The 230,686-nt window shown below is 59.3% G+C and carries 206 protein-coding genes and 6 pseudogenes (2 of these 212 running past the window's edge); 104 read left to right on the plus strand and 108 right to left on the minus strand.

Annotated elements, in window-relative coordinates:
* The 6 genes from KW837_RS09975 to dadA all read right to left on the minus strand — a co-directional run.
* Nucleotides 1-1,608 carry the 5' portion of an acetyl-CoA hydrolase/transferase C-terminal domain-containing protein gene (locus tag KW837_RS09975; protein ID WP_218395434.1) on the minus strand. The gene continues 342 nt to the left of window position 1, outside the view, so 1,608 of the gene's 1,950 nt are visible here — the first part of the coding sequence; the start codon lies at nt 1,606-1,608; its stop codon lies off the left edge, out of view.
* 132 nt (nt 1,609-1,740) lie between these two features.
* On the minus strand, nt 1,741-2,154 hold the full coding sequence (locus tag KW837_RS09980) for a cytochrome c5 family protein (RefSeq protein WP_305729663.1): 414 nt from the start codon (nt 2,152-2,154) through the stop codon (nt 1,741-1,743).
* Between the two features lie 182 nt (nt 2,155-2,336).
* Nucleotides 2,337-2,885 (minus strand): cupin domain-containing protein, encoded by a 549-nt coding sequence (locus tag KW837_RS09985; RefSeq protein ID WP_008073360.1) that lies wholly within the window; start codon nt 2,883-2,885, stop codon nt 2,337-2,339.
* 128 nt (nt 2,886-3,013) lie between these two features.
* Entirely contained in the window at nt 3,014-4,087 is a 1,074-nt protein-coding gene (alr, locus tag KW837_RS09990) for an alanine racemase (protein WP_218395436.1), read from the minus strand.
* A gap of 97 nt (nt 4,088-4,184) precedes the next feature.
* Complete coding sequence (locus tag KW837_RS09995) at nt 4,185-4,538, minus strand: RidA family protein (RefSeq protein WP_007894740.1); 354 nt, start codon at nt 4,536-4,538, stop codon at nt 4,185-4,187.
* Complete coding sequence (dadA, locus tag KW837_RS10000; protein ID WP_123499520.1) at nt 4,510-5,814, minus strand: D-amino acid dehydrogenase; 1,305 nt, start codon at nt 5,812-5,814, stop codon at nt 4,510-4,512. The genes KW837_RS09995 and dadA overlap by 29 nt, the downstream gene beginning before the upstream one ends.
* A gap of 156 nt (nt 5,815-5,970) precedes the next feature.
* Between dadA and KW837_RS10005 the strand changes: the two genes are divergently transcribed.
* Nucleotides 5,971-6,459 (plus strand): Lrp/AsnC ligand binding domain-containing protein, encoded by a 489-nt coding sequence (locus tag KW837_RS10005; RefSeq protein WP_003206849.1) that lies wholly within the window; start codon nt 5,971-5,973, stop codon nt 6,457-6,459.
* 166 nt (nt 6,460-6,625) lie between these two features.
* Here the strand turns inward: KW837_RS10005 and KW837_RS10010 are convergent, their stop codons facing one another.
* Nucleotides 6,626-6,979 (minus strand): YkgJ family cysteine cluster protein, encoded by a 354-nt coding sequence (locus KW837_RS10010; RefSeq protein ID WP_007894729.1) that lies wholly within the window; start codon nt 6,977-6,979, stop codon nt 6,626-6,628.
* A gap of 147 nt (nt 6,980-7,126) precedes the next feature.
* On the opposite strand from KW837_RS10010, the gene KW837_RS10015 reads away from it, so the two are divergent.
* Entirely contained in the window at nt 7,127-8,440 is a 1,314-nt protein-coding gene (locus KW837_RS10015) for an FAD-binding oxidoreductase (protein WP_218395438.1), read from the plus strand.
* A 143-nt stretch (nt 8,441-8,583) separates the two neighbouring features.
* Here the strand turns inward: KW837_RS10015 and KW837_RS10020 are convergent, their stop codons facing one another.
* Entirely contained in the window at nt 8,584-8,829 is a 246-nt protein-coding gene (locus KW837_RS10020; RefSeq protein ID WP_218395440.1) for a DUF1127 domain-containing protein, read from the minus strand.
* Between the two features lie 179 nt (nt 8,830-9,008).
* Between KW837_RS10020 and KW837_RS10025 the strand changes: the two genes are divergently transcribed.
* Nucleotides 9,009-10,427, plus strand: a complete 1,419-nt coding sequence (locus KW837_RS10025) for a PLP-dependent aminotransferase family protein (protein ID WP_218395442.1) — start codon at nt 9,009-9,011, stop codon at nt 10,425-10,427.
* Nucleotides 10,428-10,431: 4 nt separating this feature from the next.
* Here KW837_RS10025 and KW837_RS10030 read toward each other — a convergent pair whose 3' ends face one another.
* The 4 genes from KW837_RS10030 to KW837_RS10045 form a co-directional block, all read right to left on the minus strand.
* A complete protein-coding gene (locus KW837_RS10030) occupies nt 10,432-10,956 on the minus strand; it encodes a hypothetical protein (RefSeq protein WP_218395444.1) in 525 nt (174 codons plus the stop codon).
* Nucleotides 10,957-10,970: 14 nt separating this feature from the next.
* On the minus strand, nt 10,971-13,343 hold the full coding sequence (locus KW837_RS10035) for a fimbria/pilus outer membrane usher protein (protein ID WP_256348647.1): 2,373 nt from the start codon (nt 13,341-13,343) through the stop codon (nt 10,971-10,973).
* Nucleotides 13,344-13,411: 68 nt separating this feature from the next.
* The gene (locus KW837_RS10040) at nt 13,412-14,116 is read right to left on the minus strand and encodes a fimbria/pilus chaperone family protein (RefSeq protein ID WP_218395448.1); all 705 of its coding nucleotides are present in this window, start codon (nt 14,114-14,116) and stop codon (nt 13,412-13,414) included.
* 116 nt (nt 14,117-14,232) lie between these two features.
* Entirely contained in the window at nt 14,233-14,883 is a 651-nt protein-coding gene (locus tag KW837_RS10045; protein WP_218395450.1) for a DUF1120 domain-containing protein, read from the minus strand.
* A 277-nt stretch (nt 14,884-15,160) separates the two neighbouring features.
* Between KW837_RS10045 and KW837_RS10050 the strand changes: the two genes are divergently transcribed.
* Nucleotides 15,161-16,738, plus strand: a complete 1,578-nt coding sequence (locus tag KW837_RS10050; RefSeq protein WP_218395452.1) for a phospholipase D family protein — start codon at nt 15,161-15,163, stop codon at nt 16,736-16,738.
* A gap of 186 nt (nt 16,739-16,924) precedes the next feature.
* On the opposite strand, the gene KW837_RS10055 is transcribed toward KW837_RS10050, so the two are convergent.
* Both KW837_RS10055 and KW837_RS10060 read right to left on the minus strand, forming a co-directional pair.
* Nucleotides 16,925-18,070, minus strand: a complete 1,146-nt coding sequence (locus KW837_RS10055) for an MFS transporter (RefSeq protein WP_218395454.1) — start codon at nt 18,068-18,070, stop codon at nt 16,925-16,927.
* Between the two features lie 189 nt (nt 18,071-18,259).
* Entirely contained in the window at nt 18,260-19,753 is a 1,494-nt protein-coding gene (locus KW837_RS10060; RefSeq protein WP_123499459.1) for an aldehyde dehydrogenase, read from the minus strand.
* Nucleotides 19,754-19,980: 227 nt separating this feature from the next.
* Between KW837_RS10060 and KW837_RS10065 the strand changes: the two genes are divergently transcribed.
* Nucleotides 19,981-20,343 (plus strand): cupin domain-containing protein, encoded by a 363-nt coding sequence (locus KW837_RS10065; protein WP_218395456.1) that lies wholly within the window; start codon nt 19,981-19,983, stop codon nt 20,341-20,343.
* 238 nt (nt 20,344-20,581) lie between these two features.
* On the opposite strand, the gene rpmG is transcribed toward KW837_RS10065, so the two are convergent.
* Entirely contained in the window at nt 20,582-20,737 is a 156-nt protein-coding gene (gene rpmG, locus KW837_RS10070; RefSeq protein WP_007894709.1) for a 50S ribosomal protein L33, read from the minus strand.
* Between the two features lie 11 nt (nt 20,738-20,748).
* Nucleotides 20,749-20,982, minus strand: a complete 234-nt coding sequence (gene rpmB, locus KW837_RS10075; RefSeq protein ID WP_007894701.1) for a 50S ribosomal protein L28 — start codon at nt 20,980-20,982, stop codon at nt 20,749-20,751.
* A gap of 444 nt (nt 20,983-21,426) precedes the next feature.
* Here rpmB and KW837_RS10080 point away from each other — a divergent pair, with 444 nt between their 5' ends.
* A complete protein-coding gene (locus KW837_RS10080; RefSeq protein ID WP_218395458.1) occupies nt 21,427-23,013 on the plus strand; it encodes an ABC transporter substrate-binding protein in 1,587 nt (528 codons plus the stop codon).
* A 136-nt stretch (nt 23,014-23,149) separates the two neighbouring features.
* On the opposite strand, the gene radC is transcribed toward KW837_RS10080, so the two are convergent.
* The gene (gene radC / locus KW837_RS10085) at nt 23,150-23,824 is read right to left on the minus strand and encodes a DNA repair protein RadC (protein ID WP_218395460.1); all 675 of its coding nucleotides are present in this window, start codon (nt 23,822-23,824) and stop codon (nt 23,150-23,152) included.
* A 135-nt stretch (nt 23,825-23,959) separates the two neighbouring features.
* On the opposite strand from radC, the gene coaBC reads away from it, so the two are divergent.
* The 5 genes and pseudogenes from coaBC (at nt 23,960) to argB (ending at nt 28,212) form a co-directional block, all read left to right on the plus strand.
* Nucleotides 23,960-25,168, plus strand: a complete 1,209-nt coding sequence (coaBC, locus tag KW837_RS10090) for a bifunctional phosphopantothenoylcysteine decarboxylase/phosphopantothenate--cysteine ligase CoaBC (protein ID WP_007894693.1) — start codon at nt 23,960-23,962, stop codon at nt 25,166-25,168.
* 5 nt (nt 25,169-25,173) lie between these two features.
* On the plus strand, nt 25,174-25,629 hold the full coding sequence (dut, locus tag KW837_RS10095; RefSeq protein ID WP_007894692.1) for a dUTP diphosphatase: 456 nt from the start codon (nt 25,174-25,176) through the stop codon (nt 25,627-25,629).
* 65 nt (nt 25,630-25,694) lie between these two features.
* A complete protein-coding gene (locus tag KW837_RS10100; protein ID WP_218395462.1) occupies nt 25,695-25,895 on the plus strand; it encodes a hypothetical protein in 201 nt (66 codons plus the stop codon).
* A pseudogene (locus KW837_RS10105) lies at nt 25,886-27,289 on the plus strand (phosphomannomutase/phosphoglucomutase); the annotation flags it as partial. The gene KW837_RS10100 and the pseudogene KW837_RS10105, both read left to right, overlap by 10 nt.
* 17 nt (nt 27,290-27,306) lie before the next feature.
* Nucleotides 27,307-28,212 carry an acetylglutamate kinase gene (gene argB / locus KW837_RS10110; protein ID WP_007894690.1) on the plus strand — a complete coding sequence of 302 codons (906 nt, stop codon included), beginning with the start codon at nt 27,307-27,309 and terminating at the stop codon, nt 28,210-28,212.
* Nucleotides 28,213-28,377: 165 nt separating this feature from the next.
* Here argB and pyrE read toward each other — a convergent pair whose 3' ends face one another.
* The gene (gene pyrE / locus KW837_RS10115) at nt 28,378-29,022 is read right to left on the minus strand and encodes an orotate phosphoribosyltransferase (protein ID WP_007894680.1); all 645 of its coding nucleotides are present in this window, start codon (nt 29,020-29,022) and stop codon (nt 28,378-28,380) included.
* 82 nt (nt 29,023-29,104) lie between these two features.
* Here pyrE and KW837_RS10120 point away from each other — a divergent pair, with 82 nt between their 5' ends.
* Nucleotides 29,105-29,884, plus strand: coding sequence for an exodeoxyribonuclease III (locus tag KW837_RS10120; RefSeq protein ID WP_007934608.1), 780 nt, complete (start codon nt 29,105-29,107; stop codon nt 29,882-29,884).
* 169 nt (nt 29,885-30,053) lie between these two features.
* On the opposite strand, the gene KW837_RS10125 is transcribed toward KW837_RS10120, so the two are convergent.
* Both KW837_RS10125 and rph read right to left on the minus strand, forming a co-directional pair.
* The gene (locus tag KW837_RS10125) at nt 30,054-30,422 is read right to left on the minus strand and encodes a DUF4870 domain-containing protein (RefSeq protein WP_030132446.1); all 369 of its coding nucleotides are present in this window, start codon (nt 30,420-30,422) and stop codon (nt 30,054-30,056) included.
* Between the two features lie 29 nt (nt 30,423-30,451).
* Nucleotides 30,452-31,174 (minus strand): ribonuclease PH, encoded by a 723-nt coding sequence (gene rph / locus KW837_RS10130; protein ID WP_008007612.1) that lies wholly within the window; start codon nt 31,172-31,174, stop codon nt 30,452-30,454.
* Between the two features lie 269 nt (nt 31,175-31,443).
* Here rph and KW837_RS10135 point away from each other — a divergent pair, with 269 nt between their 5' ends.
* From KW837_RS10135 to KW837_RS10160, 6 genes are all read left to right on the plus strand, one after another.
* Nucleotides 31,444-32,307 carry a YicC/YloC family endoribonuclease gene (locus KW837_RS10135; protein WP_123499449.1) on the plus strand — a complete coding sequence of 288 codons (864 nt, stop codon included), beginning with the start codon at nt 31,444-31,446 and terminating at the stop codon, nt 32,305-32,307.
* Nucleotides 32,308-32,319: 12 nt separating this feature from the next.
* On the plus strand, nt 32,320-32,940 hold the full coding sequence (gene gmk, locus KW837_RS10140) for a guanylate kinase (protein ID WP_007894672.1): 621 nt from the start codon (nt 32,320-32,322) through the stop codon (nt 32,938-32,940).
* Between the two features lie 167 nt (nt 32,941-33,107).
* Nucleotides 33,108-33,371: a DNA-directed RNA polymerase subunit omega gene (gene rpoZ, locus KW837_RS10145; protein WP_007894670.1), complete on the plus strand. Its 264-nt coding sequence runs from the start codon at nt 33,108-33,110 to the stop codon at nt 33,369-33,371.
* A 57-nt stretch (nt 33,372-33,428) separates the two neighbouring features.
* Nucleotides 33,429-35,534 carry a bifunctional GTP diphosphokinase/guanosine-3',5'-bis pyrophosphate 3'-pyrophosphohydrolase gene (spoT, locus tag KW837_RS10150; RefSeq protein ID WP_123499445.1) on the plus strand — a complete coding sequence of 702 codons (2,106 nt, stop codon included), beginning with the start codon at nt 33,429-33,431 and terminating at the stop codon, nt 35,532-35,534.
* Between the two features lie 24 nt (nt 35,535-35,558).
* Nucleotides 35,559-35,939, plus strand: coding sequence for a RidA family protein (locus KW837_RS10155; RefSeq protein WP_095633622.1), 381 nt, complete (start codon nt 35,559-35,561; stop codon nt 35,937-35,939).
* 56 nt (nt 35,940-35,995) lie between these two features.
* Nucleotides 35,996-36,736: a hypothetical protein gene (locus KW837_RS10160; protein WP_123499443.1), complete on the plus strand. Its 741-nt coding sequence runs from the start codon at nt 35,996-35,998 to the stop codon at nt 36,734-36,736.
* 141 nt (nt 36,737-36,877) lie between these two features.
* On the opposite strand, the gene KW837_RS10165 is transcribed toward KW837_RS10160, so the two are convergent.
* Nucleotides 36,878-37,735 (minus strand): SDR family oxidoreductase, encoded by an 858-nt coding sequence (locus tag KW837_RS10165; protein WP_123499441.1) that lies wholly within the window; start codon nt 37,733-37,735, stop codon nt 36,878-36,880.
* Between the two features lie 190 nt (nt 37,736-37,925).
* Here KW837_RS10165 and exbB point away from each other — a divergent pair, with 190 nt between their 5' ends.
* The 8 genes from exbB (at nt 37,926) to KW837_RS10205 (ending at nt 46,037) form a co-directional block, all read left to right on the plus strand.
* Nucleotides 37,926-38,882, plus strand: coding sequence for a tonB-system energizer ExbB (exbB, locus tag KW837_RS10170; protein ID WP_218395466.1), 957 nt, complete (start codon nt 37,926-37,928; stop codon nt 38,880-38,882).
* A gap of 6 nt (nt 38,883-38,888) precedes the next feature.
* Nucleotides 38,889-39,317, plus strand: a complete 429-nt coding sequence (gene exbD, locus KW837_RS10175; protein ID WP_218395468.1) for a TonB system transport protein ExbD — start codon at nt 38,889-38,891, stop codon at nt 39,315-39,317.
* The gene (locus tag KW837_RS10180; RefSeq protein WP_123499437.1) at nt 39,314-40,060 is read left to right on the plus strand and encodes an energy transducer TonB; all 747 of its coding nucleotides are present in this window, start codon (nt 39,314-39,316) and stop codon (nt 40,058-40,060) included. Before exbD ends, KW837_RS10180 begins: the two co-directional genes overlap by 4 nt.
* Nucleotides 40,061-40,334: 274 nt before the next feature.
* Nucleotides 40,335-41,264 (plus strand): hydrogen peroxide-inducible genes activator, encoded by a 930-nt coding sequence (locus KW837_RS10185; RefSeq protein WP_008007618.1) that lies wholly within the window; start codon nt 40,335-40,337, stop codon nt 41,262-41,264.
* A 9-nt stretch (nt 41,265-41,273) separates the two neighbouring features.
* Nucleotides 41,274-43,349, plus strand: coding sequence for an ATP-dependent DNA helicase RecG (gene recG / locus KW837_RS10190; protein WP_123499435.1), 2,076 nt, complete (start codon nt 41,274-41,276; stop codon nt 43,347-43,349).
* A 78-nt stretch (nt 43,350-43,427) separates the two neighbouring features.
* Nucleotides 43,428-44,828: an aminoacyl-tRNA deacylase and HDOD domain-containing protein gene (locus KW837_RS10195; protein WP_218395470.1), complete on the plus strand. Its 1,401-nt coding sequence runs from the start codon at nt 43,428-43,430 to the stop codon at nt 44,826-44,828.
* Between the two features lie 196 nt (nt 44,829-45,024).
* Nucleotides 45,025-45,276, plus strand: coding sequence for a hypothetical protein (locus KW837_RS10200; protein ID WP_218395472.1), 252 nt, complete (start codon nt 45,025-45,027; stop codon nt 45,274-45,276).
* Nucleotides 45,273-46,037 carry a Fic family protein gene (locus KW837_RS10205; protein ID WP_218395474.1) on the plus strand — a complete coding sequence of 255 codons (765 nt, stop codon included), beginning with the start codon at nt 45,273-45,275 and terminating at the stop codon, nt 46,035-46,037. The genes KW837_RS10200 and KW837_RS10205 overlap by 4 nt, the downstream gene beginning before the upstream one ends.
* A 46-nt stretch (nt 46,038-46,083) precedes the next feature.
* Here KW837_RS10205 and KW837_RS10210 read toward each other — a convergent pair whose 3' ends face one another.
* Entirely contained in the window at nt 46,084-46,467 is a 384-nt protein-coding gene (locus KW837_RS10210) for a helicase (protein ID WP_218395476.1), read from the minus strand.
* Between the two features lie 590 nt (nt 46,468-47,057).
* Here KW837_RS10210 and KW837_RS10215 point away from each other — a divergent pair.
* Nucleotides 47,058-47,438: a DUF6124 family protein gene (locus KW837_RS10215; protein WP_218395478.1), complete on the plus strand. Its 381-nt coding sequence runs from the start codon at nt 47,058-47,060 to the stop codon at nt 47,436-47,438.
* Nucleotides 47,439-47,502: 64 nt separating this feature from the next.
* Here KW837_RS10215 and KW837_RS10220 read toward each other — a convergent pair whose 3' ends face one another.
* The 30 genes from KW837_RS10220 to tssA (KW837_RS10365) form a co-directional block, all read right to left on the minus strand.
* Complete coding sequence (locus KW837_RS10220) at nt 47,503-48,609, minus strand: hypothetical protein (RefSeq protein WP_256348649.1); 1,107 nt, start codon at nt 48,607-48,609, stop codon at nt 47,503-47,505.
* A 68-nt stretch (nt 48,610-48,677) separates the two neighbouring features.
* Nucleotides 48,678-49,673, minus strand: coding sequence for a hypothetical protein (locus KW837_RS10225; RefSeq protein WP_218395480.1), 996 nt, complete (start codon nt 49,671-49,673; stop codon nt 48,678-48,680).
* A 55-nt stretch (nt 49,674-49,728) separates the two neighbouring features.
* A complete protein-coding gene (locus KW837_RS10230) occupies nt 49,729-50,277 on the minus strand; it encodes a hypothetical protein (RefSeq protein ID WP_218395482.1) in 549 nt (182 codons plus the stop codon).
* A 142-nt stretch (nt 50,278-50,419) separates the two neighbouring features.
* On the minus strand, nt 50,420-50,881 hold the full coding sequence (locus KW837_RS10235) for a hypothetical protein (RefSeq protein WP_218395485.1): 462 nt from the start codon (nt 50,879-50,881) through the stop codon (nt 50,420-50,422).
* A gap of 421 nt (nt 50,882-51,302) precedes the next feature.
* Nucleotides 51,303-52,049 carry a lysozyme inhibitor LprI family protein gene (locus tag KW837_RS10240; protein WP_256348651.1) on the minus strand — a complete coding sequence of 249 codons (747 nt, stop codon included), beginning with the start codon at nt 52,047-52,049 and terminating at the stop codon, nt 51,303-51,305.
* 300 nt (nt 52,050-52,349) lie between these two features.
* Nucleotides 52,350-52,853 (minus strand): hypothetical protein, encoded by a 504-nt coding sequence (locus tag KW837_RS10245; protein ID WP_007894620.1) that lies wholly within the window; start codon nt 52,851-52,853, stop codon nt 52,350-52,352.
* Nucleotides 52,854-53,175: 322 nt separating this feature from the next.
* The gene (locus KW837_RS10250) at nt 53,176-54,084 is read right to left on the minus strand and encodes a type IV pilus biogenesis/stability protein PilW (protein WP_218395486.1); all 909 of its coding nucleotides are present in this window, start codon (nt 54,082-54,084) and stop codon (nt 53,176-53,178) included.
* 126 nt (nt 54,085-54,210) lie between these two features.
* Nucleotides 54,211-54,954, minus strand: coding sequence for a hypothetical protein (locus KW837_RS10255; RefSeq protein ID WP_218395488.1), 744 nt, complete (start codon nt 54,952-54,954; stop codon nt 54,211-54,213).
* On the minus strand, nt 54,954-57,293 hold the full coding sequence (locus KW837_RS10260) for a M23 family metallopeptidase (protein ID WP_218395490.1): 2,340 nt from the start codon (nt 57,291-57,293) through the stop codon (nt 54,954-54,956). The genes KW837_RS10255 and KW837_RS10260 overlap by 1 nt, the downstream gene beginning before the upstream one ends.
* 47 nt (nt 57,294-57,340) lie before the next feature.
* Nucleotides 57,341-59,377, minus strand: a complete 2,037-nt coding sequence (locus KW837_RS10265) for a type VI secretion system tip protein VgrG (protein WP_218395492.1) — start codon at nt 59,375-59,377, stop codon at nt 57,341-57,343.
* Nucleotides 59,378-59,405: 28 nt separating this feature from the next.
* Nucleotides 59,406-60,437 carry a serine/threonine-protein kinase gene (locus KW837_RS10270; protein ID WP_218395494.1) on the minus strand — a complete coding sequence of 344 codons (1,032 nt, stop codon included), beginning with the start codon at nt 60,435-60,437 and terminating at the stop codon, nt 59,406-59,408.
* Complete coding sequence (locus tag KW837_RS10275; protein ID WP_218395496.1) at nt 60,434-61,162, minus strand: PP2C family serine/threonine-protein phosphatase; 729 nt, start codon at nt 61,160-61,162, stop codon at nt 60,434-60,436. Before KW837_RS10275 ends, KW837_RS10270 begins: the two co-directional genes overlap by 4 nt.
* Nucleotides 61,162-64,698, minus strand: coding sequence for a type VI secretion system membrane subunit TssM (tssM, locus tag KW837_RS10280; protein WP_218395497.1), 3,537 nt, complete (start codon nt 64,696-64,698; stop codon nt 61,162-61,164). The genes KW837_RS10275 and tssM (KW837_RS10280) overlap by 1 nt, the downstream gene beginning before the upstream one ends.
* A 13-nt stretch (nt 64,699-64,711) precedes the next feature.
* Nucleotides 64,712-65,587 (minus strand): type IVB secretion system protein IcmH/DotU, encoded by an 876-nt coding sequence (icmH, locus tag KW837_RS10285; RefSeq protein WP_218395499.1) that lies wholly within the window; start codon nt 65,585-65,587, stop codon nt 64,712-64,714.
* 5 nt (nt 65,588-65,592) lie between these two features.
* The gene (gene tssK / locus KW837_RS10290; RefSeq protein WP_008007641.1) at nt 65,593-66,924 is read right to left on the minus strand and encodes a type VI secretion system baseplate subunit TssK; all 1,332 of its coding nucleotides are present in this window, start codon (nt 66,922-66,924) and stop codon (nt 65,593-65,595) included.
* A gap of 2 nt (nt 66,925-66,926) precedes the next feature.
* Nucleotides 66,927-67,427, minus strand: coding sequence for a type VI secretion system lipoprotein TssJ (gene tssJ, locus KW837_RS10295; RefSeq protein ID WP_008007643.1), 501 nt, complete (start codon nt 67,425-67,427; stop codon nt 66,927-66,929).
* Between the two features lie 5 nt (nt 67,428-67,432).
* Complete coding sequence (gene tagH, locus KW837_RS10300) at nt 67,433-68,629, minus strand: type VI secretion system-associated FHA domain protein TagH (protein WP_218395501.1); 1,197 nt, start codon at nt 68,627-68,629, stop codon at nt 67,433-67,435.
* A 17-nt stretch (nt 68,630-68,646) separates the two neighbouring features.
* Complete coding sequence (locus KW837_RS10305; protein ID WP_007894589.1) at nt 68,647-68,787, minus strand: hypothetical protein; 141 nt, start codon at nt 68,785-68,787, stop codon at nt 68,647-68,649.
* A 273-nt stretch (nt 68,788-69,060) separates the two neighbouring features.
* Complete coding sequence (locus tag KW837_RS10310) at nt 69,061-70,578, minus strand: sigma-54-dependent Fis family transcriptional regulator (protein WP_218395502.1); 1,518 nt, start codon at nt 70,576-70,578, stop codon at nt 69,061-69,063.
* 10 nt (nt 70,579-70,588) lie between these two features.
* On the minus strand, nt 70,589-73,237 hold the full coding sequence (gene tssH / locus KW837_RS10315) for a type VI secretion system ATPase TssH (protein ID WP_218395504.1): 2,649 nt from the start codon (nt 73,235-73,237) through the stop codon (nt 70,589-70,591).
* Nucleotides 73,238-73,250: 13 nt separating this feature from the next.
* On the minus strand, nt 73,251-74,258 hold the full coding sequence (tssG, locus tag KW837_RS10320; RefSeq protein ID WP_218395505.1) for a type VI secretion system baseplate subunit TssG: 1,008 nt from the start codon (nt 74,256-74,258) through the stop codon (nt 73,251-73,253).
* Entirely contained in the window at nt 74,222-76,009 is a 1,788-nt protein-coding gene (gene tssF, locus KW837_RS10325; RefSeq protein WP_218395507.1) for a type VI secretion system baseplate subunit TssF, read from the minus strand. The genes tssG (KW837_RS10320) and tssF (KW837_RS10325) overlap by 37 nt, the downstream gene beginning before the upstream one ends.
* Before the next feature lie 15 nt (nt 76,010-76,024).
* Entirely contained in the window at nt 76,025-76,477 is a 453-nt protein-coding gene (locus KW837_RS10330; protein ID WP_371317123.1) for a hypothetical protein, read from the minus strand.
* Between the two features lie 50 nt (nt 76,478-76,527).
* Complete coding sequence (locus KW837_RS10335; RefSeq protein WP_218395509.1) at nt 76,528-76,917, minus strand: hypothetical protein; 390 nt, start codon at nt 76,915-76,917, stop codon at nt 76,528-76,530.
* A complete protein-coding gene (locus KW837_RS10340; RefSeq protein WP_218395511.1) occupies nt 76,918-77,781 on the minus strand; it encodes a hypothetical protein in 864 nt (287 codons plus the stop codon). It lies immediately after the preceding gene.
* A 5-nt stretch (nt 77,782-77,786) separates the two neighbouring features.
* Nucleotides 77,787-78,290, minus strand: a complete 504-nt coding sequence (locus KW837_RS10345) for a PAAR domain-containing protein (RefSeq protein WP_218395513.1) — start codon at nt 78,288-78,290, stop codon at nt 77,787-77,789.
* A gap of 10 nt (nt 78,291-78,300) precedes the next feature.
* The gene (tssE, locus tag KW837_RS10350; RefSeq protein WP_007894554.1) at nt 78,301-78,708 is read right to left on the minus strand and encodes a type VI secretion system baseplate subunit TssE; all 408 of its coding nucleotides are present in this window, start codon (nt 78,706-78,708) and stop codon (nt 78,301-78,303) included.
* Between the two features lie 14 nt (nt 78,709-78,722).
* The gene (gene tssC, locus KW837_RS10355) at nt 78,723-80,198 is read right to left on the minus strand and encodes a type VI secretion system contractile sheath large subunit (protein ID WP_019580436.1); all 1,476 of its coding nucleotides are present in this window, start codon (nt 80,196-80,198) and stop codon (nt 78,723-78,725) included.
* Between the two features lie 28 nt (nt 80,199-80,226).
* Nucleotides 80,227-80,730: a type VI secretion system contractile sheath small subunit gene (gene tssB / locus KW837_RS10360; protein WP_007894548.1), complete on the minus strand. Its 504-nt coding sequence runs from the start codon at nt 80,728-80,730 to the stop codon at nt 80,227-80,229.
* A gap of 32 nt (nt 80,731-80,762) precedes the next feature.
* Nucleotides 80,763-82,319 carry a type VI secretion system protein TssA gene (gene tssA, locus KW837_RS10365; RefSeq protein WP_218395515.1) on the minus strand — a complete coding sequence of 519 codons (1,557 nt, stop codon included), beginning with the start codon at nt 82,317-82,319 and terminating at the stop codon, nt 80,763-80,765.
* 726 nt (nt 82,320-83,045) lie between these two features.
* Between tssA (KW837_RS10365) and tssI (KW837_RS10370) the strand changes: the two are divergent.
* From tssI (KW837_RS10370) to KW837_RS10385, 4 genes and pseudogenes are all read left to right on the plus strand, one after another.
* Nucleotides 83,046-86,475 (plus strand): annotated as a pseudogene (gene tssI / locus KW837_RS10370) (type VI secretion system tip protein TssI/VgrG).
* Nucleotides 86,468-87,154, plus strand: a complete 687-nt coding sequence (locus tag KW837_RS10375) for a DUF2931 family protein (protein WP_218395517.1) — start codon at nt 86,468-86,470, stop codon at nt 87,152-87,154. Before tssI (KW837_RS10370) ends, KW837_RS10375 begins: the two are co-directional and overlap by 8 nt.
* A 359-nt stretch (nt 87,155-87,513) precedes the next feature.
* Nucleotides 87,514-87,906, plus strand: coding sequence for a DUF2388 domain-containing protein (locus tag KW837_RS10380; RefSeq protein WP_218395518.1), 393 nt, complete (start codon nt 87,514-87,516; stop codon nt 87,904-87,906).
* A gap of 9 nt (nt 87,907-87,915) precedes the next feature.
* Nucleotides 87,916-88,089, plus strand: a pseudogene (locus tag KW837_RS10385) (contractile injection system protein, VgrG/Pvc8 family); the annotation flags it as partial.
* A gap of 101 nt (nt 88,090-88,190) precedes the next feature.
* Here KW837_RS10385 and tagQ read toward each other — a convergent pair.
* The 12 genes from tagQ to tagH (KW837_RS10445) form a co-directional block, all read right to left on the minus strand.
* Entirely contained in the window at nt 88,191-89,120 is a 930-nt protein-coding gene (gene tagQ / locus KW837_RS10390; RefSeq protein WP_218395520.1) for a type VI secretion system-associated lipoprotein TagQ, read from the minus strand.
* 84 nt (nt 89,121-89,204) lie between these two features.
* Complete coding sequence (locus KW837_RS10395) at nt 89,205-90,932, minus strand: SUMF1/EgtB/PvdO family nonheme iron enzyme (RefSeq protein WP_218395523.1); 1,728 nt, start codon at nt 90,930-90,932, stop codon at nt 89,205-89,207.
* Complete coding sequence (locus KW837_RS10400; protein WP_218395526.1) at nt 90,925-92,121, minus strand: ABC transporter permease; 1,197 nt, start codon at nt 92,119-92,121, stop codon at nt 90,925-90,927. Before KW837_RS10400 ends, KW837_RS10395 begins: the two co-directional genes overlap by 8 nt.
* Complete coding sequence (locus tag KW837_RS10405) at nt 92,121-92,837, minus strand: ABC transporter ATP-binding protein (protein WP_218395528.1); 717 nt, start codon at nt 92,835-92,837, stop codon at nt 92,121-92,123. The genes KW837_RS10400 and KW837_RS10405 overlap by 1 nt, the downstream gene beginning before the upstream one ends.
* Complete coding sequence (locus KW837_RS10410; RefSeq protein ID WP_305729664.1) at nt 92,837-95,881, minus strand: serine/threonine-protein kinase; 3,045 nt, start codon at nt 95,879-95,881, stop codon at nt 92,837-92,839. The genes KW837_RS10405 and KW837_RS10410 overlap by 1 nt, the downstream gene beginning before the upstream one ends.
* Entirely contained in the window at nt 95,878-96,609 is a 732-nt protein-coding gene (locus KW837_RS10415; RefSeq protein ID WP_218395530.1) for a PP2C family serine/threonine-protein phosphatase, read from the minus strand. The genes KW837_RS10410 and KW837_RS10415 overlap by 4 nt, the downstream gene beginning before the upstream one ends.
* Nucleotides 96,610-97,260: a type VI secretion system-associated protein TagF gene (tagF, locus tag KW837_RS10420; RefSeq protein ID WP_218395533.1), complete on the minus strand. Its 651-nt coding sequence runs from the start codon at nt 97,258-97,260 to the stop codon at nt 96,610-96,612. It abuts the gene before it with no gap.
* Nucleotides 97,257-100,757, minus strand: a complete 3,501-nt coding sequence (gene tssM / locus KW837_RS10425) for a type VI secretion system membrane subunit TssM (protein WP_218395535.1) — start codon at nt 100,755-100,757, stop codon at nt 97,257-97,259. Before tssM (KW837_RS10425) ends, tagF begins: the two co-directional genes overlap by 4 nt.
* Nucleotides 100,754-102,052 (minus strand): DotU family type VI secretion system protein, encoded by a 1,299-nt coding sequence (locus KW837_RS10430; RefSeq protein WP_218395537.1) that lies wholly within the window; start codon nt 102,050-102,052, stop codon nt 100,754-100,756. The genes tssM (KW837_RS10425) and KW837_RS10430 overlap by 4 nt, the downstream gene beginning before the upstream one ends.
* Before the next feature lie 6 nt (nt 102,053-102,058).
* The gene (gene tssK / locus KW837_RS10435) at nt 102,059-103,393 is read right to left on the minus strand and encodes a type VI secretion system baseplate subunit TssK (RefSeq protein WP_218395540.1); all 1,335 of its coding nucleotides are present in this window, start codon (nt 103,391-103,393) and stop codon (nt 102,059-102,061) included.
* Between the two features lie 16 nt (nt 103,394-103,409).
* Nucleotides 103,410-103,922 carry a type VI secretion system lipoprotein TssJ gene (gene tssJ, locus KW837_RS10440; protein WP_007894506.1) on the minus strand — a complete coding sequence of 171 codons (513 nt, stop codon included), beginning with the start codon at nt 103,920-103,922 and terminating at the stop codon, nt 103,410-103,412.
* Between the two features lie 75 nt (nt 103,923-103,997).
* Entirely contained in the window at nt 103,998-105,404 is a 1,407-nt protein-coding gene (gene tagH / locus KW837_RS10445; RefSeq protein ID WP_218395542.1) for a type VI secretion system-associated FHA domain protein TagH, read from the minus strand.
* 404 nt (nt 105,405-105,808) lie between these two features.
* On the opposite strand from tagH (KW837_RS10445), the gene tssA (KW837_RS10450) reads away from it, so the two are divergent.
* From tssA (KW837_RS10450) to KW837_RS10580, 28 genes and pseudogenes are all read left to right on the plus strand, one after another.
* Nucleotides 105,809-106,834 carry a type VI secretion system protein TssA gene (gene tssA / locus KW837_RS10450; RefSeq protein WP_218395545.1) on the plus strand — a complete coding sequence of 342 codons (1,026 nt, stop codon included), beginning with the start codon at nt 105,809-105,811 and terminating at the stop codon, nt 106,832-106,834.
* 80 nt (nt 106,835-106,914) lie between these two features.
* Complete coding sequence (gene tssB / locus KW837_RS10455; protein WP_007894500.1) at nt 106,915-107,424, plus strand: type VI secretion system contractile sheath small subunit; 510 nt, start codon at nt 106,915-106,917, stop codon at nt 107,422-107,424.
* Between the two features lie 15 nt (nt 107,425-107,439).
* Nucleotides 107,440-108,933 carry a type VI secretion system contractile sheath large subunit gene (tssC, locus tag KW837_RS10460; RefSeq protein ID WP_218395547.1) on the plus strand — a complete coding sequence of 498 codons (1,494 nt, stop codon included), beginning with the start codon at nt 107,440-107,442 and terminating at the stop codon, nt 108,931-108,933.
* A gap of 121 nt (nt 108,934-109,054) precedes the next feature.
* Nucleotides 109,055-109,543, plus strand: coding sequence for a type VI secretion system tube protein Hcp (locus KW837_RS10465; protein WP_007894494.1), 489 nt, complete (start codon nt 109,055-109,057; stop codon nt 109,541-109,543).
* Between the two features lie 82 nt (nt 109,544-109,625).
* Nucleotides 109,626-110,063, plus strand: a complete 438-nt coding sequence (locus KW837_RS10470; protein WP_218395549.1) for a type VI secretion system amidase effector protein Tae4 — start codon at nt 109,626-109,628, stop codon at nt 110,061-110,063.
* Nucleotides 110,064-110,071: 8 nt separating this feature from the next.
* Nucleotides 110,072-110,506, plus strand: coding sequence for a hypothetical protein (locus KW837_RS10475; protein ID WP_177319496.1), 435 nt, complete (start codon nt 110,072-110,074; stop codon nt 110,504-110,506).
* 134 nt (nt 110,507-110,640) lie between these two features.
* Entirely contained in the window at nt 110,641-111,066 is a 426-nt protein-coding gene (locus tag KW837_RS10480; RefSeq protein WP_123500803.1) for a hypothetical protein, read from the plus strand.
* A complete protein-coding gene (tssE, locus tag KW837_RS10485) occupies nt 111,060-111,572 on the plus strand; it encodes a type VI secretion system baseplate subunit TssE (protein ID WP_008007710.1) in 513 nt (170 codons plus the stop codon). The genes KW837_RS10480 and tssE (KW837_RS10485) overlap by 7 nt, the downstream gene beginning before the upstream one ends.
* Nucleotides 111,569-113,428 (plus strand): type VI secretion system baseplate subunit TssF, encoded by a 1,860-nt coding sequence (tssF, locus tag KW837_RS10490; protein WP_218395551.1) that lies wholly within the window; start codon nt 111,569-111,571, stop codon nt 113,426-113,428. Before tssE (KW837_RS10485) ends, tssF (KW837_RS10490) begins: the two co-directional genes overlap by 4 nt.
* Entirely contained in the window at nt 113,392-114,444 is a 1,053-nt protein-coding gene (tssG, locus tag KW837_RS10495; protein WP_218395553.1) for a type VI secretion system baseplate subunit TssG, read from the plus strand. Before tssF (KW837_RS10490) ends, tssG (KW837_RS10495) begins: the two co-directional genes overlap by 37 nt.
* Nucleotides 114,437-117,115, plus strand: a complete 2,679-nt coding sequence (gene tssH / locus KW837_RS10500; RefSeq protein WP_218395556.1) for a type VI secretion system ATPase TssH — start codon at nt 114,437-114,439, stop codon at nt 117,113-117,115. Before tssG (KW837_RS10495) ends, tssH (KW837_RS10500) begins: the two co-directional genes overlap by 8 nt.
* 177 nt (nt 117,116-117,292) lie before the next feature.
* Complete coding sequence (tssI, locus tag KW837_RS10505) at nt 117,293-119,230, plus strand: type VI secretion system tip protein TssI/VgrG (RefSeq protein WP_218395558.1); 1,938 nt, start codon at nt 117,293-117,295, stop codon at nt 119,228-119,230.
* A gap of 18 nt (nt 119,231-119,248) precedes the next feature.
* Nucleotides 119,249-119,683, plus strand: coding sequence for a DcrB-related protein (locus KW837_RS10510; RefSeq protein WP_218395560.1), 435 nt, complete (start codon nt 119,249-119,251; stop codon nt 119,681-119,683).
* A 12-nt stretch (nt 119,684-119,695) separates the two neighbouring features.
* The gene (locus KW837_RS10515) at nt 119,696-124,054 is read left to right on the plus strand and encodes an RHS repeat-associated core domain-containing protein (RefSeq protein WP_218395561.1); all 4,359 of its coding nucleotides are present in this window, start codon (nt 119,696-119,698) and stop codon (nt 124,052-124,054) included.
* Nucleotides 124,055-125,212 carry an ankyrin repeat domain-containing protein gene (locus tag KW837_RS10520; RefSeq protein ID WP_218395563.1) on the plus strand — a complete coding sequence of 386 codons (1,158 nt, stop codon included), beginning with the start codon at nt 124,055-124,057 and terminating at the stop codon, nt 125,210-125,212.
* On the plus strand, nt 125,164-125,400 hold the full coding sequence (locus KW837_RS29035; protein WP_218395565.1) for an HNH endonuclease: 237 nt from the start codon (nt 125,164-125,166) through the stop codon (nt 125,398-125,400). Before KW837_RS10520 ends, KW837_RS29035 begins: the two co-directional genes overlap by 49 nt.
* A gap of 13 nt (nt 125,401-125,413) precedes the next feature.
* Nucleotides 125,414-125,884, plus strand: a complete 471-nt coding sequence (locus tag KW837_RS10530; RefSeq protein ID WP_218395567.1) for an SMI1/KNR4 family protein — start codon at nt 125,414-125,416, stop codon at nt 125,882-125,884.
* A 245-nt stretch (nt 125,885-126,129) separates the two neighbouring features.
* Complete coding sequence (locus KW837_RS10535) at nt 126,130-126,588, plus strand: hypothetical protein (RefSeq protein ID WP_218395569.1); 459 nt, start codon at nt 126,130-126,132, stop codon at nt 126,586-126,588.
* A 155-nt stretch (nt 126,589-126,743) separates the two neighbouring features.
* Complete coding sequence (locus KW837_RS10540; protein ID WP_256348653.1) at nt 126,744-127,127, plus strand: hypothetical protein; 384 nt, start codon at nt 126,744-126,746, stop codon at nt 127,125-127,127.
* 222 nt (nt 127,128-127,349) lie between these two features.
* Nucleotides 127,350-127,769 carry a hypothetical protein gene (locus KW837_RS28740; protein ID WP_256348654.1) on the plus strand — a complete coding sequence of 140 codons (420 nt, stop codon included), beginning with the start codon at nt 127,350-127,352 and terminating at the stop codon, nt 127,767-127,769.
* A gap of 53 nt (nt 127,770-127,822) precedes the next feature.
* Nucleotides 127,823-128,305, plus strand: a complete 483-nt coding sequence (locus KW837_RS28745) for a hypothetical protein (RefSeq protein ID WP_256348655.1) — start codon at nt 127,823-127,825, stop codon at nt 128,303-128,305.
* 103 nt (nt 128,306-128,408) lie between these two features.
* A pseudogene (locus KW837_RS10550) lies at nt 128,409-130,148 on the plus strand (RHS repeat-associated core domain-containing protein); the annotation flags it as partial.
* Between the two features lie 11 nt (nt 130,149-130,159).
* The gene (locus KW837_RS10555) at nt 130,160-130,771 is read left to right on the plus strand and encodes an imm11 family protein (RefSeq protein WP_218395571.1); all 612 of its coding nucleotides are present in this window, start codon (nt 130,160-130,162) and stop codon (nt 130,769-130,771) included.
* Nucleotides 130,772-130,802: 31 nt separating this feature from the next.
* Nucleotides 130,803-131,414: an Imm43 family immunity protein gene (locus KW837_RS10560; RefSeq protein ID WP_218395573.1), complete on the plus strand. Its 612-nt coding sequence runs from the start codon at nt 130,803-130,805 to the stop codon at nt 131,412-131,414.
* A gap of 79 nt (nt 131,415-131,493) precedes the next feature.
* Entirely contained in the window at nt 131,494-132,036 is a 543-nt protein-coding gene (locus KW837_RS10565; protein WP_371317124.1) for an SMI1/KNR4 family protein, read from the plus strand.
* A 195-nt stretch (nt 132,037-132,231) separates the two neighbouring features.
* Nucleotides 132,232-132,479: pseudogene (locus KW837_RS29040) on the plus strand (hypothetical protein); the annotation flags it as partial.
* A gap of 35 nt (nt 132,480-132,514) precedes the next feature.
* The gene (locus KW837_RS10575) at nt 132,515-132,949 is read left to right on the plus strand and encodes a hypothetical protein (protein WP_218395577.1); all 435 of its coding nucleotides are present in this window, start codon (nt 132,515-132,517) and stop codon (nt 132,947-132,949) included.
* 473 nt (nt 132,950-133,422) lie between these two features.
* Complete coding sequence (locus KW837_RS10580; protein ID WP_218395579.1) at nt 133,423-133,818, plus strand: DUF6124 family protein; 396 nt, start codon at nt 133,423-133,425, stop codon at nt 133,816-133,818.
* 88 nt (nt 133,819-133,906) lie between these two features.
* On the opposite strand, the gene KW837_RS10585 is transcribed toward KW837_RS10580, so the two are convergent.
* The 3 genes from KW837_RS10585 to KW837_RS10595 all read right to left on the minus strand — a co-directional run bounded on the left by KW837_RS10585 (nt 133,907) and on the right by KW837_RS10595 (nt 135,710).
* The gene (locus tag KW837_RS10585; protein ID WP_003213368.1) at nt 133,907-134,182 is read right to left on the minus strand and encodes an HU family DNA-binding protein; all 276 of its coding nucleotides are present in this window, start codon (nt 134,180-134,182) and stop codon (nt 133,907-133,909) included.
* A gap of 192 nt (nt 134,183-134,374) precedes the next feature.
* Nucleotides 134,375-135,523 carry an NAD(P)/FAD-dependent oxidoreductase gene (locus KW837_RS10590; protein ID WP_218395581.1) on the minus strand — a complete coding sequence of 383 codons (1,149 nt, stop codon included), beginning with the start codon at nt 135,521-135,523 and terminating at the stop codon, nt 134,375-134,377.
* Between the two features lie 19 nt (nt 135,524-135,542).
* Nucleotides 135,543-135,710: a rubredoxin gene (locus KW837_RS10595; RefSeq protein WP_007896465.1), complete on the minus strand. Its 168-nt coding sequence runs from the start codon at nt 135,708-135,710 to the stop codon at nt 135,543-135,545.
* Nucleotides 135,711-135,910: 200 nt separating this feature from the next.
* On the opposite strand from KW837_RS10595, the gene KW837_RS10600 reads away from it, so the two are divergent.
* Nucleotides 135,911-136,474, plus strand: coding sequence for a chorismate lyase (locus tag KW837_RS10600; protein ID WP_218395583.1), 564 nt, complete (start codon nt 135,911-135,913; stop codon nt 136,472-136,474).
* Nucleotides 136,474-137,364 (plus strand): 4-hydroxybenzoate octaprenyltransferase, encoded by an 891-nt coding sequence (ubiA, locus tag KW837_RS10605; RefSeq protein WP_218395585.1) that lies wholly within the window; start codon nt 136,474-136,476, stop codon nt 137,362-137,364. Before KW837_RS10600 ends, ubiA begins: the two co-directional genes overlap by 1 nt.
* 89 nt (nt 137,365-137,453) lie before the next feature.
* Here the strand turns inward: ubiA and KW837_RS10610 are convergent, their stop codons facing one another.
* Nucleotides 137,454-137,837 (minus strand): hypothetical protein, encoded by a 384-nt coding sequence (locus tag KW837_RS10610; protein ID WP_218395587.1) that lies wholly within the window; start codon nt 137,835-137,837, stop codon nt 137,454-137,456.
* A 152-nt stretch (nt 137,838-137,989) separates the two neighbouring features.
* Between KW837_RS10610 and phoB the strand changes: the two genes are divergently transcribed.
* From phoB to KW837_RS10625, 3 genes are all read left to right on the plus strand, one after another.
* The gene (phoB, locus tag KW837_RS10615; protein WP_007896474.1) at nt 137,990-138,679 is read left to right on the plus strand and encodes a phosphate regulon transcriptional regulator PhoB; all 690 of its coding nucleotides are present in this window, start codon (nt 137,990-137,992) and stop codon (nt 138,677-138,679) included.
* Between the two features lie 38 nt (nt 138,680-138,717).
* Nucleotides 138,718-140,040, plus strand: coding sequence for a phosphate regulon sensor histidine kinase PhoR (gene phoR, locus KW837_RS10620; RefSeq protein WP_218395589.1), 1,323 nt, complete (start codon nt 138,718-138,720; stop codon nt 140,038-140,040).
* Between the two features lie 123 nt (nt 140,041-140,163).
* A complete protein-coding gene (locus KW837_RS10625) occupies nt 140,164-141,504 on the plus strand; it encodes a hemolysin family protein (RefSeq protein WP_218395591.1) in 1,341 nt (446 codons plus the stop codon).
* Nucleotides 141,505-141,648: 144 nt separating this feature from the next.
* Here the strand turns inward: KW837_RS10625 and KW837_RS10630 are convergent, their stop codons facing one another.
* From KW837_RS10630 to KW837_RS10665, 8 genes are all read right to left on the minus strand, one after another.
* A complete protein-coding gene (locus tag KW837_RS10630) occupies nt 141,649-142,545 on the minus strand; it encodes a peptidoglycan DD-metalloendopeptidase family protein (RefSeq protein ID WP_218395593.1) in 897 nt (298 codons plus the stop codon).
* Between the two features lie 209 nt (nt 142,546-142,754).
* Nucleotides 142,755-143,705, minus strand: coding sequence for a response regulator (locus tag KW837_RS10635; RefSeq protein ID WP_218395594.1), 951 nt, complete (start codon nt 143,703-143,705; stop codon nt 142,755-142,757).
* 167 nt (nt 143,706-143,872) lie between these two features.
* Nucleotides 143,873-144,634, minus strand: a complete 762-nt coding sequence (gene phoU, locus KW837_RS10640) for a phosphate signaling complex protein PhoU (protein WP_008073516.1) — start codon at nt 144,632-144,634, stop codon at nt 143,873-143,875.
* A gap of 71 nt (nt 144,635-144,705) precedes the next feature.
* A complete protein-coding gene (pstB, locus tag KW837_RS10645) occupies nt 144,706-145,539 on the minus strand; it encodes a phosphate ABC transporter ATP-binding protein PstB (RefSeq protein WP_095052363.1) in 834 nt (277 codons plus the stop codon).
* Nucleotides 145,540-145,717: 178 nt separating this feature from the next.
* Entirely contained in the window at nt 145,718-147,388 is a 1,671-nt protein-coding gene (gene pstA / locus KW837_RS10650) for a phosphate ABC transporter permease PstA (protein ID WP_218395595.1), read from the minus strand.
* A 15-nt stretch (nt 147,389-147,403) separates the two neighbouring features.
* Entirely contained in the window at nt 147,404-149,437 is a 2,034-nt protein-coding gene (locus KW837_RS10655; protein WP_192345261.1) for an ABC transporter permease subunit, read from the minus strand.
* Between the two features lie 489 nt (nt 149,438-149,926).
* Complete coding sequence (locus KW837_RS10660) at nt 149,927-150,925, minus strand: phosphate ABC transporter substrate-binding protein PstS family protein (RefSeq protein WP_218395596.1); 999 nt, start codon at nt 150,923-150,925, stop codon at nt 149,927-149,929.
* Between the two features lie 233 nt (nt 150,926-151,158).
* On the minus strand, nt 151,159-152,457 hold the full coding sequence (locus tag KW837_RS10665) for an MFS transporter (RefSeq protein ID WP_218395597.1): 1,299 nt from the start codon (nt 152,455-152,457) through the stop codon (nt 151,159-151,161).
* A 508-nt stretch (nt 152,458-152,965) separates the two neighbouring features.
* Here KW837_RS10665 and KW837_RS10670 point away from each other — a divergent pair.
* The gene (locus KW837_RS10670; RefSeq protein WP_007896491.1) at nt 152,966-153,370 is read left to right on the plus strand and encodes an acyl-CoA thioesterase; all 405 of its coding nucleotides are present in this window, start codon (nt 152,966-152,968) and stop codon (nt 153,368-153,370) included.
* 102 nt (nt 153,371-153,472) lie between these two features.
* Nucleotides 153,473-154,372, plus strand: coding sequence for a D-hexose-6-phosphate mutarotase (locus KW837_RS10675; RefSeq protein WP_218395599.1), 900 nt, complete (start codon nt 153,473-153,475; stop codon nt 154,370-154,372).
* A 126-nt stretch (nt 154,373-154,498) separates the two neighbouring features.
* On the opposite strand, the gene KW837_RS10680 is transcribed toward KW837_RS10675, so the two are convergent.
* From KW837_RS10680 to KW837_RS10700, 5 genes are all read right to left on the minus strand, one after another.
* Complete coding sequence (locus KW837_RS10680) at nt 154,499-155,035, minus strand: DUF3299 domain-containing protein (RefSeq protein WP_192345120.1); 537 nt, start codon at nt 155,033-155,035, stop codon at nt 154,499-154,501.
* 87 nt (nt 155,036-155,122) lie between these two features.
* On the minus strand, nt 155,123-155,368 hold the full coding sequence (locus KW837_RS10685; RefSeq protein ID WP_123500851.1) for a GlsB/YeaQ/YmgE family stress response membrane protein: 246 nt from the start codon (nt 155,366-155,368) through the stop codon (nt 155,123-155,125).
* A gap of 100 nt (nt 155,369-155,468) precedes the next feature.
* Nucleotides 155,469-156,551 (minus strand): 5-(carboxyamino)imidazole ribonucleotide synthase, encoded by a 1,083-nt coding sequence (locus KW837_RS10690; protein WP_123500853.1) that lies wholly within the window; start codon nt 156,549-156,551, stop codon nt 155,469-155,471.
* 11 nt (nt 156,552-156,562) lie between these two features.
* A complete protein-coding gene (gene purE, locus KW837_RS10695) occupies nt 156,563-157,054 on the minus strand; it encodes a 5-(carboxyamino)imidazole ribonucleotide mutase (protein ID WP_003196369.1) in 492 nt (163 codons plus the stop codon).
* A 334-nt stretch (nt 157,055-157,388) separates the two neighbouring features.
* Entirely contained in the window at nt 157,389-158,306 is a 918-nt protein-coding gene (locus KW837_RS10700; protein WP_192345123.1) for a LysR substrate-binding domain-containing protein, read from the minus strand.
* A gap of 180 nt (nt 158,307-158,486) precedes the next feature.
* Between KW837_RS10700 and aspA the strand changes: the two genes are divergently transcribed.
* The 6 genes from aspA (at nt 158,487) to KW837_RS10730 (ending at nt 166,489) form a co-directional block, all read left to right on the plus strand.
* The gene (gene aspA / locus KW837_RS10705; protein WP_095632848.1) at nt 158,487-159,911 is read left to right on the plus strand and encodes an aspartate ammonia-lyase; all 1,425 of its coding nucleotides are present in this window, start codon (nt 158,487-158,489) and stop codon (nt 159,909-159,911) included.
* Between the two features lie 484 nt (nt 159,912-160,395).
* On the plus strand, nt 160,396-161,847 hold the full coding sequence (locus KW837_RS10710; RefSeq protein WP_218395601.1) for a sodium:alanine symporter family protein: 1,452 nt from the start codon (nt 160,396-160,398) through the stop codon (nt 161,845-161,847).
* 174 nt (nt 161,848-162,021) lie between these two features.
* The gene (locus KW837_RS10715) at nt 162,022-163,026 is read left to right on the plus strand and encodes an asparaginase (RefSeq protein WP_218395603.1); all 1,005 of its coding nucleotides are present in this window, start codon (nt 162,022-162,024) and stop codon (nt 163,024-163,026) included.
* 147 nt (nt 163,027-163,173) lie between these two features.
* Complete coding sequence (locus tag KW837_RS10720) at nt 163,174-164,166, plus strand: AraC family transcriptional regulator (RefSeq protein WP_218395605.1); 993 nt, start codon at nt 163,174-163,176, stop codon at nt 164,164-164,166.
* Between the two features lie 177 nt (nt 164,167-164,343).
* Nucleotides 164,344-165,375 carry a histone deacetylase family protein gene (locus tag KW837_RS10725; protein WP_218395607.1) on the plus strand — a complete coding sequence of 344 codons (1,032 nt, stop codon included), beginning with the start codon at nt 164,344-164,346 and terminating at the stop codon, nt 165,373-165,375.
* A 13-nt stretch (nt 165,376-165,388) separates the two neighbouring features.
* A complete protein-coding gene (locus KW837_RS10730) occupies nt 165,389-166,489 on the plus strand; it encodes a polyamine ABC transporter substrate-binding protein (RefSeq protein ID WP_218395609.1) in 1,101 nt (366 codons plus the stop codon).
* A 15-nt stretch (nt 166,490-166,504) separates the two neighbouring features.
* Here KW837_RS10730 and KW837_RS10735 read toward each other — a convergent pair whose 3' ends face one another.
* Complete coding sequence (locus tag KW837_RS10735) at nt 166,505-168,058, minus strand: PLP-dependent aminotransferase family protein (protein ID WP_218395611.1); 1,554 nt, start codon at nt 168,056-168,058, stop codon at nt 166,505-166,507.
* A gap of 90 nt (nt 168,059-168,148) precedes the next feature.
* Here KW837_RS10735 and KW837_RS10740 point away from each other — a divergent pair, with 90 nt between their 5' ends.
* The 3 genes from KW837_RS10740 to KW837_RS10750 are packed head-to-tail and all read left to right on the plus strand — an operon-like array spanning nt 168,149 to nt 169,917.
* Complete coding sequence (locus KW837_RS10740; protein ID WP_218395613.1) at nt 168,149-168,772, plus strand: FMN-binding negative transcriptional regulator; 624 nt, start codon at nt 168,149-168,151, stop codon at nt 168,770-168,772.
* Nucleotides 168,773-168,781: 9 nt separating this feature from the next.
* Nucleotides 168,782-169,228, plus strand: a complete 447-nt coding sequence (locus KW837_RS10745; protein WP_007896516.1) for a GNAT family N-acetyltransferase — start codon at nt 168,782-168,784, stop codon at nt 169,226-169,228.
* 17 nt (nt 169,229-169,245) lie between these two features.
* Complete coding sequence (locus KW837_RS10750) at nt 169,246-169,917, plus strand: GNAT family N-acetyltransferase (RefSeq protein WP_218395615.1); 672 nt, start codon at nt 169,246-169,248, stop codon at nt 169,915-169,917.
* Between the two features lie 120 nt (nt 169,918-170,037).
* On the opposite strand, the gene KW837_RS10755 is transcribed toward KW837_RS10750, so the two are convergent.
* Entirely contained in the window at nt 170,038-170,937 is a 900-nt protein-coding gene (locus tag KW837_RS10755; RefSeq protein WP_218395617.1) for a homocysteine S-methyltransferase family protein, read from the minus strand.
* Between the two features lie 112 nt (nt 170,938-171,049).
* On the opposite strand from KW837_RS10755, the gene KW837_RS10760 reads away from it, so the two are divergent.
* Both KW837_RS10760 and KW837_RS10765 read left to right on the plus strand, forming a co-directional pair.
* Nucleotides 171,050-171,871, plus strand: a complete 822-nt coding sequence (locus KW837_RS10760; protein ID WP_218395619.1) for an ABC transporter substrate-binding protein — start codon at nt 171,050-171,052, stop codon at nt 171,869-171,871.
* Nucleotides 171,868-172,704 (plus strand): amino acid ABC transporter permease, encoded by an 837-nt coding sequence (locus tag KW837_RS10765; protein ID WP_192345134.1) that lies wholly within the window; start codon nt 171,868-171,870, stop codon nt 172,702-172,704. Before KW837_RS10760 ends, KW837_RS10765 begins: the two co-directional genes overlap by 4 nt.
* A gap of 207 nt (nt 172,705-172,911) precedes the next feature.
* Here the strand turns inward: KW837_RS10765 and oadA are convergent, their stop codons facing one another.
* Both oadA and KW837_RS10775 read right to left on the minus strand, forming a co-directional pair.
* A complete protein-coding gene (gene oadA / locus KW837_RS10770) occupies nt 172,912-174,720 on the minus strand; it encodes a sodium-extruding oxaloacetate decarboxylase subunit alpha (protein WP_218395621.1) in 1,809 nt (602 codons plus the stop codon).
* Nucleotides 174,721-174,731: 11 nt separating this feature from the next.
* Nucleotides 174,732-176,147, minus strand: coding sequence for an acetyl-CoA carboxylase biotin carboxylase subunit (locus KW837_RS10775; protein ID WP_007896523.1), 1,416 nt, complete (start codon nt 176,145-176,147; stop codon nt 174,732-174,734).
* A 190-nt stretch (nt 176,148-176,337) separates the two neighbouring features.
* On the opposite strand from KW837_RS10775, the gene KW837_RS10780 reads away from it, so the two are divergent.
* Nucleotides 176,338-177,300, plus strand: a complete 963-nt coding sequence (locus KW837_RS10780) for a LysR family transcriptional regulator (RefSeq protein ID WP_218395623.1) — start codon at nt 176,338-176,340, stop codon at nt 177,298-177,300.
* Here the strand turns inward: KW837_RS10780 and KW837_RS10785 are convergent.
* From KW837_RS10785 to KW837_RS10795, 3 genes are all read right to left on the minus strand, one after another.
* Nucleotides 177,242-177,454: a PA3496 family putative envelope integrity protein gene (locus KW837_RS10785; protein ID WP_218395625.1), complete on the minus strand. Its 213-nt coding sequence runs from the start codon at nt 177,452-177,454 to the stop codon at nt 177,242-177,244. The genes KW837_RS10780 and KW837_RS10785 overlap by 59 nt on opposite strands.
* Nucleotides 177,455-177,647: 193 nt before the next feature.
* Nucleotides 177,648-178,514, minus strand: a complete 867-nt coding sequence (gene hexR, locus KW837_RS10790) for a transcriptional regulator HexR (RefSeq protein ID WP_007896526.1) — start codon at nt 178,512-178,514, stop codon at nt 177,648-177,650.
* 169 nt (nt 178,515-178,683) lie between these two features.
* A complete protein-coding gene (locus tag KW837_RS10795; protein ID WP_218395627.1) occupies nt 178,684-181,557 on the minus strand; it encodes an EAL domain-containing protein in 2,874 nt (957 codons plus the stop codon).
* A gap of 257 nt (nt 181,558-181,814) precedes the next feature.
* Between KW837_RS10795 and uvrD the strand changes: the two genes are divergently transcribed.
* The 3 genes from uvrD to KW837_RS10810 all read left to right on the plus strand — a co-directional run bounded on the left by uvrD (nt 181,815) and on the right by KW837_RS10810 (nt 185,725).
* On the plus strand, nt 181,815-183,998 hold the full coding sequence (gene uvrD / locus KW837_RS10800; RefSeq protein ID WP_218395629.1) for a DNA helicase II: 2,184 nt from the start codon (nt 181,815-181,817) through the stop codon (nt 183,996-183,998).
* 307 nt (nt 183,999-184,305) lie between these two features.
* A complete protein-coding gene (locus KW837_RS10805) occupies nt 184,306-185,181 on the plus strand; it encodes a Tim44 domain-containing protein (protein WP_123495688.1) in 876 nt (291 codons plus the stop codon).
* Nucleotides 185,182-185,317: 136 nt separating this feature from the next.
* On the plus strand, nt 185,318-185,725 hold the full coding sequence (locus KW837_RS10810; RefSeq protein ID WP_008073570.1) for an SMI1/KNR4 family protein: 408 nt from the start codon (nt 185,318-185,320) through the stop codon (nt 185,723-185,725).
* Between the two features lie 161 nt (nt 185,726-185,886).
* Here KW837_RS10810 and KW837_RS10815 read toward each other — a convergent pair whose 3' ends face one another.
* Nucleotides 185,887-187,650 (minus strand): cation:proton antiporter, encoded by a 1,764-nt coding sequence (locus tag KW837_RS10815; RefSeq protein WP_218395631.1) that lies wholly within the window; start codon nt 187,648-187,650, stop codon nt 185,887-185,889.
* Between the two features lie 196 nt (nt 187,651-187,846).
* Here KW837_RS10815 and KW837_RS10820 point away from each other — a divergent pair, with 196 nt between their 5' ends.
* On the plus strand, nt 187,847-188,329 hold the full coding sequence (locus tag KW837_RS10820; protein ID WP_007896533.1) for an acyl-CoA thioesterase: 483 nt from the start codon (nt 187,847-187,849) through the stop codon (nt 188,327-188,329).
* Nucleotides 188,330-188,423: 94 nt separating this feature from the next.
* Here the strand turns inward: KW837_RS10820 and pdxY are convergent, their stop codons facing one another.
* A complete protein-coding gene (pdxY, locus tag KW837_RS10825) occupies nt 188,424-189,296 on the minus strand; it encodes a pyridoxal kinase PdxY (protein ID WP_218395633.1) in 873 nt (290 codons plus the stop codon).
* Between the two features lie 120 nt (nt 189,297-189,416).
* Between pdxY and KW837_RS10830 the strand changes: the two genes are divergently transcribed.
* Complete coding sequence (locus KW837_RS10830) at nt 189,417-189,830, plus strand: DUF3301 domain-containing protein (RefSeq protein ID WP_095052328.1); 414 nt, start codon at nt 189,417-189,419, stop codon at nt 189,828-189,830.
* Nucleotides 189,831-189,976: 146 nt separating this feature from the next.
* On the opposite strand, the gene KW837_RS10835 is transcribed toward KW837_RS10830, so the two are convergent.
* Entirely contained in the window at nt 189,977-190,948 is a 972-nt protein-coding gene (locus tag KW837_RS10835; protein ID WP_218395635.1) for a GTP-binding protein, read from the minus strand.
* 27 nt (nt 190,949-190,975) lie between these two features.
* Between KW837_RS10835 and KW837_RS10840 the strand changes: the two genes are divergently transcribed.
* Nucleotides 190,976-191,332: a hypothetical protein gene (locus tag KW837_RS10840; RefSeq protein WP_008073576.1), complete on the plus strand. Its 357-nt coding sequence runs from the start codon at nt 190,976-190,978 to the stop codon at nt 191,330-191,332.
* 4 nt (nt 191,333-191,336) lie between these two features.
* Here the strand turns inward: KW837_RS10840 and KW837_RS10845 are convergent, their stop codons facing one another.
* The 3 genes from KW837_RS10845 to dksA are packed head-to-tail and all read right to left on the minus strand — an operon-like array spanning nt 191,337 to nt 193,628.
* Nucleotides 191,337-191,987 carry a DUF1826 domain-containing protein gene (locus tag KW837_RS10845; protein WP_218395637.1) on the minus strand — a complete coding sequence of 217 codons (651 nt, stop codon included), beginning with the start codon at nt 191,985-191,987 and terminating at the stop codon, nt 191,337-191,339.
* Complete coding sequence (gene zigA, locus KW837_RS10850) at nt 191,987-193,195, minus strand: zinc metallochaperone GTPase ZigA (RefSeq protein ID WP_218395639.1); 1,209 nt, start codon at nt 193,193-193,195, stop codon at nt 191,987-191,989. Before zigA ends, KW837_RS10845 begins: the two co-directional genes overlap by 1 nt.
* A 28-nt stretch (nt 193,196-193,223) precedes the next feature.
* Complete coding sequence (gene dksA, locus KW837_RS10855; RefSeq protein WP_218395641.1) at nt 193,224-193,628, minus strand: RNA polymerase-binding protein DksA; 405 nt, start codon at nt 193,626-193,628, stop codon at nt 193,224-193,226.
* A 127-nt stretch (nt 193,629-193,755) separates the two neighbouring features.
* On the opposite strand from dksA, the gene KW837_RS10860 reads away from it, so the two are divergent.
* The 8 genes from KW837_RS10860 (at nt 193,756) to KW837_RS10895 (ending at nt 200,430) form a co-directional block, all read left to right on the plus strand.
* Nucleotides 193,756-194,133 (plus strand): glutamine synthetase, encoded by a 378-nt coding sequence (locus KW837_RS10860; RefSeq protein ID WP_218395643.1) that lies wholly within the window; start codon nt 193,756-193,758, stop codon nt 194,131-194,133.
* A 149-nt stretch (nt 194,134-194,282) separates the two neighbouring features.
* Complete coding sequence (gene folE2 / locus KW837_RS10865; RefSeq protein ID WP_218395645.1) at nt 194,283-195,179, plus strand: GTP cyclohydrolase FolE2; 897 nt, start codon at nt 194,283-194,285, stop codon at nt 195,177-195,179.
* Nucleotides 195,176-195,844, plus strand: coding sequence for a metal ABC transporter ATP-binding protein (locus KW837_RS10870; protein WP_218395647.1), 669 nt, complete (start codon nt 195,176-195,178; stop codon nt 195,842-195,844). Before folE2 ends, KW837_RS10870 begins: the two co-directional genes overlap by 4 nt.
* Nucleotides 195,844-196,710, plus strand: coding sequence for a metal ABC transporter permease (locus KW837_RS10875; RefSeq protein ID WP_218395650.1), 867 nt, complete (start codon nt 195,844-195,846; stop codon nt 196,708-196,710). Before KW837_RS10870 ends, KW837_RS10875 begins: the two co-directional genes overlap by 1 nt.
* Before the next feature lie 11 nt (nt 196,711-196,721).
* The gene (locus KW837_RS10880; RefSeq protein WP_218395652.1) at nt 196,722-197,597 is read left to right on the plus strand and encodes a metal ABC transporter substrate-binding protein; all 876 of its coding nucleotides are present in this window, start codon (nt 196,722-196,724) and stop codon (nt 197,595-197,597) included.
* On the plus strand, nt 197,594-198,154 hold the full coding sequence (locus KW837_RS10885; RefSeq protein WP_218395654.1) for a DapH/DapD/GlmU-related protein: 561 nt from the start codon (nt 197,594-197,596) through the stop codon (nt 198,152-198,154). Before KW837_RS10880 ends, KW837_RS10885 begins: the two co-directional genes overlap by 4 nt.
* 2 nt (nt 198,155-198,156) lie before the next feature.
* The gene (locus KW837_RS10890) at nt 198,157-199,494 is read left to right on the plus strand and encodes a dihydroorotase (RefSeq protein WP_218395656.1); all 1,338 of its coding nucleotides are present in this window, start codon (nt 198,157-198,159) and stop codon (nt 199,492-199,494) included.
* Nucleotides 199,495-199,527: 33 nt separating this feature from the next.
* A complete protein-coding gene (locus tag KW837_RS10895; protein ID WP_218395658.1) occupies nt 199,528-200,430 on the plus strand; it encodes a His/Gly/Thr/Pro-type tRNA ligase C-terminal domain-containing protein in 903 nt (300 codons plus the stop codon).
* A 99-nt stretch (nt 200,431-200,529) separates the two neighbouring features.
* On the opposite strand, the gene KW837_RS10900 is transcribed toward KW837_RS10895, so the two are convergent.
* Nucleotides 200,530-201,051 (minus strand): DUF3617 domain-containing protein, encoded by a 522-nt coding sequence (locus tag KW837_RS10900; RefSeq protein ID WP_008007839.1) that lies wholly within the window; start codon nt 201,049-201,051, stop codon nt 200,530-200,532.
* A 27-nt stretch (nt 201,052-201,078) separates the two neighbouring features.
* On the opposite strand from KW837_RS10900, the pseudogene KW837_RS29045 reads away from it, so the two are divergent.
* Together KW837_RS29045 and cls are read left to right on the plus strand one after the other, a co-directional pair.
* A pseudogene (locus KW837_RS29045) lies at nt 201,079-201,159 on the plus strand (CRISPR-associated DxTHG motif protein); the annotation flags it as partial.
* Between the two features lie 23 nt (nt 201,160-201,182).
* On the plus strand, nt 201,183-202,622 hold the full coding sequence (gene cls / locus KW837_RS10910) for a cardiolipin synthase (protein WP_218395660.1): 1,440 nt from the start codon (nt 201,183-201,185) through the stop codon (nt 202,620-202,622).
* Here the strand turns inward: cls and cfaB are convergent.
* From cfaB to hflK (KW837_RS10935), 5 genes are all read right to left on the minus strand, one after another.
* Nucleotides 202,619-203,806: a C17 cyclopropane fatty acid synthase CfaB gene (cfaB, locus tag KW837_RS10915; protein WP_218395663.1), complete on the minus strand. Its 1,188-nt coding sequence runs from the start codon at nt 203,804-203,806 to the stop codon at nt 202,619-202,621. The genes cls and cfaB overlap by 4 nt on opposite strands.
* Before the next feature lie 199 nt (nt 203,807-204,005).
* On the minus strand, nt 204,006-205,916 hold the full coding sequence (locus KW837_RS10920) for a cation-translocating P-type ATPase (RefSeq protein WP_218395665.1): 1,911 nt from the start codon (nt 205,914-205,916) through the stop codon (nt 204,006-204,008).
* Nucleotides 205,913-206,971, minus strand: a complete 1,059-nt coding sequence (hflK, locus tag KW837_RS10925; RefSeq protein WP_218395667.1) for a protease modulator HflK — start codon at nt 206,969-206,971, stop codon at nt 205,913-205,915. The genes KW837_RS10920 and hflK (KW837_RS10925) overlap by 4 nt, the downstream gene beginning before the upstream one ends.
* Entirely contained in the window at nt 206,968-208,017 is a 1,050-nt protein-coding gene (gene hflC, locus KW837_RS10930; protein ID WP_218395669.1) for a protease modulator HflC, read from the minus strand. Before hflC ends, hflK (KW837_RS10925) begins: the two co-directional genes overlap by 4 nt.
* On the minus strand, nt 208,014-209,978 hold the full coding sequence (gene hflK / locus KW837_RS10935) for a protease modulator HflK (protein ID WP_218395850.1): 1,965 nt from the start codon (nt 209,976-209,978) through the stop codon (nt 208,014-208,016). The genes hflC and hflK (KW837_RS10935) overlap by 4 nt, the downstream gene beginning before the upstream one ends.
* A 207-nt stretch (nt 209,979-210,185) precedes the next feature.
* Here hflK (KW837_RS10935) and lpdA point away from each other — a divergent pair, with 207 nt between their 5' ends.
* Nucleotides 210,186-211,586 carry a dihydrolipoyl dehydrogenase gene (gene lpdA, locus KW837_RS10940; protein WP_218395671.1) on the plus strand — a complete coding sequence of 467 codons (1,401 nt, stop codon included), beginning with the start codon at nt 210,186-210,188 and terminating at the stop codon, nt 211,584-211,586.
* A gap of 122 nt (nt 211,587-211,708) precedes the next feature.
* On the opposite strand, the gene KW837_RS10945 is transcribed toward lpdA, so the two are convergent.
* Complete coding sequence (locus KW837_RS10945; RefSeq protein WP_007896573.1) at nt 211,709-212,182, minus strand: Lrp/AsnC family transcriptional regulator; 474 nt, start codon at nt 212,180-212,182, stop codon at nt 211,709-211,711.
* Between the two features lie 145 nt (nt 212,183-212,327).
* On the opposite strand from KW837_RS10945, the gene KW837_RS10950 reads away from it, so the two are divergent.
* The gene (locus tag KW837_RS10950) at nt 212,328-212,957 is read left to right on the plus strand and encodes a LysE family translocator (RefSeq protein WP_192345162.1); all 630 of its coding nucleotides are present in this window, start codon (nt 212,328-212,330) and stop codon (nt 212,955-212,957) included.
* On the opposite strand, the gene KW837_RS10955 is transcribed toward KW837_RS10950, so the two are convergent.
* The 7 genes from KW837_RS10955 to KW837_RS10985 all read right to left on the minus strand — a co-directional run bounded on the left by KW837_RS10955 (nt 212,958) and on the right by KW837_RS10985 (nt 222,233).
* Complete coding sequence (locus tag KW837_RS10955; RefSeq protein ID WP_218395673.1) at nt 212,958-215,093, minus strand: hypothetical protein; 2,136 nt, start codon at nt 215,091-215,093, stop codon at nt 212,958-212,960.
* Entirely contained in the window at nt 215,080-216,273 is a 1,194-nt protein-coding gene (locus tag KW837_RS10960) for a DUF3142 domain-containing protein (protein ID WP_218395675.1), read from the minus strand. Before KW837_RS10960 ends, KW837_RS10955 begins: the two co-directional genes overlap by 14 nt.
* Nucleotides 216,274-216,495: 222 nt before the next feature.
* Entirely contained in the window at nt 216,496-217,335 is an 840-nt protein-coding gene (locus tag KW837_RS10965; RefSeq protein ID WP_218395677.1) for a class I SAM-dependent methyltransferase, read from the minus strand.
* Nucleotides 217,329-218,483, minus strand: a complete 1,155-nt coding sequence (locus KW837_RS10970) for an acyltransferase (RefSeq protein ID WP_218395679.1) — start codon at nt 218,481-218,483, stop codon at nt 217,329-217,331. Before KW837_RS10970 ends, KW837_RS10965 begins: the two co-directional genes overlap by 7 nt.
* On the minus strand, nt 218,480-219,373 hold the full coding sequence (locus tag KW837_RS10975) for a bifunctional 2-polyprenyl-6-hydroxyphenol methylase/3-demethylubiquinol 3-O-methyltransferase UbiG (RefSeq protein WP_218395681.1): 894 nt from the start codon (nt 219,371-219,373) through the stop codon (nt 218,480-218,482). The genes KW837_RS10970 and KW837_RS10975 overlap by 4 nt, the downstream gene beginning before the upstream one ends.
* Nucleotides 219,370-220,674 carry a glycosyltransferase gene (locus KW837_RS10980; protein ID WP_218395683.1) on the minus strand — a complete coding sequence of 435 codons (1,305 nt, stop codon included), beginning with the start codon at nt 220,672-220,674 and terminating at the stop codon, nt 219,370-219,372. Before KW837_RS10980 ends, KW837_RS10975 begins: the two co-directional genes overlap by 4 nt.
* Nucleotides 220,668-222,233: a glycosyltransferase gene (locus tag KW837_RS10985; protein ID WP_256348669.1), complete on the minus strand. Its 1,566-nt coding sequence runs from the start codon at nt 222,231-222,233 to the stop codon at nt 220,668-220,670. Before KW837_RS10985 ends, KW837_RS10980 begins: the two co-directional genes overlap by 7 nt.
* A gap of 425 nt (nt 222,234-222,658) precedes the next feature.
* Here KW837_RS10985 and KW837_RS10990 point away from each other — a divergent pair, with 425 nt between their 5' ends.
* The 8 genes in view from KW837_RS10990 to KW837_RS11025 are tightly spaced (at most 3 nt apart) and all read left to right on the plus strand, a layout consistent with a single transcriptional unit that may run on beyond the window.
* Complete coding sequence (locus KW837_RS10990; protein ID WP_218395687.1) at nt 222,659-223,573, plus strand: GDP-mannose 4,6-dehydratase; 915 nt, start codon at nt 222,659-222,661, stop codon at nt 223,571-223,573.
* The gene (gene gmd, locus KW837_RS10995; protein ID WP_030132531.1) at nt 223,570-224,541 is read left to right on the plus strand and encodes a GDP-mannose 4,6-dehydratase; all 972 of its coding nucleotides are present in this window, start codon (nt 223,570-223,572) and stop codon (nt 224,539-224,541) included. Before KW837_RS10990 ends, gmd begins: the two co-directional genes overlap by 4 nt.
* A gap of 3 nt (nt 224,542-224,544) precedes the next feature.
* On the plus strand, nt 224,545-225,987 hold the full coding sequence (locus KW837_RS11000) for a mannose-1-phosphate guanylyltransferase/mannose-6-phosphate isomerase (RefSeq protein WP_218395689.1): 1,443 nt from the start codon (nt 224,545-224,547) through the stop codon (nt 225,985-225,987).
* Nucleotides 225,988-226,785: an ABC transporter permease gene (locus tag KW837_RS11005; protein ID WP_218395690.1), complete on the plus strand. Its 798-nt coding sequence runs from the start codon at nt 225,988-225,990 to the stop codon at nt 226,783-226,785.
* Complete coding sequence (locus KW837_RS11010) at nt 226,785-228,038, plus strand: ABC transporter ATP-binding protein (RefSeq protein WP_218395692.1); 1,254 nt, start codon at nt 226,785-226,787, stop codon at nt 228,036-228,038. Before KW837_RS11005 ends, KW837_RS11010 begins: the two co-directional genes overlap by 1 nt.
* Nucleotides 228,035-229,402, plus strand: coding sequence for a glycosyltransferase family 1 protein (locus KW837_RS11015; protein ID WP_218395694.1), 1,368 nt, complete (start codon nt 228,035-228,037; stop codon nt 229,400-229,402). Before KW837_RS11010 ends, KW837_RS11015 begins: the two co-directional genes overlap by 4 nt.
* On the plus strand, nt 229,386-230,516 hold the full coding sequence (locus tag KW837_RS11020; RefSeq protein WP_218395696.1) for a glycosyltransferase family 1 protein: 1,131 nt from the start codon (nt 229,386-229,388) through the stop codon (nt 230,514-230,516). The genes KW837_RS11015 and KW837_RS11020 overlap by 17 nt, the downstream gene beginning before the upstream one ends.
* Nucleotides 230,517-230,686: the start of a glycosyltransferase family 4 protein gene (locus KW837_RS11025; protein WP_218395698.1), read on the plus strand. It continues 961 nt past the right edge of the window; 170 of the gene's 1,131 nt are visible here — the first part of the coding sequence; it begins with the start codon at nt 230,517-230,519; the stop codon falls past the right edge of the window.

Below are 230,686 nucleotides of genomic sequence, written 5' to 3' on the forward strand. Positions count from 1 at the left end.
GAGGCGAAAATGCTTCGGCATTTTGCCAACGTTCTGCGCCTGCTCGATCAGCCCCGGCTGGAAGCGTGAGTCGCTGATGTTCAGCAATGCTTCGATCACCGCCGCGTCGGTCTTGCCCCGCAAATCGGCGACGCCGTACTCGGTGACGACGATGTCCCGCAGATGCCGTGGGATCGTGCAATGGCCGTACTCCCAGACGATGTTCGAACTGACTTCACCGCCCGACTCGCGCCAACTGCGCAGCAGCAGTATCGAACGCGCGCCTTCCAGCGCATGGCCCTGGACGACGAAGTTGTATTGCCCGCCGACGCCGCTCAGCACCCGCCCGTCTTCGAGTTGATCGGCCACGCCGGCGCCGAGCAAGGTCATGGTGAAGACCGTGTTGATGAAGCGCGCATCAAGGCGCTGCAAGCGTTTGAGTTCCTCCTGACCGTAGAGCTCGTTGATGTAGCTGATGCGGGTCATGTTGAATTCGAGCCGCTTAGCCTGCGGCAACTCGCGCAAGCGCTCGTAGAAACTGCGCGGCCCGAGGAAAAATCCGCCATGCACCGAGATGCCGTCAGTCTGCGCGGCCTCGTCCAGCGTCCCGGCATTCGCCTGCTGCTGGGTCGCCACGTCCGGGTAGACTTTGCGCCGCACGATCCCGGCATCCGCTAATACCAGCAAGCCGTTGACGAACATTTCGCTGCAACCGTAAAGGCCCTTGGCGAACGGTTCGATACCCCCTTCGCGCTCAATCAACTGCGCCCATTGGCTGAGATTCAGATCCGCCAGCAACGCCTTGTAACCGTCACTGTCAGCCTGCCGCGCCAGCAACGCTGCCGTCAGGGCATCACCCATGGCGCCGATGCCGATCTGCAAGGTGCCGCCGTCGCGCACCAGCGTGCTGGCGTGCAGACCGATGAAATGATCCTGAAAACCCACCGGCATGTTCGGCGTGGAAAACAGCGTGGTGTTGTCCTTCGCGTCGATCAGCAGGTCGAAGGTGTCGATGCCGATTTCCGCATCGCCGGGCATGTACGGCAAATCGTTGTGTACCTGCCCCACCATCAGGATCGTTTCCCCCGCCGCCCGGCGCTTGGCAATCATCGGCAACAGGTCGAGGGTGATGTCCGGGTTGCAGCTCAGGCTCAGGCGATCGGGATGCTCGCTGTGGCTGGCGACCAGTTGCGCGATCAGGTTCAAGCCGGCGGCATTGATGTCCCGGGCGGCGTGGCTGTAATTGCTACTGACGTAATCCTGCTGGGCCGATGCGCTGTCAAGCAGGCTGCCCGGCTGCAGGAAGAATTGATTGACGTGAATGTTGGCCGGCAGGCTGTCGCGACGCAGGTCGGCGAGGAAATCCAGCTCCGGGTAGTCGCCGAACACCCGCTCGATGAAGGGTTCGAGGAAGCGCTTTTGCAAGCCATCGCCCAATGGCGGGCGTCCGAGGCACAGGGCGGTGTAAATCGTCAGTTGCCGCTCGGGCAGTTGCGCGATCCGTTGATACAGCGCGTTGACGAAGTGATTGGGCTTGCCCAGCCCCAGCGGCAATCCCATGTGGATATGCGCCGGCAACCGCGCCAGGACGTCATCGACCGCCTGTTCGATAGAACACAACTGCACCATCTGATCCTCCCGCCGTTCCATGAATTGGGGTTGGACCGAGCTTGCCGGGTCTTTGCTGCAAAGCATAGCCTCAGGGGAAAATCGCACGCACAAAAAAGCCGCTGGAAAGCGGCTTTTTCGTTGAAGACCGGCTTATTTCAAACCGGACATCTTCTGGATGGCGCCCTTGAGATCGCCATCAGAGCAATCGGCGCAAGTGCCTTTTGGCGGCATTGCGTTGAGGCCGGAGATTGCTTTCGCCAGCAAGCCGTCGAGGCCGCCTTCTTTCTTGGCGCGCTCGCCCCAGGCGGCGGCATCGCCGATTTTCGGCGCGCCCAACAGGCCGGTGCCGTGGCATGCGTTGCAATGTTTTGCAATCACTGAGTCAGGGGTTTTGGCATCACCACCACCCGCAGAAGCAGCGACTTCCATCCCCTTGCACTCTTTGCCCTGCACACAAACCTGGCCAACGGGCTCAAGACGTTTAGCAATATCGTCGTTGGTCGCAGCTTGTGCGCTGACTGCCCAAAGGGCCAATACGGTTGCTGGTGCGGCCAGCATTTTCATAATTAGGTTCACGCGTACACCCTCAATGGTGGCTAGTCACGCCCACGGCCACGGTTCGCAGGCGGGCGCAAGTATAGCGGTAAGCCCGTCACACTGAAACAACCCCAAAGTCGAAGGGGTCTTATCGTGGGAAGGAAATACAGCAGGGGCGTCTCCACAATCCGGGCAGGACGCCTCTTCTCTTAGAAATTCGCCGGGGTAGCTGCGCTGATTAGTCGCGCCGGAGCATCGAACGGATTACGGAAACGGTGTGGCTTGGTACTTTCAAAGTAGTAGCTGTCGCCGGCTTCGAGCACAAATGTTTCGAGCCCGACCACCAGTTCCAGCCGACCTTCCACCAGAATCCCGGTTTCCTCGCCCTCATGGGTGAGCATCTCCTCACCGGTGTCGGCGCCTGGCGGGTAGATTTCATTGAGGAACGCGATAGCCCGGCTCGGATGAGCCCGGCCGACCAGTTTCATGGTCACTGCACCATCGGAAATATCGATCAGCTCGTGGGCCTTGTAGACGATCTGAGTCGGGATTTCCTGCAGGATTTCTTCGGAAAAGAATTCGACCATGGACATGGGAATCCCGCCCAGTACCTTCCTCAGCGAACTGATCGAGGGGCTGACGCTGTTCTTCTCGATCATCGAAATGGTGCTGTTGGTAACACCCGCGCGTTTGGCGAGCTCACGCTGGGAAAGACCTTTGAGCTTACGGATCGATTGCAGTCGTTCACCGACGTCCAATGCTGGAGCCTCCAAGGGTTCAGGTTGTAGAAATATTGAGCGTTATCATGGCGACAGCGTTCAGTATTTACAACACTTGGGCCTGAATCCTGTTTGGCGAAGCGACTTTCGGTCGGGAACGTTTTTCGTCAGGCCCCGGAATAGAGCAGCGGCACTCGACGCAGGTTGCAGAAGATCTGGTAAGGAATCGTGCCCGCGGCCGTCGCGACGTCACTGGCGAGGATATTTTTGCCCCACAACTCGACGGGCGAGCCGAGGCCGGCTTGCGGCACGTCGGTCAGGTCGACGCAGAGCATGTCCATCGACACGCGGCCAATCAACTGGCTGCGCTGCCCGGCGACCATCACCGGCGTACCGGTCGGAGCCTGACGTGGATAGCCGTCGGCATAACCCATCGCCACCACGCCCACGCGCATCGGCTTGGGTGTGATGAATTTCGCGCCGTAACCAATCGGCTCGCCGGCCGGCAGTTCACGCACGCAAATCACTTTCGATTCCAGGGTCATCACCGGTTGCAGGCGGGACGCCACGGCATTGGCCTCTTCGAACGGCGTCGCGCCGTAAAGCATGATGCCCGGGCGCACCCAATCGCTGGGAATCTGCGGCCAACCGAGCACCGCCGGCGAATTACGCAGGCTGATTTCAGCCGACAACCCCTGACGCGCCGCCTCGAACACCGCAACCTGCTCGGCGCTAGCCTGGCAGTGCAGCTCATCGGCGCGAGCGAAGTGACTCATCAGCACGATCTTCGCCACTTTGCCGCTGGCCAGCAGCCGTTGATAGGCCGCCTGGTAATCCGCCGGGTGCAAGCCAACCCGATGCATGCCCGAGTCGAGCTTGAGCCATACCGTGATTGGTTTGCTCAGCGCGGCTTTTTCGATGGCCTCGAGCTGCCACAGTGAATGCACCACGCACCAGAAGTCATGCTCGACGATCAGCGACAGCTCATCGGCTTCGAAAAAACCTTCCAGCAGCAAAACTGGCGCACGAATGCCGGCGACGCGCAGTTCCAGCGCTTCTTCGATGCAGGCCACGGCAAACCCGTCCGCCTCGGCTTCCAGCGCCTGGGCGCAGCGCACTGCGCCATGGCCGTAGGCATCGGCCTTGATCACCGCAAGGGCCTTGGCCCCGGTGACTTCACGGGCGATCCGATAGTTGTGGCGCAGGGCTTGAAGGTCGATCAGGGCACGGGCTGGACGCATGGCGGCAGACTTCTAGTCGGTCATTGAAAAAAAACCGGCGCTGGCTGACAGCGTGAACCGCCAACAGCGCCGGGAGAGGGATCTTTCTGGCTGAGCGTTATGGCAGCGCGGCGACAACCGACAGCTCAACCAGGATTTGCGGTTCGCACAGCTTCGATTCAACAGTAGCGCGGGCCGGGGCGACGCCTTTTGGCAGCCACTGGTCCCACACCGAATTCATGCCTGCGAAGTGCGCGTCGATGTCTTTAAGGTAAATCGTTACCGACAGCAGGCGGTTCTTGTCGGTCCCGGCCAGATCCAGCAAACGCTCGATGTTGGCGAGGGTTTCACGGGTCTGCTGTTCAATCCCGGCGCTCATGTCATCGCCGACCTGCCCTGCCAGATACACCGTACTGTTGTGGACAACGATCTGGCTCATGCGCTCATTGGTGAGCTGGCGCTGGATTGACATGTTTTGCGGACTCCTTGAGTTTGTTGCCATAACGGGAAATATCGAGGCCTTCGGCGCTGATCTGCGGCGTTCTCTTCGCCATCAGGTCAGCCAGCAAACGACCGGAGCCACAGGCCATGGTCCAGCCGAGCGTGCCGTGGCCCGTATTCAGAAACAGATTTTTGAACGGCGTGGCGCCGACAATCGGGGTGCCGTCCGGAGTGGTCGGACGCAGGCCGGTCCAGAAGCTCGCCTGGGGCAGATCGCCGCCCTGAGGATAAAGGTCGTTGACGATCATCTCCAGGGTTTCGCGTCGACGCGGGTTCAACGACAGGTCAAAACCGGCAATTTCCGCCATGCCGCCGACGCGGATGCGGTTGTCGAAACGGGTGATCGCGACCTTGTAGGTCTCGTCGAGAATGGTCGACGTCGGGGCCATCGCCGGGTTGATGATCGGCACGGTCAGCGAGTAACCCTTGAGCGGATACACCGGAGCCCGGATGCCCAACGGCTTGAGCAATTGCGGCGAGTAGCTGCCGAGAGCGAGCACGTAGCGGTCGGCGGTTTCCAGCTTGCCGTCGATCCACACACCGTTGATGCGATCACCGGCGAAGTCGAGGCGCTGAATATCCTGGCCGAAACGGAATTCCACACCCAGTTTCGTGGCCATTTCGGCCAGGCGGGTGGTGAAGATCTGGCAGTCGCCGGTCTGGTCATTCGGCAGGCGCAACGCACCGGCGAGGATGTCGGTGACGCTGGCCAGGGCCGGTTCGACCCGGGCAATGCCGGCGCGGTCGAGCAGTTCGAACGGCACGCCGGACTCTTTCAGCACGGCGATGTCTTTGGCGGCGCCATCAAGCTGCGCCTGGGTGCGGAACAGCTGGGTAGTTCCCAGGCTGCGGCCTTCGTAGGCAATGCCGGTTTCGGCGCGCAATTCGTCGAGGCAGTCGCGGCTGTACTCGGACAGGCGCACCATGCGCTCCTTGTTCACCGCATAACGGCTGGCGGTGCAGTTGCGCAGCATCTGCGCCATCCACAGGTATTGATCGATGTCGGCGGTGGCCTTGATCGCCAATGGCGCGTGACGCTGCAACAGCCACTTGATGGCTTTGAGCGGCACGCCCGGCGCGGCCCACGGCGAGGCATAACCCGGCGAAACCTGCCCGGCGTTGGCGAAACTGGTTTCCATGGCCGGCGCTGGTTGGCGGTCGACAACCGTCACTTCAAAGCCAGCCCGTGCCAGATAATAGGCACTGGCGGTACCGATGACGCCGCTACCCAAGACCAGAACGCGCATTTTCATATCCCTCATCGCGGCTTACCGCTGACGTTTATTGTGCAGACCGAAGATGTGGGCAGTTTAAAAAAGTTTAGCCAGTGCTTTTCACTATATAAGTGCCTATATTTGGCGACAATTCTCGGCAAAAACCCTTTTCACGGAGGCGCATCCCCTATGCGAACCAACACTCAGACCAAACGTGAGCTGGACAAGATCGACCGCAACATCCTGCGGATCCTGCAAGCGGACGGGCGCATTTCCTTCACCGAGCTCGGGGAAAAGGTCGGCCTCTCCACCACGCCCTGTACCGAGCGGGTACGGCGACTGGAGCGCGAAGGGATCATTATGGGCTACAACGCCCGCCTGAATCCGCAGCACCTGAAGGGTAGCCTGCTGGTGTTCGTCGAGATCAGCCTCGACTACAAATCCGGCGATACTTTCGAAGAGTTCCGACGCGCGGTGCTGAAACTGCCCCACGTACTGGAATGCCATTTGGTGTCAGGGGATTTCGATTACCTGGTGAAAGCACGGATTTCCGAGATGGCCTCGTACCGCAAACTGCTGGGCGATATCCTGCTCAAGCTGCCGCATGTGCGCGAATCCAAGAGCTATATCGTGATGGAAGAAGTGAAAGAGAGCTTGAACCTGCCGATTCCGGATTGAGAGGTTGTCTCGGAGAAATGGGTGTCTGGGCGGGCGCTTTCGCGAGCAAGCCCGCTCCCACATTAGATCTTCAGTGGGGCAAAGATTTGTATACGGCAGGGATAAAATGTGGGAGCGGGCTTGCTCGCGAAGGCCGCGACTCGGTCTACCTGAAGCTTCGCAACAACTAAACCAAAACCTGCCGCGTCGAAGCCATGTACTCATGAATCTGCTTCTCGACCCGCGGATGGATCAGCTCCACCGGCCGTCTCCCGTTAGGGCATGGCAACGTTTTGGTGGTACCGAACAGCCGACAGATCAGCGGTCGTTCGTCATACACCGTGCAGCCATTGGGGCCCAGATGAACGCAATTGAGTTCATCCATCGCCGCATCCTGCTCTGCCCGGGTCTTGCGCGGCAGGCGGGACATTTCTTCGGGCGAGGTGGTCACCGGCCCACAGCAATCATGGCAGCCGGGCACGCACTCGAAAGAGGGAATCTGTTGGCGCAGCGTGCGAATTTTCTGACTGTTGCAACTCATCGAAGCGGTGACCGAATACAAAATAGACCGGGATTCTGACGCAAAAAACCCGATCCAGACAGCGCCAACCGACCGGTGTTGCCCGTGTCCGAAGCGGCGGCTTATGCTCCGTCAACTTTTTCAAACACATGCACCCAGGATGACCACATGAACGCCCCCGTTCAGCAACCTGCCTCGAGCCATCAACACGCGGCCTCTTATTACGCCGCCAGCAGCCTGCCGCAGCCCGATCTTGCGGTACTCACAGGTGAGCTGGTGGCGGACGTGTGCGTGGTGGGCGGCGGGTTCTCCGGGCTGAACACCGCCCTCGAACTGGCCGAACGCGGCTTCAGCGTGGTGCTGCTGGAAGCGCACAAGATCGGTTGGGGCGCCAGCGGACGCAATGGCGGGCAGTTGATTCGCGGTGTCGGCCATGGTCTCGACCAGTTCGCCAGCGTGATCGGTGCAGACGGTGTGCGTCAGATGAAACTGATGGGCCTGGAAGCGGTGGAAATCGTCCGACAGCGGATCGATCGCTTTCAGATCCCTTGCGACCTGACCTGGGGCTACTGCGACCTCGCCAACAAGGCTCACGAACTGGAAGGCTTCGCCGAAGACGCCATCGAGCTGCACAGCCTCGGTTACCGTTACGAAACCCGTCTGCTGCAAGCCCACGAAATGCATAGCGTGGTGGGTTCCGATCGCTACGTCGGCGGTTTGATCGACATGGGCTCCGGGCATCTGCACCCCTTGAACCTGGCACTCGGTGAAGCGGCAGCCGCCGGGCAATTGGGCGTGAAGCTGTTCGAACGATCGGCGGTGACCCGCATCGATTACGGCCCCGAGGTCAAAGTCCACACCGCCCAGGGCACAGTTCGCGCGAAGACGCTGGTACTGGGTTGCAACGCCTACCTCAACGATCTCAACCCGCAACTCGGCGGCAAGGTGCTGCCCGCGGGCAGTTACATCATCGCCACCGAGCCCTTGAGTGCGGAACAGGCTCACGCCTTGCTACCGCAAAACATGGCGGTCTGCGATCAACGGGTGGCGCTGGATTATTACCGACTCTCGGCGGATCGACGTTTGCTGTTCGGCGGCGCCTGTCATTATTCAGGGCGCGACCCGAAAGACATCACCGCGTACATGCGACCGAAGATGCTGGCGGTGTTCCCGCAACTGGCCGGGGTGAAAATCGACTATCAATGGGGCGGGATGATCGGTATCGGCGCCAATCGCCTGCCGCAGATCGGTCGGCTCAAGGAGCAGCCGAATGTGTATTACGCCCAGGCTTATTCCGGTCATGGGCTGAACGCCACACATCTGGCGGGCAAGTTGTTGGCTGAGGCTATCAGTGGTCAGCAGAGTGGTGGTTTCGATCTGTTTGCCAAGGTGCCCCATATCACCTTCCCGGGTGGCAAGCATTTGCGTTCTCCGCTGTTGGCGTTGGGGATGTTGTGGCATCGTTTCAAAGAGTTGGTCTGAAAGATTTTCGGCGTCTGTATCGACGCCTTCGCGGGCAAGCCTCGCTCCTACAGGGATGTTGTCGAGCGGCGATCCCGTAATCGACGCGAATCCGTGTAGGAGCGAGGCTTGCCCGCGAATGGATCTATAGACCGCCGCAATATTCAGATCCGCCAAAAAGGCTTAAGCCCCTCCTCCCGCGCCTGCTCACGACTCAACCCGACATCGTTGAGCTGCTCCGGTGTCAACGTCAGCAACGCCTTGCGCGTGTGCAGACGATGCCAGAACAGACCCCAGCGACCCAGGCCGGACGGCGCGTTGCGCATCACCGCCTCGCGTGCGCCGTTTTTTTGCCCTGCCGCCAGTTCCTGACTGTGTAACGTCAGCCGCACATCGCTCAAGCCGTTCATTTTCATTGCTCCTGTTTACTTGGGTAGCCAGAGCTTTCATGATGCGCGGACGGCGAAAAGCATTACAGATTCAACGATGGTGTATTAACTCCATACAGATTTTCTGTTTCTGCCTCTGAATCACATATTTTTGCCTCATCTGTACTGGTTAACCGAATCACTCACACCGAGACTGCGCCATGACCCTCTACGTCAATCTCGCCGAGTTGCTCGGCACGCGTATCGAACAAGGCTTCTATCGCCCCGGCGACCGGTTGCCCTCGGTGCGAGCGCTGAGTGTCGAACACGGGGTCAGCCTGAGCACGGTGCAGCAGGCCTATCGAGTGCTGGAAGATGTGGGTCTGGCGATGCCCAAACCCAAGTCCGGTTACTTCGTACCGGTGAGTCGCGAACTGCCGGAGCTGCCAGCGGTTGGCCGGCCGGCCCAACGGCCGGTGGATATTTCGCAATGGGATCAAGTGCTGGAACTGATCCGCGCCGTACCGCGCAAGGACGTCGTGCAGCTGGGTCGCGGCATGCCGGACATCACCACGCCGACCATGAAACCGCTGCTGCGCAACCTGGCGCGAATCAGCCGTCGGCAGGACATGCCCGGCCTGTATTACGACAACATCTATGGCACCCTTGAATTGCGCGAGCAGATCGCTCGCCTGATGCTCGACTCCGGTTGCCAGTTGGGCGCCAACGATCTGGTGATCACTACCGGTTGCCACGAAGCACTGTCCACCAGCATCCGCGCCATTTGCGAGCCGGGTGACATCGTGGCGGTGGATTCGCCGAGCTTTCACGGCGCCATGCAGACGCTTAAGGGCCTGGGCATGAAAGCCCTGGAAATCCCCACCGACCCGCTCACCGGCATCAGCCTCGATGCGTTGGAACTGGCGTTGGAGCAATGGCCGATCAAAGCCATACAGTTGACCCCCAACTGCAACAACCCATTGGGCTACATCATGCCGGAGGCGCGCAAACGTGCGCTGTTGACGCTCGCACAGCGTTTCGACGTGGCGATTATCGAAGACGATGTGTATGGCGAACTGGCCTACACCTACCCGCGCCCGCGCACAATCAAATCCTTCGACGAAGATGGCCGCGTCCTGCTCTGCAGTTCTTTTTCCAAGACCCTGGCACCAGGCCTGCGCATTGGTTGGGTCGCACCGGGCCGTTATCTGGAACGGGTGCTGCACATGAAGTACATCAGCACCGGCTCCACCGCGCCACAACCGCAAATTGCGATTGCCGAATTCCTCAAGGCCGGGCACTTCGAACCGCATTTGCGGAAGATGCGCACGCAATACCAGCGCAATCGCGACGCGATGATCGACTGGGTGACCCGCTACTTCCCCGCCGGTACCCGGGCCAGCCGTCCGCAAGGCAGCTTCATGCTGTGGGTCGAACTGCCGGAGGGCTTCGATACCCTGAAACTCAATCGGGCGCTGCATGATCAAGGCGTACAGATTGCAGTTGGCAGTATCTTTTCCGCCTCGGGCAAATACCGTAATTGCCTGCGGATGAACTACGCTGCCAAACCAACCCCGCAGATCGAAGAAGCGGTGCGCAAGGTCGGTGCGACAGCTATCAAATTGCTGGCTGAAGGCTGAACGATCAGTCCAGCTGAAATCGCCCCCATGCCTGGAACGGGGTTATGTCGCGAACGCGTGTCGCTTGTGGGGGGACGAGGGTTTCGATATCCAGTTCCAGGCGCCAATGCTGGCCAGCCAGAGGCTGACCGTCGAGCCTGGGTCGGATGCGATCGCCTGGCCGCAGCAGCGCTACGTTGTACGCGCCATCGGATTCTCTTAGCCAGTTGACTGCCTGGCCATCGAGTCGTGCAGCAACCAGACGCAGCTGCATAATGCCCGGCCCGAACCGATAGTGCTGCGCGTCGACAGCCGGCGCCTCGAACCGCAGCGTCATCGGTTGCGGCTCGCTGCATTGCACGTTCAGATATATCCGCCGAATGCCGAAACTCAGAGCCGACCCCGTATTCGACGCCTGTAAGCCATCACGGGTATGCGAACCATAATCCAGCACCATGGGATTGAGCTGCATCGTGCAATCCGCCTGCGCATAACTCGGTAGCGCGACCGGCCACAATGCCAGCAACCACAGCCTGACAAAATCTTTCACGAACGTCCTCTGGATCAACTATCACCCGCCCGACAAGTCACTTCGGCAGCCTGGTAAGGCGCGGTGGTTTCCGGGAGTTGGCGGGTGTCGAACTCAAGCAGGCAGCGACGATCGTCGGGCAACGTCAATTGCAGCCCAAGCCACTCGGGAGCATCGGCGATGTACACCAGACCGGTCTCAACCACACTGGTCAGGTACACACCCTCGCTGTCGTACACCGCCCCTCCTTTGGGGACCCACTGCCCGGCATCGGTCCGCACATGCAGCATCAGCCGGCGGGCGCTGCTCAGCTTGAAGTCGAGTCGAGGTACCGCGCCGCGTCCGGTTTCGATTTCCTGAAAACCATTGAGCACTTCGACATTACGCGGCAGGCTGACGGTGTCTATTTCCAGACGACTGCTCTGGTACGCCGGCAGGCTGGCCGCTACCGCCCTGCCAGTGCCATCGGTCCAGACCGGTCCCTGAGGCGTGCTGATTTTTATCCCGGCATCGGAGCCAATCTTCAGCAGACCAAAAGTATCGCGCAGCGCATAAGGTGATGGCGTGAGTCCACTTTCGTGAACAGCCACACCGCCGCGCAACGCGAAATCATAACTGCGGGTGCCGACACTGCTGCGCGAATAGCCGAGGTCGACACTGGTGTAACGAGGCAGCAGACTGATGCGCCCGTCGAGATTTGTCTGGCCGGTATCGGCCCGCTCGGCATTGATGCTGTAGCTCGAGGTCTCGCTGACTTGCTCGTTGTAACGTGCGCCGGTGCGCATCCCCTGCTGGCGATCCTGACGACCGTATACCCTCAGACTACGGTTTCGCCCGAGGGGAAAGCCAAGGGTGGCGTAAACGCCCGTACCGCGATCATCGTCACCACTTTCGCGTTGCACATTCAGCGACAGATTGGCAGCACCTAATTCCCGAGACCATGAAGCACTGATCCGCGATCGATCCGGGCTACCGGCCATGGCATAGCGGGTCATCGAACCGCTGAACGCGCCCCAATGCCGATCTGAATAATTAACTGAAGCACCCCATTGACGTTCTGCCCGGCCATAAGGGTCATCGGTCAGAGATTCCGACCCGATGTCCGCCAAGGTTCGAAACCCGTTATTGCGCTGAGCTGCGGTCAAGCTGGCGGACAAGCCGGGGCCCAACGAGGTGCTGAAAGTCGCCTGCAGGATTTGGCCCTGCCCCGCTGACGCTGTACGCGAACTCAAGTGCTGAAGGCTCACCATCGAGTCGCGCGTCAAGGCATGTTGCCCCCCCCAGCCCAATGACTGATAGGCGCTGCTCCCCATCCAACCGGCGGTGAATAACGAGTCCGAGCCCCACTGCCAATCCTTGCTGGCGGCAAAAAACGAGGGTGTCTCACGTTCGTCATGGGTGAACCGCCGTACCTGGCCCGCCGCGATGGCGAAGCCCGGTGGGGTCAACCCACTCAGCGGACGCACATTGGCTGCCGGCACCCGGAAGTGGCGCTGTTCGCCGCTTTCTTCGATGACTGTGACTTCAAGGTCCAGTTGAAGGCTGAGTACAGGTAGATCACGCAAGGTGAATGGTCCAGCGGGAACCAGGGTGGTGTAAATCACGACACCGCTTTGGCGCACTTCTATCCGTGACGGTGAGTAAGCTATCCCTTCAACCGCCGTTCCGACGCCAAGGCCTTCCTGACTGCGCAAGGCGAACGCTGTTTCCGGCAGAACCTGAATGCCGGTAAAGGGCTCACCGGCAAACAGCGACGACCGCATATTGAGCTGGCCAAGTTGTACATTGGCCTGATAACGCTCCCAGGTTCGCGATGCCTGGGTGTACAACGTCTCGAACCGCGCCACCCCCTCGAAGGCGGTGTAATTCTGGCGACTGCGCACGACCCAGTCTCCGGCATTGAATCCCAGTTCCGTTCCCAGGTTGCGATACTGCCTGGAGGCGTCCGCGCCTGAGCTGGAAACCACTAGCGCGTCATAGTTCAACACCCCCGCCACACCGCCTGACGCCCAGTTTCGCTGCAGCCGAGGCTGCGCGAGCAACAGATCAGTGGGAACCAAAAGCGCCACTTGTTGCTGGCCTGGAGAGAGTCGCACTTGCGCAGCGGCTATCCCCTCGGTTGCCCGTAAACACGCTTTGTCGTCAGCACTGTCGGGCAAACCTGGCGGCGCAGCAATACCGGCATAATCGAGCAGGTTCGCATCAAGGCATAATTGGCCTTCGTCATCGAAGGTGGCCAGCACCTGCCCGATGGGCGAGCCATTGACCTGCAAGAGGACTCGCGTACGGCCGGCCTGAAAACGGGGTAAATCGCGAAAATGCTCGGCGACTTTCGGGTCGATTCCCCGGGCCTCAAGCACCGAGCGATCGAATTCGATCGGCGTTTCGCCCCAGGCTTTTCCGGTCATATCAATCACCAGAACCAGACTGCCGACCCAGCAACGTGAGCCGCCATACCAAGGCTTGCGGCGACTCACTATCGGCTGCTCAACGGCGCATCATGGCTGTCGACCGCGAATCCATAAGTCGTCGCGGGAAAAATCCGCACATGGGTGCCCAACGTCGACACGGCGGTGAGCGTCAGTACTTCGCCGGGCAGAATGTAGGTGCGCCCGAGATCGAGCATCACGCCGCTGGGGATCAAGCTCACCGATTTGGCGAGCCGCACTACATAGGGGCCGGGGTTGCTCACCTGCACCCGGTCGCCAACAACGCTCCAGAGCAGATGTTTCCAGGGCGTGCGGTCCACTGCCAAGTTGGCCGGGCGCAGGATCACTGGAATGTTCTGCCGCACGCCCAGGCTGAGCCGAGCACCGTCTGCGCCTTGACGAGGCTTTATCCCCTCGAACACCACCCGTTTCAGGCGTTCGGTTTCCAGAGGTTTGGTGCTGCGCAAGATGAACCTGACCTGCTGGCTCTGCCCGGGCTCAACCCGGGCCACGGGCGGAGTCAGCAGCAACAGCGGTTCGTCATCCTCTGCGATGTGTTCGATCGTGCTGTGGAGCAATGCCGGTTGTTCGTCGGAGTTTTTGACATTGAGGGTCGCTTCGCCCAATGCCTCATCGACTATTACGACAGGGGTTTGCGGCACCATGCCAGCCGCCATCGCCAGCGCACTGAAAAATGACAGGCACAGGGCCGCAATGGCACCGAGCGCCTGTAAAGATTTAGGGGGACACATGAAATTCTCCAGAGGGCATCGACCAGCATGGCGAACGCAATGCCTGTCGATGCCCGATGACACGCCAGGAAACGGCCAATAGCGGTATGACCGTCAGCCCGTTATGCCGCGTCGGCTCAGAGGTAGAACACGTCGAACGTCACCGAGCCGTCGAGGGGAAACTCGTCGGTGGTCGCGGGCAGTTCGGAGGTCGGGCGAATAGCCGCAGCCACTTTCATAGGAAAGACATGCAGACGCGCGGCGGCCGGGCCGGCTGCTGCACCAGGCCCCCAGGAATAGGAAACCGGGGCGTTGGACATCAGGCCGCCGACCGGAACTCGCCATACCGGATTGGCCGGAGAGCGCACCAGGAAAGTCTGCGGGTTGCCATCGGTCAGGGGCTGGCCGGTCAGCAGGCCGAAGCCGCCGATGCCGACACCATTCGTGCTGCCGAGGCCATAGTAAAGGTGATCACCGAAGCGGCCATTGAACATGAGGCCCGGCACTTTGGTACCACCACGATTGTCCGTGACTGCAATCTCCACCGCTGCGGGTGCGTCGCATGCGATCTTCAAAGTAATGTCTCGCGGCGGGAGATCGTTTTGTGTTGTCGCGCTCAACGTCGAGGAATGGATCCGCCCCAGATCGATGTTACTGCCACCGGCGAAAGCAGGAATGCAGGAAGTCGGAATGACCGTACCGCTGATGTTCAGGTCGACACTTGCCGCTTGAACGGCTAATGGAGCGATGGCTGCTGTTAAAGCGGCCATCAAAAAAAGCTTCTTCATAAACACTTACCTGTGAATGGATGAAAGTACCAACGCGTCGAATGCAGCGGGAAATCACGCTTTCTTCCGACACGTCGAATACCCGGCGATCATTCCGTTTCTTGTAGGTTTTTTATGTAGGAAAAGTCGCCATATCAACAGGCATCGGCGACAGCACCTGTGGCTCTTTTCGGTTCTCACCGATGGATCCGATCAATCACAGTCATGCCACCCTTCAAACGTGTGTGATCCCAATGCCGTGCCATACTTCCGTGACCCCGACGCGAGAAATCCTGCCTTGATACTCATCCGGCCCTTCGCTTTGTTGCTCGCCTTGTTGCTCGGCAGTTGCACCAGCCTTGATGTCGTCCGCGAATCGAGTCAGGCCCTACCGGCGGCGAACTCGGCGTTCGGGCGGTCGATCCAGGCACAGGCTGCCCCCCATGAGGGCCAATCGGGCTTTCGCTTGCTCTCCGATAGCGCCGAGGCCTTCACCGCCCGCGCCGAGCTGATTCGCAACGCTCAAAGCAGCCTCGATCTGCAGTACTACATCGTCCATGACGGCATCAGCACACGAATACTGGTGAGCGAGCTGCTCAAGGCCGCCGACCGCGGCGTGCGGGTGCGGATTCTGCTCGACGACACCACCAGCGATGGCCTGGACCGGATCATCGCGACCCTCGCCGCCCATCCGAAGATTCAGATCCGCGTGTTCAACCCGCTGCACCTGGGCCGCAGCACCGTCGTTACGCGAACGATGGGCCGGTTCTTCAACCTGTCGCAGCAACACCGGCGCATGCATAACAAACTGTGGGTGGCGGACAACAGCGCGGCGATCGTTGGCGGGCGCAACCTGGGGGACGAGTATTTCGATGCCGAGCCCAACCTGAATTTCACCGACATCGACATGCTTGGTGTCGGCCCGGTTGCAGAGCAACTGGGGCACAGCTTCGACCAGTACTGGAACAGCGCCCTGAGCAAGCCGATCGAGCAGTTTCTCTCGACCAAGCCGACAGCCAGGGACTTGAAAAACACCCGGACCCGGCTGGACGAATCCCTGGAGGAAACGCGCAAACAGAACCACGCGCTTTATCAGCAGTTAATGGCCTACACCACTCACCCGCGCCTGGATGTCTGGCGCCGGGAGCTGATCTGGGCCTGGAACCAGGCATTGTGGGACGCACCGAGCAAGGTATTGTCCAAGGGCGAGCCGGATCCGCACTTGTTGCTGACCACCCAGTTGGCGCCCGAGCTCAATGGGGTCAGCAAAGAGCTGATCATGGTCTCGGCCTACCTCGTACCCGGCCAACCGGGGCTGGTTTACCTGACCGGTCGCGCCGATGCCGGCGTATCGGTCAGTGTGCTGACCAACTCACTGGAAGCCACCGACGTACCGGCCACGCACGGTGGTTACGCGCCTTATCGCAAAGCCTTGCTGGAGCATGGGGTGCAGCTGTTCGAATTACGCCGTCAGCCCGGTGACAATGGAGACAACGGCGGTAGCGGATCGAACCTGTTTCACGGCGGCAGCAGCTCCTACCGTGGTTCCGACTCCAGCCTGCACAGCAAGGCGATGATTTTCGACCGACAGAAAGCCTTTATCGGCTCGTTCAATTTCGACCCGCGCTCGGTACTGTGGAACACCGAAGTCGGGGTACTGGTGGACAACCCGCAGCTAGCCGGGCGGGTGCGCGAACTGGCACTGGAGGGTATGGCGCCAGCCCTCAGCTATCAGGCCCGGCTGGAAAAGGGTCAGATCGTCTGGGTCACCGAAGATGACGGCAAGCAGCACACATTGACCAAAGAACCGGGAGGTTGGTGGCGACACTTCAATTCATGGCTCAGCAGCATGGTCGGCCTGGAGCGGATGTTGTAGTCAGGAGGCTGGTGATGAATTGTGGCGAGGGAGCTAGCTCCCGTTCGGCTGCGCAGCAGTCGCAAAATCGGCATCCGTGTTCTATCTGAATAAGCGGTGGCGCATGATTTAGGGCCGCTGCGCGACCCGACGGGAGCAAGCTCCCTCGCCACAGGCAAGCCCCCTCGCCACAGGGTTGTGCAGCGCTCAGGCTGGTTCGGCAACCGTACCAAACGCCCCTTGCCGCGATACCAGAATCACCAGCCCCAACGCGCCCGCCGCCATCAGCAACGGCAAGGCATGCCCGCTGATCCACTGGCTCCCGGCACCGGCTGCCAAAGGCCCGATCAGGCAACCAATTCCCCATAACTGTGCGATATGGGCATTGGCGCGCACCAAGGCATCGTCGCGATAACGCTCGCCAATCAAGATCAGCGATAAGGTGAACAAACCGCCGGCACTGGCGCCAAACAACACCCACAGCGGCCAGATCAACAGCGTGTCGATCAGCAACGGAATCGCCAGGCTCGACAGCAGCAAGAGCATCGCGCAACCGGTAAACAATGTACGTCGCGACAAGCGATCGGCCAGCGCGCCAATCGGCAATTGCAGCAAGGCATCACCCACCACCACTGTGCTGACCATCGCCAAGGCGATTTCCGTGGTGAAGCCCTGACGCAGGCAATAGACCGGCAGCAAGGTCAGGATCATCGCTTCGAACGCCGCGAACAGCGACACCGCCCAGGCAATCGCCGGCAAGCCGCGGCAGAAGGTCAACAAGTCACCGAGGGTTACGCTGCAAGCTTCGCTGGTGGGTGCGCCGCCGCGGCCCAACAGCAGGAACGGTGACGTCATCAGCAAACCGACGCCGACCCAGAAACCATAATCATGCTCGGTGCCCAACGCCCCCAACAGTAACGGCCCGGCCAGCTGACTCAACGCGTAACTGCTGCCGTACAGCGCCACCAGTCGACCGCGCCATTGCTCGACCACCAGTTGGTTGATCCAGCTTTCACCGAGGATAAAGACGAGGGTCAGGATCACCCCGATCATCAACCGCAGCACCAGCCAGATCGGGTAGCTCGGCCATACTGCCAGCAAACCGATGGATACCGCCCCGGCCCACAGGCACAGGCGCATCAGATTGGCCGTGCCAAGACGGGCCGCGAGGTGGCTGGAGATCTTCGCCCCCAGCAGTACACCAATGGCCGGCATCGCCGCCATCACGCCGATCGCGAACGAGCCGTAACCCCAGCCTTCCAGACGCAACGACACCAACGGCATGCTGACACCCAGGGCCAGGCCGACACTCAAGACAGATGCCAAAACGGCGAAATACGTCGCCCAACGCATGTTCCACGCTCCTGTGAATTGTTATTTTCAGGCACCACGCAAAGCACTGTGGGAGCGGGCTTGCTCGCGAAGAGGCCATCACATCCAACATTGATGTTGGCTGTTACACCGCCTTCGCGAGCAAGCCCGCTCCCACAGGGGATCTGCGTCGTTCAGGAGCCCGATTTACATTCGGGCTCCTTTACTGACTTACAATTTGATCCAGGTCGCCTTCAGCTCGGTGTATTTGTCGAACGCGTGCAGTGACTTGTCGCGACCGTTGCCGGACTGTTTGAAGCCACCGAACGGCGCGGTCATGTCGCCGCCGTCGTACTGATTGACCCACACGCTACCGGCACGCAAAGCCTTGGCGGTCAGGTGAGCCTTGGAGATGTCGGCAGTCCAGACTGCAGCGGCCAGACCGTAAGGCGTATCGTTGGCGATCTGGATGGCTTCTTCAGCGCTGTCGAAGGTGATGACCGACAACACCGGACCGAAGATTTCTTCCTGAGCAATTTTCATCGCGTTGCTCACGCCATCGAAAATCGTCGGCTCAACGTAAGTGCCACCGGTTTCCTGAAGAATACGCTTGCCGCCCGCCACCAGTTTGGCGCCGTCGGTGTGACCGGACTCGATATAGGACAACACAGTGTTCATCTGCTGGGTGTCCACCAGCGCACCGACATTGGTTGCCGGGTCCAGCGGGTTGCCCGGCTTCCAGGTTTTCAAGGCCTCGATCACCAGCGGCAGGAATTTGTCCTTGATCGAACGCTCGACCAGCAGGCGCGAACCGGCGGTGCAGACTTCGCCCTGGTTGAAGGCGATGGCACCGGCAGCGGCTTCGGCGGCGGCTTGCAGGTCCGGCGCATCGGCGAACACGATGTTCGGGCTCTTGCCGCCAGCTTCCAGCCAGACGCGCTTCATGTTCGATTCGCCGGAGTAGATCAGCAGTTGCTTGGCGATCTTGGTCGAACCGGTGAACACCAACGTGTCGACGTCGTTGTGCAGGGCCAGGGCCTTGCCGACAGTGTGACCGTAACCCGGCAACACGTTCAGCACACCTTTCGGAATACCGGCCTCAACCGCCAGCGCCGCAATGCGGATCGCTGTCAGCGGCGATTTTTCGGAAGGCTTGAGGATTACCGAGTTACCGGTGGACAGCGCCGGGCCGAGCTTCCAGCAGGCCATCATCAACGGGAAGTTCCACGGCACGATTGCGCCGACCACGCCGACCGGCTCGCGAGTCACCAGACCCAGCTGATCGTGCGGGGTGGCAGCGACTTCGTCGTAGATCTTGTCGATGGCTTCACCGCTCCAGCTCAAGGCTTGCGCCGCGCCAGGAACGTCGATGTACAGGGAATCGCTGATTGGCTTGCCCATGTCCAGGGTTTCGAGCAGGGCCAGCTCTTCGGCGTGCTGTTTGAGCAGGCCGGCAAAACGAATCATGGTGGCTTTGCGTTTGGTCGGCGCCAGGCGCGACCAGCTGCCGGAATTGAAAGTGGCGCGGGCGTTGTCCACGGCACGCTGGGCGTCGGCGGCGTCACAGCTGGCAATCTTGCCCAGCAGACGGCCATCGACGGGGCTGATGCACTCGAAGGTCTCACCAGAGACGGCATCGGTGTATTCGCCATTGATGTAGGCGCGGCCTTCGACCTTCAGATCGCGAGCCCGTTGTTCCCAGTCGGCACGAGTCAGGGTGGTCATTCGAGTGTCCTCCTCTTATTGAATACGAGTGCCCCGTGTTCTTTGCGGGCGCTGTCAGGAATTCTGCCTGGCCAGCTTGCTTTTCGGCTCAAGGCAACCGTTACCCTAAACCAGCGGCCGGTGAAGTTTCAATATATTTGACACAAGGCTGGCAAACGGCCTTGCGATGTTCATTTTAATAAACATAGACTTTCAATTTTCCAGCGCAATCACGGGGGAATACCAGCATGAGCATTCAGGATATCGTCGATTTCAGCCAGGCCAACACCCAGCCCGATCGTTATCGGCCCGACCCTGCAAAAGTCCTCAAGGGCGATCCCGAGCAAGCGGTGTACAACCACTACAACAGCCCGTGCGGCCAGATGAGTGCAGGTGTTTGGGAAGGCGAAGTCGGCCAGTGGCTAGTGAACTACACCGAGCACGAATACTGCGAAATCGTTCAGGGGGTTTCAGTGCTGCGCGACGGCGAGGGTAACGCCAAGACCCTGCGCGTGGGCGATCGCTTCGTGATTCCGGCGGGTTTTCGTGGGACTTGGGAAGTGCTGGAGCCTTGCCGCAAGATCTACGTGGTGTTTGAACAGAAGGCTTGAGGAGTTGTGCTGCCCCGGCCGACCCCTTCGCGAGCAAGCCCGCTCCCACATTGGATCTGCGTCGTTCACAAATCCAATGTGGGAGCGGGCTTGCTCGCGAAGGGGCCGGTCCAGGCAATACAAAATAGACAGTGTCTAGTCCTGAAATAGGTTTACACCTGTTTCAGGACGGGACACAGGCAACAAAAAAGGCCCGTATCTCGCGATACGGGCCTTTTTCGTAAGAGGGAAAAATCAATTACTTGATTTTGCCTTCTTTGTAGATCACGTGCTTACGAACAACCGGATCAAATTTCTTGATCTCGATTTTGTCCGGAGTAGTGCGCTTGTTCTTGTCGGTAGTGTAGAAGTGACCAGTACCGGCGCTCGAAATCAAACGAATCAATTCACGCATGATTAGCTCCCTTAGATCTTGCCGGCTTTGCGGATTTCGGCCAGCACGACAGTGATGCCACGCTTGTCGATGATACGCATGCCTTTGGCAGATACGCGCAGACGCACGAAACGTTTCTCTTCTTCAACCCAGAAGCGGTGATGCTGCAGGTTCGGCAGGAAACGACGACGGGTTTTGTTGTTTGCGTGGGAAATGTTATTCCCAGTCACCGGACCCTTACCGGTAACTTGACATACTCTCGACATGCCTCAGCCCTCTAAAACCACATGCCCAACCCGGCATGGGTTGGCCGCTTAATCTCTCAGTCATTTGGCGCCAGGCGCCGCGTTTCTTTAGAGGTCTTACCGGCTACACCTACAGTGAAGGAACCGGGCCCCTAGAAAAGAGCGCTGCTTTATACCAGAAAGACTGGAGAGCAACAACATTCCGTGTGCGCGGACTTGATAAATTCCCCATTTTTCGGCCACCGGGCGCCTTGGATAAAGGCTGTCGCCGATTAAGACCGCTCGTCGCAGAGAATCGGCCAACCGACCGATTTCGGGTTTTCCTCGGCCCGCAACACCGAAACAAGCGCACATAGTCCCCTTAAAATGAAAAAGGGGATAGTCATTTGCAAAAGAGCCCACTAGGGTAAGCCTTTTCCAGACTGCACTTGCAGATGGGCCTTCGATCTGTAAAGGAATCCGACCATGCGCCTCGCTGCCCTACCGCTGCTGCTCGCCCCGCTTCTATTGAGCCCACAGGCTATGGCTGCCGCCCTGAGCGTGTGCACCGAAGCCAGCCCGGAAGGGTTCGATGTGGTGCAATACAATTCGCTGACCACCACCAACGCCTCGGCCGACGTGCTGATGGACCGTCTGGTGGACTTCGACACGGCCAGCGGCAAAGTGGTCGCCAGCCTCGCGGACAGCTGGGAAGTCACGCCCGACGGCCTGACCTACGTCTTCAAATTGCACCCGCAGGTGAAATTTCACCGCACCGAATACTTCAGCCCGACGCGAGAACTGACCGCCGAAGACGTGAAGTTCAGCTTCGACCGCATGCTCGACCCGGCGAACCCATGGCACAAAGTCGCCCAGAGCGGCTTCCCGCACGCCCAGTCGATGCAGTTACCGGCGCTGATCAAGAAGATCGACGCATTGGACCCGCTTACCATCCGCTTCACCCTCGACCACCCGGACTCGACTTTCCTGCCCACTCTGAGCATGGGTTTCGCTTCGATCTATTCGGCCGAGTACGCGGACAAACTGATGAAGGCTGGCACTCCGGAAAAGCTCAACAGCCAGCCGATCGGCAGCGGCCCGTTCATCTTCACGCGCTTCCAGAAAGACGCCTCGATTCGCTACAAGGCCAACCAGGATTACTTCCGCGGCAAACCTTCGGTGGACCCGCTGATCTTCGCCATCACCCCGGATGCCAACGTGCGCTTGCAGAAGTTGCGCCGCAACGAGTGCCAGATCGCCCTGTCACCCAAGCCTCTGGACGTACAGGCCGCGCTGAAAGAGCCAACCCTGAAAGTCGAAAAGACTGACGCCTTCATGACCGCCTTCGTTGGCATCAACAGCCAGCATCCGCCGCTGGATAAACCTGAAGTACGCCAGGCGATCAATCTCGCGTTCGACAAGGCCAACTACGTCAAAGCCGTGTTCGAAGACACCGCCGAACCCGCCAACGGCCCATATCCGCCCAACACCTGGAGCTACGCCAAAGGCTTGCCGGGCTACTCGCATGACGTCGAAAAGGCTCGTGCGTTGATGGCCAAGGCCGGGCTCAAGAATGGTTTCCAGACCACCATATGGACCCGCCCTTCCGGCAGCCTGCTGAACCCCAATCCGAGCCTCGGGGCACAATTACTTCAGTCTGACCTGGCGGAAATCGGCATCCAGGCCGAAATTCGGGTGATCGAATGGGGCGAACTGATTCGCCGCGCCAAGGCCGGCGAGCACGACCTGCTGTTCATGGGCTGGGCCGGCGACAACGGTGACCCGGACAACTTCCTCACGCCGCAGTTTTCCTGCGCGGGGGTCAAATCCGGCACCAACTTCGCCCGTTACTGCAACCAGGACCTGGACAAGCTGATCAGCGCCGGCAAGACCACCGGCGAGCAAGGTGTACGCACCAAGCTCTATGAACAGGCCCAGGCGCAGATCCAGCAACAGGCGTTGTGGCTGCCACTGGTGCACCCGACGGCCTTCGCGCTGACACGTAAGGATGTTCAGGGTTACTCGGTCAGCCCGTTTGGCCGGCAGGACTATTCGAAGGTCAACCTCAAGTAATTAGCGTCACCATAAAACCTGTGGGAGCGGGCTTGCTCGCGAAAGCGGCCTATCAGTAGACATTGATATCGACTGACACGACGCCTTCGCGAGCAAGCCCGCTCCCACATTGGTTTCGTATTCTTCCGGCCTCCTCTTACATCCACCCATACTCGGCCATGGACAGCGGATCGCCGTCACCGACGATGAAATGATCGAGCACCCGCACATCGATCTGGTCCAAGGCCTCTTGCAGGCGCTTGGTCAGCATTCGGTCGGCCTGACTGGGGTCGGGATTGCCCGACGGGTGGTTGTGGCACAGGATCAGCGCTGCAGCGTTATGGGCCAGAGCGCGTTTGACCACCTGCCGTGGATAGACGCTGGTGTTGTCGATGGAGCCGCGGAACAGCGCTTCGAACGCCAATACCCGGTGCTTGGAGTCCAGAAACAGGCAGCCAAACACCTCGTGAGGCTCATGGCGGAGCATCGACTTCAGATAATCACGCACAGCCTGCGGATTTTCCAACGCCGACTTGTAGCGCGAACGTTCAGCCAAATGCCGTCTGCCCATTTCCTGAACGGCCTGCAACTGAGCGAATTTCGCGGGTCCGAGCCCTAATTGTTTGCTGAATGTTTTTTGATCAGCCTCCAGTAGCGAACGCAGGCCGCCAAACTGAGTCAACAAGTGTCGCGCCAGATCTACCGCACTTTTGCCGGATACGCCGGTACGCAAAAAAATCGCCAGCAGCTCGGCGTCCGAAAGACTCCCCGAGCCTAACTCCAGTAACCTCTCCCGCGGCCGCTCGGCCGCCGGCCAATCGCGAATGCTCATAACACCTCCATGTCTGTGGGCGCCGCTGTTCCGTAGCGGTCGCTGTGATATCGTAGCCCATCTTTTTTGCGGGCGATTTCACTCCTGGGGAGGGGGTATCGCCATGCAGTCATCAACGAAATGAAAGGCAGACCTATGCAGCGGCTGTATCGGAAACGCATCGTTCTGGGCGTCGGCGGCGGTATTGCTGCCTACAAGAGCGCCGAGCTGGTTCGCCGCCTGATCGACCAGGGCGCCGAAGTGCGCGTGGTCATGACCCGCGGCGGCAGCGAATTCATTACCCCGCTGACCATGCAGGCCTTGTCCGGGCATCCGGTCCATCTCGATTTGCTGGACCCCGCGGCCGAAGCCGCGATGGGCCACATCGAGCTGGCCAAATGGGCCGACCTGGTGCTGATCGCCCCCGCCACCGCGGACCTGATCGCCCGCCTGGCCCAAGGCATTGCCGACGACCTGCTGACCACGCTGGTGCTGGCCACCGACGCGGTGGTCGCGGTTGCCCCGGCGATGAACCAGGCCATGTGGCGCGACCCGGCGACCCAGGCCAACCTGCAAACCCTCGAAAGCCGTGACCTCAAGGTCTTCGGCCCGGCCTCCGGCAGCCAGGCCTGCGGCGACGTCGGTATGGGCCGCATGCTCGAAGCCACCGACCTCGCCCAGTGCGCGGCAGACTGCTTCCAGCGCCAGGCGCTGACCGGTAAACACGTGCTTATCACCGCCGGCCCGACCCAGGAAAACATCGACCCGGTGCGCTACATCACCAACCACAGCTCCGGGAAAATGGGCTTTGCCCTGGCCGAAGCCGCGGTAGAAGCCGGCGCCCGCGTGACCCTGATCACAGGCCCGGTGCACCTGCCGACCCCGGATCGCGTCACGCGCATCGACGTGGTCAGCGCCCGCGACATGCTCGCCGCGTGTGAAGCCGCGATCCCTTGCGACCTGTTCATCGCCTCGGCAGCGGTCGCGGACTACCGTCCGGAAGTCGTCGCCCCACAGAAACTCAAGAAAGACCCTACGAACGGCGACGGCTTGTTGCTACAGATGGTGCGCAACCCAGACATCCTGGCCACCATCGCCACCCGTCCCGACCGTCCGTTCAGTGTCGGCTTCGCCGCCGAAACCGAACACCTGCTCGATTACGCTGCACGCAAGTTGAAAGACAAGAACCTCGATCTGATCGTCGCCAATGACGTCGCGAACCCGAGTATTGGCTTCAACAGCGAAGAAAACGCCTGCAGCGTGATCGACCGTGAGCTGCACGCCACACTCTTCGCCCAGACCAGCAAGAGCAAGATTGCTCGCCAGCTGATCACTTTTATCGCCGAACGTCTGAACCAGGTTTAATTTACATGCACGCTTTGCAAGCCAAGATCCTCGACCCCCGCATCGGTACTGAATTCCCGCTGCCACAGTACGCCACGCCAGGCTCCGCCGGCCTCGACCTGCGCGCCATGCTGGAAAAAGACACCGTCATCAAGCCGGGTGAAACCCTGCTGATCCCTACCGGCCTGTCGGTGTACATCGGCGATCCGGGCCTGGCGGCTTTGATTCTGCCGCGCTCGGGTCTGGGCCATAAGCACGGCATCGTGCTGGGCAATCTGGTCGGCCTGATCGACTCCGATTACCAGGGCCCGCTGATGGTGTCGTGCTGGAACCGTGGCCAGACCGATTTCAACATGGTGGTAGGCGAACGCCTGGCCCAATTGGTGCTGGTACCGGTCGTTCAAGCGCATTTTGAAATGGTCGAAGAGTTCGTCGAAACCCAGCGCGGCACCGGCGGTTTCGGACACTCGGGCAGCCACTGACCATCGGCATTCAGGCCGGGAATGCTGCCCGGCCTGGCCTGCCCTCTGCATTTTAAGGATGAAAATTGCAAAGACGTCATCTGGAAGGTTTACCACTGGAAATCAAGGCATTGGCCGGCAAATTACCCGCCGATGCTGATGGCATGGCCTTTACACACCACGAACTCTCTGCCGAAAACGCCGTCATACCCTTCAGTTTGAGCCAGCCCACGAGTTTTTCGCAGGCTTGTCCAGCCACTTTAGAGATGGAGCATTTCCAGAAATGAGCACCCCAGCCCAAGTCGCACCCAAGTTCCCCGACAGCATCTTCCGCGCCTACGACATTCGTGGCACCGTCCCGGAATTCTTGAACGCTGAAACAGCTTATTGGCTTGGTCGCGCCATCGGCTCCCAAAGCCTGGCCCAGAACGAACCCAATGTATCCGTCGGCCGTGACGGTCGCCTGTCCGGCCCGGAACTGGTGGAACAACTGATCCAGGGCCTGGCCGACAGCGGCTGCCACGTCAGCGACGTCGGCCTGGTACCAACCCCTGCGCTGTACTACGCCGCTAACGTTCTGGCCGGCAAATCCGGCGTGATGCTCACCGGCAGCCACAACCCGTCGAATTACAACGGCTTCAAGATCGTCATCGCTGGCGACACCTTGGCCAACGAACAGATCCAGGCCCTGCACGAACGCCTCAAGACCAACAACCTGAGCAGCGGCAAGGGCAGCATCACCCAGGTCGAGATCCTCGACCGCTACAACACCGAAATCGTCCAGGACATCAAACTGGCTCGCCGCCTGAAAGTGGTGGTCGATTGCGGTAATGGCGCGGCCGGCGTGATCGCCCCGCAGCTGATCGAAGCCCTGAACTGCGAAGTCATCCCGCTGTTCTGCGAAGTCGATGGCAACTTCCCGAACCACCATCCGGACCCGGGCAAGCCTGAAAACCTCGTGGACCTGATCGCCAAGGTCAAGGAAACCAACGCCGACCTGGGCCTGGCCTTCGACGGCGACGGCGACCGTGTGGGCGTCGTTACCAACACCGGCAGCATCGTCTTCCCTGATCGCCTGTTGATGCTGTTCGCCCGCGACGTCGTGGCGCGCAACCCGAACGCGGAAATCATCTTCGACGTCAAATGCACCCGCCGCCTGATCCCGCTGATCAAGGAATATGGCGGTCGGCCGCTGATGTGGAAAACCGGTCACTCGTTGATCAAAAAGAAAATGAAACAATCCGGCGCCCTGTTGGCCGGCGAAATGAGCGGGCATATCTTTTTCAAGGAGCGCTGGTTCGGTTTCGACGATGGCATTTACGCCGCCGCACGGCTGCTGGAGATCCTCAGCAAAGAAAAATCCACCGCGGAAGAGTTGTTCGCGACCTTCCCGAACGATATTTCTACGCCAGAGATCAATATCCATGTGACCGAAGAGAGCAAATTCAGCATCATTGATGCATTGCACGATGCGCAATGGGGTGAAGGCGCCGACCTGACCACCATTGACGGCGTGCGAGTCGACTATGCCAAAGGCTGGGGCCTGGTTCGCGCCTCCAACACCACACCGGTGCTGGTGCTGCGTTTCGAGGCCGATGACGAGGCTGAATTGCAGCGCATCAAGGACGTTTTCCACGTCCAGTTAAAGCGTGTTGCACCTGATCTCCAACTACCGTTCTGATTCACCCGGAGCCCTGAATGACCCTCGAACGCGAAGCCGCCGCCAACACCGCCAAGGTCCTGTCCGAAGCGCTGCCTTACATTCGCCGCTATGTCGGCAAGACGCTGGTGATCAAATACGGCGGCAACGCGATGGAAAGCGAGGAGCTGAAAACCGGCTTCGCCCGCGACATCGTGCTGATGAAAGCCGTCGGCATCAATCCGGTGGTGGTTCATGGTGGCGGCCCGCAAATCGGCGACCTGCTCAAGCGTCTGTCGATCGAGAGCCACTTCATCGATGGTATGCGCGTGACTGACGCGCAAACCATGGACGTGGTGGAAATGGTCCTCGGCGGCCAGGTCAACAAGGACATCGTCAACCTGATCAACCGTCATGGCGGCAGCGCCATCGGCCTGACCGGTAAAGACGCCGAGCTGATTCGCGCGAAAAAGCTCACTGTCACCCGTCAGACGCCGGAAATGACCCAGCCGGAAATCATCGACATCGGCCACGTCGGCGAAGTGGTCGGGATCAACACCGACCTGTTGAACCTGCTGGTCAAAGGCGACTTCATCCCGGTGATCGCGCCAATTGGCGTCGGCGCCAACGGCGAGTCGTATAACATCAACGCTGACCTGGTGGCCGGTAAAGTGGCCGAAGCGCTGAAGGCTGAAAAGCTGATGCTGCTGACCAACATTGCCGGCCTGATGGACAAGTCGGGCACGGTTCTGACCGGCCTGACGACCCAACAGGTCGATGACCTGATCGCCGACGGCACTATCTATGGCGGCATGCTGCCGAAGATTCGTTGCGCGCTGGAAGCGGTACAAGGCGGTGTGGGCAGCTCGTTGATTATCGATGGCCGGGTGCCAAACGCGATTCTGCTGGAAATCTTTACCGACACGGGTGTGGGTACGCTGATCAGTAATCGCAAGCGTCACTAAGCCACACAAACAAAAAGACCCCGCTCAGCCAGGCTGAGCGGGGTCTTTTTTGTATGTGCACTCCCTTGCAGGAGGGAGGCTTGCCCGCGAAAGCGATCTGACAGTCACATCATTGCTGAATGTGACGACGCCTTCGCGGGCAAGCCTCGCTCCTACAGGTCAGTGTCAGACGCCGAATTGTGCGCGGTAGGCTTCAACTGCTGGCAGGTGTTGCTTGAGCTGCGGGTCATCCGCCAGGAACTCGAGCACCTGATTCAGCGAAACAATGCTGATCACCGGGATGCCGAAGTCACGCTCCACTTCCTGGATGGCCGACAATTCGCCGTTGCCACGCTCCTGACGGTTCAGGGCGATCAACACGCCCGCGGCTTTGGCGCCGTCCTGGGAAGCAATGATCTGCATCACTTCACGGATGGCGGTGCCTGCGGTGATCACGTCGTCGATGATCAGCACGTCGCCGGTCAATGGCGCGCCGACCAGGCTGCCGCCTTCGCCGTGGGCCTTGGCTTCCTTGCGGTTGAAGCACCATGGCAGATCACGGCCATGATGTTCGGCCAACGCCACGGCGGTGGTCGCCGCCAACGGGATGCCTTTGTAGGCCGGGCCGAACAGCACGTCGAACGAAATACCGCTCTCGACGATGGCTGCCGCATAGAAACGACCCAGCTGCGCCAGGGCAGACCCCGAGTTGAACAGGCCGGCATTAAAGAAGTAAGGACTGGTGCGCCCAGACTTCAGGGTGAACTCACCGAAGCGCAAAACGCCACGATCAATGGCAAAACGAATGAAGTCGCGCTGATACGCTTGCATGAAAAAAACCCCAAATACCACGGATTTAGCTAATTAGGTAGACGCCGTGTATCATACCCGCACGCGATTTTTGGGGCCACTTATGCGGATCATCAGTGTGAACGTCAATGGGATTCAGGCTGCAGTCGAGCGTGGTTTGCTCAGTTGGCTGCAAGCACAGAATGCCGACGTCATCTGCCTGCAGGACACCCGCGCCTCCGCCTTTGAACTGGACGATCCAGCCTTCCAACTGGATGGCTACTTCCTTTATGCCTGCGAAGCTGAAGTTCCCGCCCAAGGTGGCGTGGCTTTGTACTCGCGGTTGCAACCGAAGGCAGTCATCAGCGGTCTCGGCTTCGAGACAGCCGACCGCTACGGGCGTTACCTGCAAGCCGATTTCGACAAGGTCAGCATCGCGACCTTGCTGCTCCCTTCGGGGCAGAACGGCGATGAAGATTTGAACCAGAAGTTCAAGCTAATGGACGACTTCGCCCGTTATCTGGATAAACAGCGGCGCAAACGTCGCGAGTACATTTATTGTGGCTCGCTGTACGTGGCGCAACAGAAGCTGGATATCAAGAACTGGCGCGACAGCCAGCAATCCCCGGGCTTCCTGGCACCTGAGCGCGCCTGGATGGACGAGATTGTCGGCAACATGGGTTATGTCGATGCCCTGCGCGAAGTCAGCCGTGAAGGCGACCAGTACAGCTGGTGGCCGGACAACGAACAGGCCGAGATGCTCAACCTGGGCTGGCGTTTCGACTACCAGCTGCTGACCCCTGGCCTGCGCCGCTTCGTACGCAGCGCACGCCTGCCACGTCAGCCACGGTTCTCGCAGCACGCACCGCTGATCGTGGACTACGACTGGACGCTGACGATCTAAGCGTCTTTTTGCAGACGCAAAAAAGCCGACTTCACTGTCGGCTTTTTTGTGCACGCCTCAATCCTGTAGGAGCGAGGCTTGCCCGCGAAGAGGTCATCACATTCAACATGGATGCTGGCTGTTAAATCGTTTTCGCGGGCAAGCCTCGCTCCTACAGGGGATGCGGCGTTTACTTGATCAGGCGCCAGGTGAACGGATACCGGTAAGGGAACCCTTCATTGGCCTTCACGCCAGCAATGATCGTCAGCACCAGCGCACCAATCGCGACCAGACCAAACAGAAAAAACCCGATGATCACCACCATCAGCAGGAAGCAGATGGCGGAAGCAATGGCGACGGTGATCTGAAAGTTCAGCGCCTCCTTGCCTTGCGCGTCGATGAACGGGTCGGACTCGCGCTTCATCTGCCAGAGAATCAACGGCCCGATCAGCGTGCCAAATGGCAGCCAGATCCCCAGCAAGGCGGACAGGTGACAAAACATCGCCCACTGACGAACCTCTCGGCTCGGTGTGGGTAGCGGCAGTTGCTCGTCACTCATGGCGTCCTCCTTGCGTGGAGCAGGTCCGATCAGTCGGCCAGTGCGGCCTTCTGCAGTTCGAAAATCTCGATCATGCCTTTCTTCGCCAGTGCCAGCATCGCGTTCAGCTCTTCCGGCTGGAACGGCGCGCCTTCGGCAGTGCCCTGTACTTCGATGAAGCCGCCAGTGCTGGTCATCACCACGTTGAGGTCAGTCTCGGCAGCCGAATCTTCCAGGTAGTCGAGGTCAAGCACAGGCTCGCCCTGGTACATGCCCACCGAAACGGCAGCGATCATTTGCTTGAGCGGGTCGCCACCTTTGAGGCCGCCACGCTTCTTGATCACTTTCAAGGCGTCGATCAGTGCAACCATCGCACCGGTAATGGACGCGGTGCGGGTGCCGCCGTCGGCCTGGATCACGTCGCAGTCGACGTACAGGGTGACGTCGCCCAGCTTGGTCATGTCCAGCGCAGCGCGCAGGGAACGACCGATCAAACGCTGGATTTCCAGCGTACGGCCGCCTTGCTTGCCGCGGCTCGCTTCACGCTGGTTACGCTCGCCGGTAGCGCGGGGCAGCATGCCGTATTCGGCGGTCAACCAACCCTGGCCCTGACCTTTGAGGAAACGCGGCACGCCGTTCTCGACGCTGACGGTGCAGATGACTTTGGTATCACCGAACTCGACCAGTACAGATCCCTCGGCGTGTTTGGTGTAGTTGCGGGTAATGCGGATCGAGCGGAGCTGATCGGCAGCGCGACCACTTGGACGTTTCATAGGGATTACCTGTACGGAGGACGGAAAACTGCCGAGCATTATAGAGCCGCGGGCCGCGAGTGGGCACTTCTAAAAAAATCGCCCGACGATTGAAGCCCCTGAATAGAGCTTAGCCGACGGCCTGCAGCTCTTTGTCACAGCGTGTGTTTGGGCGCATCCGCCCCACTGCGCTACAATCCTGCGCCTTTGCTGCCTGTCGGCTTTAATTCACAGATAGCGGGTCCGCGAAACCATGGGTTACGCGCCGACCTGCATTGCGAGGTACCTCCATGGTGCACAGCATGACCGCCTTCGCCCGCGTAGAGAAAGCCGGTGTCCAGGGCACCCTGAGCTGGGAATTGCGCTCGGTCAACAGCCGCTACCTGGAACCCCACCTGCGTCTGCCGGAATCTTTCCGCGACCTCGAAGGCGCGGTCCGCGAAGCCCTGCGCCAGGAACTGTCCCGGGGCAAGCTCGAATGCACCCTGCGCTTTACCGAAGAAAGCACCGGCAAACCGCTGCAAGTGGACCGCGAGCGCGCCGCTCAACTGGTCGCTGCCGCCGAGACGGTCGCCAGCCTGATCAAGAACCCCGCCGCACTGAACCCGCTGGAAGTCCTGGCCTGGCCCGGCGTATTGGTGGCCGACGCCGCCGACCCGCAAGCGCTGAATGCCGAAGCCCTGGCGCTGTTTCATCAGGGCCTGAAAGAGCTCAAGGCCGGTCGCGAGCGCGAAGGCACTGAGCTGGCGCGATTGATCGACGAGCGCCTGACCTCTATTGAAGGGGATGTGGTGATCCTGCGTGAGCTGGTCCCGCAGATGCTCGCCACCCAACGCCAGAAAGTTCTCGACCGCTTTACCGACATGAAGGCCGACCTCGACCCGCAGCGACTGGAACAGGAAATGGTCATGCTCGCGCAAAAGAGCGACGTCGCCGAAGAACTGGATCGCCTGAGCACTCACATCATTGAAGTTCGCCGGGTGCTCAAGTCCGGCGGCGCTGCCGGTCGGCGCCTGGACTTCCTGATGCAGGAACTCAACCGCGAAGCCAACACACTGGGCTCCAAAGCCTTCGACCCGCGCAGCACCCAAGCGGCGGTCAACCTCAAAGTGTTGATCGAGCAGATGCGCGAACAAGTGCAGAATATTGAGTAAGGCAAACCCGACATGACCCACAGCACCGGCACCCTGTACATCATTTCCGCCCCTTCGGGCGCGGGCAAGAGCAGTCTGGTCAAGGCTCTGACCGACGCCGACCAGGAGATCCGTGTCTCGGTCTCCCACACCACCCGCGCCATGCGCCCCGGTGAAGTGAACGGCGTGAACTATCACTTCGTCGAACGCAGCGAGTTCGTGAAGATGATCGAGCACGGGGATTTCCTCGAACGCGCCGAAGTGTTCGGCAATCTCTATGGCACCTCGCAAAGCCACCTGCAGCAAACCCTGGATGAAGGCCACGACCTGATTCTGGAAATCGACTGGCAAGGTGCCGAGCAAGTACGCAAGTTGATGCCCCAGGCCCGCTCGATCTTCATTCTGCCGCCATCCCTGGAAGCCTTGCGTCAGCGCCTGAACAATCGCGGCCAGGACAGTAACGAGGTCATCGAAGGCCGGATGCGTGAAGCCGTCAGCGAGATGAGCCACTACGTCGACTACGACTACCTGATCATCAACGACGATTTCGCCCACGCACTGCGCGATTTGCAGGCGATTTTCCGCGCCAATCAGCTGCATCAGAAGCGTCAGCAGCAGCGTAACGGAAAACTTTTGGCTGAATTGCTCGGCTAAACAGCACTTCCCAAAACCGCTGCAAGGGCTTTACATTGGCACTTATAGCGCGTTGATGGGCTTGGTCAAAAAATCAGCGCTTCCCTAATCGCTGGTGATTTTTTAAACTGTTGAGTCCGCTCGCCCACCCGGGCAGCGCGCATATTGCATTCGCTCCGAGGAATACCATGGCCCGCGTAACCGTTGAAGACTGCCTGAACCACGTGGAAAACCGTTTTGAACTGGTCATGCTGTCCACCAAGCGTGCCCGTCAACTGGCCACCGGCGGCAAAGAGCCCCTGGTTCAGTGGGAAAACGACAAGCCTACTGTTGTAGCGCTGCGTGAAATCGCCGAAGGCCTGATGAGCTACGAGTTCATCGCCAACGCAGAAATCGTCGAAGACGAACCGCTGTTCGCAGCGTTCGAGGACGAGTCCAACGAGGCAGTATAAGTCCATGCCTGGTCGACGTAGCACGGCGCGGGGTCACAACGAACGGCAGGAATTATCATGCCGAGCATAGACGCCCTCGCCGATCGCTTATCGACCTACCTCGGCAAGGACCAGGTCAATCTGGTCCGCCGAGCGTACTTCTACGCCGAACAAGCCCACGATGGCCAACGCCGCCGCAGCGGTGAGGCGTACGTCACGCACCCACTCGCGGTTGCGAATATTCTTGCCGACATGCATATGGACCATCAGAGCCTGATGGCGGCCATGCTGCATGACGTGATCGAAGACACCGGCATTGCCAAGGAAGCGCTGCAAGCGCAGTTTGGCGAAACCGTGGCCGAACTGGTCGACGGGGTCAGCAAACTGACCCAGATGAACTTCGAAACCAAAGCCGAAGCCCAGGCCGAAAACTTCCAGAAAATGGCCATGGCCATGGCCCGCGACATTCGCGTGATCCTGGTCAAGCTGGCCGACCGCCTGCACAACATGCGCACACTGGAAGTGCTGTCCGGCGAAAAACGCCGGCGGATCGCCAAGGAAACCCTGGAAATCTATGCGCCCATCGCCAACCGGCTGGGTATGCACGCCATCCGCATAGAATTCGAAGACCTCGGCTTCAAGGCCATGCACCCGATGCGTTCCGCACGGATCAACCAGGCGGTCAAACGCGCCCGGGGCAATCGCAAGGAAATCGTCAACAAGATCGAAGAATCTCTCAGCCACTGCCTGGCCATCGATGGCATCCAGGGCGAGGTCAGCGGTCGTCAGAAACACCTCTACGGCATCTACAAGAAAATGCGCGGCAAGCGTCGGGCCTTCAACGAGATCATGGACGTCTACGCGTTCCGGATCATCGTCGACAAGGTCGATACCTGCTACCGCGTGCTAGGCGCCGTACACAATTTGTACAAACCGTTGCCGGGGCGCTTCAAGGATTACATCGCGATCCCCAAGGCCAACGGCTACCAGTCGCTGCACACCACGCTGTTCGGCATGCACGGTGTACCGATCGAGATTCAGATCCGCACCCGTGAAATGGAAGAGATGGCCAACAACGGCATCGCCGCCCATTGGCTGTACAAATCCAGCGGCGACGAGCAACCCAAAAGCACTCACGCCCGCGCCCGTCAGTGGGTCAAAGGCGTGCTGGAAATGCAGCAACGGGCCGGCAACTCGCTGGAATTCATCGAGAGCGTGAAGATCGACCTGTTCCCGGACGAGGTCTACGTGTTCACGCCCAAAGGCCGGATCATGGAGCTGCCCAAAGGCTCCACGGCGGTCGACTTCGCTTACGCAGTGCACACCGACGTGGGCAACAGCTGCATTGCCTGTCGGATCAATCGTCGTCTCGCACCGCTGTCCGAACCGCTGCAAAGCGGCTCCACGGTCGAGATCGTCAGCGCCCCCGGCGCGCGGCCGAATCCGGCATGGCTCAACTTCGTGGTCACCGGCAAGGCGCGGACTCATATCCGCCATGCGCTGAAACTGCAACGCCGTTCCGAGTCCATCAGCCTCGGCGAACGCCTGCTGAACAAGGTGCTCAACGGCTTCGACAGCTCCCTGGAAAAAGTCCCGGCCGAGCGCGTGCAGTTGATGCTCCACGAATACCGCCTCGAACTGATCGAAGACCTGCTCGAAGACATTGGCCTGGGCAATCGCATGGCTTACGTGGTCGCCCGTCGCCTGCTCGGCGAAGGCGAACAGCTGCCAAGCCCGGAAGGCCCGCTGGCGATTCGTGGTACCGAAGGTCTGGTGCTCAGTTACGCCAAGTGCTGCACGCCGATCCCGGGAGACCCGATTGTTGGTCACCTGTCCGCGGGCAAAGGCATGGTGGTGCACCTGGACAACTGCCGCAACATCAGCGAAATCCGCCACAACCCGGAAAAATGCATCCAGCTCTCGTGGGCCAAGGATGTCACCGGCGAATTCAACGTCGAGCTGCGCGTCGAACTGGAACACCAGCGCGGCCTGATCGCCCTGCTGGCCAGCAGCGTCAACGCGGCCGACGGCAATATCGAAAAAATCAGCATGGACGAACGCGACGGTCGTATCAGCGTGGTCCAACTGGTGGTCAGTGTGCACGACCGCGTGCACCTGGCCCGCGTGATCAAGAAACTGCGCGCCCTGACCGGGGTGATTCGCATCACCCGCATGCGCGCGTAGCCCACCCTTCACAAGGAGTCATACATGACCAAGACCGTTATCAACAGCGACAAGGCCCCGGCCGCCATCGGTACTTATTCCCAGGCGATCAAGGCTGGCAACACCGTTTACATGTCGGGTCAGATTCCTCTGGACCCAAAAACCATGGAACTGGTTGAAGGCTTCGAAGCCCAGACCGTCCAGGTGTTCGAGAACCTCAAAGCCGTGGCTGAAGCGGCTGGTGGTTCGTTCAAGGACATTGTCAAACTGAACATCTTCCTCACCGACCTGAGCCACTTCGCCAAGGTCAACGAGATCATGGGCAAGTACTTCGAGCAACCTTACCCAGCCCGCGCCGCCATCGGCGTAGCAGCCCTGCCAAAGGGTTCGCAGGTTGAAATGGATGCCATTCTGGTCATCGAGTAAACGTGCGGCGCAGCCCGCTAAAGGCTGCGCCGATCTTGTTTTGAAAGGATTCCACCATGCGCCAAGCGCTAGCTCTCTCGCTGGTCGCCCTTCTCTTGGGCGGTTGTGCCAGCGATCCTGCCGATCGTGATATCAGCGGCACCTGGATCAATCAGTCGGCGATCGATGCTGCATCCAAGGGCGGCCCCCTGCGGGAAGCGCTCCAGGCCTATGGCCCGAACCTGGAATGGGACGTCAACACCCGAGCCGGTCAGGCCCGCTACACCAATGGTTTTGAAAACGTCGAAGGCAAGCTGCTGGGCGAAGAGTCCGGCGCGTGGAAAGTCGACTTTTATGGCAGCTCCGCCAGCGAGCTGAAGCGTGATGGCAAGCAACTGAGCCAGGCCGCCAACGACAACGAGCCGGAGCAAGTCTTCGACCGTGCATCGGTCCCGGTACCCGAAGGCGCACCGATTGGCGCGAGTTTCGAGCGAGCGCTGTATTCGGCTTATATGGGCGGCAGCTGGAAAATCGTCAGCGGCCCGGGCGAAGGCAACACCGTGCAGTTCCAGGCCGATGGCCAGGTCGCCGGCCTGCCCGGTGCGGATCGTTATGCCCTGTGCCTGGCGGGCGATTGCGCGTCGATGAGCGGCGGCAACGACAACATCTGGCTGCAGGTGAACGGCCAGGGCAATACCTGGATTTTTGCGCGCAAGGGCAAGGAACTGGAGATTTTCCAGACGGTGAATACCGCACTGGCGGACGAGATGCCTTCGTTTACGCCGGGTGATCGCAAGTGGTTGCTGGAAAAACAGTAACCCGGCCCTGAGGTCAACGCAGAATCCATGTGGGAGCGGGCTTGCTCGCGAAAGCGGTGTAACAGTCAACGATGATGTTGAATGTTATGACCCCTTCGCGAGCAAGCCCGCTCCCACATTTAGGTTTGTGGTGACCGGAAATCAACAGCGGCCTTCGAGGATCGCAGCGTAGCCTTCGCGGAAACTCGGATACTTCGGCGCCCAGCCCAACGCCTTCGCCCGGGCATTGCTGCAGCGCTTGCTGCCGGCACGACGCACACTCGCATCCTCGGCCCATTCAGTCACGCCCAGGTACTCCCGCAACCAGCCCACCACCTCGGCCAACGGCGCGGGCGCATCGTCGACGCCGATATAGCAATCATCCAGCGCCACCCCACGCCGATCCGCCTCAAGCAGAAACGCCAGCAACCCTGCCGCATCATCGACGTGAATGCGGTTGGCGTACAACGGTGGATCGATCGCCACGCGATAGCCGCGGCGGACCTGGGTCAGCAGCCACTCTCGACCCGGACCATAAATACCGGTCAGGCGCACGAGACTGGCCGGGATGCCGCTATCGAGCGCCACCTGCTCGGCTTCGAGCATCAAACGCCCCGAGTAACCGCCCGCCACCGTCGGCGACGTTTCATCGACCCACTCGCCATCCTGCTGGCCGTAAACGCTGCTGCTGGAAACGAACAGTAGTCGATTGGGTACTTGCCCATAGTCGCTCAGCCATTCCAGCACGTGCTGCAAACCCTGCACATAAGCGGCGCGGTAACCCGCCTCATTGTGATCGGTAGCCGCCGCGCAATACACCAGGTAATCCACCGCACCGATTGGCCAGGTCGCCGGGCAGTCTTTATTGAACAAGTCGCCGGCAACGCCGATCACGCCGTGTGGCAGGCGTGAGACATCACGCCGCAAGCCGTGAACCTCCCACCCGCTAGCCAACAGTTGCGTGGCCAGACGACTGCCGACATCACCGCAGCCGGCGATCAAAACAGAAGGCGCGGACATCAGAAAACTCCCATCGGAAAGTCACAGACTAGCGCCGGCAAGGGACACGCGGCTAGCAATGAAGGAAAAAAAGATACTCTATTACTTTTGTTAACAAGAATTACTTGCAATAATGCCTGCCACTTTTGTTCTCGGCCTCACGAGGCCTGGAAGAACATTTACCGTTTTTTTCCTTTCAGGTCCGGCCAGCATGACACCCAATCAATTCCCCGCTTCGCCAACCAAACGACCTCGCGCCTGGAGCGCGGTGGCCGCCCTGCTGCTCAGCCTGATGCTGGCGCCGACCGCCGCCTTCGCCGATGCACAAGCACCGGCCACCCAGCCTGCTGCCGCTCAAACACCCGCCGCGCCTGCCGTGACACCTGCCCCGACCGATCCGGTCCAGGCCATAGACGCCGCTGACGTGCCGGAAGTCCTTGAAGCCGACAACACGTTGGGCATGGCCCATGACTTGTCGCCGTGGGGCATGTACCAGAACGCCGACATCATCGTGAAGATCGTGATGATCGGCCTGGCCATCGCCTCAATCATCACCTGGACCATCTGGATCGCCAAGGGCTTCGAGCTGATGGGCGCCAAGCGTCGTCTGCGCACTGAAATCGTCCACCTGAAAAAAGCCGCCACCCTTAAAGAAGCCAGCGCAACGGCAGCCAAGGAAGGCACCCTCGCCAACCTGCTGGTCCACGACGCGCTGGAAGAAATGCGCCTGTCGGCCAACAGCCGCGAGAAAGAAGGCATCAAGGAGCGCGTGAGCTTTCGTCTGGAGCGCCTTGTCGCTGCCTGCGGTCGCAACATGAGCAGCGGCACCGGTGTACTCGCCACCATCGGTTCCACCGCGCCGTTCGTCGGCCTGTTCGGTACCGTGTGGGGCATCATGAACAGCTTCATCGGCATCGCCAAAACCCAGACCACCAACCTCGCTGTCGTAGCTCCCGGCATCGCCGAAGCCTTGCTGGCAACCGCGCTGGGCCTGGTTGCAGCGATTCCTGCGGTGGTCATCTACAACGTCTTCGCCCGCTCCATCGCCGGTTACAAGGCACAAGTGTCCGACGCCTCGGCAGAAGTCCTGCTGCTGGTCAGCCGTGATCTCGACCACCTGCCGACCGAGCAGCGCAGCTCGCAACCGCACATGGTGAAAGTGGGGTAATCGGCCATGGGCCTGCATTTGAAAGAAGGCGCAGACGACGATCTGGCCGAGAACCACGAAATCAACGTCACGCCGTTCATCGACGTGATGCTGGTGCTGTTGATCATCTTCATGGTGGCGGCGCCGCTGGCCACCGTGGACATCAAGGTCGACCTGCCCGCCTCTACCGCCAAACCGGCGCCGCGGCCAGAGAAACCGGTGTTCCTCAGCGTGAAAGCTGACCAGCGCCTGTTCCTCGGCGAAGACGAAGTGAAGGCCGAGACCCTCGGTGCCACACTCGACGCCAAGACCCATGGCAAGAAAGACACGACGATCTTCTTCCAGGCCGATAAAGGCGTGGACTACGGCGACTTGATGAGCGTGATGGACGCCCTGCGCGCCGCTGGCTACCTGAAGGTCGGCCTGGTCGGACTCGAGACGGCAGCCAAGAAATGATCAACACGCGCCAAAAGCTGACGCGTTACAGCGGGAGCCTGGCCGTGGTGCTGGGCGTCCATGCGCTGGCCATTGCGCTGGCGCTGAACTGGACGTCGCGCCCGCCGATCGAGCTGCCGCCGCAAGCGATGATGGTCGAGCTGGCGCCGGTTCCGGCCCCGCCACCGCCCGCACCGCCAAAGGTGATCACGCCGCCACAGCCACCGGCCCCGGTGGAAGAACTGCCGATACCGAAGCTGGCTGAAGCGCCGAAGGCCGAGATCGCTGTACCGAAACCGGTCAAGCCCAAGCCGAAGCCTCAACCGCCCAAGCCTGTGGAGAAAAAGCCGGAGCCGCCGAAGGAGAAACCTTCCGAGGAAAAACCGAGCGACGCGCAACCGACCCAGGCACCGACGGAGAAATCCGCTCAGCCGGCACCGGGGCCATCGCCGGCGCAGCAAGCGGCCAAGGCCAGTTGGCAAGGCACCCTGCTTGCGCATCTGGCCAAGTACAAAAAGTACCCGGCCAGTGCACAGGCGCGGGGCAAGGAAGGTTTGAACCGTCTGCGCTTCGTGGTGGATGCTGAAGGGAACGTGTTGTCGTTCGAACTGGTGGGCCGCTCCGGCAACGCCGATCTGGACCGGGCCACCCTGGAAATGATCCGCCGCGCACAGCCGCTGCCCAAGCCACCGGCCGATATGCTGAACAACGGCTCCATCGAAATCGTTGCACCGTTCGTTTACTCGCTGGAACGCCGCCGTTAAGACACTGCCGAACCAATGTGGGAGCGGGCTTGCTCGCGAAAGCGGAGTGTCAGGCAATATTGATGTCGACTGACACTCCCTCTTCGCGAGCAAGCCCGCTCCCACAGGTTCTTCGGCGGCTACAAAACCTGTGAAAGGCACCGAAAGGTGCCTTTTGCATATCTGGCAACGGCAAACCTGCATTGCCCAGTGTCACTCGACACACTCAGTCTGATAACGTGCGTCTATCGATTGCAGCCGGTATGCTTGGCCCGCAACTTCATGGACGCTTGCTATGACTCTGACAGAATTACGCTACATCGTTACCCTCGCCCAAGAGCAGCACTTCGGCCACGCGGCCGAGCGTTGCCACGTCAGCCAACCGACCCTGTCGGTGGGCGTGAAAAAGCTTGAAGACGAACTCGGTGTGCTGATTTTCGAGCGCAGCAAGAGCGCCGTGCGCCTGACTCCGGTCGGCGAAGGCATTGTCGCCCAGGCGCAGAAAGTCCTGGAGCAGGCCCAAGGCATCCGCGAGCTGGCCCAGGCCGGCAAGAACCAGTTGACCGCGCCGCTGAAAGTTGGCGCGATCTACACCGTCGGCCCGTACCTGTTTCCGCACCTGATTCCACAACTGCACCGGGTCGCCCCGCAGATGCCGTTGTACATCGAAGAAAACTTCACCCACGTGCTGCGCGACAAACTGCGCAACGGCGAGCTCGACGCGATCATCATCGCCCTGCCGTTCAACGAAGCCGACGTGCTGACCTTGCAGCTCTACGACGAGCCGTTCTACGTCCTGATGCCAGCCCAGCACCCGTGGACCCAAAAAGAATCCATCGACGCCGCTCTGCTCAACGACAAGAGCCTGCTGCTGCTCGGCGAAGGCCACTGCTTCCGCGATCAAGTGCTGGAAGCCTGCCCGACCCTGGCCAAAGGCAACGACGGCGCCAAACACACCACGGTGGAATCCAGCTCGCTGGAAACCATTCGCCACATGGTCGCCTCCGGCCTGGGCATTTCGATCCTGCCGCTGTCGGCGGTGGACAGCCACCACTACGCTCCCGGCGTGATTGAAGTGCGTCCACTGAGCGCGCCGGTGCCGTTTCGCACCGTGGCCATCGCCTGGCGCGCGAGCTTCCCGCGGCCGAAGGCGATTGAAATCCTCGCCGACTCCATCCGCCTGTGCTCGGTGGCCAAGCCGCCAGCGCCGGTGGTGGCCGGTTAAGTCGCTGCCATGACCGAGTTGTCGCAAGTGTCGGTGACGGCACTCAAGGGTGTCGGCGAAGCCATGGCCGAGAAACTGGCCAAGGTCGGCCTGGAGAATCTCCAGGACGTGCTGTTCCACCTGCCGCTGCGTTATCAGGACCGCACCCGTGTGGTCCCGATCGGCCATTTGCGACCGGGTCAGGACGCCGTGATCGAAGGCACCGTCAGCGGCGCCGACGTGGTCATGGGCCGACGCCGCAGCCTGGTTGTCCGTCTGCAAGATGGCACCGGCGGGCTCAGCCTGCGCTTCTACCATTTCAGCAACGCCCAGAAAGAAGGCCTCAAACGCGGCACGCGCATTCGTTGCTACGGCGAAGCGCGGCCCGGTGCCTCGGGACTGGAGATCTACCACCCGGAATACCGCGCCATCACCGGCGACGAGCCGCCGCCGGTGGATGAAACCCTGACCCCGGTTTACCCGCTCACCGAAGGCCTGACTCAACAGCGCTTGCGCCAGTTGTGCATGCAAACCCTGACCCTGCTCGGCCCCAGCAGCCTGCCCGACTGGCTGCCGACCGAACTGGCCCGGGACTATCAACTGGCCCCGCTGGCCGATGCGATCCGCTACCTGCATCACCCGCCCGCCGATGCCGATGTCGATGAACTCGCCCTCGGTCATCACTGGGCCCAACACCGTTTGGCCTTCGAAGAATTGCTGACCCATCAACTGTCCCAGCAGCGCCTGCGCGAGAGCATGCGTGCCCTGCGCGCGCCGTCGATGCCAAAAGCCACGAAGCTGCCGACTCAGTATTTGGCCAACCTCGGCTTCACACCGACCGGCGCCCAGCAACGGGTCGGCAACGAAATCGCTTACGACCTCAGTCAGCACGAGCCAATGTTGCGGCTGATTCAGGGCGACGTTGGCGCCGGCAAAACCGTGGTCGCTGCTCTCGCCGCACTGCAAGCGCTGGAGGCCGGTTATCAGGTCGCCTTAATGGCGCCCACAGAGATTCTCGCCGAGCAGCATTTCATCACCTTCAAGCGCTGGCTCGAACCGCTGGGCATCGAAGTCGCGTGGCTGGCCGGCAAGCTCAAGGGTAAAAATCGTGTCGCCGCGCTGGAGCAAATCGCCAGCGGTACGCCAATGGTGGTCGGCACCCACGCGTTGTTTCAGGAAGAGGTGCAGTTCAAGAACCTGGCGCTGGCGATCATCGACGAACAACATCGCTTCGGCGTGCAGCAGCGCCTGGCATTGCGACAGAAAGGCGTCGGCGGACGGATGTGTCCGCACCAGCTGATCATGACCGCCACGCCGATCCCCCGGACGCTGGCCATGAGCGCCTACGCCGACCTCGACACCTCGATCCTCGACGAACTGCCGCCCGGCCGTACGCCCGTAAACACGGTGCTGGTCACCGACACCCGTCGCGTCGAAGTGATCGAGCGCGTGCGCGGCGCTTGTGCCGAAGGGCGTCAGGCCTATTGGGTGTGCACGCTGATCGAAGAGTCGGAAGAGCTGACCTGCCAGGCCGCCGAAACCACGTATGAAGACCTCACCGCCGCCCTCGGCGAGTTGAAAGTCGGTTTGATCCACGGTCGCATGAAGCCCGCCGAGAAAGCCGCAGTGATGGCCGAGTTCAAGGCCGGCAACCTGCAACTGCTGGTCGCCACTACCGTGATCGAAGTCGGCGTCGACGTGCCCAACGCCAGCCTGATGATCATCGAAAACCCCGAACGCCTCGGGCTCGCGCAGCTGCACCAACTGCGTGGCCGTGTCGGTCGGGGCAGCGCCGTCAGCCATTGCGTGCTGCTTTACCATCCGCCGCTGTCGCAGATCGGCCGTCAGCGCCTGGGCATCATGCGCGAAACCAACGACGGTTTTGTCATCGCCGAAAAAGACCTCGAACTGCGTGGCCCCGGCGAAATGCTCGGCACACGCCAGACCGGCCTGCTGCAATTCAAGGTCGCGGACCTGATGCGCGACGCCGATTTGCTGCCCGCCGTACGCGACGCCGCCCAGGCGTTGCTCGAGCGCTGGCCGGATCACGTCAGCCCGTTGCTCGACCGCTGGCTACGCCATGGGCAGCAATACGGCCAAGTGTGAGCACTGTCGCAGTTTCTGGACCCTGGCGTTAATCAAGCTGGTTATACTCCTGCAATTGTTTGCAAACGGATACAGACCATGACAGAAGCTGCCCTCGCCCCCGAAACCCCGCACGCTCCGTCTGTTATTCGGCTGCTGCTCGGCAAGCTGGGCATCGCCTACGAAGAAGTCCTCGACCATCACGGCCTGAACGCCGCGCGTAAAGTGCAGGCAGTCTTGCTCGACGATGCGGTCGGCGCGCTCATGGTGCTGTTCCCCCAGAGCCAATTGCTGGACCTCAACCGCCTCGCCGAACTCACCGGCCGCCGGTTGACTGCTGTATCCACCGAACGCCTGGTAAAAATGCTCGGCAAACACAGCCTGAGCCTGCTGCCCGGCCTGCCGGCGCTCACCAGTTCGCCGTGCCTGTATGAAGAAAGCCTGCTGCGCGAACCGACGTTGCTGATCAACTCGGGCGAGCCGGGCGTGCTGCTGGAAATCTCCAGCGACGATTTCAAAGCCATGCTCACCAAGGCCAGCGCCGGCAATTTCGGCGAAGCCGTGAACCGCATCCGTCCAAACCTCGATCGCCCCGACGATGACCGCGAGGAAATCACCCAGGCCGTGCAAGCGTTCACCGCACGGCGCATCCAGCAGCGCCTGGAAGAAACCATCGAGATTCCGCCGCTGGCCGAAACCGCGCAGAAAATCATCAAACTGCGGGTCGACCCCAATGCCACCATCGACGACATCACCGGCGTGGTCGAAACCGACCCGGCCCTGGCCGCACAAGTCGTCAGTTGGGCAGCGTCGCCGTACTACGCCTCGCCGGGCAAGATTCGTTCAGTGGAAGACGCCATCGTGCGGGTATTGGGTTTCGACCTGGTGATCAACCTGGCGCTGGGCCTGGCCCTGGGCAAAACCCTGAGCCTGCCCAAAGACCACCCGCAACACACCACGCCGTACTGGCAGCAATCGATCTACACCGCCGCCGTCATCGAAGGCCTGACCCGCGCCATGCCCCGCGCCCAGCGCCCGGAAGCCGGCCTGACCTACCTCGCCGGCCTGCTGCACAACTTCGGCTACTTGCTACTGGCCCATGTGTTCCCGCCGCACTTCTCGCTGATCTGCCGCCACTTGGAGGTCAACCCGCACCTGTGCCACAGCTACGTGGAACAACACCTGCTGGGCATCAGCCGCGAACAGATCGGCTCATGGCTGATGCGCTTCTGGGACATGCCCGACGAACTGGCCACCGCCCTGCGCTTCCAGCACGACCCAAGCTACGACGGCGACTACGCCGAATACCCTAACCTCGTCTGCCTGGCCGTACGCCTGCTGCGCAGCCGCGGCATCGGCTCCGGCCCGGACGAAGACATCCCCGACGCCCTGCTGGAACGCGTCGGCCTGACCCGCGACAAAGCCAACGACGTGGTCAGCAAAGTGCTTGAGGCAGAAGTCCTGTTGCGCGAACTGGCTTCGCAATTCAGCCAAGCCTAAAAAGCATCGCGGGCAAGCCACGCTCCCACAGATCACCAAAGGCCTGTAGGAGCGAGGCTTGCCCGCGAAGAATCCAACTCGGGCCACCTGAATCACCACCCACTGTGGCGAGGGAGCTTGCTCCCGCTCAACTGAGCCAGCAACGACAGGAAGCAAGCGCCCTGCTATGATTTGACGGCAAATAGAGGGCTTTCCTATGACCCAAACAGCCAGTGTTGCAAGCCAAGTCCGTAAGCTTGCTAAAGAAAACAAGGTCACTGCTGGACGTGACGGCATGAGTCGTATGGCCGTGAGCATTACCCATTTGGCTGGCGATGTCGTCGAGTTGGATGGCATCGAACAGTTGCTCGTCAATCTCAAGAGAAAAGGCATTCTGAGCAAGTCTGAAATCCTGGTGCTCCAAGGGCGCTATCTTCAAGAAAGGCGTGCACAGAAACGTAGCGCATGACTTTTGATCCGTTCGGCGACTTCGAAACTTCTGGATATCTTCAAAACTCGCTGCAACTGAAAGATCCCACTGAAGTAAAAGAGTCAGAGCATCTTTCGTTCGAATTGAGTATCGAAGATGCGCTTGTCTATTTGGCTAAGAAAAAGCCAATCGATTACAAGACTGTACTCAAAGTTCACGAGATCCTGTTCTCCGGCTTCTATCACTGGGCAGGAAAAGACCGGAACGAGCTTGTCCCTCACCTGGCAGTCTTCAAGGGTTCCCTCGACGATCCCCGCAGCACCGTCTTCGAGCGCCCAGACTCCATCAAAATGTCTATCGACTATGCGCTTAAGCTAGCAGCTGACAAGAAACGCTTCAGAGACCATCCCGGCGGGGTGATGGGCCAGCTGGCTTTCGCACACCCCTTCCTGGACGGCAATGGGCGCACGATTCTATTAGTCTTCATGGAACTCTGTTATCGAGCCGAGTTCGCCATCGACTGGTCAAGGACAAACAAAGACGACTACCTGCGGGCACTCAGCGACGAGATCCGAGAGCCTCGCGAGAGGCATCTCGATAACTACCTCACCCCGTTTGTAGTCGATATATCCAGTCGTGACGAGTGGCCAGAGACCATCGGTGGTATCAGAGGCCTGGATGGCCTGGACAAGGAAGACATCACATATGAGAACCTGGACAACCCGCAAGTCCAGCAAATCTACAAGACATACCGGGCCCAGCCACTCGACGCCCGCGGGCCTACTGAGTCGGATGGCTGAAGAGGCTGGCTAGCTCTCGAAAATCCCGGCGAGCTACCTGAAAGACCTATGCCTTCGGCTTGGCCTTCTTCGGCTTCAAATACTTGGTCAACCCCTGAAACCAGATCACCAACGCCGGGTTGCCCTTGATCTGAATCGACTTGTCCTGAATCCCCGTCATAAACGCCAACTGCTTGTTCTTCGCCTGCATCGTGGCAAAGCCATACGCCGCATCCTTGAACGCAATCGCAAACGCCGGCTCGGCATACACGCCGGACTTGCTGGTAATGCGCTGATCCTTCACCACGAAATGCCGCGCCACTTTCCCGTCCAGGGTCTGTAGCTGAAACACCAATGCCTTGTCACCCAACTGCTGCTGAAACGCAGGATTAGTCCGACTGGCCTTACCCATCAACAAACCCAGCATCCACAGAAGAAAACGAAATTTCATGCGCACAGCCTCAAGAGAAAAGTGAACGGCCGGCGCAGTGTAGCGGCTTCAAGCGAGAACGCCACCGTCGGGTTGCGTTAGAAGAAGATGAACCGCTTTTTCAGCATGATGACCGCCAAGTCACGCTTTTACTGCCTCAACCCTGATCGTTGCCACGCTCCCGCGTGAGAATGCATCCCGTGACGCTCCGCGTCACACCCAACACCCGGCCTACACCTGAAGAAACACATTCCTGTAGGAGCTGCCGAAGGCTGCGATCTTTTGATCTTGATGCCCTCAAACTTATCGGACATTTCCTTCAAAACGCCGGGCCATCCATGAACTAGGCAGCTTGGTCCCTCATCGATAACCTCTGTTCGTCACCGCAAAATCGGTGATTCGGACGTGCAAGTCCGGTGGAGTACACATTCGGTTATGGCAATTCATCGAGCGTTTTCCTATGCTCGCGAATCGTTATGGCAGCTGTGTATGGGAGACCTTCGGGTCTGCCGGGTGACTCCACCGGTCTTGCACACCTATGCACAGCTGCCACCTCTTTCGAAGTGCACGCGAAATGGTGTCAGCTCCTTTAAATCATGGAGTAACACTTAATGATCAAGCCAACACCGAATCCTCCTGAAAACCCAGCCACATCCCCCTACGAATCCTTCGATTCCAGAAAACTCCACGAAGCCGCCGAACGCGCCCTCGACCACCATTTCGCCCCACCACCCAACGAAAAACCCAAACGTAAAGGCAAACTCTTCACCGTCTCCCCCGACATCGACACCGAATCCCTCCTGGCCAACGCCTCAGAAGACCTGCTGTCCATCAGCGCCATCGCAGCCAACCTGGCCGACGACGTGGACGGTACAAGGCGCTCCTTAGCCTTGGCGCTCAGCAGATTGGCGGATGGGGTCCGGTTGTTGGTGGAGCGAGCGCTGGATCATATTGATTCGCCGAATCCGGCGGAGCATCGGGCGAAGGCGTAGAGAAATCGCGGAAAGAGAAAGGGGACGTTAAGTCCCCTTTCTCGATCTTCATTACCAGCCCGGGCTAGCGAAAGTCTTCTGCGCTTTTAGGACGTGACTGCAACCCTTGGAGCGCTGCCCGGTTGATATAAGAATAACTTCCCGCACCGCAACGCTGTCTGAACACAAGCTTGTCATCCTTGAGCACGGTCAGATAACTGACAAAGGCTTGGTTAACGAGATAGGTATAAGGACCAGTTTTGAACTTGATAATGTTCAGGCTCACGCTGCCTTCCGACGCATTCACAACAAAGAACTTGCCCTTGGGCGGTAAGGCACTCTTCGGATAGATCATCTCTACTTTTCCCGGCACGCCATAACGGTACTGAACAGAACCGGCCGTAGGCTTGCTGTTTCCACGCGCACAAACAGAAACCGTTTTGCCGCCGTCCAACGGACAGCTGAAGTAAATATCTTCGTCATCCGAGCACAACGTTCCATCCTGCCCGCCCTTCAATGGCGCGGTCTCTTGCGAGACGCGCTCCGGCGTTTGTGCGACATCGGCACAATTGGACAGGCACACCAGCTTCGAAAGATCCGGAACATCGCTTTCAGTAAACAGGTACGTCGCAGAACCGTCGCGGTTGCGGGCGTGGTAAACGGGGACGCTGACGGCCAGACCTTTGGCCGATACGGGCACCACAGAATCCTTCCCCGAGACGACCCAGCCTTCGGTACCACCGCACAACTCTTCCAAAGCGGCGTCACTGAAAGGCTCACTACCTGGGTTTGTGAACGGACTGGAGTTTCCTCGGCAGTCATAGCCATGCCAGTACGGCCCCGTCTCAGCCATGTCTATCGAAAAAATATACGCGCCGTCTAGCACCACCCTGCCGTTGTTATAGGTAAAAACCAACCAACGACGCGACTTCGCCTGAGAGTAATTTTCGTTCTCGAGGATGTACCGGTCTCCATCTCGATACAGCCAGAAACCATTCATAGCCCCTGCCGACTCCGCGGTCTCGGACAGTCGTTTCCCGGAGGCGACGTCCACCAGGAAAAAATTGCTATCGAGCCTCAACACGCAATCGCTACCAGCACTCTCGCAGGACTTTAGTGCCGGGAACATCGGTTGCGCAGCCACAGGCAAAGAACAAAGTAGCAACGCCAGCAACAGTAATTTTTTCAACATGCCTCCTTGGTTACAAACTCATTCCTGATCGAGCAAAACGCTGCCGCTCGGTAACGCCTCCTGCGTTTTTAAAGCGAATAATCCATCACTTCTTCCAGCCGCCAACATTGCCCACGAACAAACTGATACTCGAAGACATAATCGGTATCCGGCTTCTGCAGGATCGCCGTGGCGTTGTTACCCCGCTCTTCCTTGACGGTCAACGTAAGACCGTCGGCCTCTCGTTTCACGCGATCCGGGATGATTGGAAACTTGATCTGATCACCGCTGACACTGCGCTTTTCCATCTCAGGCTCGGGATCTCCCGCCACAGTCGTGACAAGTTGCAGCGGCTGTTGAACGAACGTTTTTTGCACGTCTGCGCGCTCGGAAAAGGCTGCAAGGAACGCTGAAAACTCGTTCGAGGGACAAGCAACATCGGCCGCGTTACCACCGATTTTGCGCGGCTCCTGGCTGATGCCGTGTCCCAGTTTTGAATCCGCAATAATCTTTGCATCCAAGTCTGCCAGACGCTTTTTAATACTCGCCGCATCTTTGTAAGCACACTCAAGATCTGCCCCCCCTTCTAGGTCTCGCCCATCGCGACAGTCCTGCAATTCGGGATCTGGCGGGTCACCGCGAAAAAACCGCAAAGACAACTGATCCCCGTCCTTAATCAGTGGTAACTCCAGCGTCGAATAGGAATAGCCCTCGAAACGGGCCGACTCCTTGTTCTTCGTGAGCACATACAGGGACTTGCCTGCTCGCTCAGGAAATTTACGCTCGAAGAAGAACACCGACACTATCTGTTCGCCAATGACCGGCGCTACATAGGTGAGTTCCGGTTTCGTAGCACTCATCGTTGCGTAGAAAATTTCACCATTGGGAACGTACGCGCCTGTCGTCTGACCTTTGAGCGTGCTCTTCAAGAAAAATACCGTGATTTTCTGCTCACCCACCGAAGCCACCACCGGTGGATGCATTTGATCGATGGTTTGTAGGTCATTGGCTGACACCGGTTGTGATGTAAAACCGATGATTGATACAAGTACGCACACACAACTAAAAAACCTGGCCACTTCCATTCACTTCCCTGTTGATCCACGAGCTGATCATTCTTCAAAGACTTGCGCCGCCGACTTAAGGTCGCTCATAGTTGATCCTTTTAACCTCAGGACTCTCTTGCTGTAGCTGTCTCTTCGTGACGCCATAAGCCTTGATCAGTCCGTCCCAGGAACCTTTCGATCCAAGCGACCGATAGCTATTGCTGTAGCTGTAATGCTCTAACCGTCCAGCCGTCGAGTAGTAACCGCGCCATTCAGGGCAGGATCCGCACCCGCCATAACCGCCAATTGAAACCAGGCTGCCCTTGGTTCCTTTCACGCAATCCATCGCCACGACCACGTTACTCAACATCTTCGTCTTCGCACCGTCGGACGTGAGCTGTGAAACTTTGTCGATGTTGCGCCGAAGCACTTTGCCGCCGATGTTGATTGCCTGATCGGAGCAGACCGGGATTACGTGGGTTTCAGTTTCTTGCACCGTCACGGATCGACAGGACGAAACCAACACCACTTCAACGCCGCCGCATTGCATGACATCGCGTTGGGTGTAGGCATCCGAAGGAGCGGCGAAAGTTGGAAACGAGAGCAGCAGCGAAAGGCTGCCCGCGAGAAGACGCTGATTCATGGAAATTTCCCTTTCACCGTTAACTGGCCTGTTTTTTCGCGAGGCACTTGGCAGCCATGGCCGCCATTGGAAACCAGCTCACAAATACCGAAAGTAGTCCTTTCAAAACAAAACGTTTCACTGTGTTCAATCCTTGATGCATTCAGGTTCTACGCTTTGGAAACCGGGTTACGCATTGCTTCGGTACGTTCATTTCCCAGTAGGTACTGATCAGCGCTTCGCGCTTGTTCTCAACATGGAGATTGACGAAACCATCGCCGCAATCAGGCTGTAACTCTTCGAATGTGCCGGTTTTGACTTGGTAAACGAAAATCCTGTAGTAATCGTAAGTGCCCATGCCGTCATCGACCTGCGAGACCGCAAAGTCTTTTGCGCCGTCGAAATTGAAATCGTCGACCTGCACATGCAGCTCGTTTTCCGCTTGAAAATCGATCGTCCGGGATTCGCTACGGGCATCGTTTTTAACAGCGACCGTTAACGTGGAGCCGTCCAGAACTAGCGTCGCTTCAACGTTATTGGTGGGACTGAACGTGGTTACCTCGGCAAATGCCGGAATCGCCCACAACAGACCGAGCAATGACCCGGCTAAATATTTAAGTCGCATACACTCGCCTTACTCCCACTGACATCCAATTCCCAAGGAAGAATCAACGTGTTGTTCGTGAAGTTTTACTGCTTGCCATTGGCATTCTTTGTACAGGACATAGAGACAATCTGAACGCCTTGGGTCACCCACACATAGGCTCCGGTGACCTTCTCATCCACGGCCTCTGACCACGTCGTAGTACTCCACCAAGGCATCTGAGGATTGATTTCTTCGTGCTGGGAATCCGTTAGCATGACGGAAACGGGCACGTTCGACTTCGCGTATTTGACGAAACCGCCTGATCATTTGCTGACAAAACCACTCACTGGTGACTCCGCTATAAGCGGCGAATGGGAATAACGCCAACAGGGTTAAAAGCAACTTTTCCATACTTATCGAAATCCCATAAACCTACGACCTGCTTTGCAGAACTATCAACTCAACGCTTCTTGTCCGGGGCCGTCGCCAGTTGGCGTGCCCGCTCTATCGTCGCGCGTATTAAACATGCATCAGGAAACTCCCCGAACATCGTTGTATACGACTTCACGTCCATCAGGCATTCCGCATCTCGAAATTTCATCCAGACTCTCTGAGTATCTCTCAGCCCTTTCTGAGCGTTTTCGTCCAGGCGAGTCATACGATCCCGATACACAGAGTTAAGTAGCGCATCTGCATCAGCAAGTACCACACTAAGTACCCCATGAGGCGTGGATGGCCACTCCCCGTCCGCTAATGCTTGCTTTGTTTCATTGTTCCAATTGTAAAAGCCATTTTCTTCAATTCTCAGCAGGGCATATCGCCCATGATGATTTGTCGGATCAGTCGTGCTAACTTCCGAATGATAAACAATCTCTAGATAGATAGGATCGGTTGAGCGCTGAGGATCATTCAACAGCGTTTGGCGGACAATAGCCCGCTGTTTCTTGCTCTCGCTGATCTCTATCGAAAAACATGGATCCGGCCCAGGACGATCAGACGACTTAACCCTCTCCAGGCATTCCTTACGAACTGCCATAGAGGGCGTATCTGAACCTCCACCTACGTCTACTACCCTGACAAGCAGGCGTATCTCAGGATCTTTGGAAAAATCGGCCTGTAGAACGGTCGCAACCATAGTTCCTTCTGCTTTCACAATCGAAGACAGCAAAGAAACCATTAAAATGAGGCTGGATCTAAATATCATCATTCCTTGATACCCGCAGAAAAAATTGACAACAAACTAACAATTTACTTTCCCCCAAACTGCAAAAACAATCGGAGCAGATCTATTTATCGAGTTCCGTTGCGGTTACCAAGCCCGAGAAAATAGGCGTGTCCACCTTTCACAAAACACAGAAATAAATCCGTCCCCCTTTCCGCTCTCCCCTTTTCGCTCCGGACAGATTTACTTACCCACACCTAACTTTCTTTACATAAATCCACCTGCTTTTTTGACAGCCGCTCATGTACCATGACTCATATTAAACCAAAACTTTCTACCACCCCACTACCTATCTTCACTGGCAACCAAATGGAATTCCTTACCATCAAACTCATAATATCTAGTTCTATATTTTCGCGAGACTTTATTGTTGTTAGCATCCACTTCCCGATTTTGAGCGACCCCCATTATCACAACCAACCTGCTATTAGCCCTAAAGTCTATATCGAACGACTCCTCAGTTTCCTCATCGTCTGCCTTGTAAGCATTCGGCAAGCTCCTTACAACCTCCCCAGTTTTCGCATCAATGACTTCTCCACAAATTGAACCACCACCACACTCACCGGTAAAAAGAATATAATGACCTGCAAAGTTTACTGCTTTTTTTGCGGCATTATTTCTTAATTCATCCCAGCGCTGACCCGCGGTATCAATTTTAGCTAACGGATGACTTGCGCCCTTATACAAAGTGCCGGCGTCGTATTCTGAAAATGATGGAGGCGCCGCAAACGCTAAAGCACTAATAAAACAAAGCAATAGAAGTGTTTTAGACAAAAATTTACCCAGCATTTCTTTTAGACTCCTCGAGTGCACGGACCATTTCGTCGGGTGTAATATGAGCAGAGTTCAGCCCATCGCCTTGATAGAAAGATACTCCTTCCGACTGAGCATGTCGCTCGACCCACTGTTTTTTATGAGTTACAGGGTGAAGAATTGGGACGCCTGCAGCATCCTTCAAAACTATAGAGCTGATTTTCTTTCCTTGCCTTACGCCTGCCGACGCAAATTCTTTCGCCCATGCGTAAATTGCATCCTCCAAGTGAAAATAAGGGGACCGATTTATATACCGACCTCAACAAAAGCCACCTCACAAATCGCCCCCCTTTATTTTCTACTTCAGAACACTACGCTCCCTTGCACGCTCAGGAATTTTCTGCTGTTTACCGCCCGCGATCATAAGCTCGTTATACGTTTTATAGTTTTTCGCGGCGGTAGCTTTGTCGCCTTCCGACCAATATGCATCTGCAATATTGAGATAGGCCACAACTCGTTTCGGATTATCGGCAATGACTTTTCCCAACAACCAAATAGCATCATCATTGAATCCGGCCTGCTGCCAAAAATAAGCAATATCATTAAAGCTTTGCTGGTCACCACTTGAGCAACCATGGTCAGTTATATACTTCTCTATAAAACCTCGTTTCGGAAAATTCACGAACGCTTCTTTATTTTTATAAAGCCGAGATGTTGCACTTTTAAACTCTGTCAGAATCTCACTTTTCAGGCTCGCAACAGTTTTCTCTACCAGTCTTTGTTTCTGCATGCAATCTTCAGTCGTACAGGCTTCCGTTGCATCTTGCTCAATAACTGAATAACAGTACGGTTGCGATGAATCAGAGGTACTTGGTCCCTTCCGCAAATAAACAAGTCGATCCTGATTTATTTTTAGTGTTTTACAGTAGGGTACCGTTCCGAATGAATCAGGAACACCCGATTTATTTTTTACAACATCCACCGCACTTACAACCTTACTCGTCTCAAGAGTTTTAACTTTTCCGTCCTGGCTGACAAACCAGAAGCTATTTTCCTGAGAAGTGCAGTCACATTCGCAGCTCAGCACGTAATCTCCACTTCTGATGTCCCACTTGGACTTGGCTACACCGTCAGACCCACAATAATTCTCTGCAATGGCCACAGAGCAAACGTTGGTATCCGGATCGCATGCCAGCTTTTTACCCTCGCCCCACGCTGAAGATATCAGCAACAGAAACACATATAACCAACGGCTGTTAAAGCTCACAGATATCACCCTCAATTATGACCGAAAAGGGGGCAGATTTATTAATCGACAGCTAGACCTACCTCATAAATAAATCCGCCCACTTTTTTGCTATTTTTTACTCCTGATATCTTCACGCCGACCCAATCATTGCAAGAATTTCACGGTTTCCAACGTAGCCTTTATTTCCTCGAAGCTTTTTTGGTCGAGCAATAATGGCTTGGAATAATTCTCAGCTGCGCCCACCAGAACATTACCACCTCGAACCAGACAGAAACTTACACGAGTGATACCGTCTTTCCTCTTATTTCTAAAACCAAATATAAACCCCGACCAATTAGCACCGTTAAGCTCTTGAAAAATATACTCTTCTGGTCGCCCTGCATTATTATTTGGCGCCCACCCTTTGTCTGTCAGTGTCGCGGGGCATTTAAGATTATTAGTTTCTTTCACATCCTGAAGTTCAGGGCTAATCTCTTCTGGATTAGAATTTATGCCAGCACCCTGCAGATCGAAACTCTCTGTACTATCACACATCACCCCAAACCACTTTGATTTCAGGTCACTATCTTTCTTGAAGCTCCAATTATATCCAGCAGACATTTCCACCTGTGTAAGATACGGCCAACTCTTGTCTTTCGGTACGGTTTTTGATTCAAGAAATACAACATCAGGAGTATTGAACCTTACATACTGATTTTTAAGCAGCACCATAGAATAACTGCAATTACCCTGATGTATTGCAGCTATTGCTTTTCCAGAAACATAAGCAGAATAGCCTGGTTGATTTCCTATATCCACGACAGAAATTTGCCCTGTATCAGAGGAAAATACCGGCGCTGAAATCAAACATCCGACTATAGATACGTGCCATCTGCTTGCTTTTTTCACTATTCAATGCTCCGACGAACAAAGTCTTGTGGTGTGTTAGATGAAGAGCCAGTTGATGTTGGAAATACCAAATGATCAAGCAGTACTACTTGTGCATTTGCAAACGCGAGAAAACGCGCTTGAACCCCCCATATCGATGCAAAATTAGTTGATGGCGAACCGAGATTAACAGTCGCAGCGACATTCCCAAACGCTGTGTTTTCGTAGTAATGTTTAGTCTGTGCGTTCGTCGTTAATGCTCTCAATGTACTATTCGTAGAACTGTAGTATCCATCCGCCTGCTTGGAAGCTCCAGACCACGCCCAGTAGGCACCAGCACTGTTTGCAGCATCAAACGAGGTTTTCACAGCTTCCCGCTTTGCAATAACTGCTTGTGGGATGCCAGTTGAAGCGTCACTTAAAGAATTTGTAGGGTCATACATAGACTTATTGCCATTAACTATCGGCCTATTATTATTTGCCATTGCGGTGTGGGTTGCTAATATCTGCGAAACTTGCTGACTGACAGGCTCACCCTTAAACTTCCAATATTTAATATAGTTACTCGCATGAGTCAACTGCAGGAACCCTCTACCATCCCATGGCTTATACCAGTACTGACTTCCTTCATGAAGCTTTTGATACCATTGGGTTTCTTGTGTCGCATTACCAAAAAAACATGCCAACCTTACTGGAGTTACAACAAGAAACTTTCGCAATGCTTTATTCAGGTCAATACGACGCGTCAAAGCATCTGCATTTGAACTGGAAAGCATTATTGAAGCATTTGGCAAGCTTACGGACTCCCACTGCCAGGTTGGGTTTGCTTTTCGCAACGAGTTCATTGGCAGCAACTGAACGAGCTCATTCCGGCTCAACCAACTGCACTTTCTGAAAGTAGCTATAAACTCTTTCGGCGGGAAGTGCCAATGATTTGATGTTATCCCATCTAACGCTGCCTCCTCCCAAAATGCTAATTTTTCTTGATGAGCTTTAAGTTTATCATAGCTCTCTTGAGGCAAAGCCCCTCCCTCTGCGACTTTCAGCAGCCAACCATATCTAGCGTCAAAGTCACCCTTATTCCATTCGCTAGGAAATTTAACTATACAGCGCTTCAATTTTTCTTGGCTTTCGGCCAAACTAAGAATCTCAGTATTGCGAGAGCGCTCTATAACATAGCGTTCGGACAGAGCGATTTTTTCTTCCGCCGACATCCCCGAATAAGCAGAAGAATTAGCAATCGAAATTGCATCCGTGTCGTCAGGAAACTGCTCATTCCCGTTAAGTTTCAGCAACTCCCTTATACGAGAAGACTGACAGTGACTATCGGTATCAACATCATCATCAATCAGTTGCCAACCCTGCCAGCTGGGAAAGTCCGAATCACTAAAACAGCTAACTGTTGATCCATTTAAATTAACCCAAGCATTACCTGCGGGAAGAAAAATCTGACGCCAATGCGCTGCTGCTACCGGCTGAAGAGCATCTGATCCTAGCACACGACCGAAGCGTAACAGCTCAAAACCTGCACTGGGACATGCCGAAAATCGCTCATTAGCAGTCTCGAAAAGTTTATATTCAAAATTATCAGCTTCTGTAAACTCACCGAGCAACCCACCATCCTCAGTATATGTGCTTAGTACACATTTCCCTTTCTCGTACCGCATGCGAACAAACAAATCTTCCTGCGGGCGAGCAACAACAGCACTAACATTATTGGTTTCTGCCCAGCTTGCCGGATGTTCTGCATAACAAACCGCTTCGGATGGCAAGAAAAAATGCATGTCCCCCCAGCAGCTTTCTTTGCGGCCACTGGTGGTTTTATATTCTAGAGCTGGGGTGATTCGCCCAACCAGCTTATCCACTTCACCAGAAATTATTTCAAAATGGATCTTGTCTGGCTGTCCATATATTTTCCCAGCCCGCCCTAACTCATCCTTACGGTATATTTGAGCACCTATTACCGGAGCAGGCGTTATCAGCAATTTTGACAAATGCATATAGATGGAAAAATAAACAACCTTACAACTATCTCCCTCACCTATTTCTGTTTCATGCTTAAGAACAATGCAACCATTATCCGTCCAACTTTCTCGATAATATAGCGGCTCAGTGGTATCACTTGACTGCTCCGCTGGCGGGCGAAAATATACTAATTTTCCGTCCGCAATCGCTCGAACGGGAAGTGCATCAGCACCTTCACGGGGTGCCGTTAAATGGACACCGCTGTGCCAGTTAAGATCGAAGCTTAGCGGATAGCTCCCGTCTCCTGGCGTACCTCCTAGCATCGCTCTTGCTATGAAAGCTTCATCACTTTCTCCGGTCAAAGGTGCCGGTAAAAAAGGAGGGCTAATTATCATGTGTTCGTTTCCTAATCCTTGGTTAATTGCTCAGAGCATATTTGGGGTTACAGGGAGAATGGGTAATCAACGATAGGCTTAACCTTCTCAGGCACCGCATTCCCCAACGCCTGATCCATCAAACTCCCCGCCTTATCCTTATCCGCAGCCCCCGGCAGCACCGGTGGCTTAATCCCAATCCCGGTCCCACTCCCCGCCGAGCCACCGGCATTAATCTTCACCACCGGCCCAACAACCGTCACACCACCCGCATCGAGCTTGATAAAACTCCCACCGGCCTTAACCGTGAGCTCCATCCCGGCTTCGATAACAATCTTGTCCCCAGCCTTCAGGTGAATCTCTTTCCCCGCACTGGTCAGCTGCGCAGTCCCCAACTTCACATGCTGGTTCTGCCCAATCGTCAGGTGATCATCCACCCGCACTTCACTCTTGCGATCAGCAATCGTGGTGCGATGCTCCTCAGCCTTCAGCTCGGTGTAGGTGTTCTTCACCACCGTGTCGTGGCGTTCATTCCCCACCCGAATCTTCTGGTCGTGCTCGATGTTTTCATCCCAATCCCGCTGGGCATGAATAAAGATCTGCTCGGCGCCCTTCTTGTCTTCAATCCGCAGTTCGTTGTACCCACCGCCCCCCGGTGAGCTGAGGGTTTTGAATACGGTGCGGGTTTTGTTCGCGGGCAGGTCGTAGGGGACGAGGTTTTCCTTGTGGTACAGGCAACCGGTCACCAATGGCTGGTCGGGGTCGCCTTCGAGGAAGGTGACTAGCACTTCCATGCCGATGCGCGGGATGGCGATGGCGCCGTAGCGGTCGCCGGCCCAACTCGAAGAGACGCGCATCCAGCAGCTGGTTTTGTCGTCGGCGAGGCCTTCGCGGTCCCAGTGGAATTGGACTTTGATACGGCCGTATTGGTCGCAGTGGATTTCTTCGCCTTTGGGGCCGGTGACCATGGCGGTCTGGCTGCCGAGGACACGGGGTTTCGGGTGTTGTAGCGCGGGGCGGTAGAAGACGTTCCACGGGGTGGCGAGGAAGCGGTTGCGGTAGCCCTGGTGGAAGTCGTCTTTGTTGTTGGTGGTGTCGCTGGTCACGGATTCTTCGAGCACTTGCGGCTGTTTGCCTTCGTGGACGATTTCGGTGAGTAGCCAGAGGTCGTTCCACTCGGTGCGCGGGTGGTCGGAGATTTCAAGGAAGTGGCCGCTGGCGAGGGTGGTCTGGTCGCCATGGCCTTCGGCTTGCTGGTAGTCGGCGCGGTGGCGTTCGAGGGCGCGTTGGCTGAGGAATTTGCCGCGGGCGCGGTCGAGGAAGCGGCCGGGGTAGTCGTAGTCTTCGAGGTCCGGTTCGGTGCTTTCGCCGTCGGGTTTATAGCCGGCTTCGAGTCGCAGGTTGGGCTTTTCGAAGTCGTAGTCGCGGCGTGTGACGCGGCCGGTGCGGGTTTCCAGGCGCAGTTTGAAGCCTTTGATTACCGGTTCATCGGCGACCATACCGCTGCCTTGGACATAAGCCGTTGGCTGGCCGAGTTTGGGGAACACGGTCTGGTCGTCGCCGAATACCAGCAGGTGGGCTTTTTCGCTGTGCTGGAAGTGGTAGTGAATGCCTTCTTCTTCGCACAGGCGCTGGACGAAGTGCAGGTCGGTTTCGTCGTATTGCACGCAGTAGTCGCGGTCCGGGCACGGGGTGTTCAGCTGGAAGCGGTAGGCGTTGCCTTTGATGCCGTGTTCTTCGAGGATCAGCGCGATGATTTTCGGCGCCGACATCTGCTGGTAGATGCGCTGGTTGGTGCGGTGATGCAGGTATTGCAGCTGCGGCACCAGGGAGACTTTGTAGCGGGTCAGGCGCTTGCCGGCATCGCCTTGGGCTACGCGGTAGATCTGGCCGTGGATGCCACTGCCTTTCGGGTCGAATGCGAGGAACGCCTGCTTGTGCAGGAGCTTTTCCAGGTCCAGATCCGGGTTTTCGCTGACCAGTTCCAGGTCGAAGCGATACGGCTGGCTGATGCCTTCGGTGCCGGTGAACGACAGCACTTGCAGGTCGCCTACATAGTCTTCAACGGTCAGGCTGAAGTGCGTTTCGTTAGCTGGGTTGAACATAAAGTGCTCCCTGTTCGAATGTCATCCGTTACGCCCGAAGTCGCAGACGTTGTAGCCAGGACGAAGTGGCGCCCAAGGCGTCACGCAATTGGGTGGCAGTGATGCTGCGTTCTGCCGCGTTGAAACTCAGCGCGGTGCGCAGCGCTGGCCAGCAGTGTTTCGGTAGGTTCCGCGGAGCCTGCAGCTCGCGCTCCAGGTGTTCGTCGCGGGCCTGGGTCGAGGGCAAGCGGCGGAACGGGTGTTTGCCGCCCGCCAGTTCATAGATCACGCAGGCCACGCCGTACACGTCCGCGCTGGCCGACAGCGGTTGGCCTTCGAGCAGTTCGGGGGCGGCGTAGCCGGGGGTCCAGGCGTTGAAGCGGCTGCGGCTCAGGTGTGGCAGGCCGGGCAAGATGCCCTCTTGCGCCTGGCCGAGGCCGAAGTCGAACAGGCGCACGCCCTCTTCGCTGAGCATCACGTTGCTCGGCTTCATGTCACCATGCAGCACGCCGCGAGCGTGGGCGTAGGCCAGCGCGTCGAGCAGCGGCAGCGCGATGTCACGCAGTTCTATCCACGGCAGGCCCAGGGGCCGCTCGCAGAGTAATTTGTCCAGGGTCAGCCCACGCATGAGTTCCATGGTGATGAAGGCGCGCTGGCAGTCGGTGTCCACTTCAAAGGTGTGCGGTCGCAGCACGTTGTTGTGGCGCAGTCGTCGGGTCAGGGCGAACTCGCTGTAGAGCAAGGCGCTGGCGTCCGGCGATTCGGCAAATTCTTCGCTGAGGATTTTCAGCGCGATGTAAGGATCGGGATCGCCGAACTGTTCGCTCAGCAAGTCCCGTGCACGGTAAACCGCGCCCATGCCACCGGCACCGAGCAGGCGCTCGAGGCGGTAACGTCCCGCCAGCACGTCCGGCAGTTCACCGATACTCGCCCGGGTCGGCGCCAGCGCAGGCTCGGCCTGATGCGGCTTTCCGTTTAGAGGCTTTCCGTTTAGAGGCGTGGCGAAGGCGAAGTAAGTCAGGTTGTTGGCTTCTTCCTCGGTCACCAGCAGGTCGTCGATCGGCGGCATGAATTCAGTCATTGGCGGATCACCACGGCAGTCAGATTGTCCCGGGCCGAGCCACGCAGCGCGCTGTCGAACAGACGTTCCAGCGCAACGTGCGGCGCGGTCAGGCTCAGGGCATTGCCCAGGGCATCGCTGCTCAGCCCTTGATACAAACCGTCGCTGCACAGCAAAAACGCATCGCCGGGATAGACCTCGAGTTCGAGCACGTCCAGGGTCAGCTGCTCGGCAGCTCCGACCGCACGGGTCAGGGCGTGGGCGGCCGGGTGAGCCTTGGCTTGCTCGACGCTCATGTTCTGCTCGTCGATCAGTTGCTGTTGCAGCGAATGGTCCTTGGACAGCTGATACAAACGCTGGCCGCGCCACAGGTAGCAGCGGCTGTCGCCGGCCCAGATGCAGGCCGCGCGATTGCCTTCCACCAGCAGCGCCACCACGGTGCTGCCCATGATGCTGTCGTGACGCCCGGCAGTGACGGTCAACTCCTGACCCAAGCGGCGGTTGAGCCAGTGCAGGCACTGGCGAATACCTTTGAGTCGTTCGTCGAAGTCCTCCTGCACCGGCAATTCCGCCAGGCTGGCGACGATCAACTGGCTAGCGATATCGCCGCCCTGATGACCGCCCATGCCGTCCGCGACCACCCACAGCCCCTGCTGTGGACAGTCGAGAAAAGCATCTTCGTTGCGCGCCCGAACCTTGCCCGGATCGGTACGCGCAGCGCTGCGCCAGGGACTGGCAACCAGCATCAGAGCTGCACCGGCATACGGAAAGTACGCAGCACGCCCATGTCGAACGGGTTCGGTGTGCGCTGGCTCGACAGCAGGTAGTTGGCGCGCAGGCCACCCACGTCAGCCTTGAGCACCAGCACGTCGCGACCGGTCAGGTACTCGGTCTGCATCAGATCGAACAAACGGAACAGCGACCATGGGCCGGAGTTCTTCTCGATGCCGATCGGGCGGCCGGCCATTTTGTCGAGGACCAGGCTGGTGCGACCGTCTTCAGCGTCGGTCGGCCATTTGAAGGACACCGGCACGATCGGGCCGTGGCGGTATTCAATGGTCTTGTCGCCAAACTTGAACTCGGAACGGCTGACGGCCGGGTCGAGGGTGTACGGCTCCAGTTTGAACTGCACTTGCGGCTCGGCCGGGTTGCTGGCGAAGAAGCTCTGGCGGATCACTTGTGCCGCGGCCATCTGGTCGAGGTAGACCTTGGAGATCGGCATGCTGTGACCGTCAATGCTGCGCAGGCGATAGTTGCCTGGGTCGCCACTCACGAACGGACGCATGTAGTTGTCGAAGAAGCGATCGGCGATGCCCTGGGCCTTGAAGAACTCGCGGAAGTCGCTGATCGCGACATCGCTGGTGCTGTGGGCGCTGAACGGGTAACGCTTGTTGATCGCCTTGCCGTAGAAGCTGTAGAGCTCGCTCTGATAACGCTGGTTCAGGTACTGGTAGGAATCGTTGAGCACCAGACGCCAGGTGTCTTCGGCCAGCACGTTGAACCACACGCTGACAGGCCGCGGCAGACGGTTCGAGGCATTGCGCAAGTTGCTCAGCGCGTCACGCTGGCCGCTCATGCGGGTCTTGGCCATTTCGAACGCAGCTTGTTCCGGCGCGCTGGCACGGGCCAGGCTCGACAGTTGCAGTTGCAGGTCGTTGAGTGCTGTCAGTGCCGGGGTCAGGTCAGCGGCCGGGCCGTTGTTGTCGTCCAGCAAACGGTGCAGCGGTTCGAAGCGACGTTGCAGGGATTTCTTCGCGGTGTCGGGCAGCTGCTTTGCCATATGAGCGGTCATGTCCGACGCTTTGTCCGCAGCGGCCGCAGCGAGCTTGCCGAGCTTGCCGCCCTTCTCGCCCAATTTTTCAGCCGCCTCGGCGGCTTCATCGGCGCTGTCTGCGATCACCGGGAAACGGGTGTTCTCGCGCACTTCCACCAGCAGTTGCAGCACCGGCGAGTTGGCCGACGTCAGGCCCGCCAGTTGCTCGGCCCCTTCACCGGCGTCGTTGATCGGTGGCAATGCCACCTGACCGACCGCTTCGCTCCAGAAGTTGGCGTAGTCGCGGAAATACAGCTGCTCCAGCTCGACCATCAGGCGACGCAAGTCCATGCCGCTGATGCCCGAGCCTTCGCCCAGCACCCAGTTGTCACGCAGGATGTCGGTGACCAGCGCCGTGCCCTGGACCGAGAAATACTGCTGATAACCCTGTTGGGTGTAGAACCCCGGAATCACGTAATCGGTGCCGACAAACAGCGCACCCTGTGGGCCCAAGTGTTGGCTGAAGCGGTATTCCGGCAGATTGCGAGCCTGCTCGCGCAGCATCCGGTAAACCACGTTGGCCAGCGACTCGCTGCGCAGCACCTGACGCGCCTGCGCCACCAGTTGCTCATTCAGCGGATAGATAAACGGCTGCTTGAGCAAACGCTCGAAGTGGGTGTTCAAGCCGTTCTGCACTGCGGTGTTGCCGGCGTAGCGCAAGGACCAGTCAGTAGCCACCCAATCCTTGAGCCACGCAGCATCGCGGCGATCCTTCATGTTCAGCATCAGGTACGCACGCAGGCTGTTGAGCAGGCGTTCGCGGTCCTTCATGTTGGCGCGAATCTGCCCTTCCAGCAGGCTCGCAACCCGTGGCAGCAATTGCGCTTCAAGCTCACGCTCGTAGGCGCTCCTGACCACCGGATTGGCGTCTTCGCCTTGGTACAGGCCGCCGCGCTCGTGGTACGACACGTCACCTTTGTTCGGGAAGACCTGGGTCGCCGCATAGCGGGTGTCGAGGGTCTTGAGCACCGCCATCGAATCATCACGGGCGGTCAGGACCGAGCGTTGCTGATTCCAGGTTTGCGCCAGTGAACGCAGGTTTTCCAGACGCTCGTAGTTGGCCGAGAAACCACCGGCCCACAACATGCCGAACAGCGCCAGCGCCGCCAGTGCGCCCACGTACAACGCACGTTGGCCCCAATGGATGCGGCTGCGTTCGCGCTTGTCCAGACCGGCCAGATCGGCCTCGGGGAAAATCACCCGGCTGAGCAAATGGTGAATGAACCGCGAACGGCCGCTGCGCAGAGTCGGCAGCACACCGGTGTTCATCCCCAGATTGGCGCCGATGCCGGCGGTGGTCTGATCCATCTGTTCGGTCAGGTGCGGTGCGCTGATCAGGTAGAAACCGCGCAACTGGCTGACACGCTGGTAGCGGTTGCCGGTGAACGCCATGTCGACGAACAGGCACAAGCGCTCGCCGATTTGCCCCAGTTGATGCGGGAAGTCGAGGATGCGGCCACGGCGCTGGGTGTCGCGTTCCTGGTGCATGCGCATGATCACCTGGCTGTTCAGGCGACGCAGCAGCTCTTCGAACTCGGCGCGCAGCACAGCCACGTCGGTGCCGCTCTGCTCTTTGCGGAAGCTGGTGCCGAGTACCTGATCGCTTTCTTCGCGGGTCAGTTGATCGAAGAACTCGTCGAAACCGAGCAGGCGGTCGGCCTTGCTCAGCACCAGATAAATCGGCACGTCGACGTGCAGTTTCTGATGCACGTCTTGCAGACGCGCACGCACCTGGCGGGCCAGGGTGTCGAGGTCTTGCTCGCTGCCGCCCAGCAGGGTTTCCACCGGGATGGTCACCAGCACACCGTTCAATGGACGGTTGCGGCGACGCTTGCGCAGCAGGTCGAGCAAGGTGCTCCATGCGCTGCCATCGACTTCCGCATCCGGCTGGGTCAGGTAACGCCCGGCGGTGTCGATCAGCACGCCGTGGTCGGCGAAGTACCAGTCGCAATGCCGGGTGCCGAGGGTGTCGCGGGTGAGTTTGCGGTCGATCTTGTTGATCGGAAACTCAAGCCCCGAGAAGTCCAGCAGGCTGGTCTTGCCGCTGCCCTGCGGGCCGATCAGCAAGTACCACGGCAAATCGCTGCGCCAGCGTTCACTGCGACCGCGATAGAGGCTCGAGGTCTTCAGGGTTTTCAACGCATCCTTGAAGCGTACGCGAAGCTCTTTCTGCTCTTCGTCGATCAGCTCTTCACGGCGGATACGGTCCTGGCCATCTTCGGTTTCTTCCACAGCCTTTTTGCGCACACCGGCGCGCCAGCTGACGAAGACCATGGTCAGCCCCCAGATCAGGAACAGCACACTGATGGTCAGCAGGCGGGAGGTCGAACCTTCCCAGAACTTGTAGTCATTGACCGCCAGCAACGGCCCGACGAACCACACCAGCAGCGCGATAAACAGCACCAGCAGCAGGGTCCAGACCCAGGTCTGGCGCAGGAATGCGCCGACTTTCTTGAAAAACTTTTTCATCACACGTCCCTGTTTACGGCTTCGACTGCGGCTGAACCGCAGCCGGATCCAGCTGCTGATAAGGTTGCAAAACGGTTTCGCGTTGCTCGCCCAGCACCCAGGCGAAGCCCGAATACATCACCACCAGGCAGACCACGGTGAACAGCACCACCATCCACGCCGGCACGATGCGCACCAGGCTGCGGCGCTGATCGTTCAAGCCTTCCCAATGCGGCGACAGCTCACGCGGCACGTCGCCGCGCAGTTGCCGAATCTGCCGATACAAGGCGTCGCGGATGCCTTCGAGCTCGAGCATGCCGCGAGCCTGCACCCGGTACTTGCCTTCGAAACCGAGGGACAGGCACAGGTACATCAGCTCCAGCATCGGCAGGTGCTTGACCGGATTTTTCGACAGGCGATCCAGCAGCTGGAAGAACTTCTCGCCACCGAAGGTTTCGTTGTGGAAGCTGCTGAGCAGGCTCATCTGCGACCACTCGCTTTCGTTGCCCCACGGCGTGGTGACGACGGCTTCGTCGACCACGGTGCAGAGCACGTAACGGGCGGCCATCACCTGGCTGCTTTCAGCGCCGTTATGCAGCGCACGCACTTCAAACAGCTTCAGGCCGGCGGTCAGTCGCTCGTTGAGCGCGTACAGGTCTTCGCGGGTGTCGCTGTGCTTGAGTCGCACCACTTCCGACAGCAGGTCGGACGCCGCGGCCACCAGCGAATTGAGGCTGATGTTGAACGCTTCGGCCGGGCGCAGGCGCGCGGCGTAGATCATCCGTTCTTCCAGCTGTTCGAAACGCGGCGGTGCGGCGAAGTCAGTCAGCGGACTCGACGCCGGGCCGTGCCCCTGGCGGTCGAGCAGGACGGTTTTGTCGTCCTGGTTGTATTCCATGTCCTTGATCATGTCGGTCAGTTCCTGATGGCCCAGAATTTCAGTTCAAGCTCGGCGAATTCGCCGGACACGTGGAACGCGAAGCCGCCGGAGCGCTCGAGTTGCGCCAGGTCTTCGGAACTGAGTTCGAGGATGAAATAGGTTTTGTTGGAGTGGAACGCGATCTGCCGTGGGGCCACCGGCAACGGTTTGACCTTGATGCCCGGCAGGTGCAGGTTGACCAGTTGGCGGATGCGCTCCACCGGGCCGACCTTGAGGTGCGCCGGCAAGCGATGGCGCAGTTCTTCGGAGTCGCAGTTGGCACTGGCCGCGAGCACGAACGAGGCCGAGCCCAGTAGTTTGTGGTCGTGCAAGGGCGACACGATGATCCCGTACTGACGCGCTTGCAGCACCAGCTCGATGGCGTGCTGTTCAAGCACCATCGACAGCACCTGACGAATCGCTTCCATCAGTTTGCGGAAACTCGCGCCCTGGTCGCTGTGCTGGTAACGGCTGTCCAGACGCGGGCGCTTGCTCTCGCTGGAAAACGTCGCCAGATCGCCGAGCATGGTCAGCAGTGTGCGGTACAACTCTTCCGGGTGAACCTGTTCCAGGCCCAGGTAATGGCGCAGCAGCATTTCGGTGCGGTTGATCAGTTGCAACATCATGAAGTCGCCGATTTCCGCGCCACCGACCTTGCCGTTGGAGCTGATCCGCTCGGCAATCGTGTCGCCCCGGTGGCCGAGCATGCTGATGACTTCTTTGAGGCACGACAGCAAGTAGCTGGACGAGTGCGCCTGAATGTAGGTCGGCACGAAGTCGGGGTCGAGGCTGATCACGCCGTCGGGCGTGGTGTCGAGCACTTCGCAGATTTTCAGCTTCACGTAGGCCTGGTCGCTCTGCTGCTCGCCGAGCAACAGTTTGAAGTCCGGACGACCGCAGCTGACCTGGCTGGCGGAGTCGTCGCCGGCATTGGAGTCGGCGACTTCCGCGTCGTACGCGGTGTAGCGCGCCAGCACGTCGGACTGCTCCGGGCGGCGAGATTCGATGTGGTTGCCGGTGACCAGTGGCAGCGCCAGATAGATTGGCGTGTTGCCAGTGTTCGGCGGTACGTCCAGGGCCAACGGCTCGGTGTTGCCGCCGAGTTCGAACAGGCTGCCGTCCGGCAGAATCCCCGAGGCCTGGCTGATCACCAGTTTGCCCATGTTGAGAAACTGCAAGTCGATTTCCAGGTTCAGGAAGCCCCAGATGTAGCTGCCCAGCAACTGGGTGCGGGTCTTCATCTGGTGGTCGTAGTAACGATCGTTGTGCTGGAAGTGCTGCGGACGCAGCAGCATGCCTTCCTGCCAAATGACTTTATGCGCATTCATGATCAGTCATCCGCCTTGGCGAGCGTTTCATGGGTATTGCGGATGCCGGCCTGATCGAGGGTCAGGTCAGCCACGGTGACTTCCAGCGGGGTGATTTGCACGGTGTAGCGCCACTTGGTTTCCGGCAGGTCGCGGTAGGCCGCGAGCACGCCGACATAACGGCTGCCCTCCTCCACGCTGAGTTTGAGCTCGACGGTTTCACCCGGACGCAGCTCGAGTTCTTCGCTGGCCACCAGGTCCGGGACCAGGGATTCCTTGGCGCGTTCGTACAGGCTGAAGAAGTCGGCGTTCTCGAACGTCACCGGGTGCTTGAGCTCGAACAGACGCACGACAATCGGCGACGGACGCCCGTTGAGGTCCGGGTTCAGCTGATCGCTGCCGGTGAGCTTCAGGTTGACTTTGGTCACTTTGGAGTACGGCGACAACGACGAGCATCCGGCCAACAGCACGAGGGCAATGAGCGCCGTCAGCGTCTTGAAAAAAGCGGTCGAGCAGCGAGACATGCGCATCATCCTTGGTGGTCGGTGTGAAGGGTAGAAATCAGGCGGATCTGTTCTTCGTAGGCTTGGGCAAAGTCGCGGGCAAACAGGCGTTCGCTCCAGTCATCGTCCAGACGCAGAGCCTGGTGATAACGCCCGTAGGCTCTCCAGCGGCTGCCGGAGGTGGCGAGCAACGGCTTGCTGTCGCGCTCGAAGCGCAAGGTCAGTTGTTGCGGCGAGAAGTGCTCCAGGGTGCCGCGAACGGCGGCGCGACTGGCGGTCAGCAACGCCACCTGATGCGCCTGCAAATCACGGAACGCACGGGAGATCGCTTGCTCGGCCGGCAACTGACCCGGCTTGTTGCCCTGCAACAGAATGCCCAGCGCTTCACCGGCATCGACGGCAAATTTCAGCGGGTTCTTGTTAGTGCCTTGCACGGTGGTTTGAGCCAGGCGCAGTTCGTTTTTCAGTTCGCTGCGGGTGCGCAGGCTCTGCTGCAAACCGCCGACGCTCTGCTTGAGCAGGCGCGCTGCGTTCAGGGCCAGGGCTTCGCGGGCGTCGTGGTCGAGGCCTTTGAGGTCCACGCCCAACGCCGCACCGAAGTGTTCCCAGAAGCCTTCGCTCTGACGCTCGACCGCTTTGGGCGGCGGCGCTGGCGCAGGTTCTGCCGGGGCGGCGATCAGCTCCGGGACCATCAGGCTTTCCATGTCGATGCGCGCGTAGTCGGCGCGTTGACGGGTGTCTTCGATCGTGGTGCTCGGAGAGATCAGTTCGTCGATTTCCGAGTACACGCGCTCTTGCTGGTCGAGGGCATTGAGCGGGTCGAGGTCGAGGAACGCATCGTCCGGAATGATGCTGCCCGCGGCCTGCGGACGGCCGGCTTCAACGTCGAAGGTCGCCGGGTCGCGCACCAGTCGCGCGCGGATCTCGAAGTCACCCAGCACGTACACACTGCCGTGCTCGATGCGCATCGGCTCGCCTTTTCGCAGGCGCGCGCCGCTTTCGCTGTCCTGAATACCGTTGCTGCTGGTATCGGTCAGGAAAAACGTGCCTTCGCGGTAGCTGATCAACGCGTGGTGGTTGGACAGGTGACGCTTGCGGTCGGGGATGATCCAGTCGCAATCCTCGCCCCGGCCGATCACGCCACCGGCCTGCTTGAAGGTCTTCTGGCACAAATCCGTGGGCACGAACTGCTTGGTGTTCAGCATTTCGAAAACCAGTTCCATGGTGATACTCCTTGCGGTCACTTGCCGCGATTGACCGCCTGCGGATCACCCAATGGGCGATAGGTGTTGTCGTTGTATTTGTAATTGCCGCTACAGCCGCCAAGGCCGCATAGAACGACGAGGGTCAGCAGGACGGCTTGCCAGTGACGAACAGGCATCAGAGGGTCTCCATGGGTAGACAAAGCACAAAGCGCCGACCCGTTCGGGCGGCGCTGTTTGAAGCAAATGAGGCAGGTTCGAGCGCTCTAGCCATGGGGCCTGAGCGCTGCCGTTGTGGCGAGGGAGCTTGCTCCCGCTGGGCTGCGGAGCAGCCCCAAAACCAGCTGTCCCGTTTATTCAGGCAGGCCGTGTTGGCTGAACTGCGACTGCTGCGCAGTCGAGCGGGAGCAAGCTCCCTCGCCACAGAATTTCGCCGCTCAAAAAAAATGGGGTCAGCCATCGAAATCACCCAAATTGATATTCAGGCGCCCAAGGCGATAAAGCAGCGTGCGGCGTGGCAATCCGAGTTCGCGGGCGGCGAGGGTCTGGTTGCCGTCGTTTTTGCGCAGGCAATCGAGCAGCAAACTGCGTTCGACCTGCTCCAGGCGTTCGCGCAGGTTCAGGCTGTTGTCTTCCGGCATGGCTCCCATGCGCAGGGAGAAATGCTCGGCCAGCAACTCGCCGCCTTCGCACAGCAATACAGCGCGTTCGACCAAACCTTTGAGTTCGCGAACGTTGCCGGGGAAGGCATAGCCAGACAGGTGATCCAGCGCCGCGTCGGACCAACGCACGGCATCGCGTTGCAGAAACGCGCAAGCCTTGTCGGCGAAGTGCCGGGCCAGGTCGAGGATGTCGCCTTCGCGCTGACGCAGGGCCGGCAATTCGATCGGGAATTGCGCGAGGCGGTAGTACAAGTCCTCGCGGAATTTGCCTTCGCTGACCAGCACCGCCAAATCCCGGTGAGTCGCAGCGATGATGCGCACGTCGATCTTGTGGGTGTCGTTGGAACCCAGCGGGCGGATCTCGCCTTCCTGCAATACGCGCAACAACTTGGCTTGCAGGGACAGCGGCATGTCGCCGATTTCATCGAGCAACAAGGTGCCGCCATTGGCCGCGTCGAACAGTCCGGCACGGTCACGGTCGGCACCGGTGAAGGCGCCTTTGCGGTAGCCGAACAGCTCGCTTTCCAGCAGGTTCTCGGGGAACGCCGCGCAGTTCTGCACGATGAATGCCTGGGAACGTCGCGGACCGCAGTCGTGAATCGCCCGCGCGACCACTTCCTTGCCGGTGCCGGTTTCGCCGCGCAACAGCACGGTATACGGGCTGTGCAAAACTTTGCTGATCAGCGAATACGTCTGGCGCATCGCCGCGCTCTTGCCGATCAAGCCATAACCGCTGACGCTCGGGACGCTGACCGACGCCGGTCGTGTATCGCCAGCCGGCCGACGCAAACGTTGCAGCAAGTGCAATTGGCCGAGCACGAACGAGCCCAGTTGACCGAGGGAATCAGCAAAGCCTTGCAGGTCGATCTGCCGGCGACTGGCACACAGCAACAAACCTTCGACAGCCTTTTGCTGATTGACCAACGGCACGCACAACAACGACTGCCAAGGCGTGGCCTGGGGCGGCAGGAAACTGGTTTCGTGCAGGCTGCCGCTCAGTTCGCCGAGGCACACCACGCGGTTCTGGCACAGGGCGAATTGCAGCAGTTGTTCACCGTTGTAATCCGCCGGCAGGCTCGCCGCTTCTCGGGGTTGCAGGACGCCGTTCAAGCACTCGGCATTCATCCCCAGGCAGGTATGGGTAGCGTCCAGCAGGTACAGCTGCGTCAACTCGCAACCGCTGAGTTCGGCCAACCCGCGCACGAAGTCACCCAGCAGCGCAATGCCGTCCGCCGCCCGCGACAGGCTGGCGAACTGCGCCAGCAAGGCTTCGGCGTAGACCAGTGGTTGCGGCACTTGAGTGAACATCACACCCACCTCAGGCGAACTCGCACGTCACGCTGGCGTCGCCGTCGAGCGTCGCGTGGACACGCTTGAGGCTTTCGCCCGTGGCCATCGCATCGAGCAAGCGGTCGGCCACCAGCGGCAGCACGTGCAGGTCGAGCAAATGGTCGATCAGGCGCGCGCCACTGTCGCTCTGGGTGCAGCGCTCGGCCAGGTGATCGACGAGGTCCTGGGAGTAAGTGAAGTCGAGCTGACGACGGTTCAGGCGCTCGCCCAAACGGCCGAGTTTGATTTCGATCAGTTCGCGCAGCACCGGGCCGCCCACCGGGTAGTAAGGCACCACGCGCATCCGCGCCAGCAACGCCGGTTTGAAGTGTTTGCTGAGCACCGGGCGAATGGTTTCTTCGAGGACTTCGGCGGTGGGCCGCGCACCGTTTTCGCAGAGTTCGCTGATGCGGTCGCTGCCCAGGTTCGAGGTCATCAGGATCAGCGTGTTGCGGAAGTCGATCTCGCGCCCTTCCCCATCGTTGGCCACGCCTTTGTCGAAGATTTGGTAGAACAGGTTGAGCACGTCCGGGTCGGCTTTTTCGACTTCATCGAGCAGCACCACCGAGTACGGTTTCTGGCGCACGGCTTCGGTGAGCATGCCGCCCTCGCCGTAACCGACGTAGCCCGGCGGCGCACCGATCAGGCGCGACACGGTGTGCTTCTCCTGGAACTCGGACATGTTGATAGTGGTGATGAAGCGGTCGCCGCCGTACAGCAAATCGGCCAGGGCCAGCGCGGTTTCGGTCTTGCCGACGCCGCTTGGGCCGACCAGCAGGAACACGCCGACCGGGGCATCAGGCTTGTTGAGGCCAGCGGCAGTGGCGCGCATCGAACGGTCGAGGGCATGAACCGCCTGTTCCTGACCCCGAATGCGCGTGCGCAGGTCGGTGGCGAAGCTCGCGACCTTGGCGTTGTGCTCGCGGGCCAGTTGCGCCAATGGCACGCCGGTCCAGGCGCTAATCACTTCGGCCACCAGACGCGGGCAGACTTCGAAACTCACCAGACGTTCTTTGACCTGGGCCTCGGTCAGGGCGCGGTGGGTTTCGTTCAGCGCAGTTTCCAGGGACACGACGCTTTGTGCTTCGTCTATTGGCAGGGTTTCGATCACGGTGCCTTCGGCGTCTTCTTCAACCGTGATGGTCGGTTCGACGGCGGCGGCCTCACGGGCCTTGGCCAGTTGCTGACGCAGCTCCAGCAGGCGCTCGGCCAGCGCTTTCTGCTCGGTCCATAGCGTTTCGAGAGCGACCCTTTCGTCTTCAGCATCGGCCAGGCGATCTTCCAAAGCGTCCAGCGCTTCGTGATCGATCAGCAAACCAGCTTCAGCGTCACGGCGCAGGGCCTGACGTTGACGGCCACCTTCGGCCAGCTCACCACGCAGTCGCTCCAGGCTTTCCGGGGCGGCGGCGAGGCTGATGCGCACGCGGGCGCACGCGGTGTCGAGTACGTCGACGGCTTTGTCCGGCAGCTGACGACCCGCCAGGTAACGGGCAGACAATTCGGCCGCTGCAACCACCGCGTCATCGCGCAGGTAGATGCCGTGGCTCTTCTCATAAACCTGAGCCAGGCCACGCAGGATGGTCACCGCTTCGCTGACGGTCGGTTCGTGCAGTTGCACCGGCTGGAAACGACGGGCCAGGGCCGGATCTTTTTCGAAGTACTTCTTGTACTCCGCCCAGGTGGTGGCGGCGATGGTGCGCAACTCGCCACGGGCCAGGGCTGGTTTGAGCAGGTTCGCTGCGTCGGAACCGCCGGCGTTGCCGCCCGCGCCGATCAGGGTGTGGGCTTCGTCGATGAACAGGATGATCGGTTTCGGCGAGGCTTTGACTTCGTCGATCACGCCTTTGAGGCGACGTTCGAATTCACCTTTGACGCTGGCACCGGCCTGCAACAGGCCCATGTCCAGCGACAACAACTCAACGCCTTTAAGTACCTGCGGCACTTCACCGGCTGCAATGCGCGAGGCCAGGCCTTCGACGATCGCGGTTTTACCGACGCCGGCTTCACCGACTACGATCGGGTTGTTCTTGCGCCGACGAGCGAGGATGTCGACCATCTGCCGGATCGCGCCATCGCGGCACAGCACCGGATCGAGTTTGCCGTCGCGGGCCTGTTGGGTCAGGTTATGGGTGAAGCGCTGCAGCAGCGATTCGCCGGGCACAGCGGGCTTACCGGTGGCCGGTTGCTCTTTCTGCGACAGGGCGAATTCTTTCAAACGCTCGATGTTCAGCTTGGCCAGCAACGACTGATAACGGCTGCCGGCGTAGCGCATCGGGTTGCGCAGCAGGGCGAGGATCAACGCGGCTTGTTCGACCTGGCTCTGGCCCAACTCGAGGTTGGCCACCAGCAAGGCGTCTTGCAGCCACTGCACCAGTTCCGGGGCGAATACCGGGTTGCGCGAGGCGCTGTGCTCGACCCGCGATTGCAACGCGGCGCTCAGTTCGCCGGCGTCCACTTCGGCATCCTGCAACGCCCGTGCGAGCAGGCCCTGCGGGCGCTCCAGCAAGCCCAGCAGCAGGTCTTCGACGAGGATCTTGCTGCCGCCACGGGCGACGCAGCGTTCGGCAGAACTTTCCAGGTCACGACGGGTTTCGGCGTCCAGCGCCTGGATAAGTTGTTGCAGGTCTACGTTGATCATGTGTCATCTGTCCTTAATGAATTTTGCTGCCCAGGGTCACCACGCCGTCCGCTTTTTCGCGGCCGAGCCAACTGGTCCACCCCAGGCGACAGGCGTTCTGCTCACCGATGCGCAGTTCGCGGATTTCTTCCTGGCGCAGCACCAGGCGAATGTCGTAATCGAGCGGGTCACGCAGGGTGAACCGCACCAGCGCGCACAGCGGCTGGTAGCCGAAACCGATCGGCAGGAATTCGTGGAAGCGTTGCCAGTCGAGTTCGCGGATATGAATGCGGAATTTGCCGCTGCGATCGCGCACGTGTTCGCCCAGCACCAGGTCTTCGCCAAGCATGCTGTTGGCCCGGCCCAGGCGATTGCGTTGCTCGTCGAGGATTTCAACGCGGCGCTCGATGCACTGCTCGATGGTCAGTTCGGCGTGCTTGAAGTAGTAGCGCAGCACCGCTTCGATCAGCGCCGCCGAGTGCGCCCGCAAACTGAGCAGGCCGAGGTACGGCAGCAGGCGTTTCCAGTTCAGCTCCTGGGCCCTGCGGATCTCTTCACCGCCGAGGCCGATCAACGCAAACAGCTGCGACGAAAACGGGTCGAGGGCGCCGCTCTGGAAGCTTGCGCGGTAGCGGTATTTTTTCCAGATCGGCAGCATCAGCCGTTGCAGGCGATGGTGGAACAGGTCGAGGAAGTTGCGGGTCGGGTTGCCGTCTTCGCTATCACCCAGGGCCTGTTCGCCGTAGAACGCCGGGAGCGGCGAGCCGGAACCGACCAGGCCAATCAGGTTGAAACGCAGGCGCGCACGCATCTGCCCATGCTCTTTGAAAAACTCCACGCGATCGACGTCGCTGCCAGGGAAACCCAGGCTCGGGTTGGCCTGGAATTCCAGCTGGTCGTACAGGTCGTCTTCGCTCAGGTGCGGGTGTGCATCGCGCAGCCGGTCAATCACCAGCAGCACAGCCTGAAACAGCGAGTACTCGCGTATTACCCGGGTCAGCCCGCTTAAAGCAGGGGCTGCAGGCCCATACGTGGTGTCCATTGGTACACCTCTCCCTGTGTGCTTTTTACCCGCAGCTCGTGGAACGAATTGAGACTGGCGTAAAGCGCGAAAAACTCGTTAAGAACCGAAGCGAATACGAACAGGTCGCCCTCGCCGATATACCCTTCCGGGTCGATGGTCAGCTCGGTGCGCAACCCGCGTACCGGCAACCCTCGGTGCAATCTGTCGACGTGTTGGTGCTTGATCGACTTGAGCCCGCCCAGCAGGCGCTTGCTGACTTTTTCCGCGTGTTGGTCGTAGTAGCGCGGCAGGTCGTAGGTTTCGAGAATCACCTTCAGCGCATTGACGTCGGCCAGCGACAGATAGTTGAGCGACATGTTGCTGATCAACTTCCAGAGGAAGTCACGGTTCAGCGGCGGCGCGAAACTCGACGTGGCCGGGGTGATGTTGCGGAAGCTCAAAAACTCCGGCGTCTCTTCACAGGCCATGCAGATGTCGCCGAGCTTGAGCTTGCGCGGCAGGTTCTGGTTGGTGCACATCAGCTCGATCGACAGGGTTTCGTGGGCTTCGGTGTGGCGGATGCCGAAGCTCAGGTAGGTGTCGAGGCCGTCGTGCAGCAAGGACGAACGCTGGCGGATGCTGTAATGCGGACGGCTGGTGGGCACGTCGAAACTTGGGTCGTGTTCGAAGGATTCGAACGGCACGTATTCCTGATAACCGAGGCCGCCGGGCTTCCAGCCAGTGACGGTTTCCACCGAGAACACGCCGCAGTTTTGCAGGTCGTATTCGGCCGGTAGCAGCAGGTATTCGTCCTGTTTGCCATCGAGGCGAATGGGCAAAGCATCGTGCTCGAACAGGTTAACGATCGGCGTGCAGTAGAGCTTCACGTTGTCCAGAGTCGGACGCATACGCATGATGCCGCTCTTGCGAATATCGAAACGCAATTCGAGGCCGCGCATTTGCTTGAGCGTGTCTTCCGGCAGTGCCTTGAGCAGGTCCAGACCGTTGATATCAACGAAGAGAAATTTGTCCTGGAAGGCGAAATATTCCTGCAGGTAGCGATAGCCGCGGAAAGTGTTCAGCGGATACGGGATCAATGCCTCTTCTTCGGCAAAACCCACCGGCTGCACGCGGTCGCCGGGCATCTTGAACGCCATCGGCTGGCCACTCACACCGTTGATAGGCTTGCCGTCTCCATCCAGCGGGATCAGCTCGATGCCTTCAAGATTGCGCAACAGGCTCAGGTAAAGCATCTGACTGATGTAGCGCTCACCGGCAAAGTGCAGGCGCAGACGACTCAGCTCCAGCTCGCCAAGGTGACCATCGGCGCTCATCTCCAGACGCAGGCTCAACAGCGAACCGTCACCCTTCACCGAGTAATTCAGCGCAGCCAGATCCAGCGGCAACACCTCGGTCGGGTAGCACGTGCGAAAACGGCAACGCACATCATCGACCGGCACGCTCTCGACCGGCGTATCACGCTCGACCCTCAACGCAGGCCCGGAACGCTTCAACGGGTCGAACTGCAAAATGCTGAACGCCGGCAGCGGCCGCATGTAGTTCGGCCACAGCAACTGCATCAGCGAATGGCTGAGTTCTGGCAACTCGTCGTCGAGTTTCTGGCGCAGGCGGCCGGTCAGAAAGGCAAAGCCCTCCAGCAACCGCTCCACATCCGGATCCCGCCCGGCTTGCCCGAGAAAAGGCGCCAACGCCGGGCTACGCTCGGCGAATCGACGACCTAACTGGCGAAGTGCGGTGAGTTCGCTTTGGTAGTAGTGGTTAAAGGACATGGAGTAGTTGCCTGATCATGAATTTAGTGAAGTTACCGCACTAGCACGAAGCCGGCGTCGGACAATCAGTCGATGAACTAGTGAGCGTGTGAATAACGCGATGACACTCATACCTCCTGTCAGCATGCTGTATGCCATCGCACGAACTGGATTCTCAGGAAGAAAATAGAAAAGTACGATCGCGACCATCAGCACTATCGTTGCAAACTTCAAAGCCATTCTAGGCAGCACGAAAACAACTACATTGATGAATATAAAAAATCCAAACATCAGCTCAGCAGTTATCCCAATAGCAACGCCCCTCGCCGTGAAGCCGCCCATTCGTTCTTTATAAAAAGAAACTCCAAGATCATGAACAAATACATACAAAACGATCACCAACAAGTAAGCAACAGCCCCGAAAGTTATTTTCGCGACCTGGGCACCATTAGAAACGGCGCAACTCATCGGTGTCGGATTGGAATTCACATCAAGCTCCATTAATTAAACGCTTTTTTGTACCTATATCACTACCTTGCTCACAGCGATTCACGTTTTTGGAAAAACTTTGTCCAAACCCTCACCAGCAGACTGGACATGGCAATTGCAATAAAAGTCAAACTCCCCGACAGCGCACTATATGCCATACCTCGAACAGGGTATTGTGGAAGCATGTAATACAAAATAGCCGAGACCATAAACACGGCCATACCAATTTTGACTGGCATCTTCTTAACAAAAACAATAATGAAATTACAAAATACAAAAAAGTAAAAAATCACATACATCCCCATCCCGATAGCGACACCACGAGACGTCAACCCGCCCACCATCTCTTTGTAGATTGGCACCGCATAATTATTCATGACAATGTAAAATGCACATGCCAGAAAATGAATCAGGAACCCTATGACTATTCGACTATTCATTTATTCGCCAACCTGCTTATTCCAAATTCCATATTTATCCAGTTCGCCCTGCAAAATTGGGTTCTCCAGCCTGACATTAGATGTCGGCACGTAAGGAATGCTGACAGGATTCATTTCTTTTTCGGTACTTCGAATAGGGCTCGCTACGTGACGCTCTACGACAAGCTTAAAGTTTTCGGAAGCCCACAACGCTGCTCTTAAAATAATGAAATTATCATATTCATTTTTTTCATCGACTTTAGCCCCGATTGGCATACCGTCACCAAACTGGATACCAGTCACGATCGTTTCCTTGATTGCGGTATCAATATCTTGATACCGCTCTAGATAAAGTCGATACGTGTCTACAGCGAAAGGAATTTGCCCTATCCCATCAGTCCAATAAGGCTTATCTTTGATAAACACCATCAAGTAGCCGTCACCGCCAGCAGACCTCACTTTCCAATCAGCATATGATTGCTTGGCATAAGCAACTGATGGCCTGTCAACATTGGCGTAATCAATAATCTCCTGCCATTCGAAATGCTTATACGCGACATACGCTTCAGAACCTGCTTGCGTGGACTCCTCATTCAACCAAATAAGCTTTCTATAATTATCTGCCAGCGACTCAAACCATTGATACTTTTCCGCGTATAGTTTTTCCGCAGTCATGATTCGAAAACTTTTATCCTCGGAATCAGGCTTCAACCCAAACAACGGCGTACCGTTTGTACGAGTAATTAGCCAGATACTTGGAAGCGGCACCGACTTTGGCTTTACATCTTTACTCTCGGTTGTTTCTGCTTCAACCTTTAGAGCCGTACTGCCTTCAGAGGTCAAAAAGGTGTAGGAAACACCGTCTACAACAACAATAGTCTCCACGTTTTTTATTCCGCCGAAATCAAAATCGTGACAGGCTCAGCTACTTTTCCGGTCGAAAAGGAACCTGATATACCTGACGATGTTGAGCCGATTTTTTCTATCCCACTCTGGGAACGAATGGTGTAGTTCAATCCGCTCACCGCTTTCCCATCGGAAGTTTTAAATTCAAAAACACGATTGAATATTCCGGGAATAATCACAGGCAACGGCGGTACAAACGGCGCCGGCGAATGCGAGTTCCCGATAATCACCGTCCCGGACCCAGCCGTAACTTTGTTGCCATGAGCACCCACTGAGCCCGCGGTCGCCGCTGGTTTACCGTTAATCAAAACAGTCGTCGCAAGATCGCCAACCATCGCACCACCACACGCCGAGGCATCGCCTTGGCGGGCGGCCGCGAGGCCGTCGAAGAACACGTCGCCGGAACCGGCGGCGATCGGGTTGGTGCCGTGACCGGGGAGCGGGCAAGCGGTGGGGTCGGATACGCGTGCTGCGGGTTTGCCGGACATCGGAGTCTCCTTAATTGACCTTTACTTGACCGCTGCCATCCAGGCGCGCGGCGAAACTGACCTGGCGCTTGAAACCATCAACTTCCAGCAGGCCTTCGATGCTGAAGGACAGGCGAAGCTGATCGTTGTCACGCGGCAGGGAGATGACACGCACATTGCTTAGGCGTGGCTCGTAGGCTTCGATGAAATTTTCGATGGCCAAACGGGCCTGACTCAGGGAGTCGTGCAGGCTCAGGCGCATGTCATTGAGATCGGGTAGCCCGTAATCGGACAGCGTTTGCACGCTGCCCGCACGGGTGCTGAGCATCTTGGCCAGATGGGCAGCCACGGACGCCATGGCGGAGACCTCGCGGCTCCAGCCGACGCGCTTGTCTGCGTCGCCACCCAGGCGTTCGAAAAGGCTGCCGTATCCAGTCATGAGTCAGGCTCCGCTTACTCTTTGTCCAGCTTGCCAACCAGCGACAGGGTGAAATCGGCACCCATGTACTTGAAGTGCGGGCGCACGTTCAGGCTGACGCGGTACCAGCCCGGCTCGCCTTCAACATCGCTGACGATGATCTGGGCGGCGCGCAGTGGACGACGGCCACGGACTTCGGCGCTCGGGTTTTCCTGGTCGGCCACGTACTGGCGGATCCACTTGTTGAGTTCCAGCTCGAGATCGGTACGTTCTTTCCACGAACCGAGTTGCTCGCGCTGCAGCACTTTCAAGTAGTGAGCCAGGCGGTTGACGATCATCATGTACGGCAGTTGGGTGCCGAGCTTGTAGTTCAGCTCTGCAGCCTTGCCTTCAGCGCTGATGCCAAAGAACTTCGGCTTCTGCACCGAGCTTGCGGAGAAGAACGCCGCGTTGTCGGAGCCTTTGCGCATGGTCAGGGAGATGAAGCCTTCCTCGGCCAGTTCGTATTCACGACGGTCGCTAACCAATACTTCGGTCGGAATCTTGGTTTCGATTTCGCCCATGCTTTCGAAGTGGTGCAACGGCAGGTCTTCAACCGCGCCACCGCTCTGCGGGCCGATGATGTTCGGGCACCAGCGGAATTTGGCGAAGCTGTCGGTCAGCTTGGTGCCGAACGCGTAGGCCGTGTTGCCCCACAGGTAGTGCTCGTGGCTGTTGGCGACGGTTTCTTTGTACACGAACGATTTGACCGGGTTTTCTTCCGGGTCGTACGGGTTACGCAGCAGGAAACGCGGCACGGTCAGGCCCACGTAACGGGAGTCTTCCGACTGGCGGAAGCTCTGCCATTTGGCGAATTGCGGGCCTTCGAAGTGATCTTTCAGATCTTTGAGGTCCGGCAGGCCGGTGAAGCTTTCCAGGCCGAAGAATTTCGGGCCGGCGGCAGCAATGAACGGCGCGTGGGACATGCAGGCTACGCTGGACACGTACTGCATCAGTTTCACGTCCGGCGAGCTTGGGGACATGTAGTAGTTGGCGATGATCGCGCCCACCGGCTGACCACCGAACTGGCCGTATTCAGCGGTGTAGATGTGCTTGTACAGGCCCGACTGCATCACTTCCGGCGAATCTTCGAAATCGTCCAGCAGGTCGTCCTTGGAGACGTTGAGGATTTCGATCTTGATGTTTTCGCGGAAGTTGGTGCGGTCGACCAACAACTGCAGGCCACGCCACGACGATTCCAGGGACTGGAAGTCCGGGTGGTGGAGGATTTCATCCATCTGACGGCTGAGCTTGGCATCGATCTCGGCGATCATGCGGTCGACCATGGCCTTCTTGACCGGCTCACCGTTGTTCTGCGGCTTGAGCAGCTCTTCGATGAACGCCGACACACCGCGTTTGGCGATGTCGTAGGCTTCGTCGTCCGGGGTCAGGCGGGTTTCGGCGATGATGCTGTCGAGAATGCTGTATTCGCCGTTCTCGTTGCTCTTTTGCTGTGCTGCGCTAGTGCTCATTGTGTTGGCTTCCTTGGCTGATGGGGGCTCAGGCGTCCTGGGCTGCGGCGTTCAGGCCCAGCTCACCCAGTACGCGACCGCGGGATTCGTCGTCGGCGAGCACGCCTTCGATGGCTTTGCGGAACGCAGGCGCGTTACCCAGCGGGCCTTTGAGGGCCACCAGCGCGTCGCGCAGTTCCATCAGTTTTTTCAGCTCGGGCACTTGCTCGACCAGCGAGGCCGGGTTGAAGTCCTTCATCGAGTTGACGCGCAGTTTCACGGCCAGTTCTTCAGTGTCGCTTTCTTCCTGAAGACGGTTCGGCACGCTCAATGTCAGGCTCAGCTCTTGCTTGGCCAGCACTTCGTCGAAGGTCATCTTGTCGATGCTGATCGGCTTGCGATCTTCGATTTTGCGTTCGTCCTTGCGGTGGGTGTAGTCACCGATTGCCAGTAGTTTCAGCGGCAGTTCAATCTCTTCCTGAGCACCGCCGGTGGCGGGTTTGAAGGTGACGTTGATGCGTTCCTTGGGGGCTACCGAGCCTTCTTTGGCCATGGCTTTTCTCCTTGCGGTTGTGGCCCGGGGGCCTATTCGAGTACCACTTCGAGATCGAGGTGGCACAGCCTGCGATAAATCTCTTCCTTGCGTTCACGCACTGCATGGTTCTGCGGTAACAACTCGCAGCAGCTATGCAGCAAATGCAGCACTTCCAGCGCAAGATCGGGCTCCCAGGCGTGCAGGCCTGAGTCCTGTAATGTTTGGTCGAGGGTTTCAAGTTGGGTCTTGGCCAGTTCGTATTTCTTGGCCATGAAACACAGCCGCGCGAGGGCGAACTGCCAGAAAAATCGGACCCGCCCGCCGTGGGCACTTTGCAAGCCCTGCTTGAGAATCTGCACGGCGGCCTTGAGACCGTCCTTGCGCAGAACCGGCAAGACTTCTTCAAGGGCCAGTTCCCAGGCCGGCTGGGTATCGGCGACTTCGACCTTGCGCGGCGCACTGGCGCTTTGCAGGTGCGGCATGACATGGGCGCCGATCCAGGCGCGGGTGGCCGGATCGGCGAACGGCGCGCCGTCATGGAAACGCAATTCGATGATGCCGGGCAGGCGCTGAACCAAAAGCGCGAAGTGGATTTCCACTTCGCGCATCGCCATCTCGGCGTTCAGTCCCTGGAGGCATTCCCAGACTATTCGCTGGCCATCGAACCAGAACGGCGCCTTCGCCAGGCTCGCCTCCAGCTCTACCAGCAGATCTGCGTATTTCCCCTGGTCGTAGCGGTCCTGATAGGCCTTGAGTTTGTCCGCCGGCAAGCCACGCAGAACGGTGATCTGCTCGGCGTTACGCTCGGGCACCGCGTCGATCGGCAGCCACAGCAGCGTGCGATTGAGGCGCAGGGCGCGCAGATCGGTGGCTTTCTGCTTGAGCCACCAGGCACACAACGGACGAGCAGTTTCCTGCTGGGCACGTAGGGCCTTGTGGGCTTCTTTTTCGTTGTCGATCGGTGCGCCGGGGGTGAACAGCTGGGTCGCGGCCTGCTTGACCTGAGCCACCGCGGCCCCCACCACACCGGGCTCCGGCTGATTGTCGGCGGCGCGCTGGACCATGTTTTTCAAGCGACGGGAAATCGGCAGCAGCAACGGCGCGTCGTCGCCCAAATGCTCGGTGCACGCGGCGTCGAGCCCTTCCAGATGCTCGACCAGACGGCGGAACAGCGGCAACTGCTCTTTGATCGCGACGTTTTCGTTCAGCACCTGCTCAAGACGCGGCACCAACCAGCTGATGGCTGCGGCGCGGGTGCGGGCCTTGTTCGGATGAACCTCGGCCCAGTGATTTTCACAGAGGTGGTGCAGCAAACCGAGGCCGGCCAGCAACCCCGGGAAGGATTCACGCTGGTACAGCGCCCAGGTCAACCAGGCGCCGACACGTAAATCCTTGGATTGCGTGCGCAGCAGGTTTTCACTGTTTTCGCGGATTTTCAGCCAGTCGATCTGACCGCTTTCGTGCATGGACGAGGCTTTACCCAGCTCACTTTCCAACGCCTCATATTCGCTCGAAAAGCGAACGTCCTCACCCGCGAAATTCTCTTTTGAAACAGAGGCTTTTGCGAGTTCAAGGTAATGAGCGGAAAGTTTGCTTGAGTAGGACATCCGTGACCTTTAATTAGAATTACAGTCATGCGGCCATTGGAGTTGAAATGGCGCCGGACAGTATCAAAGAGCTGCGATGAGTCTCATCCAATTGAGTTCGCGCTCTTTCAAGGCGCGCATCCTAATCACAATGATGGCCATTTGCAAGCACCCGATTAAACAATAAAACTGCGTCTTTTTTGTTGCTGTAGGAGATCACCCTATAGGGGACAGGGGATCCCCTGATGCCGGTTTTGACCTCCCCACCTTCGACGCATCACCCCCGCAACCATTGAGCCAGAGCGGTTTATCAACCCCGCCAATAATCACAGGACATTCACACCCTGAAACGGAACCCAGCATGACAAAAATAAAACATAAAAAATGTAGGAGCTTTCCTAAAAGTTACAGTCATCCATGGACATAGCGATAACTGACAATAAGCAACATGGCGTGACATCAAAATGATGGCACTCTGTGTTTCACCCATTTTTCTACAAATACCTACTCAGTTCGCCTCAAACTTCTTACAGAAGTATCGAAAGCCATTCACACATTGCTGCCGCAACATTCTGAAATGCGGAAAACTCTGACGTACTTTCTGGACGAGTCCGACATTCATTCTTTTTCTCTGTTGTTAGCGTGCTGGACAGTTTGCGTTTGCTCACGCCGGGCATGGCTTGGGCACCGCGATTTGTCTCCTCTTTCGGCTCAAGGACGAGCCACGGAAAGCAAAAGGATAAGCGCATGTTCGCCCCGGCCAATGCTGCTCATTTCACGTTGTTGATCCCAACGGTTCGCAACGATTTCAAAGTGCTGGGTTTTGGAGGCACTGAAGCCATTAGCACCTTGTATTCGATCCAGATCGAGCTGGTTAGCGAATACCCTGACTTCGATCTGGAAAGCTTGCTCAGCCAGCCGGCGTTTCTCCAGTTCGGTCTCAATGGCGAAGGCATTCATGGCCGTATCGAAGATGCGCTCGTCGGTGAAGCCGGTAAACGCCTGACCCGTTATCACCTGACCCTGGTGCCCGCGCTTTACTACTTGCAGTTCAGCCACAACCAACGGATTTTTCAGCACCTGACGGTGCCGCAAATCATCGCTCAGGTTCTCGAAGGGCATGGCATTCAGGCCGATGCGTTCACCTTTAACATCGGAACGAATCACGAGCGCGAGTACTGCACTCAATACGGGGAAAGTGATTTTGAGTTCATTCAGCGGCTGTGCGCCGAGGATGGCATCGCCTGGCACCACCAGCATTCCCGGGAAGGCCACCTGTTGGTGTTCACCGACGACCAGACCTTCTTCCCCACGCTGGGCGAAACCCCTTATCAGCAAGACTCCGGCCTGGTGGCGGAGCATTCGGTGGTCAGCCAGTTCTCCCTGCGCTTCAGCACCCGCCCCAGCACGACCACCCGCCGACACTACGACCTGAAACGCCCGAGTCTGTTGCTGGAAAGTTGCTTCACAGCCGAGTTCACTCCTGAGCTTGAAGACTATCGCTACCCGCTGTTTTTCGAGAGCGAAAAACGCGGTACACAGCTCGCCCGGCAGGCGCTGGAACGGCACCGAACCGATTACCAATTGACCGAAGGCGAAAGCGACCAGCCGACCCTGCGTAGCGGTCATTTCTTTAGCCTGACGCAACACCCACGCGAAACCTACAACGATCTATGGCTGTTGCTCAGTGTCACTCACGCTGGAAAACAACCCCAGGTGCTTGAAGAGTCAGTTACCAGCGCTACCGAACCTGAGGACGGTTTTACCCAGGGCTACCGCAACCGCTTCAGCGCGATTCCCTGGGATGTGTTTTATCGGCCGCCGCTGCCTGTGCGAAAACCTGTGCTGGTCTGTCAGACCGCGCGTGTCACTGGGCCTGTCGGCGAAGAGATTTACTGCGATGAATATGGTCGCGTCAAAGTCGAGTTCCACTGGGACCGGGCCGAGCGCAACAGTGAACACAGCAGTTGCTGGCTACGGGTAGCGTCCAGCTGGGCGGGGGAAGGTTTCGGCGCGGTGACCATTCCGCGCATCGGCATGGAAGTCGTGGTTACCTATCTGGAAGGCAATCCCGACCATCCCCTCATTACCGGATGCGTGCCGAACAAGGTCACGTCCGTACCCTATCCATTGCCCGAGAACAAAACCAAAACCGTGCTGCGTAGCCACAGCTCCCCCAGCTCGGGTGGTTACAACGAACTGTCGATTGAAGACCGCGCCGGGCAGGAGTTGATCTACCTGCGTGCCCAGCGCGATCTGGACCAGAAGGTCGTAAATGATAGTCGGCTGGAGGTGGGTAATGAGCATCGAGTCACCATCAAGGGCGACCGTATTACGGTGCTGGGGGCTGAAGAACACCTCACAATCATGTCGGATCGCAAGACCCAGGTTAACGCCAACGACTGCCTGCATGTCGCTGGCGACAGCCACACAAGAGTCGATGAAACGCTGGTTATCGAAGCCGGTGAGCACCTACACATCAAGGCCGGCGCACACCTTGTGATAGATGCGGGTGAGAGCCTTTCTATAAAAGGTCGGCGATCGGCACATCGTGCTCAATGCCGACGGTATTTTCAGTAGTAGCGCGATTGAGGTTGGCGGTTCTCCAAAGCCGGGTACGGCTGCATATACATTACTGCAGGGGGCTGTGGCGGGCTTGTTGGTATCCGTCGCGCCTGAGCCTTCGCCATCGGAAGTGAATGAATCGGATGAGCTGGAGGAAGAGGAGGAAGAAGTCGAAGAGGAAGGGATTACTTTGCGGATAGGGGTGTTTTTTGATGGCACCGGGAATAACCGATCCAACAGTGAGATGGTTGCTGGGTGCTATGCGCGGGATGTAAATCTGGTGGAGGAGGCTGAGGATATTCGGCAGTTTTGTCAGGCGAATGGGTATGACGGATTGGGGAGTACTCCGGAGAGTAGCTATGGGAATGATACGAGTAATGTGGCGAAGCTGTATGAGCTGTACACCAATGACAGTGAGCGGCTATTGGCTGATGACGAAACCATAGGGTACATCCCCGTTTATCTGGATGGCATCGGTACTAGCAGTGGTGGAAAGGATTCACCTTTTTCACTAGCAACCGGCGTGGGTGCACACGGTGTATTGGCAAGAGTTAAGCAAAGTCCTTCACTCATTCTTGAAGGGATAGAAAGGTTTCAACGAATGAATCCAGACCGAAAAGTTGAGCGTGTTGAATTCGATATTTTCGGCTTCAGTAGGGGGGCCGCAGCTGCGCGGCATTTTGCCAATGAAGTACAGAAAGGAGAGAAGAGTCCATTGGCGGCACTGCTACCAGCCAATGCGACGTTGTTTACCGAGGACTTTTCCTGGCGAACCAACACCGATGTATCCATCAACTTTATCGGCATTTTCGACACCGCTGCCGCAGTAGGCAGCCTGGCTGACGGCGACTTTAGCGTCCACGACGCCAACAACCCCGGTGTTAACTTGTATCTAGCACCCGATGTGGCAAAAAAGGTCGTGCATTTGGTGGCGCGGGACGAACGCCGCCACAACTTCTCACTCAACAGCGCTGGTGCTGCTGACATCGTGCTGCCTGGCGTTCACTCTGACTTAGGTGGCGGATATCTTCCGAACATCATTGAACGAGTTCTGCTGAGCAAGCCGCGCTGCAGCCGCGACATGGAAATTTACGTGCCTTCCACAGCGTCAACCGCCTATCGTTGGGCTCAGCAAGAGCTTGGACGCCTTCAGGACCAGCTCAATTTGTATGGGCTGACACTGGAGGTGAAAACCTGGGCGGTGGAGATGACAAGCAACGCAAAAGGCGACAGATCCAAATCGAAAAATGTCTATGCAGCGGTCCACAGCGAGCGGACTGTGCGCAACGATCTGGCCTTGATTTACCTGCGCATCATGCGTGAGTTGGCAGCGAGAAATGATGTGCCTTTTCGCGTTATCAACGATAAAGATCAAACGTTAGCTTTACCCGGGGAGCTCCAAACCATCGCGCAAAAACTGATGACTTATGCGCTGGGCGAAACTCGCAGTCCGGGCTTGAGCGTGTTCGAGGAGGAGTTGCTCTATCAACGTTTCATCCACCTGTCTGCGAAATGGAATGCTGCCAAAGGCTGGAACAACAGCGACCTGAACATCGTATTTATCGATCGACCCGCCGAAAACGATAAACGCGTGGTGCATCCCAATGCGTAAGCGCTCATCCCTGCTTAAGACCGGCCTTGCACTGCTATTTGTGTTGTTGGGAGGATGTGCCTCTGTCGAGAGCAGGTCACTACCCTATGACGCGTGGAGCCTCAATTTTTTTGCGCCCGACTATATGGAAGTCTGGATCGAAACAGCCGATGTCGTTGATATCAACGACCGTTTGTTCCGGGGTGCGGGTAGCGGAATTCCCGCGACTGGTTATCCCCGAGGGCTAAGTAAAGGTATACCGGCTCACTTCAAGGGCGATGCAAAAGGATGGTTTAAAGATCCAGGAGGAAAAGGTCGATATGTAACGGGTGCTGACCTGCCTCGTTTGATCTATGTACGCTGGCAGTCCATAGCAGAACCGCAGACCTACGAGGCCTACATCGAGATCCCCCAATTTGCGCGGAACACCATGCTTAAAGACGAAAAAGCTTTTTGCGGTGCGGTAGGCAAATGGAAAACCGATTATCGAAAGCTGCTGATAGTCGGCCTGGCGCCAGGAGGAGTCGCCAAGGTGTGGTTGGGTGGGCCCTGCCTTCAGTCAACCGAAGTCACCCGTGTCCAAGGCACGATCAGTCCAGAAGGCCCATACAGGGGTCAGTCAGGCGGCACCTATTACCCCCTTTCGGAGGAGTCCAAAGCCTACATCGACAAATTCGGCATTCCATATGGAAGTTGGTAGGGTGCATTTGTTGGTGGAGCGAGAGTTGGATCATCTGGATGAACCCGAGATGGCGGCGATTTTCGCCAAGCAACAAAGCAAAGTCGGCTAACTCGCCAAGTAGCAAGCAACCCCGATTGGCGTATTCCTCCCCATCGGGTTTTTTCTCGTCACGGTGCCCAGCACACAGCTGGGGACACAAAAACCAACACAGTTATCTTCCCTGTTTCCGGAACACATGTAGGACGCGTCCGGTTTGGTCTCCTTGGGCTTGAAGTACCTCTCTGCCTCGGTACTTTGCACAAGCACACTCAATGTTGAGTGGGTGCGGCACACGCTCAAAGCAGGGCGCGCTTATAAACAGGGAGTTCAATCAGATCATGGCTACTCGACACAATAAAAAATGGACCGTGGCATTTGGGTGCTATTCGGTCGCCATGTTTACACTCGTAGCTAGCGCCTCTGTTCGGGCTGAATTTTGCCGCTATGGTCGCTGCGAATTCGGTCCCCTTGATTACTCGGCAACAACTGGATATGGGTTGTTCTTCACAACGGTCGGGCCGTTTGTTTCGACGTCGGATGCCACCAAGGATGGCCTCTCCAAACACTACGTCCAGGCGTTGAAGGACGATGCCGCCGCTTATATCGCTACCGACGGCGATCTTGATGGCCCCATGCTCGAATCTGCATGGCGCGCGCACTTGGAGCAGCACGCTGATCTTCAGCCAAGCAAGAAAGAGTTTGCCCACTTGGTATTAGCTTCCTATGGATGAACAACCAAGTTTCTCCAATTCGGGCTTAACGGCGAAGGTATTCATGGCCGAATAGAAAACGTGGTCGCGAGTGAATCTGGAATACGCCTGACCCGTTATCACTTGACCCTGATGCCTGTGCTGCACTACTTGCAATCCAGTCACGATCATCGGATTTTCCAGAATCTGACGGTGCCGCAAATCAAGGAGAGCACATACGATGGCGGCGCATAGCGCCAAGGTGTAGCCAGTACAGATCATTCCCACGCAGAGCATGGGAATGATCGAGACCTACAAAAACTCAATCAAGCATTCGGGCAAGGCACTGGTGCCCAGTCGCCCAGGTCCGGGTTCTTGCACATGCTGTTGACTTGAGTGGTGCCTGCGCTGGCGACCTGTTTGCTTTCAGCCTGTTTGGCTTGTGCGGTCTGCAGGGTTTTCTCGGTGGTGACCGCTTCTTTCGGCACGGTTGGCAGCACCGGTTTTTTCGCCGGTTTCACCGCTTTTTTGCTCTTGGTCGGTGTCACGACTGGCGTGGTGTCGGCGGTTGCCACGGTGACCACGTCAGTGCGCTGCACGCCGACTTGCTGCAGGTCTTTTTCGTAGGCCTGGGTGTAGTTGTTCAGGTCTTCGCTGGCTTTACCGTTCACCGCGACGATCAGATCGTTGGACTCTTTGAGGCCTGCGACGATTTCTGCCAGGCGCTTGCGGCCTTCGGTGTCGTTGACGGTTTTAGCCTTGCGGTCGGCGACCAGTTTGGTAAACGCGTTCTGGTAGCACTGCTGCGAAGTCTTGGCGTACGCGGTGCTGCGGTCGATGTCGGCGGCACTTTTGTTGACGTCGGAGGCGTAGGACGCGATGCGCTGGTTGTCATCGGCGATCTGCTTCTGGCGCTCGGTGTAGTAACCGGCCGCGCCGCCCGCCAGGGCACCGCCCGCGGCACCGATGGCGGCGTTGCGGCCACGGTTCTCGGAATCGACCAGGGCGCCCAGCAGTGCACCGCCAACTGCACCGACGGCGGCGCCGGTGACGACCGACTTGGTCATGTTCGAATCAGTGGCACGCAGGTGCTGCACTGGCTCGTAGCAGTTTGGGTAGTACTCGACCTTGGTGCTCGAGGCGACCTTGGAGGTCGGCGACGTGGCGCAACCGGTCAGTACGGTGCTGAAGCCAACGGCCATCAGCAGCAAGTGACGCTTGGAAAGCGAAGCAAAAGGTTTACGGGAGGAAAGCATAGTTGTGTTCTCTTTTAAGTTTGACCAGCTCAGCACGGCCCACCGCCGCCTGAGTCCCTTCCAAGCTCGCTGTACAACGAACGATCAAGACCGCTGGGCGTTCGATGCGAGCAATTCCTTCAATATCGCCGCCGGGTCGGCTCGTCGTTGCTGACGATAATCACCGACATGGCGAACGAATAACGTTGCGCGCGTTACCAGGCTCTTGCCCAGTACCGGCTTGCGCTCCAACTCTTCCTTGATGCGTTGAAACTGCGCCTGGATCACGGCATCGGTGTAGCGCGTGCCGGTCGCCAGGTTGTCGATGTAGATCGCCACCGCGCCGTCCAGCGCGCTGCGGCCATTGTCGATGGCGGTAGCGAACAGCTTGGCGCTGGCCTCGTCCTTGGCGTCCACGGCCTGCTGGCGACTCTTCTGCAAATTGGTCAGGCGAATGTTGTAGTTGTTGACGGTCTCGGCCACCAGGGCCGCCGACTGGATCAGGTTGCCCGCCGCTTCCTCGCGCTGCTGGGCGATGAGCGAGACGTTGCGCTTGAGCTCTTCGTTGACCAGCCCCAACTCGGCTTGCAGGCTCGGGTCGACGCTGGCAGCAATGATGCTGTCCAGGCGTTTGGTCGGGTCCTGGGCGTCGTCGATGGCATCGGTCAGCGAAGCCAGCCGACCTTCTTTCTCCCACTGGACGAACAGCTCCTTGTAGCGCGAACGTGGCGCCGACAACGCGCCAATCGCCACCCGGAACCCGGTGGTTTCATTGCTTTGCTCGGTGCCGTCGGCGGCGAACAGCGGGTACTCGCGACGCATCCCGGTGAACAAGGTGCCCTCGCCCTCCAGGTAGTTGCCGCCCTTGACCACGAAGCCGCCGTAGGTGCCTTGGCGGCGTCCGGCGTGCACGAGCTGGAAGGACTCCTGGACCATCTCGGCGGCGTTGCCGATCACGTCGAACAGGCCGATGGGGTTTGGCAGTTTGGTACCGATCGGCATCAGCCGCGCTGCCTGGCCGGTGCCGCCGGCGACCTGATTGAAGACTGCCCAGTCGGCCAGTGGCCCGTCGCTTTCGCTGCCTTCCAGACGCCGGGGAAACAGACGCCCTTCCAGATCCTGACGGCTAATGGCCTGCCCGCCACGGGCCGCAAATTCCCACTCGACTTCGGTCGGCAAGCGCACAAACCCCAGCCCGCCGTCCTCGGCCGAGGTGCCGCGACCGCTCACCGGCAGCAGGTCCTTGTGGTATTTCATCAGCCAGGCGCTGTACACCGCCGAGAAGCGTTCGGCCTCGAAGCGCGACAACTTCACCTTGGGCAAACGCCCGGCCATGCCTTGCGGCGCCTCGGCTTGCAGTGCCTCGCAGGCCGGCGCCGGCTCGCCGCTGGCCAGCGATTGCGCCTGGGCCATGACCTGGGCGTATTGGCGGGCGGTGACTTCGTATTTGCCGATGAAATAGAGCATCGGTTTGAGCGGGGTCTTGGCGTCCGTCTTGGGCATCAACGGCGTGATGGTCTTGCCCCAATCCTTGGGCAGATCCTTGAGGGTGAACTGGCCGTTGATAAAGTCCCGGCGGTAACCGGAGATGAACGACTGTTGATAACCGGCCTCGCCCTCGCTGAAGGGATAGCCGAGGCTGATCTCGCGGTCGTCCAGAGTGCCTTGCGCCAGGATGTAGACGTAACGGAACACCATCTGCCCTTCGCACGGTAGCGGCAGGCTGACGTCGTCAGCCAGCGGCTTGGGGTTGTCCAGTTTGTCTGTGCTTTCATCAGCCCAGACCATGCTGGCCAGGCTCAGCGCCACGGCGGCGCCCAATAACTTATACATCTCGGATTCCTTCAAACGCCTGGATACGCGCCACTCGCCAGCCACCACAGGCCGCCGCCACGACGCTGACGCCGAGCACGGCTACCAAGGCCCACGCGTAGTGATGCGCCAGCAGATGACTGGCGTATTCGCCCGGCGCCTGCGCAAATAAATGGTTCAGGCCCGATTGCGCCAAGCCATACAGCCCGGCGCTCAACAGGGCCGCGAGGCCGGCGCTGTACAGCGCCTGCAACACAACAAACAGCAACAGCGCCGCCGTGGAAAATCCCAGCAGGCGCAACACCGACAACGCTCGACGCTTGCGCTCGACCGCCGCCAGCGCACCGGCAAAAATCGCCGCAAATGCTCCCGACAAAGCCAATCCGGCGATGATCCAGAATACGATCGACAGGTTGCGGCTCAGCGATTGCACCTGGGCGATGGTCTGGGCCTGGGTCGAGACCAGCAGGTTCTGCGCAGCGAAATACTGGCGCAGCGGCTCGACATCGGTGAGACGACGGGCGTACAGACGAAACGCCGGGTACACCCGTTGCTCCGTCACACCCACCGCATCACCTGGCCAACCGAACGCCGACACGGCGCGGCCGTCCCGGTAATCTTCAGCCGCTTCCAGCAAGGCCAACGGCGCGAACAACCCGTCCCGGGCGAAGGCTTCCAGCGGCAGTACGCGCAGCACCTGGACGCGAGTGCGTTGCGCCTCTCCACGACCGGCTACTTGCCGACCGACGCTGGCCTGCAGCCAATCACCGGCCTTGGCCCCAAGCTTTTCGGCGGCGGTCTGGCTGAGCAGCACCTGATCCAGGCCTTGGGGCACCGGCAGACTGCCGAGCAAGGGGTCGTTGGCGGCGGTGGGGATCATTTCGACGGTCACCGTCGAAGTGCCAGCGGTCAGATCCGCCGTCGCGGCAATCTGCCGGGTGCGCGGCAAGGCGAAAGCCACGTCGCTGCGCCGGCTCAATTGTTCGATAAACGCGGCACTGAACCGACCGCCCCCCAAGGGAATGATTTCCCGGGTGGCCGGGTCGTTTTCCAAGCGCTCGGTCAAACTGCTGACCAGGCCGAATTTCAAGCCGAACAGCACCAGCAGCGGTGCGACCACCGCCACCAGCGCCAGTACCGAACAAGCCGACAGCCACGCGTCGTTGCGGTAATCCTGCCAGGCCAGGGAAGCCACCAGCGCGCTGCGCATCAGCAAGCCTCCCCGAGGGTGGCGGTGACACCGCCATCAACGTCGCGATGACAACTGATGCGCCGCACCTGCAAACCGCTGGCGCGGGCCAGTGACTCATCGTGGGTGGCGACGACGCAGCACACGCCATGTTCGCGGGCCTGGGTCACCAGCAACTGCATCACTCGTTCCGCGTTCAGCGGATCGAGGGCGGCGGTCGGTTCATCGGCCAGCAGCAAACGCGGCCCATGGGCCAGGGCGCGGGCGCAACTCACCCGTTGCCGTTGGCCGACGGACAAGTCGCCCGGCTTCTTGCCCAGTTGATCGACGATATCCAACGCCCCGGCCAGGCGATCCACGCTGCCGTCGTCCTTCAAACCGAGCAGTTTGCGCGACAGGTCGATGTTGCCGCGCACGTCCAGAAACTCCAGCAGGCCACCGGTTTGCAGCACGTAGCCCAAGTGCCGGCGGCGCAGGTCCGCCAAGGCACTTTGCGCATCTGCACGCCACAACCCGGTAATGTCCGTCCTGGTTTGGCCGAGCGCAAAATCAAACTGCCCGGCCTGATCCGGCGCCAGCACCAGCGCCAGCAAATCGAGCAAGGTGCTTTTGCCACAACCACTGGGACCGACCACCGCCAATTGTTCACCGGCACGCAGTTGCAGCCGAGGGATCACCAGGCTGTAACGCTGGCTGCCGACGCCCCGGTGTTTGTGCACTGCGCTCATGTTCAGCATCACGGCAGCGTCGACAACGGAACACGGTACAAGGCATCACCCGGTTCGGCATCGCCGAAACGCACCCAGTTGGCCAGGTCGTTGTGGAAGGTTTCGTAGAGGCGGATCTTCGAATCCAGCTCGTCGATAAAGTCCTCCTGCTCGGCCACGCTCAGGGAAAGCCACAAATCCTGGGTCATGTTCAGCGACTTGCTGCGGTAGGGCAGCCCTTCCAGATACTCACCCAGAACCCCGCCATCGGCCAGGTTGCCACCCTTGCGCAAGGCCGAGGGATCGCGGCTCATGTAGGCACTGGCGCTAGCGATTTCCTGGAAGAAATTCTTCGGCGAGGTCTGGGTCTTGCGGGCCGCATCGACGATCAGTTTCAGCGATTGCTGCAAGTCATTGAGCTGCAACTTGGTCAGCATCACGCACACCTGGAACGCCGGCAGTGCCGGGTTGGTCAGGTCGCGGTCGGCGGTCCAGGCGCTGACCAGTTGCGGCGCCTGGCTGGCGGCTTTACGCCCCAGGAAGTCCATGTGCATCGCGTAGCCGACGGCCGCCGATTTGTCGCTCAGGCTCGGCGCGGCACTCAGCAGCGGCACGGTTTGCGGCTTGTCACTACGCACCTGATGCACCAGATCGGCAAACACCGAACCGATCTCGTCCACCCGCTCACCGAACTTGCGCACATCGGCGCCCGGTACCGGAATGTACAGGTCGCCGATCTGCGGGTTGGCGTCGGCGGTCAGGGTGCGGTATTGGCTTTGCGCACCGCTGTGGGTTTTCTTGCCGGCATCGCTGAGCAGGTGCAAGGCGTAGATCTTGATCTGCTTGCCCAGCGCAGCCTGGCGCACTTCGGCCTCGTTCATTTGCGTGGCGGCATACGGGTCGTTCTTGCGCAAGGCACCGGCATCGGTGACCAACAGAATCAAGCGCCCGCCATAGCCGGACCAGTCCATGCGCTCGACCGCTTCCATCACACCGGCAAACGCATCTTCGTTGAACGAATGGCTGGAGACCGTGGACGCCTTGACCTGACGCGCCAGGTCCATGAAGCGCTGTGGGTCGCGGCCCTGGTCCAGAGTGATCAAGGTTTTAGCGACGTATTCCAGGCCCGGGGTTTTCTGGGTGCTGCTGCGAAACCCCACTAGGCCGAAGCTGACACTGTCCTGCTCGCCCCGCTCGGCGATGCGGGTTTGCAGTTGGTGTACTACGTCGCGGACCTGATCGATGTAGGGCTGCATGGACACGGTGGTGTCCACGACCAACACCACGGCGGTGCGGAACGCGTCGGCATTGGCGGTGGTGATTGGCGTGTTGTTGGCAGCGGCCTTTGGAGCATTGCCGGGGTCGATGGACGCCACGTTCAGCAACTGCACCGGCTGGCCGTTCTCATCGAAGCTCTCGCGGGAATCGAAAATCGGCAACAGGTAAAACTGGTTCTGCGGCACCGCACTGGCGGCCGGTTCCAGGGCCAGTACCTGCTGGTTGTCTTCGCGATTCTGCTGGGCCTTGAGCAGCAGGTTTTTTGCCGCCGACGGATCGGCCAGCAACCTCTCCACTTCGCCGGGCTGCCGCAGGAACATCACCGGGGCACGGCCGGAGCGTTCGGTGAACTTGAGCACCAGGCTTTGCTTCCAGTCGCTGACTTGCGCGGCCGGCAACCAGCCATCACTGCGCCCGTCGGTGGCGGCGCCAACACGCAGCCAAGGGCTGCCATCAACCTCTTTGCGCTGATAGACGTAAAGCACGGAAAACGCCGGCAAGGCCTTGTCAGGGGTGGCCCCCGGTTCGCTGGCGAGTTTCGCCCCCGGCTTGCTGAGCACTCGCTGAAACAAGGTTTTTTTGCCGGTCATCAGCAGCGGCCGCTGACCGCCATCGACCTCCGTTGCCACGGGGGGCTTTACGGGTGGCGCCACGGTCGGTGGCGCACTGGCCGGCGGTGCTGAAACCACCGGCACCTTGGCGTCCGCTTCGACGTCACCGGACAGCCACCAATAACCCGCACCGCCCAAGACCAGCGCCACGGCTACCGCGACAGCGGCGAGTGCGAACACCGGCCCCTTTCGCTGTTCCGAGACCGTGGACGACGGCGTCGGCTTCACAGTCGGCGGAACCGGATTGGGCTGAGGTTGTGGCTGCGCGGGGCCGGTCGGTATATCGATGGACACCGGCGTCAGTCCCGCGAGGTCATTGCTCACCGCGATCGGCACTACCGGAATTGGTAACGGCCGGATGGTGGTCGCTTCAACCGATTCCCGAGGCAGATTATCCAGCGCCTGCAACAGCGCCGCTGCGTCCGGGTAACGGTCGGCCGGATCCTTGGCCAACAGCTTGCGCAGCACTTCTTGATAGCGACCGTGGTGCACTGGCAGCTCCGGCAACGGTTCGGTCAAATGCGCCAGGGCCGTGGAGAGTGCGTCGTTGCCGGTATACGGCAGTTTGCCGACGAGGATTTCGTAGAGCACCACGCCCAGGGCATAAAGATCGGCCCTGCCATCAATATCCTGGCCGCGCGCCTGTTCCGGGCTCATGTAGCTGGGAGTGCCGACGGCGAAACCGGCCTGGGTGAATTGGGTGCGGTCATCCATGGACTTGGCGATGCCGAAGTCGGAGAGCACCGCCGTGCCATCGGCACGGAACAGAATGTTCGCCGGTTTGACGTCGCGATGAACCAGCCCCAGCCCATGGGCATAGCCCAGGGCCGAGGCGATCTGACGGATATAGATCAGGCCCTGCTCCGGCGTCAGGCCGGCGGCGATGCGCTCCTTGAGCGTGCCATTGGGCAGGAATTCCATGGCCATGTAATACAGCTCACCGACATGGCCGATGTCATGGATGGTGACCGTATGCGGGTGAGACAGGCGCGCCAGGGTTTTACCTTCGCGCAGGAAGCGCTCGCAGAAACTCGGGTCGGCCGCCAGCGCGGCGGCCATGACCTTCAAGGCCACCTTGCGCTCCAGCGAGCGCTGGGTCGCCAGGTAAACGCTGGCCATGGCGCCTTCGCCAATCTCGCCGTCTATGTCATAGCCGGGGATCAGAATGTGCAGGGCGGAATTCATGACGGCACCTTCACGACAATGACGGTGATGTTGTCCGGAGCACCGCGCATCAGGCCCAGGGACACCAGGCTGCTGGCGATTTCACCGGGCTCGTCGTGGCTCAGCACCTCGCTGATTTCATGGTCTTCGACGGTCTTGGTCAGCCCATCGCTGCACAGCAGGTAACTGTCGCCGGGCATCAACAGCAGATCGATCATCGCCAGTTTCAGTTGCGCCTCGACCCCGATGGCGCGGGTGACAATATTGGCCCGTGGATGGACCCGGGCTTCAGCTTCGCTGAGCAGGCCACTGTCCTGCAGATCCTGAACGTAACTGTGGTCCCGCGAGATGCTTTCGAGCAGGCCGTCACGCAGGCGATACAAGCGGCTGTCACCCGCCCACAGGCACACCCCGCGCAAGCCGCGCGCCGCCAACACCACCACGGTGCTGCCCATCATGGTCACGCCGCGGTTGGCGGTTTCTTCACGCACGGCCGCGTTGACCCGCAGCAGGTCGGTTTTCAGCGCCGCGACGTATTCATCCAGCGAACGGCCTACGGCAACGTTGCGCAGGCTATCGACGATCAGGCTGCTGACGTAGTCGCCCGCCGCATGCCCGCCCATGCCATCGGCGACCACCCACAGACCGTTTTCCGGCCGGTCCAGGCAAGCATCTTCGTTAACCTGGCGGACCATACCGACATGGCTCTTGCTTGCGGACTTGAACGTCTTTCCAACGCTTGGACACATCTACACAACACCTTCTTGGCCGAGCAAAAATTGCGCAAAATCAGCGGCGGCCGGCAGGCCCTGGCACCGCAATAAAGCAGGGGCGATACGCTCCGAACCCTGGCCCCACCAAATGCTTGCGCCTTCGCAGGCCAGTTCGGCAAGCACGGTCATTCGCGCCTTCGGGTCGGTGGCATCAAAACGATGCAGGCCGGCAAAACGGCTGCTTGGAGCACGTGGCAGGTACGCCGGGCCGCCCAGCGTTTCCAGCCCTGCACCGAAGGCTTCGAAGCTCGCCTCCACGCTCAACGTGCTCAACAGCAATTGCTCGACTTGCTCAAACCAGACATCCGCGCCGCCCACCACCGACGCCGGGTCAGCGTCGTGATCCAGCAGCACCGCGACGGTCAGCGGAAAATACCGGCCAACCCGATCGATGCTCGGCATCACCACCCCAACGGCGGCCTGCGGCCCACACACACCGGGCCCGAGCATGAAGCGCCACAGCGGACTGACCAGATAAGCATCCAGCCAACGGTCCCCGAGGCTCTGGCTGGCGAGCAGGCCCGCCGCCAGCCACGAATCCCAGGGGCCGATAAAACTCTGCGGCAAGCCACGGCTGACAAAGTCCCCGCGACTGGCCAGCTTTCCATAGAAGCCCGGCGTGCTCATAAACGCTCCGGCAAGCTGAAACCGCTGAGCACACGGCTCTTGAACGGGTTGAAGGCGCTGTTGGCCCGCAGCTCATAAGAGACGCTGGCGCCGTCGACCCGCAGCCGCAGGTTGAAGCGATCCGGCGAGTTGCCAGCGGTCAGGTCCGATTGCTCCAGCAGGCGGAACCAGGCCCAGGGCCCGTCCAGGGTGATGCCCGAACGACCGCTGGCTGAAGGCGGCATGATCGAGATCCGCACCACGCCGATGCTGCCGGGGTTGGGCCATTGCATGGAGGTGGGGCGACTCGGGCCGTGGTCGTAGCTCAATTGCTGGCCGTCGAGGTCGAGCAAAAACTGGGTGATGGTGGCGTCCATCGCCACTGGCTTGAGTTCGAAGCGCACCATCGGCTGGGTGCCGCCGGAACGGAAAAACGCATCCCGGATGGTCGCTGCCCGCTGGAAGGTTTGCAGCACGCCCGGGGCGATGCCGAGCTTCTGTGCGGCGCCCGGCTGCCAACGCCAGGCCTGGGTCGAGGTATCCACGTACGGCTGCAGGTATTTGCGGAAGTAGTTGTCCATCACCCCGCCGACGCCGAAGAACTGGCCAAAATCATCCAGGGTCGCGTCCCGCGCACTGCCCGGCGACATTGGATAGCGCCCGGCCAAAGACTGGCGATAGATGTTCACCACTTCGCTGGTCCAGGCCGCGTTCAGTTGATTGCGTACCCCGCCCATCATGCTGTTGGTGGTGGAGTTGACCACCGACTTGACCAAGCCTTGCACGAGCGGCGGTTGCCGCTCGGCGTTGAGGCTGACCCGCGTGGCAGCTGCGGCGGCCTGGTTCTTGGCTTCGCCGAGCAAGGCGTCGCCGCTGGCGCCGACCATGGCGCTGACCTGCACATACAGGGCGTTCATGTCGGCCAGCAGGCCGTCGATGGCCGCCGGCTCGCCTTCGTTTTTGCTGACGATGCTGTTGAGTTCGGCAAAATGCGCGGTGATGGGATCTTCACTGGCATCCGGTGTGTTTTGCGTCGCCTGCTCCTGGCCGAGCAAGCTGCCCAAGCGCTCCTTGAGCTTGTCGACCCCGCCCTCCACCGGCGCGCCCTTGGCGGCCAGCAGGCGTTCTTCCTGTTGCAGGTCGGTTTCCTTCGCCACTGCTACCAGCAGTTTTTTCAACGGCGAGGTCGGGCCAGAAATCACCCGCAACACATCGGCGGCCTGGGCCACGCTGGTGATCGGCACGAAGTCGATATCAGCCAGCAAGGCGTCCCACTGGCGCTGGTAATCCTGGAAATACAAACGGCGCACGTCGGCGGCCAGGCTGACGACGTTCTGTTGTTCTGCCTGGTCGCGACCGAGCACCCACTGCTCCTCGGCCAGGGTGCCGGTCTGGTTCAGGCTGGTCAGCAAAAACCCTTGGCGGTAACCCTTGGCCGTGAAGAAGCCGCTCAAGGGTTCGCCCAGCGGCTTGCCGCTCTTGCGGCTGAACACCAGCGCGGCATCACGCCCGGCCGCTTCGTTGAGACGAAAGTCCGGGATGCCGTCCGGCAGTTTCTGCCGCTTGACCCGGTCATAGACGCGCTGGGCCACCGGCAGCTGCTGCAACTGCCGACGCAGATCGTCGATCAGGCGCGGGTCCAGACGTGCGGTGGGGGGATGGCGCTCGAACAGCGCCTGCAAGTGCTCCTCCAGGGCCAGACGCTGCTCGGCCGGCAAGTCGCGCGGCAGGCTGCGATCCCAATCCAGGGCGATCCACGCCTTGATGAAGTCGGCATCGTAATGCTCGCTGTCGGCGAGCATCAGGTAGGCCTTCAAGCCTTCGTAAAGGAAGTCCGAATTGCCGCCGCCGTGCAGTTGCTCTTCGATGCGCGTGAGCAAGCGTGGCGCGAAGACCGCGATCAACAACTTGCGATAGACGCTGCCAGACTCGGCTTCAAGCATGTCGCCCTGATACAGGCCCAGGCCTTCGGCCCAGTTCGGCGAATCGTCGGCCAGGTGCTTCACCGCGTTGAGCAAAGGCAACACCGCAAGCACGTCCCGTTGTGCCGGGCTGAGGTTCTGCACGGCCTGGCCCAGGGGCGCGACTTTCTGATCGACTTGCGCGATATACGCCTGGTTGGCGCGGTAGCTGACCCACCACAAGGTCCCGACCACCAGCACCAGGGCCACGGTCGAGGCCAGCACGCCCCGGGCGATCCACTTGCGTCGACGTTCGACTTTCGGGTTGACCCCCACCAGCCCACGCTCGGCAAAGGCCACGGCGCTGAAGAGCTTTTCGATGAAGTAACTGCGCCCGGTGCCGTTCTGGCGCGCCAGGTGCTGGCGGTCCAGGTTCATGCTCTGGGCCATGGAGCCGATCAGCCGATCAATCGGGCTGCCTTCCTGGGTGCCGCTGGTGAAATACACCCCGCGCAACAGCACCCGTTCTTCAAAGGCATTGGGTTTGAATACGCCCTCAAGGAAGCTTTGCAGGCAATCCTTCAACGCGCCGAACTGTTGCGGGAAGCCGTAGATCAGATCGCGTCGCGCCGGGTCGCGTTCCTGTTGCAAACGCTCCACCAGACGAGCGTTGAGGCGCTGTTCCAGGCCGGTGAATTCGCTTTGCAGCTGGGCCAGTGGGCTGTCATTGTTTTTACCGTCGTCCAGGGCAAAGGTCATACCCCAGACCTGGGCTCGTTCTTCCTTGCTCAGGGTATCGAAATACTCCATGAACCCTGGCACCAGATCGAGCTTGGTCAGCATCAGGTAGATCGGAAAGCGCACACCCAATTGCGTGTACAGCTCCTGGATACGCAGGCGGATCGCGGCGGCATGGGCGGCGCGCTCGGCGTCGCTGCCCAGCAGCAGGTCGGAGAGGCTGATGGCGATAAACGCGCCGTCGATCGGACGCCGGGCCCGCTGTTTCTTCAACAGGCCGAGAAAACCCAGCCACGCGGCTTTATCGACTGTCGCGTCGCTGTCCTGGGTGGTGTAGCGCCCGGCGGTGTCGAGCAGCACGGCCTGATCGGTAAACCACCAATCGCAATTGCGCGTGCCACCGACCCCACGGACTGCCCCGGCGCCCAACTGCGCCGCCAACGGAAAATGCAGCCCGGAATTGACCAGCGCCGTGGTCTTGCCCGAACCCGGCGGGCCGATGATCACGTACCACGGCAGTTCATACAGGTTACGGCGCTCGTCACCGCCCAGCTTGGCCTTCTTCAACAACGCCAAGGCTTCGTCCATGCGCTGACGCAGGGTTTCGAGTTCCTCAGAGGTGGCGATGCTGGTCGGGTCCGGCGGGGTTTGCGCCGCCAGACTGCGCATCACTTCGGCGGCCTGACGGCGCGCCTGGATAATGCGAAACACCCGGTAGGCGATCCACACCGCGAATACCAGAATGATCAACGCCCAGCGCCGACCTTCGGGCACCAGCAATTCAAGCAGCGGCCCGACAAACCAGATGATCAGGCTCAGGGCGATCAGCCCCAGCAACGGAATGACCCAGCGGATGATAAAACTGAAAAACGCCTTCACTCGACCCCCTCCGCCAACACTGTGATTTCGACCCGACGGTTGCGTGCGCGGCCCTCTGTTGTAGCGTTCGAGGCCAACGGTTCGGTGTCGCTGCGGCCTTCGGCGCTGAAGCGTTCGGGCTGGCCGGTTTTGGCCGAAAGAATTTGCAGCACCGAATTGGCCCGCGCCTCGGACAAGGCCCAATTCGATGGAAACCGCAAGGTGGCAATCGGGCGATTATCACTGTGGCCGGTCACCCGGACCTGGCCCTTGACCTTGCGAACGGCATCGGCGATGCGCAGCATCAGCGGCTGGAAATTGTCGACGATGCTGGCGCTGCCCGAGGCGAACAGCTCATCGCCACGGATGGTCACCACTGAACGGTCAACGGCATCTTCCACAGCGACCCGACCGGCCTTGATTTCATCGGCGAGGAAGCCTGCCAGGCGGGGACGCTCGATCAGTTTCGGTTGCACCACCGGACGGTCGATGGCCTGCACCGGGATCTCGCCCAGCGCATGAATATTTTTAAACACCGGCTCGGCATCGGCGGCCAGTTTCAAGCGCAGGCCGAACAGCAGTGCCAGCAGCAACGCCACGCCGATGGCCACGGCGATCCACGGCGGCATGAATTGCGCGAGTCGGTCGCGGGCCACGGTGACGCCGCGCCAATGGGGCGACAGTTCACGCTCATAATCGCCACGGGCGCTGCGGATGACCGCACTGGTGCGTTCACGCAAGGCTTCCAGTTGGCTGCGACCGTCGTTCATGACCCGATAACGCCCTTCGAAACCCAGGCACATGCACAGGTACAACAGCTCCAGCAGATACAAACGTTCGCGGGGGCTTTGCAGGCAATGTTCCAACAGCTGGAACACCTTCTCGCCGCCCCAGGCTTCGTTGTGCACGGTGATCAGCAGGCTCTGTTTGCCCCAGTCGCTGGCACCACCCCACGGCGTACTTAACACCGCTTCATCCAGGGCGGTGCACAAGGCGTAACGGGCCAGCAACACATCGTTGCGCGCCACGCCGGCAGCCTCGGCGCGCTCCTCGAACTGGCGCAGGTAGGCCAGTAATTGCGCCCGCAGGCTCGCCGGCGCCGGGTGGGCAATGGTGTTGCGCAAGCGGGTCAGCAAAGCCAGCAACGGCCCAGCGGCGCTCTCCAGGGGGTTGAGACCTTCGGCCGTGCCGATCAAAAGCGGGGCGGCCGGCATCGAAAGTGGCGCGGCCTGGGCGCGACCAGCCTCCGGGTGGACCGGGTCGGCGCCACGGCCACCGGGTGTCGGCATGAATTGGGTACGATCGTCGTTGCTCATTGCGGTTTATCCTCGGATCGCCCAGAAAGCCAGGTTCAGCCCCGGGAATTGCCCCGCGATGTAGAACGCAAAACCGCCGGAGTTGGCCAGTTGCTGCCAATGCTCGCTGCCCCGGTCCAGTTCGTAATAAGTGGAGCCGGCGTGATACGGAATTTGCCGTGGCGCCACCGGCAGCGGCAGCAGGCCAATGCCCGGTAATTGCAGGTTGACCAGGTTGCGGATGTGCTCCACCGAGCCGACTTTGCTCTGTTGGCCGAAGTGGCTGCGCAGGGTTTCGGCGGGCACGTCGGCGCGCACCACCAGGATGAAGCTGGCGCTGTCGAGCAGGGACTTGTCGGCCAGCATCGCGACGTGGACGCCGTAGGCTTTTTCGACGATCGGAATCGGCGTGGCCTTGCTGTCGATCAGCATCGACAGCGCCTCACGCAGGGCTTGCATCACCGGCGCGAAACTCAGCGCCAAGTCATCGTGTTGGTATTGCGGGTATTCCTGGGGTCGCCGCCCGGAAGCGGTAAAGGTCGAGAACTCGCCGGCCAGACTCACCAGCTCGCTGTAGAACCGCTCAGGGTGCAACGGGCTCAACTGACTCAAGTGCTGGATCAACGGCTGGGCACGGTTGACCAGTTGCAGCAGCATGAAATCGGCAATCTCCGAGGCACCGCCGGCACCGGACGCCACCACCCGCCCGGCCAGGGCTTCGCCACGCTGATGCAGCAGGCCCAGCAGTTCGTTGCGAAACGCGGCGAGGGAGTTGGAGGCGACCACATCCAGCAGCGGCGGGATGTAAGTGTCGTCGAGCACCAAGGCTCGGTCGGCGCGTTTCTCCTTGATTCGTACCAGACCGATAGCGGCGTAGTCGCTGATGCCATCCTGGGCTACCAACAATCGCAGCGCCCTCGCCCCCACGGCCACGGGGGCCTGGTTTTCGAACGGCGCGTTGTCGTCCCGTACTTCGCGAACCTGGCTCACGTAGCGCGCAGCGCCCAGGGCTTCGCCTTCGTCAACGGTATCTCGCGCACCGGCGCGCTTGAGCGGCAAGGCCAGGTACACCAAGCCATCGCGCAGGTTGTCATCGACATTCAGCGGGCTCGGCGCCAGGTCATCCTGGGGAATGTTGAATGGCGTGCCGTCCGGCAACAGACCCCGCGCAGAGATAATCGCCAGTTTGCCCTGGGCCAGCAGACCCTGGTCGATCAGCAATTCGGAGAAACCCCAGGCGCCGGCCGACAATGGGCGGCTCCGGGCGTCGATGAGGTTCTCCAGGTAACGGTCATGCTGCTGAAAGTGCTGCGTTCCAATGAACATGCCTTCCGACCAGACCACTCGATTGTTCCAGGACATGGGGGGCTCCGATTGTTTATTGGGCAGGGCTGGATGGGGAAACCACGACGGCGCTGCGCACGGCTCGCACGTCGAGGCTGATCTGGTATTCGGTGTATTGGCGCGGCGGGACATTCATCACCGCGCGCCACAACGACTGATCCAGCTCGCGATACCCCACCAGTACGCCGATATGGCGGGTGGCCGGGTCGAGGTCGCGCTGCAGGCTCAACTGCTGGCCGGGCTGGATCAGCACTTCGTCCTGATCGATCAGATCGGCGCCGAGCGTCGCCTGGGCCCGTTCGGCCAGTGCGAAATAATCGGAACGGCCGAAGGTGGCGGCATTTTTCAATTCGAAAATACGCACCCGGACCGGGGCTGGCTGGCCAGTGGCGCCGGGGTTGAGCCCGGCAATGGCGTGGAAGTGCAACTCGACGGCGGCCGTATCGGCCTCGGCCTCAGCCTCTTCGGGCTGGGGTTTGGCCGCATCCTTGGCGCATGCGGTCAGCAGAAGCGCGGTGGCAACTGCGAGTAAAAACCTGGGAATCATCCTGCGTCCTCAATGACGTTTCAGCTATCCGTTGTTCCGTTCTTTGCTATGAATGGCGCTATGCGATGGCGACGCTCAGCCGCGGCGCTGCCTTGTACTGTGTTCTTCGTAGGCGCGGCTGAATTCCCGACCGAACAGGTCCTGGAAATCCTCTTGGGCCTCGCGGGAAATATTGCTGTAGAGCTCGGTGAACTGCTGCCAGTACTGGGCCTGTCGCGAGCCGTTGAAAATGCTCGACAGGCCACCGGGCTTGCCCATGCGCTCTTCCAGTTGCGCCGGTTCGAAGCGCGCCAGCAGGTGCTTGATCGCCGCTTCCACGCCGGCCATCACCGCCAATTGGTGGGCACGCAAGTCATCGAAGCTGTCGCGCACGGCCAGGTCCGGTGCCATGAACGCCTGATTGCTGTGGCGCAACAGCAACAGCAATGCTTCATCGACGTTGGGAGCGAATTTCAGCGGGTTGTTTTCCACCGGTTGAATCATCGTCTGCTGAATGCGGAACTCGCCCTTGAGGCTGCTACGGGCGCGCAAGACATCGATCAGGCCTTCGACCATCAGCCGATAACTGCGGCCGATGCTTTCCATTTGCGCTTCGGCCTGGGCCTTGTCCAGGCGCACTTGATCCAGCCCGGCACCGCGCAGAAAGGCTTGCAACAGGTCGGGTTGAGAATTGTCGGCCGGGCTGACCGGATCGACCAGGCGTTGCACCACGGCCACGGGCGGTTCGCAAAGGGGGGCCGGTTCGATCGGTACGCTGATATGAGGTACAGGCGGCGGCGCAACCTCTGCAACAGGCAGAGGGGCGATCGCCACCGGTGCAGGCTTGTCGCTGAACAGGTCCCAATCTTCCGGAATCACCGGGGCCGACACCAGCAGCGCAGGCCCGGCCACGGGCGTTGGGACGGGGATCGGGGTTGGTGGGCGGAAGTCGTGCTGCTCGGCCGGGACATGGTCGGGCTGGGTGGCCGGCGGAACGCTGGTCGGTGTCAGAAAGTCGAACAGGTCCGGCATCGTGTCCATGGCCGACACGCCCTGAAAATGTGCAGGTGGCGTCATGGGCAATGACGTCGGCGTATTCACGACGGCGCCCTGACGCCCCATCAGGGCCTCGAAGCTGCTGGACGAATCGGCGAAAGGGTTGCCGTCGGTCACCGGCAGACTGAAATCGATACGCGCCTGGATTTCATAATCACCGATGCGGATAACTTCGCCATCTTGCAACGGCTCGCTGTTGCCCTTGCGCAGACGAATACCGGCCTTGACCAATTCCACACCGTTAGTGCTGTTATCAGTTAAGTAATACCGGCCATCTTTATATTGAATAACGCAATGTTTGCCGGACACCAAACGCTCTGGATCGGGCAATACCCAGTCATTATCAGAATTACGGCCAATCGCCATCACACCCTGATCCATGGATTTCTCAGGGCACTGACCAGGGGTAATTTTGTGATAACTAGTGATAGTCAAACACAGCGACATCTTGCCTCCTTGCTGAACACTTTGCGCGCGGGCGAATCGGGATTAACTCCCGCCAGACTCGCTCCGACAACCTTGCAAAAACAACCTTGAAACGGCTTTTTACCAGCATGATTGCTGATCTTAACCGGCTTTCGTGACAAAAAACCTGCATCAGTGCCTGCTTCGACCTATCGGTCGCGCGGGTTGTTAAGCACTTCACATCTGTCACACAGAGGAAATAGCTTACCTTGACAAGCCATAAGTACTACACCAAAAATGCACAACTTCTTGAATATCAATGATGGCACTTTAAGATCACTGCGTATCCAAAGGGCCATTACACTCAAGGAAACATGTGAAGTTCCACTTGGAACTAACGTGTGAACAGCCCGACTGTCAGTCGGGCGATATGGAGATCAAATTCAGTGGAAGTGCCTTTGCTGCTTGCCGCCGTTTCCGCGACTTCGCCTTGTGGTGAAGATTTGGAATATGACGCGGATTTTTTGCGCCTGGAACGCGATTCCCAAGGCCAGCCCGAGCGCAGCATGGGCGATTCGATATTGCCTGCCGCCCCCCCTGAATGGCGCAGCATCCAGCAGCAAAGTCTGGATTTGTTGCAACGCAGCAAAGACCTGCGTATCACCCATTTCCTTTTGCAAAGCTCCCTTGCCCTCGAAGGCGTCACCGGCCTGGCTCGCGTCCTGACACTGATCAGCGAATTGCTCAAGCAGTACTGGGCCGACCTGCATCCGCGTCTGGATGCCGAAGACAACAACGACCCCACTGTGCGCATCAATGCCCTCGCCGGCCTGACGTCCGATGCCACCATTCGCCTGCTGCGCGAAAGCATCCTGGCCCGTTCGCGAACCTTTGGCGCTGTCAGCCTGCGCGCCGCCGCCAATGCCAGCGGCCTGCAAAGCTTCCCTGACGAAAACCTCGGCGCCGAGCAGCTCGCCGGAGCGTTCCTCGACAGCGATCCCGAACAGTTGGAAATCACCCGCGCCGCTTTGCACGAGGCCCGCAGCGTCGCCGAGGCCATCGAGCAACAGGTCAGCGAACAAATCGGTTCCGCCCAGGGCGTTGACCTTGGCCCGTTGAAACAACCGCTAAAAATGGCCCTGCAGATTCTCGGCCAGTTCGCCCCGCAGAGCGGCGACAGCCCCCTGCCCGATGCCATCAGCGACGACAGTGCCGCGCCGGTTGAATACGCCACCGCACCGAGCGCACCGCACAGTACCGGCACTGGCGAAATCAACAACCGCGACGACGTGCTGCGCAGCCTGGACCGGATTCTTGCGTACTACACCCGTCATGAGCCCTCCAGCCCGCTGCCGGTGCTGTTGAACCGGGCGAAGAATCTGGTGCACGCCGACTTTGCGGCCATCGTGCGCAACCTGATTCCCGACGGCATGAGCCAATTTGAAAACCTGCGCGGACCAGACAGCGAATAAAAGCGAACGGATCACGCAGTCACGTCACCGGTACCACCGATGACGCCAACACCGTCGCTTGAGCGACCAGGAGCAGCAACGTGGCGAAGCAAAGTTCTCAGAAATTCATCGCGCGCAACCGCGCGCCTCGAGTGCAGATCGAGTACGACGTCGAGCTCTACGGCGCCGAGAAAAAGGTCCAGTTGCCCTTCGTCATGGGCGTCATGGCGGACCTCGCCGGCAAGCCCGCCGAGCCTCTGGCACCTGTAGCCGATCGCAAGTTCCTGGAGGTGGATGTCGACAACTTCGACTCGCGCCTCAAGGCCATGCAGCCACGCGTCGCGTTCCACGTGCCCAACGAGCTGACCGGCGAAGGCAACCTGAGCCTGGACATCACCTTTGAAAGCATGGACGACTTCAGCCCGGCCGCCGTGGCGCGCAAGGTCGACTCGCTGAACAAGTTGCTCGAAGCGCGCACCCAACTGGCCAACCTGCTGACCTACATGGACGGCAAGACCGGTGCCGAAGAAATCATCATGAAGGCCATCAAGGATCCGGCGCTGCTCCAGGCGCTTGCCAGTGCGCCGAAGCCAGCCGAGCCTCAGGCTTAATCAGGACGAATGATCATGACCGATTCAGTACGTGCAGACGCTCAGACACTGAGCACCACCGAAGAAGCCAGCGAGTTCGCCTCCCTGCTGCTGCAAGAATTCAAACCCAAGACCGAACGCGCTCGCGAAGCCGTCGAGACCGCCGTGCGCACCCTGGCCGAACAGGCCCTGGCGCAGACCGACCTGGTGTCCAACGACGCCATCAAGTCGATCGAATCAATCATCGCCGCCATCGACGCCAAGCTCACCGCCCAGGTCAACCAGGTCATCCACCACCCCGATTTCCAGCAACTGGAAAGCGCCTGGCGTGGTCTGCACTACCTGGTCAACAATACCGAGAGCGACGAGCAGCTCAAGATCCGTGTGCTCAACATCTCCAAGACCGACCTGCACAAGACCCTGAAGAAATTCAAGGGCACCGCGTGGGACCAGAGCCCGATCTTCAAGAAGATGTACGAAGAAGAATACGGCCAGTTCGGCGGCGAACCTTACGGTTGCCTGGTGGGCGACTACTACTTCGACCAGTCGCCGCCGGATGTCGAGTTGCTGGGCGAGTTGTCGAAAGTCTGCGCCGCCATGCACTCGCCGTTCATCGCAGCCGCATCGCCGACCGTGATGGGCATGGGCTCGTGGCAGGAACTGTCGAACCCGCGCGATCTGACCAAAATCTTTACCACCCCGGAATACGCCGGCTGGCGCTCGCTGCGCGAATCGGAAGACTCGCGCTACATCGGCCTGACCATGCCGCGCTTCCTCGCGCGTCTGCCGTATGGCGCCAAGACCGATCCGGTGGAAGCCTTTGCCTTCGAAGAAAACACCGACGGTGCCGACAGCTCCAAGTACACCTGGGCCAACGCCGCTTACGCGATGGCGGTGAACATCAACCGCTCGTTCAAACACTTCGGCTGGTGCTCGCGCATCCGTGGCGTGGAGTCTGGCGGTGAAGTGGAAAACCTGCCGGCGCACACCTTCCCGACTGACGATGGTGGCGTGGACATGAAGTGCCCGACCGAAATCGCCATTTCGGACCGCCGCGAAGCGGAACTGGCGAAGAACGGTTTCATGCCGCTGCTGCACAAGAAAAACACCGACTTCGCCGCGTTCATCGGCGCCCAGTCGTTGCAGAAACCGGCCGAGTACGACGACCCGGATGCCACCGCCAACGCCAACCTGGCCGCGCGCCTGCCGTACCTGTTCGCCACCTGCCGTTTCGCCCATTACTTGAAGTGCATCGTGCGCGACAAGATCGGCTCCTTCAAAGAGAAGGACGAAATGCAGCGTTGGTTGCAGGACTGGATCCTCAACTACGTCGACGGTGACCCGGCGCACTCCACCGAAACCACCAAGGCCCAGCACCCATTGGCTGCCGCCGAAGTGATCGTCGAGGACGTGGAAGGCAACCCGGGGTACTACAACTCCAGGTTCTACCTGCGCCCGCACTATCAGCTCGAAGGTCTGACCGTGTCGCTGCGCCTGGTATCCAAGCTGCCTTCGGCCAAAGGCGCGTAAACAAGCGGATTTGTGGGTACGGCCTGCTCCCACAGGTTCTGTGTCTTGCCTGACATTCAAAGAGATTTCGCAAGGTCGGCGTTAACCAAACAATGTGGTAGAGACCACACAGGGAGAAAACATGGCTGTTGATATTTTCATCAAGATCGGTGACATCAAGGGCGAGTCCATGGACAAGGCCCACAAGGACGAGATCGACGTCTTGAACTGGAGCTGGGGCATGTCTCAGTCCGGCAACATGCACGTGGGCAGCGGTGGTGGTGCCGGCAAGGTGAACATCCAGGACCTGTCGCTGACCAAGTACGTCGACAAAGCCTCACCGAACCTGATGATGCACTGCGCCAGCGGCAAGCACATCGACAAGGTCAAGCTGACCGTGCGCAAGGCCGGCGGCGAAAGCCAGGTCGAGTACATGATCATCAACCTGGAAGAAGTGCTGGTCACGTCCCTGAGCACCGGCGGCTCGGGTAGCGATGATCGCCTGACCGAAAACCTCACCCTGAACTTCGCCAAGGTGCTGGTGGATTACCAGCCGCAAAAAGCCGATGGCACCAAGGAAGGCGGGCCGGTCAAGTTCGGCTGGAACATCCGCCAGAACGTGAAGGTGTAATCGAAGATGCCCCCGGTGTTATGCGCCGGGGGTGTTTTGGTGCTTGCTCGAATCCAATCCTTTCCTATCCGGTGTCTGAGTCATGGCCAAGCCTTCGTTTATTAATTTGTGGAGCAGCTATCCCACCGTCAAGGATCCATGCGACCAGCCCTGGGGCAACCAGTGCGCGATTCGTATGAGTGTCGCGTTGAATGGCGAGCTGACCATCAAGGTCAACAAATCGACCTACACCGATCCCAAATGCAAGCATGACCATGCCCGTGGCGCCGAGTCTCTGGCGAACTGGCTGTGGCGGCATCATTTGGGGCGTCCGACCATTTTGAGTGGTAGCGCAGCCGATCGGCTGACACTCAGCCAGAAGACCGGAATCATCTTTTTCAAGGATTGCTTTAGCCGTGCAAACGAGCCTGAAAGCGAGCGCTCAGGTGACCACATCGACCTATGGAATCGTGGCCGAACCAAAGGCTTCTTTGATGGTGATTTCCTTTCCAGACAGGTCTGGTTCTGGGAGTTGACATGATAGGGCCAATGCTCCGAGCGACACTCCTGTGCGGCCTGCTGATCAGTTTGAATGCCTGCGCTGAAACCGATCCAGACCAACTCGACGCGCCCGCTCGCACTCAAGGAACGTTCGCCGGCCAGCTACTTAAGCTAGTCGACCAGAACGGTCAATGCGCCGTCCTCAAACCTGATCAGACTCATTTGGTATTGGGTATGGAATGGCCGTGCTATTTCAACCTGAACCCAAAGGGTGAATTGCGGGTAGAAATGTTCAGAGACGTCCCGATCTTCCTGGTCGAACGGAGCGTCCCCGAACCATCGCCTAGTCGGGACTGCGATACAAAATCCCAGGCCGTACGCAAAATCAACGGTGTTCTGGAAGCCTCGTCGGTCAACCCCAGCGCCATGTGCGGGCTCGGCCAGCAAGACCAGAAAATGTTTACGGCACTATTCCGGTGGTAACCGAAATCGCCATCCGCGATCGCCTGCAACCGTCCCTCCCGGCCCGGTTGAATGCGCCGATGGCGTTTGCTGCTTGCTCCAATCCAGTCCTTTCCTGCTCGGTGCCCGAGTCGTGGTCAGGTCTTCGTTCATCAATGAAAAAGCATCTGCTCACCGTGTGCCTAGCGATGAATTTCATCAGCCTGGGCGCATGGGCCCAACATGCTGAACCGACGGCCACCCAGGCAGTCTTCGTCGGACAACAACTCAGATTGGTTGACGATCAGGGCCGATGCACACTGGTCAAACCCGACCAGACTCGTATGAAGCTGGACATGGAATGGCCTTGCAGCTTCAGTTTGGATAAACCGCAAAGGCTGCGTGTAGAGACTTTCAACGACATTCCGATATTCGCGGTCTGGCGTAGCGAGCACATGCCAGCGCCTAGTCGCGACTGCCTCAGCAAAATGCAGGCTATCCGCCAAATCAACGGGGCCCTGGAAGCGGGCGCCGCGAGTATCTATGCCTCCTGCGGCTCGGGCGGGGACCAAAAAATGTATGTGGGGCCATTTACGTGGTAACCGAAATCGCTACCCGCGATCGCCTGCAACCGTCCCTGCTGGACCGGTTGACCGATGACGACCCGAGCAATCCCAAGGAAAGCGCCGACAAGCGCGTGCTCTCCCTGACCCAACTGAAAGCCTCGGTGCTGCGTGATCTGGCGTGGTTGCTCAACACCACTTCATTGCTCGGCGCCGATGCGACGTTGCACACCCCGGCTGGCACGTCGGTGGTTAACTTCGGGCTGCCAGCCCTGGCCGGCAACAGTGCGTCGAACGTCGATATCGCGGCGCTTGAAGCGCTGATCCACCAGGCTATCGCCACGTTTGAACCGCGGATTCTGCGTAACACTCTGCGCGTGCGGGCCCGGGCATCCGCCGAGATGAACCACAACGCCCTGAGTTTCGAGATCGAAGGCGATCTCTGGGCTCAGCCAGTGCCGCTGCGCCTGATGCTGCAGACCGACCTGGACCTGGAATCCGGCCATGTGCGAGTGATCAACGCCGATCAGCGGAGACGCTCATGAACCCGCGCCTGCTGGAACTGTACAACCAGGAATTGCACCACGTGCGCGAAAGCGCGGCGGAGTTCGCCCAGGAATATCCGAAAATCGCCAGTCGGCTGACGTTGTCCGGCATGGACTGCGCCGACCCGTACGTCGAGCGCTTGCTGGAAGGTTTTGCTTATCTGACGGCGCGGGTACAGCTCAAGCTCGATGCCGAATACCCGACCTTCACCCACAACCTGCTGGAAATCGCGTACCCCCATTACCTGGCGCCGACACCGTCGATGACCGTGGTGCAATTGCAGGCCGACCCCGATGAAGGCTCGCTGAGCAGCGGCTTCCCGCTGCCCCGGGACACGGTCCTGCGCGCCGCCCTGGGCCGCGAAACCCAAACCTGCTGCGAGTACCGCACCGCCCACGCGGTGACGTTGTGGCCGTTGCAGGTCAGCCAGGCCGAGTACTTCGGCAACCCGTCCGCCATGCTCGGGCGCTTGGCCGCCAGTGAACCCAAGGCCAAGGCCGGCCTGCGCCTGACCCTGCGCACCGGCGCCGAACTACCGTTCAACAGTCTGGCTCTGGACAACCTGCCGCTGTACCTCAACGGAGCAGACGAGCAGCCCTTCCGCCTCTACGAACAGCTGCTGGGCAACGTTTGCGCCGTGTTCGCCCGTCAGCCTGGCGGTGATTGGGTGGAACGCCTGCCGCAGGACGCACTGCGCTCCCAGGGCTTCGACGATACCGACGCCGCGCTGCCAGTGGTCTCGCGGGCCTTCCAGGGCTATCGCCTGTTGCAGGAATACTTCTCCCTGCCCCACCGTTTTCTGTTTGTCGACTTCACCCAATTGAGCCGGGCGGTCAAACGCTGTGACGGCCAGGAACTGGAATTGATCGTGCTGTTCGACCGTCACGATCCGAGCCTGGAAGGCAGCGTCGGAGCCGCGCAGTTCCTGCCGTTCTGCACCCCGGCCATCAACTTGTTTCCCAAGCGCCTGGATCGCATTCACTTGTCGGAACGGGTCAATGAACACCATGTGATCGCCGACCGCACCCGACCAATGGATTTCGAGATTCATTCCCTGACCACCCTCACCGGCCACGGCACCGGGTCGGAGCAGCCTTTTTTGCCGTTCTATGCCGTACGCGATCCGTCTCGCTACGGCCGCGACCAGGCCTGGTACACGGTGCGGCGCGAACCCCGCGTGCTGTCCAGCGGCCAGCGGCGCAACGGCCCGCGCTCGACGTACATCGGCAGCGAAACCTTCGTCAGCCTGGTGGACAGTCAGCAGGCGCCTTATCGCCACGACCTGCGCCAACTGGGCGTAACAGCGTTGTGCACCAACCGCGACCTGCCGCTGTTCATGAGTGTGGGCAACAGCAAGACCGACTTCACCCTGGCCGACAGCGCACCTGTCGCGGCGGTGCGCTGCGTGGCAGGCCCGAGCCGCCCACGCGCCAGCCATGCCCACGACGCCAAGGCATGGCGGTTGATCAGCCAGCTGTCGCTGAATTACTTGTCCCTCAGCGAACAAGGCCAAGGCGCCGCCGCCCTGCGCGAACTGCTGCGCCTGTACGGCGACAGCAACGATGCGGCGTTGCAATTGCAGATCGAAGGCCTGCGCGAAGTCAGCAGCAAGGCTTGCACCCGACGCCTGCCGATGCCCGGCCCGATCGTGTTTGGTCGTGGCCTGGAGATCACCCTGGAATTCGATGAAAACGCGTTTCGCGGCACTGGAGTCTTCTTGCTCGGTGCAGTGTTCGAGCGCTTCCTGGCACGCTACGTGTCGATCAACAGTTTTACCGAGACGGTGATCCGTACCACCGAACGCGGCGAGATCATGCGATGGAAAGCCAAGCCCGGACGTCGTCCGACCCTGTGAGTACCCTGGACGCGATGCACCAGGAACCCTGGGAATACGACTTCTTCCAGGCGTTGCGGCGCATCGAGTGCGAATCGCCTGAACTGCCGCGCCTGGGCCATTCGTTGCGTCTGGCCGATGATCCGCTGCGTCTTGGGCAACAGGCCGATTGCACCTTCGCCCCGGCGACCCTGGCGTCGGTACAGCCGGGCGTCGACGGTGCGCCGGCGCGCCTGGAGCAGTTCTTTTTCGGCCTCGGCGGCCCCAACGGTCCGTTGCCGCTGCACCTCACCGAATATGTGCGCGAACGTCAGCGTAACAACGCCGACAGCACCAGTAAACGCTTCCTGGATGTGTTCCATCACCGCCTGCTGAGCCTGTTTTACCGGGCCTGGGCCGAAGCGCGGCCGACGGTCAGCCATGACCGCCCGGACGATGACTACTGGTCGGCACGCCTGGCAGCACTGAGCGGCCGCGGCATGCCGAGCCTGCTCAAACAAGGGCTGATCCCCGACACGGCGAAGTTGCATTACAGCGGTCATCTGTCGGCACAAACCCGCTACCCGGATGGTTTGAAGGCCATTCTCAGCGAGTACTTCGGCCTGCCGGTGGAGATCGAAGAGTACGTCGGCCAATGGCTGGAACTGCCGGAACGCAGCCGCGTGGGCGCCAGCGCCCATCGATTGGGCGTGGATTTTTGCCTGGGCCGTTACGTCTGGGATCGCCAGCACAAATTCCGCATTCGCCTGGGGCCACTCAAGCTGGATGACTACATGAGCATGCTGCCCGGTAGCCAACCCTTCAATGAGCTGGTGGCCTGGGTGGCCGAATACCTGGGCCATGAACTGGACTGGGACCTGAACCTGATTCTGAAACAGCCCGAAGTACCGGCGCTGCAACTCAATCGCCAGTTCCGCCTGGGTTTCAATACCTGGCTGGGCAAGCCCGAAAAAGATGCCAAGGACTTAATACTGGCCCGGCATTACGCCGAGCAGGCCAACACCTCACAAACCTCAAGGAGCCAAGAGCATGGGTGAAATCAGTCGCGCCGCGTTGTTCGGTAAACTCAACAGCGTGGCCTACAAAGCCATCGAAGCCGCCACCGTGTTCTGCAAGTTGCGCGGTAACCCTTACGTGGAACTGGCCCACTGGTTTCATCAGTTGCTGCAATTGCAGGACTCGGACCTGCACCGCCTCATCCGCCAGTTCAATATCGAGCCGGCGCGCCTGGCCCGGGATCTGACCGACGCCCTGGACCGTTTGCCACGGGGCTCGACTTCAATCACTGACTTGTCCTCCCATGTGGAAGAAGCCGTGGAGCGTGGCTGGGTCTACGGCAGCCTGATGTTCGGCGAAAGCCAGGTGCGTACCGGTTACCTGGTGCTGGGCATCCTCAAGACGCCGAGCCTGCGCCATGGGCTACTGGGGCTGTCGGCAGAGTTTGACAAGATCAAGGCCGAGGCCCTGAGCGAGCGTTTTGACGAATACGTCGGTGACTCGCCGGAAAATGCGCTCAGTGCCAGCGATGGTTTCAACGCCGGCAGCGTGCCTGGTGAAGCCAGCGGCGCCATGGCCCCCAGCGCCATGGGCAAGCAGGAAGCGCTCAAGCGTTTTACCGTCGACCTCACTGAGCAGGCTCGCAGCGGCAAGCTTGACCCGATTGTCGGGCGTGACGAAGAGATCCGCCAACTGGTGGACATCCTCATGCGCCGTCGGCAGAACAACCCGATTCTGACCGGTGAAGCCGGCGTCGGTAAAACCGCCGTGGTCGAAGGTTTTGCCCTGCGCATCGTCGCCGGTGACGTGCCGCCGGCGCTCAAGGATGTGGAATTGCGCAGCCTTGACGTCGGCCTGTTGCAGGCCGGCGCGAGCATGAAAGGTGAATTCGAACAGCGCCTGCGCCAGGTCATCGAAGACGTCCAGGCCTCGCCAAAACCGATCATCCTGTTTATCGACGAAGCCCACACGCTGGTCGGTGCCGGTGGTGCCGCCGGCACCGGGGACGCGGCCAATCTGCTTAAACCGGCCCTGGCCCGGGGCACCCTGCGCACCGTGGCCGCCACGACCTGGGCCGAGTACAAGAAGCATATCGAGAAAGACCCGGCCCTGACCCGTCGCTTCCAGGTGGTGCAAGTCGCCGAGCCGTCCGAAGACAAAGCGCTGTTGATGATGCGCGGCGTGGCCTCGACCATGGAAAAACACCATCAGGTGCAGATCCTTGACGAAGCCCTGGAAGCCTCGGTCAAGTTGTCCCATCGCTACATCCCGGCGCGTCAGTTGCCGGACAAATCCGTGAGCCTGCTGGACACCGCTTGCGCCCGAGTCGCCATCAGCCTGCACGCCGTGCCGGCCGAAGTGGACGACAGCCGTCGCCGCATCGAGGCGCTGGAAACCGAACTGCAAATCATCGCCCGCGAGCACGCCATCGGCATCGTCATCGGCGCCCGCCAGAGCAACAGCGAAAACCTGCTGGCCGCCGAGCGCGAACGCCTGGCGGAACTGGAAAGCCGCTGGGCCGAAGAGAAAACCCTGGTGGACGAACTGCTCGCCACCCGCGCCACCCTGCGCGAAAGCGTCGGCGTGGTAGACCGCGACGTTGGCAGTGAAGACAGCCACGTCCTGCGCGAAAAACTGGTGGACCTGCAACAGCGTCTCAGTGCCCTGCAAGGGGAAACCCCGCTGATTCTGCCGACGGTCGATTACCAGGCCGTGGCCTCGGTGGTCGCCGACTGGACCGGCATTCCGGTGGGCCGCATGGCCCGTAACGAACTGGAAACCGTACTCAACCTCGACCAGCACCTGAAGAAACGCATCATCGGCCAGGACCATGCCTTGCAGATGATCGCCAAGCGCATCCAGACCTCCCGCGCCGGCCTCGACAACCCGAGCAAGCCGATTGGCGTGTTCATGCTCGCCGGCACCTCCGGTGTAGGCAAGACTGAAACCGCACTGGCACTGGCCGAAGCCATGTATGGCGGTGAGCAGAACGTCATCACCATCAACATGAGTGAGTTCCAGGAAGCCCACACCGTGTCCACCCTCAAGGGCGCGCCACCAGGCTATATCGGCTATGGCGAAGGCGGCGTGCTGACCGAAGCCGTGCGGCGCAAACCCTACAGCGTGGTGCTGCTGGACGAGGTGGAAAAGGCCCACCCGGACGTGCATGAGATCTTTTTCCAGGTCTTCGACAAAGGCGTGATGGAGGACGGTGAAGGACGGGTGATCGACTTCAAGAACACCTTGATCCTGCTGACCACCAACGCTGGCACCGAGCTGATTGCCCAGGTCTGCAAAGACCCGCAAAACGTGCCCGAGCCCGAAGAGATCGCCAAGGCCCTGCGCCAGCCGCTGCTGGAGATTTTCCCGCCGGCATTGCTGGGCCGCTTGGTGACCATTCCGTACTACCCGCTCAGCGACGAGATGCTCAAGGCCATTACCCGCCTGCAACTCAACCGCATCAAGAAGCGTGTGGAGAACACCCACAAAGTGGCCTTCGATTACGACGACGCGGTGATCGACCTGATCGTCTCCCGCTGCACCGAAACCGAAAGCGGTGGGCGGATGATCGACACCATCCTGACCAACAGCCTGTTGCCGGACATGAGCCGCGAGTTCCTCACCCGCATGCTCGAAGGCAAAGCGCTGGCAGGGGTGCGGATCAGCGCCCGGGATAACGAATTGCACTACGACTTCAGCGACGCGGCCTGACCGGTCTGGAACACGGTCAATGTGGGAGCGGCGGTGCGACGATTCGACTTGCTCGCGAAGGCGGACTGACATTCAACATTGATGCTGGATGTCATGGCCCCTTCGCGAGCAAGCCCGCTCCCACACTAAGTCCGGTTCCGGCAGTAAGAAAGCAACGAAACGTTTACGGGATAACTGATGCTATTCAAGCAACTCTCACGTCTGGCAAAAATCACCAGCCCCCTGGGGCCGGATGTGCTGTTGCTCAAGGACATGGGCGGCGGCGAAGAGCTGGGGCGGCTGTTCAACTATGAGCTGCAATTGCACTCGCTGGACAACGCCATCGACCTCAATCAGTTGCTGGGCAAACCCATGTGCCTGAGCCTGCAACTGGACGGCGGTGGCGAGCGCTTTTTTCATGGCATCGTTGCCCGTTGCAGCCAGAACGTCGACCAGGGCCAGTTCGCCAGCTACCAGGCCACGCTGCGGCCTTGGCTTTGGCTGCTGACCCGCACCTCCGATTGCCGGATTTTCCAGAACCTGACCATCCCGCAGATCATCAAGCAGGTTTTTCGCGACCTGGGTTTTTCCGACTTCGAAGATGCGTTGAGCCGGCCCTATCGCGAGTGGGAATACTGCGTGCAGTATCGCGAAACCAGCTTTGATTTCGTCAGCCGCCTGATGGAGCAGGAAGGGATCTACTACTTCTTCCGCCATGAACAGGGTCGTCATGTGCTGGTATTGGCCGATGCCTACGGCGCCCACACCAGCGTGCCCGGCTACGCTTCGGTGCCCTACTACCCCAAGAATGAACAGCAGCGCGAACGCGATCACATTCACGACTGGCGCTTGGCCCAGGAAGTCCAGCCGGGCTCGCTGGAACTCAACGACTATGACTTCCAGCGCCCCAGCGCGCGAATTGACGTGCGCTCGGCCATGCCTCGTCCGCACACCGCCGGCGACTATCCGCTGTACGACTATCCCGGCACCTATGTGCAAAGCGCAGACGGCGAACATTACGCCCGCACCCGCATCGAAGCCTTGCAGACCCTGCACGAACAGGTCGAGTTCGCCGGCAACGCCCGGGGCCTGGGGTCGGGGCATTTGTTCAGCCTCACGGGCTTCAGCCGCCAGGACCAGAACCGCGAATACCTGATCGTCGGCGCCCGTTACTACGTCGCCCAGGAAAGCGGGGAAACCGGCGGCGCTGGCGCTTCGGCGCAGTTCGAAAGCAGCCTGACCTGCATCGACGCGCAACAAAGCTACCGTCCCCTGCCCAACACCCACCGCCCTATCGTCAAAGGCCCGCAGACCGCACTGGTGGTTGGCCCCAAGGGCGAGGAAATCTGGACCGACCAGTTCGGCCGGGTGAAGGTGCATTTCTATTGGGACCGTCACGACCAGTCCAACGAAAACAGTTCGTGCTGGATTCGCGTGTCGCAATCCTGGGCCGGTAAAAACTGGGGCTCGATGCAGATCCCGCGGATCGGCCAGGAAGTGATCGTCAGCTTCCTCGAAGGCGACCCGGACCGGCCGATCATCACCGGCCGCGTCTACAACGCCGAACAAACCGTGCCCTACGACTTGCCGGAAAACGCCACCCAAAGCGGCATGAAAAGCCGTTCGAGCAAGGGCGGCACACCGGCGAACTTCAACGAAATCCGCATGGAAGACAAGAAAGGCGCCGAGCAGCTGTACATCCATGCCGAGCGCAATCAGGACATCGTGGTCGAGGTGGATGAAAGCCACTCGGTGGGCCACGACCGCAACAAGAGCATCGGGCATAACGAGACGGTGACCATTGGCAACAACCGCCTGCGTATCGTCAAACAGGAAGACATTCTTTCGGTGGGCCAGCGCAAGACCGACAGCATCAGCCAGAGCTACGTCATTGAAGTGGGCGAGAACCTGCGGCTGGTCTGTGGTGAAAGCATCCTGGAACTCAATGCCAGCGGCCAGATCAACCTGACCGGCGTGCAAATCAGCTTCTATGCCAGCGGTGATGCCGAGTTCAACACCGGCGGCGTGCTGCACCTGAACAACGGCGGCGGCGCTGGCGCCACGCCTGATGGCCAGGGCGTCAAGGCCAGCATCGACGCCAACATCAATGCCGCGTTTCCCAAGCCCAAGGGCTAATCACGAGATCTGTGTTCCATGACTTACCGAATCAATGAATTTCAGTTCCAACTGCCGGCAGGCGAACTGCAAGACGCGTCGATCAACATCCTCAAGTTCCCTGAACTGGGCACTTCGCTGATTGTCAGCCGCAGCTTGCTGGCCGAGGGCGAAACCTTGCAAAGCAACTTCGACGACCAGCTCAAGCGCCTGGAAAAACAAGTGCAAGACTTGCGTTTTCAACCGGGCGTCGCCGTGCATCTGGGCGCCAGCCAGGAAGTCGAAGGCATCGAGTTGCGCAGCCAGTTCAACAAGGGCAACGACAAAGTCTTCCAATACCAGTTGGCACTGGTGTTGCCCGGCACCCGCAAGATGCTCGCCCTGAGCTACGTGAAGGCCGAGAAACTTGGCGATGCCGAAGCCGCGCATTGGGCGACCATCAAGAGTTCGCTGTTGTTCGACGTTCCGGCCTGATGAGCACCTTGCATGTCTGATGCACTCTGGGCCGCCCGCCTGGGCGATGCGCTCGATCACACCTCGATGATGGCCGACATCCTCGGTGGCGTGCTCGAGGTCGCGGCCAACATCGCGATTACCGCGCTGGCCACTGCCGCCGTGGTGGCGGCCACCGGCATCACCGTCGTCACTGGCGGGTTGGGTTGCTTCGTGCTCGGCCTGGTGGTGGGCACGATCGTGGGCCTTGCCATGAGCAAGACCGGGGCCGACAAAGGCTTAAGCAATCTGTGCGAGAGCTTCAGCAACGCGCTGTTTCCGCCCACGGTGCAGGCGAACATTCTCACCGGTTCCACCAACACCCTCACCAACAACATTCCCGCCGCCCGGGCTGCCGGAGCGATCCCGTCCCATGTCGCGCCCGCCGGCACCGAGCTGGAAATACCCGAGCCCGAAGCAGAAGCCAGTTACCTGGACATGGCCGAGAGCTTCTTCTCCCAGATGTGGCGCCCCACCGTTGCTACCCCGGCGCCGGGCGCCGTGCCCAAGCCGCTGGACCTGCTCGTCTGCATGAAACATCCGCCGATGCCGCCGCAGTTTATGGCCGAGGGCTCGGACAAGGTCACCATCAACGGCCAGCCCGCCGTGCGCAGCGGCGACCGCAGCACCTGCGATGCCAAGGTGGTGTCGTCCGGGTTGATCTCCTCCAACGTGACCATCGGTGGCGGTTCGGTGGTGGTGCGCGAGATCCGCAGCGGCAAGACCCCAGGCGTAGGGCTGGCGGTCACCGCGTTGCTGATGCTCAAGGGCGGCAAGGGGAAGTTCTTCAGCAAATTGCCGTGCATGCTGATCGGTGGCGCGACGTCGATGGCCGTCAGCAGCGCGATGGGCGCCATGGCCAACGCCGCCATGGGCTCGTCGAACCCGGTGCACGCGGCGACCGGGGCCAAGGTGCTGGGTGGCGATGACGAGCTGGATTTCGTGTTGCCCGGCATCTTGCCGATGGATTGGCAGCGCTTCTACAACAGCCGTGACGAACGTCGCGATGGGTTGTTTGGGGCGGGTTGGAGTGTGTCCTACGAGGTGCGGGTTGAAATCCTGCCTCACCCGGAGGGTGGAGAAACGCTGGTCTACACCGATGAGCAGGCCCGGCGCATCGACATGGGTTCGATTCCCTTGGGCGGCGCGGTGTTCAGTGCGGGCGAAGGGCTGAGTGTTCGACGCCACGTTAATGGGCAGTTGTTGATCGAAAGCGATGACGGTGTGTACCGCTTGTTCAATCCGACGCCGGGCAATACAGCGCTGCTGCGCCTTGATCAATTGGGCGACCGCAATGACAACCGCATCCATCTCGACTATGACGAAACCGGACGCTTGGTGCGACTGCGCGACACCTTCGATCTGGTGCAGGTCGAGCTGATTCGCGAACGCGAACGCGTGGCTCGGGTTGAACGCCTGTACCCCGACCAACACCGCGAAGTACTCGCCAGCTATGGCTACGACGCAGCGGGCGATCTGGCCGAAGTGCGCGACGCCACCGACCAGGTACAACGGCGCTTCAGCTACGACGCCGGACGGCGAATGGTCGAGCACCAGTTGCCCACCGGGCTGCGCTGCTTCTATGAATGGGCGCTGATTGAAGACCTGGAATGGCGCGTGGTCCGGCACTGGACCGACGAGGGCGACGCTTACCGGTTCGACTATGACCTCGGCACCGGTGTCACGCGCATCACCGATAGCTTGCAACGCGTCAGTACGCGGCGCTGGAACAGCCAGCACCAGATCACCGAATACACCGACAACCTCGGCCAGACCTGGCAGTTCGAGTGGAACGACGAGCGCCAGTTGCTCAACGCCACCGACCCACAGGGCGGTCGCTATGAATACAGCTACGACGACGCCGGCAACCTGATCAGCGAAACCGACCCGCTAGGCCGCAGCGACTCGACCTTGTGGCTGGAACTCTGGGCCTTGCCGCTGGTGGACACCGACGCCGCCGGCAACAGCTGGCAGTATCGCTACGATCAGCGCGGCAACTGCATCGCCGAAACCGATCCGCTGGGCCACATCACCCGCTACCGCTACGACACCCACGGCCAGGTCGTCGAGATCATCGACGCCACTGGCAAAGGCAAGAAACTGCGCTGGAACCCGTTCGGCCAACTGGTCGAGCACATCGATTGCTCGGGTTATCCGACGCGGTTCAGCTACGACAACCGAGGCTATCTGCAAACCATCACCGATGCCCTCGGTGAACGCACCCAATTCAGCTATGACGCCCAAGGGCGCCTGCTCAGCAGCCAATTGCCGGACGGGCGCACCGAGCAGTACCAGCACGACATCAGCGGCCAATTGACCGGTTATACCGACCCGGCCGGGCACACCACGCTCTATCAACACAACCGCCGCGGCCAGGTGCGCCAGCGCACCGACGCCCACGGCCGGCAGGTGCAATTCGGGTATGACAGCTACGGGCGGCTGCAAGCGCTGACCAACGAGAACGGCGAAAGTTATCGGTTTGCCTGGGATGCCGGTGATCGGCTGACCGAACAACAGGATCTGGATGGCAGCGCCAAGCGCTACACCTATGACCTGCTGGATAACGTCGCGGCGGTGACGGCTGTTCCGGCGCCTTACGGCAACGGCCTGGCCGTCGTCCCCGAGTCGCCCCCCGCTCCCATCGTTCACCGACTGGAACGCGACGCCGTCGGCCGGCTGATCGCCAAAGTCACCGACGATGGCCGCACCGACTACACCTACGATCCGCTGGACCGACTCACTGCCGTCACCTTCACCGACCACCACGGCAACGCACAAACCCTGAGCTTCGCCTACGACGCTCTCGGCCAATTGCTCGAAGAACAGAGCGCGGCTGGCAGCCTGCACCACCACTACGACGAACTCGGCAACCTGATCCAGACCCAACTGCCCGACGGCCGCTGGCTCAATCGCCTCTACTACGGCAGCGGCCACCTGCATCAGATCAACCTCGACGGCCAGGTCATCAGCGACTTCGAACGCGACCGCCTGCACCGCGAAGTGCTGCGCACCCAAGGCCAGATCAGCACCCGCAGCGAATACGACCGCAGCGGCCGTTTACGCTCACACCAACGCCGACACACCAGCCAACCCTCGCTGATGCCGGCCGCCGTGCAGAAACATTTCGAGTACGACCCCGCCGACAACCTGATCGGTAAACTCGACCAACAACCCGCTGCGCAACACCGCCAACTGCTGCACTACGACGCCACCGGCCGCATCATCGCCAGCCAGGACAGCCTGCACGGCCAGCGCGAAACCTTCGCCTACGACGCCGCCGCCAACCTGCTGGACGGCCCACAACCCGGCGCCGGGCTGGTGGTGCACAACAAACTGCTGACCTTCCAGGACAAGCGTTACCGCTACGACGCGTTTGGCCGGATGATCGAAAAACGCAGCGCTAAACGGGGCCTGCAGCGCTTTGCCTACGACGCCGAAAGCCGGTTGATTGAAGTGCGCAATGACAACGGCAGCGTGCTCAGGATGACCTACGACCCGCTGGGCCGGCGCATCGAAAAAACCGGGCACGACAGCAACGGTTATCCACTGGGAGAAACCCGCTTCACCTGGGACGGCCTGCGCCTGTTGCAGGAACATCGCCATCAACAGACCAGCCTTTACCTCTACGAAGACGAAGGCTACGAACCCCTGGCCCGCGTCGACGGGACAGGCCCGCTGCAAAAAATCCGCTACTACCACAACGACCTCAACGGCCTGCCGGAACAGCTCACCGAAGCGGACGGCCACAACGTCTGGCAGGCGACTTATCGGGTGTGGGGCAACACGTTAGAAGAGGTGCGCGAGCCGTATTACATTGAAGAACAGAACCTGCGGTTCCAGGGGCAGTACCTGGACCGGGAGACGGGGCTGCATTTCAATACGTTCAGGTTTTATGATCCGGATGTGGGGCGGTTTACGACGCCGGATCCGATTGGGTTGGTGGGTGGATTCAACCTCTATCAATACGCACCGAATCCGATTGGGTGGGTGGATCCGTGGGGGTGGGAAGTTTGTCGACTCAGCGCCTCACAGAAGAGAGCCATGGGACCTGCACCTAAGGGTATGGTAAAGCCGCATTACCATCATATCGTCCGCGAAAAAGCTCCAAAAAGCTGGAAAGCTCAAAATCAAAAGTACATTACCGACTCGCAAAAGATTCTGGCCAAACACAAGATTGGTCTAAACAACGATCCGCGCAACTTCACTTGGGCCCAAAATGGGGGAGGCAATCACTCGATAGCCAGCGCCAAAAAAGTCTATGAAGTACTACAGAAAGCGGACGTCGGCGGTCTGGCCAGTGTCCAGAATGCATTACAGAAAATGGGTGCACAAATGACAAAAGGTGTTTTTTAAATGAACAACCCAGAAGAAATTTATGAAAAGAACATCACGACTTTATTAGCCATTCACGCAGACATTGCGTCGGGAAATGCAGCCTCACTAAAAAAGCACCTAGAGAGAAATTCTGTTCTATTGCACCTGCCCATGTATGGCCTTGATGGGCATGAGACCCTGCTGCACATGGCTGCCGAACAGGGTCAAACCGAAATTTGCCGCTTATTGGTGTCTTTAGGTATTGCGCTGGACCAGCCTGCCGTCAGTTCCGGCAATAGCACGCCACTTGCCGCAGCCGCTGGCAATGGACATCTACAAACATGCCAATGGTTTCTTGAGGCCGGTGCTTTGGTGGATGGGTGGCCTAACAGCATAACCACCCCGCTGATTGATGCGATTACCTTTGGGCATCAGGACGTCGTCAATCTTCTTATAGAACACCATGCCAACATCAATCGACTGCACACCAGGCTGAATACTTCGCCATTGGACATCGCCAATACCTGGGGATTTACCGAGATTGCGTCCACATTAAGAAAATTGGGCGCGGTCAGTATCATGGACATTATTGAAGGCCGACCTGAGGAGTTTGGCGGTTCTATAGTCACTTTCGTGCACAATACCGCTGGCTGGGTTTTACCCGCCCAATTGAGCCCCTTCACCAATGAAGAGGGTCTGGAGCTGCGTGTTAGCTGCATCGATGGCAAAAACAAGTTCAAATTGCTCTTCACCATCGGACTTTTTGCCAAAAGTCCTCATACCGAATTATTCATATGCTTGCCTGGCGACTGGCCTTTGACACAGCAAGGTTTCCCCCCCCACAGTCCTTGGGTTTTCCCGGTCGAGTTGCTGTCTCTGCTCGCTCGCCACACGTTCGATTATGGCCCCTTGTCGGAAGGCTTCTTGATTCGTCGTTCCGATGCAGTGTATGCAGACCTGGCTTGGCCAGCCGGAGTGGATGCTTTCGTGGCCGTGGATAAAGCTTGGGATACGAAAACTGAAAAAGAGACGATCCCCGACGATGAAAAGGTGATGCTCTATGTTTTGGCACCTGTCAAATTCACAAAAAAGGGCGAGCCTGACGCAGTAGCATTGCGTGCTCTGACACAACGCAAACGTACGGCCAGTTGGGCGAGTGTGGTCACTCCGGCTCCGGATCCAGAGATAACGCAGTAGAAAAGTGGAGCGAAGGGACAACCACGATTCAACTTGTCAAAACAGCTGCGCATGAGGCTACGCTCCCGCACCGTGGTTCGGTCGCTCAATATGAAAAACACGAGAGCACTGAGTCAGTCCTTGCAGCCTCCAAAAAATGTTGGCTGGCTAACAAGATTCCTAAACCCAAACCTGGCCGCTGTTCATGACGGGAGATTAACGATGCTTGAAAACACATTCTCAAATGACGAAGCGGCCACGACAGCGGATCTGAATCACCTGGAATCCGCCATTGGCAAGAAGCTACCGACGCCCTTTAGAAACCATTACCTCAAGTACAACGGCGGCGAACCGGAGCGGACCTATTGGGTCAGCGAAGAATTTGACGAGCCACTGGAAGTGGCTGCGTTCAAACCGATTACCGGTAGCGACTCCACGCTGCTGTCCACCTATCAGTTGATGCTGAAAAAACAGGTACTTCCTGCACACCTCCTGCCTTTCGCGAACGACTGGGGTGGCAACTTCTTTTGCTTGAATCTTGATACAGAGGCCGTTAGTTATTTCACGACTGACAGCTTTGATAGCGACTTAAGCCCTGAAGATAATCAGGCCCAATCCGAAAAACTTGTCTGCTCGAACTTCCTCCGGTTTGTTCAAGGGCTGATCGATGAGGAAGATTTGGACGAGGAGTGAGTGAGCCAACGCCGCACAAGTAGCGAACTTGGTTAGAAGCGCAAATCCCCTGTGGCGAGGGCAGCATCGGAGCATGGCGTATGTCCTGACTGTCGTGCTCTCGCCAACCTATCTTAGTATGAAACTCAAGAGCTCTCATCATACCTCACAGCACTCAGCACTCAGCACTCAGCACTCAGCACTCAGCTTCGCGTTGACTCTCCAGTTTATGTTAATGGCACGTTTATGAATGGTGGAGCTTAAATATGATTGACTTCACAGCAGATATCAAATCCAAGCACTCCGCAGCAAACATCATATTAGAGGAAAACATCTCCAACCATATCGATGAGCTATATAGAAAACATAGCATCAAGGTAAAGAACTATAACCTACCAGACGGCGAAACGAGAGTGGCCTATATAGTAGATGACACCATCACTATAGCAACCCTTTCTGATGGAACAATATTCTCAATTGGTTGTAATGTACATTACCCAGGACTTTACAGAGGTGTACTTTCTACAGGAATGTCTTTTGGACAAATAAAAAAACTTACCAAGCGTCAACGGATATTTAATGGCTCAGTAATTATCGATGATGACTTCGGATTCTCCTATGTGCTACCCGCTCCTTATGATGAGATAGCCGATAGTATTGAGGACATACCTCTGGATTTGATTCTAAATGAAATATATATTTCTGATTTTTCCTCTTGGCAATAGCCCGTGTCAAAGTGATGGCTCCGATGGTGCCGCAAAATACTCTAAGGGCCACGAGCAACACATGGCTCCAGAAGGCGGCTTTGGAGACACACCTCATATCAAGTGGTACAACAATGGAGGGGATGGTCATATTTTCTATGACGTTCCGAACTAGCATGAAAAACAACTATCGACTGGAAAAACTTAAAAAATTTGAATTAGGTCCGAATGAAAGCAGAGAAGCTATCTATTCACTGATGTTACAGCCAACACTTTCAGGCGATTTCATTCAAGCACTCAACTCACTTAGCGATCTGGAGCCTCACATGACTTCAGACTACTATTATGTGGCGCACAAGCTGATTGCTAACAAAGGCAAAAAAATAATTTTCAAAGGCGAACTGTATAAGGCAGAAAGAAACGATCTCTTGAGTTTTCTTGATGATGCTGTGACTTCAGGCGATCTGCGCGAGTTATTAATCACTCCAGTTCAGCCACACCCAAACAGAAAAATAATATACATTTCAGAAGATGCAATTTATTTGTATGCGGCAGGATGATGCTAAGTGCCAGAATAAAAATTTTCAGGCATTGCCTGAGCATGGACGTTCCTGAAAAGCCACATTACACAAGGGTTTCAGCCTGACGAAGCCCAGAAGATGGGCGATGCCGAAGCCGCGCACAGGGCAATTATCAAGGCGGTAAAGGGGTTTTGGTTCCGAATACAAAAGTTGAGAAAGCGGTCCGGGTAAATCATGACAGCATGTGGAAAACCTTAAGAAATGGACATATTCAATCTACTTTCATACAAGCTTGAAAATTTCCTGAACATTCGGCCGTGTCCAACGAAGCTGGGCGCTGCTTTTTACGAAGAAGACGAGCCCTCACTGCTGTCTGTCGTCGCCAGAAAACGCAACGGTTCGACCTTCTTCGTGAGCCGCTGGCACGATTTATTTTCCAAAAGCGCCTTCGAAAAATCCATGTCGAAAAACGGTTTCACGGAATCGGACTGCTATGCCCTTCTCTTGGTTCTGTCCCGCTTTGGCTATCTGCTTGAAATCGACAACCGCCAACGAACCAACAAAGACTATTTTATTTTCTTCTATCTGATTCAGTTGATCAGCTTGAAGAACAGTCCTCTCGACGCAGATGCACAGCACAGCACAGGAACTACATGCTCAGGTTCCTGCTTTTCGAATTGAGTATTGACGACGAAGCATATCGTCGGTTCAGCATCAAGGATAATCAGTTGGTAATGGCTACCGACACCTTGGGGCCAGTAGCTTTTCTGGATGTTATCAATTTGGCTTACAAAGCGATCAAGTTTGATATCAGAAAAGAACATGAGTTGCTAAGCACATTGAAAAGCTATCAAACAAGCATCGTCACGTTATTGACCGAGCCCGACGATACAAACTACCGTTTCAGGATTAATGATCGCCACAGTGAACTCATGTATCCCGACGTATTTTTGCACGCATACGCTCAAAACAAGAAGCAGATCTTTAATGCTTTGATCGATACGATCAACCCCCTTCAATCAACGGAAAATCTGTTTGTCTCCAATATTATCTTGATGAATTACTCCTTCTATATTCTGAAAAGCAAGCCTCGCGAAATTCTAAAACTGAAAAAACACATCAATGATGAGACGCTGTTCAGCAAACTGTTGGAAGCAATAATCACTCGTCGAATGGCAATCAATAAATCACTATTCGAAAAAATATCCATAGGCTAGGATCTATCCTTGATAAAAGATAATCCAACCTCGTTTTACAATATCTTGTACAGCCTATAAAAGCCCATGTGAATCGAACAGCAAGCCGCTCTGGATAACATACGGCCGGCTGATCGCCAAAATCACCGACGATGGCCGCACCGACTACACCTACGATCCGCTGGACCAGCTCACCGCTGTCACCTTCACCGACCACCAGGGCAACGCACAAACCCTGAGCTTCGCCTACGACGCCCTCGGCCAGTTGCTCGAAGAACAAAGCGCGGCTGGCAGCCTGCACCACCACTACGACGAACTCGGCAACCTGATCCAGACCCAACTGCCCGACGGCCGCTGGCTCAATCGCCTGTACTACGGCAGCGGCCACCTGCACCAGATCAACCTCGACGGCCAGGTCATCAGCGACTTCGAACGCGACCGCCTGCACCGCGAAGTGCTACGCACCCAAGGCCAGATCAGCACCCGCAGCGAGTACGACCGCAGCGGCCGTTTACGCTCACGCCAACGCCGACACACCAGCCAGCCCTCGCTGATGCCGGCCGCCGTGCAGAAACATTTCGAGTACGACCCCGCCGACAACCTGATCGGCAAACTCGACCAGCAACCCACCACGCAACAGCGCCAACTGCTGCACTACGACGCCACTGGCCGCATCATCGCCAGCCAGGACAGCCTGCACGGCCAGCGCGAAACCTTCGCCTACGACGCCGCCGCCAACCTGCTGGACGGCCCGCAACCCGGTGCCGGGCTGGTGGTGCACAACAAACTGCTGACCTATCAGGACAAGCGTTACCGCTACGACGCCTTCGGCCGGATGATCGAAAAACGCAGCGCTAAACGGGGCCTGCAACGCTTTGCCTACGACGCCGAAAGCCGGTTGATTGAAGTGCGCAATGACAACGGCAGCGTGCTCAGGATGACCTACGACCCGCTGGGCCGGCGCATCGAAAAAACCGGGCACGACAGCAACGGTTATCCACTGGGAGAAACCCGCTTCACCTGGGACGGCCTGCGCCTGTTGCAGGAACATCGCCATCAACAGACCAGCCTTTACCTCTACGAAGACGAAGGCTACGAACCCCTGGCCCGCGTCGACGGGACAGGCCCGCTGCAAAAAATCCGCTACTACCACAACGACCTCAACGGCCTGCCGGAACAGCTCACCGAAGCGGACGGCCACAACGTCTGGCAGGCGACTTATCGGGTGTGGGGCAACACGTTAGAAGAGGTGCGCGAGCCGTATTACATTGAAGAACAGAACCTGCGGTTCCAGGGGCAGTACCTGGACCGGGAGACGGGGCTGCATTTCAATACGTTCAGGTTTTATGATCCGGATGTGGGGCGGTTTACTTCGCCGGATCCGATTGGGTTGGCAGGGGGAATCAATCTATATCTGTATGCGGCCAATCCACTCGAGTGGGTGGACCCGTTGGGATGGAGTTGCTCGTCATCCATTAACAAACGAATCAACAAGCTGAAAAAACAGGGCTATCAGGACCATCACATACTGAGTGATAAACACGCCAGCACCAAAAATCATCCGCTGCTCAAGTTAGCTGGATTTGACTTGCAAAGCAGACAAAATAAAATTTTCCTACCCAATAAGGCTACCGCCATGACCGACGGACGCCGATCAATCCATGAGGGACGCCACGCCGGCAGAGTCAACGACAACCTGGCCGGACGAATGACCCAAGTAGAGAAAGCCGGCAAGCGGAACAACTGGAACCAGGCGCAATATCGCAAGGCCCTGGATAAAATAGTTTCCGATGAGCGCAAACTACTCCGTTCCGGCGAGAGGCAACTGAACAAAAATGCCCGTCCCGGCGCTTATTACGATTAGGAAAATCAAGCATGATCTTAAGTTGGAAAGCCCCTACTTATTACAGCGAACAACTGATCGGCTCGTATGACATCGAAAGCGGTTCTTATGAAACCGCCGGTTCGAATTTTGACTACCTGTCATTGTTGGCGGGAAAACCCTATCCATTGAATATGGACAAGCCAAAGGTCTATTTTCCGTGCAAGAAAAAAAAGCTGCTTGCGTATGACTGCCTATGGCTACTTGGGGGAGTCCCATTAGTCACTGAGCGACTTGCGGATTTTCTCACCCATCAATCTGCTCAGGACATTCAACTCATTCAACCTGCTGTCGTCATTGCAGACGGGGAAGAGGTCGACGAAGCTTTTTTCATAGTGAATGCAATCAATACCGTCAACGCGATAGATCAAGGGCAATCTGCCGCTGAACGGGATGATGACGGATCGATCATCTATTTCACTAAAACCTGGTTCCTGGACAACGCTGCGGGAATGCGCGGGATCGCTCGTGAGCCAGAGTCGGGAGACCTTCTGATCTCTCAGCAGTTGGCCGATTCTATGATCGAGAAAAAATTCAAAAGCAACAAAGGCTTGGGTTTCTATATCGCCAACCGCACGTTTGTCCCTTATAAAAATCAGGCCTAGGCTTCTGGCCCTCATGAGACAAGAGGCTTTCATGTTCTATACCCTTGCATTCAAGAAAGACAAAAACTGTCCAACCTTCATTGATGGCGTCATTCATGAGTCGTTCAGCCCTGGCGCCTATGACGATGCGATGGATGCCGACTGGCACGACGCGGGCCCCGACGAAGCTCTCGCTCCCCTCCCGAAGAAGCTGGTGCTGATTACCAAGGACAAGCGCTATGACTTTGACTTTTGCACAGCCTTTGAGGGGCATATTGTCAGTGAGCGCTTCCTGAAAGTCTTCCAGACCCTCAAAACTTCCCGATGGGAGATCGCAGAGTTGGAGATTGTCAACCCAATAGGTGTTTCGGTCGCACAGCGCCAATATTTTTTCATGCGCCAGCAACGAATAGACAAGGAGCCTGTGGACGTAATCGATCAGACACAGTCGAAGATTAATTTTCGAGCGAGCGGCGAAATCAAAAATATCATCAGCCTGACAATCAAAGAAAATGTCAGCACAGATTTTTTTAGTATCGATGAAATTACTTTACTTGGATTTGTATTTCTTTCGCCTCACGCCGCCACTGCACTTAAAGAACTAAATCTGGTAGGTGCAGAAGTGGTCGATACGGAGAAGGTCGGCTCAATAGATAGAGCCTAGGTCCCCCCACTCAGCATGCAGGTGATTACCCTTTTCAAGATCAAGCTAACCGAAACCGAACCAATCGATTTACTCAAGGGTGACTGAATTGATCCCCTATGAAAAGGTGGATCAGAACGGTGAGGATCTATTAACGCTGAGATTAATGATGCTCGAAAACAAATTTTCGAATAACGAGGCGGCCATTACGCCGGCGGATCTGGATCACCTGGAATCCGCCATTGGTAAGAAGCTACCGACGTCCTTTAAAAACCATTACCTCAAGTACAACGGCGGTGTACCGGAGCGGACGTATTGGGTCAGCGAAGATTTTGACGAGCCACTGGAAGTGGCCGCGTTCAAGCCGATTACCGGTGGCGACTCCACATTGCTGTCCACCTATCAGTTGATGCTAAAAAAACAGGTACTTCCTGCACACCTTCTGCCTTTCGCGAACGACTGGGGTGGTAACTTCTTTTGCCTGAATCTTGATACGGAGGCCGTTAGTTACTTCACCACTGACAGCTTTGACAGTGACCTAAGCCCTGAAGAAAATCAGGCTGAATCCGAAAAGCTGGTCTGCTCGAATTTCCTTCGGTTTGTTCAAGGGCTGATCGATGAGGAAGATTTGGACGAGAAGTGAATGAGCCAATGCCGCACAAGAAGCGGACTTGGTTAGAAACGCAGATCCCCTGTGGCGAGGGAGCTTGCTCCCGTTGGGTGGCGCAGCCGCCCCAAAAGGGTTGATACATTCTTCCAGGTAGACCGCATCAGCCGGTTTACGACGGCTGCGCCGCCGAGCGGGAGCAAGCTCCCTCGCCACGAACTGTAGGGCAGCCCGAAGCATGGCGCCGGGCTGGTGGTGCACAACAAACTGCTGACCTACCGGGATAAGCATTACCGCTATGACGCGTCTGGCCGGATGATCGAAAAACGCAGCGCTAAACGGGACTAGGTTACGACGCCGAGAGTCGATTGATTGAAGTGCGCAACAAAAACGGCAGTGTGGTCAGGATGACCTACGACCCGCTGGGCCGGCGCATCGAAAAAACCGAGCACGACACCAACGGCTACCCACTCGGCGAGGTTGAAAACCCCATATATCAGGAAAGGATTGTTATATGAAAGATTTAGCAGATAAAAAACCCACGTTGGCAGATGAAATAGTGGCCATCATGGCCTCGGGCAATGAGCTCGACGTGCAAAACAAAAAAGATGAAGCCCAAACCTTGTACCAAAAAGCATGGGACTTGCTTCCTGAGCCAAAACTTGAATGGACACCTCTGTCGTCATGGGTCACAGGTTCTTTTTTCAACCTGCACTTCGACAACGGTGACTTTGAGGCCGCTAAAGATTGGGCACAAAAGACCTTGGATGGCCGAGAGTCAGATATCGATACAGGTCCGTTGATCAACTTGGGAATGGTCTACTTTGAACTGGAAGATCATTCACAGGCTTATAAATACTTTGACGATGCTTATAGCTTCGGTAAGGCACGAGCCTTTCAAGAAAGACCAAAAAAATATCTGAAGTTCTATTTAAATAAAAAAGCCTGACCATGACCGAGGGCTCTAGGACCGATTCACCGAGATCAACGGTACCTCCTGCCTGACGATTACGTAGGCAACCCCAATCCTGATCAAAAATGGTTTTCCAGTCGGTCCCACGCCAATGCCCGACAGTGTTTGTTTAAAAGCCTTGTAGGTAACGCCATGAAAGCTACAACACCTTGCGTCGTTGCCTACGGCTACGCCAGAATCCGCCGGCTTGTGCGCTTTGGGGCCAGTCGGTAACTTGATTCGTGTCACTGATCGTCAGTGGTCGGGTTTAGTCGCCCGCTGGTAATTGAAGTTGTTCAAGCGTCCGTCAGACAGGTATTTCCTACCTGCATTTGATGGTAGCTGTGCGTAGGGCACCTTTGGGTGCGCCGGCTTCTTCAATTCCCCGGTCCGACTAACCTGCGTACAGCTGCCACCCCCTTCGTTTAGTCGGCGAAGAGGTGTCAGCATCACTCAAGGAATTGAAGATCATGTTCAAAGTTACACCCAACCCACCGGACACCGATCCGGTCTCCCCATATGAAAGTCCCAATTCAAAAAAACTCAACGACGCCGCCGAGCGCGCCCTCGACCATCACTTCCCGCCAGCCGAACCAAAGCCACCGAAACGCAAAGGCCAACTCTTCAGCGTCTGCCCGGGCATCAACACTGAAGCCCTCCTCGCCAATGCCTCGGAAGATATCTTGTCCATCAGCGCCATCGCCGCCGACCTCGCCGACGACGTGGACGGTTCACGCCGCTCCGTAGCCCTGTCGCTCAGCCGCCTGGCCGACGGGGTGCATTTGTTGGTAGAGCGAGCGCTGGACCACCTGAATGAGCCGGAAATAGCAGCGATTCTCGCCAGGAAACAAAGCCGAGTCGGCTGATCCGCCAGACAGAAAAAATGGGCACCCAACCTCGTTGGCGTGCCCATTTTTTATCCCGCTCGCCCGCTGTGCGGGAAGTCGGTGCGTGTTACGGATTAACGCTGTCTTTCAAAGACTTGCCTGGCTTGAACGCAACAGTGTTGCTGGCCTTGATTTTGACTGGCTCACCGGTCTGCGGGTTCTTGCCCGTACGGGCACCGCGATGGCGTTGCAGGAAGGTGCCGAAGCCCACCAGCGTGACGCTGTCTTTGCGGTGCAGAGCGCCGGTGATTTCTTCGAGAACGGCGTTGAGAACGCGGTTGGCCTGTTCTTTGGTGAGGTCTGCTTTTTCCGCAATTGCAGCGGCGAGTTCTGGTTTACGCATTAGTGAAGCCCCTTTGACGGTTTTTTGTTGTTATGTCCGTGCTGTTCTCGTTGGAACAGCGCCTAAGGCGCCGCAGGTGCTCTACTCTGCGGCAGACGGGAGTGAGAATGGCACGCGCTTTAGAGCGGCGCCAGTCTCCCCGCGACCTTTGTGGCGGCAAAAGCGGGGTGATTCCGACAGAACGACCGCTATTTACGCCAGCAAGGCCGGAAGCTCTTTGTTCAGGGCGAGTTTTTCCATCACCGCCGCGCCTGTCAGGGCATAGCCCAGCAATTTGCCGGCGCTGTCGCGGCAGAGCACCTTGATGTCCGCGCCCTGCCCTTCGACCGTCCAGACGCCTTCCGCGCCCCGTGGTGGCGGCGAAACCACCAATGGGCAGACCGGTGTTTTCACGGTGATCGGCATCGGGCCATAACTCACCGCTGTAGGGTTTCCGGCGAGGGTCTGGGCCAGCGCTCTCGCACAACTCATGAGGGGCATGACGTACAGCAGATTCAGCCCATCGACCTCGGCGCAGTCGCCCAGGGCGTAAATGTTGGCGTGGGAGGTTTTCAGGTGACGGTCGACCACCACGCCGCGATTGACCTGCACCCCGGCAGCGGCCGCCAGGTCGATACGCGGACGCAGACCGATCGCCGAGACCACCACATCGCAAGGGATGACCTGGCCGTCGGACAGGTGCGCTTCCAGGCCGTCTGCCACTCGCTGCAAGCGATTGAGCACCGGCCCGAGGTGGAAGCGCGCGCCCAGGCTTTCCAGGCCGGCCTGGACCGCAGCGGCCGCCGCCGGGTGCAGCAAGGTCGGCATGACCTGTTCGCACGGTGCAACCAGTTGCACCTCGTAACCACCGAGAATCAGGTCGTTGGCGAATTCGCAGCCGATCAAACCGGCGCCCAGCAGCAACACCCGACGTTTGCCGGCCGCGGCCGCGCGAAAGCGTGCGTAGTCTTCAAGGTCGTTGATCGGGAAAACGGCATCGGCCGCGTCGCCTTCGATCGGCACCCGCACGGTTTCCGCGCCCCAGGCCAGGATCAGGTCACGGTAGATCACCGCTTCTTCGCCGATCCACAGACGCTTGTGGCCCGGATCGATGCCGCTGATGCGCGTGTGGGTGCGCACTTCGGCCTTCAATTGCTCGGCCATGGCGCCCGGTTCCGCCATGCTCAGGCCGTCGGCGTCTTTATTCTTGCCGAAGCCGGTAGAGAGCATCGGCTTGGAGTAGGAGCGCCCATCATCTGCGGTAATCAGCAGCAGCGGGGTTTCGCCATCGAGTTTGCGAAACTCCCGGGCCAGGTTGTAGCCAGCCAGCCCAGTGCCGACGATCACGACAGGTGCGTTCATTCCTTGCTCCTTGCTTGTCTTAGTTGATTTCAATCATTTCGAAATCCATCTTGCCCACGCCGCAGTCCGGGCACAGCCAGTCTTCCGGCACGTCCTGCCACGGTGTGCCCGCCGCAATACCGTCGTCCGGCCAGCCCTCGGCTTCGTTATAGATCAGGCCGCAGACCACACATTGCCACTTTTTCATTCAGGTATTTCCTCGGGATTCAGGCTTTTGCCGGCGCGAACGGTCGATAGGTGGAGCGCTGCCGTCCGGCTCAGGGCGTTTTGTACTGATCGCGCCCGGCAGATGCAAGCCTGTTCGGCGCAACGGCAGGCAGGGCCAATCAAATTCGCCACCTGACATGGTAAGCTCGCCGCCTCATTTGCTGCCAATAATGACTCACTGTGCCGCACTCAAAATCCCCCTCCGCGATACCGCTCTGGCTCCCTCGAAGCCAACTGACGCCCCTTCCCGACACGTCTACGCTCGATTGGCTGTTCGATGAAGGGTCGCTGACCCGGCGCTTGATCCGTCTGTCGAATGATGGCTTCAGCGTCACGCCGCTGTTCGAAGGCTGGCAACCGCTGCGCGCCGATGAATGTGCCGCGCTGGAGCTGGCCGAAGGCAGTGAAGGCTGGGTGCGCGAGGTGTATCTGCGCGGGCACGGTGAAGCCTGGGTGTTTGCCCGCAGCGTGGCAGCGCGTAGCGCGTTGCAGGGCGACGGGTTGCATATGGATGAATTGGGCAGCCGTTCGCTGGGCGAATTGCTGTTTTGTGATCAGGCATTTCAGCGCCGGGCCATTGAGGTTTGTCACTATCCTCAGGCATGGCTACCGATGGATGCTCAGGCGCCTGAATTATGGGGCCGGCGCTCGCGTTTCGACCGCGGCGCCTTGAGCGTGCTGGTGGCCGAGATTTTCCTGCCGACCTTGTGGAGCGCCGCCCGCGCCCATCCGGAGAATTGCTGATGTACCAGAGCCTGCTCAAGTCCCTGAATCGCTTGAACCCACGGGCCTGGGATTTCATTCAGTTGACCCGCATGGATAAGCCGATCGGCATTTATTTGCTGCTGTGGCCGACGTTGTGGGCACTCTGGATTGCCGGTGAAGGTTCGCCGTCATTGGCCAATATCGTGATTTTCGTGCTCGGCGTGGTACTGACCCGTGCCGGCGGTTGCGTGATCAACGATTGGGCGGACCGTAAGGTCGACGGCCACGTGAAACGCACCGAACAGCGGCCACTGGTAAGCGGCAAGATCAGCTCCAAAGAAGCCCTGGTGTTCTTTGCGGTGCTAATGGGCGTGAGCTTTTTGCTGGTGCTGTGTACTAACGCGAAGACCATGTGGCTGTCGCTGGGCGGTTTGGCCCTGGCGTTCAGTTATCCATTTATGAAGCGCTACACCTACTACCCGCAAGTGGTGCTGGGCGCGGCGTTTTCCTGGGGCATGCCGATGGCGTTCACCGCCCAAACCGGTGAACTGCCGGCGGCGGCCTGGTTATTGTGGATCGCCAACTTGTTGTGGACCGTTGGCTACGACACCTATTACGCCATGACCGACCGCGACGACGATCTGAAAATCGGGGTGAAATCCACAGCGATTCTGTTTGGCGACGCCGACAGGGTGATCATTCTGACTTTGCAGGGGTTGGCATTGGGATGCCTGCTGCTGGCGGGTTCGAAATTCCATCTAGGTGGCTGGTTCCACCTCGGGCTAATGGCGGCGGCGGGTTGTTTTGCATGGGAGTTCTGGTACACCCGCAGCAAGGACCGGATGCGTTGCTTCCAGGCGTTTTTGCACAATCATTGGGCCGGGTTGGCGATTTTTGTCGGGATTGTGCTGGATTACGCGTTGCGTTGACCGTTGGAAAAGATCGCAGCCTGTGCCAGCTCCAACAGAGGGATGGAGCGACTGCAGGCCGCGAACTGTTTACGGCGCAGGCGAATCGCTTATTTATGCTCGCGCATGATGTGCCAGACGTTCTTCATATTGTCGCCTGCCATGTCACCGGGTTTTTTGTCCTTCATGAAGGTGTAAAGCGGCTTGCCATCATAGGCCCACTGCATCTTACCGTCGTCACGCTTGATCGTGCTCCACTTGCCTTCGGGCTTGGCGCCCGCCGGCGCCATCATTGGCGGCCAGTATTCAGCGCACTCGCCGTTGCACATCGACTTACCGCCTGAGTCCTTGTCGTATGTGTACACCGTCATGCCCTTGTGATCGACCATCATTCCGTCTTTCATCATGGCCGGATCGGCAGCAAAGGCCAGGGACGGCAGCGTTAGCGCAGCCGTGACCAGCAGGGCCTTCCAGGATTGAGCAATGTGATTCATGGAAACCTTCCTCTTGTGGTTGTCAGGATTCGGACTTAGAGCTTAGTTCAGGATCACGACAATCGCAGGACGGCTAAAATACTGTCACACGACTGCAATAATTCCGTTATCTAATGCGGCGCAAGACAGTTAAATGACAAGAGGATTAACGCATGGTTGGCAGGAGCATTCTGATCGTCGACGACGAAGCGCCCATTCGCGAAATGATCGCCGTTGCGTTGGAAATGGCCGGCTATGACTGCCTGGAGGCGGAGAACTCGCAGCAGGCCCATGCCATTATCGTCGACCGTAAGCCGGACCTTATTTTGCTCGACTGGATGCTGCCCGGCACCTCTGGCATCGAACTGGCCCGCCGCCTCAAGCGCGATGAGCTGACCGGGGATATCCCGATCATCATGCTCACCGCCAAGGGCGAAGAGGACAACAAGATCCAGGGCCTGGAAGTCGGCGCCGATGACTACATCACCAAACCGTTTTCCCCGCGAGAGCTGGTGGCGCGCCTGAAAGCCGTGCTACGCCGCGCCGGTCCGACCGATGGCGAAGCGCCGATCGAAGTCGGCGGCCTGCTGCTGGACCCGATCAGCCACCGCGTGACCATCGACGGCAAACCCGCCGAGATGGGCCCGACCGAATACCGTTTGCTGCAATTTTTCATGACCCACCAGGAACGTGCCTACACCCGCGGCCAGTTGCTGGATCAGGTCTGGGGCGGCAATGTCTATGTCGAAGAGCGCACCGTCGATGTGCACATCCGTCGCCTGCGCAAAGCCCTCGGCGATGCTTACGAAAATCTGGTACAAACCGTGCGCGGCACCGGTTACCGGTTTTCCACCAAGGCCTGAGCCGACCGCCAGACTCGCTGACAAGGACGCATTTTTCCGTGAACCAAAACTGGCATGGCACCCTGATTCGCCACATGCTGTTGCTGGTCACCGCCTGCCTGGTGATCGGCCTGATCACCGGCTTCTACGGCTGGAGCCTCGCCGTGGGCCTGGGCCTTTATCTGGCCTGGACCCTCAAGCAACTGCTGCGTTTGCACGAATGGCTACGCCTGCACAAACCCGATGAAGCACCGCCCGATGGCTATGGCCTGTGGGGCGAAGTGTTCGACAGCATTTACCACCTGCAACGCCGCGACCAACGAGTGCGCGGACGCCTGCAAGCGGTGATCGACCGGGTCCAGGAATCCACCGCCGCGCTCAAAGACGCGGTAATCATGCTCGACAGCGACGGCAACCTGGAATGGTGGAACCGCGCCGCCGAAACCTTGCTTGGCCTCAAGACCCCCCAGGACAGCGGCCAGCCCGTGACCAATCTGGTGCGCCATCCGCGCTTCAAGGAATACTTCGAGCAGGACAGCTACGCCGAGCCGCTGGAAATCCCTTCGCCGATCAATGATCGCCTGCGCATTCAGCTGTACATCACCCGTTATGGCAACAACGAACACTTGATGCTGGTGCGCGACGTGACGCGTATCCATCAGCTGGAGCAGATGCGCAAAGACTTCATCGCCAACGTCTCCCACGAACTGCGCACACCGCTAACGGTGATCTGCGGCTACCTGGAAACCCTGCTCGACAACGTCGAGGAAGTGAACCCGCGCTGGACCCGTGCCCTGCAGCAGATGCAACAGCAAGGCGGGCGCATGCAGACCTTGCTCAACGATTTGCTGCTGCTGGCCAAACTGGAAGCCACCGATTACCCGTCGGACAATCAACCGGTGTCCATCGACAGCCTGCTGCAATCGATCAAGGGCGACGCTCAGCAACTGTCCGGTCAACGTAATCAGCACATCACCCTGGAAGCCGATCCGACGATTCTGCTCAAGGGTAGCGAAGCAGAATTGCGTAGCGCGTTTTCCAACCTGGTGTTCAACGCAGTGAAGTACACACCGGCCGAGGGCAATATCCGCATTCGCTGGTGGGGTGACGATCAAGGCGCACACCTGAGCGTGCAGGATTCGGGGATCGGCATCGACAGCAAACACTTGCCGCGCCTGACTGAACGCTTCTATCGCGTCGATTCCAGCCGCAACTCCAACACCGGCGGCACAGGGCTGGGGCTGGCCATCGTCAAACATGTGTTGCTGCGCCACCGGGCACGTATGGAAATCAGCAGTGTGCCGGGCCACGGCAGCACGTTCACTTGCCATTTTGCGCCAGCCCAAGTGACAAAATCCCGCGTCATCAGTGCCGCCGATTGATACCGGCCAGCACTCGCCACTAGGCAATTGCCCGGTCAGCCGCTACATTGGCTGACTTGTGCCTGCCCTTCAGGCGCACTTTTTTCTTTCCTTTCGAATACACGGAACCCGCAAAACTCCATCATGGACCCTTCCCCTGGCTTGACCCTCGCAACAATATTCGCCGATTTCGGCATGATTCTTTTTGCTCTGATCCTGGTTTTGCTCAACGGCTTTTTCGTTGCGGCAGAATTTGCCATGGTCAAATTGCGCTCGACCCGAGTCGAAGCCATCGCTGAAAAGCACGGTTGGCGCGGGCATATCCTGCGTACCGTACACAGTCAGCTCGATGCTTATCTCTCAGCCTGCCAATTGGGTATCACCCTCGCCTCGCTGGGGCTGGGCTGGGTCGGCGAACCCGCGTTCGCGCACCTTCTGGCACCCGTGCTGAGTGCCGTGGGCGTGGATTCCGCTGAGGTGGTGAAGGCCGTTTCGTTCTTCACGGCGTTCTTCATCATTTCGTACCTGCACATCGTGGTCGGCGAACTGGCCCCGAAATCCTGGGCCATCCGCAAACCCGAGCTGTTGTCGCTCTGGACGGCGGGACCGCTGTACCTGTTCTACTGGGCCATGTACCCGGCCATCTACCTGCTCAACGCCAGCGCCAACCAAATCCTGCGCATCGCCGGCCAGGGTGAACCCGGCCCGCACCATGAGCACCATTACAGCCGTGAAGAGCTGAAGCTGATCCTGCATTCCAGCCGTGGCCAGGACCCGAGCGACCAAGGCATGCGCGTGTTGGCCTCGGCAGTGGAAATGGGCGAGCTGGAAGTGGTCGACTGGGCCAACTCCCGGGAAGACCTGGTCACGCTGGAGTTCAACGCGCCGCTCAAGGAAATTCTGGCGATGTTCCGTCGCCACAAGTTCAGCCGCTACCCGGTGTATGACAGCGAGCGCCAGGAGTTCGTCGGCCTGCTGCACATCAAGGATTTGCTGCTGGAACTGGCCGCGCTGGATCACATTCCCGAGTCGTTCAACCTCGCCGAACTGACCCGGCCGCTGGAGCGCGTGTCGCGCCACATGCCGCTGTCGCAGTTGCTGGAACAATTCCGCAAGGGCGGTTCACATTTCGCTCTGGTCGAGGAAGCCGACGGTAACATCATCGGCTACCTGACCATGGAAGACGTGCTGGAAGTGTTGGTGGGCGACATTCAGGACGAACACCGCAAGGCCGAACGCGGGATCCTCGCGTATCAACCGGGCAAACTGCTGGTACGGGGCGATACGCCGCTGTTCAAGGTTGAACGCCTGTTGGGCATCGATCTGGACCACATCGAAGCGGAAACCCTCGCCGGGCTGGTCTACGAAACCCTGAAACGGGTGCCGGAAGAGGAAGAAGTGCTGGAAGTCGAAGGCTTGCGGATCATCATCAAGAAGATGAAAGGGCCGAAGATCATTTTGGCGAAGGTGTTGATGCTGGACTAAGCGATCCCTGACCGGATCCGTGTTGATCCCTTCGCGAGCAAGCCCGCTCCCACACTTGTTATGCGTCGATCACATAAATAGGGTTCGACGCCGATCAAATGTGGGAGCGGGCTTGCTCGCGAATGCGTCAGACCAGACAACCCATTACTGCTTGCCCAACGCAAAGTTGGGCAACGCGCCTACCGGTTGATTGAACTGGTACGGAATCGATACCAGCCCCAACCCGGTGTTGCGCTGCACCACGAAGTGCAGGTGCGGGCCGCTGCTGTTGCCGGTGTTGCCCGACAGCGCCAGCGCACTGCCCACCGTCACTCGCTGACCTTCCCGTACGCTGACCGAACCTTTCTTGAGGTGCAGGTACACGCCCATGGTCCCGTCATCGTGCAACACCCGCACGAAATTGCCCGACGGATCGTTGCCGCGCCCGGTCTGGCCATTCTCGGTTTTCACCACCATGCCACCGCGCGCCGCGATGATAGGCGTGCCTTCGGGCATGGCGATGTCCATCGCATAACGGTTCTTTGGCCCGTAGTGGCTGTATTGGCCATTGGCGCCTTGACTCAGCCGAAACGGCCCACCGCGCCAGGGTAATGGATATCGATAGGCCATGGCGGCCCCTGCGGGGTCGCCCAGGGAATATTCGAACTTCGGGGTATACGCCAGCGGCCTTCCGGCCTTCGTCGCCTTGAGCAGCGCCAGACGAATGTTACTGCGCGCCGGCATAACCCGACGAATCGGTCGGCTCGGCGCGCCGCTGACATTATTCAGCCCGGAAAAACTCAGCTCGATCTCGACGGGCGCATACAGATCGTTGCGCACGAACACACTGTCCATGCCCCTCTGCTTCTTGATATCGAGGTACACCTGCCGCTCAAGGCGCTCGACCATCCGGTCGCGAAAAACGAACACCTTCGCGCCTTTGGTGGGGCGGTCGCTGTAAGAGACCACGCCACTGGCGTTGGTGGACCGGTAAATCGTCATGGCCACAGCCGAGGTGGAGGCCATGAACAGACCACAGAAAAACAGCAGGCGCGCGAGCATGGGCAAGATTCTGTCGAGTAAGGCCTGGAAAGGAGCCTAGCAGCTGAAATGGACCAGCGTAGTCAACAGATGTTTCAAAATGGGCGGTTCAGGGGATGTGCGGTGAATTCGATGGCCCCTTCGCGGGCAAGCCTCGCTCCCACAGGTAAACGGTGAACCTGTAGGAGCGAGGCTTGCCCGCGAAGGCGTACGAGAAGGCGACGCCGGGCTTATGCGCCCGGTACGAAATGCTTCTGCGCGGTGCCACGGGCGATCAGGCGGGAGATGTAGTCGAGCTTCTGCGCATCCTGGTCGACAAAGCGGAAAGTCAGTTGCAGCCATTCGCTGTCAGGTTTCGGCTCGAAGGCGACGATGGCATGCAGGTAGCCGTTGAGGCGGGCGATTTCAGCGTTATCGCCCTGCTCCAGGTCGAGCACGGCGCTGTCGAGGACTTGCGGCAGCGTGTCGGTGCGTTTCACCACCAGCAGCGCTTCCTTGATGCTCAAGGCCTTGATCACGCATTGCTGGGTGCCGCTTGGCAGGCGCAGTTGGCCTTGGCCACGACCGCCAGCTGATGCTGCGGCGGCAGCAGGCGCCTTGATCGGCGGGCTGTTAAGCAAGCCGCGAGACGGTGCGGCGGCCGGGGCTGGCGCGGCGGCGGCAGGTTTGGCGAATGGGTTGACCGGTGCCGCCGATGGCGTGACCACGGCTGCCTTGCCACCCGTGAGCGCGCTAAGGGAGTCGTTGCCGAACGCCGAATTCATTTTGGTCGGCGCACTGTTCATCAAGGTGTCGAGCTTGCCGACCTTGTTCAGTGCCTGCTTGACCTTGGTCAGCAGTTGCTCGTTGGTGAACGGCTTGCTGACGTAGCCCGAAACCCCGGCCTGAATCGCCTGGACGACGTTCTCTTTGTCGCCACGGCTGGTGACCATCACGAACGGCATGGTCTTGAGGTTGTCCTGCTCGCGGCACCAGGTCAGCAGTTCCAGACCGGACATTTCCGGCATTTCCCAGTCGCACAGAACCAGGTCGAACGCTTCTTTGGCCAGCATGGCCTGGGCCTTTTTGCCGTTGACTGCATCTTCGGTCCGGATCCCCGGGAAGTAGTTGCGCAGGCACTTCTTCACCAGGTCACGAATGAACGACGCATCGTCCACGACCAACACACTGATCTTGCTCATCCAACACCCCTTTAAAAATCCCGGCAAGCATAACGCTGGCTGATGGCACTTTGCCAAAACTCTTCAGTCACGCCGGGACTTTTCGTTCGCGGGTGCTGCTTTTCAATTCAAAAGCCACACAAACAAAAACGCCCAGCCAAAAGGCCGGGCGCTTTTCTTGGGCAATCTTACTTATCGTCAGCTTTGCCCGGAACATTAGCGGTTTCGGCACTTGTGCCTTCAACTTCTTCCTTCATGCGCTTGAGGCCCAAGTGACGCACGTCGGTGCCGCGCACCAGGTAAATCACCAGTTCCGAGATATTGCGCGCGTGGTCGCCGATCCGCTCCAGGGAACGCAGTACCCAGATAATGCTCAAGACCCGCGAGATAGAGCGCGGGTCTTCCATCATGTAGGTGGCGAGTTCACGCAGTGCGGTCTTGTATTCGCGGTCGATGATCTTGTCGTACTGCGCCACCGACAACGCCAGGTCGGCGTCGAAGCGGGCAAACGCGTCCAGCGCATCGCGAACCATGTTGCGCACCTGGTCGCCGATGTGGCGAACCTCGACGTAACCGCGCGGCGCTTCGCCTTCTTCGCACAACTGAATGGCACGGCGGGCGATCTTGGTGGCTTCGTCGCCGATGCGCTCCAGGTCGATCACCGATTTGGAGATGCTGATGATCAAACGCAAGTCCGACGCCGCCGGTTGGCGACGGGCCAGAATGCGCAGGCATTCTTCGTCGATGTTGCGTTCCATCTGGTTGATCTGGTCGTCGATCTCACGCACTTGCTGGGCCAGACCGGAGTCGGCCTCGATCAGCGCGGTGACCGCGTCATTGACCTGCTTTTCCACCAGCCCGCCCATGGCCAGGAGGTGGCTGCGCACTTCCTCGAGCTCAGCGTTGAACTGCTGGGAGATGTGATGGGTAAGGCCTTCTTTACTAATCATGTTGGCGTCCTTGGAGCGTCCGGTAAGGTGCGGTGGACCGCAGCGTCAGTTCAGTGAGCAACAACAGCTTCCTAGCCGTAACGACCGGTAATGTAGTCTTCGGTCTGCTTCTTCGCCGGATTGGTGAACAGGGTGTCGGTGTCGCCGAATTCCACCAGTTTGCCCATGTACATGAACGCCGTGTAGTCGGAAACCCGCGCGGCCTGTTGCATGTTGTGGGTCACGATAACAATGGTGAACTTGGATTTCAGTTCGTAGATCAGTTCTTCGACTTTCAGCGTGGAGATCGGGTCGAGTGCCGAGCATGGTTCATCGAGCAACAGTACTTCCGGCTCCACGGCGATGGTGCGGGCAATCACCAGACGTTGCTGCTGACCACCGGACAGGCCGAGTGCCGACTCGTGTAGACGGTCTTTGACCTCATCCCACAGCGCCGCGCCTTTCAACGCCCACTCGACGGCTTCGTCGAGGATGCGTTTCTTGTTGATGCCCTGAATGCGCAGGCCGTAAACCACGTTTTCGTAGATGGTTTTCGGGAACGGGTTAGGCTTCTGGAACACCATGCCGACCCGGCGACGCAACTCGGCCACGTCCTCGCCCTTGCGGTAGATGTTGTTGCCGTAGAGGTTGATCGCGCCGTCGACGCGGCAGCCATCCACCAGGTCATTCATGCGGTTGAAGGTGCGCAGCAGCGTGGACTTGCCGCAGCCGGACGGACCGATGAAGGCGGTCACGCGCTGTTTCGGGATGTTCATGCTGACGTCGAACAGCGCCTGTTTGTCGCCATAAAACAGGCTCAGGCCCGGTACTTCGATGGCCACGGTTTCCTGCTCGAGGCTCAGGCTCTGTTTGTCGCGGCCCAGGGCCGACATGTTGATGCCGTGAGTATGTGCTTCGTGCTGCATGGGAGGCTCCCTGTGCTAACAAATTCGGTTCGGGACGCCACTTGTGGCATGCCCAATAAATGTTCGGTTGGACGCGATCCAGTGTGGAAGCGGGCTTGCTCGCGAAGAGGTCAGCACATTCAACATCAATGCTGCCTGACCCACCGCTTTCGCGAGCAAGCCCGCTCCCACATGGAAATCAGCTATCCAGCGCTTTGTATTTTTCGCGCAGATGGTTACGGATATAAACCGCCGACAAGTTGAGCGTGGCGATCACCAGCACCAGCAGCAATGCGGTGGCGTAGACCAGTGGCCGCGCGGCTTCGACGTTCGGGCTCTGGAAGCCGACGTCATAAATGTGGAAGCCCAAGTGCATGATCTTCTGGTCCAGGTGCAAATACGGGTAGTTACCATCCAGCGGCAGCGATGGCGCCAGTTTCACCACACCCACCAGCATCAGCGGCGCCACTTCACCGGCGGCACGGGCCACCGCGAGGATCATCCCGGTCATCATCGCCGGGCTGGCCATTGGCAGCACGATCTTCCACAAAGTTTCGGCCTTGGTCGCGCCAAGGGCCAACGAACCTTCGCGCACGGTGCGAGGAATCCGCGCCAGGCCTTCTTCGGTGGCCACGATCACCACCGGCACGGCCAGCAGGGCCAGGGTCAGCGAGGCCCAGAGCAGGCCCGGCGTACCAAAGGTCGGCGCCGGCAGTGCTTCAGGGAAGAACAACCGGTCGACCGAACCGCCGAGCACGTAGACGAAGAAGCCCAGACCGAACACGCCGTAAACGATGGCCGGAACACCCGCCAGGTTGTTCACCGCGATGCGGATCAAGCGAGTCATTGGCCCCTGACGTGCATATTCACGCAGGTAGACCGCCGCCAGCACGCCGAACGGCGTTACGATCATCGCCATGATCAGGGTCATCATCACGGTGCCGAAAATCGCCGGGAAAATCCCGCCTTCGGTGTTGGCTTCACGCGGGTCGTCACTGAGGAATTCCCAGACCTTGCTGAAGTAGAAGCCGATCTTGGTGAAGGTGCCCATGGCGTTCGGCTGGTAGGCGTGAACCACTTTGCCAATGCCGATTTCGACTTCTTTACCGTTGGCATCGCGAGCAGTCAGGCTGTCGCGGTTGAACTGAGCGTGCAGGTCGTTCAGACGCGCTTCGATGTCCTGATAACGGGCATTCAGCTCAGCGCGCTCGGACTCCAGGTCCGCTTGCGCGGCAGCGTCGAGACGGCCGTCCAGTTCCAGTTTGCGACCGTGCAGACGCACACGTTCGAGACCGGCGTTGATCGCGCCGATGTCGGCCTTTTCCAGGGTCTTGAGCTGTGCGGCGAGCTGGTTGACGCGATCGACACGCGCCTGCAACTCAGGCCATGCGGCCTCACCTTCAGCGATGACCTTGCCATCCTGTTTGACGTTGACCAGGTAGCCGTAGAAATTGCCCCACTCGCGACGCTCGATGGCCATCAGCTCAGGCGGGGTTTTCTGGTTGGTCAGCCACTCGCCGACAATCCAGGTGAAGTCGGTGCCGTTCAGATCACGGTTGCCGACCTTGATCAGCTCGCGGGTCATGAACTCCGGGCCCTGATCGGGCACCGGCAGGCCAGCGCTTTTCAGGCGCTCGCGTGGCACTTCTTCCTTCTGCACCACTTCGCCGATGACGAGGTGATTGGCTTGGCCCGGCACGTCGTAACTGGCGTGGATCAGGTCCGCCGGCCAGAAGTGACCCAGGCCGCGCACGGCAATCACCGCCAGCAGGCCAATGGTCATGATGACCGCAATGGACACCGCGCCACCGCTGATCCAGACGCCGGGGGCGCCGCTCTTGAACCATCCATTCAGGGAGTTCTGTTTCACAGACTTCTACCTTTCTTAAAGCGACGAGTATTTCTTGCGCAGACGCTGACGAATCAGTTCCGCGAGGGTGTTCATGATGAAGGTGAACAACAGCAGCACCAGCGCCGAGAGGAACAGCACGCGGTAGTGGCTGCCGCCGACTTCCGACTCAGGCATTTCCACCGCAACGTTGGCCGCCAGGGTGCGCAGGCCTTCGAACAGGTTCATTTCCATGACCGGGGTGTTACCGGTGGCCATCAGCACGATCATGGTTTCACCCACCGCGCGGCCCATGCCGATCATCAGCGCCGAGAAAATGCCCGGGCTGGCGGTGAGGATCACCACGCGGGTCATGGTCTGCCACGGTGTGGCACCGAGGGCCAGGGAGCCCAGGGTCAGGCCCCGAGGCACGCTGAACACGGCATCTTCGGCGATGGAGTAGATGTTCGGAATCACTGCGAAGCCCATGGCCAGGCCGACCACCAACGCGTTGCGCTGGTCGTAGGTGATGCCCAGGTCGTGGGAGATCCACATGCGCATGTCGCCGCCGAAGAACCAGGTTTCCATGTACGGGCTCATGTACAGCGACAGCCAGCCCACAAACAGAATCACCGGGATCAGGATCGCGCTTTCCCAGCCGTCCGGCACTTTCAGGCGGATGGACTCAGGCAGGCGACTGAAGACGAAACCCGCCACCAGAATGCCGATCGGCAGGAGCATCAGCAGGCTGAAAATGCCGGGCAAATGCCCTTCCACATACGGCGCCAGGAACAGGCCGGCGAAGAAGCCGAGGATCACTGTCGGCATCGCTTCCATCAGCTCGATCACCGGTTTGACCTTGCGACGCATGCCCGGGGCCATGAAGTATGCGGTGTAGATCGCGGCGGCAACGGCCAGTGGCGCGGCCAGCAGCATCGCGTAGAACGCAGCTTTCAGGGTACCGAAGGTCAGCGGCGAGAGGCTCAGCTTGGGCTCGAAGTCGGTGTTGGCCGCGGTCGATTGCCAGACGTATTTAGGCTCGTCGTAGTTCTCGTACCAGACCTTGCTCCACAACGCGCTCCACGAGACTTCCGGGTGCGGGTTGTCGAGCAGCAACGGTTGCAGCTTGCCGCCCTGCTCCACGATCACGCGGTTGGCCCGTGGCGACATGCCGAAAAGGCCTTGGCCGTCGACCACCTGATCCACCAGCAAAGTGCGGTGAGCGGTGCTGTGGAACACGCCCAGTTTGCCGGACGCATCGAGGGCAACGAAGCCTTTACGACGTTCTTCAGCGGTGATTTCAACGATCGGCGCAGCGCCCATCTGGAAAGTACGAATCTGCTTCAGACGCTGCTCGCCATCCGGGTCGCGAGCCATGAACCATTGGGCCAGACCACCTTTGGAGTCACCGACGATCAGCGAGATGCCACCCAGCAATTGGGTAATAGCGGTGACTTCGGTATTGCCGTCTTCAAGCAATTTGTAGCGCCCGTTAAGGCTCTTGTCGCGCAGACTGAAAACGTCGGCCTGAGCGCGACCATTGACCACGTACAACCACTGCTGACGCGGGTCGATGAAGATGTTCTTCACCGGCTCGGTCATTTGCGGCAGCTCAACGCGCGTCTGCTCGTTGGTGACTTCGCCGGTCATCATGTTTTCTTCGCTGGTCAGCGACAGGACATGCAGTTGCGCGGCCGTGGAGCCGGCCAGCAGCAGGGTCGAATCGGTAGCGTTGAGGCTGACGTGCTCCAGAGCACCGCCCGCCTCGTTCAGCATGATTGGCGTTTCGCCGTATGGATATTCAATGGCCGGCGAGATGGTTTTCTTGCCTTCCGGGTAGCTGACTTTATAGGTGTGACGGAACACCAGGACCTGGCCGTTGGACAAGCCCACGGCCACTAATGGCTGGCCAGGTTGATCTTCACCGATGGAGGTCACGCTGGTACCGGCCGGGATCGGCAGGTCGACGCGGCGCAGTTCAGCGCCGGTGTCGATATCAAAGAACAATGCCTGGCCCTTGTCGGAAACCCGCATGGCGACCTGGTTCTGCTCTTCAATGGAGATCATCAGCGGCTTGCCGGCGTCTTGCATCCAGGCGGGCGTGATGGCGTCTTTGGCGGTCAGGTCGGCCCCCTGGAACAGCGGCGCAACGACGTAACCGAGGAAGAAAAAGATCAGGGTGATCGCGGCAAGAACGGCGAGGCCGCCGACGAGGACGTACCAGCGGGTCAGGCGATCTTTCAGCGCACGAATACGGCGCTTGCGTTGCAGCTCAGGCGTATTGAAGTCAATTCGCTTGGGGGGATTTGTAGTCATGGTGGAGTTGGCCAGATCATTCATGCGCACACCCTAGCGATCCTGTATGACAGAAAGATGACAATGCAGTGACGCAACAAATCCGCCGCCAGCGGGAACTGGCAGTGGATTGGAAATTTGGGGGCCGGTATTTACCGGCATTTGTAGGAGCGAGGCTTGCCCGCGAAGGGGTCGTTACATTCAACATCAATGTTGACTGACCCACCGCTTTCGCGGGCAACCTTCGCTCCTACACAGGTCCGGGTTTAGCCCGGACCTAGGGTTTTACTTTTTTGCGACGTTACCGCCTTCTTGCAGACCCAGGTCAGCCAGTGCTTTTGCAGCAACCTTGGCTGGCAGCGGGATGTAGCCGTCTTTCACAACCACTTCCTGACCCTGTTTGGACAGAATCAGCTTCACGAACTCGGCTTCCAGCGGGGCCAGAGGCTTGTTCGGAGCCTTGTTGACGTAAACGTAGAGGAAACGCGACAGCGGATACTTGCCGTTCAGGGCGTTTTCTTCAGTGTCTTCCACGAACTCGGTGCTACCTTTCTTGGCCAGGGCCACGGTCTTCACGCTGGCGGTCTTGTAGCCGATGCCCGAGTAACCCACGCCGTTCAGCGAGGAGCTGATCGACTGCACGACCGAAGCCGAGCCTGGTTGTTCGTTGACGTTTGGCTTGTAGTCGCCTTTGCACAGGGCTTCTTCTTTGAAGTAGCCATATGTGCCGGATACCGAGTTACGACCGAACAGTTGCACTGGCTTGTTGGCCAGGTCGCCGGTCACACCCAGATCGCCCCAGGTTTTCACATCGGTTTTAGCGCCGCACAGACGTGTCGAGGAGAAGATCGCATCGACCTGTTCCATGGTCAGGTGCTGGATCGGGTTGTCTTTGTGTACGAACACCGCCAAGGCATCCACAGCCACCGGGATAGCGGTTGGCTTGTAGCCGTACTTGGTTTCAAAGGCTTGCAGCTCGTTGTCCTTCATCTTGCGGCTCATCGGGCCCAGGTTAGAGGTGCCTTCAGTCAACGCAGGTGGCGCGGTAGAAGAACCGGCAGCCTGAATCTGGATGTTTACGTTCGGGTATTCTTTTTTGTAGTTCTCAGCCCACAGGGTCATGAGGTTGGCCAGGGTATCGGAGCCGACGCTGGACAGGTTGCCCGACACACCAGTGGTCTTGGTGTAGCTCGGGATCGACGGGTCAACAGCGGCAACCGCGTTGGCAGTCGCAACGCCAGCAGCGACAAAAGTCATTGCCGCCATCAAACGCTTCAGTTTCATGCCTTACTCCTAGCAGATAGGTGTGTTAAGTCGGGGCCAAGTATCAGCAGGCCGTGTGAACACTCTATGGCTGAAATATGACAATTGGATGAAAGGCCAGCATTTGCTTTTTTCGCAGGCAGACCGCGTTATCGTTCTTCGCGGGCAAGCCTCGCTCCTACAGGATTAGTGTCATTTCAAAATTGGCGCATGACCTGTAGGAGCGAGGCTTGCCCGCGAAGACGTCGGTCGGCTCAGCGACCCTTCTTCCAGAGATAGCCCCCCACCAGAACCCCGACGCCACACAGAACCGCTACGTAATACGCAGGCCCCATCGGGCTTTCCTTGAGCAGCAGGCTGACGATCATCGGCGTCAGGCCACCGAAAATGGCGTAGGCGACGTTGTAGGAAAACGACAGGCCACTGAAGCGCACCACGGGCGGGAATGCCTTGACCATGACATAGGGGACCGCACCGATGGTGCCCACCAGCAAGCCTGTTATGGCGTACATCGGGAACAGCCAGTCGGGATGCTCAGCCAGGCTGTGGTAGAAGGTCCAGGAGCTGGCCAGCAACGCGGCGCAGCCGAACACGAATACTCGTCCCGCGCCGAAACGATCTGCCAGGGCGCCGGCAATGATGCAACCAATGCTCAGCAGCACTATCGCCACGCTATTGGACTGCAGGGCGGTGGTTGGCGCGAAGTGATAGACCGTCTGCAATACGGTCGGGGTCATCAGGATCAACACCACGATGGCGGCGGACAACAGCCAGGTCAGCAGCATGGAAATCAGAATCGCACCGCGATGGTCGCGTAACACGGCGCGCAGCGGCACCTCTTCGGCCAGCGCTTTGCGTAATTGCAGTTCGGCAAACACTGGGGTTTCGTGGAGCCAGCGGCGCAGGTAGACCGAGAACAGGCCAAACACGCCGCCCAGCAGGAACGGGATTCGCCAGGCGTAATCCGACACTTGCACCGGCGTGTAAATGCTGTTGATTGCGGTAGCGACCAACGAGCCCAAAAGAATACCGGCAGTCAGACCGCTGGTCAGCGTGCCGCAGGCATAACCAATGTGACGCTGCGGCACGTGTTCGGAAACGAATACCCAGGCTCCCGGCACTTCACCGCCAATCGCCGCGCCCTGAATTACCCGCATCAACAGCAACAGGATCGGCGCCCACATACCTATCTGCGCGTAAGTCGGCAGCAAGCCCATGATCAGGGTCGGGACTGCCATCATGAAAATGCTCAAGGTGAACATCTTCTTGCGCCCCAGCAGATCACCGAAGTGCGCCATGACGATGCCGCCCAGCGGCCGCGCCAGGTAGCCGGCGGCGAAGATGCCGAACGTCTGCATCAGGCGCAGCCACTCGGGCATATCGGCGGGAAAGAACAGTTTGCCGACCACCGTGGCGAAGAACACAAAGATGATGAAGTCGTAAAACTCCAGCGCGCCGCCCAAGGCAGACAGCGATAACGTCTTATAGTCATTGCGGGTCAACGGGCGTGCGGATTGGCTGGGCTGCGCGATGCTCGAGGGCGCTGTGGTCATGGCAAGGGCTTCTCTTATAGTCGGATCTGCAACCTCAACAACGCTGGCAGAGGCTTGGGCAGGTTCGGCACGATAGCAAATTGTTCGAAAAAGCACATAGAGGCGCGTATTTGACGGTCGAAATGAGAACCGGACGGTCGTCGTGGAGTCTACCGATCGATATACTCCCAATATTGCAACGGCTTGTAAGGGGTTGCTGTGCGAAACCGTTGTTGGCCTCCACCAGCCGATTTCGCAGAGTTTCCCTTTAGGCGCCTTACGAAAAACGTGACGAACGTAGTATGTTCGGGGCTGAATCGTTTTTCCAAGGCTCCAGTGCGCAAAGTCGCCGAGCGAAGGTCAGGCAAGGCAAAAACAGGCGAGGACGCGGAGTTTGCTGCTGTAAATGAGCGTCCGAGCCTGTTTTTAACGCAGCATGACCGAGCGCAGGCACTTTGCGCGCGGAGCCGTAAGACGGCTATTCACCCGCTACATACATGAAGAGTCACGGGTCAGAGGCACCCCCGGCATGATAGAGCTCGAACAAGAAGATCCAATCCCGCAAGGCGACCTGGCCCTGCAAATCACCGCGCTTCCGCGCGAAACCAATGGCTTTGGCGATATTTTCGGCGGCTGGCTGGTGGCGCAGATGGATCTGGCTGGCACCGCAATGGCCAGCAAAGTGGCTGGTGGTCGCGTAGCCACCGTGGCGATCGATCGCATGGCGTTCCTGGTGCCGGTAGCAGTGGGCGCGCAGCTGTCCTTTTATACCCAGGCCCTGGAAATCGGTCGCAGCTCGATTCAGATGATGGTCGAAGTCTGGAGCGACGATCCACTGTCCAGCGAATGGCGTAAAGTGACCGAAGCCGTCTTCGTGTTCGTCGCCATCGACGGCAGCGGCCGCACTCGCTCGGTTCCGCCTAGAGCCCGTTAAACCGAAGCTCGTAAAAACCGGAGCCCGTAAAAAAAGTGGGCGTTAAACCCGGCGACCGTTTTGCGGTCCATTGCAGTCCTGTTCCTGATCGAGAGTTGCCCCATGAGCACGCCCAACGTTGAAGCCGTGAAACTGGATGAACTGAACTGCTGGCGTATCCGCCACGGTCAGGCCGAATTGCTGGTGGCCCAGCAAGGCGCGCACATTCTCAGTTATCAACGGGCTGGCGAGCCTCCGTTGATCTGGCTCAACGACGAGGCGGTATTCAAGGCCGGCAAAAGCATCCGCGCCGGCGTGCCGGTGTGCTGGCCGTGGTTCGGCAACCTGTCGCGCAACCCGCAGAGTGTCCAGGCCATGCGCGTCAGCCAGGAACCGCCGACTGCCCATGGTCTGGTGCGGGCGATGGACTGGGAACTGGGCTGCATCGAAACCGAGGGCGAAAGCCTGAAGGTGGAATTCAATCTGCCCTACCCCGAAGGCGGCCTGCCAGGCTGGCCACATCAGGTGGACTTGAAGCTGAGCATTCGTCTGGATGAGCAGTTGCACATCAGCCTGACCAGCGAAAACAAGGGCGCTGAACACGTCACCATCAGCCAGGCACTGCATAGCTATTTCGCGGTCAGCGATGTGCGCAACGTGCACGTTGAAGGGCTGGATGGCTTGAGCTATATCGAAACCCTGGACGACTGGAAAACCGTCACCCAGACCGGTGATCTGCATTTTACCGGCGAGACCGACCGCATCTATCTCAATACCCCGCCGAAGCTGAGCATCGTAGACCCGCACTGGGAGCGACGCATCGAACTGACCAGCAGCGGTTCGCGTTCGGCAGTGATCTGGAACCCCTGGATCGACCGCGCCGCGGCATTCAGCGACATGGCCGACGATGGCTGGCAGCGCATGCTGTGCATTGAAACGGCGAATGTGATGGGTGATGTGGTGACACTGGCACCGGGGGCAAGTCATACCTTGGGCGTCAGTGTCGGCAGCAAATCCCTTTAACACCACAAAACAAATGTGGGAGCGGGCTTGCTCGCGAAGGCGGCGTATCAGTCGACATTAACGTTGCCTGACACACCGCCTTCGCGAGCAAGCCCGCTCCCACATTTTGATCTGCGCCTGGCGTTTTTACAAATCCGACTCTTTGACCACTCGCACCTGCGCCGCATCCAGCGCATACGCCGCATCCGCCAAGTCGTTGTTGACCGTCTCGATCTTCAGCGTGCCGGTCACCCACAGCGGTGTGTAGATATCGTTCAGCTTCAAACCTTTCGGATAACGCACCAACACCAATTGATTAGGTGGTGGCGGCGGCACGTGGATGCAGGCGCCCGGATACGGTACGAGGAAGAACAATGTGCTGTGGCCCTTGGCGTCGGATTCCAGCGGTACCGGGTAACCGCCAATGCGGATGTGCTTGTCGTTCATCGACGGCACGGTTTTGGTCGAGTACATCACCGCCGGCAAGCCCTTGCTCTGCTTCATGCCACCCTTTTGGGTAAAGGTGCCGTTGGCTTCCGGTGAGTTGTGATCGATTTCAGGCATGGCCTCGAGGGCTTTCTGGTCCGACTTGGGCATCAGTTCAAGCCAGTCGGTTTCCGGCAGTTCGCCGGCATGGGCCAAACCACTGCCCAGGAAGAGAAGAGTCAACAGAAGACGGCGCATGAAAGTGCTCGGTAGGGATAGGACAGTGTCACGCCGAGCATTCTAGCCCTCTCGACGTGCGCAGCCGAGAGGGATTCGTCGCTTGAATCAGTTCTTTTTAATCAGGCCGTAGATCACCAGCAATACCACCGCGCCCACCAGCGCACCGATGAAACCTGCGCCTTCGCCAGCGTGGTAAATGCCCAAGGCCTGGCCGCCGTAAGTGGCTGCCAGCGAACCGCCGATACCGAGCAGGATGGTCATGATCCAGCCCATGCTGTCATCACCCGGTTTCAGGAACCGTGCGATCAGGCCGACGATCAAGCCGATAAAGATGGTTCCGATAATTCCCATGGCATTTCCCTCTGATTAATTGGCTATAGCCTAGACAGACTTTGGCATCCTGCCATCAGAGAACGGCGGCCCCTGAAGGTTCCGCCGTTGCCACATGAAACTATTCGGCGATCAGCGCTTCGACCTTGAGGATCTGCGCAGCCAACGTCTCACGGTCTGCACAGCGCAGACTGGCGTGACCGACCTTGCGGCCGGCCTTGAAAGCCTTGCCGTAGTGATGCAAATGGCAGTCGTCGATCGCGATCACTTTTTCTACTGGCGGCACGACACCGATGAAGTTGAGCATCGCGCTCTCGCCGACCTTGGCCGTCGAACCCAGCGGCAGACCGGCAACGGCCCGCAGGTGGTTTTCGAACTGGCTGCACTCGGCGCCTTCGGTGGTCCAGTGCCCGGAGTTGTGTACGCGCGGGGCGATTTCGTTGGCCTTGAGGCCGCCGTCGACTTCGAAGAACTCGAACGCCATCACGCCGACGTACTCCAGCTGCTTGAGTACGCGACTGGAGTAATCTTCAGCCAACGCTTGCAGCGGGTGATCGGTGCTGGCCACGGACAGCTTGAGAATGCCGCTGTCGTGGGTGTTGTGAACCAGTGGATAGAACCTGGTTTCGCCATCGCGAGCACGCACGGCAATCAGCGAAACTTCGCCAGTGAATGGCACGAAGCCTTCCAGCAGGCAGGCAACGCTGCCCAGCTCGGCGAAGGTGCCGATCACGTCTTCAGGCTTGCGCAGGACTTTCTGGCCCTTGCCGTCATAACCCAGGGTGCGGGTTTTCAGCACGGCCGGCAGACCGATCGAAGCCACGGCGGCGTCCAGGTCGGCTTGCGACTGGATGTCGGCGAACGCGGGGGTCGGAATCCCCAGGTCCTTGAACATGCTCTTTTCGAACCAGCGATCACGAGCGATGCGCAGGGCTTCGGCGCTCGGGTACACCGGGACGAATTGCGACAGAAACGCCACGGTTTCGGCCGGGACGCTTTCGAACTCGAAGGTCACCAGGTCGACTTCATCGGCCAGTTGACGCAAGTGATCCTGATCGCCGTAATCGGCCCGCAGGTGTTCGCCCAACGCGGCTGCGCAAGCGTCTGGCGCCGGGTCGAGGAAAGCGAAATTCATGCCCAGCGGAGTGCCCGCCAGCGCCAACATGCGACCCAACTGGCCGCCACCGATTACACCGATTTTCATCGTCAACAACCTCAGGCGATGCGTGGGTCTGGATTGTCCAGGACGCTGTCTGTCTGCTCAGCGCGGAATTTCTTCAACACGGTATGAAATTGCGGATGCTTGGCGCCCAGGATGCTCGCCGAGAGCAACGCTGCGTTGATCGCGCCGGCTTTGCCGATGGCCAGGGTGGCGACCGGAATGCCTGCAGGCATTTGCACGATAGACAGCAGCGAATCGACGCCCGAGAGCATCGACGACTGTACGGGTACGCCCAGCACCGGCAGGTGGGTCTTGGCCGCACACATACCTGGCAGGTGGGCCGCGCCACCGGCACCGGCGATGATCACCTCGATGCCACGGGCCTCGGCCTCTTCGGCATACTGGAACAGCAGGTCCGGGGTGCGGTGGGCAGAGACCACTTTCACCTCGTAAGGGATGCCGAGCTTTTCCAGCATATCGGCGGTGTGGCTAAGGGTGGACCAATCGGACTTGGAGCCCATGATCACGCCAACCAGTGCACTCATCGTCGTGCCTCTTCTCTCTGGGCGCCCGCAGGCGCGTCAAAAAACAACAAGCCACGCAGAAATGCGTGGCTTGATTGTACGAAAAATGGCCGGACGAACCGGCCGAAGGCCGCGCAGTATACCTCAATGAAGCAGATAAACAGCCCCCGATACGACCATCTGTCATACGGCGCAAAGTGCCGGTTTTATTGACTCGGAGGTCAGCGAAAGATCGACACAAATCCCCCTGTGGGAGCGGGCTTGCTCGCGAAAGCGCTGGGTCAGGCAACATTGATCTCGACTGACACACCGCATTCGCGAGCAAACCCGCTCCCACATTGGATCTTCATTGGTCTCAGATACCCGTTGTGCCTTGGGCCGCGCCGCCTTCAAGCTTGCGCCAGAGCAACCGCACGTTGGCCTTGCGCACCAATGCGCAGCGGTACAGACGGATCTCCAGTGGCACATGCCATTGCGGGCCCCCGCAGACGACTAACTCACCGCGAGCCAGTTCAGCGCGCACGCTCAGTTGCGGTACCCAGGCGATGCCAAGGCCTTCCAGCGCCATGCTTTTCAGGCTGTCGGCCATGGCGGTTTCGTAGATGGTGGTAAACCTGAGGGCGCGCTGGCGTAACAGCATGTTGACCGAGCGCCCGAGAAACGCACCGGCGCTATAAGCCAATAGCGGCACGCTGGCCTCGCCTTCCAGGTCGAACAACGGTTTGCCATCGGCATCGGCGGCGCAGACCGGGAGCATTTCGGTGTCCCCCAAGTGCAGCGACGGGAAAATCTCCGGGTCCATTTGCATGGCCGCATCCGGGTCATAAAACGCCAGCATCAAATCGCAGCCGCCTTCGCGCAATGCATGCACCGCATCGCCAACGTTAGTGGCCACCAGTCGCGTGGCAATGTTCAGCCCTTCATTGCGCAACTGCGCGATCCAGCGCGGGAAGAAACCCAGTGCCAGAGAGTGAGCGGCAGCAACCTGCATCACCTCGCCCTGCCCGCCTTCCAGGTGATGAAGGTGGCGCAGCACTTCACCCAGCTGTTCGACCACGGTTCGCGCGGTAACGAGAAATAGCTGCCCCGCCGCGGTCAGCTCGACCGGCGTGCGGGAGCGATTCACCAGGGTCAGCCCCAGCGCGGCTTCGAGGCTGCGGATCCGTCGGCTGAATGCCGGCTGAGTCACGAAGCGTCGTTCAGCTGCCTGGGAGAAGCTGCGGGTGGCGGCCAGAGCACTGAAGTCCTCGAGCCATTTACTTTCCAGATTCATCACGCCCTCCCGGACACGCACCAAATTAGGTCGCACGCTCGCCGCGCATGCGGCGTCACACGGGCATTATGCCGAATGTGCATAGGCTAGTGTTTAACAGCATTGGCCCAAAATTCTTCACAAGCCTAGCATTTGCAGTGTTCCGGCACAGACCGGGTCCATATCGAGATGATTTCTATCATGTCCTCCGCTGCATCTTTCCGCACAGAAAAAGACCTGCTTGGCGTACTCGAAGTACCTGCTCAAGCGTATTACGGCATCCAGACCCTGCGAGCGGTGAACAACTTCCGCCTCTCTGGCGTTCCGATTTCGCATTACCCGAAACTGGTTGTCGGTCTGGCAATGGTCAAGCAGGCCGCCGCTGACGCCAACCGCGAGTTGGGTCACCTGAGCGAAGCCAAGCACGCTGCTATCAGCGAAGCTTGTGCCCGATTGATCCGCGGCGATTTCCACGAAGAGTTCGTGGTGGACATGATTCAAGGCGGCGCTGGCACTTCGACCAACATGAATGCCAACGAAGTCATCGCCAACATCGCGCTGGAGGCCATGGGCCACAGCAAGGGCGAATACCAGTACCTGCACCCGAACAACGACGTCAACATGGCGCAGTCGACCAACGACGCCTACCCGACCGCGATCCGTCTGGGTCTGCTGCTGGGTCACGACGCGCTGCTGGCCAGCCTCGACAGCCTGATCCAGTCGTTCGCCGCCAAAGGTGAAGAATTCAGCCACGTTCTGAAGATGGGTCGTACCCAGCTGCAAGACGCCGTGCCGATGACCCTGGGCCAGGAATTCCGCGCCTTCGCCACCACATTGGGCGAAGACCTGGCACGCTTGAAGACTCTGGCGCCAGAGCTGCTGACCGAAGTGAACCTGGGCGGCACCGCGATCGGCACCGGCATCAACGCCGACCCGCGCTACCAGCACCTGGCCGTGCAACGCCTGGCGACCATCAGCGGTCACCCACTGGTGCCAGCCGCCGACCTGATCGAAGCCACCTCCGACATGGGCGCCTTCGTGCTGTTCTCCGGCATGCTCAAGCGCACCGCGGTCAAGCTGTCGAAGATCTGCAACGACCTGCGTCTGCTGTCCAGCGGCCCACGCACCGGCATCAACGAAATCAACCTGCCAGCGCGTCAGCCAGGCAGCTCGATCATGCCAGGCAAGGTCAACCCGGTAATCCCGGAAGCCGTGAACCAGGTGGCGTTCCAGATCATCGGCAACGACCTGGCCCTGACCATCGCGGCCGAAGGCGGCCAGCTGCAACTGAATGTGATGGAGCCGCTGATCGCTTTCAAGATCTTCGACTCGATCCGCCTGCTGCAGCGCGCCATGGACATGCTGCGCGAGCACTGCATCGTCGGCATCACCGCCAACGAAGAGCGCTGCCGTGAACTGGTCGAACACTCGATCGGCCTGGTTACAGCACTGAACCCGTACATCGGCTATGAAAACGCCACCCGCATTGCCCGTATCGCGCTTGAAAGCGGCCGCGGCGTGCTGGAACTGGTGCGCGAAGAAGGCTTGCTCGACGAAGAAATGCTCGCCGACATCCTGCGCCCGGAAAACATGATTGCTCCGCGTCTGGTGCCTCTGAAGGCTTGACCAAACGCCGGCTCTTTTGAAGAGCACGCTCACCAGGTCGAGGGACTAGACACCTCTCACCTTTTGAGGGCTTGGGGATTTACTCCCTCAAGCCCTTTTTTTTAACTCTTTTGCGGATTTTCGAATATGCTGAATGCTTTCAGTTCCGCCAAGATCGCAGCCTTCGGCAGCTCCTACCGGGTTTGAGACCCCCTGTAGAGGCTACCGAAGGCTGCGATTTTTTGATTTTGCAGCGCTCTCGTTTCATCGCTTGCACCACAACCGTGCAGACGGAAGGCACTCTCCTATGTATAGTGCCGGCCCTCTTCGCGTGAGCGGTCGTCGATAACGAGGCCCAAACCCATGCGAAACCCGAACTAATAAAACCCGCGATATGGAACCGGAACGAACCTCGATCCACTTGTTGTGCCACGCGCAAGCCGGTGTAACGCGATGTGTCGGTCCACCATTATCTGCACACACAAAAAATAGCGAGGAATAATCCATGCTCGAAGTCATCAACGACTTCCTCTCAGGGAAAGTACTGATCGTGCTCATTGTCGGGCTCGGTAGCTACTTCACGATCCGCTCGCGTTTCGTCCAGTTCCGTCATTTCTTCCACATGTTCGCGGTGTTCCGTGACAGCTTGCGCAGCAGCGCCGGTCAACTCAGCTCGTTCCAGGCCCTGATGCTCAGCCTGGCCGGCCGTGTCGGTGCGGGCAACATCGCCGGTGTCGGTATCGCCGTGACCCTTGGTGGCCCCGGTGCAGTGTTCTGGATGTGGGTGACCGCGCTGGTCGGCATGTCCAGCAGCTTCTTCGAATGCTCCCTCGGCCAGCTCTACAAGCGCTGCGACTCCGAAGGCCAGTTCCGTGGCGGCCCGTCCTTTTACATTCAGCACGGCCTGCAGAAACGCTGGTTGGGCATGATCATGGCGTTCCTGCTGCTGATTACCTTCGGCTTCGCCTTCAACGGCCTGCAAGCCCACGCCGTCACCCACTCGCTGAACAATGCCTTCGGCCTCGACACAACGTACACCGGCCTTGGCCTGGCGGTATTGCTGGGTCTGGTGTTCATCGGTGGCATCAAGCGAATCGCCAAGGTCGCTGACCTGCTGGTACCGGTGAAAACCCTGGTGTACATCGGCGTGACCATCTACGTGATCGTGCTGCAGTTCGACCATGTTCCGGGCATGTTGATGACCATCGTCAAAAGCGCCTTCGGTCTGGACCAGGCGTTCGGCGGCCTGATCGGCAGCGCCATCGTCATGGGCGTGAAGCGCGGCGTGTTCGCCAACGAAGCAGGCCTGGGCAGTGCACCGAACGTGGCTGCTGTGGCCTCGGTCGAGCACCCGGTCTCGCAAGGCGTGGTTCAGGCGTTCAGCGTGTTCCTCGACACCTTCGTGATCTGCACCTGCACCGCATTGCTGATTCTGCTGTCGGGTTTCTACACCCCGGGCTTCGAAGGCGACGGCATTGCCCTGACCCAAAACTCCCTGGCTGCCGTGGTCGGTGACTGGGGCCGGATGTTCATCTCCGTGGCTCTGGCGTTGTTTGTGTTCACCTCGATCCTCTACAACTACTATCTGGGCGAGAACAACCTGCGCTTCATGATCGGCGAAAACCGCAAGGCACTGATGGCCTATCGCGCGCTGGTACTGGTACTGATCTTCTGGGGTGCCATCGAAAACCTCAGCACGGTGTTCGCGTTCGCCGACATCACCATGACCCTGCTGGCGTTCGTGAACCTGATCGCGCTGTTCCTGCTGTTCAAGGTCGGCATGCGCATCCTGCGTGACTACGATGACCAGCGTGCTGCCGGTATCAAGACCCCGGTGTTCGATTCGAGCAAATTCCCGGATCTGGACCTGGACCTGAAAGCCTGGCCAGCCAATCCGCCAGCCGCCGCTCCTACGGCCGCAGCCGAGCCGCAAGGCGTGACCGCAGCGCAACGCTGATCGGTAAAAAACCGGGCGCACCCCCTGCGCCCGGCGTGACACAGCTTGCGACCGGCGTCATGCTCGGTCGCATGTTGTGGCAGCTATTTTGATGCTGCCGTTTTGGTTCGAGCTTGAGACCCATCGCTGCCATCGCGAGCAGGCTCGCTCCCACATCGTTTTCGGAGAACCTCCATGAATGCCTCGACTTTTCCTGCTGCCCAGCACGTCATGGTGCTCTACACCGGCGGCACCATCGGCATGCAAGCCAGTGCCCACGGGCTGGCCCCGGCGTCCGGTTTCGAAACGCGGATGCGCGAGTATCTGCACAGCCAGCCTGAACTGGTGGTACCGCAGTGGCGCTTTCGCGAGATGGCGCCGCTGATCGACAGCGCCAACATGACGCCCGCCTACTGGCAGCAACTGCGTGAAGCGGTGGTCGATGCCGTGGATGTCCAGGGCTGCGACAGTGTGTTGATCCTGCACGGTACCGACACCCTGGCCTACAGCGCCGCAGCCATGAGCTTCCAGCTGCTCGGCCTGCATGCCCGCGTAGTGTTCACCGGCTCCATGTTGCCGGCCGGCGTGACCGACAGCGATGCCTGGGAAAACCTCAGCGGTGCGTTGGTTGCTCTTGGCCAGGGCCTGGCGCCGGGCGTTCATCTGTACTTCCACGGCGAACTGCTCGATCCGACCCGCTGCGCCAAGGTTCGCAGTTTCGGTCGTCATCCATTCAAACGGCTGGAGCGTCAGGGCGGCGGCGTGAAAGCGACTTCCGTGCCGACGCAGCTGAACTACAACCAGCCTAAACAGCTGGCGAAGGTCGCGGTGCTGCCGCTGTTCCCGGGCATCGGTGCCGATCAACTGGATGGCCTGCTCAACAGCGGTATTCAGGGTCTGGTGCTGGAATGTTATGGCAGCGGTACCGGGCCAAGCGACAACCCAGAGTTTCTCGCCGGCCTGGAACGGGCGCGGGACAAAGGTGTGGTGGTGGTCGCGGTGACGCAATGTCATGAAGGTGGCGTGCAGCTCGACGTGTACGAGGCGGGCAGCCGCTTGCGTGACGCCGGTGTGTTGTCCGGTGGCGGCATGACTCGCGAGGCGGCGTTTGGCAAGTTGCATGGGCTGCTGGGTGCAGGGCTTGAATCCGCTGAAGTTCGACGGCTGGTTGAACTCGATCTGTGCGGTGAACTGAGCTGACACAACACAAAACCCTGTAGGAGCGAGGCTTGCCCGCGAAGGCGTCCTCAAGTGCGCCAAAAGCTTCGCGGGCAAGCCTCGCTCCTACAGGGGCCATCAGGCATATAACTTGCTCCCCTTCCGGCACGCCCAACGCTGGAAGCACCCATGCTCCACTCTCACCTCACCACCCTCAATGCCGTCTCCCTGGTGCTCAACACCTTCAAGGCCGAAGGCCTGTCCAGCGAAGCGTTATTGGCCGGCAGCGGCATCAGCGCGGCGGATCTGAGCCGGGCGGACACGCGCATCACCACCAACCAGGAGATGCTGGTTTGCGCCAACGCCGTCGCGTTACGCCGCGATATCGGCCTGGAGTTGGGCCGGCGAATGCACGTTTCTTCCTATGGCATGCTCGGGTACGCCTTACTCACCAGCGCCACTTTAGGTGACGCCTTGCGGTTGGCGCTGCACTATCCGGCGCTATTGGGAACACTGTTCGAGTTGAGCCTGGAGGAGGATGGCGAGCGCATCTGGCTCACTGCCGGGGACTATCGGGAAAATCCGGCGCTGGCGCCGTTCAATGTCGAGTTTTGTCTGGTCTCGATGAAAGTCACCTGCGAAGACTTGCTCGGCCACTCTCTGCCCCTGCTCGGGGCCCGCTTCGAATACCCGGCGCCGGATTATCAGGCGCGCTACGCCGAGCGTTTCGACTGCCCCTTGCAGTTCGATGCTGTGTCCAATGCCTTTGCTTTCGACAAACGCTGGCTCGAACAACCCCTGCCCCTGGCCGACGCCATCACGCACCAGGCCATGGCCGAGCGCTGTCGCAAGCAAAACACCGAATTCACCGGGCGTCAGGCCTGGCTCGGGCGTATCCGCCAACTACTCGCGGCGCAATTGAGCGCGGCGCCGGGCCTGGATGGGCTGGCCAAACAGTTGAACTGCTCGGCGCGCACCCTGCGACGACATCTGAAGGACCTGGGCTGCAGCTATCAAGAACTGCTCGATGAATTGCGCTTCGAGCAGGCCAAGCGACTGCTTTGCGAAGATCAATTGCCGATCTATCGGATTGCCGAGGCGTTGGGGTTCAGCGAGACCGCAAGTTTCCGCCATGCGTTTGTGCGCTGGAGTGGTGTGGCGCCGAGTCAGTTCCGTCCCTGACAACCCAACCCTTGTAGGAGCGAATGCGTCATTCGTGGGCGCCGGTGTGCCATTAAGGGGCGAATTTCGGTCAAATCTTTTGGCCATATCGATCCCCTTTTGGCCTTTCCTGCCGTTCTCCCAAACGCCGCCCGCCGCAAGACTGTGTGCAACCGAATCAGCCTGCGGAGAACAAGAATGCTGACGATCTACTCGGACGATCACCACTTGCATCACGGCCGTTGCGAATTGATGGACGGGCAATTGATGCCCTGCTTCGAAATGCCCTCGCGGGCCGACCATGTGTTGGCACGCGTACAGTCCCGCCATCTGGGCCCGGTCGAGGCGCCGCAGGATTTCGGTCTCGGGCCGATCGAGCGCATCCACAGCCGCGACTACCTCGACTTCTTCAAAGGAGCCTGGGCGCGCTGGACCGAGTTCAATACCGACGGCGACTTGCTGCCCTACACCTGGCCTGCCCGCACCCTGCGCCGGATCATGCCCACCAGCCTGCACGGTCAGCTCGGCTATTACAGCTTCGACGGCGGCGCACCAATTACCGCCGGTACCTGGCAAGCGGCGTATAGCGCGGCGCAAGTTGCGCTCACGGCCCAAGCGCAAATCCAGCGCGGTGCCCGCAGTGCCTTCGCCTTGTGCCGTCCACCGGGACACCATGCCGCCAGCGACTTGATGGGCGGTTATTGCTACCTCAACAACGCCGCCATCGCCGCTCAGGCATTCCTCGATCAAGGCCACAAAAAGGTCGCGATCCTCGACGTCGATTACCACCATGGCAACGGCACCCAATCGATTTTCTACGAGCGCAGCGACGTGCTGTTCACCTCGATCCACGGCCATCCGGAAGCCGAGTTTCCGTTCTTCCTCGGCTACGAAGACGAACACGGTGAAGGCCCGGGCGAAGGGTTCAACTTCAACTACCCTTTGCCCGCCGGCTCAGGCTGGGACCGCTGGAGCGCAGCCCTGGAGCAGGCCTGCAAAGAGATTGAAAAGTACGGCGCCGACATCGTCGTCGTATCCCTGGGCGTCGATACGTTCAAGGACGACCCGATCTCCCAGTTCAAACTCGACAGCCCGGATTACCTGGCGATGGGCGCGCGCATCGCGGGCCTCGGCAAGCCGACGCTGTTCGTGATGGAAGGCGGTTACGCGGTGGAAGAAATCGGCATCAATGCCGTGAACGTTCTCGAAGGTTTTGAAAGCGCCCAATGAGGAATTAGAACAAATGAATCGACTCAAGCGTCTTATCGCTCCAGTGTTATGCGCCACCGTATTCAGTGGTGCCATTCACGCCGAAGAGCGCACGTTGCGGGTGTACAACTGGTTCGACTACATCACCCCCAAAGCGCTGGAAGATTTCAAGACCCAGAACCCCCAGACCAAACTGGTCTACGACATCTTCGACACCAACGAAGCCCTGGAGGCCAAGCTACTGACCGGCAACTCCGGCTACGACGTGGTGGTGCCGTCCAACGTGTTCCTCGCCAAGCAGATCGAAGCCGGGGTGTTCCAGCCGCTGGACCGCAGCAAACTGCCGAACTGGAACCACCTCGACCCCAAGCTGATGAAGTTGATCGAAGCCAACGACCCGGGCAATAAATTCGCCGTGCCCTACATGTACGGGACCATTCTGATCGGCTTCAACCCGGACAAGATCAAGGCGGCTTTGGGCGACAACGCACCGGTGGACAGCTGGGACCTGATCTTCAAGGAAGAGAACATCAGCAAGCTCAAGCAGTGCGGCGTGGCCCTGCTCGACTCGCCGTCAGAGATCCTGCCGCTGGCCCTGCAGCACCTGGGCCTGGACCCCAACAGCAAGAAGCCGGCGGACTACGCCAAGGCTGAAGCGCTGCTGATGAAGATTCGCCCCTACATCACCTATTTCCATTCGTCCAAGTACATGGCCGACATTGCCAACGGTGACATCTGCGTCGCGGTCGGTTACTCCGGCAGCTTCTCCCAGGCCGCCAACCGCGCCAAGGAAGCCAAGAACGGTGTGGTCGTCGACATGCGCCTGCCCAAAGAAGGCGCACCGATCTGGTTCGACATGCTGGCGATCCCCAAAGGCGCGAAGAACCCGGAAGATGCCTACAACTTCATCAACTACCTGCTGCAACCTCAGGTCATTGCACCGGTCAGCGACTTCGTCGGCTACCCGAACCCGAACAAAGACGCCACGGAAATGGTCGACCCGGCGATCCGCAACAACCCGAACCTGTACCCGACCGAAGCGGCGATGAGTACGCTCTACACCCTGCAACCGCTGCCGCGTGATGCCGAGCGGGCGCGGACCCGGGCCTGGACCAAAATCAAGTCCGGCACCTGATCCGGGCGGCGTGACTCACACCGGGCGCCAGATCTCTTTGAGCCTCGCCAGTGCCGATTCGATAGCCGCCTCCGGCACTGCGGCGAACCCCAGGACCAGCCCCGCTCGCTGGTCCTCGGGAAGCGTCGTGTCTGGCAGCCAGTAACTGCTCAAACCATTGATCTCCACCCCGACGCTGGTGGCTTGTTCAATCAATTCGCGCTCACGAGTCACGCTGTCGACACGTACCGTCAGGTGCAAACCGGCCGCCACACTGGGCAGCTTACCGACGCCCGGGATATCCACAGGCCAGCCATTGAGCAACACGTTACGCCGACTCAACGCAGCGCGGCGCATACGCCGGATATGCCGCTGGAAATGCCCGGCGGCCATGAACTCGGCCATTACCGCCTGGGTGCTGACCTCCGAGTGCCGTACGTCCACCGCACGACGCTGGGAGAACGCCTCAACCAATCCGGGCGGCAACACCAGATAACCCAGTCTTAATGCCGGGAATGCGACCTTGCCGAAGGTTCCGACATACAGCACCCGCCCCTGTCGATCCAGTGCAGCCAACGGCGCCAGCGGTGCGCCGCTGTAACGGTATTCGCCATCGTAGTCGTCCTCGACGATCCACCCTTGGGTGCGTTCGGCCCAGGCCAACAATTCAAGACGTCGCGCCAGACTCATGACCACGCCGGTCGGGTACTGATGCGACGGCGTGACGTAAGCCAATCGACAATCGCTGAGCCCCGCCAATTCGGTGCAATCAATGCCCTCACTGTCCACCGCTATCCCGTGCAATCGCGCGCCGGCTACAGCGAACGCATGACCCGCCGCTCGATACCCCGGATTTTCAATGCCCACCCCATCGCCAGGCTCCACCAGCAACTGTGCACAAAGGCTAATCCCCTGTTGTGCGCCACTGGTGATCACTATTTGCTCAGCCGAGCACTGCATGCCCCGCGAACTGCGCAAATACGCAGCAATTAACCCACGTAATCGCGCATCACCCGCTGGGTCGCCGTAACACAGTTGCTCTAAATCCGGCTTACGCCAGAAAGCCGCATTCAGCTTGGCCCAGACCTCGAAAGGAAATAGATCGAAGGCTGGAACGCCGACACGAAATGCCCGAGGTGGACCACTGGGAGGCAAGGTCAAATGGTTCTTTTCAACCCGGCCCAAAGCACCGCTGTGGATAACTTTACTGGATGAAACCACAGGTAAATCCAACCAATTTGTGGATAAGGCTGTGGGTAACCCTGTTGAAAACCCTGTGGATACTTTTGTGGATAATTTTTTCACTGACATCGCAGCTTGAGGCAATTGCGCGACATAAGTCCCGTCGCCAACACGCCCCTCGATGAAGCCCTCAGCGTAAAGCTGATCGTAGGCACGGACCACGCTGTTACGGGAAATCGATAACGCCGCCGCCAGATCGCGACTGGCTGGCAGTCGTGTGCCGCTGGCCAGTCGTCCGTCGAGCACTCGCACCCGTAGCGCTTGATAGAGCTGACGACTCAGGCCCTGGCGGCGGTCGAGTTCGATACCCGCCGGATTGAACGACGAGGGAAGCGGCGTGTTCGACATGGTAATGGACCTATGAAATTGGTCATTAATGGCTCTTACAACAGACCAATAGCCTGCCTAGGATGCAGGCATTCGCCAAGGAATATTTCCATGTATACGCCCAGCAATTTCGCCATCAATGATTTGAATGAGCTGCATCAGCACATCCTCGGCGCCCGTCTTGGCGTTTTGGTCACCCACGGTGTGCAAGGCCTGCAAGCCAGTCATTTGCCTCTGCTGCTGAATGCCGACCACGGCCCGAATGGCACTCTCTACGGGCACCTCGCCCGGGCCAATCCACAATGGCGAGAATTGCAGAACGGCGCCGAGGCGCTGGTGATTTTTGCTGGTGCGGATGCTTACGTCAGCCCGGGGTTTTACCCGAGCAAAGCCGAGCACGGGAAAGTCGTGCCGACCTGGAACTACGTGGCCGTACACGCTTATGGCACTGGCGAAGTGTTCACCGATACCGATCGCCTGCGCGATCTGGTCAGCGCATTGACCGAGCGCCATGAAGCCGGTCGCGCCCAGCCGTGGAAGGTCGCCGATGCCCCCGCCGACTATATCGACGGCATGCTCAAGGCCATCGTCGGTTTTGCCTTGCCGATCCAGCGGCTGGAGGGCAAACGCAAGCTCAGCCAGAACCGTAGTGCCGCAGACATCGCCGGTGTGCGCGAGGGGCTGACCGCCAGCCCTGATGTGCACGACCAGGCCCTCGCCCACTTGATGCGTTAAGGAATCAATATGAGTCAGATCGACATCCGCCAGGTCACCGCCGACGATCACGCTGCCTGGCTGCCGCTGTGGCAAGCCTACCTGCGCTTCTACAACACCGAACTGCCCGAGGCGGTGACCCAAAGCACCTGGCAGCGCCTGCTCGATCCGAGCGAACCGACCCATGGGGCGCTGGCCTGGGCCGATGGCAAAGCGGTGGGCATGGTGCATTTCATCTATCACCGCTCGAACTGGAGCATCGAAAACTCCTGCTACCTGCAAGACTTGCTGGTGACACCAGAAACCCGCGGCACCGGTGTCGGTCGGCAACTGATCGAATTCGTCTACACCACGGCCAAGGCGGATGGTTGCTGCAAGGTTCATTGGCTGACCCACGAAACCAACGCCACCGCGATCCAGCTCTATGAGCGCATCGCCGAACGCCCCGGTTTCATCCAGTTTCGCAAAGGCCTTTAAGGTTCAAGGAGAGCAGCATGTCGATTTCACTCGCGGACTGGAAAGGTGTTCCGCCACCCTCGGTCCAACTGATCGAAGGGCGTTTCATCCGCCTGGAAAAACTTGACCCGGCGCGTCACGCCGACGGTTTGTGGGAAGCCCTGGAAGGCCCGGGCGCGGATCCGAAGCTCTGGGATTATTTGCCTTACGGTCCTTTCCCGGAGCGCAGCGCTTTCAACGATTGGCTGAACAACCATGCGGCCAACAGCGACCCGTATTTCTTCACCGTGATCGACCGCGCCAGCGGCGACGTGCAAGGTATCCTCAGCCTGATGTCGATTGTCCCTGCTCAGGGTCGCATCGAAATCGGCCATGTGACCTTCGGCGCAGCGATGCAGCGCTCCCCGAAAAGTACCGAGGCGGTTTACCTGCTGGCCAGGGAATCCTTTGCCTTGGGTTATCGGCGCCTGGAATGGAAATGCAACAACGGCAATGCCCGCTCCAAATATGCAGCGGAGCGGTTGGGGTTCAGTTTTGAAGGGGTGTTCCGTCAGCACATGGTGGTCAAGGGGCAGAACCGTGACACGGCGTGGTATTCGATTCTGGATTCGGAATGGCCGGCGATTGGCGCGGGGTTCGAGCGGTGGCTGTCGGATGAGAACCAGACGGAATCGGGGCAGGTGAAAACGTTGGTGGAGTGCCGCCAGTAATCTTCGGCGTCTGGCAGGACGCCTTCGCGGGCAAGCCTCGCTCCTACAGGGGTTTTGCGTCGATCACCATTTTATGGTCAATCGAAAACCTGTAGGAGCGAGGCTTGCCCGCGAATGGCATCACGCCAATTTCTGGGCGAGCACCGCAATATGCTCCGGCCCGATCCCGCAGCACCCGCCCAAATGGCTGGCCCCGCGCTTCTGCCAATCGGCCGCCCATTGCAGATACCCCGGCGGGTCGAGATCGTCGCGCAACGGGTCCAGACCGTCGTTGGCCGTGGCCTCTTTCGGCTGCGGCGGGAAGGCATTGGCGTACGCGCCAATGTGAATCTTCACCCCCAAGCGTTCGAAGGTTTCCCGTGCCGCATCAATCGCAGCGCCGATCACTTCTGGCTGGCTGCAATTGAACAGCAAGGTCTCGACGCCCAACTCAGCCGCCACTGCAGCGGCCTCAGCCACAGGCTCACCGGAACGCAAACGCGGCACTTCGTCGGTGTCTTCATCCTTCAAGGTAAACGACAGCCAGAACGGCTTGCCATCCTTCGGTAGACCGGCATGGATCGCCCGTGCCTCGACAATCGAACTCTGGGTTTCAGCCAGCCACAAGTCGACATGCGGCGCCAGGCCATTGACCAGAGGCGTCAGCAGTTCAGTCACCCGCGCGGCATCGAACAAGTCCGGGCGATAGGAGCCGAACAATGGCGGCAATGACCCGGCCACTCGCACGGGCTTGCCCGCCACATCGACCGCACGCCGGGCCAGCTCACCGGCCAACGCCGCGAGCGCCTGACCCTCAGCGGCAAAACGCTCTTCACCAATATGGAACGGCACCACCGCGTAACTGTTGCTGGTGATCACGTTGGCACCGCTATCGATATAAGCCGCATGCACCGCCTCCACCGCTTGCGGTGCTTCGCTCAAAGCCAGCGCCGACCACTCGGGCTGCCTGAACGGCGCCCCTCGACGTTGCAGCTCACGACCCATGCCGCCATCCAGAATTACCGTGCTGCCTGCGCCCATATGCTTTTCACTCATAAGCTTATGAAAATAACTCACTATCAGAGTCGTTCTTATAACTATTTAATACGCACCGTACGGTTAATAACAACCTCTTTTTTTTCAGGGATCAACTGTGAAATTTCAACCACTGCTGGCCCTGGGCCTAACGATTCTGGCTGCCTCCACTCAAGCCTTTGCGGGCGCCACACTGGACCGCATCGAGCAAAAGAAAGAACTGGTGGGCGTGCTGATGGAAAGCTATCCACCCTTCTCATTCCTCAACGATCAAAACCAGCTCGATGGTTTCGACGTCGACGTGGCCAAGGCCGTGGCGGACAAACTGGGCGTCAAGCTGCGCCTCGAAACGCCGTCCTGGGACGTGATCGCCGCCGGTCGCTGGAGCGGGCGTTACGACATCTGCATCTGCTCCATGACCCCGAGCAAAGCCCGCGCTGAAGTCTTCGACTTCCCGGTGGAGTACTACGCCTCCCCCGCCGTGATCGTGGTCAACGCCAAGGACGACAGCATTCACAGCGCCAAGGACCTGAGCGGCAAAAAAGTCGGCCTTACCAGCGCCTCCAGCTATGAAAGCTACCTGAACAAAAACCTGGTGATCGAAGGCGCCGAAGACATCCAATTGCAGTACCCGTTCGAGAATGTGCAGATCGCCCCCTATGACACCGACAACGTCGCGTTCCAGGATTTGGGCCTGGGCGCTGGCGTGCGTCTGGACGCGATTCTCACCAACCTGGTGACCGCGCAACCGCGCCTGAACGAAGACAAGCGTTTCAAGCTCGCCGGCGAGCCGCTTTACTCGGAGCCGAACTCGGTGGCCATCGAAAAAGGCGACGCCCAGTGGGACGCCAAAGTGCGTGATGTGTTTGCCCAGTTGAAACAGGACGGCACCTTGAGCAAGCTGTCGCAAAAATGGATCGGCGCCGACATCAGCAAATGACTTCTTTCCCCAAACCTCCTCAGCCACCGCAACCGGTGGCTGAGTCAATGCTGCAACGGATTTTCGGTTTCCGCACACGGCTGTACCTGACCTGGGCAGCGATGTTCGGCTTGTTCGCGAGTTTCTTCCTGAGCTTCGACCTGAAGTTCTCGATCATCCTCGACAAACTGCCGAACCTGATCGGCCTGCACCTGGCGCCCAACGGCTTTCTGCAAGGCGCAGCGCTGACGTTGTTTTTGTGCCTGTGCTCGATCGTGGCGTCATCACTGCTGGGCTTCATCACGGCTTTGGCTCGGTTGTCGAAAAGCGCGGTGGCGTTCGGTATCGCGAGCTTCTATGCCTCGTTCTTTCGCGGTACACCGCTGCTGATTCAAATTCTGCTGATCTACCTCGGCCTGCCACAACTTGGCATCGTGCCCGGTGCCATCGCCGCTGGCATCATCGCCCTGTCGCTGAACTACGGCGCCTACCTGAGCGAAATTTTCCGCGCCGGCATCCTCGGCGTTCCCCATGGCCAACGCGAAGCGTCATTGGCCCTGGGCATGCGCGAAACCGTGATCTTCTGGCGCGTCACCCTGCCCCAGGCCATGCGTACCATCATCCCGCCCACCACCAACCAGTTCATCTCCATGCTCAAAGATTCGTCTCTGATCTCGGTGATGGGGGTTTGGGAAGTGATGTTCCTGGCGCAATCGTATGGGCGCTCGAGCTATCGCTATATCGAAATGCTCACGACCGCGGCGATTATTTATTGGCTGATGTCGATTGGACTGGAGCTGATTCAGGCGCGGATGGAGCGGCATTATGGGAAGGCGTATTTGAAGCGGGGTTAGCGAAAAGATCGCAGCCTTCGGCAGCTCCTCAGGATTCACTCGCCTTGTCCTCACTGATTCAGCACAGTAAGCCTTGTGGGAGCGGCGGTGCGGCGATCCTGCTTGCTCGCTCCGACACAAGGATTGTGGCACTCCCAAATACCGGGCGAAAAAAAAGGGGAGCACATGCCCCCCCGAGGTTTAAAGCGGTATATCGAGGCTGTTAACTCAGCCTTCGATCTCGATCAGAATCTCACCCGGGTTTACCCGGTCGCCCTTGGCCACGTGGATGGCGGTGACTTTGCCGGCGATGGCCGATTGGACTTCGGTTTCCATCTTCATCGCTTCGGTGATCAGCACGGCCTGGCCGGCCTTCACGGTGTCGCCTTCCTTGACCAGGACATCGACGATATTGCCCGGCATGGTGGTGCTGACGTGGCCCGGTGCAGTGGCTTGCTTGCGCTTGCTGCTACCGCCGCTGACGAATTCGTTGAGCGGTTCGAACACCACTTCTTCCGGCATGCCGTCGATGGACAGATAGAAGTGGCGCTTGCCTTCCGACTTGACGCCGACACCGGTGATGTCGACGCGGTAGGTTTCGCCGTGAACGTCGATGACGAACTCGGTCGGCACGCCTTCACCGCCGGCCGACGTCACCCCGCCCGCTTCCGGAATTGGCAACAGCACCTCCGGTACGAGGGTGCCGGCTGCACGTTCTTCGAGGAATTTGCGGCCGATGTCCGGGAACATGGCGTAGGTCAGAACGTCTTCTTCAGACTTGGCCACGGCACCGATTTCGGCGCGCAGCTTGGTCATTTCCGGCTTGAGCAGATCGGCCGGACGCACGTCGATCACTTCTTCGCTGCCGATCGCCTGACGACGCAGTTTTTCGTTCACGGTGCCCGGCGCTTTGCCGTAGCCGCCTTGCAGGTAGAGCTTCACTTCATTAGTGATGGTTTTGTAGCGCTCGCCGGCCAGCACGTTGAAGAACGCCTGGGTGCCAACGATCTGCGAGGTCGGCGTTACCAGCGGCGGGAAGCCGAGGTCTTCGCGAACGCGAGGGATCTCCGCCAGCACTTCGCTCATGCGGTTCAGCGCGCCTTGCTCTTTCAACTGGTTGGCGAGGTTGGAAATCATCCCGCCCGGTACCTGATTCACTTGAACGCGAGTGTCTACGGTGGTGAATTCGCTTTCGAACTGGTGGTACTTCTTGCGCACGGCGTAGAAGTACAGACCGATCTCTTGCAGCAGCTCCAGGTTCAGGCCGGTGTCGAATTCGCTGCCTTTAAGGGCAGCAACCATCGATTCAGTGCCTGGATGGCTGGTGCCCCAGGCGAAGCTGGAGATCGCGGTGTCGATGTGGTCGGCGCCGTTTTCGATGGCTTTGAGTTGGCACATTGCAGCCAGGCCAGCCGTGTCATGCGAGTGAATAAACACTGGCAGCGACTGTTCGGATTTCAATGCCTTGACCAATTCGCCTGTGGCGTACGGGGTCAACAGGCCAGCCATGTCCTTGATCGCCACCGAGTCGCAACCCATGGCTTCCATTTGCTTGGCTTGCGCCACGAACGCCTCGATGGTGTGCACCGGGCTGGTGGTGTAGGCGATGGTGCCCTGGGCGTGTTTGCCGGCGGCTTTCACCGCTTCGATGGCGACTCGCAGATTACGCACGTCGTTCATCGCGTCGAAAATGCGGAACACGTCGATGCCGTTGACTGCCGCCTTGGCGACGAAGGCTTTGACCACGTCGTCGCTGTAGTGGCGGTAGCCCAGCAGGTTCTGGCCACGCAGGAGCATTTGCAGACGCGTGTTAGGCAAGGCCGCGCGCAGTTGGCGCAGACGCTCCCACGGGTCTTCTTTGAGGAAGCGTACGCAGGCGTCGAAGGTCGCGCCGCCCCAGCATTCCAGCGACCAGTAGCCGACTTTGTCGAGCTTGTCGCAGATCGGCAGCATGTCTTCGGTGCGCATGCGGGTGGCGAGCAGCGATTGGTGGGCGTCGCGCAGGATTGTGTCAGTAACGTGGATTTGTTTGCTCATTGTTCTATTCCTCACAGGCCTGCGTGGGCGGCGATGGCGGCGGCGATGGCCAGGGCCAGCTCTTCGGGTTTGCGCTTGATCGAGTAGTTGGTCAGTTCAGGGTGGCTTTCAACGAAGCTGGTATTGAACTGGCCGCTACGGAATTCCGGGTTACGCAGGATTTCCTGGTAATACGCGGCGGTGGTCTTGACCCCCTGTAGACGCATGTCGTCCAGAGCTCGCAAGCCACGGTCCATCGCCTCTTCCCAGGTCAGCGCCCAGACCACCAGTTTCAGACACATGGAATCGTAGAACGGCGGAATGGTGTAGCCGGTATAGATCGCTGTGTCGGTGCGCACGCCAGGACCGCCGGGCGCGTAGTAACGGGTAATCTTGCCGAAGCTCGGCAGGAAGTTGTTTTTCGGGTCTTCGGCGTTGATCCGGAACTGCAACGCGAAACCGCGGTGCTGGATGTCTTCCTGTTTCACCGAAAGCGGCAGGCCGGACGCGATGCGGATTTGCTCGCGAACAATGTCGATGCCGGTGATTTCTTCGGTGATGGTGTGTTCCACCTGCACCCGGGTGTTCATCTCCATGAAGTACACCTCGCCCTCGGCGAGCAGGAACTCCACGGTACCGGCGTTCTCGTAACCCACAGCCTTGGCCGCACGCACCGACAGGTCGCCGATGTAGGCGCGCTGTTCCGGGGTCAGTTGCGGGCTCGGAGCGATCTCGATCAGCTTCTGGTTGCGACGCTGGATCGAGCAATCACGCTCGAACAGGTGCACCACGTTGCCAAAGCTGTCACCGAGAATCTGTGCTTCGATGTGTTTCGGATTGACGATGCATTTTTCCAGGAACACTTCCGCCGAACCGAAAGCCTTGGTGGCTTCGGAAATGACCCGCGGAAAGGCTTGTTCGAGTTCTTCGCGACTGTTGCAACGACGAATCCCGCGGCCGCCACCACCGGAGGTGGCCTTGAGCATCACCGGGTAACCGATGCGATCGCCTTCGGTCAGGGCTTCTTCGATGCCCGACACGTTGCCTTCGGTGCCCGGGGTGACCGGTACGCCAGCCTTGATCATGCTGCGGCGCGCTTCGGTCTTGTCGCCCATACGGCGAATCACTTCAGCCGATGGACCAATGAATTTGATACCGCGTTCGGCGCAGATGTCTGCCAGCTCGGCATTTTCCGAAAGGAAGCCATAGCCGGGGTGCAACGCATCGCAACCGGTTTCCACCGCCAGGTTCACCAGCTTGCGCGGGTTGAGGTAGCCGGCCAGTGGCTCGGCACCGATGCTGTGGGCCTCGTCCGCACGCTTCACATGCAAGGCATGGCGGTCGGCGTCGGAATAGATCGCGACGGAGCGAATGCCCATCTCGGCGCAGGCACGCACGATTCGTACGGCAATCTCACCACGGTTGGCGATCAGGATCTTTTTTATCACTTGGAGGTTCCCTTGAGCCGGTGGTACCCACGACCTGTCACACCAGGTCGACGCGTGACCAAATGTTTCAATTCAGTCGCAGCTCCACACTAGCCTTCGCAAGGGATTAACAAAAATGAATAATAATTGGGTTACACATAAGCAAAGACTTATAGTTGAGGCATCAGCCTCCGCTCAGGGTCTCTAGAAAATGCGTAAGTCATTGATGCGTATGACGTTGCGTCAATTGCAGATCTTCAATGAGGTGTGCGACTTAAGGTCCTACAGCCGTGCAGCCGACGAAATGTCTCTCACACAACCTGCCGTGAGCCTACAGATTCGTCAACTCGAAGAGCTGATCGGCCAACCGTTATTCGATTATGTCGGCAAAAAACTCTACATGACCGAGGCGGCCGAAGCACTGCAGCGCGCCAGCCGGGATATTTTCGGGCGCCTGGAAAACCTCGATATGCAGCTGTCGGACATGCAAGGCTCATTGCAGGGTCAGCTGAAACTGGCGGTGGAATCCAGCGCCAAGTATTTCGTGCCGCACCTGTTTGCCGCGTTCAAGCGCCAGCACCCGGAGGTGAACCTGCAACTGACGGTGGTCAACCGTGGCCAGGTCATCCGGCGCCTGTCGGATAACCGTGATGATCTGGTGATCATGTCTATGGTCCCACAGGACATGGGGCTGGAGTTTCTACCGTTCCTCAACAACCCGATTGTCGCCGTGGCACCGCCGGATCATCCACTGTGTCACATGGGCCCGCTGCGCTTGCAGGATCTTGAGCCCTACACGTTGCTGTTGCGCGAACACGGTTCCGGCACGCGACTGGCTTGCGAAGAGTATTTCAAAGAGAAACGTGTGCACTTCACCCAAACCCAGGAGGTGGCCTCGGCCGAAGCGCAGCGTGAATGCGTCTTGGCGGGTCTGGGCGTGGCGCTGTTGACACGCCACGCCCTGAACCTTGAGTTGGCAACCGGCGGATTGATCGAATTGCCAGTCGAAGAGCTGCCGCTGTACCGCAGTTGGTGCCTGGTGCAAGCCAAGGCCAAACGGCTGTCACCGGTGGCCCATGCATTCCTTGCGTTTATCCGCAGCGAGCGGATGCAGATCAGCGCGCTGGTTGAGCGTTTCGACGGGAAGTTGCGGGAGCCGCCTGCCAGTAATTGAGTTCCAGATCGTCAGAAAATTCGCCAATTTCGGCCAGAAGCTGGCGGCGCTCGCTGCGATCTTCGATGGCGCGGCGAAATTCCATGCGGCGCTGATCTTCTTGCTGACGACGGGTTTTGACGGCGCTGTTGCGTTCTTCGTAGGGCTGAGCCATTTCGAGTCTCCCAAGGCGAGTACGGGAGTTACAAGATAGGTGCGAGGGATGACGGTTTGGCGGCGGGAGGATGACAGTGAGATGAAATGTGGTGAATTGGATGACGCCTTCGCGGGCAAGCCTCGCTCCTACAGGGTTACGCGATATCTGTAGGAGCGAGGCTTGCCCGCGAAGGCAATCTCAAGGCAAGGAATCAATCGTCCAGCGCTTTCACCGATTTTGGCGACAGCCGCAAGCTGCGAAGGCTGCGTTTGACGCTTTTCAGGTGATTGACCAGGCTCGGACCGCGGGCCATGGCCACGCCCATCGCCAGCACATCGATCACTACCAGATGCGCAATGCGCGACGTCAGTGGCGTATAGATTTCGGTGTCTTCATGCACATCGATCGCCAGATTGACGGTCGACAACTCGGCCAACGGTGTCTGGCTCGGGCACAACGTGATCAGAGAAGCGCCGCTCTCGCGCACCAGATTGGCGGTGATCAACAGGTCCTTGGAACGCCCGGATTGGGAAATACAGATCGCCACGTCACTCGGCTTCAGGGTGACCGCCGACATCGCCTGCATATGCGGGTCGGAATACGCCGCTGCAGTCAGCAGTAAACGGAAGAACTTGTGCTGGGCATCCGCCGCCACTGCGCCCGACGCACCGAAGCCATAGAACTCGACACGCTGGGCCTGAGACATGAGCGACACAGCCCTCTGCAACTCCACCGGATCGAGTTTCTCGCGAACCTCCATCAGCGTATGCAGGGTGGTGTCGAAGATTTTCAGGCTGTAATCGGCGACTGAATCGTCTTCATGGATCGCGAACTGCCCGAAGCTCGCGCCGGCCGCCAGGCTTTGCGCCAGTTTCAGTTTCAAATCCTGAAACCCGGAGCAACCGATGGCGCGGCAAAACCGCACGATGGTCGGCTCGCTGATGCCCACGCTGTGGGCCAGGTCGGCCATGGAGCTGTGCATCACCGCCGCAGGGTCAAGCAGCACGTGGTCGGCGACTTTGAGCTCCGACTTGCGTAACAGGTGGCGGGACTGGGCGATGTGTTGCAGCAGATTCAAGGGGCTGGACTCTTTGTTATTGGCAGGTGCCGGGGATGTAGCACGCTTGTAGTTATACTACATGAATCGGCTTTTTGCCTGCTCAATGCGTAACTCAATGTCCCCATTTCATGCGCCATGCGCTCCATGTAGCCCTCTCGGTCCTTGTAGCAGCTGGCGAAGCCAGCGGCTACAAAGGGTTGGCGTCGCAACGTAAAAGCTCGGCCAGGTTGGCGGCCTCGACCGGACGACTGATCAAATACCCCTGCACTTCATCGCAGCGCTCGACTTTCAGAAACTCCAACTGCTCCGGCCGCTCCACCCCTTCAGCCACCACCTTCAACGACAGGCCATGGGCCATGGCGATAATCGCTCGGGTAATCGCCGCGTCCTCGCTGCCCTCCCCCAAACCACGGATAAACGCCTGATCAATCTTCACGTAATCCACAGGGATGCGCTTGAGATAGCTCAGCGACGAATAGCCAGTGCCAAAATCGTCGATGGCCAGTTTCACCCCAAGGTCGCGCAACTGCTGGAAGGTCGCGATGATGTGCTCGACGCTGTCCAGCAACTGGCTTTCGGTGAGTTCCAATTCCAGATAGCGCGGCGCCAGACCGGTTTCCTCCAGCACTTGGCGCACCAGGCTCACCAGTTTTCCCTGACGCAGCTGATGCACCGACAGGTTAACCGACACCCGAATCGGCTCCAGGCCCTGACGCTGCCACTCGCAGGCTTGCCAACAGGCCTGGCGTAAAACGAACTCGCCAATAGCGCCGATCAACCCGGTTTCCTCGGCCAAGCCGATGAAATCCCCCGGCGGCACTTGGCCCAGGGTCGGGTGATGCCAGCGTACCAATGCCTCGGCGGCATTCAGCCGGCCGGTGACGAGGCAGAGTTTCGGTTGATAAAACACTTTCAACTGCTTTTCTTCGATGGCTTTGCGCAACTGATTCTCGAGCTGCAAACGCTCGAGCGTGCTGGCTTGCAGGCTGTCGGTATAAAACTGGAAGTTGTTGCCGCCCAAGTGCTTGGCGTGCTGCATGGCCATGTTCGACTGGCTGACCAGCGCAGAAATCTCCCGCGCGGTGTCCGGTAACAGGCTGATGCCCATGGACGCGCTCATCACCAGCTCATGACCGTCGACAGTGATCGGCAAACACAGCTTGGTCGACAAACGAGTTGCCATGCGCGCCAGACTCGACAGGTTGCCGTAGGCATCGAACAGCACTGCAAATTCATCACCGGACAACCGGGCGATGGTGTCCGCTTCCGGCAGCGCATTGACCAGGCGCCGGGACATTTTCTGCAACAGCTGATCAGCGATTTCGTGGCCAAGGCTGTCGTTGAGCAGCTTGAATCGATCCAGATTGATGTGCAGCAACGCCAGGCTGCGCCGACCGCCCTGACGCACCCGCTGATGAGCTTCGTGCAGCCGTTCCCGGAACAACGATCGGTTGGCCAATCCCGTGAGTTCGTCGTAATGGGCCAGGTAACGCATACGCTCTTCGGACTCACGCCGAGCAGACAGATCGGCGAAGAAGCCGACAATATGACTAACTTTTCCCCGTGAATCGCGCACGGCGTTCAGTTGCAGCCATTGCGGATACAACTCGCCATTCTTGCGCGTTTCGACCAACTCGCCCTGCCAGCTACCGTGCTGCTCCAGCGCCTGACGAATCGCCGCGTAATGCCGGCGGGCGTCGCGACTGCAGGGTAACTCGACCACACTGCGCCCGAGCATGTCGTCGATGTCATAGCCAGTCACTCGACTGAAGGCTTGATTGGCGGCGATCAGCGCGTAATTAGGGTCAAGAATGACGATGCCCTCGCTAGCGGCCTCGAACACCGTCGCCGCCAGTTGACGCTGTTCTTCCTGTCCCTTGCTGGCACTGATGTCGCGGCGGGTGCCGACCATGCGGATCACCCGGCCGTTTTCGCTGCGCTCCACCGCTCGCCCACGGTCCTCGATCCAGACCCAATGGCCATCGCCATGCCATACCCGATACTCGATCTGATAATCCTCGCTGCGACCCTTCAAATGCTCGACCAGGGCGCGCCTGAGCGATGGCAAGTCTTCGGGGTGCAGACGTGGCTTGAGGTGGCTGAGCATCGCCGTCACGTATTCCGGCTCCAGGCCGAACAGCTCCTGAAGCTGAGTGTGATGGACTTCGTCTGTCTGCAGGTTCCAGTCCCACAACCCGAGTTCACTCGCCTTCAACGCCAGCGCCAGTCGCGCTTCGCTCTTGCTCAAGGCCTGGTTAGCGGCGTCCAGCTCCAGACTGCGTTGGGCAACGCGATTTTCGAGGTCGACCTGAGTTTCGCGCAATTCGTCTTCGGCGCGGCGGCGCTGGTCGATTTCCTTGGCCAGTTCGTGGTTGAGCTGATCACTGCGACGTTGCGCCTGCTGCAAGTGCTCGATCAGGGCCTGATTTTGAAAGCGCCGCAACAACCCCTGGTTGATCAGCCGATTGACCTGCCAGGCGACCACGCTCAACGAACCCAGCAATATCAGCCCAAACCAGCCCCAGCCCTGTTCCTGCTCATCCCCGCCCCAGAACAGATAGCCGATGGCTGGCAGCAGACAGGGCAAGGTAAAGGACAGAAAAGCTGGCAGGCTGACGGCATAAGCAACGCTGGCCGAGAGTGCCGCGGCGCCGATCAGGCCGAACACCCAGGCTTGCTGCATGAAATTATCCGCGGGCACCAACGCGATGCCGGCACCGGCCAGGGTCAGGCCAGTCATCGCAGAGCCGAGCATGAACATGCGACGCCAGACCGGATGGGCCTGACGGTTGGGAATCGCCGAATCGAAAGCCGCGACTTGAATCACCCGCAACGCCACCAGCGACAATAACCAGATCAGCCAGACGCTCACAACGAAGTAGCGCTGCGGGCTCCAGAGCAGGCCGGCGCACACCAGACCGTTGATCAGCATGAACAGCGTAGGCAAAAGCGAGCCCTGGTACAGCAGGCGCGTGCGTTCGACCGCCATTTCCATGGCGTACTGTTTGCGGATAACCCGGGGCTCCACAGAGGGGCCCGACAGGTCGGAGCTGAGGGTCATAGGCAATGTTCTTGTTCTTATAGTGAGCATGCGAGCCCGAATTGTGGACGGAGCATACACAAGCAAATGCCCGGACCAAACAGCCCCAGGTCACAAAATAGACGAAAGTTTGAGCCGCCCACCTTGGTAAAAAAGCCGCCAGACGAGCTCCGCCAATGCTTGCAGCCGGTGACCGACCGGTCGTCATCGGTGCTTCTTTCATCGGCTAATGCAAAGCTCGGTTTGCCCGGTGTGACGGCGCACCCTAGAATGCCCCGATGCGCGATGATCTCTCCCTTCTGCTGAACTCCCTCAACGATGCCCAACGTCAGGCCGTAGCGGCCTCTGTGGGTCGTCAGTTGGTCCTGGCCGGTGCTGGCTCCGGTAAAACCCGAGTGCTGGTGCACCGTATCGCCTGGTTGATCCAGGTCGAAAACGCCTCGCCCCACTCCATTCTGTCGGTGACCTTCACCAACAAGGCCGCTGCCGAGATGCGTCATCGCATCGAGCAGCTGATGGGTATCAACCCGGCCGGCATGTGGGTCGGCACCTTCCACGGCCTGGCGCACCGCTTGCTGCGGGCGCACTGGCAGGAAGCCGGCCTGAGCCAGACTTTCCAGATTCTCGACAGCGACGACCAGCAACGGCTGGTCAAGCGGGTGATCCGCGAGCTGGGCCTGGACGAGCAACGCTGGCCGGTCCGACAGGCCCAGTGGTTCATCAACGGGCAGAAAGACGAAGGTCTGCGTCCGCAACATATTCAAGCCAGCGGCGATCTGTTCCTGGCGACCATGCGCAGCATTTATGAAGCCTACGAGGCCGCGTGCCTGCGGGCCGGCGTCATCGATTTCTCTGAACTGCTGTTGCGCGCCCTCGATCTGTGGCGCGATAACCCGGGCCTGCTCGCCCATTATCAGAAGCGCTTCCGGCACATTCTGGTGGACGAATTCCAGGACACCAACGCCGTGCAATACGCCTGGTTGCGTCTGCTGGCCAAGGGTGGCGACAGTCTGATGGTGGTCGGCGACGACGATCAGTCGATCTATGGCTGGCGCGGCGCGAAAATCGAGAACATTTATCAGTATTCCGACGACTTCCCCGATGCCCAGATCATTCGTCTGGAGCAAAACTACCGCTCTACCGCCGGGATCCTCAAAGCCGCCAACGCCCTGATCGCCAACAATACCGGGCGCATGGGCAAAGAGTTGTGGACCGATGGAGGCGAAGGCGAAGCAATCAATCTGTACGCCGCGTTCAACGAGCATGATGAAGCACGCTACGTGGTCGAAACCATTGAAAGCGCGCTGAAAACCGGCCTGGCTCGTAGCGATATCGCGATTTTGTACCGCTCCAACGCCCAATCGCGCGTTTTGGAAGAAGCCTTGCTGCGTGAGCGCATTCCGTATCGCATTTATGGCGGTCAGCGCTTCTTCGAACGGGCAGAAATCAAGAACGCCATGGCGTACCTGCGTTTGCTGGAAGGCCGTGGCAACGACGCGGCCCTGGAGCGAGTAATCAACGTTCCGGCCCGCGGCATTGGCGAAAAAACCGTCGAAGCGATCCGCGATCATGCACGCCACAGCCATGTGTCAATGTGGGAAGCCATGCGTCAGCTGGTGGCCAACAAAGGTCTGACCGGTCGCGCTGCTGGTGCCATAGGGGCATTTATGGAGCTGATCGAGGACCTCGCCGCCAAGTGCCTGGATATGCCGCTGCACTTGATGACCCAAACCGTGATCGAGCAGTCGGGGCTGATTGCCTACCACCAGGCGGAGAAAGGCGAGAAAGGCCAGGCCCGGGTAGAAAACCTTGAGGAACTGGTCAGCGCCGCGCGCAACTTCGAAAACCCGGAAGAGGATGAAGAACAGTCGCCACTGTCAGCATTCCTCGGTCACGCCTCGCTGGAGGCCGGCGACACCCAGGCCGACGAACACGAAGACAGCATTCAGTTGATGACCCTGCACAGCGCCAAGGGCCTGGAATTCCCTTACGTGTTCCTGGTGGGCATGGAAGAAGGCCTGTTTCCGCACAAGATGAGCCTGGAAGAACCCGGCCGTCTTGAAGAGGAACGCCGCCTGGCCTACGTCGGTATCACCCGGGCGATGCAGAATCTGGTGCTGACCTATGCTGAAACCCGCCGCCTGTACGGCAGCGAGACCTACAACAAGGTGTCGCGTTTCGTACGTGAAGTGCCGAAAGGCCTGATCCAGGAAGTGCGGCTGTCCAACAGCGTCAGCCGTCCGTTCGGCGGTGGCCAGCAGCAGAGCTCCAGCAGCCTGTTCGGCGGCAGCGAGATCCCGGACACCGGGTTCAGCCTCGGCCAGACCGTGCGGCATTCGGTGTTCGGCGATGGTGTGATCCTGAATTTCGAAGGCGCCGGCGCTCAGGCGCGGGTGCAGGTGAACTTCAGCGAAGGCAGCAAGTGGTTGATGCTGGGTTACGCCAAGCTGGAAGCAATCTAAAGCCCGCCGCAGAGCTTTTCTGTGGGAGCGGGCTTGCTCGCGAAGGCAGCGCCGCGGTGTATCAGAAACACCGTGTCATCGTTCTTCGCGAGCAAGCCCGCTCCCACAGGTTGATCTGATGAAATTACCAAACCTCCTACAGAACTCATCCACTCGTCCTACAGACCAAAGTTATCAAGTCTTATTGCGTGACCGAAAGCTGAACACTACCTGTCAGGCAAAAGCCCGAAACACTCTGCCGCTAGCCAGCAACACTTCAGCTGTGCAACATGGCGCGCGTGCCTTCCACAAATTGGGAATTCCCTTTATGAAACGTTTTCTTAGCATCGCCATGGCGTTGTGCATTGGCCTGACGATGAGCCTCGACGCCAATGCCGCCAAGCGCTTTGGTGGCGGCAAGAGCTCCGGCGCTGCGCCGACTCACCAGACCAGCCAAATGGCTCCTTCTTCTCCTGCCGGCGGCGCTGCTGCCACTGCGGGCGCGGCCGGTGCTGCTGGCGCCGCCACCAAGGCCAGCGGTGCTTCGCGCTGGCTCGGCCCTCTGGCCGGTATCGCCGCCGGTGGCCTGCTGGCCTCCATGTTCATGGGCGACGGCTTCCAGGGCATGCAGATCTTCGACATCCTGATCATGGCGGTCATCGCCTTCCTGGTCTTCCGTTTCATCGCCGCTCGTCGTCGCAAGCAGCAGGAGCACATGGCTCCAGCCGGCGCGCCGATGCAGCGTGAAGTGTTCGAACAGAAACCAACAGCCATGGGTTCGATCTTCGGCGGTTCGGCTGCACCTGCTGCCGCTCGTCCGGTGATCAACGCGCCAGCCTGGTTCAATGAACACAACTTCATTGAAGCGGCCCGCAACCACTTCCAGTCCCTGCAGCAGCATTGGGATGCCAACGAAATGGACAAGATCGCCGAGTTCGTGACTCCGCAACTGCTGGAGTTCCTCAAGCGCGAACGTGCCGATCTGGGCGACGGCTTCCAGTCGACCTACATCGATAACCTCCAGGTACAACTGGATGGCGTTGATGACCGTGCGGACAAGACTATCGCCACCCTGACCTTCAGCGGTGTATCGAAGTCCTCGCGCTTTGATCAGGGCGAAGTGTTCAGCGAAAGCTGGAACATGGAACGTCCACAGGGCGAAAACCAGCCTTGGCTGGTGGCCGGTATCCGCCAGAACGGCTGATCACTTCCCGCGCTTCACCTGTTGTAATAAAACCCCGGCCTCGGCCGGGGTTTTCTATTTCGCGGTTGCATCTATAGCGAGCTACTGTATAAACCGCCCCAACTAAACCGCGCCATCAAGCAAGAGGATCCCGGACGTGGAAGAAATCATCGAACAACTGCGTGAAGCCAACGAACCGGTACCGGTCCCCTTGGAATTGCCTGACGAAGATCAGATTGTGGAAATCGAAGAGCAACTGTTCATCGACATCCCATTCGTCTTCAGAGAATTTTTGCTGACCGTCAGCGACGTGGTCTACGGCAGCCTGGAGCCAGTGACCGTCACCGATCCGCAATCCCACACCTACCTGCCGGACGTTGCCGCCAACGCCTGGGATGCTGGCGTCGATCGCAGCATGATTCCGATCTGCCAGGACGGTGACAATTACTACCTGGTCGAAGAAGACGGCACCGTGGTGCTGTGGCTGGCTGAAGAAGAGTTGCTCGCCGAAGAAACCTGGGAATCGGTATGGCACTGGGCGCGGGACGTCTGGCTGGAAAGCTGAGCAAGCACGACTTTGTAGCAGCTGCCGAAGGCTGCGTTCGGCTGCGCAGCAGTCGTAAACCCTGACACTCGGTTAACCTGAATCACCTCAGCGCCTGACTTGCGACTGCTGCGCAGCCGAACGCAGCCTTCGGCAGCTGCTACAAGTGCAATGGTGCAACGTCAGTGGCCTGATGCATCCTTGTGATTGTCCAGCGTTTCCAACAAAGCCACCTGCATTCGCGTATGCACACGGATGAACCAGCGCCAGAGCAGCGCCGCCACCGCGGCCGCGACTATGACGATCAGCACCAGCAACTTGTTGGTCGGCAGAATACTGGCCGACAAGGCTGCCAGCAGCAGGAAAATCACTAACAGCGAGAGGATCGGAATCACTTCGGCGATCACCCGACGCACTCGCTGTGTGTGGCGGCCGGCCATTTCCGGCTTCACACCCATCTCTGCCAGCAGCATCGACAGCGCCTTGAGCTTGCGATAGGCGGCGATCAGGAACGGCAGTGACAACAGCAACGCCCCACCCCAGATCAACGCTTTCTGCCAGCTCGGGTCGCTGATCCAGGCTTGCAGGTAAACGGACATGCGCTCGGCGAAGAACGCGCCCGAGAAAAAGATCGCAATCACCAACGCCAGATTGACCCCTACCTGCAACAGAATCCGCCGGATCATCGACGCCAACAGTGCACCCTCGCCCTGAGGCTGAATGCTGCGCAGCCATTCGCCATACATCCCGAGCACACGGCTCAGACGCTGCGGCATCACTGCCGCAAGCTTGATCGAGAGCGGATCGGCCGCGCGAATCAGATACGGCGTCAACAGCGTGGTGATTACCGAGACGGCCACCGCCACCGGATAGAGAAAGTTGCTGGTGACCTGCAGCGTCATGCCCAACGCCGCGATGATGAAAGAAAATTCGCCAATCTGTGAAAGCCCCATCCCCACTCGCAGTGAGGTGCGTCCGTCATTGCCGGCGATAAAAGCACCGAGGCCGCAGGAAAGCATCTTGCCCAGCACCACAGCCACGGTGATCACCGCGATCGGCCAGGCGTATTGCAGCAGGATCATAGGGTCGAGCATCAGGCCGATGGCGACGAAGAAAATCGCACTGAACAAGTCGCGAACCGGCTCGATCAACTGCTCGATCTTCAGCAGTTGCCGCGATTCAGCCATGATCGCGCCGATCAGGAACGCGCCGAGGACCATGCTGTATTCAAGCTTGACCACCAGCAGGCAGAAGCCGAAACACAGGCCCAGCACAGTGATCAGCAGCATCTCGTTGCTGTCGAATTTGGCCACATAGGCCAGCAGTCGGGGCACCAGCAGAATGCCAATAACCAGTGCGACAATCATGAACAGTGAAAGCTTGCCGACCGTGGAAAAGACCTCGCCGGAACTGACTGTTCCACTGACCGCGATGCTCGACAACAACGCGATGATGCCGATGCCGAGGATGTCTTCGACGATCAGCACGCCGAAGATCAGCTGTGCAAAACGCTCGTTCTTCATCTTCAGGTCGTTGAGCGCCTTGACGATGATGGTGGTCGAGGAAATCGCCAGGATCGCGCCGAGGAACAGCGAGTCCATGGTATTCCAGTCGAACCAGCGGCCGATTTCATAGCCGATCCAGATCATCAGGACGATTTCCAGGAAGGCTGCGATGAACGCCGTGGCGCCAACCTTGAACAGCTTGCGCAGGCTGAACTCCAGGCCCAGGCAGAACATCAGGAAAATCACTCCGAGCTCGGCGAGGGTTTTGATGGTGGCTTCATCGTGGATCAGGCTGAACGGCGGCGTGTGCGGGCCGATGATGAAGCCGGCGACGATGTAGCCGAGCACCACTGGTTGTTTGAGACGATGAAAGAGCACGGTCACCACACCCGCGATCAACATGATCACTGCCAGATCCTGAATGAAACTGATGGCATGCATGGCATAGGCTCCTTGGAGTGGCCTTTCGAAGGGTAACACCGCGACTTCTGGCAGAAAGGCGGTGCAATATATGGAAACAGATCGATCCGGGCGTGACGGCGACCATCCGCCCGGCGTCCCGATAACTGTTGGTTTGAAAAACCGAGCACCCACAGAGGTGTAACCCCGAATCCTGCCTTGAACCCGTGAGTACGTTATGGAACCCGGAAACGCCCAGCTGTCGATGACGGTATTGATGACCCCCGACATGGCCAACTTCTCTGGCAATGTCCACGGCGGCACCCTGCTCAAATACCTCGATGAAGTGGCTTACGCCTGCGCCAGCCGCTATGCCGGCCGCTATGTGGTGACCCTGTCGGTGGATCAGGTGATTTTCCGCGAGCCGATTCACGTCGGCGAACTGGTGACTTTTCTGGCTTCGGTCAACTACACCGGCAACACCTCGATGGAGGTGGGCATCAAGGTCGTGACCGAGAACATCCGCGAGCGCTCGGTGCGTCACACCAACAGCTGTTTCTTCACCATGGTCGCAGTGGATGACCAACGCAAACCGGCCGCAGTCCCACCGCTGCAACCGCAGAACAGTGAAGACAAGCGTCGGTACATGCAGGCGCAGCAACGTCGGCAGATTCGTCAGGAACTGGAAAAGCGTTATCAGGACATCAAGGGCGACGCCTGAGGTGTTCGGTCTTTAGATCGCTTTCGCGGGCAAGCCTCGCTCCTACGGGTAATGCGCCATCCCTGTGTAGGAGCGAGGCTTGCCCGCGAAGCCTTTAAAGGCTGATCGCCGTCGCTTCGAACCGCACCCGCGGATGGGCGATCCGGTCCTGTGCCCGCACCAGTTCCAGCTCATAGCTGGCGCAGGCCTGGGTTTCCAGCATCACTTCATGCACCGCCGCCGCAGTGAATTCGAAGGCACTCACCAGATTGTCACCCTGCAGCACGCGCGCCAGGAACAACCCGGCAGTCAGATCGCCAACGCCCACCGGCTGACGCGGAAACGCCAGCAGCGGCCGACGCAGGTGCCAGCTGCCTTCAGCGGTCACCAGTAACATCTCGAAGCCCTCCGCCGGTTTTCCGGGATAGTCCAGATGCTTGACCAGCACCGCCTTCGGACCGCGAGCCAACAGCGCTCGCGCCATGGCCAGGCAATCGAACAATGACTGCGCCTTGCGCCCCGAGAAGCTGTTCAGCTCCAACTGATTCGGGCACATGAAGTCGGCCACCGCTGCCGCCTCTTCCAGCAGAAAATCGCTGACCTCGGCTGGAACGGTGCAGCCCTTCTCCGGATGGCCCATCACCGGGTCGCAGAGGTATACCGCTTTGGGATTGATCGATTTGATTCGTTCCACGCCCGCGAGAATCGCCCGGCCCTGGGCCGCGCTGCCGAGGTAGCCGGACAACACGGCATCGCAATTGCCCAGCTCACCAATTGCAGCGATTCCTTCTACCAATTCCGGAATCTGATGCGGAGCCAGCACTTCCCCGGCCCACTGGCCATATTGCGTATGGTTGGAGAACTGCACGGTATTGAGCGGCCACACGTTCACCCCGACCCGCTGCATCGGGAAAACCGCGGCGCTGTTGCCTGCGTGGCCGAACACCACGTGGGACTGGATGGCGAGCACATGGGGCGTACGTTTCATGCGGTGAGTTTTCCGTCAAACGATTGAAATTCGAGCCGCGCAGTATGCGACTAAACGCAGCCTGTACGACAGACCGGCGACACAGTTAAGCTGGCACTATCTTGTTGGAGCACCCTGTTGATGCTGACCCTCGGAAATATCCTCGTGTTGATGCTGCTCGCCACCGGTGGCGCGTGGTTGTGGCACAACCACGGCTTGCGCGAACGTGCGCTGGAGCGGGTCATGCAGCATTGCGCCAAGCTTCGGATCGAGCTGCTGGACGGCAACGTAGCCTTGAAGAAGATCGCCTTCATTAAAGACGCCAATGGCCGTCGGCGCCTGGCCCGTGTGTATAACTTCGAATTCACCGTGACCGGCGAAACCCGCCACACCGGCACCATCACCCAGTTCGGCGCCCACAGCGCACAGATCGAGCTCGCGCCCTACCCGATGCCGTTCGACGACACTCCGCCGGTGGTCGATATCGCGAAGCCCAGAGCCGAGGTGATTGAACTGAGTCAGTGGCGGCAAGAACACACCAAGTGGCGGCCTTGAAGGTAGTTGTTGTCAGTTAAATCCATTCGCGAGCAAGCCCGCTCCCACATTGATCTGTTGTGCTGCACAACTTGTGTGCACATCACAGCCTCCTGTGGGAGCGGGCTTGCTCGCGAAGAGGCCTTCACAGACTGCGCAAAAATCAGCTAATTCGCTTGAACCCTGCATCCCGCCAGACCTTCCTGCAACACCTCAACAGCCTGCGGCTCACTGAAAATCAACTCCATGCGCGAATCCCGACGCCATTCGCTGATCTGCCAATCCAGTAACGAGTTATCCAGCGCATTCGCCGACACCCACCCCTCGGCGCTGTGGATAACCAGCTTCGCCCGCCGCCATTCAAGGCGCTCAAGCCATTTCCCGATCAATACGGCATCGAATATCTGGCTCGGATGCCACCGCCATCCAACACTCCAGCCGCCCTCTTGCGCCTGACTCAAGCAAATCGGCAGCGTGGGGTCAGTCCAGATAGCCGGCATCTGCGCCAATCCCTTGGGCACAACAAAGTTATCCACACCCCCGACAGCCTGAGCCCCGAGCCCCGGTAACTCGCTCAACGGCAAGGCGGCTTGCTGCGTCCAGTACAAAGGACGCATCGGCAACTGTGCGGCGATTCGTTGGCGATCGCTGTCGTCGAGGCCTTCTGCCTTGTTCAGCAACAGCAACCCGGCACTGTCCAAGGCTTGCTGTTGCGCCGCAGGCAGCGGTTTTCCGGCCGCCAGCGCCTGAGCATCCAGCACCAGCACGCACGGCTGCACCGCCAGGACACCTTGCCACGGCGCCTCATTCAATTGCCTGAGCAACTGCGCCGGATGTCCCAGCCCGGAGGGTTCGATGAACAGTCGATCCGGTCGTGCCTTGCGCAGCAACCGCCCGAGGCCGATCTGAAACGGTGCACCATTGACGCAACACAAACAGCCCCCGGCCACTTCCCCCAGTGCGATACCATCGGCATCCTGGGTCAACAGCGCGGCATCCAGACCGATCTGGCCGAACTCGTTGATCAACACCGCCCAGCGCTCACCCACGGGCCGTTGCGCCAGCAGGTGCTTGATCAGGCTGGTCTTGCCGACACCTAGTGGGCCAGCAATGACGTGGGTGGGAATGTTCTGCAACATGGTCGAGGTTTTCTGAGGAGGTAAAGAATGCGGTTGATGGGATGGTCGTTGCTTCTGGCGCTCACGTCGGGCGAAGCACTGGCTCAGGCCTGCGTGGTGCACAGCACGGCTGAGCGGCTCGACGTGAAGGTCTGCCAGCAAAACCGCAACATCCCGGAAAAACTGTTCGCCGACGGATTCTGCCAGCCGAATTTGCCTGGGCAGAAAGTCGAGGTGCAGTACGTCGACCAATGCCCTACCGGCGCGTTCGGGGTGTGCAGCAACGCTCAAGTCGCCAATATGCCTTACCGGCAGGATATTCACTATTACGGCGTGGCCACCGATGCGGCGTATCTGAAGCCGTTTTGCGAAGCCCAGAGCCAGGGAACCTGGCTCAAACCTTGAGCGGCTAGCTCAGCCAGTCAAGGGTCAGGATCAAACGACGCTCGCCCGACACCGGCTGCGGCGAGCGGTGGATCAAACCGAAGCCTTCGTTGCCGTGCCACTTCTCCCCTTTTAGCAACGCCACTTCGCCACTGGAAATTTGCTGGATCAGCGACTCGTCCTGCGGTTCGGCCTCAGGTTTGCCTAATTGCCGGCGATCCATCGCCCCTTCTTTCAGCCATTGGCTGCCGATACCTGCGTAGGTGGTGATCAACCGCACCGGCACGTGATCGACGTGGAAACGCGGGCACATGGCTGTGTCCAGAACCCGCAGGCGCAGGCCGATACGCTGGGCGCCCAACAGGCAGGTGAAAGCGCTGACCAGCCAGGAAACATCGGCAATAAAGCCTTCGTAGCCTTCCAGATCGCTGAAGCCTGAGGCTAAACCGTGGAGATTGGGTTCGGCGTCCTCGCCGGGCATTTCCAGGGACAACGACTCGGCCAGCGGCTCATTCAGGGACAACAACAAGCGACCGAAATCGGTAATGTGCGCCGGGAGTTGGCGTTGCCAGAGGGCCAGGTTTACGCCGTCGTCCAGAATTCCGGTCAGCGCTTTTGGCGTATCACCTTGAACCTGACGAATGACCGGTCGCAGCTTAAGACTGGGCGCCAACATCAGGCGGCCGCCTCTTCGTGCCAAGGACCGAACGGATCGGGCAGTAACTGCCAACCCTCGACACCCAAGGCCATTTCATCGTCCGTCAGCAGGCAGTTATCGAGTTCGGCGGCAAGTTGCGCGAAGTCGATGTTCTGGCCGATGAACACCAGTTCCTGGCGGCAATCACCGGTGGCCGCCGTCCAGTTTTCCATGATCCCGGCGGTGCTTTCTTCGTCTTGCGGCCACTGGTTTTTCGGCACGAAACGCCACCAGCGCCCGGCAAAACCGTGCCGCATCAAGCCGCCGGCCTGGGACCAGCTGCCAGCATCCCTGTGTTTGCTGGCCAGCCAGAAAAAGCCTTTGGAACGCAGCAATTTGCCGTTCACCCATGGACGGTCGATGAAGCTGAAGAAGCGTTGCGGATGAAACGGTCGCCGCGCCCGATAGGCCGTGGAGGCGATACCGTACTCCTCGGTTTCCGGCACGTGTTCACCGCGCAATTCCTGCAACCATCCCGGCGCCTGAGCAGCCTTTTCGAAGTCGAAGCGCCCGGTGTTGAGGATTTTCTTGAGCGGCACTTCGCCCATGACCATCGGAATGATTTCGGCCTGGGAATTGAGCCGCTCAAGGATCGCGATCAACTCTTGGCGCTCGTTGCTGCCGATCAAATCGATCTTGCTGATCAGGATCACGTCGGCGAATTCGATCTGCTCGATCAACAGGTCAGTGATCGAGCGTTCGTCCTCCTCGCCCAAGGTTTCGCCACGGGAAGCGAGGCTTTCGGCGGCCTGATAGTCGAGCAGGAAGTTCATGCCGTCGACCACGGTAACCATGGTGTCTAGTCGCGCTATGTCCGCCAGGCTCTGCCCTTCTTCATCGCGAAACGTAAAAGTTTCCGCTACGGGCAAAGGCTCGGAAATCCCCGTGGACTCGATCAGCAGGTAATCGAAACGACCCTCTCTGGCGAGTTTGCTGACTTCTTCGAGCAAATCTTCCCGCAAGGTGCAGCAAATGCAGCCATTACTCATTTCCACGAGTTTTTCTTCGGCACGGTTCAAGGTGACATCGCGCTGAACTTCGCTGCCATCAATGTTGATCTCACTCATGTCATTGACGATCACCGCGACCCGCAAATTTTCGCGATTACGTAGTACGTAATTAAGAAGTGTACTTTTTCCGGCGCCGAGAAAGCCCGACAGGACGGTCACGGGGAGACGATTGGGCATCAGGTATTCCTCATCAGGATGTGGCCGGTCAAATCGCCCGTTGATGGCGTTCGCGCAGCTCTTCACGTTCTTTGGCTTCAATGCACAGAGTGGCGGTGGGCCGCAGCAGCAGGCGCTTGAGGCCGATCGGCTCACCGGTTTCGCGGCACCAGCCGTACTCGCCGCGAGCCACGTGTTCGAGGGCTTCGTCGATCTTGTCCAGGAGCTTCTTTTCCCGCTCCAGCAGGCGCAGTTGCCACTGGCGCTGTTCTTCGGCGCTGCCGATATCGGCGGGATCGCTGTGGGGTTCCTGCTGGCGCAACGCGTCGAACTCGCCGGCAATGCGCTCCTGCAGCTCGCTGCGCTGTGCCAGCAATAGCTCACGAAAGAAGCCTTGCTGGGCGTCGTTCATGTAATCGGCGGCGGGTTGAGCGAGGAGTTCTTGTTCAGTCATTGCGATGGATCATCAGAGCGGGCGTATTTTTATGTTATAGTATAACAACGCAAATAAGCCACTCCCCTCTTGTTACTCACGACAAAGGGCACAATGCTTTAAACCGTCCGCCCTTTTGAGAAATGCCATGGGAAACGCCCTGAAACTCTCGCTATTGAGCCTTTCGTTGCTGATCGCGGTCGATGCCAGGGGACAAGTCCCGAGCCTGGCCAACTGCACCCGCAGCGCCAATCTGCTGGCCTGCGTAGATGCCGACGGCAATGCCTACAGCGTTAACACCGTCGGTAGCACAATCTATCTGCGCGGCTTCGAAGTGGCCGGCAAACGCTATTGGGCGCAAACCAATAGCCGCTATGGGCAATTGACGTTCTTCACTGGCATCGCGTCCGATGGCGAAGCCTGGGTCGGCTACAACCGCCGGGTTGGCTGGACAACCATCAATCGGTTTTCCAGCTCCGGCGGCAGTAGCGGCAAGTTCACGTGTAGCCGGATGACCGGCTGCTAGGCCTCGAGACCGTCCAAGTGAGACGCGCCGCCGCGTCCGCATGAGCAAGTGACGTCTGTGCAGGGTGAAAGTCTGCTCACGAAAAAGGCATCGTCGATTTGATTGTTATAATATAACATGCCAAATCAAATCCCACGATGGACCTGCTCATGAATGCGCTGACTCTGCCGGATATCGCCGCGCAGGCCTCACGCCAAGCCCTGCCACTCGATTGGGTGGGCATGTGCGGCATTGCTCTTCCTGTTTTATTCGATGGCCAACGACTGAGCGCAAAGGCCGACGCTGGCGTTAGCCTCGACGATGGAGAGGCGCGCGGCATCCATATGTCGCGGCTGTATCTGGCGCTGGAAATGCTTGAGCAGGAAAATCTTTCACCGGCGTTGTTGCGGCGAGTCTTGCAGAGTTTTCTTCAGAGCCATGAAGGACTTTCCCACAACGCTTACCTAAAAATTCACACAGAACTATTGCTCAAAAGACCCGCGCTCATCAGTCCGCTAACCGGTTGGAAAACTTATCCGGTGAGCATCGAAGCCAGTTTGAAAAACACGATGTTCCACGTGGAACTAAAAATCGACGTTCCTTATTCCTCAACCTGTCCGTGCTCAGCGGCACTTTCGCGGCAGTTGATTCAGCAACAATTCGTGGATGACTTTGCCAACAAGTCGTTGCAACACGCCGACGTTCTGGCTTGGCTCGGCTCCACGAAAGGCATCGTCGCCACGCCGCATAGCCAACGCAGCAATGCGCAATTGCAGCTGCGTCTGGACGACTACCTGGATGACCTGCCGCTGATCGCCGCGATCAACAATGCGGAAGCAGCCCTCGGCACCGCAGTGCAAACCGCAGTGAAACGCGCCGACGAACAAGCCTTCGCACTCGCCAATGGACAGAACCTGATGTTCTGCGAAGACGCCGCTCGACGCTTGAACCTGGCCCTGAAACGCTCCGCCGGAATCAACGCCTTTCACGTGCGAGTCGTTCACGCCGAAAGTCTTCATGCCCACGATGCTGTCGCTGAAAGTCGCTGGAATTGGGAGGCCGCATGATCCAATGCCAAGCCTTGCGCTGGGGCGCTCCCGGTCAACCGCTCACGCCATCGGTGGATTTCCAGTTACCCAAAGGAAGTCTGACCGCTGTCATCGGTGCCAACGGTTCGGGTAAAACCAGCCTGCTGAAAGTCATCGCCGGTCTGCAAAAGCCACTGGCTGGAAAAGTCATCATTGATGTTCCACGCAAAGGCGGCCTTTCGTTCCTGCCTCAGCAACAACATCTGGATCGGCAGTTCCCCATCAGCCTGCAAGAGTTGGTGGCCGCAGGTTTCTGGGGCAGCAAGCAAACTCCGGAAATTCGCAGCCAACGCCTCAAGTCTGCGCTGGAAGACTGGTGCCTGAGTGGCCTGGAACATCGCCCATTGATGGCCCTCTCCGGAGGCGAATTGCAGCGTGCCCTGCTCGCCCGGTTGAGTCTTGCAGAAGCCCCCTTGTTGTTGCTCGACGAACCCCACGCCGCGCTCGACGAACTCGGCCAGGCGCTGCTCTGGAAACACATCCATGCCTGGCATGCCGAAGGTCGAACGCTGGTGGTGGTGTGTCATGACCTGGCCGCCGTGCGCCAACACATCCCACAAGCCCTATTGATCAAAAGCAGCGGCTGCGTCCTCGGCCTCAGTACCGATCTGATTCGCCAACAACCCCAGACGCAGGTGGCTTGATGATCGCTGTCGCTCAGCTTTGGCAACCGTTCCACGAATTCGTATTCATGCGCCGGGCGTTGCTTGGTGGTCTCGTTCTGGCGTGCAGTACAGCACCGCTTGGGGTGTTTCTGATCCTGCGGCGCATGAGCCTGATAGGTGACGCGGTGGCTCACGGCATCTTGCCGGGCGCCGCATTGGGCTTCTGGTTCGCCGGTTTGAGTTTGCCCGCGTTGACCATCGGTGGCCTCGGCGCTGGTCTGAGCATGGCCGGACTGGCGGCCTGGATCACCCGCCGCACCGGCCTGCGGGAAGACGCGAGCCTGGCCGCGATCTACCCGATATCGCTGGCCAGCGGCGTGCTGATCCTCGGTATCGCCGGTAAGCGGCTGGACCTGTTGCACCTGTTGTTTGGCTCGGCGCTCGCGGTCGACGGGCCGACGTTGATCGGCATGATTTGGGTCTCGGGCTTTAGCCTGATCGCCATGGCCCTCATCTACAAACCCCTGTTGCTGGACACCCTCGACCCGCTCTTTCTGCAAACCGTCAGCCGCCTCGGGCCACTGGCTCACGGGGTATTTCTGACCCTGGTGGTGCTGAATCTGGTGATCGGCTTCCAGGCTATCGGTGCCTTGATGGTGGTCGGTTTGATGATGTTGCCGGCCGCGGCTTCTCGCTTCTGGAGTCGTCGCTTGCCGGTACTGATCGCCATCGCCGCGCTGCTCGGTTGCCTCTCGGTCTGGTTCGGCTTGTTGCTGTCGTTCTACTACTCGCTACCCAGCGGCCCGGCGATCGTGCTGGTGGCTGGCGGTTTGTATCTGCTGTCTGTGGTGTTCGGTCCGGTGCACGGCTTGCTGCGCCGCCCGCCTTTGCTCACATCCCAATGAGGTGTTACCCGATGCGCGCTTTACTCGTGCTGTTCAGTCTGATGCTGTCGATGTCGCTGTCTGCCGCGGAAAAACTCCAGGTAGTCACCAGCTTCAGCATCCTCGCCGACATGACCCATCAGGTCGGCGGCGACCATATCCAGATCACCAACATGGTCGGACCGGACGCCGATGCCCATACCTACGAGCCGACCCCGGACGATGCCAAGGCCTTGCTCAAGGCCAGACTGATCATCAAGAACGGGCTAGGTTTCGAGCCATGGCTGGACCGTCTGGTGACCAGCACCGAGACCAAAGCTGCGGTCATCAGTGCCAGCCGCGGTGTCATTCCACGCTCGCTGGATGAAGACGGCGAAACCATTCCCGATCCACACGCCTGGCACAACCTGGCAAACAGCGAGCTGTACATCAGCAACATCACCAAAGCACTGATCGCCGCCGACCCTGCCAACAGAACCGACTACGAACACAACAGCCAGGCCTACCTGAAAAAGATCTACGCCTTGCTCGCCGAGGCCAAAGCCAAGCTCGGTTCGCTGCCGCCGGGTAATCGCAAAATCGTGACCTCCCATGACGCCTTCGGCTATCTCGGTCAGGCTTACGGCATCGACTTCATGGCACCTCAAGGACTGTCTACCGAACGTGAACCGTCGGCCGCCGAAGTCGCTGCGCTGATCACGCAGATCCGTCAGGCCAAAGTCAAAGCAGTGTTCATGGAAAACATCAAGGACGCACGCCTGCTCAAGCAAATCGCCGATGAAAGCGGCGCGCATATCGGCGGCACGCTGTACTCCGATGCCCTCGCGACGACTGGCCCGGCCAGCACGTTCGCCGGGTTGTTCGAATACAACCTCAACACCTTGTATGAGGCGTTGAACAAGCCATGATCCGCAAAAATCCTTCCGGCAATCTGCCGCTGATTGCGGAGTCCGCGTACGTGGATAAAACCGCCATCATCTGCGGCAAAGTGGTGATCGGCGAGAACGTGTTCGTCGGTCCCTACGCGGTGATTCGCGCCGATGAAGTGGATGATTCGGGCGAGATGGAGCCAATCACCATCGGCGCCAATTCGAACATCCAGGACGGCGTGGTGATCCACTCCAAGTCGGGGGCGGCGGTGACCATCGGCGAGTTCAGCTCCATTGCCCACCGTTCCATCGTGCATGGACCCTGCACCGTCGGTAATCGCGTGTTCATCGGGTTCAACAGCGTGCTGTTCAACTGCGCGGTGGGCGACGGTTGCGTGGTGCGGCACAACTCGGTGGTCGATGGTCGTGACTTGCCTGAAGACTTCTACGTGCCCTCCACCACGCGCATCGGCCCCAACACTGACTTGTCGCAGTTCCCACCGGTGAGCGTCAGTGCCTCGGAGTTTTCCGAGGACGTGGCGCGCACCAACGTCGATCTGGTGCGGGGCTACAAAGCCCTGCAAAACGAGTTCTGACCATGAGCAGTGTGCTGATTCGCAACGCCCGGCTGGTCAATGAAGGTCGTGAATTTGACGGTGATTTGCTGGTAAGCCACGGCCGCATCGTCAAGATCGCCAGCAGTATCGAAGGTGAAACGGCCGCCGTGGAAATCGACGCCAACGGCCAATGGCTACTGCCGGGCATGATCGATGACCAGGTGCATTTCCGCGACCCCGGAGCGCCGGACAAGGGCAGCTTCCATACCGAATCCAGGGCGGCAGTTGCCGGCGGCATCACCAGCTTCATGGACATGCCCAACACCTCCCCGGCCACCCTGACCCTCGCCGCGCTGGCCGACAAGAAGCGTCGAGCGGCGACCAGCTCAGTGGCCAATTACGGTTTTCATTTCGGCGTGAGCAACGACAATCTCGATACCGTCGCCGCGCTCAATCCTTGTGAGGTGGCCGGAGTCAAAGTGTTCATGGGCGCCTCCACCGGCAACATGCTGGTGGACGATCCACGGATTCTCGAGCGGCTCTTCGCCGAGGTGCCGACCATTTTGTTGGCTCATTGCGAACACACACCCAGCATCGAAACCAATGCCGCGAACCTGCGAGAGCTGTTCGGCGAGCACCTTCCGCCCGCCGCTCACCCGCTGATCCGCAACGCCGAAGCGTGCTTTCGCTCCTCCTCAATGGCCGTTGATCTGGCCAGGCGACACAACACCCGACTTCACGTTTTACACTTGAGCACTGCCCGTGAGCTGGCGCTGTTCGAAGACCAGCCGCAGGCACAGAAGCGCATCACCGCCGAAGTCTGTCTGCATCACTTGCTGTTCGATGATCGCGACTACCCGAGCCTTGGCAACCTGATCAAGTGCAACCCGGCGATCAAGACTCAGGCCGACCGCGATGCCTTGCGCAAAGCATTGTTGAGCAATCGACTGGACGTGATCGGCAGCGATCACGCGCCTCATACCTGGGCCGAAAAACAGCGACCCTACAGCCAGGCGCCGTCCGGTTTGCCATTGGTGCAACACGCCCTGCCCGCGCTGCTGGAACTGGTGGCCGATGAAGTTTTGCCAATTACCACCCTCGTGGCCAAGACCAGCCATCGGGTCGCCGATTTGTTTGCCATCCCCGACCGCGGCTACCTGCGCGAAGGCTACTGGGCCGACCTGGTATTGATCAAACCCGAGCCCGATGGCGTTGCGGTTTCCCGGCAGCCGATCCTTTCGCAATGTGGCTGGACGCCCTTCACCCACCATTGTTTTCGCCACAGCGTCACCACTACGGTCGTGTCGGGGCAAATTGCCTGGCACGACCAACGTCTTAATGACAGCTGCCAGGGTTTAGCCCTACGGTTTATGCGCTAGCGCGCGTTATCGAAAACATTCGAGAACACGATCATGATCCACATCACCCTGCCCGATGGTTCATTGCGTGAGTACGATCAGCCGCTGACTGTGTATGAAGTCGCTGCGAGTATCAGTCTCGGGTTGGCCAACGCGGCGGTGGCCGGTCGGGTCGACGGCGTGTTGGTGGATTGTGGATTCCTGATCAAGGGCGATGCCCGGGTGAGTATCGTCACGCCCCAGGAACCCGATGGCCTGGAGATCCTTCGCCGTTCCTGCGCGCTGATGCTGGCCATGGCCGTCAAACAGCTCCATCCACACGCGCAATTGCGGGCCGGATCGTCGCTGGGTGACGGTTTCTTTTATGAGTTTGCTTTCCGGCGCTCTTTAACCTTGGCCGAGCTGCCCCTGATTGAAGCGCGCATGCATGCATTGGCGGCAACCAACCATTCGATCCGACGGGAAATAGCTACCCGGGCGACACCAACCGAACGGTTATCGCTGTATCGCTTGGGAGATTTTGAAAGTTTTGCTGCAGGTCCGCATGTTCCCACCACCAAAGTGTTGCAGGCCTTTGCTCTGGATCATATTGGCGGCACCTCTGAGCAACGGATCTACGGTACATGCTGGTCCAGCCAACAGGAACTGGACACCTGGCGAGCGCCGTCGCAGGTGATGGTCGTGAACATCGATGAACGTCAGAGCGCTTATGCACACTCGGTGACCGAGACACTGCGCCGCCGCGGATTGCGCGCCAACTCGGACCTGCGTAACGAGAAAATCAGCCACAAGATTCGCCAGCACAGCCAGAAAGTGCCGTATCTGCTGGTAGTGGGAGAGAAGGAAAAGGAAGGCGGGTTTGTCAGCATGCGCAGCGGCAGTGGAGAGGATTTCGGGGAGAAAGGGATTGAGGCGGTGTGTGAATTGTTGAATCCGCCCAGGACGGGAGGTGCCTGAGCGGACGCCTCCGCGGGCAAGCCTCGCTCCTACAGCATCTGGATCGTTCGCACGATCGACATTGATACCCCGTAGGAACGAGGCTTGCCCGCGAAGCTTTTAGGCCCGCGGTTTAACGGTCCCGCAATCCTGGCCCAACCACACAGCGCGAGTATCGAGGCTACCCTTCTGCTGAATGCCGGTGGCGTTGAAGGTGCCGTTGACCTTGGTGGTGAACTCACGATCGCTGAGGAATGTGGCGACACCCGCACCTTGCGCTTTCGGGCAGCTGAAACGGAATTTCCACTGGTTGCCGGTACGTTCGGTGATTTGCTGCTTGCAGCCCGATTGTGGGTCCGTCAGTGGAATGTTGTCGGTCTTCACCTGCTCGGGCGTCAGGCACGCCCGAATCCCCTTACCGCCCATGGTGATGCCCTGCTTCTCCAGCTGCGCGCGCTGTTCAGGAGTCATCTGACTCTGTATCTGGCCAAGGATCAGTTGCAGATCGGGCAGGTTCTGGTCATCGACCTTCATGTTGCTTGAAGTCATTTCCCACAAGCCCGGCTGCAACATCTGCGCCTGAGCAGCCACAGGAAGTGTCAAACCAAACGCAATGGCCAAACCCAGCAGACGAACGTTCATCGAGTAACTCCTGATCATTAGTGGCCGTTAGACGTCAGCCACGGGCTTCGGTTCATGGGCCAATTAAATAGCGACATTCTGCCCGGAACATGGTCTGTTAAGCATTGAATCTTCAGGAGCAAGGCTGCCCCATGGATTACTTTGGACCGCATGTTTTCGGTTATCTGATCGCTCTGCTGCACGCGCTGGGCTCGATTGCCGCCATCCATGCCGTATTGACCGTTCGGACCGCTCAGGGCTCGATCGCCTGGGCTCTGTCACTGCTGTTCATTCCCTACCTCACGCTTATCCCTTATCTGGTCTTCGGCCGCAGCACCTTCGATGGCTATATCAAGGCCCGGCGGCAAGCCAACGAGGAAATGCGCAAGGCAATCTCCGAGCTGAACTGGCGCCCCTGGGTAGAAGAGGCGCTGGCTGCTCGTGCCTCCAGCGCCTACGCGTCGTTGAGGGCCATGCCGAAACTGGGGCGCATGCCGTGTCTGGCGAATAACGAAGTACACCTATTGATTGATGGCCAAACCACCTTCGATGCGATTTTCGACGCCATCAGTAACGCCCGGCAAGCGGTGTTGATCCAGTTCTTCATCATCCACGACGATCGCCTCGGCCAACGCCTGCACACCTTGCTGACCAGGAAAGCTGCCGAAGGCGTGGCGATTTACTTGCTCTACGACCGCATCGGCAGCCACTCCCTGCCCCATGGTTATGTACAACCGTTGCGCGATGCCGGTATCGAGGTCAAAGCCTTCGCCACCCGCAGCGGCTGGCTCAACCGCTTTCAGGTCAATTTCCGCAACCACCGCAAGATCGTCGTGGTCGACGGAATTGTCGGTTTTGTCGGTGGGCTCAACGTCGGCGACGAATACATGGGCGAGAAACCACCCCTGGCGCCATGGCGCGACACCCACGTGCAAGTGCGCGGGCCGGTGGTGGCCTGCATGCAGGAGTCCTTTGCCGAAGACTGGTTCTGGGCAGCCCGTTCGCTTCCACCATTGATCCTGCCGGAGGTTTATCCGGATGACGGCGTGCTCTGCCAATTGCTGGCCACCGGCCCGGCGGATTCCTACGAAACCTGTTCGCTATTCTTCGTCGAAGCCATCCATGCGGCGATGGAACGGGTGTGGATCACCACCCCTTACTTCATCCCCGACGAAGCGGTGTTCGCCGCGTTACGACTGGCAGTATTGCGTGGTGTGGATGTACGGATTTTGTTGCCGTCGCGGGCGGATCACCGGATCGTCTACGCCGCGTCCAGCCTTTACGCCTTCGAAGCCGTACGTGCTGGCGTACGCCTGTTCCGTTACCAGCCGGGGTTCATGCATCAGAAAGTGGTGCTGATCGACAGCGAAATCAGCGCCATTGGCAGCGCCAACATGGACAACCGTTCGTTCCGGCTGAATTTCGAAGTGATGTTGCTGACGGTCGACAGTGCGTTTGCTGCCGAAGTGGAACAGATGCTCAACGATGACTTCGCCCAGGCTCACGAAATCGCCAAAGAAGAAAGCCGGGAGACCCACCGTCTGCAACAGATCGGCATGCGGATCGCCCGGCTTATTTCACCGATTCTTTAAGGGTTGTAAATGTCGTCGCGGGTCCAGGGCAGTTCATGGCTGCCATCGGGATGGGCTTTCACCGCGAGGATTTGATGCAGATTGATCCAGCCTCTGGCAAAGGCATAGGCGCACCCTGCCAGGTACAACCGCCAGATTCGTAAAGCCTGCTCCGGGACCAGTTTGCCGGCGGCTTCCAGATTGTCTTCCAGGCGTTCGCTCCAGTGGTCCAGGGTTCGCGCGTAATGCAGGCGCAGGCTCTCGACATCGACAATCTCCAGCCCCGCTTCGCTGATCTCGGCCGAGATCATCGACAGATGCGGCAACTCGCCGTTGGGGAACACGTACTTCTCAATGAATTCACCAGCGCCGCGCCCAACCGGACGACCATCGGTGTGCTTGGCGGTGATCCCGTGGTTCATCACCAGGCCACCCTCTTTCACCGCGCCGAACAAGGTTTTGCAGTACTCGGCAAGATTCGCATGGCCAACGTGTTCGAACATGCCGACGCTGACCACCTTGTCGAAGCGCCCGTCCTGAGGCAAATCGCGGTAGTCGAGCAGTTGCAATTCGATCTGATCCTCCAGGCCTTCGGCTTTCACCCGTTCACGGGCCAGCTCCAATTGCTCCTTACTCAGTGTAATCCCGAACACCTTCGCGCCGAACTCACGAGCCGCATACCGCGCCAACCCGCCCCAGCCGCAACCGACATCCAGCAAATACTCGCCTGGTTGCAACCGCAGCTTGCGGCACAGGTGGCGAAACTTGGCCTGTTGGGCTTGCTCCAGAGTTTCACTGCCGGTCTCGAAATAGGCGCAGGAATACGCCATGTCGCTGTCGAGCCACAGTTGGTAAAACGCGTTGGAGAGGTCGTAGTGGTAGGAGATGGCTTTGGCATCGGTCTCTTTGTCATGAACCGTGCGCACCGGTTGTGCATCTTCGTCTTCGTTGATCAGCGCCTGACTCCACTCATCGCAGACACGAATCACGTCGCTGATAGAGCCTTCCAGTTCCAGCTTGCCTTCGACGAACGCCGCCCCCAACGCGTCGAGGCTGGGATGGGTGAACTGGGTAACCATGTGGGGGTCCTTGACCACAATGGTGACGCTGGGCGTCGGCCCCAGATTAAACTCATGGCCGTCCCAGAGTCGCAAGCGAAGCGGTAATTGCAGGTTCTGTAAGGCCGGTGGAAGTTGCGCGAGCATGAAAAGTCCCCCTTGTTTCAGACGTCAAATCTGAGGGTAGACCATCCTTGAAAAATAGCAGGCTATCGAATTAATAGCCTTTTTCTATTCCCGGTATTGCCTGCAACACTGAAACCATCCAACGGGCGATCGTTGAAAATGACCGCCTTACCCTAGATGACTACAAATCCGGCACACAGTTCTGAAAAGTTGTAGACGCTCACACCTCATCCTTAAGCTTGAGTAGGGGTTCCTGAAAGCGTAGCAAACGCCCGGCATTCCCGAGCACTAATAACGTGCTCAAGTTGTGTAACAGCGCGGCAATCATCGCCCCTGCCGCCCCAAGCCAGCCGAATGCGGCGAACGCGACGATGGCCAGGGTCCAGCCCAACCCGATAATCACGTTGACTTGCAAGGTCTGGCGGCATTGGCGACTCAAGCGCACACAGGTCCCGAGCCGGCGCAGGTCGCTGCCGATCAGTACGATATCGGCCGAAGCCAGCGCGATGTCCGCACCGCCTGCGCCCATCGCCACGCCGACCACACCAGCCTTAAGCGCCAGGGAATCGTTGATGCCGTCTCCCACCACCATCGGCCGGAATCCGCTGCCGATTTCTTTCAGCACACGATTGAGTTTGTCCTCGGGCAAGGCCTGGGCTTCGACATCGCTGATGCCCACGTCCCGGGCCAGCGTGTGCGCAACGCTTTGCCGGTCCCCGGTGAGCAATAACTGACGACCCAGACCCAATTCACGCAACTCACTCAGGGCAAACCGTGCCTCGGGTTTAATACTGTCAGCGAGCAACAGCCAGGCGAGAAATTCACCGTTGAGTGCCAGCCCGGCAATCGGGCCGTCGTGTTCGGGCACAGCGGATGTGGCGATGCCCAATTGTGCGAACAGCTCCGGACGACCGAGGGCCGCTTCCCCCTGTTCGGTCATCGCCACGACACCCAACCCCTGACGCTCATGAATGTCAGAGAGCAGCAGAAAGTGTTCCTGAGTGACCAACCCGGCCAAGGCGCGGCTGACCGGGTGACTGCTGGCAGAACCGAGGCTAGCGGCGAGCTTCAGTACGTGACTGCGATCTTCCAGCGGACTGTCGATGGATTGCAGGCGCAAGGTGCCGAATGTCAGGGTTCCGGTCTTGTCGACCACCAAGGACGTCAGGTCAGCCAACTCTTCGAGGAACGCCGAGCTGCGAATCAGAATCCCGTGCCGAGCCGCCACCGCCACCCCGGCAATGGCCGTGGCCGGTGCCGACAACACCAGCGCGCAAGGGCAAGCCGCGACCAACACTGCGAGCATCGCTTGCGCATCGTTGGTAACAAACCAGGTCACAGCGGCCAGCAGCAACACCAGCACCATATAGCTGCCAGCGTAGCGTTCGAGCAAACGTGTGATCGGCGGCTTGGAACGTTCGGCACTTTGCATCAGCGCAATGACTTTACCCAGGGTCGATTCGTTACCGGTGCGGGTCACTTCAATGCGCAGCAGGCCATCAAGATTGATCGCCCCGCCGAATACCGACATGCCCACATCCGCCTCCATTGGCACCGACTCACCGGTGATCGACGCGGTGTCGAGGCTTGCCTGACCGGACAACACCCGGCCATCCGCTGGCACGCGATCACCGGCACGCACCTCCACGAGGTCACCGGCCTTGAGTGTTCCGTTGTCGACTTCAACGACGGAACCGTCAGCCTGAATCTTGCGCGCATGGCTGCGAGTCAGTTTGCCGAGAGCATGAATCGCTTCCTGGGAACCGATCACACTGCGCTCTTCCAGCACGTGACCGAAGATCATGATAATCGGCAGCAACGCCGCCGTGAGCAGATCGCCTGTGGCCCAGGCGCCGAGCATGGCCAGGGCGATCAGTTGATCGGTGATCCCGTGCAGGCTCGGATAACGCAGGCTGTACCACGCCGAGCGCATGACCGGCACGGCTACCAGCAAGGAAGCAAAACCCAACAACAATTGACTGACACCGGTCTGCTCCGGCGACAACCAGCGCCAGATCAGGCCTAGCGCAAGCAAGCCCAGAGCAAGCATGGCCAAGGTCAACTGGCGCGCGGCGCTACGTTGTTCAGCCGAGGACAACATGCTCGGCGCGGCGGCGGTTTGGGCAGTCATTGCGCAGCTCCCTGAATGATCAGGCGGGAATCATCTTTCGGATCAACCGTGGTCACCGAGCCGGCCTGCCCGAGAATCTTCGGCATCCGCTCACGGTAAATACGCAGCAGCATTTGCGGGTCAGTGCCCTGCTGTTGCGCCTTGGCCAAACTCAGCACTGTGGCGGTGTCGGCAGAGGCTTTGGCCAGGCGTTCGCTGGCTTGGGCGTGAGCCACTTGCAGCGTGCGGTCGGCTTGTTCGTTGGCGCTCTGAGTCAGCTTCTCGGCTTCAGTGCGCGCGTTGGCCACGGCTTTGTCGGCCTGCTGGCTGGCGGTTAACACCGCGTTGAACGCGTTCACCGCCGGGCCGGGCAGACTCGATTGCACATCGACCCGCGCCACTTCAATGCCCATCCCCTGCCCGGTCGCCGTCAGTTCGGCCAAGCGTTGATTGATGCCCCGCACCAGATCACCGCGTAGGCGTTCGCGGCGCTCGGCGGCCTGATTGTCGGCACCGATCAGTTCCGGGCGGGCCACCAGAATGGTGTCCAGGTCTCGTGCGGCGGTGAGCGCCACAGCACTGCGCGTCACCAGCCGGTCCAGTGCCGGCAGCACATGTTCACCCTGAAGAACGAAGGCATAGGGTTCGGTTACTTTATAGAACACCCGCACATCCAGTTGCACCACGCCTGCGTCTCCGGTCAGCAGATAACCGGAACCGGCGAGCGCATCGCTGATGGGCGTGGCGAAACTCGCGACTCGATCCGCCTGCAATGCAGCATCCGAGCGCAGCAGACTTTCCACCCGACGTTCGATCACCCGATCCGCTGCCGGCAACAAGATTACCCGCTCGAACGGGCGCGGCCATGCCAACAGCAAACCGGCATTTTGAATGCGATCCAGTGCGCCAAAGTGCAGCACCACGGCACGATTTTGCGGGTCGATCTGCCGCACATTGGAAAATGCCCACGCCAACGCAGCCAGCACGGTCACGGCGTACAGCGCCAGAAAAGCCAAGCGCCCGGCCTGAATCCAGGGGCTGCTCAACTCATGTGTTCCACGTGGAACTAAATTCATGGCTGCGACCCGGACTTGTTATCGAGTGTTGGCGGCCCGTCAACCAACACCCGGAACGGCGCCGCATCGGTACGCAAAATCAGTTTGGTGCCTGGCGTGACGATAGTGCCCAAGGTATCGAGAGAGCGCAGCAAGTTGTAGAGCTGCGGTGAACCCGCATAGGCACGGCCGTATATCTGCGCCGCTTCGACGCGGGATTGGGCTTCGATGTCCGCAGCTTTCACCGTCGCATCAGCTTGCACGATTCGCGCATCACGCTCGGCCGCAGAGCGAATTTGCGCGGCTTCACGCTTGCCGATGGCCGTGCGTTCAGTGGCGATGGTTTCACGCTCGGCGCGCATGCGATCGACAGTCGCGGTGAGCGTCACCGACGGCAAGGTCAAACGCTCGATGCCGACTTGCAGCACTCGCACGCCATAAGTGGTGAGCAACTGTTGATCGATCTGCTGACGCAGCTGCGCTTCAAAATCGGCGATGCGCACTTGATTGGCATCGGTGTTCACCAAATTGGCCAGATCGAAACTGCTGGCGGTGGTTTCCAGAGCCGAGCCGACAAAGGTGCGGATCTGCCGCGCGGCTTCGTCCGGCTGGTTCTGTACGGCGCGCATAAAGCGTTGCACGTTGTCCGGATCACCCTGCACCTGCCAGGCCACGTAGGCTTGCACGATGATGCGCAGACCATCGCGCGTGCCCACATCCTGCAAACCGCTGGAGGTGGTACGCAGCCGCAGATCCACCGGGATCGCCGCCTCGAACGGTGCCGGCCAGCGCCAGCCAAGACCGGGTTCCAGCAACACCCGCGATGGATTGCCGAAGCGAGTGATGACCGTGGCCTCTCCCGAACGCACTTGCACCAGGCTCGCCGCCGCAATGGCAAACACCACCAGCAACGCCGCCCATCCCATTCGCCGCCACGGGAAAGGGCCTGCTTCGTGTGGATCACCGTGGTGATGATGGTGATGGCCGTGGTGATGTCCGCCATGGCCGTGATCGTGGCCAGCGTGGTCATCGTGATCGCGATTGTGTGTAGGCGTCGGCTGGCTCAATGGACGGCTCCTGGCTGAACGGTATTACGCGGCGGCGCAGGATCAGCCGGCAGCGTGAATGTACGTAGGTCGATGGTCGGCGCATTACCGCTGCCACCCAGACGATGATCGAGAACCAGCAGCTTGGCGTTGGCCAAACCTTGGGTCAGTTGACTGAGGTATTGCTCCAGCACGAAGGCCTGGCCGGCGCTGGAATAAGCCTTTCGCTCGGCGGCAAATTTCAGGTCGGCGGCCTGAGCGGTCGAGTTGATTTCATGAGCACTGGCCGTAGCTTGATCGTGAGCGATGCTGGCCTGCAATTGCGCCTGGTTGGTCGCCTCCGCCGCCGCACCGCGCTCGCGGGAGATCAACGCCTGAGCTGCAATCTGCGCCGCTTGCACGCCGTGATAAGCGTTGGCCGCCCCCGCTGGCGGGTGGATGGCTTCAACCACCGTGGCGAGAATTTCCACGCCGCTGTCGAGTTTTTGCAGGTCAGACTGCACGGCGCGACCGATTTCTTCGGCGAGCCCTACCCTGTCCTCGCCGAGCAAACCATCGAGGGTTCGCGAGGCGAAATCGTGCACCAGAATCCGGCTGGCGGTGCTGCGGATTAGCGTTGGCACATCGGCGCTATTGTACGTTGCTGCCAGCGCCGCCTGATCGCTCAGGCCGATGCGATAGACGAAGCGCACATCCATATTGACGATCTGGAAGCTCTGCTTGTCGGCGCGGCTGCTGGCGATGACCTGGGATTTATCGTTCACATGGCTGGCGTCCCACAATCGATTGGCAATCGCCGGTGCCGGGCCTTCGGCAGGTTCGGCCGCGACCGGTGCCGACGCTTCACCGACACTGGTGGCCAACTCGTGGACCACACCGTTCTCGACGCTCAGCACACGACCCAGCGGCCATGGCAAACCGGCGTGCAACCCAGGGCCGAACACCTCCACCGGTTTGCCGAAACGCTCGTAGATACCGCGCCCTTGCAGGGGAATTTCGTGAATACCGGTGAGCGACCAACCCACGATGACCACCACTGCCAGCACCGGCAAAAACGCCCGGCGCATGTAGGTAAAGGCCCATATTTGCCGCAGGTCGATACCGAAGCGGTTGTGCAATTCGTGCTGCAACGCAAGCAAAGGTTGCGGTGGCCAGCGCAGCATATCGGCGACGAAGCTTCGCGCCAGCAAGGTTGGTTCCAGCTGTTCACGACGGGGACTGAACAACGACAACACGGCCCGCAGCAGCAACTCGACGGCGACCAGCCCCGGCAGCAAGCCGATCAGCACCGCCAGACGCGCCGGCCAGACTGATGTTTCGCTGCCGAACAACAAACACAGGGCGCTGAGCACCAGGCAAATAATCGCGACCCGTGTCAGCTGCGCCAACGGCCCTGCTTCGGGCCACTGGGCGACGTTTTCCTGTGCCAGTTGCCGCTCCAGCACCAGCAAACCGAAAGCCAGCAGCAACGATAGCGTGGCGCCGACACTGGCCGACAATCCCAGCGCGGCGGGCGGCAAGGTCAGATTCCAGACTTGCTCGATGCTGTACAACGTCAATAACGCCCAGCCAGCCAACCATAGCGTCGGCGCACCGATCTGCCCCAGCAAGCGCAACCAACGTTGGCTGATCCGGTCCAGCAACCGCTCGTACCAGCCTTCAGCGGCAACGACTTCCTCAGCGACAACCACCGGCACCGACAATGCCGGATTCATCGCCCGTGCGCGCCACTGCGTTACCCACCAGGCCGATTGCAGGCCGGCGACCAGCACCAGCAAACCGGCGCTCTGATTGACCAACAACGCCGGCCAGAGCGACTGCGGTGCAAATAGCCCGACAAAAAACGCCAGCACCAGCCCGATCGCCGCCAATGCCCCCAAACCCATTGCGAATTGCCGCAATCGACGCCCTTGAACGACCGCCTGCTGAAAGCGCGGCAGCGCTGCTATTTGTGTCCCATCGCCATCGAGATCGACTTGCATACCACCCCAGCCATCGCTCACATCACAGTTCGTTACGATATAACGAAAGTGGTGAAATATTCGTCGTAAATCGCTCTATCTAAAAGCGCCGGACCTGTCGCCAAGCTGAAGCCTTGACCGAAATGGCTCGAAACGCACATATTACGTTCGTAATTTTTATCAAAGACTACTTTTATCGATCCTGCCCCTTTCACCAGGAGTACCACCATGAGCACCTATGACGTCGTGATTCTGGGCGCAGGCCCCGGCGGTTATAACGCAGCGATCCGCGCCGGCCAGTTGGGTCTGAAAGCAGCCTGCGTGGAAGGCCGCGCCACTCTGGGCGGGACCTGCCTGAATGTCGGTTGCATGCCGTCCAAGGCTCTACTGCATGCCTCCGAACTCTACGACGCGGCCATGGGGGCGGAATTCGCCAACCTGGGGATTGAGGTCAAACCCGTCCTCAACCTTGCTCAAATGATGAAACAGAAGGATGAAAGCGTTTCCGGGCTGACCAAGGGCATCGAGTTTCTGTTTCGCAAAAACAAAGTCGACTGGATCAAGGGCTGGGGCCACATCGACGGGCCGGGCAAAGTCACTGTGACCGACAGCCAGGGCACCAAGACCGAGCTGAGCGCCAAGAACATCATTATCGCCACCGGTTCCGAACCCACTCCCCTGCCCGGAGTGGACATAGATAACAAACGCATCCTCGACTCCACAGGCGCGCTGTCACTGGGCGAAGTGCCGAAGCACTTGGTGGTGATTGGTGCCGGGGTGATCGGCCTGGAGCTGGGCTCGGTATGGCGGCGCCTGGGCGCCCAAGTGACGGTGGTCGAATTTCTCGACCGGATCTGCCCCGGTGTGGATGGCGAAGCGGGCAAGACCCTTCAGCGCTCATTGAGCAAGCAAGGCATCAGCTTCAAGTTGAGTTCGAAAGTCACCAGCGCCACGACATCAGCGAGCGGTGTTCAGCTCAGCGTCGAACCGGCCGCGGGTGGCACCGCCGAGTTGCTTGAAGCCGATTACGTGTTGGTGGCCATTGGTCGGCGCCCTTATACCCAAGGCCTGGGGCTGGAAAACGTCGGTCTCGCCACGGACAAACGCGGCATGCTCGCCAATAAGGGCCACCGCACCGAAGCCGCTGGCGTCTGGGTTATCGGTGATGTCACGTCTGGGCCGATGCTCGCCCACAAGGCCGAAGACGAAGCCATGGCCTGCATCGAGCAAATCGTCGGTAAGGCCGGCGAGGTCAATTACGACCTGATCCCCAGCGTGATCTACACCAAACCGGAGCTGGCCAGCGTTGGCAAGACCGAAGAACAGCTGAAAGCCGAAGGTCGCGCCTATAAGGTCGGCAAATTTCCCTTCACCGCCAACAGCCGGGCGAAGATCAATCACGAAACCGAAGGCTTCGCCAAAGTATTGGCCGATGAGCGCACCGACGAAGTCCTCGGCGTGCACCTTGTGGGCCCCAGCGTCAGTGAAATGATTGGCGAGTATTGCGTGGCCATGGAGTTCAGCGCCTCGGCCGAAGACATCGCCCTGACCTGTCATCCACACCCGACCCGCTCCGAGGCATTGCGTCAGGCGGCAATGGATGTGGAGGGGATGGCGACGCAGATGTAGGGCCGATGATTTTGCGGTGACTGAACTGGCGCTTTCGCGAGCAAGCCCGCTCCCACACTGGTTCTGTGAACACCACAGATCAAATGTGGGAGCGGGCTTGCTCGCGAATGGGGCGACTCGGTCTAAAGCGGTAAATGCCCCAACGGCAACGCCCCCGGGGTCTTCACCGTGTGAATCGCAAAGTTGCTGCGAATGTCGCTCACACCCGGCAGTTTCAGCAATCGCCCGGTGAGAAAACGGTCATAGGCGCGCAAATCCGGCACCACCACTTGCAGCAGAAAATCCGATTCCCCTGACACCAGAAATGCCGAAATCACCTCAGGTAATGCCGTCACGGCCAGGCGAAACGCTTCGGCCTGTTCATCGTTGTGACGTTCAACTTTGACCCCGACAAACACCGTCAGCCCAAGGCCCACCTCATCTCGATCCAGATTGGCCTGATAGCCGCGAATCACTCCCGCTTCTTCCAGCATCCGTACTCGACGCAAACAGGGCGAGGCGGACAAACCGATTTCGTCAGCCAATTGCACGTTGCTCAGGCGACCGTCCCGTTGCAGCGCCGCGAGAATCTTGCGGTCGTAGGCGTCCAGTTTCATGGTTTGGCAGATCCCGATAGTTCGCTCATCAAAAAATGGCAGGTTATGCCAAATATCGAAGCTTTAGAAGCTGACTACGCAACCACCTGCCCTGCTCTTCAGCCATAGACTGACCTCACCAAATCGACAACGAATGGGGTGCAACATGGCAGGACTCTGGCTGTTTTTCATGGCATTGGCGGTGGTGTACCTGTTGCCCGGCCCGGACATGATTCTGCTGTTGCAGACCGGCGCGCGTCAGGGCAAAGGCGCGGCGCTGGCCACGGCGTTGGGGCTCGGTGTGGCACGTGGTTGTCATGTGGCCTTGGCTGCGTTGGGTTTGGCGGCGCTGTTCAAGACGGCACCCTGGACCTTCGACGTGGTGCGCCTGGTCGGGGCCGCGTACCTGCTGTGGATCGGCATTCAGTGCCTGCGCACCACGATGCTGCCGAGCTTGAACAGTGCAGGTTCCACTACTGAAAAATCGCATTGGCGCGAGGCGATCCAGCGCGGTTTGCTGACCAATCTGCTCAACCCCAAGGCGCTGCTGTTCTGTTCGGTGCTGTTGCCACAGTTCATCGAACCTCACGCCGGGCCAGTGCTCGCGCAATTTGCAACGCTGGGCGTGATGCTGGTCGGTGTCGGGTTGTTGTTCGACAGTGCCTATGCGTTGGTCGGCGCCGCACTGGGCCGCTGGCTGCAACGCAGTCCATCGGCCCAGCGGGTGCAGCAGTGGTTGTTCGGCAGCCTGCTGATCGGCTTTGCGGTGCGGCTGACTTTTGTGCAACAAGCGTGATTACTGTCGCGCCTTGCGCTGGCGTCGATTGATCAGCACCAGCGCTACCGCTGTAAACACCACCACACCGCCCGTTTGCAGCCATTTTTTATAAGGTCGCAATGCCGAGCGGACCGGACTCAATGCCTGGCTTACGTAACGTTTGTCCGCATTCTGGAAGTCTGGATAAGGACAATGGTGACCGAAGTTCACCGCCCAATCCACGTACGGACCTTCTTTCACATACCGTTGGTAGAAGGCACTTTCTTCTTCAAGGCTGGTGTTCCACCCCGCCGCCGCACACAACACCGCCGCAAAAGCCTGGCTGGTATGAGGCAGATTATCAGCAGCACGACTGGCCAAAGCCGTTGCGACATAACGATAGTGATAGCGCTCATCGGGTTGAGCGGCGCTGGCTTGCTGACGCACGACCTCATCTTCAGCCACTAACGGGCCGACCTTTAGCTCACGGCTCTCAAGGCTGTAATTACCACCGAACGTGGCGTAATCCGGCGCCATTTCGTAGCCGAGAAGCTCCATGCCCCATTGGCGTGTCGTCCACGCGGCATTGAACAACGCCGCGGCACGTTTGGTCGGCCACCAGGCAGCGTCCGCCTCCTGACGCAATTGCCCATACGCCTTGGCCTTGTTCTGCAGATCGACGTTGTCGAAGTAAGCCGGCGCTTCGTCATAACGCCCTTCACGCAACAGGCGCCGCCCGAGCAAATTGCGCAGGTTCGCGGCTACCGGCAACGGCACATAATTGTCGCGATCCTGCTGGCTGAGCGATGGCGGTGCGGGCACTTGAGTGTCGACGTACTGCTTGAGTTCATCGAGGGTCAGCACTCGCTCGGCAACGGTGGCCGCGTCGTACCAGTAAATGCTTTGGCTGCGATAGAGCTGGTCAAAGGCTTGCAGATAATCGCCGCGTTGCAGGGCCAGAATTGCGCTTTCGCCGTCGACCCGGCACTTGGGCTGCACCGTTTCGTAATCCCAGTCCGGGGTCCGTCGTTCACCCCAGGACTCGTTCTGCGGGAAGGCCTGGGCGGCCTTGGCGTAGGCCGCAGCGGCAGCGCCTTTGTCGCCATCACGCAACGCCAGTTTCGCCCGCAGCCACCACGCGAGGCCGCCGTCACCGGCCTGTTCGAGGAAGGCTTTGGCACTGGCGTAATCGCCCTGCTGATAGTTCATCGCCGCCAGGCGATCCGCGTTATCCAGGCTGCCGCGGGTGCTGTTTTGCAGCAGCTTGATCAGTTTCTGTTCGCTTGGCGGCTGATCACCGAATGACCAGCCCAGTCGACTGATCAACGACGCCGTCACCAGTTGCTGCACCGCTTTGCCCTTGAGCAACACGGCCAGTTGATCGTCGGGCATTACCATCAGATCGGCCATCAACAACTTCAACGAGCTGTAGCCCACCGCCGAACCGTGGAGGTTCTGCGTGGCGTAGAGCTCGATGGCGCTGTCCCAATCGCCAGCGGTGCGGGCCACTCGCGCTTCTTCACCGAGGCTGGCAACACCCAGTTCCAGCGGGTCGCTGAAGCCGTCGATACTCAGCCGACGAGTTTGCTCGAAAGCCTTTCGGGATTGAGCCAACAGGTCGGGACCTGCGCCCGCCTCTGAACCCATGGCAAACAGTGTCCGCCCCAACGAGTAAGCCGCCCAGGTACTGCGCAATGCGCGTTGATCCGCCGGCAGCGCCAGCACTTTCTGAAAATATTCAGCGGCCAAACCATGGTCACCGGCGTTGAACGCCACCGCGCCCGCCAGATAGAACATGTGTTCGGCCGGCAGGCTGGCGCCTTGCTCTTCAACCTGACGGGCATCGGTCAGGCTGCGCAGCTGTTGCACCAGCGCTTGCTGCTCAGGCGTCAGACCGGCCTGTTCGGCGGTATTCCGCTGACCCGCGTAATCCGGCGCATCGCCGTAACCGTCCCCCGGAATGTTGGTGGCTGCAGTGACATTTTTCAGTCCCGCGATGGCATGCCCGAGGCGACTGATCTCAAAATTGAAGTTGCCTTCCGGCAGTTCCGCCAGCGACTGGCCACGGTTGTCCAGCAGGCGCATGGGGAAGTCCGGCCCGCAGGCCAACGCCGAACCCAACGGCAGGCTGAGGCTCAGGCAAAGCAGATGGCGGGGCCAGTTACGGGTGAACATTCGAACCTCCTTGATCAATAGTTGCGCAGCGGGCCCAACCGATGGCGCGCTGCCCGCCGGCGGGGATTCGACCCTCGCGCAGGCGGGTGAAGGTAAGCAGATCCGGGCGCTGTTGCAATGCATAACCGGCCAATGCATCGGCACCATCGCAGCCCTGCACCGCCAGTGTCAGGCGTTCGGGCCAGGTGCTGTCGAGGTTGCCTTGGTTGCTGACGCTGATGTCGTAGAGGCCGTCCTGCGCCGAGAGCTTCAGCCCCACGCGGTTGTCGAGCGTATCGCCGCGCGCCACGGCGATGAGCGTCGTCAGGCTCCAGGCCCTGCGATCATTGGCCAGCGGCAGGCGAAACCAGATCAGTCCGGCCAAATGAGCCGGTGGATCGGCGCGCAACTCGGCGCCGAGTTTGCTCAGTTGCAGCGGATCCGCCAGTAACTCCCGGCGTTTGCCGCCCCGCTCGATGGGCACTTCGCTTTCCACGACCGGCGCACCACCGTCCCCCGGCAACAGCGCCACGCCATAAGCCGGTAGCGCCAGATAAAACGGTTTCGACGTGACACGGCTCCAGCCCCTGGCCCATTGCCGGGCCTGATCCGGGTCGAACAAGCCACGCCGTGGATCGCTCACCGCGTGCACCTGCAAGACGCTGCTGTCGACGGTCGCCAGCAGCGCCGGCAATTCAGGGCTGTCGAGCCAGGCCGGCAATGCCGTGATGCTCAGTGGCAAGGAAGCGGGCAGAACGGCGCGCAAATGCGTGAGGAATTCGCGGTAGGCCGGTAGCCGGGCGTTACCTGCATCGTGGTCGATTTCCACGCCGGAGAGGATCAGCCCCTGCCCTTGCCAATCGCTGAGCATCTGCTGGATGTGCGCCGTGACCTCGTCCTGATCCAGACCCTTGAGCTGGCCGTCCAGACGAATAACCGCTATCAGCGGTCGACCGTCACGCTTGAGCAGCACCGGATCGATTCGCGCCCGGCTCCAGCCGGCCTGCGCAAACGCCTGCAAGGCCAGCACACGCAAGGTCGAGAAATCGGCACGGCTGTCGCGCAGCGCGGCGTCATGGGCCGGCGTCCATTGGCGTTGCCAGACGTAGAGTTGCTGATCGAGCGGCGGCGCGTCCTGTTGCTCGCAACCATTGAGCAACACCGCTGCCAGCAAAACGATCAAGCGTGTGAAAAAAGCCATGAAAAACCTTATCCCTGAAATACAAAAAGGGCCTCTGAAGGCCAATGCCTGTCAGTTAAGGTGCGGAACCTGTGGGAGCGGGCTTGCTCGCGAAGACGGCGGCACAGTCAACATCGATGTCGCCTGACCTACCGCTTTCGCGAGCAAGCCCGCTCCCACATGGATTGCGCTTAACTGACTGGCATTAGCCTCTCAAGGCCCTTTGTCGCTCTGCTCATTACCCTACTCAGCCATTGGCTTGCGGGCAATGATCACCTGACTTTTCGCCACCACCGCATCCAGCGCCTGTTTAATCTGCGCACCCCGTGGCGAGGACAGCACGGCTTGCCAGGTGTCGGCCCAATGGTTGAGCAGCGGATGGTCGGCGTTGCTGAAATCGACCTTGGCCTCCCAGAACAACAGCATCCACATCGACCAATAGAAACCGTATTGGCTGTGACTGAGAACTTCCAGGCCGGCGTCGCTGACCATCGCCTTGAACTGCTCTTCGCTGATGATGCGAATGTGGTTGGGCTTCTGGAAATACTCCGGCGCGGCGATGTCTTTTTGCAGGTCTTCGGAACTGGGGTGCGGAACACTGAGCAAATACAGCGCCCCGGGCTTGCCGACCCGCACCAGTTCGGCGAGGAACTGCGCCGGATCGTCGACGTGCTCGATAACTTCGGTGGACACCACCCGGGTCGCGGTCGCGTCGGCAATCGGCAGCGGATTACAGTCCGTGACGTGGCACTCGATGCCCCGAGCCGGCGTGTCGCTCAAGCGCTGACGAGTCGCTTCGACCTTGGCGGCGTCGATGTCGGCAATGATGATCTTCGCCCCGCGCATGCCGCAGAAATGCACGTTGCCCCCGTCACCGCAGCCCACATCCAGCAACGTGTCCTCGGGGCTGACCGGGAAACCGGTGAATAGCTCACCGGTTTGCTGGTTGAACCAGCCGCTGAGCATCGCGTCGTGCAGGCCGAGCATGTACGGGTCGACTTTCTCGGACACCGAGGTTGCTGGCATCAGCGGCTGCGCGGCAGCGGACGTGCCCGCCGTGAGTTTCTTCAAAAGGCTCAGCATGAGGTGGCTCCAGAGGATGGAAGGACTGATGGGGACATACGCAAGCGTTGCACCAGATGGGCACCCCGGTTGCGCAAGGGCAGCTCGATGAATCGGTAGTTGAGTTCACTCAGCAGCACGATCAGGGTCATGGCGCAAAACAGCGCCAGTGCCGGCTGCATCGCCACGTCCTGCCAACCGACGGGCGCGAAACGAAACCAGCCTTCGCGCACGGCAAAGAACGCCGGAATGTGAATCAGGTAAATGCCATAGGAACGGGCGCCCAACCAGACCAGTATTTGCTTGAGCTTGCCCTTGGGCAGCAGGTAATCGCGATTGTAGGAAGCGATCCAGACCAGCAGCGCGCACAACAAGGCAATCGCGGCGACCCGATAGCTCGCCAGATTGAAAGGTGTGCTCGCCAGCACGCTCAGTGCAGCCCCCAGCCCGATCAAAATCAACAGGCCTGACCAACGACGGCGCAACAATCGTGGCTCCCAGGTCAGATAGCTCGGCCTCGAGCTCCACATTGCCAGCAACACGCCCAATGCCAGGGCATCGGTCCTGATACTCATCAACAGCGCTGAACGCCAAGTGAACAGTTGCACGGCAACCAAGGCCAGCAACACCCACACCAACCGCTTGCGGCAGACGAGGATCAGTAAGGGCAGCAACAGGTAGAACTGCTCTTCAAGGGACAGGCTCCAGTAAACGAAACTGGCACCGTATTCGAAGCGCATGAAGCTTTCGGCAAAGCGCAAATTGGCCAATTGCAGAAAGCCCGCCAGCGTCGCCTGCAGATTGGCCTGCACCGTGCCAAAGGCGCCCGAATGATTGAAAAACAGTGCGCCCGCTAACATCAGCAACAGCCACAACCAGGCGGATGGCAACAGACGAAAGGCCCGGCGAATCCAGAAATCGCGGGTTTCCAGCCAGAAGGCCTGCGGTGTCTGGCAACCACGCAGCAGCGGAATCAAGCCTCGGGCGATGACAAACCCGGAGATGACAAAAAACAGGTCCACACCCCACCAGAATTGCCCGTGGGCCGTGCCCGACTCGAAACCCGGCAGCCCACCCGGAAATGGCATGGTTTGCAGGTGATGCACCAGCACGCCAAGCACAGCGATCCCGCGCAACAACTCGATGTCGAGAATCCGTCGACTGCTCATCGCGCAGTCCCGGCCTTTGAATCGGTCGCCATCGGTTTACGTGCAATGATCACCTGACTCTTGGGCATGAACTGATCGAGCATCTGCTTGATCGCCAGTCCATTGGGTTGCGCCAGCAGGTCTTGCCAGGTTTTCGCCCAGCTCTCCATCAGTGGCGGATACGGCGCCTGAATCCGGTCACGTACCGCGCCGCCCAGGTCGCGACCGGCTGCGCGCTCGCTGGCCCAGAAGAAAATCATGCCCATCACCCAGAAAAATCCGGTCGCCTGACGATGCTCGATCACCAGGCCGGCGTCCTCCACCAGCGCGGCGAAGCGTTCCGGGGTAAAAATCTGTACGTGATTGGGCGACTGGAAATAGCTGGCCGGGGCGATGCCCTGTTGCAAATGCTCGCCCACCGGTGCCGGCACGCTCAGCAGATACTGCGCACCCGGACGGCCCATGCGCACCAACTCGGCCATGAACGGCTCGGGCTGATCGATGTGTTCGATCACTTCCATGCACACGACCTTGCTTGCGCAGCCATCGGCCAGCGGCAAGGGCAGGCTATTGCTGACCAGCCCCAGGCTTGGCTTGTCCGTCTGCGCGTCCACTTGCCGGGCCAGGTCTCGGACCTTGTCATGTTCACTGTCAGTAAAAATCACCGACGCGCCCTGACGTACCGCAAACAGCGTCGCAACGCCCTCACCGCAACCGACATCCAGCAGAGTGTCGTCCGCCGTGATCGCAAAGCCCTTGAGCAATTCGCCGCTGTCGTTCAAAAACCAGCCATCGAGGATGGCGTCGTGCAAGCCGACATCGCGCGGCGATACGCTGTCTTGCGCAACCGGTGCAGGCACAGCTTTGGGTTGCGCCACCGGGCGCAGCCGCCTCATCAATGCGCGGATCATGCCTCGGGGGTTTCCACGGCAGCCGCAGCGCGGGTTTCGAATAGCCGGGCAAGGAATTCTTTCAGACGCTGTTCAGCGGTTGCCTGGCCGCAGAAGTTTTGCAGGCTGGTGACCGCGTGGGCGGACATCCTTGCATAGCGTTGCGGGTCGTCTTTGGCCACGTCATAGCTGGCCCGATAGGCCGTGCATAACGAGGCCCAGTTGGTGATGTAGCGCAGGGTGCGAAACGCCTTTCGCGGGTCGTGGGGCCAGGCCGTCAGCTCATCCGTGGAGTCGATGAGGAAAGCATTGTCGGCGTCCAGATAATCGATCATCGCCGTGGTGCGCGGCGCCACTGCCGGCTTGCCGCATGACATGAACTCCATCAGCGGCAGGCACTGGCCTTCGCCGTAGGACGTATTCACCACGTAACTCGTGGCCTGCACCAGACGCTCGTAGTCCGCATCCGCAAGGTAGCCGTAAATCAACACGATACGGCAGCGGTAGGACTGGTTTTTGTACAGGTGATGAAGGATATCGGTCAGCGCTTCTTCGGCATCGTGGTGCGTCAGTTTGAGCACCAGCGTGGCGTCTTCTACCTCGCGGAAGGTCACGCAAAAAGCACTCAGCATGTCTTCCCAATTCTTGCGCCCGTCGCCGGGATTGAACACCGAGGTGTAGATCACACCGTCGAGCACCAGCTCCTGTTCACGAGCGGGCGCCTGAAAGTCGATGCCCTTGCCGGCACGCAAATGCGCAGGACCAAAGGCCCGCAGATCAAGTTGGCGACTGTCCGCCAGCAAGCCTTTGATCTTCAATCGCACCTGGCGGGCCTTTGGCTGACGCTGCAATTGCGCACCGCGTGCGGCAAAGCGATCCCACACCGGTGCCGGTACCGCGACGATCGGATAGTCGGCGCCCATGGCTTCGCGCACGGCATTGACGGTGTAGCTGGAATGGGTGATTGCCGCACCGCTCGCGCGCAATACCGTGCGCCAGTCATTACGCGGTTCACCGGCGAACGGCTCATTGGGAATGGTGCTGAATTCCCACGCAAACACTGCCAGGGTCGGACAGGCAAAATGAACCGGCGTGCGATGCGGTGGCGAGAACGACAGGAACACACAGTCTTCGCCACGGGACAGACAGTCGAGGTACAAAGCGTCGACTTCAGTCTGCGGGTCGCTGACTTCCACTACCCGCCCCAGTCGCTCCAGCACCGGTCGATACTCTTTGAGCACGAAGTAGTAGCTGTACTCCGAACGGCCCAGGTTCTGGGCAATGGTGCGCTGGTTGGTTTCCGAATGAATGATGATCAGCATGAGGCGTTATCCGTGACGGTCGCTGCCGACACACCGTGTGGCGCCAGCCCGAAAAAGTCCGCCAAGCGTTGTTGCACTGGAGCGAAGGCGCAGTAATCGTGCATGCGCTCGACCGCGGCGTGAGACATGCGCTGATACTCCAGCGGCTGTTCCTTGGCGATCCGGTAGCTGTTTTCGTAGGCCGTTTTCAACGACCCCCAGTCCGGTCGATAACGCAGGGTCCGATAGATGATGCGGGTGTCCTGAGGCCAGATGGTCAGCTCTTCGCTGGACTTGACCACAAACGCCACGCGCTCATCGATGTAATCCTCCATGGCTGTGTGATCCGGCGCGATCACCGGTTTGCCGCTGGCCATGAACTCCATCAGCGGCAGACACAAGCCTTCGCAGCGGGAGGCGTTGACGTAATAACTCGCCGCCTCATAGAGCCGGGCATATTGCGGATCGTCCAGGTAACCGTGCATCACCACCACCCGGCAGGCGAACGGGGACAGTTGCGCCAGCAAGGTCATCAACTCGGTGTAATAGGACGACAGATCGTTCTGGGTAATCTTCAGCACCAGTGTGGCATCCGCGGTGTCACGGAACGCCCAGCAGAATGCGCTGATCAGTTGATGCCAATTCTTGCGCCCGTCCTTGGGATTGAACACGGTGACGTAGACCACGCCGTCGACATGGGTCTGAACCTGTTCCGTAGTGTCCGGAAGGTCCACGGGTGCTGGTACATGGACCGGCACCGACTGTGGACCGGCAATGCTCGGGAAGTATTTTGCGAGCCTGGAGTGAGCCGGGTCAGACAACAGATCGCGAATCCCCTCCCAGTACCACTGGCTCAGAAAATGAGTGCGATGGACCGGCACCGGTTGCGCCTTGCCCAGGTCCAGCGCCCACAGACGCAAGTAGTGCCTGGCGATGACGAAGCGGCGCTTCAGGGTTAGCGGCGGCGGGCGCAAGGCCTCGAGTTCCGCCTGTTGCTCAGGGGTCAGCGGCGGTGGAATCAGCGAGTCGGCGGACAGCCCCAGCGTACGGGTATCAAGGATGCAGCCCTTGATGTCGAGGGTCGAACCGGCATTGACCGGCACACTGGTATGGCGGCTACGGATGGCCGCGAAGTTTTCCCACAACGGGGTCGGCAAGACCAACACCGGAAAGTCTTCGCCCATGGCCCGACGGATCGCCCGGGCCGTATGACTGGAGAGCGTAATCACCCGGCCCTGGCGCGCCAGCATGCGGGTCCAGTCCTGCCGTGGATCGTTGTCCCACTGCTCATCGGGAATCGAATCGAACTCCCAGGCCACCACGCACATTGTCGGGCACTCAAGGTCGTTCGGGGTTTTCTGCGGCGGGGTGAAAGACAGGAACAGGCTGTCTTCGCCGGCGGCACGCAGTTGCCTGTAGAGAGGATCGACCTCGGCGGTGGAGGACACCACATGCACCCGCCCAAGGCTTTCGAGCACCGGGCGATAAGCCTTGAGCACGAAGTAGTAACTGTATTCGGGACGACCGAGGCTCTGGCTGATGGAACTGTCGTTGACGTCCGAGTAAAGAATAAAATTCATGGCATCCCACGATGAAGCCGCCATCCCGGCAACCTCACTCTATGACGGCAAAGCCACGGATCGAGTCGGTGTGTCGTCCTCGTCTATAGTCTTCATGCCCGTCTACGTTCTTGTTTTAGTGGTCAGTTTCGCGGCGTTGCAGAACAACCCTGCCGAACCCTGGGCGATCGTGACGAGGGGCATTCTAAACACATCCGTTAAGGGTTCGTGAACCGCTCGGCGAGAATAAATAGACCTGCGAAAACGAGAACTGACCGGTCACGGTGGGACTTATTGAAATTGCTGCGCAATTGGCACAGATTGGCTACCAAACAACTACAACAACGACTTCTCCAGTTTTCCTACGAAGATTTTTCTTCGGTCTGACAGACTTTCCCTAAAGCCTGCGGGAAATGGCAGAAGTTCAGAATTGAGGGGACCGCGGCTTGAAAAAGCGTCTGTTCGTAACGGGTCTGAGTGGATTCGTAGGACAACACATCCAATCTCGTCTGAAGGCTGATGCCTCGGAATGGGAACTGCTGCCTGCCCTTTCCCGTTACGATCTCGTACAGCCAGAAAGCCTTGAAGGCCTGTGGCCGGAGATGCCCGACGCGGTCATTCATCTGGCCGGCCAGACCTTCGTTCCCGAAGCCTTTCGTGATCCGGCACGTACGCTGAATATCAATCTGCTGGGCACCCTTAACCTGCTTCAAGCCCTCAAAGCCCGTGGCTTCGCCGGTACGTTCCTGTACGTCAGCTCCGGTGACGTCTATGGCCAGGTCCACGAAGCCGATCTGCCCATCACCGAACGCCAGCCACCCTGCCCGCGCAATCCTTATGCCGTTAGCAAACTGTCGGCGGAGTTCCTGAGCCTGCAATGGGGCCTGAGCGAAGGCTGGCCGGTGCTGGTCGCTCGCCCGTTCAACCACATCGGCACCGGGCAGAAGGACAGCTTCGTCATCGCCAGCGCGGCGCGGCAGATCAGTCGAATCAAGCAAGGCCTGCAAACGCCGCAACTGGAAGTCGGTGACATCGACGTCACTCGCGATTTCCTCGATGTGGGCGATGTGGTGTCGGCCTACTTCGCCTTGCTGGAAAAAGGCACGTCGGGACAGGTCTACAACATTTGCTCGGGGCGCGAGCAGAGCATTCGCAGTTTGATCGAACAGCTGGGGGATCTCGCCCAGGTCGATATGCAACTGATTCAGGATCCGGCGCGTCTTCGCCGCGCGGATCAGCGTCGCGTTTGTGGCAGCCATGCCAAGCTTGCCCAGACCACAGGATGGACGCCTGAAATCACAACACAACAATCCCTGCGGGCGATCCTGTCCGACTGGGAGAAGCGAGTACGACAAGAATGACAAAAAGTGCATTGATCACAGGGATCACCGGTCAGGACGGCGCCTATCTGGCCAAGTTGCTGCTCGACAAAGGTTATAAAGTCCATGGCCTGGTGGCGCGGCGCAGCAGCGATTCACGTTGGCGACTGCGCGAGACGGGGATCGAGGGCGATATCGTCTATCTGGATGGCGACATGGCCGATGCCTGCTCGGTGCAGCGTGCGGTGATCAAGTCAGCGCCGGACGAGGTCTATAACCTGGCCGCGCAAAGCTTTGTCGCCGCCTCCTGGGATCAACCAGTGACCACCGGCATCGTCGATGGCCTGGGTGTGACTCACCTGCTCGAAGCGATCCGTCAGTTCAGTCCGCACACCCGTTTCTATCAAGCGTCCACCAGCGAAATGTTCGGCTTGATTCAGGCCGAGCAGCAGGACGAAAACACACCGTTTTATCCGCGCAGCCCTTACGGCGTGGCCAAACTCTATGGCCACTGGATCACGGTGAACTATCGCGAAAGCTTCAACCTGCACGCCAGCAGCGGGATCCTGTTCAACCACGAATCACCGCTACGCGGCATCGAGTTCGTGACCCGTAAAGTCACCGACGCCGCCGCCCGCATCAAACAGGGCAAACAGCAGGAACTGCGCCTGGGCAACATCGATGCAAAACGCGATTGGGGATTTGCCGGCGACTACGTCGAAGCCATGTGGCTGATGCTGCAACAGGACAAGCCTGACGATTATGTGGTCGCCACCGGGGTGACCACCACCGTGCGCGAAATGTGCCGCATCGCCTTTGATCACATTGGCCTCAACTACCGCGACTACGTGAAGATCGACCCGGCATTTTTCCGCCCGGCCGAGGTAGAAGTGCTGCTTGGCAACCCGGCCAAGGCCCAGCGCGTACTGGGCTGGAAGCCAAAAACCGATCTGGACACCTTGATCCGCATGATGATGGATGCGGACATGAAACGCGTTGCCAAGGAGTAGGCCATGCTGATTCCCGTGATTCTCTCCGGCGGTGCCGGCACCCGGTTGTGGCCGGTGTCCCGCGAAGGCCATCCCAAGCCGTTCATGACCCTGCCCGACGGTCAGTCGCTGCTGAGCAAGACCTATCGGCGTGCGGCCGGTTTGCTCGATGGCTGGGGCGATATCGTCACGGTGACCAACCGCGACTATTACTTCCAGAGCAAGGATCACTATCAGGAGGCGCGCCTGGAGCGCCATCGCGGGCATTTTCTGCTTGAGCCGACGGGCCGCAATACGGCCCCGGCCATCGCGGCGGCCGCCCTTTCGCTACAAGCCCTGCACGGCGACGAAGCGATCATGGTGGTGATGCCCGCCGACCATCTGATTCTCAACGAAGACGCCTTGAAAAGCGCGGTCGAGCACGCCGTGGCGCTGGCCAAGTCTGGTTATCTGGTGACGTTCGGCGTCGTGCCGACAGCCCCGGAAACCGGCTTCGGCTACATCGAAACCGGTGCTCCGCTGGACGACAAAGGCGCCGCCAAGGTGCAGCGCTTCGTCGAAAAACCCGACCTGCAAACCGCCACGCATTATCTGGAGAGCGGTAACTTCCTGTGGAATTCGGGGATGTTCTGCTTCTCGATCGCCACGCTGCTGGCCGAGCTGCACCTTCACGCCCCCGCACTACTTGAACAAGCTCGGGCCTGCATGGCGGCCAGTGCGCCGGTGGAAATCGGCGGTTGCCTGCAACAGGAACTGTCGCCAACGCACTTCGCCGACATCACCGACATCTCCATCGACTACGCCTTGATGGAGCGCTCCGACAAAGTGGTCGTGGTGCCAGCCTCTTTCGACTGGAGCGACATCGGTTCCTGGGGCGCCGTGGCGGCATTGGTGCCAGCCGATGCACAGAACAATCGCGCCAGCGGCGATGCGATCTTCATCGACAGCCACAACAACTTCATCCAGAGCGAAGACCGGTTGGTCGCCGCAGTGGGTGTGGATAACCTGATCATCATCGACACCGCCGACGCGGTGCTGGTCGCCCATGCCGACCGCGCCCAGGATGTGCGCCGGGTGGCCCGGCAGCTCAAGGATGAAAAGCACGAAGCCTATCGCCTGCACCGCACAGTCAACCGACCGTGGGGCACTTACACCGTGCTCGAGGAAGGTCCTCGCTTCAAGATCAAACGTATCGTGGTCAAACCCGGCGCCAAGTTGTCACTGCAAATGCACCATCACCGCAATGAACACTGGGTCGTGGTCGAAGGCATGGCCAAGGTCACCAACAACGGTTCCGGTTCGCACCTGGTGGCCAAGAACGAATCGACATTCATTGCCGCCGGGCACAGGCACCGTCTGGAAAACCCCGGCGTGATCGACCTGGTCATCATCGAAGTGCAAAGCGGTGAATACCTGGGGGAGGACGATATCGTTCGCTTCGAAGACCAATACGGCAGGACGGTTTGAATGCTGCTTTCCCTGTATCGCTCGCTGTGGAGCTATCGAGGTTTCATCCTCGGTAGCGTCAAGCGAGAGTTTCAAGCGCGTTATCGCAATTCGCTGTTCGGTGCCCTGTGGACCGTGCTCAACCCGCTGTCGATGATCGTCGTCTACACGGTAATTTTTTCCCACGTCATGCGCGCACGCTTGCCGGGTGTGGATGACGGCATGGCCTACAGCATCTACCTCTGCGCCGGGTTGCTGACCTGGGGTCTGTTCTCGGAAATCACCCTGCGCAGCCAGAACATGTTTCTGGAAAACGCCAACCTGCTGAAGAAAATCAGCTTCCCGAGAATCTGTCTGCCGGTGATCGTGCTGTTCAATGCCGGCATCAACTTCGCGATCATCATCGGGCTGTTCCTGGGCTTTCTGCTGATCACCGGGCGCTTGCCGGGCATGGCCCTGCTGGCGTTGCTGCCGCTGATCGCGCTGCAAGTCATGTTCTGCGCCGGGCTGGGGATGATCCTCGGTGTGCTGAACGTGTTCTTTCGCGACGTCGGGCAATTCTTCGGCATCTGCCTGCAATTCTGGTTCTGGCTGACCCCGATCGTGTACCCGCTGAGCATCCTGCCCGAGTGGGTCCAGCGGCTGTTGCAACTCAACCCCATGACCAACCTGATCGGCAGCTACCAGAACCTGTTCCTCTACGGCCAATGGCCGGTCTGGAGTTCGCTGCTGCCAATTTTCGTGATCGGTATGTTGTTCTGCGTGATCGGGCTGCGACTGTTTCGTCAGCGGGTCGGCGAAATGGTGGATGAACTCTGATGGGACATATACGCGTGACGGGCCTGGGCAAGGCCTACAAGCAATACCCCACGCGCTGGAGCCGACTGGCTGAGTGGCTGATCCCGTTTTCGCCGATCCGCCATCGCCAGCACTGGGTGCTGCAAGACGTGGCATTCGAAATCGCTCCCGGTGAAGCGGTGGGCATCGTCGGGGTCAACGGTGCCGGCAAAAGTACCTTGCTGAAGATGATCACCGGCACCACCCAACCCACCTGTGGGCAGATCCAGCTCGAAGGCCGCGTCGCCGCCCTGCTGGAACTGGGCATGGGGTTTCACCCGGAGTTCACTGGTCGACAGAACGCGATCATGGCCGGGCAACTGCTGGGCATGCAGGTCGAAGAAATCGAAGCCCTGATGCCACAGATCGAACATTTCGCGGAGATCGGCGAAGCCATCGACCACCCGGTGCGCACCTATTCCAGCGGCATGCAGATGCGCCTGGCGTTCAGCGTGGCCACCGCGCGGCGCCCGGATATCCTGATTGTCGACGAAGCGTTGTCGGTGGGCGACGCCTACTTCCAGCACAAAAGCTTCGAACGCATCCGCAGCTTTCGCAGGGCCGGCACCACATTACTGATCGTGTCCCACGACCGCTCGGCGATTCAATCGATCTGCGACTCGGCGATTCTCCTGGAGAACGGCCGCATGGCCATGCATGGCAAGCCCGAAGCCGTCATGGACTACTACAACGCCCTGCTCGCCGAGCGCGAAGGCCAGACGGTGCGTCAGGAAATGCTCGCGGACGGCCAGGTGCAAACCGTTTCCGGCACCGGTGAAGCCGGGATCCTCAGCGTGCGCCTGCTCGATGAGCGCGAACGTGCCATCGATGCCGCCGAAGTCGGCCAGTCGGTGGTGCTTGAGGTGCAAGTCGAAGTGCGTCAGGACATCGAACGCCTGGTGTTGGGTTTCATGATCAAGGATCGCCTGGGCCAGGCCATGTACGGCATCAATACCCATCGTCAGGACCTCGCCCTCACCGATCTGCAGGCCGGCGAGCGGCTGACCTACCGCTTTGCCTTCGTCATGGGCCTGGGCAAGGGCAACTATTCCGTGGCCCTGAGCCTGTCGCGACTGGACTCGCACCTGGACCGCAATTTCGAGTGGCGCGACTACGGCCTGGTGTTCCATGTGATCAACAACCGACACGAAGACTTCGTCGGCTGTTCGTGGCTGGGGGCGAAAACCACCATCACTCGCGCGGCCGAATCGATTGTTTCGGAGCGCACGCCATGACCCGTCTACTGGTGGAGTGCACGTACGTGTTCCAGCACCCCAAGGTCAATTCGGGCATTCAGCGGGTGGTGCGCAACGTCATCAATCAGTTGCCTGAACGCGTCGATGGCGTTGAGTGCATCCCGGTGGTGATGCTCAAGGGCAAGCTCTACCGGGTGTTGAGTCTGGCCCCTTTGGACACACCGCTTTTCAATGGGCTGATGGAGTTCGGTGGGCGCCTGGAGCGATTGGCCCATCGTTTCTGGCAACTGCACCAGCGCCTCGACAAACGCTGCACCTCGCGATGGACCCGGCGCGCGCTGTACGCGGCTTACCGCCTCACGGCGCTGGCGGGTTTCAGCGTACCGCTGCGCCTGATTGATCAGATCAATCACTATCAACTGCCCAAACGTTGCTCGCCGCTGCAGCATCAACCGGGTGATCAACTCGTGTTGCTGGATTCGTCCTGGCACGCCGATTTCTTCCCGTTGGCCGAACAACTCAAACGCGAAGGCGTGGGCATTGTCTCGGTGATCTACGACCTGATTCCCCTGACCCACCCGCAGTTCTATGACATGCGACTGGTGCGGATTTTCAACGAGTGGTTCGACTGGATCGCCAAAACCGCCGACGGCTACGTGGCGATTTCCGCCACGGTGCGCGATCAGGTGCGCGATGAATTGCATCGTCGCGTCGGTCCTGCCAAAGCCGACACCTTGTGGTTCGACTACTTTCACCTGGGCTCGGAGCTGGACCTGCGCGAAGAAACCGCCGCTGTCGAAACACGCCTGACCCGGCTGTTCGATACCCCCGAACCGGTGTTCCTGATGGTCAGCACCATCGAGCCGCGCAAGAACCACGACTACTTGCTGGACGCCTTCGAACTCGCCTGGGCTGCAGGTTCCACTGCCCGTCTGTGCATCGCCGGGCGCATTGGCTGGAAGTGCGATGCCCTGCTCGCCCGGGTGCGCAATCACCCGGAGCTGAACAGGCGGTTGTTCATGTTTAACGACCTGAGCGACACCAGCCTCGAACATGCCTATTCCCACGCCAGTGCGTTGGTGTTTCCGTCCTACGTCGAAGGCTTCGGCCTGCCACTGGTGGAAGCCATGCAGCGCGGTTTGCCGGCCATGGGCAGTGACATCCCGGTCTTCCGCGAAATAGGCGGCGAGTTCATGGCGTACTTCGACCTGGCCGAACCACAAAACCTGGCCGATCTGGTTGCCCGATTCGAGAGCAGCAAACAATTCCCGGCCGCCCGCGATGTGGCGGACTGGCGCTGGATTGGCTGGCGTGAAGCCAGTGCGCAACTGGCCGAGCGAACCCTGCGCAATCTTGTGGAAACACCCGTCGTGCAAGAGAGGCAACATGCGAATTGCCCTTAACGCCCGAATCCTCCAGGCCCCGCGCACCGGCATAGGCCATTACGTCGCCGAACTGGTGAATGCCCTGGCCGGTGAGCCCGATGTCGAGTTGTCGCTGTTCCATGGCTGGGGCTGGAGTTCTTCGCTACCCGATGCTGCCATGCCGGGCTACTCGCGACTGACGCCGTTGCTGCGGCAGATACCGGGGGCGTATCAGGCTCGACGCTGGCTGGCGCAGAAACGCTTTGATCAAGGCCGCGCGCAGGCGATCGACCTTTATCACGAACCCAGTCTGTGGCCGTTGTCATTCGACGGCCCGACGGTCATCACCCTGCATGACCTGACACACCTGCACTATCCCGAGACGCAACCACCGGCGCGCCTGCGAGAAATCGAGCGGCGACTGGCCGATGGCGTGCAACAGGCGCAGCTGATTCTCACCGACTCGCAGTACATTGCCGACGAGGCTCAAGCCTGGTTCGCATTGCCGGCCGAGCGTTTTGTAGTTGCCCCGCTGGGCGTGGCTGCACGTTTCCACCCACGCGAGCCCGAGACCATCGATGCGATGCTCAAGGCCCACGGGGTCGAGATGCGGGATTATTTTCTCTGCGTCGGCACGCTGGAACCACGCAAGAACCTGACCCTGGCCCTGCGCGCCCACGCCCAACTTCCGGAAGCATTGCGTCAGCGCTTTCCGTTGTTGATCGTGGGCATGGCCGGCTGGCAACGCGAACAATTCAGCGATGAGCTGCGCCGGGCATTGGCCACTGGTCATGTGTGTTTGCTCGGTTATCTGCCCGACGAGCAGGTCGCGCAGCTGTTGGCAGGCGCCCGGGCGCTGATTTTCCCGTCACGCTATGAAGGCTTCGGCCTACCGGTGCTGGAGGCCATGGCCAGCGGCACGCCGGTCATCCTGACCCGACATTCGGCCATGCCCGAAGTCGCAGGCCTTGCGGGCAACTATATTGAACCTGACGATCCAGACGGGTTGCGCGATGCCATGCGCCGTCTGATCGACGATCAAACACATTGGCAGGCATGCTCGAACGCCGGATTGCAGCAGGCAAGGCTATTTTCCTGGGAGCGCTGCGCGAAGATCACCGCCCGCGCCTACCGCCAGGCTATGGGAGGTTGAATGCGAGTTCTTCATTTTTTCAAGACGTACCTGCCTGACTCGGTCGGCGGGATCGAACAAGTCATCTTCCAGTTATGTGAAAGCGGCGCCCAGCATGGCATTGAAAGTCAGGTGTTGACCCTCAGTGCCGATCCGACACCGCCGGTGGTGCAACTCGGGCAGCACGAAGT

Source organism: Pseudomonas sp. PDM24, from assembly GCF_019218905.1.
Classification (GTDB): domain Bacteria; phylum Pseudomonadota; class Gammaproteobacteria; order Pseudomonadales; family Pseudomonadaceae; genus Aquipseudomonas.

Bases quoted from the DNA above. Each gene is read 5' to 3' on its own strand.
- KW837_RS10965 (WP_218395677.1), bottom strand. From the start codon at position 217,335: ATGCTGAGCCTTTTGAAGAAACTCACGGCGGGCACGTCCGCTGCCGCG.
- KW837_RS10580 (WP_218395579.1), top strand. From the start codon at position 133,423: ATGTTCAAAGTTACACCCAACCCACCGGACACCGATCCGGTCTCCCCA.
- KW837_RS10245 (WP_007894620.1), bottom strand. From the start codon at position 52,853: ATGCTGGGTAAATTTTTGTCTAAAACACTTCTATTGCTTTGTTTTATT.
- KW837_RS10240 (WP_256348651.1), bottom strand. From the start codon at position 52,049: ATGATGATATTTAGATCCAGCCTCATTTTAATGGTTTCTTTGCTGTCT.
- recG (WP_123499435.1), top strand. From the start codon at position 41,274: ATGACCGAGTTGTCGCAAGTGTCGGTGACGGCACTCAAGGGTGTCGGC.
- KW837_RS11005 (WP_218395690.1), top strand. From the start codon at position 225,988: ATGCTGCTTTCCCTGTATCGCTCGCTGTGGAGCTATCGAGGTTTCATC.
- dadA (WP_123499520.1), bottom strand. From the start codon at position 5,814: ATGCGCGTTCTGGTCTTGGGTAGCGGCGTCATCGGTACCGCCAGTGCC.
- KW837_RS10215 (WP_218395478.1), top strand. From the start codon at position 47,058: ATGATCAAGCCAACACCGAATCCTCCTGAAAACCCAGCCACATCCCCC.
- KW837_RS10020 (WP_218395440.1), bottom strand. From the start codon at position 8,829: ATGAACGGCTTGAGCGATGTGCGGCTGACGTTACACAGTCAGGAACTG.
- hflK (WP_218395850.1), bottom strand. From the start codon at position 209,978: ATGCAAGTCGATCTCGATGGCGATGGGACACAAATAGCAGCGCTGCCG.
- pdxY (WP_218395633.1), bottom strand. From the start codon at position 189,296: ATGAAACGTACGCCCCATGTGCTCGCCATCCAGTCCCACGTGGTGTTC.
- gmk (WP_007894672.1), top strand. From the start codon at position 32,320: ATGACCCACAGCACCGGCACCCTGTACATCATTTCCGCCCCTTCGGGC.
- KW837_RS10260 (WP_218395490.1), bottom strand. From the start codon at position 57,293: ATGATAATTAGCCCTCCTTTTTTACCGGCACCTTTGACCGGAGAAAGT.
- KW837_RS10625 (WP_218395591.1), top strand. From the start codon at position 140,164: ATGGACCCTTCCCCTGGCTTGACCCTCGCAACAATATTCGCCGATTTC.
- KW837_RS10845 (WP_218395637.1), bottom strand. From the start codon at position 191,987: ATGTTGGCGCCCAGTCTTAAGCTGCGACCGGTCATTCGTCAGGTTCAA.
- KW837_RS10195 (WP_218395470.1), top strand. From the start codon at position 43,428: ATGACAGAAGCTGCCCTCGCCCCCGAAACCCCGCACGCTCCGTCTGTT.
- folE2 (WP_218395645.1), top strand. From the start codon at position 194,283: ATGAATGCGCTGACTCTGCCGGATATCGCCGCGCAGGCCTCACGCCAA.
- tssK (WP_218395540.1), bottom strand. From the start codon at position 103,393: ATGTCCTGGAACAATCGAGTGGTCTGGTCGGAAGGCATGTTCATTGGA.
- KW837_RS10950 (WP_192345162.1), top strand. From the start codon at position 212,328: ATGGCAGGACTCTGGCTGTTTTTCATGGCATTGGCGGTGGTGTACCTG.
- dksA (WP_218395641.1), bottom strand. From the start codon at position 193,628: ATGACTGAACAAGAACTCCTCGCTCAACCCGCCGCCGATTACATGAAC.
- argB (WP_007894690.1), top strand. From the start codon at position 27,307: ATGACCCTCGAACGCGAAGCCGCCGCCAACACCGCCAAGGTCCTGTCC.
- KW837_RS10900 (WP_008007839.1), bottom strand. From the start codon at position 201,051: ATGAACGTTCGTCTGCTGGGTTTGGCCATTGCGTTTGGTTTGACACTT.
- KW837_RS10185 (WP_008007618.1), top strand. From the start codon at position 40,335: ATGACTCTGACAGAATTACGCTACATCGTTACCCTCGCCCAAGAGCAG.
- tssM (WP_218395497.1), bottom strand. From the start codon at position 64,698: ATGAAAAAGTTTTTCAAGAAAGTCGGCGCATTCCTGCGCCAGACCTGG.
- KW837_RS10005 (WP_003206849.1), top strand. From the start codon at position 5,971: ATGCGAACCAACACTCAGACCAAACGTGAGCTGGACAAGATCGACCGC.
- KW837_RS10055 (WP_218395454.1), bottom strand. From the start codon at position 18,070: ATGCGTTGGGCGACGTATTTCGCCGTTTTGGCATCTGTCTTGAGTGTC.
- KW837_RS10755 (WP_218395617.1), bottom strand. From the start codon at position 170,937: ATGGGCGCAGGCAGCACGGTAATTCTGGATGGCGGCATGGGTCGTGAG.
- tagH (WP_218395501.1), bottom strand. From the start codon at position 68,629: ATGGAACTGGTTTTCGAAATGCTGAACACCAAGCAGTTCGTGCCCACG.
- dut (WP_007894692.1), top strand. From the start codon at position 25,174: ATGCACGCTTTGCAAGCCAAGATCCTCGACCCCCGCATCGGTACTGAA.
- tssB (WP_007894548.1), bottom strand. From the start codon at position 80,730: ATGGCCAAAGAAGGCTCGGTAGCCCCCAAGGAACGCATCAACGTCACC.
- rpoZ (WP_007894670.1), top strand. From the start codon at position 33,108: ATGGCCCGCGTAACCGTTGAAGACTGCCTGAACCACGTGGAAAACCGT.
- tagF (WP_218395533.1), bottom strand. From the start codon at position 97,260: ATGAGCACGCCGGGCTTCTATGGAAAGCTGGCCAGTCGCGGGGACTTT.
- KW837_RS09980 (WP_305729663.1), bottom strand. From the start codon at position 2,154: ATGAAAATGCTGGCCGCACCAGCAACCGTATTGGCCCTTTGGGCAGTC.
- KW837_RS10860 (WP_218395643.1), top strand. From the start codon at position 193,756: ATGGGAAACGCCCTGAAACTCTCGCTATTGAGCCTTTCGTTGCTGATC.
- KW837_RS10165 (WP_123499441.1), bottom strand. From the start codon at position 37,735: ATGTCCGCGCCTTCTGTTTTGATCGCCGGCTGCGGTGATGTCGGCAGT.
- tssG (WP_218395505.1), bottom strand. From the start codon at position 74,258: ATGGACACCACGTATGGGCCTGCAGCCCCTGCTTTAAGCGGGCTGACC.
- KW837_RS10675 (WP_218395599.1), top strand. From the start codon at position 153,473: ATGAGCACGCCCAACGTTGAAGCCGTGAAACTGGATGAACTGAACTGC.
- KW837_RS10635 (WP_218395594.1), bottom strand. From the start codon at position 143,705: ATGAGCAAGATCAGTGTGTTGGTCGTGGACGATGCGTCGTTCATTCGT.
- KW837_RS10840 (WP_008073576.1), top strand. From the start codon at position 190,976: ATGCGGTTGATGGGATGGTCGTTGCTTCTGGCGCTCACGTCGGGCGAA.
- KW837_RS10830 (WP_095052328.1), top strand. From the start codon at position 189,417: ATGCTGACCCTCGGAAATATCCTCGTGTTGATGCTGCTCGCCACCGGT.
- KW837_RS10510 (WP_218395560.1), top strand. From the start codon at position 119,249: ATGACTTACCGAATCAATGAATTTCAGTTCCAACTGCCGGCAGGCGAA.
- KW837_RS28745 (WP_256348655.1), top strand. From the start codon at position 127,823: ATGGCTACCGACACCTTGGGGCCAGTAGCTTTTCTGGATGTTATCAAT.
- tssC (WP_218395547.1), top strand. From the start codon at position 107,440: ATGACCGATTCAGTACGTGCAGACGCTCAGACACTGAGCACCACCGAA.
- KW837_RS10610 (WP_218395587.1), bottom strand. From the start codon at position 137,837: ATGAATCACATTGCTCAATCCTGGAAGGCCCTGCTGGTCACGGCTGCG.
- phoU (WP_008073516.1), bottom strand. From the start codon at position 144,634: ATGATTAGTAAAGAAGGCCTTACCCATCACATCTCCCAGCAGTTCAAC.
- tssG (WP_218395553.1), top strand. From the start codon at position 113,392: ATGGAAAGCCAAGCCCGGACGTCGTCCGACCCTGTGAGTACCCTGGAC.
- KW837_RS10660 (WP_218395596.1), bottom strand. From the start codon at position 150,925: ATGAAACTGAAGCGTTTGATGGCGGCAATGACTTTTGTCGCTGCTGGC.
- KW837_RS10225 (WP_218395480.1), bottom strand. From the start codon at position 49,673: ATGGAAGTGGCCAGGTTTTTTAGTTGTGTGTGCGTACTTGTATCAATC.
- KW837_RS10795 (WP_218395627.1), bottom strand. From the start codon at position 181,557: ATGACCCTCAGCTCCGACCTGTCGGGCCCCTCTGTGGAGCCCCGGGTT.
- coaBC (WP_007894693.1), top strand. From the start codon at position 23,960: ATGCAGCGGCTGTATCGGAAACGCATCGTTCTGGGCGTCGGCGGCGGT.
- tssE (WP_007894554.1), bottom strand. From the start codon at position 78,708: ATGACTGGATACGGCAGCCTTTTCGAACGCCTGGGTGGCGACGCAGAC.
- KW837_RS10595 (WP_007896465.1), bottom strand. From the start codon at position 135,710: ATGAAAAAGTGGCAATGTGTGGTCTGCGGCCTGATCTATAACGAAGCC.
- KW837_RS10690 (WP_123500853.1), bottom strand. From the start codon at position 156,551: ATGAAAATCGGTGTAATCGGTGGCGGCCAGTTGGGTCGCATGTTGGCG.
- KW837_RS10630 (WP_218395593.1), bottom strand. From the start codon at position 142,545: ATGCTCGCGCGCCTGCTGTTTTTCTGTGGTCTGTTCATGGCCTCCACC.
- KW837_RS10345 (WP_218395513.1), bottom strand. From the start codon at position 78,290: ATGTCCGGCAAACCCGCAGCACGCGTATCCGACCCCACCGCTTGCCCG.
- KW837_RS10945 (WP_007896573.1), bottom strand. From the start codon at position 212,182: ATGAAACTGGACGCCTACGACCGCAAGATTCTCGCGGCGCTGCAACGG.
- KW837_RS10200 (WP_218395472.1), top strand. From the start codon at position 45,025: ATGACCCAAACAGCCAGTGTTGCAAGCCAAGTCCGTAAGCTTGCTAAA.
- KW837_RS10985 (WP_256348669.1), bottom strand. From the start codon at position 222,233: ATGAATTTTATTCTTTACTCGGACGTCAACGACAGTTCCATCAGCCAG.
- KW837_RS10740 (WP_218395613.1), top strand. From the start codon at position 168,149: ATGTATACGCCCAGCAATTTCGCCATCAATGATTTGAATGAGCTGCAT.
- KW837_RS11010 (WP_218395692.1), top strand. From the start codon at position 226,785: ATGGGACATATACGCGTGACGGGCCTGGGCAAGGCCTACAAGCAATAC.
- KW837_RS10080 (WP_218395458.1), top strand. From the start codon at position 21,427: ATGCGCCTCGCTGCCCTACCGCTGCTGCTCGCCCCGCTTCTATTGAGC.
- KW837_RS10155 (WP_095633622.1), top strand. From the start codon at position 35,559: ATGACCAAGACCGTTATCAACAGCGACAAGGCCCCGGCCGCCATCGGT.
- KW837_RS10890 (WP_218395656.1), top strand. From the start codon at position 198,157: ATGAGCAGTGTGCTGATTCGCAACGCCCGGCTGGTCAATGAAGGTCGT.
- KW837_RS10410 (WP_305729664.1), bottom strand. From the start codon at position 95,881: ATGAATTCCGCCCTGCACATTCTGATCCCCGGCTATGACATAGACGGC.
- KW837_RS10700 (WP_192345123.1), bottom strand. From the start codon at position 158,306: ATGAATCTGGAAAGTAAATGGCTCGAGGACTTCAGTGCTCTGGCCGCC.
- KW837_RS11015 (WP_218395694.1), top strand. From the start codon at position 228,035: ATGACCCGTCTACTGGTGGAGTGCACGTACGTGTTCCAGCACCCCAAG.
- KW837_RS10415 (WP_218395530.1), bottom strand. From the start codon at position 96,609: ATGTGTCCAAGCGTTGGAAAGACGTTCAAGTCCGCAAGCAAGAGCCAT.
- tssJ (WP_008007643.1), bottom strand. From the start codon at position 67,427: ATGTCTCGCTGCTCGACCGCTTTTTTCAAGACGCTGACGGCGCTCATT.
- KW837_RS10735 (WP_218395611.1), bottom strand. From the start codon at position 168,058: ATGTCGAACACGCCGCTTCCCTCGTCGTTCAATCCGGCGGGTATCGAA.
- KW837_RS10275 (WP_218395496.1), bottom strand. From the start codon at position 61,162: ATGCTGGTTGCCAGTCCCTGGCGCAGCGCTGCGCGTACCGATCCGGGC.
- KW837_RS28740 (WP_256348654.1), top strand. From the start codon at position 127,350: ATGGACATATTCAATCTACTTTCATACAAGCTTGAAAATTTCCTGAAC.
- zigA (WP_218395639.1), bottom strand. From the start codon at position 193,195: ATGCCCAATCGTCTCCCCGTGACCGTCCTGTCGGGCTTTCTCGGCGCC.
- tssH (WP_218395556.1), top strand. From the start codon at position 114,437: ATGGGTGAAATCAGTCGCGCCGCGTTGTTCGGTAAACTCAACAGCGTG.
- KW837_RS10270 (WP_218395494.1), bottom strand. From the start codon at position 60,437: ATGACTGAATTCATGCCGCCGATCGACGACCTGCTGGTGACCGAGGAA.
- KW837_RS10725 (WP_218395607.1), top strand. From the start codon at position 164,344: ATGCTGACGATCTACTCGGACGATCACCACTTGCATCACGGCCGTTGC.
- KW837_RS10045 (WP_218395450.1), bottom strand. From the start codon at position 14,883: ATGAAGAAGCTTTTTTTGATGGCCGCTTTAACAGCAGCCATCGCTCCA.
- KW837_RS10765 (WP_192345134.1), top strand. From the start codon at position 171,868: ATGACTTCTTTCCCCAAACCTCCTCAGCCACCGCAACCGGTGGCTGAG.
- KW837_RS10895 (WP_218395658.1), top strand. From the start codon at position 199,528: ATGATCCACATCACCCTGCCCGATGGTTCATTGCGTGAGTACGATCAG.
- KW837_RS10015 (WP_218395438.1), top strand. From the start codon at position 7,127: ATGAACGCCCCCGTTCAGCAACCTGCCTCGAGCCATCAACACGCGGCC.
- KW837_RS10820 (WP_007896533.1), top strand. From the start codon at position 187,847: ATGGAACCCGGAAACGCCCAGCTGTCGATGACGGTATTGATGACCCCC.
- KW837_RS10960 (WP_218395675.1), bottom strand. From the start codon at position 216,273: ATGGCTTTTTTCACACGCTTGATCGTTTTGCTGGCAGCGGTGTTGCTC.
- KW837_RS10875 (WP_218395650.1), top strand. From the start codon at position 195,844: ATGATCGCTGTCGCTCAGCTTTGGCAACCGTTCCACGAATTCGTATTC.
- KW837_RS10220 (WP_256348649.1), bottom strand. From the start codon at position 48,609: ATGTTGAAAAAATTACTGTTGCTGGCGTTGCTACTTTGTTCTTTGCCT.
- KW837_RS10430 (WP_218395537.1), bottom strand. From the start codon at position 102,052: ATGAGCAACGACGATCGTACCCAATTCATGCCGACACCCGGTGGCCGT.
- KW837_RS10750 (WP_218395615.1), top strand. From the start codon at position 169,246: ATGTCGATTTCACTCGCGGACTGGAAAGGTGTTCCGCCACCCTCGGTC.
- KW837_RS10920 (WP_218395665.1), bottom strand. From the start codon at position 205,916: ATGACTGCCCAAACCGCCGCCGCGCCGAGCATGTTGTCCTCGGCTGAA.
- KW837_RS10230 (WP_218395482.1), bottom strand. From the start codon at position 50,277: ATGAATCAGCGTCTTCTCGCGGGCAGCCTTTCGCTGCTGCTCTCGTTT.
- KW837_RS10715 (WP_218395603.1), top strand. From the start codon at position 162,022: ATGAATGCCTCGACTTTTCCTGCTGCCCAGCACGTCATGGTGCTCTAC.
- tagH (WP_218395542.1), bottom strand. From the start codon at position 105,404: ATGTCGCTGTGTTTGACTATCACTAGTTATCACAAAATTACCCCTGGT.
- tssC (WP_019580436.1), bottom strand. From the start codon at position 80,198: ATGAGCACTAGCGCAGCACAGCAAAAGAGCAACGAGAACGGCGAATAC.
- pyrE (WP_007894680.1), bottom strand. From the start codon at position 29,022: ATGCAAGCGTATCAGCGCGACTTCATTCGTTTTGCCATTGATCGTGGC.
- tssH (WP_218395504.1), bottom strand. From the start codon at position 73,237: ATGATCAACGTAGACCTGCAACAACTTATCCAGGCGCTGGACGCCGAA.
- exbB (WP_218395466.1), top strand. From the start codon at position 37,926: ATGACACCCAATCAATTCCCCGCTTCGCCAACCAAACGACCTCGCGCC.
- KW837_RS10235 (WP_218395485.1), bottom strand. From the start codon at position 50,881: ATGCGACTTAAATATTTAGCCGGGTCATTGCTCGGTCTGTTGTGGGCG.
- KW837_RS10480 (WP_123500803.1), top strand. From the start codon at position 110,641: ATGAAAAAGCATCTGCTCACCGTGTGCCTAGCGATGAATTTCATCAGC.
- exbD (WP_218395468.1), top strand. From the start codon at position 38,889: ATGGGCCTGCATTTGAAAGAAGGCGCAGACGACGATCTGGCCGAGAAC.
- alr (WP_218395436.1), bottom strand. From the start codon at position 4,087: ATGCGTCCAGCCCGTGCCCTGATCGACCTTCAAGCCCTGCGCCACAAC.
- icmH (WP_218395499.1), bottom strand. From the start codon at position 65,587: ATGATCAAGGACATGGAATACAACCAGGACGACAAAACCGTCCTGCTC.
- KW837_RS10815 (WP_218395631.1), bottom strand. From the start codon at position 187,650: ATGCATGCCATCAGTTTCATTCAGGATCTGGCAGTGATCATGTTGATC.
- rpmG (WP_007894709.1), bottom strand. From the start codon at position 20,737: ATGCGTGAATTGATTCGTTTGATTTCGAGCGCCGGTACTGGTCACTTC.
- cfaB (WP_218395663.1), bottom strand. From the start codon at position 203,806: ATGCTCGCGCAACTTCCACCGGCCTTACAGAACCTGCAATTACCGCTT.
- KW837_RS10710 (WP_218395601.1), top strand. From the start codon at position 160,396: ATGCTCGAAGTCATCAACGACTTCCTCTCAGGGAAAGTACTGATCGTG.
- radC (WP_218395460.1), bottom strand. From the start codon at position 23,824: ATGAGCATTCGCGATTGGCCGGCGGCCGAGCGGCCGCGGGAGAGGTTA.
- KW837_RS10025 (WP_218395442.1), top strand. From the start codon at position 9,009: ATGACCCTCTACGTCAATCTCGCCGAGTTGCTCGGCACGCGTATCGAA.
- KW837_RS10210 (WP_218395476.1), bottom strand. From the start codon at position 46,467: ATGAAATTTCGTTTTCTTCTGTGGATGCTGGGTTTGTTGATGGGTAAG.
- KW837_RS10955 (WP_218395673.1), bottom strand. From the start codon at position 215,093: ATGTTCACCCGTAACTGGCCCCGCCATCTGCTTTGCCTGAGCCTCAGC.
- gmd (WP_030132531.1), top strand. From the start codon at position 223,570: ATGACAAAAAGTGCATTGATCACAGGGATCACCGGTCAGGACGGCGCC.
- spoT (WP_123499445.1), top strand. From the start codon at position 33,429: ATGCCGAGCATAGACGCCCTCGCCGATCGCTTATCGACCTACCTCGGC.
- purE (WP_003196369.1), bottom strand. From the start codon at position 157,054: ATGAGTGCACTGGTTGGCGTGATCATGGGCTCCAAGTCCGATTGGTCC.
- tssA (WP_218395515.1), bottom strand. From the start codon at position 82,319: ATGTCCTACTCAAGCAAACTTTCCGCTCATTACCTTGAACTCGCAAAA.
- tssF (WP_218395551.1), top strand. From the start codon at position 111,569: ATGAACCCGCGCCTGCTGGAACTGTACAACCAGGAATTGCACCACGTG.
- KW837_RS10720 (WP_218395605.1), top strand. From the start codon at position 163,174: ATGCTCCACTCTCACCTCACCACCCTCAATGCCGTCTCCCTGGTGCTC.
- KW837_RS10265 (WP_218395492.1), bottom strand. From the start codon at position 59,377: ATGTTCAACCCAGCTAACGAAACGCACTTCAGCCTGACCGTTGAAGAC.
- KW837_RS10885 (WP_218395654.1), top strand. From the start codon at position 197,594: ATGATCCGCAAAAATCCTTCCGGCAATCTGCCGCTGATTGCGGAGTCC.
- KW837_RS10805 (WP_123495688.1), top strand. From the start codon at position 184,306: ATGAAACGTTTTCTTAGCATCGCCATGGCGTTGTGCATTGGCCTGACG.
- KW837_RS10685 (WP_123500851.1), bottom strand. From the start codon at position 155,368: ATGGGAATTATCGGAACCATCTTTATCGGCTTGATCGTCGGCCTGATC.
- KW837_RS10835 (WP_218395635.1), bottom strand. From the start codon at position 190,948: ATGTTGCAGAACATTCCCACCCACGTCATTGCTGGCCCACTAGGTGTC.
- KW837_RS10535 (WP_218395569.1), top strand. From the start codon at position 126,130: ATGATTGACTTCACAGCAGATATCAAATCCAAGCACTCCGCAGCAAAC.
- KW837_RS10375 (WP_218395517.1), top strand. From the start codon at position 86,468: ATGCGTAAGCGCTCATCCCTGCTTAAGACCGGCCTTGCACTGCTATTT.
- aspA (WP_095632848.1), top strand. From the start codon at position 158,487: ATGTCCTCCGCTGCATCTTTCCGCACAGAAAAAGACCTGCTTGGCGTA.
- KW837_RS10785 (WP_218395625.1), bottom strand. From the start codon at position 177,454: ATGGCTCAGCCCTACGAAGAACGCAACAGCGCCGTCAAAACCCGTCGT.
- KW837_RS10205 (WP_218395474.1), top strand. From the start codon at position 45,273: ATGACTTTTGATCCGTTCGGCGACTTCGAAACTTCTGGATATCTTCAA.
- KW837_RS10470 (WP_218395549.1), top strand. From the start codon at position 109,626: ATGGCCAAGCCTTCGTTTATTAATTTGTGGAGCAGCTATCCCACCGTC.
- KW837_RS10970 (WP_218395679.1), bottom strand. From the start codon at position 218,483: ATGAGCAGTCGACGGATTCTCGACATCGAGTTGTTGCGCGGGATCGCT.
- KW837_RS10040 (WP_218395448.1), bottom strand. From the start codon at position 14,116: ATGTGTCCCCCTAAATCTTTACAGGCGCTCGGTGCCATTGCGGCCCTG.
- KW837_RS10475 (WP_177319496.1), top strand. From the start codon at position 110,072: ATGCTCCGAGCGACACTCCTGTGCGGCCTGCTGATCAGTTTGAATGCC.
- KW837_RS10530 (WP_218395567.1), top strand. From the start codon at position 125,414: ATGCTTGAAAACACATTCTCAAATGACGAAGCGGCCACGACAGCGGAT.
- tssJ (WP_007894506.1), bottom strand. From the start codon at position 103,922: ATGATTCCCAGGTTTTTACTCGCAGTTGCCACCGCGCTTCTGCTGACC.
- KW837_RS10670 (WP_007896491.1), top strand. From the start codon at position 152,966: ATGATAGAGCTCGAACAAGAAGATCCAATCCCGCAAGGCGACCTGGCC.
- rph (WP_008007612.1), bottom strand. From the start codon at position 31,174: ATGAAACGTCCAAGTGGTCGCGCTGCCGATCAGCTCCGCTCGATCCGC.
- KW837_RS10065 (WP_218395456.1), top strand. From the start codon at position 19,981: ATGAGCATTCAGGATATCGTCGATTTCAGCCAGGCCAACACCCAGCCC.
- KW837_RS11020 (WP_218395696.1), top strand. From the start codon at position 229,386: ATGCGAATTGCCCTTAACGCCCGAATCCTCCAGGCCCCGCGCACCGGC.
- KW837_RS10980 (WP_218395683.1), bottom strand. From the start codon at position 220,674: ATGCTGATCATCATTCATTCGGAAACCAACCAGCGCACCATTGCCCAG.
- hflK (WP_218395667.1), bottom strand. From the start codon at position 206,971: ATGAATTTAGTTCCACGTGGAACACATGAGTTGAGCAGCCCCTGGATT.
- KW837_RS10125 (WP_030132446.1), bottom strand. From the start codon at position 30,422: ATGAGTGACGAGCAACTGCCGCTACCCACACCGAGCCGAGAGGTTCGT.
- uvrD (WP_218395629.1), top strand. From the start codon at position 181,815: ATGCGCGATGATCTCTCCCTTCTGCTGAACTCCCTCAACGATGCCCAA.
- KW837_RS10870 (WP_218395647.1), top strand. From the start codon at position 195,176: ATGATCCAATGCCAAGCCTTGCGCTGGGGCGCTCCCGGTCAACCGCTC.
- KW837_RS10310 (WP_218395502.1), bottom strand. From the start codon at position 70,578: ATGTTCACTCAAGTGCCGCAACCACTGGTCTACGCCGAAGCCTTGCTG.
- KW837_RS09995 (WP_007894740.1), bottom strand. From the start codon at position 4,538: ATGTCAATCCAGCGCCAGCTCACCAATGAGCGCATGAGCCAGATCGTT.
- KW837_RS10730 (WP_218395609.1), top strand. From the start codon at position 165,389: ATGAATCGACTCAAGCGTCTTATCGCTCCAGTGTTATGCGCCACCGTA.
- KW837_RS10745 (WP_007896516.1), top strand. From the start codon at position 168,782: ATGAGTCAGATCGACATCCGCCAGGTCACCGCCGACGATCACGCTGCC.
- cls (WP_218395660.1), top strand. From the start codon at position 201,183: ATGGATTACTTTGGACCGCATGTTTTCGGTTATCTGATCGCTCTGCTG.
- KW837_RS10655 (WP_192345261.1), bottom strand. From the start codon at position 149,437: ATGCAAGACGCCGGCAAGCCGCTGATGATCTCCATTGAAGAGCAGAAC.
- tagQ (WP_218395520.1), bottom strand. From the start codon at position 89,120: ATGCTTTCCTCCCGTAAACCTTTTGCTTCGCTTTCCAAGCGTCACTTG.
- KW837_RS10405 (WP_218395528.1), bottom strand. From the start codon at position 92,837: ATGCTGAACATGAGCGCAGTGCACAAACACCGGGGCGTCGGCAGCCAG.
- oadA (WP_218395621.1), bottom strand. From the start codon at position 174,720: ATGAGCAAACAAATCCACGTTACTGACACAATCCTGCGCGACGCCCAC.
- phoB (WP_007896474.1), top strand. From the start codon at position 137,990: ATGGTTGGCAGGAGCATTCTGATCGTCGACGACGAAGCGCCCATTCGC.
- KW837_RS10380 (WP_218395518.1), top strand. From the start codon at position 87,514: ATGGCTACTCGACACAATAAAAAATGGACCGTGGCATTTGGGTGCTAT.
- KW837_RS10305 (WP_007894589.1), bottom strand. From the start codon at position 68,787: ATGCCTGTTCGTCACTGGCAAGCCGTCCTGCTGACCCTCGTCGTTCTA.
- KW837_RS10335 (WP_218395509.1), bottom strand. From the start codon at position 76,917: ATGAATAGTCGAATAGTCATAGGGTTCCTGATTCATTTTCTGGCATGT.
- ubiA (WP_218395585.1), top strand. From the start codon at position 136,474: ATGTACCAGAGCCTGCTCAAGTCCCTGAATCGCTTGAACCCACGGGCC.
- KW837_RS10680 (WP_192345120.1), bottom strand. From the start codon at position 155,035: ATGCGCCGTCTTCTGTTGACTCTTCTCTTCCTGGGCAGTGGTTTGGCC.
- tssF (WP_218395507.1), bottom strand. From the start codon at position 76,009: ATGTCCTTTAACCACTACTACCAAAGCGAACTCACCGCACTTCGCCAG.
- pstB (WP_095052363.1), bottom strand. From the start codon at position 145,539: ATGCAGCACGAAGCACATACTCACGGCATCAACATGTCGGCCCTGGGC.
- KW837_RS10035 (WP_256348647.1), bottom strand. From the start codon at position 13,343: ATGACCGGAAAAGCCTGGGGCGAAACGCCGATCGAATTCGATCGCTCG.
- KW837_RS10560 (WP_218395573.1), top strand. From the start codon at position 130,803: ATGTTCTATACCCTTGCATTCAAGAAAGACAAAAACTGTCCAACCTTC.
- rpmB (WP_007894701.1), bottom strand. From the start codon at position 20,982: ATGTCGAGAGTATGTCAAGTTACCGGTAAGGGTCCGGTGACTGGGAAT.
- KW837_RS10060 (WP_123499459.1), bottom strand. From the start codon at position 19,753: ATGACCACCCTGACTCGTGCCGACTGGGAACAACGGGCTCGCGATCTG.
- KW837_RS10665 (WP_218395597.1), bottom strand. From the start codon at position 152,457: ATGACCACAGCGCCCTCGAGCATCGCGCAGCCCAGCCAATCCGCACGC.
- KW837_RS10135 (WP_123499449.1), top strand. From the start codon at position 31,444: ATGGTGCACAGCATGACCGCCTTCGCCCGCGTAGAGAAAGCCGGTGTC.
- KW837_RS10160 (WP_123499443.1), top strand. From the start codon at position 35,996: ATGCGCCAAGCGCTAGCTCTCTCGCTGGTCGCCCTTCTCTTGGGCGGT.
- KW837_RS10395 (WP_218395523.1), bottom strand. From the start codon at position 90,932: ATGTATAAGTTATTGGGCGCCGCCGTGGCGCTGAGCCTGGCCAGCATG.
- KW837_RS10180 (WP_123499437.1), top strand. From the start codon at position 39,314: ATGATCAACACGCGCCAAAAGCTGACGCGTTACAGCGGGAGCCTGGCC.
- KW837_RS10590 (WP_218395581.1), bottom strand. From the start codon at position 135,523: ATGAACGCACCTGTCGTGATCGTCGGCACTGGGCTGGCTGGCTACAAC.
- lpdA (WP_218395671.1), top strand. From the start codon at position 210,186: ATGAGCACCTATGACGTCGTGATTCTGGGCGCAGGCCCCGGCGGTTAT.
- KW837_RS10400 (WP_218395526.1), bottom strand. From the start codon at position 92,121: ATGCGCAGCGCGCTGGTGGCTTCCCTGGCCTGGCAGGATTACCGCAAC.
- KW837_RS10585 (WP_003213368.1), bottom strand. From the start codon at position 134,182: ATGCGTAAACCAGAACTCGCCGCTGCAATTGCGGAAAAAGCAGACCTC.
- tssK (WP_008007641.1), bottom strand. From the start codon at position 66,924: ATGAATGCGCATAAAGTCATTTGGCAGGAAGGCATGCTGCTGCGTCCG.
- KW837_RS10880 (WP_218395652.1), top strand. From the start codon at position 196,722: ATGCGCGCTTTACTCGTGCTGTTCAGTCTGATGCTGTCGATGTCGCTG.
- KW837_RS11000 (WP_218395689.1), top strand. From the start codon at position 224,545: ATGCTGATTCCCGTGATTCTCTCCGGCGGTGCCGGCACCCGGTTGTGG.
- KW837_RS10975 (WP_218395681.1), bottom strand. From the start codon at position 219,373: ATGATCCGCGCATTGATGAGGCGGCTGCGCCCGGTGGCGCAACCCAAA.
- KW837_RS10515 (WP_218395561.1), top strand. From the start codon at position 119,696: ATGTCTGATGCACTCTGGGCCGCCCGCCTGGGCGATGCGCTCGATCAC.
- KW837_RS10010 (WP_007894729.1), bottom strand. From the start codon at position 6,979: ATGAGTTGCAACAGTCAGAAAATTCGCACGCTGCGCCAACAGATTCCC.
- KW837_RS10465 (WP_007894494.1), top strand. From the start codon at position 109,055: ATGGCTGTTGATATTTTCATCAAGATCGGTGACATCAAGGGCGAGTCC.
- KW837_RS10555 (WP_218395571.1), top strand. From the start codon at position 130,160: ATGATCTTAAGTTGGAAAGCCCCTACTTATTACAGCGAACAACTGATC.
- tssI (WP_218395558.1), top strand. From the start codon at position 117,293: ATGCTATTCAAGCAACTCTCACGTCTGGCAAAAATCACCAGCCCCCTG.
- KW837_RS10520 (WP_218395563.1), top strand. From the start codon at position 124,055: ATGAACAACCCAGAAGAAATTTATGAAAAGAACATCACGACTTTATTA.
- KW837_RS10780 (WP_218395623.1), top strand. From the start codon at position 176,338: ATGCGTAAGTCATTGATGCGTATGACGTTGCGTCAATTGCAGATCTTC.
- KW837_RS10575 (WP_218395577.1), top strand. From the start codon at position 132,515: ATGAAAGATTTAGCAGATAAAAAACCCACGTTGGCAGATGAAATAGTG.
- KW837_RS10540 (WP_256348653.1), top strand. From the start codon at position 126,744: ATGAAAAACAACTATCGACTGGAAAAACTTAAAAAATTTGAATTAGGT.
- KW837_RS10120 (WP_007934608.1), top strand. From the start codon at position 29,105: ATGCGGATCATCAGTGTGAACGTCAATGGGATTCAGGCTGCAGTCGAG.